This is a genomic window from Parabacteroides massiliensis (assembly GCF_900155425.1).
Lineage (GTDB): Bacteria > Bacteroidota > Bacteroidia > Bacteroidales > Tannerellaceae > Parabacteroides > Parabacteroides massiliensis.
On sequence record NZ_LT700191.1, the window covers coordinates 1 to 173,024 of the forward strand.

At 44.7% G+C, this 173,024-nt stretch carries 135 protein-coding genes and 6 tRNA genes; 63 read left to right on the plus strand and 78 right to left on the minus strand.

The window, feature by feature from the left end:
* Positions 1 to 442 precede the first annotated feature (442 nt).
* The 3 genes from BQ9893_RS11075 (at position 443) to mscL (ending at position 3,224) form a co-directional block, all read left to right on the plus strand.
* Entirely contained in the window at positions 443 to 955 is a 513-nt protein-coding gene (locus tag BQ9893_RS11075) for a ferritin-like domain-containing protein (protein ID WP_075967332.1), read from the plus strand.
* A 121-nt stretch (positions 956 to 1,076) separates the two neighbouring features.
* Positions 1,077 to 2,732, plus strand: coding sequence for a hydroxylamine reductase (hcp, locus tag BQ9893_RS11080; protein ID WP_075966117.1), 1,656 nt, complete (start codon positions 1,077 to 1,079; stop codon positions 2,730 to 2,732).
* A 69-nt stretch (positions 2,733 to 2,801) separates the two neighbouring features.
* Positions 2,802 to 3,224, plus strand: coding sequence for a large-conductance mechanosensitive channel protein MscL (gene mscL, locus BQ9893_RS11085; RefSeq protein ID WP_075966118.1), 423 nt, complete (start codon positions 2,802 to 2,804; stop codon positions 3,222 to 3,224).
* Positions 3,225 to 3,340: 116 nt separating this feature from the next.
* On the opposite strand, the gene map is transcribed toward mscL, so the two are convergent.
* The gene (map, locus tag BQ9893_RS11090) at positions 3,341 to 4,201 is read right to left on the minus strand and encodes a type I methionyl aminopeptidase (protein WP_075966119.1); all 861 of its coding nucleotides are present in this window, start codon (positions 4,199 to 4,201) and stop codon (positions 3,341 to 3,343) included.
* Positions 4,202 to 4,316: 115 nt separating this feature from the next.
* A complete protein-coding gene (locus tag BQ9893_RS11095; RefSeq protein ID WP_075967333.1) occupies positions 4,317 to 5,177 on the minus strand; it encodes a phospholipase A in 861 nt (286 codons plus the stop codon).
* Between the two features lie 154 nt (positions 5,178 to 5,331).
* Between BQ9893_RS11095 and BQ9893_RS11100 the strand changes: the two genes are divergently transcribed.
* On the plus strand, positions 5,332 to 7,125 hold the full coding sequence (locus BQ9893_RS11100; protein WP_075966120.1) for a MutS family DNA mismatch repair protein: 1,794 nt from the start codon (positions 5,332 to 5,334) through the stop codon (positions 7,123 to 7,125).
* A 105-nt stretch (positions 7,126 to 7,230) separates the two neighbouring features.
* Here BQ9893_RS11100 and BQ9893_RS11105 read toward each other — a convergent pair whose 3' ends face one another.
* A complete protein-coding gene (locus BQ9893_RS11105) occupies positions 7,231 to 8,022 on the minus strand; it encodes a M48 family metallopeptidase (protein ID WP_075966121.1) in 792 nt (263 codons plus the stop codon).
* Between the two features lie 383 nt (positions 8,023 to 8,405).
* On the opposite strand from BQ9893_RS11105, the gene argR reads away from it, so the two are divergent.
* The 5 genes from argR to BQ9893_RS11130 all read left to right on the plus strand — a co-directional run bounded on the left by argR (position 8,406) and on the right by BQ9893_RS11130 (position 12,876).
* Positions 8,406 to 8,849 (plus strand): arginine repressor, encoded by a 444-nt coding sequence (gene argR, locus BQ9893_RS11110; protein ID WP_075967334.1) that lies wholly within the window; start codon positions 8,406 to 8,408, stop codon positions 8,847 to 8,849.
* A gap of 69 nt (positions 8,850 to 8,918) precedes the next feature.
* Positions 8,919 to 9,497 (plus strand): GNAT family N-acetyltransferase, encoded by a 579-nt coding sequence (locus BQ9893_RS11115; RefSeq protein WP_075966122.1) that lies wholly within the window; start codon positions 8,919 to 8,921, stop codon positions 9,495 to 9,497.
* A gap of 67 nt (positions 9,498 to 9,564) precedes the next feature.
* A complete protein-coding gene (locus BQ9893_RS11120) occupies positions 9,565 to 10,764 on the plus strand; it encodes an argininosuccinate synthase (RefSeq protein ID WP_075966123.1) in 1,200 nt (399 codons plus the stop codon).
* On the plus strand, positions 10,761 to 11,729 hold the full coding sequence (gene argC / locus BQ9893_RS11125; RefSeq protein ID WP_075966124.1) for an N-acetyl-gamma-glutamyl-phosphate reductase: 969 nt from the start codon (positions 10,761 to 10,763) through the stop codon (positions 11,727 to 11,729). The genes BQ9893_RS11120 and argC overlap by 4 nt, the downstream gene beginning before the upstream one ends.
* Positions 11,730 to 11,748: 19 nt before the next feature.
* On the plus strand, positions 11,749 to 12,876 hold the full coding sequence (locus BQ9893_RS11130) for an aspartate aminotransferase family protein (RefSeq protein WP_075966125.1): 1,128 nt from the start codon (positions 11,749 to 11,751) through the stop codon (positions 12,874 to 12,876).
* Between the two features lie 108 nt (positions 12,877 to 12,984).
* Here BQ9893_RS11130 and BQ9893_RS11135 read toward each other — a convergent pair whose 3' ends face one another.
* Both BQ9893_RS11135 and BQ9893_RS11140 read right to left on the minus strand, forming a co-directional pair.
* Positions 12,985 to 15,183: a family 78 glycoside hydrolase catalytic domain gene (locus BQ9893_RS11135; protein ID WP_244155121.1), complete on the minus strand. Its 2,199-nt coding sequence runs from the start codon at positions 15,181 to 15,183 to the stop codon at positions 12,985 to 12,987.
* Positions 15,184 to 15,400: 217 nt separating this feature from the next.
* Entirely contained in the window at positions 15,401 to 16,705 is a 1,305-nt protein-coding gene (locus BQ9893_RS11140) for a synaptonemal complex protein 1 (protein ID WP_075966127.1), read from the minus strand.
* Between the two features lie 112 nt (positions 16,706 to 16,817).
* On the opposite strand from BQ9893_RS11140, the gene BQ9893_RS11145 reads away from it, so the two are divergent.
* Complete coding sequence (locus BQ9893_RS11145) at positions 16,818 to 19,124, plus strand: S9 family peptidase (RefSeq protein ID WP_075966128.1); 2,307 nt, start codon at positions 16,818 to 16,820, stop codon at positions 19,122 to 19,124.
* Positions 19,125 to 19,211: 87 nt separating this feature from the next.
* Entirely contained in the window at positions 19,212 to 19,781 is a 570-nt protein-coding gene (locus BQ9893_RS11150; RefSeq protein WP_075966129.1) for a copper resistance protein NlpE, read from the plus strand.
* A 122-nt stretch (positions 19,782 to 19,903) separates the two neighbouring features.
* Here BQ9893_RS11150 and BQ9893_RS11155 read toward each other — a convergent pair whose 3' ends face one another.
* Positions 19,904 to 21,121, minus strand: a complete 1,218-nt coding sequence (locus BQ9893_RS11155) for a C1 family peptidase (RefSeq protein ID WP_075966130.1) — start codon at positions 21,119 to 21,121, stop codon at positions 19,904 to 19,906.
* A gap of 134 nt (positions 21,122 to 21,255) precedes the next feature.
* Here BQ9893_RS11155 and proC point away from each other — a divergent pair, with 134 nt between their 5' ends.
* Positions 21,256 to 22,062 (plus strand): pyrroline-5-carboxylate reductase, encoded by an 807-nt coding sequence (gene proC / locus BQ9893_RS11160; protein WP_075966131.1) that lies wholly within the window; start codon positions 21,256 to 21,258, stop codon positions 22,060 to 22,062.
* 78 nt (positions 22,063 to 22,140) lie between these two features.
* Here proC and BQ9893_RS11165 read toward each other — a convergent pair whose 3' ends face one another.
* Positions 22,141 to 23,307 carry a proline dehydrogenase family protein gene (locus tag BQ9893_RS11165; protein ID WP_075966132.1) on the minus strand — a complete coding sequence of 389 codons (1,167 nt, stop codon included), beginning with the start codon at positions 23,305 to 23,307 and terminating at the stop codon, positions 22,141 to 22,143.
* Positions 23,308 to 23,324: 17 nt separating this feature from the next.
* The gene (gene pruA / locus BQ9893_RS11170) at positions 23,325 to 24,956 is read right to left on the minus strand and encodes an L-glutamate gamma-semialdehyde dehydrogenase (protein ID WP_075966133.1); all 1,632 of its coding nucleotides are present in this window, start codon (positions 24,954 to 24,956) and stop codon (positions 23,325 to 23,327) included.
* 244 nt (positions 24,957 to 25,200) lie between these two features.
* Here pruA and BQ9893_RS11175 point away from each other — a divergent pair, with 244 nt between their 5' ends.
* The 5 genes from BQ9893_RS11175 to BQ9893_RS11195 all read left to right on the plus strand — a co-directional run bounded on the left by BQ9893_RS11175 (position 25,201) and on the right by BQ9893_RS11195 (position 30,814).
* Positions 25,201 to 25,755 carry a helix-turn-helix domain-containing protein gene (locus BQ9893_RS11175; protein WP_075966134.1) on the plus strand — a complete coding sequence of 185 codons (555 nt, stop codon included), beginning with the start codon at positions 25,201 to 25,203 and terminating at the stop codon, positions 25,753 to 25,755.
* A gap of 12 nt (positions 25,756 to 25,767) precedes the next feature.
* Positions 25,768 to 27,438: an AMP-binding protein gene (locus BQ9893_RS11180; RefSeq protein ID WP_075966135.1), complete on the plus strand. Its 1,671-nt coding sequence runs from the start codon at positions 25,768 to 25,770 to the stop codon at positions 27,436 to 27,438.
* A complete protein-coding gene (proB, locus tag BQ9893_RS11185) occupies positions 27,416 to 28,519 on the plus strand; it encodes a glutamate 5-kinase (RefSeq protein WP_075966136.1) in 1,104 nt (367 codons plus the stop codon). Before BQ9893_RS11180 ends, proB begins: the two co-directional genes overlap by 23 nt.
* A 19-nt stretch (positions 28,520 to 28,538) precedes the next feature.
* Positions 28,539 to 29,783, plus strand: coding sequence for a glutamate-5-semialdehyde dehydrogenase (locus BQ9893_RS11190; RefSeq protein WP_075966137.1), 1,245 nt, complete (start codon positions 28,539 to 28,541; stop codon positions 29,781 to 29,783).
* Between the two features lie 74 nt (positions 29,784 to 29,857).
* The gene (locus BQ9893_RS11195; RefSeq protein WP_075966138.1) at positions 29,858 to 30,814 is read left to right on the plus strand and encodes a Rossmann-fold NAD(P)-binding domain-containing protein; all 957 of its coding nucleotides are present in this window, start codon (positions 29,858 to 29,860) and stop codon (positions 30,812 to 30,814) included.
* Between the two features lie 629 nt (positions 30,815 to 31,443).
* Here the strand turns inward: BQ9893_RS11195 and BQ9893_RS11200 are convergent.
* The 3 genes from BQ9893_RS11200 to BQ9893_RS11210 all read right to left on the minus strand — a co-directional run bounded on the left by BQ9893_RS11200 (position 31,444) and on the right by BQ9893_RS11210 (position 34,306).
* Entirely contained in the window at positions 31,444 to 32,055 is a 612-nt protein-coding gene (locus BQ9893_RS11200; protein WP_139322603.1) for a hypothetical protein, read from the minus strand.
* 214 nt (positions 32,056 to 32,269) lie between these two features.
* Positions 32,270 to 32,485: a hypothetical protein gene (locus tag BQ9893_RS11205; protein ID WP_075966140.1), complete on the minus strand. Its 216-nt coding sequence runs from the start codon at positions 32,483 to 32,485 to the stop codon at positions 32,270 to 32,272.
* A gap of 156 nt (positions 32,486 to 32,641) precedes the next feature.
* Positions 32,642 to 34,306: an AMP-binding protein gene (locus BQ9893_RS11210; RefSeq protein ID WP_075966141.1), complete on the minus strand. Its 1,665-nt coding sequence runs from the start codon at positions 34,304 to 34,306 to the stop codon at positions 32,642 to 32,644.
* A 186-nt stretch (positions 34,307 to 34,492) separates the two neighbouring features.
* Here BQ9893_RS11210 and BQ9893_RS11215 point away from each other — a divergent pair, with 186 nt between their 5' ends.
* The 4 genes from BQ9893_RS11215 (at position 34,493) to BQ9893_RS11230 (ending at position 39,138) form a co-directional block, all read left to right on the plus strand.
* Positions 34,493 to 35,692 carry an acyloxyacyl hydrolase gene (locus BQ9893_RS11215; protein ID WP_075966142.1) on the plus strand — a complete coding sequence of 400 codons (1,200 nt, stop codon included), beginning with the start codon at positions 34,493 to 34,495 and terminating at the stop codon, positions 35,690 to 35,692.
* 53 nt (positions 35,693 to 35,745) lie between these two features.
* Positions 35,746 to 37,059 (plus strand): tRNA (N(6)-L-threonylcarbamoyladenosine(37)-C(2))-methylthiotransferase MtaB, encoded by a 1,314-nt coding sequence (gene mtaB, locus BQ9893_RS11220; protein WP_075966143.1) that lies wholly within the window; start codon positions 35,746 to 35,748, stop codon positions 37,057 to 37,059.
* 79 nt (positions 37,060 to 37,138) lie between these two features.
* On the plus strand, positions 37,139 to 38,047 hold the full coding sequence (locus BQ9893_RS11225) for a lysophospholipid acyltransferase family protein (protein ID WP_075966144.1): 909 nt from the start codon (positions 37,139 to 37,141) through the stop codon (positions 38,045 to 38,047).
* A gap of 26 nt (positions 38,048 to 38,073) precedes the next feature.
* Complete coding sequence (locus BQ9893_RS11230) at positions 38,074 to 39,138, plus strand: glycosyltransferase family 2 protein (RefSeq protein ID WP_075966145.1); 1,065 nt, start codon at positions 38,074 to 38,076, stop codon at positions 39,136 to 39,138.
* A 37-nt stretch (positions 39,139 to 39,175) separates the two neighbouring features.
* Here the strand turns inward: BQ9893_RS11230 and BQ9893_RS11235 are convergent, their stop codons facing one another.
* A complete protein-coding gene (locus BQ9893_RS11235; protein ID WP_075966146.1) occupies positions 39,176 to 39,820 on the minus strand; it encodes a MarC family protein in 645 nt (214 codons plus the stop codon).
* A gap of 39 nt (positions 39,821 to 39,859) precedes the next feature.
* Entirely contained in the window at positions 39,860 to 40,219 is a 360-nt protein-coding gene (gene folB / locus BQ9893_RS11240) for a dihydroneopterin aldolase (protein ID WP_075966147.1), read from the minus strand.
* Between the two features lie 116 nt (positions 40,220 to 40,335).
* On the opposite strand from folB, the gene BQ9893_RS11245 reads away from it, so the two are divergent.
* Positions 40,336 to 40,707 carry a bactofilin family protein gene (locus BQ9893_RS11245; protein ID WP_075966148.1) on the plus strand — a complete coding sequence of 124 codons (372 nt, stop codon included), beginning with the start codon at positions 40,336 to 40,338 and terminating at the stop codon, positions 40,705 to 40,707.
* 90 nt (positions 40,708 to 40,797) lie between these two features.
* Here the strand turns inward: BQ9893_RS11245 and BQ9893_RS11250 are convergent, their stop codons facing one another.
* From BQ9893_RS11250 to BQ9893_RS11325, 15 genes are all read right to left on the minus strand, one after another.
* Positions 40,798 to 43,506, minus strand: coding sequence for a 4-alpha-glucanotransferase (locus BQ9893_RS11250; RefSeq protein ID WP_075966149.1), 2,709 nt, complete (start codon positions 43,504 to 43,506; stop codon positions 40,798 to 40,800).
* A 98-nt stretch (positions 43,507 to 43,604) separates the two neighbouring features.
* Positions 43,605 to 46,148, minus strand: a complete 2,544-nt coding sequence (locus BQ9893_RS11255) for an adenosylcobalamin-dependent ribonucleoside-diphosphate reductase (RefSeq protein ID WP_075967335.1) — start codon at positions 46,146 to 46,148, stop codon at positions 43,605 to 43,607.
* A gap of 253 nt (positions 46,149 to 46,401) precedes the next feature.
* Positions 46,402 to 47,790, minus strand: a complete 1,389-nt coding sequence (dnaA, locus tag BQ9893_RS11260; RefSeq protein WP_075966150.1) for a chromosomal replication initiator protein DnaA — start codon at positions 47,788 to 47,790, stop codon at positions 46,402 to 46,404.
* 380 nt (positions 47,791 to 48,170) lie between these two features.
* Positions 48,171 to 49,055 (minus strand): MlaD family protein, encoded by an 885-nt coding sequence (locus BQ9893_RS11265; RefSeq protein WP_075966151.1) that lies wholly within the window; start codon positions 49,053 to 49,055, stop codon positions 48,171 to 48,173.
* 32 nt (positions 49,056 to 49,087) lie between these two features.
* Positions 49,088 to 50,302 (minus strand): N-acetylmuramoyl-L-alanine amidase family protein, encoded by a 1,215-nt coding sequence (locus tag BQ9893_RS11270; protein ID WP_208610814.1) that lies wholly within the window; start codon positions 50,300 to 50,302, stop codon positions 49,088 to 49,090.
* 129 nt (positions 50,303 to 50,431) lie between these two features.
* Complete coding sequence (gene rplI, locus BQ9893_RS11275) at positions 50,432 to 50,875, minus strand: 50S ribosomal protein L9 (RefSeq protein ID WP_075966153.1); 444 nt, start codon at positions 50,873 to 50,875, stop codon at positions 50,432 to 50,434.
* A 21-nt stretch (positions 50,876 to 50,896) separates the two neighbouring features.
* Positions 50,897 to 51,166 (minus strand): 30S ribosomal protein S18, encoded by a 270-nt coding sequence (gene rpsR / locus BQ9893_RS11280; RefSeq protein ID WP_007654155.1) that lies wholly within the window; start codon positions 51,164 to 51,166, stop codon positions 50,897 to 50,899.
* A 2-nt stretch (positions 51,167 to 51,168) separates the two neighbouring features.
* Positions 51,169 to 51,522 carry a 30S ribosomal protein S6 gene (rpsF, locus tag BQ9893_RS11285; RefSeq protein WP_008152411.1) on the minus strand — a complete coding sequence of 118 codons (354 nt, stop codon included), beginning with the start codon at positions 51,520 to 51,522 and terminating at the stop codon, positions 51,169 to 51,171.
* Between the two features lie 153 nt (positions 51,523 to 51,675).
* On the minus strand, positions 51,676 to 53,148 hold the full coding sequence (locus tag BQ9893_RS11290) for a sulfatase family protein (protein WP_244155199.1): 1,473 nt from the start codon (positions 53,146 to 53,148) through the stop codon (positions 51,676 to 51,678).
* Between the two features lie 208 nt (positions 53,149 to 53,356).
* On the minus strand, positions 53,357 to 54,412 hold the full coding sequence (locus BQ9893_RS11295) for an endonuclease/exonuclease/phosphatase family protein (RefSeq protein WP_075966154.1): 1,056 nt from the start codon (positions 54,410 to 54,412) through the stop codon (positions 53,357 to 53,359).
* A complete protein-coding gene (locus BQ9893_RS11300; RefSeq protein ID WP_075966155.1) occupies positions 54,409 to 55,929 on the minus strand; it encodes a SusD/RagB family nutrient-binding outer membrane lipoprotein in 1,521 nt (506 codons plus the stop codon). The genes BQ9893_RS11295 and BQ9893_RS11300 overlap by 4 nt, the downstream gene beginning before the upstream one ends.
* A 12-nt stretch (positions 55,930 to 55,941) precedes the next feature.
* Entirely contained in the window at positions 55,942 to 59,319 is a 3,378-nt protein-coding gene (locus tag BQ9893_RS11305; RefSeq protein WP_075966156.1) for a SusC/RagA family TonB-linked outer membrane protein, read from the minus strand.
* Between the two features lie 130 nt (positions 59,320 to 59,449).
* A complete protein-coding gene (locus tag BQ9893_RS11310) occupies positions 59,450 to 60,400 on the minus strand; it encodes a FecR family protein (RefSeq protein ID WP_081415442.1) in 951 nt (316 codons plus the stop codon).
* 329 nt (positions 60,401 to 60,729) lie between these two features.
* Positions 60,730 to 61,269, minus strand: a complete 540-nt coding sequence (locus BQ9893_RS11320; RefSeq protein ID WP_075967338.1) for an RNA polymerase sigma-70 factor — start codon at positions 61,267 to 61,269, stop codon at positions 60,730 to 60,732.
* Between the two features lie 190 nt (positions 61,270 to 61,459).
* Positions 61,460 to 62,680, minus strand: coding sequence for an alkaline phosphatase family protein (locus tag BQ9893_RS11325; RefSeq protein WP_075966158.1), 1,221 nt, complete (start codon positions 62,678 to 62,680; stop codon positions 61,460 to 61,462).
* 194 nt (positions 62,681 to 62,874) lie between these two features.
* Here BQ9893_RS11325 and BQ9893_RS11330 point away from each other — a divergent pair, with 194 nt between their 5' ends.
* Both BQ9893_RS11330 and BQ9893_RS11335 read left to right on the plus strand, forming a co-directional pair.
* Complete coding sequence (locus BQ9893_RS11330; protein WP_075966159.1) at positions 62,875 to 63,876, plus strand: alpha/beta hydrolase; 1,002 nt, start codon at positions 62,875 to 62,877, stop codon at positions 63,874 to 63,876.
* A gap of 107 nt (positions 63,877 to 63,983) precedes the next feature.
* Positions 63,984 to 65,465 (plus strand): capsule assembly Wzi family protein, encoded by a 1,482-nt coding sequence (locus BQ9893_RS11335; RefSeq protein WP_075966160.1) that lies wholly within the window; start codon positions 63,984 to 63,986, stop codon positions 65,463 to 65,465.
* 1 nt (position 65,466) lies between these two features.
* On the opposite strand, the gene BQ9893_RS11340 is transcribed toward BQ9893_RS11335, so the two are convergent.
* Positions 65,467 to 66,204 (minus strand): lysophospholipid acyltransferase family protein, encoded by a 738-nt coding sequence (locus BQ9893_RS11340; protein WP_075966161.1) that lies wholly within the window; start codon positions 66,202 to 66,204, stop codon positions 65,467 to 65,469.
* Between the two features lie 138 nt (positions 66,205 to 66,342).
* Between BQ9893_RS11340 and BQ9893_RS21725 the strand changes: the two genes are divergently transcribed.
* Complete coding sequence (locus BQ9893_RS21725; RefSeq protein ID WP_167369869.1) at positions 66,343 to 66,513, plus strand: hypothetical protein; 171 nt, start codon at positions 66,343 to 66,345, stop codon at positions 66,511 to 66,513.
* A 64-nt stretch (positions 66,514 to 66,577) separates the two neighbouring features.
* Here the strand turns inward: BQ9893_RS21725 and BQ9893_RS11345 are convergent, their stop codons facing one another.
* The 22 genes from BQ9893_RS11345 to BQ9893_RS11450 form a co-directional block, all read right to left on the minus strand.
* The gene (locus BQ9893_RS11345; protein WP_075966162.1) at positions 66,578 to 66,886 is read right to left on the minus strand and encodes a DUF3467 domain-containing protein; all 309 of its coding nucleotides are present in this window, start codon (positions 66,884 to 66,886) and stop codon (positions 66,578 to 66,580) included.
* 337 nt (positions 66,887 to 67,223) lie between these two features.
* Positions 67,224 to 68,105, minus strand: coding sequence for an AraC family transcriptional regulator (locus tag BQ9893_RS11350; RefSeq protein ID WP_075966163.1), 882 nt, complete (start codon positions 68,103 to 68,105; stop codon positions 67,224 to 67,226).
* Positions 68,106 to 68,110: 5 nt separating this feature from the next.
* Positions 68,111 to 68,974, minus strand: a complete 864-nt coding sequence (locus BQ9893_RS11355) for an endonuclease/exonuclease/phosphatase family protein (RefSeq protein ID WP_075966164.1) — start codon at positions 68,972 to 68,974, stop codon at positions 68,111 to 68,113.
* Positions 68,975 to 69,101: 127 nt separating this feature from the next.
* Positions 69,102 to 73,388, minus strand: a complete 4,287-nt coding sequence (gene rpoC / locus BQ9893_RS11360) for a DNA-directed RNA polymerase subunit beta' (RefSeq protein WP_075966165.1) — start codon at positions 73,386 to 73,388, stop codon at positions 69,102 to 69,104.
* A gap of 72 nt (positions 73,389 to 73,460) precedes the next feature.
* Positions 73,461 to 77,273: a DNA-directed RNA polymerase subunit beta gene (gene rpoB / locus BQ9893_RS11365; protein ID WP_075966166.1), complete on the minus strand. Its 3,813-nt coding sequence runs from the start codon at positions 77,271 to 77,273 to the stop codon at positions 73,461 to 73,463.
* Between the two features lie 107 nt (positions 77,274 to 77,380).
* A complete protein-coding gene (gene rplL, locus BQ9893_RS11370; RefSeq protein WP_005854220.1) occupies positions 77,381 to 77,758 on the minus strand; it encodes a 50S ribosomal protein L7/L12 in 378 nt (125 codons plus the stop codon).
* 45 nt (positions 77,759 to 77,803) lie between these two features.
* Positions 77,804 to 78,334, minus strand: a complete 531-nt coding sequence (gene rplJ / locus BQ9893_RS11375) for a 50S ribosomal protein L10 (RefSeq protein WP_075966167.1) — start codon at positions 78,332 to 78,334, stop codon at positions 77,804 to 77,806.
* Between the two features lie 16 nt (positions 78,335 to 78,350).
* A complete protein-coding gene (gene rplA, locus BQ9893_RS11380) occupies positions 78,351 to 79,049 on the minus strand; it encodes a 50S ribosomal protein L1 (RefSeq protein ID WP_005648088.1) in 699 nt (232 codons plus the stop codon).
* A gap of 15 nt (positions 79,050 to 79,064) precedes the next feature.
* The gene (rplK, locus tag BQ9893_RS11385) at positions 79,065 to 79,508 is read right to left on the minus strand and encodes a 50S ribosomal protein L11 (protein WP_005637136.1); all 444 of its coding nucleotides are present in this window, start codon (positions 79,506 to 79,508) and stop codon (positions 79,065 to 79,067) included.
* Between the two features lie 74 nt (positions 79,509 to 79,582).
* A complete protein-coding gene (gene nusG / locus BQ9893_RS11390; protein ID WP_005637137.1) occupies positions 79,583 to 80,125 on the minus strand; it encodes a transcription termination/antitermination protein NusG in 543 nt (180 codons plus the stop codon).
* Positions 80,126 to 80,137: 12 nt separating this feature from the next.
* Positions 80,138 to 80,332, minus strand: coding sequence for a preprotein translocase subunit SecE (gene secE, locus BQ9893_RS11395; RefSeq protein WP_005637138.1), 195 nt, complete (start codon positions 80,330 to 80,332; stop codon positions 80,138 to 80,140).
* A gap of 19 nt (positions 80,333 to 80,351) precedes the next feature.
* A tRNA-Trp gene (locus BQ9893_RS11400) sits at positions 80,352 to 80,424 on the minus strand.
* A gap of 47 nt (positions 80,425 to 80,471) precedes the next feature.
* Positions 80,472 to 81,659, minus strand: a complete 1,188-nt coding sequence (tuf, locus tag BQ9893_RS11405) for an elongation factor Tu (protein WP_075966168.1) — start codon at positions 81,657 to 81,659, stop codon at positions 80,472 to 80,474.
* 50 nt (positions 81,660 to 81,709) lie between these two features.
* Positions 81,710 to 81,781, minus strand: a tRNA-Thr gene (locus BQ9893_RS11410).
* 10 nt (positions 81,782 to 81,791) lie between these two features.
* A tRNA-Gly gene (locus BQ9893_RS11415) sits at positions 81,792 to 81,864 on the minus strand.
* Between the two features lie 40 nt (positions 81,865 to 81,904).
* Positions 81,905 to 81,987, minus strand: a tRNA-Tyr gene (locus BQ9893_RS11420).
* Positions 81,988 to 82,027: 40 nt separating this feature from the next.
* Positions 82,028 to 82,101: transfer RNA gene (locus BQ9893_RS11425), tRNA-Thr, on the minus strand.
* A gap of 96 nt (positions 82,102 to 82,197) precedes the next feature.
* Positions 82,198 to 82,497 carry a ribosome hibernation-promoting factor, HPF/YfiA family gene (gene hpf, locus BQ9893_RS11430; RefSeq protein WP_008152455.1) on the minus strand — a complete coding sequence of 100 codons (300 nt, stop codon included), beginning with the start codon at positions 82,495 to 82,497 and terminating at the stop codon, positions 82,198 to 82,200.
* Positions 82,494 to 83,396, minus strand: coding sequence for a tyrosine recombinase XerC (locus BQ9893_RS11435; RefSeq protein ID WP_075967339.1), 903 nt, complete (start codon positions 83,394 to 83,396; stop codon positions 82,494 to 82,496). The genes hpf and BQ9893_RS11435 overlap by 4 nt, the downstream gene beginning before the upstream one ends.
* Positions 83,397 to 83,478: 82 nt before the next feature.
* Positions 83,479 to 83,670, minus strand: coding sequence for a 30S ribosomal protein S21 (rpsU, locus tag BQ9893_RS11440; RefSeq protein WP_075966169.1), 192 nt, complete (start codon positions 83,668 to 83,670; stop codon positions 83,479 to 83,481).
* Positions 83,671 to 83,767: 97 nt separating this feature from the next.
* Positions 83,768 to 84,820, minus strand: a complete 1,053-nt coding sequence (gene mtnA / locus BQ9893_RS11445; protein ID WP_075966170.1) for an S-methyl-5-thioribose-1-phosphate isomerase — start codon at positions 84,818 to 84,820, stop codon at positions 83,768 to 83,770.
* Positions 84,821 to 84,895: 75 nt separating this feature from the next.
* Positions 84,896 to 85,732 carry an SGNH/GDSL hydrolase family protein gene (locus BQ9893_RS11450; protein ID WP_075966171.1) on the minus strand — a complete coding sequence of 279 codons (837 nt, stop codon included), beginning with the start codon at positions 85,730 to 85,732 and terminating at the stop codon, positions 84,896 to 84,898.
* Between the two features lie 130 nt (positions 85,733 to 85,862).
* Between BQ9893_RS11450 and mnmA the strand changes: the two genes are divergently transcribed.
* Positions 85,863 to 86,939 (plus strand): tRNA 2-thiouridine(34) synthase MnmA, encoded by a 1,077-nt coding sequence (gene mnmA / locus BQ9893_RS11455; protein ID WP_075966172.1) that lies wholly within the window; start codon positions 85,863 to 85,865, stop codon positions 86,937 to 86,939.
* An 82-nt stretch (positions 86,940 to 87,021) separates the two neighbouring features.
* Here mnmA and BQ9893_RS11460 read toward each other — a convergent pair whose 3' ends face one another.
* Entirely contained in the window at positions 87,022 to 87,963 is a 942-nt protein-coding gene (locus tag BQ9893_RS11460) for a ribose-phosphate pyrophosphokinase (protein WP_075966173.1), read from the minus strand.
* Between the two features lie 257 nt (positions 87,964 to 88,220).
* Here BQ9893_RS11460 and fucO point away from each other — a divergent pair, with 257 nt between their 5' ends.
* Positions 88,221 to 89,375 (plus strand): lactaldehyde reductase, encoded by a 1,155-nt coding sequence (gene fucO / locus BQ9893_RS11465; RefSeq protein ID WP_075966174.1) that lies wholly within the window; start codon positions 88,221 to 88,223, stop codon positions 89,373 to 89,375.
* Positions 89,376 to 89,502: 127 nt separating this feature from the next.
* On the opposite strand, the gene BQ9893_RS11470 is transcribed toward fucO, so the two are convergent.
* A complete protein-coding gene (locus tag BQ9893_RS11470) occupies positions 89,503 to 91,194 on the minus strand; it encodes an alpha-amylase family protein (RefSeq protein WP_075966175.1) in 1,692 nt (563 codons plus the stop codon).
* Positions 91,195 to 91,252: 58 nt separating this feature from the next.
* The gene (locus BQ9893_RS11475; RefSeq protein ID WP_075967340.1) at positions 91,253 to 92,092 is read right to left on the minus strand and encodes a patatin-like phospholipase family protein; all 840 of its coding nucleotides are present in this window, start codon (positions 92,090 to 92,092) and stop codon (positions 91,253 to 91,255) included.
* Positions 92,093 to 92,273: 181 nt separating this feature from the next.
* On the opposite strand from BQ9893_RS11475, the gene BQ9893_RS11480 reads away from it, so the two are divergent.
* From BQ9893_RS11480 to BQ9893_RS11495, 5 genes are all read left to right on the plus strand, one after another.
* Positions 92,274 to 94,478 (plus strand): sodium-translocating pyrophosphatase, encoded by a 2,205-nt coding sequence (locus tag BQ9893_RS11480; RefSeq protein ID WP_075966176.1) that lies wholly within the window; start codon positions 92,274 to 92,276, stop codon positions 94,476 to 94,478.
* Positions 94,479 to 94,963: 485 nt separating this feature from the next.
* Entirely contained in the window at positions 94,964 to 97,156 is a 2,193-nt protein-coding gene (locus BQ9893_RS11485) for a glutamine synthetase III family protein (protein WP_075966177.1), read from the plus strand.
* Positions 97,157 to 97,253: 97 nt separating this feature from the next.
* The gene (locus tag BQ9893_RS22135; protein ID WP_244155122.1) at positions 97,254 to 97,595 is read left to right on the plus strand and encodes a hypothetical protein; all 342 of its coding nucleotides are present in this window, start codon (positions 97,254 to 97,256) and stop codon (positions 97,593 to 97,595) included.
* A gap of 43 nt (positions 97,596 to 97,638) precedes the next feature.
* Positions 97,639 to 97,929, plus strand: coding sequence for a hypothetical protein (locus BQ9893_RS22140; protein WP_244155123.1), 291 nt, complete (start codon positions 97,639 to 97,641; stop codon positions 97,927 to 97,929).
* A 158-nt stretch (positions 97,930 to 98,087) separates the two neighbouring features.
* Entirely contained in the window at positions 98,088 to 99,257 is a 1,170-nt protein-coding gene (locus tag BQ9893_RS11495; RefSeq protein WP_075966178.1) for an ATP-binding protein, read from the plus strand.
* 86 nt (positions 99,258 to 99,343) lie between these two features.
* Here BQ9893_RS11495 and BQ9893_RS11500 read toward each other — a convergent pair whose 3' ends face one another.
* The 9 genes from BQ9893_RS11500 to BQ9893_RS11540 all read right to left on the minus strand — a co-directional run bounded on the left by BQ9893_RS11500 (position 99,344) and on the right by BQ9893_RS11540 (position 117,265).
* A complete protein-coding gene (locus BQ9893_RS11500; protein WP_075966179.1) occupies positions 99,344 to 100,768 on the minus strand; it encodes an L-fucose/L-arabinose isomerase family protein in 1,425 nt (474 codons plus the stop codon).
* 147 nt (positions 100,769 to 100,915) lie between these two features.
* On the minus strand, positions 100,916 to 102,088 hold the full coding sequence (locus BQ9893_RS11505) for a glycosyltransferase WbsX family protein (protein ID WP_075966180.1): 1,173 nt from the start codon (positions 102,086 to 102,088) through the stop codon (positions 100,916 to 100,918).
* 54 nt (positions 102,089 to 102,142) lie between these two features.
* The gene (locus BQ9893_RS11510) at positions 102,143 to 105,208 is read right to left on the minus strand and encodes a glycosyl hydrolase (protein WP_075967341.1); all 3,066 of its coding nucleotides are present in this window, start codon (positions 105,206 to 105,208) and stop codon (positions 102,143 to 102,145) included.
* An 11-nt stretch (positions 105,209 to 105,219) separates the two neighbouring features.
* Positions 105,220 to 106,398, minus strand: coding sequence for a glycosyltransferase WbsX family protein (locus BQ9893_RS11515; protein ID WP_075966181.1), 1,179 nt, complete (start codon positions 106,396 to 106,398; stop codon positions 105,220 to 105,222).
* A 20-nt stretch (positions 106,399 to 106,418) separates the two neighbouring features.
* Positions 106,419 to 109,478: a glycosyl hydrolase gene (locus BQ9893_RS11520; RefSeq protein ID WP_075966182.1), complete on the minus strand. Its 3,060-nt coding sequence runs from the start codon at positions 109,476 to 109,478 to the stop codon at positions 106,419 to 106,421.
* Positions 109,479 to 109,567: 89 nt separating this feature from the next.
* Positions 109,568 to 110,782 carry a glycosyltransferase WbsX family protein gene (locus BQ9893_RS11525; RefSeq protein ID WP_075966183.1) on the minus strand — a complete coding sequence of 405 codons (1,215 nt, stop codon included), beginning with the start codon at positions 110,780 to 110,782 and terminating at the stop codon, positions 109,568 to 109,570.
* A 74-nt stretch (positions 110,783 to 110,856) separates the two neighbouring features.
* Entirely contained in the window at positions 110,857 to 112,668 is a 1,812-nt protein-coding gene (locus tag BQ9893_RS11530; protein WP_075966184.1) for a RagB/SusD family nutrient uptake outer membrane protein, read from the minus strand.
* Positions 112,669 to 112,685: 17 nt separating this feature from the next.
* Positions 112,686 to 116,084, minus strand: a complete 3,399-nt coding sequence (locus BQ9893_RS11535; RefSeq protein WP_081415444.1) for a TonB-dependent receptor — start codon at positions 116,082 to 116,084, stop codon at positions 112,686 to 112,688.
* A 155-nt stretch (positions 116,085 to 116,239) separates the two neighbouring features.
* Positions 116,240 to 117,265: a FecR family protein gene (locus BQ9893_RS11540; RefSeq protein WP_075966185.1), complete on the minus strand. Its 1,026-nt coding sequence runs from the start codon at positions 117,263 to 117,265 to the stop codon at positions 116,240 to 116,242.
* Positions 117,266 to 117,485: 220 nt separating this feature from the next.
* Between BQ9893_RS11540 and BQ9893_RS11545 the strand changes: the two genes are divergently transcribed.
* The gene (locus tag BQ9893_RS11545; RefSeq protein WP_075967343.1) at positions 117,486 to 118,079 is read left to right on the plus strand and encodes an RNA polymerase sigma-70 factor; all 594 of its coding nucleotides are present in this window, start codon (positions 117,486 to 117,488) and stop codon (positions 118,077 to 118,079) included.
* Here BQ9893_RS11545 and BQ9893_RS22145 read toward each other — a convergent pair.
* The 6 genes from BQ9893_RS22145 to BQ9893_RS11575 all read right to left on the minus strand — a co-directional run bounded on the left by BQ9893_RS22145 (position 118,050) and on the right by BQ9893_RS11575 (position 127,866).
* The gene (locus BQ9893_RS22145) at positions 118,050 to 121,835 is read right to left on the minus strand and encodes a glycoside hydrolase family 97 N-terminal domain-containing protein (RefSeq protein WP_075966186.1); all 3,786 of its coding nucleotides are present in this window, start codon (positions 121,833 to 121,835) and stop codon (positions 118,050 to 118,052) included. The genes BQ9893_RS11545 and BQ9893_RS22145 overlap by 30 nt on opposite strands.
* A gap of 174 nt (positions 121,836 to 122,009) precedes the next feature.
* Entirely contained in the window at positions 122,010 to 123,359 is a 1,350-nt protein-coding gene (locus tag BQ9893_RS11555) for a TolC family protein (RefSeq protein ID WP_075967344.1), read from the minus strand.
* Between the two features lie 17 nt (positions 123,360 to 123,376).
* Positions 123,377 to 124,498 carry an efflux RND transporter periplasmic adaptor subunit gene (locus BQ9893_RS11560; protein WP_075966187.1) on the minus strand — a complete coding sequence of 374 codons (1,122 nt, stop codon included), beginning with the start codon at positions 124,496 to 124,498 and terminating at the stop codon, positions 123,377 to 123,379.
* Between the two features lie 107 nt (positions 124,499 to 124,605).
* The gene (locus tag BQ9893_RS11565; protein ID WP_075966188.1) at positions 124,606 to 125,868 is read right to left on the minus strand and encodes an ABC transporter permease; all 1,263 of its coding nucleotides are present in this window, start codon (positions 125,866 to 125,868) and stop codon (positions 124,606 to 124,608) included.
* A 53-nt stretch (positions 125,869 to 125,921) separates the two neighbouring features.
* Complete coding sequence (locus tag BQ9893_RS11570) at positions 125,922 to 127,190, minus strand: ABC transporter permease (RefSeq protein WP_075966189.1); 1,269 nt, start codon at positions 127,188 to 127,190, stop codon at positions 125,922 to 125,924.
* Positions 127,183 to 127,866 (minus strand): ABC transporter ATP-binding protein, encoded by a 684-nt coding sequence (locus BQ9893_RS11575; protein ID WP_005650440.1) that lies wholly within the window; start codon positions 127,864 to 127,866, stop codon positions 127,183 to 127,185. Before BQ9893_RS11575 ends, BQ9893_RS11570 begins: the two co-directional genes overlap by 8 nt.
* Before the next feature lie 423 nt (positions 127,867 to 128,289).
* Here BQ9893_RS11575 and purT point away from each other — a divergent pair, with 423 nt between their 5' ends.
* The 9 genes from purT to BQ9893_RS11625 all read left to right on the plus strand — a co-directional run bounded on the left by purT (position 128,290) and on the right by BQ9893_RS11625 (position 140,142).
* Positions 128,290 to 129,471 carry a formate-dependent phosphoribosylglycinamide formyltransferase gene (purT, locus tag BQ9893_RS11585; RefSeq protein ID WP_075966191.1) on the plus strand — a complete coding sequence of 394 codons (1,182 nt, stop codon included), beginning with the start codon at positions 128,290 to 128,292 and terminating at the stop codon, positions 129,469 to 129,471.
* 48 nt (positions 129,472 to 129,519) lie between these two features.
* Complete coding sequence (locus tag BQ9893_RS11590) at positions 129,520 to 130,248, plus strand: MBL fold metallo-hydrolase (protein WP_075966192.1); 729 nt, start codon at positions 129,520 to 129,522, stop codon at positions 130,246 to 130,248.
* 46 nt (positions 130,249 to 130,294) lie between these two features.
* Positions 130,295 to 130,672, plus strand: a complete 378-nt coding sequence (locus BQ9893_RS11595) for a VOC family protein (protein ID WP_075966193.1) — start codon at positions 130,295 to 130,297, stop codon at positions 130,670 to 130,672.
* A gap of 120 nt (positions 130,673 to 130,792) precedes the next feature.
* Positions 130,793 to 131,755 carry an ROK family protein gene (locus BQ9893_RS11600; protein WP_075966194.1) on the plus strand — a complete coding sequence of 321 codons (963 nt, stop codon included), beginning with the start codon at positions 130,793 to 130,795 and terminating at the stop codon, positions 131,753 to 131,755.
* Between the two features lie 102 nt (positions 131,756 to 131,857).
* Complete coding sequence (locus tag BQ9893_RS11605) at positions 131,858 to 132,373, plus strand: NUDIX domain-containing protein (RefSeq protein WP_075967345.1); 516 nt, start codon at positions 131,858 to 131,860, stop codon at positions 132,371 to 132,373.
* 205 nt (positions 132,374 to 132,578) lie between these two features.
* On the plus strand, positions 132,579 to 135,578 hold the full coding sequence (locus tag BQ9893_RS11610; RefSeq protein WP_075966195.1) for a tetratricopeptide repeat protein: 3,000 nt from the start codon (positions 132,579 to 132,581) through the stop codon (positions 135,576 to 135,578).
* A 9-nt stretch (positions 135,579 to 135,587) separates the two neighbouring features.
* Positions 135,588 to 137,423: a TonB-dependent receptor gene (locus tag BQ9893_RS11615; protein ID WP_075966196.1), complete on the plus strand. Its 1,836-nt coding sequence runs from the start codon at positions 135,588 to 135,590 to the stop codon at positions 137,421 to 137,423.
* 31 nt (positions 137,424 to 137,454) lie between these two features.
* A complete protein-coding gene (locus BQ9893_RS11620; RefSeq protein WP_075966197.1) occupies positions 137,455 to 138,783 on the plus strand; it encodes an MATE family efflux transporter in 1,329 nt (442 codons plus the stop codon).
* Positions 138,784 to 138,864: 81 nt separating this feature from the next.
* Complete coding sequence (locus tag BQ9893_RS11625; RefSeq protein ID WP_075966198.1) at positions 138,865 to 140,142, plus strand: O-acetylhomoserine aminocarboxypropyltransferase/cysteine synthase family protein; 1,278 nt, start codon at positions 138,865 to 138,867, stop codon at positions 140,140 to 140,142.
* Positions 140,143 to 140,278: 136 nt separating this feature from the next.
* Here the strand turns inward: BQ9893_RS11625 and BQ9893_RS11630 are convergent, their stop codons facing one another.
* Positions 140,279 to 141,433 carry a glycosyltransferase family protein gene (locus BQ9893_RS11630; protein ID WP_075966199.1) on the minus strand — a complete coding sequence of 385 codons (1,155 nt, stop codon included), beginning with the start codon at positions 141,431 to 141,433 and terminating at the stop codon, positions 140,279 to 140,281.
* A 250-nt stretch (positions 141,434 to 141,683) separates the two neighbouring features.
* Positions 141,684 to 143,840: an elongation factor G gene (locus BQ9893_RS11635; protein ID WP_075966200.1), complete on the minus strand. Its 2,157-nt coding sequence runs from the start codon at positions 143,838 to 143,840 to the stop codon at positions 141,684 to 141,686.
* A 215-nt stretch (positions 143,841 to 144,055) separates the two neighbouring features.
* On the opposite strand from BQ9893_RS11635, the gene hemW reads away from it, so the two are divergent.
* From hemW to BQ9893_RS21730, 3 genes are all read left to right on the plus strand, one after another.
* Positions 144,056 to 145,183: a radical SAM family heme chaperone HemW gene (hemW, locus tag BQ9893_RS11640; protein WP_075966201.1), complete on the plus strand. Its 1,128-nt coding sequence runs from the start codon at positions 144,056 to 144,058 to the stop codon at positions 145,181 to 145,183.
* Between the two features lie 175 nt (positions 145,184 to 145,358).
* Positions 145,359 to 145,934: an ATPase gene (locus tag BQ9893_RS11650; RefSeq protein ID WP_008154394.1), complete on the plus strand. Its 576-nt coding sequence runs from the start codon at positions 145,359 to 145,361 to the stop codon at positions 145,932 to 145,934.
* Positions 145,927 to 146,097 (plus strand): hypothetical protein, encoded by a 171-nt coding sequence (locus BQ9893_RS21730; RefSeq protein ID WP_005637232.1) that lies wholly within the window; start codon positions 145,927 to 145,929, stop codon positions 146,095 to 146,097. Before BQ9893_RS11650 ends, BQ9893_RS21730 begins: the two co-directional genes overlap by 8 nt.
* A 104-nt stretch (positions 146,098 to 146,201) precedes the next feature.
* On the opposite strand, the gene BQ9893_RS11655 is transcribed toward BQ9893_RS21730, so the two are convergent.
* Together BQ9893_RS11655 and BQ9893_RS11660 are read right to left on the minus strand one after the other, a co-directional pair.
* On the minus strand, positions 146,202 to 146,561 hold the full coding sequence (locus BQ9893_RS11655) for a hypothetical protein (protein WP_075966202.1): 360 nt from the start codon (positions 146,559 to 146,561) through the stop codon (positions 146,202 to 146,204).
* A gap of 464 nt (positions 146,562 to 147,025) precedes the next feature.
* Entirely contained in the window at positions 147,026 to 148,162 is a 1,137-nt protein-coding gene (locus BQ9893_RS11660) for an aldose epimerase family protein (protein ID WP_075966203.1), read from the minus strand.
* 136 nt (positions 148,163 to 148,298) lie between these two features.
* Between BQ9893_RS11660 and BQ9893_RS11665 the strand changes: the two genes are divergently transcribed.
* The 6 genes from BQ9893_RS11665 to meaB all read left to right on the plus strand — a co-directional run bounded on the left by BQ9893_RS11665 (position 148,299) and on the right by meaB (position 158,337).
* Positions 148,299 to 149,093 carry a thymidylate synthase gene (locus BQ9893_RS11665; RefSeq protein ID WP_075966204.1) on the plus strand — a complete coding sequence of 265 codons (795 nt, stop codon included), beginning with the start codon at positions 148,299 to 148,301 and terminating at the stop codon, positions 149,091 to 149,093.
* 89 nt (positions 149,094 to 149,182) lie between these two features.
* On the plus strand, positions 149,183 to 149,680 hold the full coding sequence (locus BQ9893_RS11670; RefSeq protein ID WP_075966205.1) for a dihydrofolate reductase: 498 nt from the start codon (positions 149,183 to 149,185) through the stop codon (positions 149,678 to 149,680).
* 147 nt (positions 149,681 to 149,827) lie between these two features.
* On the plus strand, positions 149,828 to 155,521 hold the full coding sequence (locus tag BQ9893_RS11675; RefSeq protein ID WP_075967346.1) for an alpha-2-macroglobulin family protein: 5,694 nt from the start codon (positions 149,828 to 149,830) through the stop codon (positions 155,519 to 155,521).
* Between the two features lie 98 nt (positions 155,522 to 155,619).
* On the plus strand, positions 155,620 to 156,000 hold the full coding sequence (locus tag BQ9893_RS11680) for a DUF1573 domain-containing protein (protein ID WP_075966206.1): 381 nt from the start codon (positions 155,620 to 155,622) through the stop codon (positions 155,998 to 156,000).
* A gap of 15 nt (positions 156,001 to 156,015) precedes the next feature.
* Positions 156,016 to 157,131 (plus strand): DUF1573 domain-containing protein, encoded by a 1,116-nt coding sequence (locus BQ9893_RS11685; protein WP_075966207.1) that lies wholly within the window; start codon positions 156,016 to 156,018, stop codon positions 157,129 to 157,131.
* Positions 157,132 to 157,236: 105 nt separating this feature from the next.
* Positions 157,237 to 158,337, plus strand: a complete 1,101-nt coding sequence (gene meaB, locus BQ9893_RS11690) for a methylmalonyl Co-A mutase-associated GTPase MeaB (RefSeq protein WP_075966208.1) — start codon at positions 157,237 to 157,239, stop codon at positions 158,335 to 158,337.
* A gap of 725 nt (positions 158,338 to 159,062) precedes the next feature.
* Here the strand turns inward: meaB and pfkA are convergent.
* The 4 genes from pfkA to porQ form a co-directional block, all read right to left on the minus strand.
* Positions 159,063 to 160,043 (minus strand): 6-phosphofructokinase, encoded by a 981-nt coding sequence (gene pfkA / locus BQ9893_RS11695; protein ID WP_075966209.1) that lies wholly within the window; start codon positions 160,041 to 160,043, stop codon positions 159,063 to 159,065.
* Between the two features lie 96 nt (positions 160,044 to 160,139).
* Positions 160,140 to 161,012 carry a 4-hydroxy-3-methylbut-2-enyl diphosphate reductase gene (locus BQ9893_RS11700; protein ID WP_075966210.1) on the minus strand — a complete coding sequence of 291 codons (873 nt, stop codon included), beginning with the start codon at positions 161,010 to 161,012 and terminating at the stop codon, positions 160,140 to 160,142.
* A gap of 2 nt (positions 161,013 to 161,014) precedes the next feature.
* Positions 161,015 to 161,707, minus strand: a complete 693-nt coding sequence (gene cmk / locus BQ9893_RS11705; protein WP_075966211.1) for a (d)CMP kinase — start codon at positions 161,705 to 161,707, stop codon at positions 161,015 to 161,017.
* Positions 161,708 to 161,847: 140 nt separating this feature from the next.
* Positions 161,848 to 162,840, minus strand: coding sequence for a type IX secretion system protein PorQ (gene porQ, locus BQ9893_RS11710; RefSeq protein ID WP_075966212.1), 993 nt, complete (start codon positions 162,838 to 162,840; stop codon positions 161,848 to 161,850).
* 223 nt (positions 162,841 to 163,063) lie between these two features.
* On the opposite strand from porQ, the gene BQ9893_RS11715 reads away from it, so the two are divergent.
* From BQ9893_RS11715 to BQ9893_RS11750, 8 genes are all read left to right on the plus strand, one after another.
* Positions 163,064 to 163,753, plus strand: coding sequence for an energy transducer TonB (locus BQ9893_RS11715; protein WP_075966213.1), 690 nt, complete (start codon positions 163,064 to 163,066; stop codon positions 163,751 to 163,753).
* A gap of 65 nt (positions 163,754 to 163,818) precedes the next feature.
* Entirely contained in the window at positions 163,819 to 164,793 is a 975-nt protein-coding gene (locus BQ9893_RS11720) for a polyprenyl synthetase family protein (RefSeq protein WP_075966214.1), read from the plus strand.
* Position 164,794: 1 nt separating this feature from the next.
* Positions 164,795 to 165,583: a TatD family hydrolase gene (locus BQ9893_RS11725; RefSeq protein WP_075966215.1), complete on the plus strand. Its 789-nt coding sequence runs from the start codon at positions 164,795 to 164,797 to the stop codon at positions 165,581 to 165,583.
* A 144-nt stretch (positions 165,584 to 165,727) separates the two neighbouring features.
* Positions 165,728 to 165,815, plus strand: a tRNA-Ser gene (locus BQ9893_RS11730).
* Positions 165,816 to 165,898: 83 nt separating this feature from the next.
* Entirely contained in the window at positions 165,899 to 166,636 is a 738-nt protein-coding gene (locus BQ9893_RS11735) for a MotA/TolQ/ExbB proton channel family protein (RefSeq protein WP_075966216.1), read from the plus strand.
* Between the two features lie 8 nt (positions 166,637 to 166,644).
* The gene (locus BQ9893_RS11740; protein ID WP_075966217.1) at positions 166,645 to 167,118 is read left to right on the plus strand and encodes a hypothetical protein; all 474 of its coding nucleotides are present in this window, start codon (positions 166,645 to 166,647) and stop codon (positions 167,116 to 167,118) included.
* Positions 167,119 to 167,152: 34 nt separating this feature from the next.
* Positions 167,153 to 167,743, plus strand: a complete 591-nt coding sequence (locus BQ9893_RS11745; protein ID WP_075966218.1) for an ExbD/TolR family protein — start codon at positions 167,153 to 167,155, stop codon at positions 167,741 to 167,743.
* A complete protein-coding gene (locus BQ9893_RS11750) occupies positions 167,743 to 168,210 on the plus strand; it encodes an ExbD/TolR family protein (RefSeq protein WP_008152576.1) in 468 nt (155 codons plus the stop codon). Before BQ9893_RS11745 ends, BQ9893_RS11750 begins: the two co-directional genes overlap by 1 nt.
* A 62-nt stretch (positions 168,211 to 168,272) precedes the next feature.
* Here the strand turns inward: BQ9893_RS11750 and BQ9893_RS11755 are convergent, their stop codons facing one another.
* Positions 168,273 to 168,821 (minus strand): GNAT family N-acetyltransferase, encoded by a 549-nt coding sequence (locus BQ9893_RS11755; RefSeq protein WP_075966219.1) that lies wholly within the window; start codon positions 168,819 to 168,821, stop codon positions 168,273 to 168,275.
* Between the two features lie 149 nt (positions 168,822 to 168,970).
* Here BQ9893_RS11755 and BQ9893_RS11760 point away from each other — a divergent pair, with 149 nt between their 5' ends.
* The 4 genes from BQ9893_RS11760 to BQ9893_RS11775 all read left to right on the plus strand — a co-directional run bounded on the left by BQ9893_RS11760 (position 168,971) and on the right by BQ9893_RS11775 (position 172,832).
* Positions 168,971 to 169,444 (plus strand): Lrp/AsnC family transcriptional regulator, encoded by a 474-nt coding sequence (locus tag BQ9893_RS11760; RefSeq protein ID WP_075966220.1) that lies wholly within the window; start codon positions 168,971 to 168,973, stop codon positions 169,442 to 169,444.
* Between the two features lie 396 nt (positions 169,445 to 169,840).
* On the plus strand, positions 169,841 to 170,134 hold the full coding sequence (locus tag BQ9893_RS11765) for an ISAon1 family transposase N-terminal region protein (protein WP_449406343.1): 294 nt from the start codon (positions 169,841 to 169,843) through the stop codon (positions 170,132 to 170,134).
* Positions 170,135 to 170,470: 336 nt separating this feature from the next.
* Positions 170,471 to 171,823, plus strand: a complete 1,353-nt coding sequence (locus BQ9893_RS11770) for an IS110 family RNA-guided transposase (RefSeq protein WP_081415446.1) — start codon at positions 170,471 to 170,473, stop codon at positions 171,821 to 171,823.
* A 25-nt stretch (positions 171,824 to 171,848) separates the two neighbouring features.
* A complete protein-coding gene (locus BQ9893_RS11775; protein WP_449406345.1) occupies positions 171,849 to 172,832 on the plus strand; it encodes an ISAon1 family transposase in 984 nt (327 codons plus the stop codon).
* Positions 172,833 to 173,024 lie beyond the last annotated feature (192 nt).

Sequence of the window (173,024 nt, forward strand, 5' to 3'; positions counted from 1 at the left end):
CTTGTACTACTTGTTGATATGTAAATCTTTCAAAGAACTTGTCGCTATCGTTTCGATTGCGGCTGCAAAGGTAAGGACTTTTTTTTAACCGCCAAATTTTTTCGAAAGAAAATTTGAAAAGTTTTTTCAAAGCCACCGGACGGTCGGACATCTCGCTTAGCCTCGCTAACCTCATCCCCTCTCCCGGGTTACCTCTTCTCCATTACGTCGATCTTCGCCACTCTCGCTCGAATGCGGGTGCAAATGTAGAGCTTTCTATGAATTCAAACAAATTTTTTGAGAACTTTTTTCTGATCTTTTTTTCAACTCTACTATTGTATTATATGGTACGCAGAAGAGATACAAAAACAAAGACAATATCTGATACCAAAGATGAACTAATAGAGCTACCAGTTGTTTCTAAGATGTATTTATGCGCTATACTAAACTAAATTTTACAATCATGGCAAAAGAAAGTGTTAAGATCCTTAAGGGCAAATTAGACGTAGACAATCTGTTAGTACAACTAAATGCCGCATTATCCGAAGAATGGTTAGCTTACTACCAATATTGGATTGGTGCCTTTGTTGCAGAAGGAGCTATGCGAGCAAACGTGCAGGCTGAATTTGAAGAACACGCAAAAGAAGAACTAGGGCATGCCAAACTGTTGGCTGACCGTATTATCGAATTGGAAGGTGTTCCGGTATTAGACCCGAAAAAATGGTTCGATCTGGCCAGATGCAAATACAGCATTCCTTCCGATTTCGACGTAGTTAATCTGTTAAACCAGAATGTTGCATCCGAACGTTGTGCTATCATACGTTATCAGGAAATAGCCGAATTCACAGATGGTAAAGACTTCACCACCTGTGACATCGCCAAACATATCCTGTCTATGGAAGAAGAACACGAACAGGACTTGCAGGATTACCTGCGGGACATTGCAAGAATGAAGCAATCCCTCTTGAGTAAGTAAACTCAAGATTTTTCAGCCCAATAACCCCGTCATTTTATTTATAAATTAACGGGGTTATTTTGCGATTTGCCTATCGGAAGAGATAAATAAAATTCAGTAATCATTAAAACCAATTAAAAACATGGAAGCTAAAATGTTTTGTTTTCAGTGTCAAGAGGCAGCAAAAGGGACAGGATGTACCATTAAAGGAGTTTGCGGAAAAGACGACAAAACCGCGAACCGGATGGATTTACTGTTATTTATAACTAAAGGTATCGCAACTGCCGCCACCTTACTCCACAATGCAGGGATCGAAACCTCCATACAAGTAAACCATTTCACAACAGACGCTCTGTTCTCCACGATCACAAATGCCAACTTTGATATCGAATGTATAACCGGACGAATCATCAAAGGGCTAAAGTTGCGCAATGAACTGATCACCATTGCAAAAGAGAAAAACATCACACTCCCTGTCATCGACGAACTGGTATGGAACGGTGATGAGAGTTCATTTGAAGGCAAGTCGCAGACAGTCGGCGTACTTCGGGAAACAAACGAAGATATTCGCTCGCTGAAAGAGCTGACCATTTATGGCCTGAAAGGCATGGCGGCCTATGTTGAACATGCTGCCAACCTCGGCTACGAAGAGCCCGAATTATACAGGTTCATCCTGCGTGCACTCGCCGATACATTACGCAAAGATCTTTCCGCCGAACAGCTCACCGCTCTTGTCTTGGAAACAGGAAGTTTCGGGGTCAAAGCCATGGCATTGCTCGATAAAGCCAACACCTGCAGCTACGGTAACCCGGAAATAACCCGCGTCAACATCGGCGTGCGCAACAATCCGGCCATCCTGATCAGCGGACATGATCTGAAAGACATGGAAGAATTGCTCGCCCAGACCGAAGGAACAGGGGTCGATGTATATACACATAGCGAGATGTTGCCTGCCAACTACTATCCTGCATTCAAAAAATACAAACATTTTGTAGGTAACTACGGCAATGCCTGGTGGAAACAGCGGGAAGAGTTTGAGAATTTCAATGGCCCGATCCTGTTCACGACCAACTGTATCGTTCCTCCGCTTGAAGGTGCCAACTACCGGGATCGTGTCTACACCACCAATTCTACCGGATTCCCCGGATGGAAACATATCCCGGCACGCAAAGACGGCAAAACGAAAGATTTTTCCGAAATCATCGCCCATGCCAAACGCTGTGCCGCCCCACATGAAATCGAACATGGCGAAATCATCGGAGGTTTCGCACACAATCAGGTGTTAGCATTGGCCGATAAGGTTGTCGATGCGGTAAAAAGCGGGGCAATCCGCAAGTTTGTCGTCATGGCCGGATGCGACGGACGCATGAAAAACCGTAATTATTATACCGAATTCGCCGAACAATTGCCGAACGACAGTGTAATCCTGACAGCCGGTTGCGCCAAATACCGGTACAACAAACTACCATTAGGAGATATCAACGGCATTCCTCGCGTACTGGATGCCGGACAATGCAATGACAGCTATTCACTGGCACTGATCGCCATGAAACTACAGGAAGTGTTCGGGCTGGAGGATATCAACCAATTGCCGATCGTCTATAACATTGCCTGGTACGAACAAAAAGCGGTAATCGTCTTGTTGGCCTTGTTAAGCCTGGGAGTCAAAAACATCCACCTGGGTCCGACATTGCCCGCTTTCTTATCGCCGAATGTTGCAAAAGTCCTGGTCGAGAACTTCGGAATCGCTACTATACAAACACCGGAAGAAGATATCGAACAGCTCATCATAGCATAAGATTTTCAAAATATCTTGGATATCCACAACTAAACATATACTTTTGTAGTTACATAAAAAGGTTAAATTATGAAGAAGATTCTACAAGAGTTCAAACAATTCGCCATGCGCGGCAACGTGATCGACATGGCGGTGGGTATCATTATCGGCGGTGCTTTCGGTAAAATCGTATCATCTGTCGTCGGTGACATCATCATGCCTGCTATAGGTTTGCTGATCGGAGGCGTAAACTTCACCGATTTAAAGATAGTTTTGAAGCAAACTGTAATGGACGGAGACAAAGTTGTCTCGCCGGCTGTTTCCATCAACTATGGAAACTTTTTGCAGGTGACTTTCGATTTCATCATTATCGCATTTTCTATTTTCATGTTAGTAAAAGGAATCAACGTCCTGAACAAGAAAAAAGAAGAAGCACCCGCAGCTCCGGCCCCCCCTCCTGCCGACATACAGTTACTTACCGAGATACGCGATTTGTTGAAAGACAAAAAATAAAAGGATGTCAAAACACCTTTATCACGATCTTTTAGGCACGGATTAAATCCGTGCCTAATTTATGTCTATCAGCAGCAGGATTCGCTTCGACACACATCCTTCTGCCAACCAAACAATCAATAGGATAATATTTCAAGCCCCGTTTCCGTCATCAGGAACGTATGCTCCCATTGAGCGGAAGGCTGTTCGTCTTCGGTAACGACTGTCCATCCGTCTTCTTCGTCGATAAAGACCTGCCAGGTTCCCATGTTGATCATCGGTTCGATCGTGAATACCATACCGGGGACAAGCAGCATCCCTGTTCCTTTCCGTCCGAAATGGCAGACTTCCGGTTCTTCATGAAACTCCAGTCCGACACCATGTCCGCACAAATCACGAACTACAGAGTAACCGTTCTTCTCCGCATGACGTTGGATGGCATTGCCGATATCGCCGACAAAACCGAACGGCTTTGCGGCCTGCATCCCGATTTCGAGACACTCTTTCGTCACCCGTACCAATTTTTCCTTTTCAGGAGTTGTTTGACCAATGATAAACATACGGGAAGCATCCGAATAATATCCGTCCAAGATAGTCGAAACGTCCACATTAATGATATCTCCCTCTTCCAATATCTCATCTTCGCTGGGAATGCCGTGGCAGACCACTTCGTTGACGGAAGTACAGACACTTTTAGGGAATCCTTCATAATTGAGAGGAGCCGGAATAGCTCCATGCGAAACGGTATAATCATAAACCAGCTTATCGATCTCGGCGGTAGACATACCAGCCTTGATTTCTTTTGCGACCAAATCGAGCACCCCGGTATTCACCACACTGCTCCGGCGGATACCTTCGATCTGTTCTGCTGTCTTGATCAGTTTGCGTGACGGCACCAGGTGACCTTTATTCTGAAAGTAAAGTACTTTTTTGTCCAGTTCTGTAAGAGGCTGCCCTTTGATGATGTGCCAATTGTTTTTAATTCTTCTGCTATGCATGGTTTTGTTTATTTATCAACACAAAGGTAGCGGTTATCGGGCATATTCTCGTTGCTAAAAGGCAGATTGCTGTAAAAATTTTGCAAAGAGAAACAATTATTTTCCCCCCCGCCTGTCAATACAAACTGAAATCGGAAGGTTTGATAACGAAGCCTATCCTTATCATACTTTTGAACTTATTATATTCCAAGAGATTTTCTCCAAAGCCATTGTAATATTGCAGAAAGAAATATTGATTCTCGTTGTTATTGAATTTGTAGCTCAATTCAACCTGTGTGTTAAAGCTGGTCCAAGTCTTACGCTTGGTCAGGACCACACCGCAATTAAAACGGCGATTGTTGGTTCGATAATTGGCTGCCGCCTGGAAAATTCCGTTATATTTCAACAAATCTTTATTATTTTCTCCATCCACAATAGGTATCCAAGTCTTGAACTGTGCTTCCCAATTCGGCGAAAGGGTAATCGCAACCGCAAAAGTAACTTTATTCCAGCTGCGTGAAGCTGTACTGTCCCTACCATTCGATTCATGTTCGAGCATAAGATACCCCTTTCCTATATATTTATTATGGGAGACAATCAGATGCCCCAAACCAATCCCCGGATTAAAATTAATATCCTTCATGGGCAATGATTCCTGAAAGACATTCCAAAAAGCTTTCTGAGTGTATTGGATAAACAAATAAGTATCGAACGGCAATTTACTTTTCGTCAGCCGTTGGGCAATACTCAACTGGAATTTCACGTCCGAATTGGTAGCTGTCGGCTTATGTCCGAGAGTCGTTCCTCCTATGAAGTAATTGTCTTTGAACAGAGTAAAATACGGCATCTTGTCCAAAATGGCACGGATACTGTCGGCATTATAAGCATTCGCCACGATTCTATTCCCGAGAGTTTCTCCCTTTCTTTCCTGTGCGGACAGGCTATACGCTATCACAGACAGAAACAGGAGCATCACGATTCTTTTCATAAAATGCATCAAGTTTATTGAGTTCAAAAAAGTTTCCACAAAGATATATGAATCAAAGGATGATAATTCGCTTGTTTAGCACATATATTGGTCATTTCGTTATCATTCTTTTTAATAAAACCAATTACAGAAAGGTTAGTTCATTTTTTTTATCTTTGCATGCATGGAAAAGATATACAATTATTACCAAGATATTGTCACGGCTTACACCCGCAGGGCCGATAGCCTGAAGAAAAAAATACATTTGCTCGGAAGCATTCGTTTGTTGTTAGTAGCCGGTTTGATCACCATGATCTGGTTTTTCAAATCCGAAGAATGGGAAGTGCTGGCCGGGATTACCGCCTTGTTTATTATCCCGTTTATCGCTCTGATGGTTTGGCATACCAAACTCTTTGCACGAAAATGTTATGCAGAAGCACTGGCAAACCTCTGTAAAAACGAACTGAAGGGGTTGGATTACGATTTCAGTGCGTTCGACGGGGCACCGGAAAAAAGCTCCGCCGAACATTCGTTCAGCCTCGATCTGGATTTGTTCGGAAATCACTCGCTTTTCCAGTCCATCAACCGCACGGTCACTTTTATGGGAAAAGAGAAACTTGCCGGTTGGTTCATGCAGCCACTCACCGACAAGACGATGATAGAAAGGCGCCAAAAAGCAATTCGCGAACTGGAATCATTCACACAGCTCCGCCAACATTTCTATGTGACAGGTATTCTGCATCCGGGAAACAAGAACGACCAACAATTCGTCTCCCTATTAGGTAAAGCAACCCCTTGCTTGATCAACAGCAAAATATGGAAACTGCTCATCTGCCTGATACCTTCCATCTGGTTATTGATCGCGATAGGATGTGTACTGAACCTGCTCCCTATATCGATAGCTGGTTTGTTTTTCGGGGTGTCTTTCGTTGTCGCTTATATCAATGCAAAACAGATTGCTACGGTACACAATTCTCTGGACAAGATGGAGCAGATATTGCAGACTTATTCCGACCTGATCAAATGTATCGAGGGTGAAAACTTTCAATCCGCCGAGTTAGCCGATATCCACAACCGGTTTGCAAATAACAGGCAAACAGCCTCTTCGACCATCAAAAAACTATCCGGGCATATCGGTGCACTGAACCAGCGTTTCAGTGCAATCGGCATCATACTGAATATTTTCACTTTGCGTGATACCCGCATGGCGATAAAGTTGGAAAAATGGAAGATGGAACACGGAGACGATACGGAACGCTGGTTCGAGGCGTTGGCGCTGTTCGATGCTTACTCTTCGTTGGGCGGATTTGCCTTCAATCATCCGGAATATATTTACCCTGAAATCGCAGACACATATTTCAAAATGGAAGGTAAAGCGCTCGGTCATCCGCTACTACGCCGTGACGTATGCGTAAAGAATGACATCGACATCAGGAAAAGTCCCTGGTTCCTGATTATTACAGGGGCGAATATGGCAGGGAAAAGCACTTACTTGCGTACCATCGGTGTCAACTATCTGCTCGGCTGTGTCGGCGCTCCGGTTTGTGCGGCATCTTTGACCTTGTATCCGGCACGGATGGTAACCAGCCTGCGGACTTCCGATTCGCTTGTGAGCAACGAATCCTATTTCTTTGCCGAGTTGAAGCGATTGAAGATGATTATCGATCGTTTGCAGCAGGGTGAAAAATTATTCATCATCTTAGATGAGATACTGAAAGGGACCAATTCGATCGACAAACAGAAAGGTTCTCTCGCATTGATGAAACAATTAGTGGCGAATCAGGCTTGCGGTATCATCGCCACACACGACCTGGCGTTAGGCGAACTTGAACAGGAATTTCCGAACCAGATCAAGAATTACCGTTTCGAGGCCGACATCCGAGACAACGAACTGACATTCTCCTACCAACTCAGGGAAGGGATAGCTCAGAATATGAATGCTTGTTTCCTGATGAAGAAGATGGGAATAACGGTGTAAAAAAAACATCAGAAAGGGTTTTCGTGTTTGAAAGTATTGAATCCGGCAGATACAATCATAATTTGACGAAGGCTTTTTATACACCTTCGTCAAAAAATCCAAAATTTACTTCCTGTACTTCTCTATCTCCGGCAAATGCCGTTTAATATCATTGATACGGGTGGCATCACTGGGGTGCGTACTCATAAATTCGGGGGTAGAACCGGATTTGCCGGCAGACATTTTTTGCCAGAAGTTGACGGCGACTTCAGGATTATAACCGGCCATTGCCATAAAGATCAGTCCCATGTAATCAGCCTCGGATTCATGCTTACGGGAGAAAGGCAGCATGACACCATATTGAGCACCCAAACCATAAACAGAAGTGCCGATCTGCTGGACGGCAGCCGACTTATTGCTTAACGCCTGCCCCAATATCTGCGCACCGTATTGCGCCATCAGCTGCTGGCTCATGCGCTCGTTGCTGTGTTTGGCTACGGCATGCGCCACTTCATGGCCGACCACGACAGCCAGTTCATCGTCCGACGAAACCAATTGCATCAATCCTTCATAAACAACAATTTTACCTCCAGGCATACAGAACGCATTGACCTGCGAATCGTTTACCAAGTTGAACTCCCAAGAGAAATTCTTGATTTCACTCTCCAATCCGTTGTTTTTCAAATATTGTTCGGTAGCTGCTGCTATCTTCTTGCCAACGCGTGTCACCATAGCAGCGCCATCTTTAGAAGATGACTTTTTAGCCGATTTCATATAATCGGAATATTGGGTCAGGCTAGACGACAACACTTCCTGATCCGAAACAAGCAAAACTTGCTTTCTTCCTGTCAACGGAACACTTCCGCAACTGCTTAGCAACAATAACATTGCGACAAATAGACCTGTAATCTTCTTCATTTTTTATTTTTTATTTATACTGCTTGCAAAATTATAATTTCTCTTCATAATAAACAATTTGTAAAAGTTTTTTACTCAATGGCTCTTTCATTTTGGTATGAAATTATATACGACTTTCCGTTTTATCAAAATGTCACTGCCACCCCGTCTAAATCGAAATAGTACCCCATATATTGGGAATTAGTATAGCGGGTAATATTTTTTAACATTCCATATTGTTCTGCTTTTTCATGTAGAGATAGCAATATGACAATTCTGTCGAAACAGATTTTCTACACTGTAATACACAAACTCTATACATATTCATAAAAAAAGAGCTCACATTGCATAATTATTCAATTATACTCTTTATATTTGCAGCCTCGTTGCATAAATATACAGACATGAGTACAAAAAAAGAACGATTGGATGCCATCTGTCGCATTATACAGACTGAGAAAATAGGGAATCAGGAAGAACTGCTTAAACAATTGGAAAATAGCGGATTCCAGGTTACCCAAGCAACCCTGTCACGCGACATAAAGCAACTGAAAGTCATCAAAGTACATGACGAAAGCGGAAACTATGTATATCGCCTGCCCGATTATCCGGCACTTATGCAACCTGTGAAAAAGCAGACGCAGCATCATCCCAACATCGAGTTTTCGGGAAACCTGGCCGTTGTCAAAACCCGTCCGGGATATGCAATGGGGATCGCTTCGGATATCGATACGCATGCGCCTTACGAAATACTGGGGACAATTGCCGGAGACGACACGATCCTGATCATCCCGCGTGAAGGAATCAGCCGGGACAAGATCGTAAAAGCATTGGCGCATTTTATATAATATATAATGTATAGGGAACCGGTCGTTTGCTCCCGTTAACAACAGAAGATAAAAGAACAAACATAAAAGATGGAACAAGAAAGAAAAATTGATGTAATGATTGCTGAAGCTTGCCACGAGGTATATGTCGATATCATCCTCGACACGATCGAGGCCGCCGCCAAAGTGCGCGGAACCGGTATCGCCAAGCGTACGCATGAATATGTTGCTCAGAAGATGAAGGAAGGAAAAGCCGTCATCGCCCTGGAAGGCGACAAATTTGCAGGTTTCAGCTATATCGAATCTTGGGGTAACAAACAGTATGTGACCACTTCCGGTCTGATCGTACACCCAGACTTCCGCGGACTGGGCATTGCCAAAAAGATCAAGGATATGACATTCCAGCTGGCCCGTATGCGATGGCCTCACGCTAAGATTTTCAGTCTGACTTCGGGAGCTGCCGTCATGAAAATGAATACTGAATTAGGATATGTGCCGGTTACTTTTGCCGACCTGACGGACGACGAGGCTTTCTGGAGAGGTTGCGAAGGCTGTGTCAACCATGATATCCTCGAACGTACCGGCCGCCGTTACTGTATCTGTACCGGAATGCTTTTCGATCCGAACGATCCTCACCGGGCCGAGAGGGAGGCAGGGGAAAAGAAATAATGTGCCGATGTGCTTATGATTAAGAGGTCATATAATTAAAGAATAACAATAAAATAAACATACGAAAATGAAGAAAAAAGTAGTAGTCGCATTTAGCGGAGGATTGGATACATCCTTTACCGTTATGTATCTGGCCAAGGAAAAAGGATATGAAGTGTATGCAGCATGTGCCAACACAGGCGGTTTCAGCGAAGAACAGTTGAAACAAAACGAAGAAAACGCCTATAAGTTAGGTGCAACCCGGTATGTAACAATCGACGTTACCAAAGAATATTATGAAAAGAGTCTGAAATACATGATCTTCGGGAATGTGCTCCGCAACGGCACTTATCCGATCTCCGTCAGTTCGGAACGTATTTTCCAAGCACTGGCAATCGCCCGTTATGCAAATGAAATCGGAGCCGATGCGATCGCCCACGGTTCCACGGGAGCCGGAAACGACCAGATCCGTTTTGACATGACATTCCTGGTGCTGGCTCCGAATGTCGAGATCATCACGCTGACACGCGACATGGCTTTGAGCCGCGACTACGAAATCAACTATCTGAAAGAACATGGTTTCGAAGCGGATTTTACAAAACTGAAATATTCTTATAATGTAGGCTTGTGGGGGACTTCTATCTGCGGTGGCGAAATTCTCGACTCCAAACAAGGCCTGCCGGAAAGTGCTTACCAGAAACAGGTGAAAAAGACCGGCAGCGAAGAACTCCGTCTCGAATTCAAAAAGGGTGAAATCCATGCCGTAAATGGTGAAGTATTCGAAGATAAGATTGCCGCAATCCAGAAAGTGGAAGAAATCGGTTCGGCATACGGTATCGGTCGTGACATGCATGTAGGAGACACGATCATCGGTATCAAGGGACGTGTAGGATTTGAGGCAGCTGCTCCGATGCTGATCATCGGCGCTCACCGTTTCCTCGAAAAATATACGCTGAGCAAATGGCAACAATACTGGAAAGACCAGGTTGCCAACTGGTACGGAATGTTTCTTCACGAAAGCCAGTATCTCGAACCTGTCATGCGCGACATCGAAGCCATGTTGCAGGAATCGCAGCGCAATGTGAACGGAACGGCCATCCTGGAACTTCGTCCGCTTTCATTCTCAACGGTCGGTGTCGACTCGAAAGACGATCTGGTAAAAACCAAATTTGGTGAATACGGAGAAATGCAGAAAGGTTGGACAGCCGAAGATGCAAAAGGATTCATCAAGGTTACTTCCACTCCGTTGCGTGTTTACTATACGAACCACAAGAACGAAGAGATATGATCAAAATTGGTATTATAGGAGGGGCAGGATATACAGCAGGCGAATTGATACGTCTGCTGTTGAATCATCCGGATGCCGAGATTATATTCGTGAACAGCACGAGCAATGCCGGCAATAAGATCACGGATGTGCACGGCGGACTTTATGGCGAAACCGATCTGGTGTTTACCGACGAACTGCCACTGAACCAGATAGACCTTCTTTTCTTCTGTACCGCTCACGGCGACACGAAGAAATTCATGGAAAGCCATACCGTACCCGAAAACGTGAAGATCATCGACCTCAGCATGGACTACCGTATCGAAAGCCCTGAACACGATTTCGTTTACGGTCTGCCCGAACTGAACCGACGCCGTATCTGCAATGCACAGCATATTGCAAACCCCGGATGTTTTGCCACCTGTATCCAATTAGGCGTTTTACCGCTGGCCAAGCATCTGATGTTAAACTCGGAGCTGCATGTCAACGCCATCACGGGATCGACAGGAGCAGGTGTCAAACCGTCGCCTACCTCCCATTTCAGCTGGCGAAACGACAACATCTCGATCTACAAGCCATTCACACACCAGCATCTGGCAGAGATCGGACAGAGTCTGCGACAATTACAGAACAGTTTTAACAGTGCGATCAGCTTTATCCCAGTGAGAGGTAATTTCTCACGAGGCATTTTCGCTACGACATATCTGGATTGTAAGATTGAACTGAATGAGCTCAAACGTATTTACGAAGAGTATTACAGTGATCATTCGTTCACTTTCGTCACAGACAAAAACCCGGACCTGAAACAGGTGGTGAATACGAACAAGTGCTTGATCTATCTCCAGAAATATGAAGACAAGCTGCTTATCGTTTCGATGATAGACAACCTGTTGAAGGGAGCGAGCGGCCAGGCTGTTCACAACATGAACCTGCTGTTCGGCCTGGAAGAGACGGTCGGGTTGCACTTAAAACCTTCGGCATTTTAATAATTGATAATTGACAAAGATGAAATTATTCGACGTATATCCATTATTCAATATAGAGATTGTAAAAGGCAAAGGATGCCATGTATGGGATGCAGAGGGAAACGAATACCTCGACCTGTATGGCGGACATGCTGTGATCTCGGTAGGTCATAGCCATCCTACTTATGTAAAGGCTATCACCGAACAGGTAAACAAGTTGGGATTCTATTCCAACTCCGTTATCAACAGCCTCCAACAGAAGCTGGCAGACAAATTGGGCAAGGCATCAGGTTATGACGACTATTCGCTCTTCCTGATCAACTCAGGAGCCGAAGCCAATGAAAACGCGCTGAAATTAGCTTCTTTCCACAATGGAAAGAAACGAGTGATCGCTTTCAAACATGCTTTCCACGGACGTACGTCTGCAGCCGTACGCGTGACAGACAACCCGAAGATCATCGCTCCGGTAAATGAGGATCTCGCCGTGACCTATCTGCCTCTGAACGATGCGGCGGCCGTAGAAGCAGAATTAAAGAAAGGAGATGTTTCTTCAGTTATCATCGAAGGGATTCAAGGTGTGGGCGGCATCCAGTTGCCGACCGATTCCTTTATGCAGGAACTGCATGCTTTATGTACGAAATATGAAGCCTGCCTGATCCTCGACGAAATCCAATCGGGCTACGGGCGCAGTGGCAAGTTCTTTGCCCACCAGTATGCCGGAATCAAGCCGGACCTTATTTCGGTGGCAAAAGGCATTGGCAACGGCTTTCCGATGGGCGGATTGCTGATCAGCCCGATGTTCAAACCTGTATACGGAATGTTAGGTACGACTTTCGGAGGCAATCATTTAGCCTGTGCGGCTGCCATTGCCGTGCTGGAGATCATGGAGAATGAAAAGCTGATCGACAATGCGGCAAAAGTAGGGGCTTATCTGTTGGATGAATTGCATAAGTTGCCGGGAATCAAAGAAATTCGCGGGCGCGGCTTGATGATAGGTATCGAGTTTGAAGAATCGATCAAGGAAGTACGCAGCAAATTGTTGTTTGAAGAAAAAGTATTTACAGGAGTAGCCGGAACCAACACGATCCGCCTGTTGCCACCACTCTGCCTGAGCATGGACGAGGCGAAGGAGTTCATCGCACGGTTCCGCAAGGTTCTGAATGCTTAAAAAAGAAAACGATGCGTCAAAACAGCTTAATTGTTTCTTTATTAAATAATAAGATCCACCACCGGAACTTCCGGATGGTGGATCTTTCATTTTTTAGTAGACAACAAATTACCATTCCATAACAAAAGTATAGCTGCCGGAACCGATCTTTCCGGCATAGAGAAACGACTCGTCCTTCACTTTAGAGGTTTTCACCGAAGCGCCGTTATTCGTTACGGTATATTTACCGGACGGAAGCGGGAGATACACTTCGGCATCCATATTGGCGGGAATCGTCACCTTCAGGATATAGGCATCCGCCTTATTCTCCACCACCATACGGATTGCCCCCCGGATCGTTGGGATCGTTGCTTCCGCCCATTCGAGCGAAGCAAGCTGCGGTTTGATGCGGGCAGTGCCGAAACCGGGCGTCAGAGGCTCTACTCCCATCAGGCGGCGCGGGATGATATTAGCTGGAGCGGCTCCCCAGGCATGGTTCCAGTCCTGGTTCGGTTTATACTTGTTGTCCCAGGCTTCGAGCGAGATAGTCGAACCGACACGGATCATATTATACCAGCTGCGGTCGTCTGTCTTGGTCAGCATATGCAAAGCATATTCGGCATCATTCGCTTCATAGAGGGCATCCATCAGGAATTGCGAACCGTAGACGCTGCAAGCCATCCCACGGGTTTGGATAAAGTCGACGACGCTTTGTTTCTTTCCGCCCGGAACCAGATCAAACGCCAACGGAAACATATTGCCATGCAGAGATGCATGTTCGGTGTCGGCAGCAAGGCCATCCGTAAAATAGCCTTTGCGAGTATTAAAGAACGAACGGATGAACCGTTTTTTGAAAGCGTCCGATTCGGAAGCATAGAAAGTTGCGTCATCCTGCTTACCCAATGCGCCGGCAATACCTTCCATCTGCTTCAAAGCGGCGTAATGCCAAGCATTTGTCACTACATTATAATCGGTAAAGGCAAATCCGTCATCTTCTCCCCCTTGCTTCTTTCCCAAACCGAGTATTCCGGTGTGCGGCCAGTCCACAATATCCCGTATCTGCCCCTTAAAACGGATCGAACGGAGGAAACCGTCCGTCTGTAATCCGGTCGTCGTGCTGATCAGCCCGTTCTTCTCGCGGAGAGCCATCAGGACACGTGGTTTCAGTAATTCATAACTGGATTCGAGCGAACGGCTATCGCCAGTGTACAGATAATCGTACCAGGCAATCGACAACGCCTGCAAAATCCATTCGGTCGGCCATGTCGGATGTTGCAGCAGATATTCATGCGAGCGACGGGCAATTGCATATTCACGATCTACTCCATAGTGGCAAAGCTGGTTGATCAAAGCATCCGCCTCATAAGGAATACGTTCGCGGTCGCCATCCACATAAACGCCTAAGAACGAAGTGGCCCGGACAGAATATTTACAAAGATCCCATATCTGGTTCAGCAACTCATTGGAAGAACGGAAAGAAGAAGCTGTCTCGTCAAACGGATAATGCACCGTTTCGCGGACAACCGAGGCTGGCGACAGAGGTGCCTCATACCCTTCGATCTCACAATAGCGGAAAGGGACGACCTCTCCCACATAGGCCGGCATCAACACGGCAGTCGATCCGGTATTCCGTTTGTCCTTGCCGATCTTGATCCGGTATGTATGAGTTCCCTTCAGCAAAGCCAGCGGATAGCGATGGTAACGGATGGTCGACTTGCCCGGATCGCGCAGGATACGCCCTTCTTCAAGACATTCCCCTAAATGCACGACTACCGAATCGCGTGTGCCATCGGATACCAACGTCAACACCAACTGTCCGAAAGCATCTTTCCCGAAGTCGACAAGGCACGTACCGGGGCGGATTTCCTTTATTCCGGTCGGAAACTCCATCGTCTTCACCTGCGGATAGTAGGCCGTTTCATATTCGGACAAGCGGTCGGCGGTGCGAAAAGCCTTCACATCGGACCATTCACTTTCCCCTTCGGTGTTCGTCACCGTTTTTACCCGCCAGAAATAGGATTTACCAGGTTTCAATGCTTCACCGGCATAACGGACTGCTACGGACCGGTCGCTCTCGATCATCCCGCTGTCCCACAGATTACCTCTCCCGAAAGCGGCATCTTCACGGTTGTCAGCCACGATCACGCGGTAAGCGGTCTGTCGCGTTCCTCCGGTTTTACCGGGTACGATCCAGGAAAAGGCGGGATGCGCCGAACGGATGGCGGCATATTGCAACGGTTCGACCGCCTCATTGAGTTGCCAGACCGGAAGGTTCGATGCATATCCGTTCTGCCATGTCTGCCCGGTATGCTCGATCAGATCAGTCATCAACCCAGAAGGTTTTTTTTCAACAGCCTGCAGACAAAAAGCCGAAAAGGCAAAGGAGGCTAACAAGGTTAAGCGACTCAGTAATATCCTCATATTATTCTTATTTTGTAATTCGAGGATAAAGATAAAATGAACAAAAGATTCATTCCTTCATATATCTGACATTTTTCTTTTGAATAATGAGAAAAAGGGGTTGGCACGGAAATACCATCTATTATTATTCAGCTGGTTTCTTTAATTTTTTTATGACCAGAAGGACCATCCGCTGCACGGCAGTGGCGGACTTTCCCTCTTTTTGTGCAATCTCATAGGGGCTTTCCCCCTTCAGGAAGGATGAAACAATACGACGGGTTTTCTCCCCACGGACAGAAGCGACCAGCTCCTCCATTATTTTTTCATATAAAGGGTTCATACTGTTCAAAGAGCGGATAATAAAGAGGACCTGTTCGCTCTTTTCTATCTCAGCGTAGAGTTGTTGCTGGATTTTGATGTTTTCATTAAACATTATATCTTTCTGCTTACCCATCCCCGCCAATTCGCTATGGAACCTTTTTTCTTCACATTTCAGCAACGCCATGTTTTTCTGCAACCGGCTTTTCCGCCGCTCGTATTCGAACTCCTGAATCTTTAGTTTTTCATAGACACCTTTTATTTTATTATTCTTCAGTTCTTCCTCCCATCTTTCCAGATTGGAAAGCCGCTCCAGAACCTTTTTTTTATTCCTTACCAAATATGAAAATTTTGGATAAAGCTCTTCTACCATTTTTTTATCTATTTTATACCCCTCGACTTCTCTATCCAACCGATCCTGGGCTTTCACTATCTTTTCAAACATTTCATCCATACGCTTGGCTCCAGCATATAAATTTTCCATTCTGGCCTTTTCTTCCTTAAACAACTTTGCCATGCCTTTCAGACTGGGTTCGGTAAATTCGAATGTGGTACGAAATGCCTCTTCGAGCTCATTGACGATGCCGAGCACAGTATTGAAGGCATCATTTTCGCCTTCATGCAAGGTATGGTAAACTTCAAGCCGCTTCTTTAGACATATATTTTTCCGATAAAGAATCCTGTTTTTTAAATCCAAAGCAAAAATATGCTTCTTATTATTATCCGATATCTGCTTCGACACGTCTAATTCATTTTGTAATAAATCTATTTTTCCCAAAAACGCTCGAGCAGCCTTCGTTCTATTTCCTTTTTTCCTCAAGTCTCCAGACACACTTTTCCCCTTGAAGAATCTCAAATACATTCTATAATATTCGTTTCTTTCCTTTTTTACCCCTTCATATAACTTTCTTAAACTACTACATTGTTTTTTCCGTTCAACACTCTCTTTTTTATAAGAATCTACTTCTTGCTGTTTATGCTCCAACAGATCGCGAAGCTCCTTATTTTCACACAACACCAATTCCAACACCTCGCGAAGTTTCTTGTTCTCCACCAGTGCTAATTCGTTCCTATCTCTTAACATTTCATTTTTTACATCTTTTAGCATGATCACCGTTTTTTGTTTATCCATCAAAAGTCCTGCAATTTACCATTTTATTTATAAATATTCGCTTCTTTTTCCTTTGTCCATCTCATAAAACATTCCGTTCTTTGCAAACAGCTAATTATTAAAACGAATATACATGAGACTGAACAAACTCATTCTTCCGGTAGCATGCTTTTTACTGGCCGGAAATATAAGTATGGCACAAATCATGCCCTGGGAAAACCGGACGGAAACGGACAGCGATCCGTTTGCTCAAAGCGAAGCGACCGCAACAAAGGGTAAACTTCATTTAGAAGAGGTCGTCGGAGGACGACTGGTGCAGACAAAAGGGATCGGCGCCATGACATGGATGAAGGATGGCGAACGATACAGCCGAATGGAACCGAACATCGAAACTGGTGGCATAGACATTGTCGCCTATCGTGCCAAAGATAACCGACGGGAAGTCATCATCCCTTCTTCCATGCTTATCAACAAAGAGACCGGGAAACCGATCCCCATCCGCAGCATATCTTGGAGTGCCGACAACGGAAAGGTTTTGATCTATAACAATACGAAACGGGTATGGCGTTACGACACGCGGGGCGACTACTGGGTACTGACGTTGAAAGATGGTACTTTGCGCCGGTTAGGGAAAGGACTGCCAGAATCGTCGATGATGTTTGCCAAATTCTCGCCCGACGGGACACGCGTGGCTTTCGTCTCGAACAATAATATATATGTAGAAGATGTTGCTTCCGGCCAGATCACGCAACTGACCCATGACGGGAACCTGACGATCGTGAACGGTACGTTCGACTGGGTGTATGAAGAAGAATTTGCCTGCCGCGACGGTTTCCGCTGGAGCCCGGACGGAAAGTATATCGCCTACTGGCAGAGCGACACGAAAGGAACGGGAGTGTTCGACATCATCAATAACGTGGATTCCATCTACCCGACAATCCTGCATTTCCCTTATCCGAAAGCCGGCTGTACGAACTCGGCGGTCAAAGTGGGCTATCTTCCAGCAGCCGGAGGAGCGACTACCTGGATCGAGATTCCCGGTGATCCGCGCAACAACTACATTCCCCGCATGGAATTTATACCCGGAAGCAACGAGCTGTTCATCCAGCAAATGAACCGTCCGCAGAATACGAACAAAGTCTGGATCGCCCGTATCGGCAGCGCTACACCTCAGAATATCTTCACCGACACCGATGCTGCATGGCTGGACACGAACGACAATATCCAATGGTTGAAGGACAACACCTGGTTTACCTGGGAAAGCGAACGCGACGGATGGCGCCATCTCTATCGCATCAGCCGGGACGGGAAAGAGATACAACCGATCACGAAAGGCGACTTCGACTATATATCGCCGGTCGGGACAGACCTTCAGAAGGGATTGGTCTATTTTATCGCTTCACCGGAAAACTATACCCAACGTTACCTCTACAGCGCCAAGCTTTTCGGGAAGGGAGAAGTGAAACGGCTCAGTCCGGCAGACCAGCCGGGACAACATCGTTATAATATGTCGCCTACCGGAAAATGGGCGGTCCATACCTATAGCAATGTAGCGACTCCGTCGATGATCGACATGGTTTCTTTCCCAAAACATCAATCCGTTCGGATGATAGAAGACAATGCAAGGGCACGCGAACAATATGCCGCACTGGGGCTGAACCCGAAAGAGTTCGTCAAAGTGACCTCCGGGGACCTCGAACTGGATGCCTGGATGATCAAACCGGTCAACTTCGATCCGTCAAAAAAATACCCGGTTATCATAGAGGTTTATGGCGAACCGGCCAGTTCGACCGTACAAGACGTTTGGGGAGGTGGTGACCTTTGGAACCAGTATGTAGCCAACCTCGGATATATCGTTGTCAGTATCGACAACCGGGGGGCCAACACTCCGCGCGGCCGTGAATGGCGTAAATGTATCTATGGCGAAGTCGGAACGTTCGCTTCCGAAGACCAGGCACGCGGCATCCAGGACATGGCACGCCGTTACCCGTTCATCGATGCGACCCGTATCGGCATTACCGGATGGAGCGGTGGCGGAAGCCAGACGTTGAACTCCATGTTCCGTTATCCGGATGTCTTCCACACCGGTATCGCCATCGCTTTCGTTGCCGACCAACGTACCTACGACACGATCTACCAGGAACGCTACATGAACACACCGCAGAACAATCCGGAAGGCTACCGAAAAGGTTCTCCGATCACTTACGCATCCGGTCTGAAAGGGAACCTGCTCCTGATACACGGAACCGGTGACGATAACGTCCATTATCAGAACTGCGAGATGCTGGTCGACGAGCTGGTGAAACATGGCAAGATATTCAGCCAAGTCAGCTACCCGATGCGCAGCCACGGTATTTACGAACGTCCGGGCACGACCTTGCACCTGCGAATGACAATGGCCAAATACTGGCTGGACCATCTGCCCGCCGGTGGCAGATAGTTAAAAAAGACCCTCTGCAAAACAAAATGCAGGGGGTCTTTTGTTATATCTCCAAAAGTCACTAAATCTCTAAATAAAAAGTACAAAATGAAAAAGTATTTTATCGCAGTAGCAGCACTGGCATTTTTGGCTGCATGTAACGGAAAAGCAGCAAAAGACGCTCCCGTGTTAGTTGAAGAAGAAAGTATAGCCGTCGCCGAAGCAGCTCCCGAAGCGTCCTCTTTACCGGAGTTACCGGTTGTAAAGGCAAAACCGGCGAAACCGATCAATATGCGCGACTCCCTGAAATTGAATCCGGAAAAGGGTGCGGTCGTACAGAAAAAATATAAGGGGACTATTCCGGCTGCCGATGGACCCGGTATCGTTTACAACCTGACTTTGTTCTATCAGCAAGATAGTAACGATGGTGTCTATGAACTGGACGCCACTTATTTGGAAGCCAAAGACGGCAAAGATCAGACATTTACTTCGACCGGTAAACGCCTGGTGAAAAAAGGAACTCCAGCCGATGCAAGCGCAGTCGTATATGAACTGATTCCAAGTGACGGCAGCATGGTCTTTTATTTCCAGGCAGAAGGCGATAGCCTGACCATGTTGAACCAAGAATTACAAAAAGCCGCCTCCGACCTTAATTATACGCTAAAACTCGTACAATAATAGATACCTCTTCACAGCACATCTTTGTATAAATAGAAAAGAGGCACCCCGATTTCTATCGGAGGCCTCTTTTTGATATTTGAGATATTTGATAATTAACCAGTCTTCTTTTAATTGCCAATTTATTTGATTCCCAACTTAGCTTTGATTGCTTTAGGAAGCGCATCTTTGTGAACAACGATGTTCATGGTTTTGTAACGGACGAATGCTTTGGATGCGTACCAGATACCTTCATACTTATTGGAAGTACCCCAAGAGTTCTTTACCATATAGTATTCGTTACCTTCCTGGTCTTTAGCAATACCATAGATCTGCATACCGTGGTCATCTGTCGTTTCATAGTTGTCATAAGCCAACTGACGTTCTTCCTGTGTGCACCACTTCTGCGGTTGAGGCTTTGTATTCAGTTTCTTTTCTTCTGGTTTCATTTTCAACCAATGAGCCATATCGGAACCACTCAGTTCCTGCACCTTGTCATCGTCAGGCATAACGGCTACACCATCACGGGTAAAACCGGATTCACTCACGTCAGAACCCCAGGCAATTGTATAGCCGGTATTGATAGCATTGTCAAACACTTCCATCAACTCGTCGATAGGCAAGTTGTAAGACAATCCATGACGCCAGTTATCCTGGACTTCGATCGGGAATTGAGTATAGAACGGACGATGAGTGTAAGAAGTCAGGGATACATAGTCGGAAGAATTCAAACCTGTAGACTTATAGAAAGACTGCGGAGTATATTCTTTACCTTTGTATGTGAATTTTTCAGGAGCCTTGCCTAAATAAATCTCATGAACGGCAGCAACCGCTTTTTTCCACAACATGGCGTTATTCTCATCTGACTGCAATTTACGCAGTTTGCCTTTGGCAACAGCGGCCACCATTGCATCTGTAAGAGCGGACAGTTCGGTATGGTTGCTCAATGTATCGCCATACATCACACCCGGACGCATTTCTTCTTCCGGAACCAACCCGAAAGCCTCCATTCCGTAAATCACGTCATAAAAAGAACCCCCTTGTGAAAAGGACACGTCACCGTGAGTACGCACAGCTGCATCCGCACGATCCAGATAAGTGTTGTAAACCGTATACATTTCGGACAAATCATATTCACCCTTTCCCATACGAAGCAATTCCGATTCCAGAAAAGCCATTGTCGAATAGCACCAACAAGTTCCGGCACGATTTTGGTTCTTAATCGAAGTGATCGGATTCTCCTTTACTGTCGTAAAAACAAACCCTTCTTCATTTTCTTTTTTCTCTGACTCCTGTGCATGGATTGTTGCTGACATCGTCATAGCGAACAGCATACCAACCGCAATAATTGTCTTTTTCATGTAAATCTGTTTATATTATGTTATTAGATTAATTTTGAAAGGCAAAGATACGATTAAATAGACAATGAACAATGAGCAATGGAGAATTTAAGCTGTATCTTTGCCGGACATAATAACTTGTAACATAAGAAAACATGAAGATTACAATTATCGGCTCCGGAAATATCGGCGGTGCCATAGCACGAGGATTGGCAAAAGGTCATATGTTCAAAGCTTCTGATATCACTTGCACGGCACAATCAGATGCGACTCTGGAAAAGATGAGGAATACAAATCCAGATTTCGTTCTCTCGTTGGACAATGTAGAAGCGGTCAAAGGTGCCGACATCATCGTCATTGCCGTAAAACCCTGGCGCGTAGAGGAAATTATCGACCAGATCAAAGGTGTGCTCAACTATGACAAACAGATAATAGTTTCTGTTGCCGCAGGGATCACATTCGATCTTTTAAACACCTATCTGACCATAAACACGGAGTTCGACGATTGCCTGGCAACTCCAACTATCTTCCGTATCATGCCGAATACGGCAATCGAAGTGCTTAGCAGCATGACTTTTGTTGCGGCCCGTAATGCGTCCAAGGAGCAAACAGAGTTGATCGTTAATATTTTCAACGAATTAGGAAATGCCATGTTGGTCGACGAACGCTTGATGTCTGCCGGAACAGCTTTGGCTTCCAGCGGAATTGCATTCGCCCTGCGCTATATCCGGGCAGCCATCGAAGGCGGCGTCGAATTAGGTTTTTACCCGAAGCAAGCACAGGAAATCGTAGTTCATACGGTGAAAGGGGCTGTCGACCTCTTGCTGGAAAACAAAAGTAATCCTGAAATGGAAATCGATAAGGTAACAACGCCGGGAGGCATCACGATCAAGGGATTGAACGAAATGGAACTCTCCGGTTTCACATCTTCCGTCATCCGGGGGTTGAAGGCTAGCAAATAAGAAATAACGGACAATTGACAATGAGGAAGGGAGAACCTTTGAATAATTGTCAATTGTCCATTACCGGTTGTCAATTATTTACCTCTTCCTTCTGTCCAGTTCTGCTTTCAGCATACGAAGTTCACGACTGGTTTGTCCGGCAACCGAAGTGTTTTCTTCAGCACGGCGGATCAGATATGGTAAAACATCCCGTACTCTCGCATACGGTACATATTTGGTTACATTATAGCCTTCATGTGCCAGGTTGAAAGAGATATTGTCACTCATTCCCAACAGTTGGGCGAAGAAGATACGGGAGTCATCACGCTTCAAGCCTTTTTCATCTATCAGCCGGGCTAATTTATAGTTGCTCTCCTCATTATGCGTCCCCATAAACATTTCGAAATAGTCGAGATGATCCATTGTGAAGCGGACAGCTTCGTCAAAGTTTTCGTCCGTTACCTGTTTATCCTTACAGATCGGATCGGGATATCCCAAAGCGGCCGCCCTGGCACGCTCGGCTTCCATATAAGCTCCACGTACGAATTTCACACCGGCAATATATCCTTTTTCTTTCGCATCATCCAATATACGGCGCAAATACGGCATACGGTCGTGACGATACATCTGCAAGGTTGCAAATACAATCGCACGTTTTTTGTTATACCTGCGCATCGCCTCATCAGTCAATGCGTCGAGGGCATCTTGAAAACAATAGTCTTCAGCATCCACAATCAGACGCACGTCATTGTCATAGGCACGCTGGCAAAAAGCCATAAAACGTTCCCTGAACTCACGATAGGCTTTTACTTCTTCGATGGTCAGTTCCTCATGTTTTTCGGAAGCTTTAGCAAGAAGTTCGTCCGCTATGATAGTGGAAGGCTTGAATACGGCATAAGCCAGATTATCATTTCCCTTTGCAAAATCGATCGAACGCATGGTTTCTTCAAAAGTAGCCTGTATTCCTTCGGGCGTTTGCTCTCCTTCGGCTGAATAGTCCAGGGTGGAGTGTACATTGAACTTCCTCAGATGGTCGATCGCCTTTGTACAGTCCTGCAAAGTTTCACCACCGACAAATTGTTTATATAAAGTCGGTTTAACCGCCCACCCCAACGGAAAATGGATATTCAATGCGATATTACTTGCTACACTGGCACATTTCACCAGCCACGGATACTTGATTGTGTTGAACAGCAAATAAGCATTTTTCAACTCAGACTGCGATTTGGCAGAGAAAGCGATTTCGGTATTATTAAAATCTAACATGGCATTTGAAATTAGAATTACACTTCTCCAAGAAACGGATAACCATAGCTTGTCGGCGGAACCAATGTTTCTTTGATACAACGGGCATTTGTCCAACGAATCAAGTTCAACGGTCCTCCCGCCTTATCGTTCGTACCCGAAGCACGCGAGCCGCCAAACGGTTGCTGGGCAATAACGGCACCAGTCGGTTTGTCATTGATATAGAAGTTGCCCGCTGCATAACGCAATTTATTGAATGCCATATCGATCGCATAACGATCACGTGCAAAAATAGAGCCGGTCAAACCATACGGAGATGTACGGTCGCAAAGTTCGAGTGTTTCTTCATATTTATGATCATCATATACATAGACCGTGATAACCGGGCCGAAAATTTCCTCCACCATGCTTTTGAACATCGGATCCGTAGTCCGGATGACAGTCGGTTCAACAAAGTAACCTACGGACTTATCCCCGTTTCCACCGAAAATGATTTCCGCATCAGAAGATTGTTTTGCATAATTGATATAACTCATGATGTTGTCGAATGAAGTTTCATCAATCACCGCATTGATAAAATTCGTGAAGTCCCGGACATCTCCCATTTTGATTTCTTTCAACATATCGCCGACGTAGTCCTTCACTTCTTTCCAGAGTGAAGCCGGAATATAGGCACGTGAACCAGCCGAACATTTCTGTCCTTGGTACTCAAACGCACCACGTACGATAGCTGTTGCGACATCCAAAGCCGGAGCAGAAGGATGAACGAAGATAAAGTTCTTACCGCCTGTCTCACCGACAATTTTCGGATAAGATTTATAATGGCCCAAGTTTTCACCAATCTGGCGCCAAAGGGTATTAAATGTGGATGTGGAACCAGTGAAATGGAAACCGCCCAAATCACGGCTGGCCGTTACGACTTTGCCGATCACACTCCCCTGTCCCGGAATAAAGTTGACAACACCGTCGGGCAAACCGGCTTCCTGGAATACCTTCATCAGGAAATAGTTAGAGTGGATAGCCGTTGTCGACGGTTTCCAGACTGCCACATTTCCCATCATAGCAGGCGCCATATTCAAATTAGAGGCTATAGAAGTAAAGTTGAACGGCGTGAGCGAGAACACGAAACCTTCCAAAGCACGGTATTCCATCCGGTTCAGGATACCTGTCTCCGAATAAGGCTGGTCTGCATACACCTGGCTGGCATAGAAGGTGCTGAAACGCAGAAAATCAATCAACTCGCACGGAGCATCGATTTCTGCCTGGAACGGATTCTTACTTTGCCCCAGCATGACGGAAGCATTCAATATATAACGATATTTAGTAGAAAGCAATTCTGCTACACGCAACATAACGGAAGCACGTTCCACCCATGGAAGTTCGGACCATTCCTTATGCGCCTTCATGGCTGCATCGATAGCCATCTGTACTTCTTTCTCTCCTGCCTTATGGTAAGTAGCCAATACATGATGATGGTCATGCGGCATCACGACTTTGCCGGTATTACCGGTACGGATTTCTTTGCCTCCGATAACCAGTGGAATATCCCATTCTTCTGATGAGAGTTGCGCAAGAGCCTTTTTCAAGGATGATTTTTCACTTGAACCGGGAGCATATGCTTTTACCGGCTCATTAATTGGTTTGGGGAAACTAAAAATTGCATTGTCCATAGTAGTATTGTTATTAAGTGTTCAAAGAATAACTATTTCTGCGCTGTAAACATAATCAATATTTTTTTTAAATAACAGACAGGTCTATTAAATGAAAGTTAAATCAAATGATTAGGATATTCTCGTTCATCATCAACAATTCAAGCTGCAGAAAACAACTAAATCACATTATATTCCTCTTTCCTTAAACATTTTGCTTTTTATTCTTATCTTTGGAGCAACATAAATATAATAATCAACGGAAATGAACGAACAGATAAAACAAATTGCGGAGCGTTTGGCCGGACTTCGGGATGCATTGGAAATCTCACCCGAAGAAATGGCCGGGGTCTGTAACCTGACGCCCGAACAGTATATAAAGTTGGAGAGTGGCACTGTAGATATTTCAGTAAGTATATTGCATCAGATTTCGCAAGCTTATGGCGTAGAACTGACGACACTGATGTTTGGCAACGAACCCAAGATGAGCAGCTATTTCATCACCCGCAGGGGGAAAGGCATTGCCGTGGAACGGACCAAAGCCTACAAATACCAATCGCTTGCTGCCGGTTTTGTCGGCCGGAAAGCAGATCCGTTCATGGTTACCGTCCATCCGACTCCTGATGAAACACCGATTTATCTGAACTCGCATCCCGGACAAGAGTATAATATAGTACTGAAAGGCCGCATGCTGTTACAGATCAACAACAAAGAAGTGATACTGGAAGAAGGCGACAGTATCTATTTCAACTCCGAACTGCCACATGGAATGAAGGCGCTCGACGGAGAAAAGGTCAGTTTTCTGGCTATCATTCTATAAATTAATTCAGTCATGTTAGAAAGATTCATAGACAAAACGACCTTTGAGTCGCAGGAAGATTTTATAAAGAATTTCAAGATAAAAGTCCCGGAGAACTTCAACTTCGGATATGACGTAGTAGATGCATGGGCGAAAGAAGAACCCGATAAGATTGCACTGTGTTGGACAAACGACCAAGGGGAACATATCGACTTCACCTTTGCCGACCTGAAGAAATATACAGATCAGACGGCTGCTTATTTCCAGTCTTTGGGAATCGGCCATGGCGACATGGTCATGTTAATATTGAAACGCCGTTATGAATTCTGGTTTTCGATCATCGCATTGCACAAATTAGGAGCAGTGGTGATTCCGGCAACTCACCTGCTTACAAAGAAAGATATCGTCTACCGGGCAAATGCCGCCGATATCAAGATGATCGTCTGTGCTGGTGAGAAAGTGATCACCCAACACGTCATCGACTCTTTGCCTGATTCACCCTCAATTAAGAGCCTTGTTTCTGTAGGTCCCGAAATACCCGAAGGATTCGATGATTTCCATAAAGGCCTCAAAAGCGTGGCTCCGTTCGTACGCCCGGAACATCCGAATAGCAACGACGACATCTCACTGATGTACTTTACTTCCGGCACAACAGGAAACCCGAAGATGGTGGCACACGATTTTACCTATCCGCTGGGTCATATCGTGACAGGAAGTTTCTGGCATAACCTGCATAAAGACAGCCTCCATTTGACTATTGCCGATACCGGCTGGGGAAAAGCCGTATGGGGAAAACTCTACGGACAGTGGATTGCCGGTGCAACCGTATTCGTGTATGACCACGAGAAATTCACACCGGCCGATATGTTGCAAATGATACAAGACTACCGTATCACATCTTTGTGCGCACCTCCTACGATCTTCCGTTTCCTGATACGTGAAGACCTGACGAAATACGACCTGTCGTCCCTCCAATACTGTACTATTGCCGGCGAAGCCTTGAATCCAGCCGTGTTCGACACGTTCTACAAACTGACAGGCATCAAGTTGATGGAAGGTTTCGGGCAAACGGAAACGACCTTGACCATCGCCACTTTCCCGTGGATGGAACCAAAACCCGGTTCGATGGGCGTTCCCAATCCTCAATACGACGTAGATTTGTTGCGCCCGGATGGAACCCATGCTGAAGATGGCGAACAGGGGCAGATCGTGATCCACACGACAAACGGAAAACCGCTCGGTCTCTTCAAGGAATATTACCGAGATGCCGAACGTACACGCGAAGCATGGCACGACGGACTGTATTACACGGGCGATGTCGCTTGGCGTGATGAGGATGGTTATTTCTGGTTCGTAGGCCGTGCCGACGATGTGATCAAGAGCTCCGGCTACCGCATCGGCCCGTTCGAAGTGGAAAGCGCCCTGATGACACATCCGGCGGTTGTCGAATGCGCAATCACAGGTGTTCCCGACGAAATTCGCGGACAAGTGGTAAAAGCCACTATCGTTCTGGCGAAAGACTACAAGGATAAAGCCGGAGACGCTCTGATCAAGGAACTGCAGGACCACGTCAAAAAGGTAACAGCCCCATACAAATACCCGCGTGTCGTCGAGTTCGTAGACGAACTGCCCAAGACAATCAGTGGCAAGATACGCCGGGTCGAAATCAGAACAATTGACAATGAAAAGAGACCCGCAAAATAATTGTCAATTCAACCGCATTGCGGTCAAGATAGGAAGCAACGTGCTCACCCGCAAGGACGGCACGTTGGATATTACCCGGATGTCTGCCTTAGTGGATCAGGTGGCCGAACTACACCGCAAAGGAGTAGAGGTCGTCCTTATCTCTTCCGGGGCGGTCGCTTCGGGACGCAGCGAGATAAAGGTGGGCAAAAAGCTGGACTCCGTTTCTGCCCGCCAGTTGTACTCGGCAGTCGGGCAAGCCAAGCTAATCAACCGTTATTACGAACTGTTCCGGGAACATGGCATGACTTGCGGCCAGGTGCTCACCACGAAGGAAAACTTCGGTAGCCGTACGCATTACCTCAACCAGAAACACTGCATGGAGGTAATGCTCGAAAACAAAGTGATTCCCATCGTGAACGAAAACGATACGATATCGGTTACTGAATTGATGTTTACGGACAACGACGAGCTTTCCGGACTTATCGCCACCATGATGGGAATGAATGCTTTGATTATCCTCAGCAATATTGATGGCATATATAACGGCAATCCTTCCGACCCGTCCTCAACAATTATCCGAGAAATAGACGGAGGCAAGGAAGACCTGTCAGAATATGTACAGACCAGCAAATCGTCATTCGGCCGTGGCGGTATGCTGACCAAATGCAGCATTGCACAGAAGGTTGCAGACGAAGGCATCACGGTTATTATCGCCAACGGCAAGAAGGAGAATATCCTGGCAGACCTGCTTGACAAAGGCAACCAGACCGTCTGCACGCGCTTCATCCCGTCAAATAAACCTGTCAGCAGCGTGAAGAAGTGGATCGCCCACTCCGAAGGTTTCGCCAAAGGCGAGATACACATCAACCGGGGAGCCGAAGAAGCGTTGTCAAGTCCTAAGGCAACCAGTATACTGCTGATCGGCGTAACCCGGATCACAGGTGACTTCGAAAAAGACGATATCGTCAAGATCTTCAATGAAGAAGGTGTCCAATTAGGAGTCGGATGCTCAAGCTACGACAGTACGGAAGCACGGAAGCTGATCGGCAGCCGGGATAAGAAACCGTTGATACATTACGATTATTTATATCTGGATTAATAGCAACAATCATACGACTATGATTAACGAATTCTTGCAACAGACTCTCACAGCTTCGCGCCAACTTGTCACACTGGACGATGCCACCATCAACCACATCCTTAGAGACACAGCTTCGGCTTTGCTGTCGCGCCAGACGGAGGTTCTGGCCGCCAATGCCGAAGACTTGCGGCGCATGGACCCGATGAATCCGAAATACGACCGTCTGAAACTGACGGAAGAACGTCTTGCCGGTATTGCCGAAGACATGAAAAACGTCGCCTCGCTGCCGTCTCCTCTTAGAAGACTGTTAAGCGAAACAGTACGTCCGAACGGAATGGTGATCAGGAAAGTGGCTGTCCCCTTCGGTGTGGTCGGCGTCATCTACGAAGCACGTCCGAATGTCACCTTCGATGTCTTCTCCCTCTGTTTCAAGAGTGGGAATGCCTGCGTACTGAAGGGAGGTTCGGATGCAGACAGCTCCAACCGTGCCTTAGTGGCGATCATCCACGACGTTCTGAGCGAGCAAGGTGTCGATCCGGCTGTCTGCACACTCCTGCCCTCCGACCGCGAAGCGACAACCGAACTGTTGAATGCCGTAGGCCTGGTGGACCTTATCATTCCGCGAGGCAGTAGTTCGCTAATCAATTTCGTCCGCAACCATGCCCGAGTGCCGGTCATCGAGACAGGAGCCGGCATCTGCCACACCTATTTCGACAAGGATGGCGACAAAGAAAAAGGGCGCGAGATCGTCAATAATGCCAAGACACGCCGCGTCAGCGTCTGCAATGCTCTGGACTGCTTGATTGTTCACCGTGACCGGTTAGGTGATCTGCCTTATTTGTGTGGCAAACTATCCGACAGCAATGTCATTATCTATGCCGATAAACCCGCCTTTGCAGCCCTATCGGGCCGCTATCCCGCCGACTTGCTTCAGCCAGCTACGGCAAACAGTTTCGGTACCGAGTTCTTAGACTACAAAATGGCGATCCGCACGGTCTCCTCTTTGGATGAAGCCCTGCAACATATCGCCCGCTACAGTTCGAAACACAGCGAAAGTATCGTCAGCGAATCGATGGAAACCATCCACCGTTTCCAACAGATGGTCGATGCCGCCTGTGTCTATGCCAATGTATCTACGGCCTTCACCGATGGGGCACAATTCGGTTTCGGGGCAGAAATAGGTATCAGCACGCAGAAGCTACATGCCCGCGGTCCAATGTCTTTACCGGAACTGACGACCTACAAGTACATCATCGAAGGAGACGGGCAAATACGAAAGTAGTATCAAATCATCCGCTATAAATCTGAAATCATTATTTATCTTTGTAGGCAGAACAATTAAAAATTAGACATAATATGAGAAACTTCACTTGTGTACAGGATTTGGGCGACCTCAAGCAGGCACTCACTGAGGCTTTCGAGATTAAGAAAGACCGTTACCAGTTTACCGAACTGGGTAAGAACAAGACATTATTAATGATATTCTTCAACTCCAGCCTCCGAACCCGCCTATCGACACAGAAAGCAGCCATGAACTTAGGCATGAACACGATGGTGCTCGACGTGAATCAGGGAGCCTGGAAACTGGAAACCGAACGCGGTGTGATCATGAATGGCGACAAGCCTGAACATCTCTTGGAAGCAGTTCCGGTCATGGGATGCTATTGCGACGTGATCGGCGTACGTTCTTTCGCTCGTTTCGAAAGTAAGGAAGACGATTATAACGAAAAGATATTGAACCAGTTCATCCAATACTCCGGCCGTCCGGTATTCAGCATGGAAGCGGCTACCCGCCATCCGCTACAGAGTTTTGCCGACCTGATCACGATCGAAGAGTATAAGAAGACAGACCGCCCGAAAGTCGTCATGACTTGGGCACCGCATCCTAAATCGCTTCCGCAGGCTGTCCCGAACAGTTTTGCAGAATGGATGAATGCGACGGACTATGAGTTCGTGATCACCCATCCGGAAGGCTACGAACTGGATCCCAAATTCGTTGGTAACGCCCATGTGGAATATGACCAGAAGAAAGCATTCGAAGGCGCGGACTTCATCTATGCCAAGAACTGGGCGGCTTATGCAGATCCCAATTACGGTAAGGTCCTCAACATGGATCGCAGCTGGACTGTCGACACTGAAAAGATGGCTTTGACCAACAATGCCTATTTCATGCACTGCCTACCCGTCCGCCGCAACATGATCGTAACGGACGACGTAATCGAAAGTCCCCAAAGCATCGTGATCCCCGAAGCTGCCAACCGCGAAATCTCAGCACAGACGGTATTGAAGAAGATATTGATGGGATTGGAATAAAGCAAGATTTTCTCCGCTGTACTTTTCATGTACAAGAATGCAAGTTGGCTTCACCCATCTTGCTATATATTGAAAATCAATGCGTAAAAGGGTGAAGGCAGACCTCTGAACTGGCTTCACCCTTTAAGACCTGTTTCACCCGGTGTCTCGTCCTGATTTAGGTTGACAATGTCTCTCTCCAGCCTTTTTTATTATTTTGCTGTTGTTTTCGCCTATGCCTTGAAGAGGGATCACAGAAGGATTTAATATTCTAATATACAAAGAATTAAAACTCACATTATAGATCCTTACATTTTTGCCCAATGTCAAAAGCTCTATGACTTTATGGCCTGACGATAAAAGAATGACAGTTGTCCTCTATGATGCTTTTCGTACTCGACTCATTTACCGATGAAGGTAACCGGAACAGGTGAAGCCTCTTTTACCCTTTGGGTTCACCTATTAATAAGCTTATAATTAAATCATTATATACAACAGTAATGATAATTTTCGGATGATGGTGAAAAATTTATTTTTCCGGTTGGAATCCGTTTTTGTAATAATCCTGAACTTCACGCCCATTCATCGAATCATCTGTAGAGAAATATAGCTGTCACTTGCCTGTTCTTTTATTTATCGAAGTTTTGCGATCATAAAGAGTAACGTATCGCAGTCTCTTGAAAACTTATAGTGTCATTTTTTTCATTTGTGACAATTAACTTATTTGTCGTATATATAATCCCATTCCATTTCCCAGATATATCAGAAAAACTTCCATCGACAGGGTTTTTGATTTTCATCGAAAAGTCCGCAACTATTTGATATCCGCTATTAAAAGATTCCAACTTGTATTCACAACTTGCCGGTATTTCAAAAGAATGTATGTAAGCAATCGAATCTGTAAAAATCCGAGTAACCCCGTTTTCAAAAATATATTTGGAATCAGAATTACCAACAAGCTCTCCATTTGCATTAAAAACAGGAAGCAGAGTTTCTACATTATAAATATTTTGAGAAAAATAGAACTCCGAAAAATATACAATGTTTCTTTCGATAGGTACGTGTATCATAATGGGGGAACTATGACCTTTATTATCATATATTCCATTAAATATGTGATCTTCCAATGCTATAACCTCTTTTATTCGATATTCAATGGAAACTGATTCGTAAAGCAAATCCTTTTCGTCATAAGAATTGTCTTTACAACCAAACAATATACTCAACAGGCCTACTAATAATATTTCAATCGTTTTTCTCATAATACATCTAAGTTTAGTCTCAAATATAGGGATTTAAATCCAACCAATCTATTTTACAACTATAAAGAACATTAATAAAATATCACAAGCGACACATCAACTTCATTCAACACCATCTGTATGTTGGCTATTGCGAATCAGGATTATATAAAATAAAAAAGTCTGTATGTTACACGCATACAGACTATCCTCTTTACTGACCTACCGCGAATAATTATTCAGCAGGAGCAGTTTCTGTCTCAGCAGCCGGAGTTTCAACATTTGTTGAATCACCTTCAGCAACCGTTGCTTCTTCTGCAGGAGCAACAACCTCTTCTACTGTAGCTTCAGTTTCAGTTTCTGCAACTTCAGCGTTTTCTGCTGATTTGTTACCACAAGATGCGAATGATACAGCTGCGATAACGGCAGCAAATGCAACTAACTTTTTCATTTTGTTTCTTAATTTAAACGGTCTATAATATCTTCTTGTCTTAAAACGATGCAAATGTATATATTAATCAAATATGTTGTACAACATAATGCACTTTTTTTGAAAATATTTTCCACTCAAGAATTAACAAGCTGATTTACAGACCGAATAAATTAATTAATAGTTACTATACAAGTAACGCTTAATACTCTTTTTTGGCGTCTTTTCAAATTCTGTCGGATACAATTGCAAGGCGGAAACAGCTTCGTAAGGAGCTAAAAGTTTGTTAAGTTCGATCCGGTTCTGTTCCATAATGATCGGAAGATCCTCATGCGAAACCCCTGTACCATCCACCGTATCGTAATCCGGATAAACAAGCCCTACCAGCTTACCATTCTTTTCTATTATGATACTTTCCATTACGAACGGCAAGTTGTTCAACTTCGATTCGATCTCTTCCGGATAAATATTCTGTCCGCTTGCTCCCAAGATCATCGTCTTGCTACGGCCACGAATATAGATACGGTTATCGGCATCGATCGTTCCCAAATCGCCTGTACGTAACCAGCCGTCTTCCGTAAAGACTTTGGATGTCGCCTCTTCATTCTTATAGTAGCCCTTCATCACATTTTCGCCGCTCACCTGAATTTCCCCTACTTTATCGTATGGATCTTCCGAATCTATGCGTACTTTCATGATCCCTTTCAATATTTGTCCGCATGACCCGGGTACATATTCGTCATTATGGTCATAGCTGATCAACGGCCCGCACTCTGTCATTCCATAGCCGATCGTGAATGGGAATTTGATTTTATACAGGAAATTTGTCACCTCTTCATTCATAGCAGCTCCTCCCACGATCACCTCACGGAAACGTCCACCGAACGAGTCGACCAGTTTCTTCCGGATCTGTGCATAGATACGGGAGTCCAGCAACGGTATATTTAGTGCCAACTTCATGGTTGTCTTACTGAGTTGGGGCAGAATCATCTTCTTGTAAATCTTTTCCAAAATCAACGGGACCGTCAGGATCAGATTTGGTTTCACCTCTTCAAAAGCTTTCAACAAGATTTTGGGAGAAGGCACCTTGCCCAGCAGGTAAACATGCGCTCCGACAGCCATCGGCACCAGGAAATTGAACGCACAACTGTAGGCGTGCGCCAATGGCAGGAAACAAAGTTCACGCTCTCCTCTGTACAAAACACCAAGCTTGATACCGTACATCACATTTCCCGCCAGATTATTTCCTGTCAGCATGACGCCTTTACTGAAGCCGGTCGTACCGGAAGTATAGTTAATCTCCACTACCTTGTCATTATCTAACTCGGCATATTTAATATCATCTTTCCCGAAACCGTCCGGATATTTCTCCGCCATCTTCTCATCCATTCCTTTCAAGAGTTTCTGAATGCTTTCGCCATCACGCTGATGCAGGCAACGGAAATCGGACAACGAAAACACACCACGCACGTCTTCAATCATTTCCTCTTCCAACGTATCCCAAATACGGTCGCTGACAAAAAGAAAAACGGATTCGGAATGGTTGATGATATGATGCACATCATTCGGACTAAAGTCCTGCAGGATAGGCACGACAATCGCCCCGTACGTCACAGCGGCCATATAGACGATACACCAACGGGCACTGTCTTTTCCGATCAGAGCAATCTTATCTCCCCGCCGTATCTGGCATTCTTCAAACATGATGTGGATACGGGCAATCTCTTTGGCTACATCTGCGAAAGAGAAGGTCGTCCCTTTACTGTAATCCGTCAAGGCAGGCAGTTCCCAGTTTTTCTTGAAACTTTCCTCATATATTTTGATAAAATTCTCTTGTATCATATGCACACTGTATTATAATTTGCGCAAAAATACAGACTATCCGACAAATACACAACAGATCGCCAGAGTTTAACCCTCAGACGGGAAACGATCCGCCTAACGAATTAAAAAATGCGAAAGGTATAAGTTTACTTGCCGTTCTAACACTGAATTTCTACTTTTGCCCTGCACCAAGCAGGCTATAGCATGAATCTGAAAATATCCATAATCGGAATGTGTTTACTGGGATGCACCCATATATGTGCACAGGAAACAGGGATGAGCGACACCTTGTCCCGCCATCCGCTCATTCACGAGATCGGCCTCGACTTCCGCCCCGTCTACCTCATCCCCACCAATGAGTTTTTTGCCGGCGAGAACGCGGCCTGGCAGCCCTTGCGTAAGTCTGTCTCGGCACACCTGAAATACTCATTCCGGTTTCATCCAAAATCGCGTAACGGAGAATTATACCCTCACACATACCAAGGGATCGGCGTTTCATATCATTCTTTCTTTGACAAGGCCGAGATCGGGACTCCTGTTTCGGTATATGCATTCCAGGGGTCGCGCATAGCCCGGCTTTCCCCTCGCCTGTCCCTGGATTACGAATGGAACTTCGGAGCTTCCTTCGGATGGGAAAAGTACCATCCGGAAACCAACGCTTACAATTATGTCGTAGGATCGAAGATCAATGCCTACATCAATTTGGGATTTTTGCTGAACTGGCAGATGGCGGTGGGATGGCGGCTGACGGCAGGCATCGACCTGAGCCATTTCTCCAACGGAAACACACAATATCCCAACGCTGGCGTCAACACCGTCGGGGGTAGAATAGGCCTGGTACATACTTTTGGAGAAAATGCCGGAACGGTGATGTCCGGCAGGCCGACCACCCAGAACATCAAACCGCACATCAGCTACGACATCGTCTTATACGGAGCCTCTAAACGAAAAGGGGTGATCAAGCCAGACGAAGCCTACTTGGCACCCGGTTCGTTCGGCGTATTGGGATTTAATTTCAACCCCATGTACAACTTCCACAAATACTTCCGTGCCGGAGCATCGCTCGATGTACAATATGATGAAAGTGCCAATATCAAAGAACATGAAGCCGGATATAACGAGCAGTCCGAACACAGTTTTTACCGTCCGCCGTTCAAGGAACAATTGGCAATCGGACTATCCGTACGTGGGGAACTGGTCATGCCTATCTTTACGATCAACATAGGCATAGGCTACAATGTTTACCACAAATGCACCGACACACAAGGAATGTACCAAATCCTGGCATTGAAGACATCTGTCACCCGCGACCTGTTCCTGCACGTGGGATACCAGTTGAGCAAATTCAAAGACCCCAACAACTTGATGTTAGGAATAGGTTACCGATTCCACAATAAACGATAAGAATATATTATGTCCAAACATTTTCGTTAAATTTGCGCGATAATTAAAAGATAATGATTGATAAGACTGTTTTTGAGAATAAGATAGCCGCATACTATACTTTAGGATGCAAGCTGAACTTCGCCGAAACTTCGACCATAGGGAAAGTTCTTGCCGAACAGGGCGTACGCAAAGCGCGTCCGGGTGAAAAGGCTGATATTTGCGTTGTCAACACCTGCTCTGTGACAGAGCTTGCCGACAAGAAATGCCGCCAGGCTATCCGCCGGATCGGCAAGCAACATCCGGGAGCATTCATCGTCGTGACCGGTTGTTACGCCCAGTTGAAGCCGGAAGAAGTTTCCCATATCGAAGGAGTCGACCTCGTGTTGGGCGCCGAGCAGAAGTTGGATATACTCATGTATTTAGACAACTTGAAAAAGAAAGAAGAAGGAAGTGCCGTAATCGCGTCCCAGACGAAAGACATCCGTACCTTCTCCCCCTCTTGTTCGGCAGACGACCGTACGCGCCATTTTCTGAAAGTGCAGGACGGATGCGATTATTTCTGTTCCTACTGTACGATTCCCTTTGCCCGTGGGCGCAGCCGCAACGGGACGATCGCCAGCATGGTGAAACAGGCCGAAGAAGTGGCAGCCAAGGGGGGAAAAGAAATCGTGCTGACAGGTGTCAACATCGGCGATTTCGGAAAGAGCACCGGGGAGACGTTCATCGACCTGATCCGGGCGCTCGACGAGGTGGAAGGGATCGTACGTTACCGCATCTCCTCCATCGAACCGAACCTGATCACGGACGAGGCGATCGATTTCGTGGCACACAGCAAACGTTTCGCACCTCATTTCCACATCCCGTTGCAGAGCGGAAGCGACGATGTGCTGAAGCTGATGCGCCGCCGCTACGACACGGCCCTGTTCAGACATAAGATAGAAAAGATCAAAGAGGTCATGCCACACGCCTTTATCGGCGTCGATGTGATCGTCGGTACGCGGGGTGAAACGGATGCCTATTTCGAAGATGCCCGCAGCTTTATCGAAAGCTTGGACATCAGCCAGCTACACGTGTTCAGCTATTCAGAACGCCCGGGTACACAGGCTCTCAAGATCGATTACGTCGTCGACCCTAAGACCAAGCATGCCCGTAGCCAACAATTACTGGACATATCCGACCGCAAGCTCCATGCCTTCTACGAAGCCCATATCGGCCGGAAAGCAAATGTCTTGTTTGAACAAACACGCAAAGGAGGCATGATGCACGGTTTCACCGAAAATTACATAAAGGTGGAGATTCCTTACGATGGTTCGCTGGTAAACGAAACCCGGCAGGTCACGTTAGGCAGTTGGAACGAGGAGAAAACAGCGTTAAATATTTTATGATTTATAATTTATGATTTATGTGCCATCCATGAATCATAAATTATAAATCATAAATCTAAAATCATAAATTATCATCATCATGTGGAATAAAATACAATATGCGCTTATCTACAGTTGGGTAAAAATTCATGCTTTTTTACCGATGTGGGCGTTGTATATCTTATCGGACATCCTCTACATCCTGATCTATAAGGTCGTCAGATACAGAGTGAAGGTCGTCAGGCAAAATATGAAAGCCTCTTTCCCTGATAAATCGGAAACCGAGTTGAGACAGCTGGAACGCGAGTTCTACCATCATTTCGCCGACTACGTGGTCGAAACAATCAAGCTTGCCCACATCTCCCTCGAAGAATTGCAACGCCGGGCTTACCTGAAAAATCCCGAACTGGTAGACAAACTAATGGAAAAAGGGCACACCTGTTTTATCCTTCTGATGGGACATTACGGCAATTGGGAATGGTTCTCCGGCTCGACCTCCCGCTTCAAGGACTCACGCATCTACCAAATATACCGGCCACTCAGCAACCAGGCTTTCGACCGCCTGTTCTTCAACCTACGTACAAAATTCGGTTCCTTCGGAATCAAAAAACAGGATACCGTGCGCGATGTTATCACTCTGAAGAAAAACAAAACCCGCTGTGTCGTGATCTTTATAGCCGACCAGACGCCGAGCCGGAATAACCTGCACTACTGGACGAACTTCCTGAACCAGGACTCCTCCATCCTGACCGGCCCCGAACGTCTTGCCCGCAAACTGGATTTGCCTGTCATATTCCTCGACACGAAGCAGGTAAAACGCGGCTACTATACCGTAGATATGAAACTGGTGACCGAGACTCCCAAAGAGACTCCCGAAAACTGGATTACCGAACAATATGCCCGCCTGATGGAAAAATGCATCTTGCGCAATCCGTCAGGTTGGCTTTGGACACATAAGAGATGGAAATATAAGAGAACTGACAGTGGAGAATTGAAAGCGGGAAGTTAAATTACACAGAAAAGAGCACACACAATATGAAAACAAACGAAAACTTTCAACTCTCAACTCTCAACTCTCAACCGAACAAACGTCTTGCCGTTGTCATCCTGAACTGGAACGGTCGAGCGCTGATGGAAGAGTTCCTGCCTTCCGTTGTCGCTTATACGCCCGGCGAATGGGCGGATGTAATCGTAGCCGACAATGGCTCCACGGACGATTCCATCGAGATGCTGAAAGAGAAATTTCCAACGGTCGGCATCATCCAGCTGGACAAAAATTACGGCTTTGCCGAAGGATATAACCAGGCTTTGAAGCAGATAAGCCACGAATACACGGTATTGCTCAACAGCGATGTCGAAGTTACTCCCGGATGGTTGGAGCCACCTGTTGCCGCGATGGATGCCGACAGAACCATTGCCGGAGTCCAGCCCAAAATACGCGCCCAGCGGAATAAAGAATATTTCGAGTATGCCGGAGCAGCAGGAGGATATATGGACCGATACGGTTATCCGTATTGTCGCGGACGCGTCCTGCACGTCATAGAGAAAGACTCCGGACAATATGACACGTCAGCCGACCTGCTTTGGGCCACAGGCGCCTGCCTGTTCATTCGTACATCGATCTATAAGGAAGCCGGTGGCCTCGATGCCGGTTTCTTTGCCCACCAGGAGGAAATCGATCTGTGCTGGCGGTTACGTTCACGCGGCTACCGGTTGGTTTGTACGCCATCATCGGTTGTGTATCACGTAGGAGGCGCGACACTGAACGTAGAGAGCCCGCGCAAAACGTTCCTCAACTTCCGCAACAATCTGCTGATGCTATATAAAAATTTGCCGGAAAAGGATTTGAAGCACGTGATGCGCGTACGTTTCTGGCTGGACTATATTGCCGCCGCCAAATTCCTGCTGACCGGCCATTATCCGAATGCCCGTGCCGTATATGAGGCCCGAAAAGCATTCCATGAACTAAAACCGTCTTACGAACCGACTCGCTTGGAAAACCTTGCCAAGACAACACTTCCAGACATCCCGGAACTGCGAAAAAAAAGCCTGATCTTTGCTTTCTATTTGCAGGGGAAAAAGAAATTTACGGAACTGTAACCAAAGGAAGGATAACTCTTTTTCTTTCCACCCGCGGTTACAGGTTCGATTGCTGCAAAATGTCAATCATGATCGGTTTGAAGCCGCTCACGAAACACTCCACGGCGATTACCATCAAGATCAATCCCATCAGGCGCATCATGACGTTATTGCCCGTCTCGCCCATATAGCGGTTCAGACGAGTGGAGGCACGGAGAATCAGATAAGTGATAAAATAGATCAGTCCGATCGTCCCGATCAAGATGCACTTCTTTGCCAATGTAACGGCATCGTCCATCAGCATCAGGGCATTGGCGATCGCACCAGGGCCACAGAGCATCGGGATGGCAAGAGGCGTAATGGAAATATCATTCACATACGTCTTCACCTCTTCTTCCTTCAACTTGGCCTTCGAATAGCGTGCCTGCAACATATCGAAACCGATCGTGAAGATGATAATACCACCCGCAATACGGAATCCATTTGTCGAAATACCGAAGAACTTGAACAGGAACTGTCCGGAAAAAGTGAAAACCATCAGCGTCAGAAACGACACGATTGTGGCACGGCGGACAATGACACGACGCTGCTCCTCCCCCATGCCGTTCGTCATGGTCAGAAAGACCGGCATCGTCCCTAACGGATTTGTCAGCGTAAAAAACGAGGTAAAACATAACAGAAAGAAAGGCAACAATGATTCCATGATAATATTATATTTAAATTATTTAATACCCCAAAACACTTAAAACGTCTCGCCAATAAGAATCGAGGCGCTACGGACATCGCCTCCGAAAGGCGGGTTCAGCTTGGAGAGTTTCAACTCGATAGCCGTCAATTGCGGAAAATGTTCTTTCAAGGCATACAAAATCCGGCCGGCTGCATGCTCGATCAGCTTGGAAGGTATATCCATCTGCTCTTTTACAACCGCATAGACAGCGGCATAGTTGATCGTATCGTCCAATTCGTCACTTTTTACAGCCTGTTCCAACGGAGCCGTAAGGGTCAGGTCCACAATAAAATTGTTCCCAACCTTCGTTTCCTGTGGCATTACGCCGTGGTAGGCATAGAATCTCATAGCCTCCAGCTCTATCCTTGTCGTCATAATTCGTTATTTTATCTGTAAATGTAAATAAAGTAAACCTTTCTGCAAAAAAATAGTCTTATATTTGCAATATACAGAGACGTACGGCCGTGCGTCTCCAATAAACAATACGAGATATGATGGGAACAAAGCAAAAAGAAGAAAACACGAATGGCGGCCTGCACAATACCCTCGCTGCCGGCACGACCGTCAAAGGCGATATCGTGACGGAAACAGATTTCCGCCTGGATGGAAAGATAGAAGGAGATGTTAGCTGTAACGGCAAGATCGTGATCGGTCCGAAAGGGAACGTCACAGGAAATATTGTTTCAGCAAATGCCGAAATATTGGGAGAAGTGGAAGGCTCCATACGCGTCAGTGCCAAACTCGTCCTGAAAGCGACCGCCGTCATCAAAGGTGATATATTCGCTCAAACCTTAGAGATCGAACCGAATGCCCGTTTCAATGGAATTTGCAAGATGTCAGGAGAAGAAAGCGCGTCAAAATAAAATCCGACCGAAGGTATGTCAAAACGGCCTTGTCCCCTACGCCTGACGCGGGAACAAGGCCGTTTTGACATACTTCCATGCCACCCACTCCTATTTTCTTCCTGAATTCTTAATCAATTCTGCTATTTTGTTATTCAAGCTGTCTGCCTCGATCAGCTTCTCCAGTGTGATGTGCATCCTGTAGCGCCAGTAGTGATTTGAATCGGACGGAACATTGATGCGTTCCGCTTCATAATCTTTCCGCTTGACGGAATCGTCCATTGCGAACCAGTCCTGCAAGGGGATAATAGTCAACATCGAAGAGGTAGCCAGATGGTTGGAGACAATCTGTGTCGCCAAGTCCGCCGTACATTCTTCCGGTGCTTCACCGGTTCGTCCCAGAACATTGTTATAATAGCGCTGTATTTTGGCACGGTCTTCTTTCCACCAACTACGAAGCGGCGTCATATCGTGAGTGGATGTCGAACAAACCGAATGATAGGGCAGGTTGTGCAGGTCCGAAAACTCGCGTTGCGGAGTCTTGGGCATGCGTTCTATTTCCAGACTGAATATCTGCAACTTGTTCATCACATCGGGCACGGATTCCGGAATCATTCCCAAATCTTCACCACAAACCAGCATATTCGTGCTGCCCACCAACGGAGTCAGGCGACTAAAGGCTTGCGCCTTCCAGAACTCATTATGGCGATGATAGAAAAAGTTCCAATACAACTGATCGAAAGCATACCGGTCAGAGGCGCTCAACTCGCGATACAAATAGGACTGGCTGGCCGAAATGCGCGGATGAAATTTATCCTGTTCACGCGGATCGCGCAAAAACAGCACTTCATTAGCTATGGCAAACAGCCCTTCCTTAATCCGGAGAGACACCTTGTCCGTCTTTCCGGCAAACAGAGCTTCCACCTTACGCTGCGTATCACAGAAAGATTTCAACACGAAATGGTGCGATGACGACTGGGCAAGAAACGTACCGATCACTTCTTCCGTCAGGTCGCCAAACAGTTCGGGCAGGAATTCACGATTGATATGCGGAGTAGTCAGGCGAGCTTCGTTGAAATTCAAACCGTATTGTTCGATCTCGTTCGGGGTAAGCGGCAAAGCCGGATTAAAATGCCCGCAAAGTCCTTGAACATAATCCAACGGCACTTCCCAGATACGGAAAAAGCCCAAGATATGATCGATACGGAAGCAATCGAAATAGTCTTCCAACTTGCGGAAACGCTTCTTCCACCAAGAGAAATTATCATTCTCCATCGTATCCCAATTATAGGTCGGGAACCCCCAGTTCTGACCGTTCACGGAGAAATCGTCAGGCGGGGCACCGGCCTGGCCGTTCATATTGAAATATTTCGGTTCCATCCACGCTTCGACACTCGTACGGTTCACCCCAATAGGCAGATCGCCTTTCAGTACGATCCCGTTTTTGCGGGCATAATCGGAAACACCTTTGAACTGGGTATGCAGAATATATTGAAGGAAATACAAGAAAGATATTTCCGGATACGCCTCACTCGTCACGGCACAAAGTTCACGAATACTGTTCTTGTCGAATACGGAATTTTCCTTCCACTGTGTAAAATCGGAAGTCCGGTACGTGTCACGCAAATAACAATAGGCGGCATAGGGCACCAGCCAAGACTCGTTCTGTGCGAAGAACTCCTGATATTCCGGGGTGGACAGGATCGTTTTCCCTTCCTGCTTGAAGTATTCCCGGCAATATTCTATCTTATACCGGACAGCCTGTTCATAATCTACGGCATCCAGTCCATTCAATTCGGCCTGCTTCCGAGCGAAAAAAGCCACCTTTTCCGGATCTGCCAGCCGAGATGCACGGCCGTACGTCTCGACGCCCAGATCGGGCAAACTGATATACATCGGATGAAGAGCATAAATCGAAATGGCGCTATAAGGATACGAATCAGCACGGGTATGCGTCGTCGTCGTGTCGTTCATCGGGAGCACCTGGATGATGCGCTGGTGCGTTTTCTTGGCCCAATCCACCAACATGCGCAAATCACCCAAATCGCCGACTCCAAAGCTCTTTTCCGAGCGTAAGGAAAAGACCGGGATCACTGAACCCGCACACCGCCACAAAGGCAGGTTATCACGAAAATAAAAGCCCGAAACGATCACCGTCTCCCCCTCCTTTTGTGGAGGCAGATTCAGGACACGGTTTTCATCTTCTTCCCAATATAAAGGCTGCTGCTGATCATCACAGATCAGGAACTTATATTCCAACGGATAGGTAATCTTGCTGGCGTCCAAGTCTATATGCCAGACAGGGAAGGTATCGCAACTCAATATTAACGCCTTATCGGGATGCCAGTTACCCAAGCATTCCTGATTGCCGGTGATGGCCACGCGCTGGTTCTTTTCGACACGCGGGACAGATATCTTTATCGTGAGTCTCTTTCCACTCTTTACCACCCGCTCATGCGTATTACACGGGTGGGCGAACAAGCTTTTAGTAAATGCAGAGGAATAAAAGGCCAGATTGGCAGGGCGAACCTGCCAATAATCATATAACGTATATCGATCGGACTGGCCGATAAAGAATACCTGATGGTTCTTTTCCCATTCCTCGAATATCTGCCTGTCGTTTACACTCAGGAAATACCTGTATTCTATATCTCTGACAGGAGAGGTCACTTCCAGCTCCAGCTGCCAGTTTCCATCTCCCTTATAACTCATTTCTTTTGCCAAAGCCGGCTCCCAGGAACCCAGCTCGGGAATCGACCCTACAACACATAACTTCTGTCCCCAAACGGTATGGAAGTTGATATTAAAGGTGACTTTCATTTATATGAATTTATGATTTATGTGGTGTTGTTATTCACGATTTATGATTTATCATTGACACTGAATGACAAATCACAAATCATAAATCAAAAATCTTTTCATCCGCATCTTGAAGCGCCACAATTGGTACAGATCAGGCATCCCTCTTGATAAACAAGTGTTTCATGTCCACAATTCGGGCATTTCTGTCCTTTTGCCTCCATACCATTCGGCAGATATTTCTTCAAAGCGCGTTCCACTCCGTTCTTCCAGGTGTTGATAGATTCGTTATTCAGTTCCATACCCTGGACCAGCTTAATCACCTGGTCGATCGGCATGCCGTAGCGTAAGACACCGGAGATCAGCTTGGCATAGTTCCAGAATTCCGGATTGAACTTGCCGTCCAAGCCTTCGATCGTCATCTTATAGCCACGCTTGTTCTTAAACTGGAAGTCGTAATGTTTCTTACCGTCCTCATCGTAACTCTTGATAATGCTACCCTTCGATACGTTTTTCGGCAACATGATGCCTTCGTCGTCATCGGCAAGCCCGGTAAAGATTTCATACGGCCGTCCATTCAACAAACCGACAAATGCAATCCATTTCTCGCGGTTGTTCTGGAATTTCACCACATCGGCTTCCAGTTCGCGCGGACGGGTAGCCACGATAACCGGCGGCTGCATGCAATTGCAATCCTCTTTTTTCTTTTTCTTGTTATCCGTAGACAACAATACGCCAGAACGGGAACCGTCGCGATAGACCGTACAGCCTTTGCAACCACACTTCCAGGCTTCTACATACAGAGAGTTTACAAGTTCTTCCGTCACATCGGCCGGCAGGTTGATCGTCACACTGATGGAGTGGTCCACCCATTTCTGGATACGTCCCTGCATACGGACTTTCTGCAACCAGTCTACGTCGTTCGACGTGGCCTTATAGTATGGAGACTTGGCTACCAATTCTTCTACTTCTTCCTGCGTATATTTCTTGGAAGCAGAGAAGCCGTTAGCCAGCATCCAGGTTACAAACTTATGATGGAATACGATATATTCTTCGAAAGCATCACCGGTTTCGTCCACAAAGTCGACACGGGCCTCCGCATCGTTCGGGTTCACCTTGCGGCGGCGGCGATATACAGGCAGGAATACAGGTTCGATGCCTGAAGTCGTCTGTGTCATCAAGCTGGTCGTTCCGGTCGGTGCGATTGTCAGACAGGCGATATTACGGCGGCCATATTTTACCATGTCGTCATACAGTTCCGGATCTGCTTCACGCAGACGGTTGATAAACGGGTTCTTCTCTTCACGCTTTGCATCGTAAATATCGAATGCGCCACGTTCTTTCGCCATCTCCACAGATGAACGATAGGCGGCCAGCGCCAACATCTTCTGAACCTTTTCAGCAAAGTCCGTCGCCTCTTCCGTGCCGTAGCGCAATCCCAATGCTGCAATCATATCGCCTTCGGCAGTGATTCCCACACCGGTACGACGTCCCTGCAAAGTCTTTTTCTGGATCTTTTCCCACAGGTGGCGTTCGCTCTGTTTTACTTCCATCGACTCGGGGTCGGCATCTATCTTCTCCAGAATCTTTTCAATCTTTTCAGATTCCAGGTCGATGATATCGTCCATGATACGTTGTGCCAAGATAACATGTTTCCGGAACAGGTCGAAATCAAAATAGGCCTCTTTCGTGAAAGGATTGACAACATACGAATATAAGTTGATCGCCAACAGACGGCAGCTATCGTAGGGACACAAAGGGATCTCACCGCAAGGGTTGGTCGAAACCGTACGGAATCCGAGATCCGCATACGAATCGGGCACCGACTCTCTCAGGATCGTATCCCAGAAAAGCACACCTGGCTCAGCCGACTTCCATGCATTATGAATGATTTTCTTCCAAAGTTCGGCCGCGTTGACCTCCTTCACATTGGTAGGATTAGGCGAGTCGATCGGATATTGTTGCCTATAAGGAGTCCCGTTAATTACCGCTTGCATAAAATTGTCATCGATCTTCACAGAAACATTGGCTCCTGTCACCTTTCCCTCCGTCATCTTGGCATCGATAAACGATTCCGAATCCGGATGTTTGATGGAAACGCTAAGCATCAAGGCTCCACGACGACCGTCTTGGGCCACTTCGCGGGTCGAATTCGAATAACGTTCCATAAAAGGAACCAAGCCTGTCGATGTCAATGCCGAGTTTTTGACAGGAGATCCTTTCGGACGAATATGTGATAAATCGTGACCGACACCGCCACGACGCTTCATCAACTGCACTTGTTCCTCATCAATCCGGATAATCGCACCGTATGAATCGGCATCTCCATCCAGTCCGATTACAAAACAGTTAGAGAGTGAAGCTATTTGAAAATCATTGCCAATTCCCGTCATCGGACTTCCTTGCGGCACGATATAACGGAAATGATCAAACAGATTAAAAAGTTCCTCTTCCGACAACGGGTTCGGGTACTTCTTTTCTACACGAGCTATTTCACTTGCCAAACGATGATGCATATCGACAGGAGATTTCTCATAGATATTTCCGAATGCATCCTTCAAGGCATACTTATTTACCCATACTTTTGCGGCCAATTCATCGCCGGTAAAGTAGTCCAGTGAAGCTTTAAACGCCTCATCGAAGGTGTAAGTTTTACGATTCACGATTGTATTAAGTTTAATGACATGCAAGTTTAAGCATTGTTTATGGATTAGCCAAATTATTCAACAAAGAAAATATAGGCTGTTGACAAGTTTCCTCTTTCATCAACAAATTCCATTATTTATCAACATGTTATCTCTTCTCTTTCACCCGAAAAGTTTTCCAAAAAGAAAATCCGCCCGGCAACGAGATTTCCAAAAACAGAAAAAGGACGCAACCCGAAAGCGCATCCTTTCATATAAATATCGCATTAAATCAGGCTTTGAGCAAAGCCTCGATCTCTTCTACCGAAGAACGGAAAGATTTATTCGTTTCGATCTGGTCCTTTACCGTCTTGCAGGCATGCAGGACAGTTGCATGATCGCGCTTCCCGACGATCTTCCCGATATGGGAAAAAGAACTGTCGGTGTACTTCTTCGCCAGATACATCGTAACCTGACGCGCCTGTACGATTTCCCGCTTGCGCGAGTTGGTCTGGATAGCAGCCAGCTCCAAGTTATAGTATTTACAGACTACATCCTGAATAGATTCGACAGACACCTGTTTCTTTTCCAGCTTTACGACACGGCTCACCACTTGTTTGGTCAGAGGCAGGTCGATCATCCGGTTGAACGCTGTCGAATAGGCCAGCAAGGAGGCTACGATACCTTCCACGTCGCGTACGTTCTCCGTCACGTTGCTTGCAATAAAATTGAACACATCGTCCGGGATCACCACTCCATCATGACTGATCTTATTCTTCAGGATCTTCTTACGCAAATCCAAATCAGGGCGCTCCAATTCTGCCGTCAACCCCCATTTCAAGCGGGTGAACAAACGTTCCTCCATCCCGTGCAAGTCTACAGGAGCCTTATCGGAAGTCATGATCAACTGCTTACCTAACAAATGCAGATGATTGAATATATGGAAGAATGTATTCTGCGTCTTATCTTTTCCGATCAGTTCCTGGATATCATCCAGGATCAGCACATCCACACCCTGATAGAAATACATGAAGTCGTTTGTCGTATTTCTCCGGATAGCCTCCGTATATTGTACGGTAAAGAGATGGGCCGATATATACAACACCTTCTTTTCCGGATGGATCTCCTGGATGCGATTACCGATTGCGTGGCACAAATGGGTTTTTCCCACACCGGATGCACCGTAAACAAACATCGGATTATAGGTCTTTCCCGGTGTCTTAGCTATTTCCTCACTGGCAGAACGGACCAACCGGTTGCTTGTTCCTTCAAAATAATTATCGAAATTGTATTTGGGGTTCAAGTGCGAATCCCAGTCCTGACGGGCTTTTGACTCGAACAGCGAAGGGATATCCGTGCTTTTCTTGCCGGTACGGGGAGCGTCATTACCGGTAGGTAAAGTAATCATGCCTTCTTCTTTCACCTTATCAACGACCTTGATACGATAGTTCAATATCGTACCCTGCCCTATCACACGATATAATGTAACTTTCAATACGTTCACATACTTCTCTTCCAGATACTCGTAAAAGAACTGGCTGGGAACCTGAATCGTAAACTTATTATCTTCGTATGATAACGGTATGATAGGTTTGAACCATGTGTTAAAAGCGGCCTCAGGGACGATGTCCTTAATGACTGCGAGGCATTTATTCCACAAAGTTTGATATTCAGTCTGCATGATTTTTTACTCTCCCAACTATACTTACAATTTCAATTTTTATTTTTTACGACTACAAAGTTTAGAAATTAATTCCGAAAAAAAAAGTATCATTTTGTTTGGAACTTTTGATTGTTCAATATCCTGTTTATTGTCAGGTAGTTAATTCCAACAATCTGAATATCTTCATTTTAAAGTATCAGAACAACAGAAAACCTTTGTTTAAGAGCATTCTTTAGCCTCTTGCTTTTTGGAGCGGCCGACTTCGAAAAAGGCCTTTTTACAGAGCTATATTTCTCTATCTAAAGGCCTTAGATAAGTCTATCTTATGTATTTTATACCTTTTCGTTTAATTGGAATAATTCTAAATAAGCTATTTGCGCAAGAAATCTTATGCTATCTTAAAATACAGAAAAATGCACATATCTTTTCGGGTTCTGTCTCAAATCGAGCAAAAGCTTGGAGGCATTGTCCGCCGTACTGTTCAGATTATCATAAAGGGCACGCTCGTTCAGCAAAAGTCCCATGCTGTTATCCTTAGAGTTCAGCTTACGCGTCATCTGCTCCACGTTGTCCAACGTCGCATTCACCACATTCACGGTCGTTGCCAGATCCAGTTTTTTCAAATCCGTGCTGACATCGGCAAAGTTTCCGGTAATGACTTTCAGGTCGCTCATAATGCCCGGCACATCTTTGCTCAACATCTGATTGAGCTGGCGTGAAGAAACGGCCAGGCTATTGGTCGTCGCTTCTATATTGTTCAGCGACTGAGCCAATGCCGGATGATTTACCAGTGTTTGCAAACCTCCCAGGATCGAATCGATTTTGGGCAAAAGCAGTTCCACTTGCGGAAGAATATTTTCCTGCACGGATTGCATCATATCCGATTCCATCCGTCCCTCGATCGTATCGCCGGGTTTCAGATAATCGTCCACATATTTGTTCAGATGGATATGCAATTCCCCACCACCAAGAAAACTGTTCACGATCGTAATATAACTGCCTTTATTTATCTTCATATGATCTTCCAGACTGATATCAATCGAGATCTTATCGACAGCATCATAGTCATAAATGATCTCACGCACCAGCCCGACCTTAAAACCTTCTACAAATACAGGACTCGAAACCGTCACTCCCTTCACGTTCGTACAAGCCACAACATAATGGTTCGTCGGTTTAAACAGATTGATTCCTTTCAAGTAATTAATTCCTAAATATAGCAATGCCAGACTGACGATAGACACAAGTCCGATCTTTGCTTCTTTGGTGAATACATTTTTCATTTCTTCTCTGTATATAATAATTTCTGTTACTACTAATATTTCACTTTCTTTCCATCCTTAAAGGCAACAATAAAAGCATCTTTAAAATCTTTCGCAACCTGCCGGCGCAACCTACGGATAGAGTCGAAGCTCGTCGTTTCGCCATACGTGTACTTATAAACACCTTTCTCTATGAAGAAATCGACATTCTTATATCCTTTAAACAATTTAGAACCGGAAGAAAGTTTTTTATCCGATGTAAGTATTTGTATTTTATAAACCGTTTGCCCCTTTTTAGCCTGCGCGCCCTGCTTTGCCGAGGCTACCGGCTTGGACGTACGACTCCGGCTGGCATTCCCGGCTTCGTTCTTTAGGCGAATATACTCTTCACTTCCGGGAGGCGCCGGTATGGACCGATCATCATCATCCTCATCGGCATTGTCCGCGACTTCCAATATGGGAGCGGCACTTGCATTACCCGCCAACGCTCCGCGCTTGCGGTCATATTCCCACTTATATTTAGTAAAGGCATTGTAAATAGCGGTTGCCAGTTTATTTTGCCCATCCTTGGTTTTCATGAAACGCTCTTCCGCCGGATTCGAAATATACCCCAATTCCACAAGTATGCTCGGCATGCTCGTCTTGCGCAAAACCAGGAATCCAGCCTGCCGTACTCCCCTGTTGTTGCGTTTGAGGGAAGTAAAGCATTTCTGCACTTCCGAAGCCAGGCTGATGCTCTGCTCCATGTGCTTATTCTGCATAAATTCGAAAATAATATATGATTCGGAAGAAGTCGGATCGAAACCTTCGTATTTCTGCAGATAATTATCTTCCAAAAGGATTGCCGAATTCTCGCGCATGGCTACTTCCAGGTTCTCGTCCGTACGAGCCAAACCCAACGTATAGGTCTCCGTTCCTGCAGCCGAACTGCCCCGCTTCACCGCATTCGTATGAATGGAGATAAACAAGTCCGCCTTATTCCGGTTGGCGATGTTCGCCCGTTCGTCCAATTCGATAAAGACATCCGTTTTGCGCGTATAAATAACTTTCACATCATTGTGCTTTTCCGATATCAGACTGCCGAGCCTGAGAGCCACCGCCAGATTAATAGCCTTTTCATTGATGGACGAACCACGCGCACCGGGATCTTTTCCCCCATGCCCGGCATCGATCACCACCGTAAATGTCTTTTCCTTTGCCTGCAACACAGGCAAAACAAAAAACAGAGCCATTGCCAAATTGATATATAGAAAAGCTTTTTTTGCCACTTTAAAATACTCTTGCAAATTCGGGACAAATGTAATGCTTTTTAATGAGTTAAACTGGGCTGATCTGAAATAAAAAAAGGGCAATTCGCAAGGAATCGCCCTTTTTATTTATATATCCTCTGTATGGGATTACTCAGAAACTACTTCGAAAGGAATTTCCACCGATACTTCTTTGTGAAGTTTCAGGACAGCCTTGTAATTACCAACTTCCTTAACGGATTCCTTGATATAGATAATCTTACGATCTACATCGAAACCGGCTTTTGCCAACGCATCAGCAACCTGGATGTTCGTTACAGAACCGAAGATTGTACCTGTAGAGCTTGTCTTGGCACCGATTGTCAGGGCAACGCCTTCCAACTTAGCAGCCAATGCCTGAGCATCTTCTTTGATCTTAGCCAACTTGTGAGCACGCTGTTTCAAGTTCTCAGCCAACACTTTCTTGGCAGACTCAGATGCGATAACTGCTTTGCCCGTGGGGATTAGAAAGTTACGTCCGTAACCGTCTTTAACTGTTACGACATCGTCCTTGTAACCTAAATTGGCTACGTCTTCTTTCAAAATAACTTGCATATTCTGTCTCCTCTCTTTTTATTATTTCATTAAATCGGTTACATAAGGAAGCAACGCCAAATGACGAGCTCTTTTAACAGCCTGAGCGATACGACGCTGGAACTTCAAAGAAGTACCTGTGATACGACGCGGAAGAATCTTACCCTGTTCGTTCAGGAATTTCTTCAAGAATTCAGGATCTTTGTAATCGATATACTTGATACCGTTCTTTTTGAAACGGCAATATTTTTTCTTTTTAACGTCTACTGAAGGCGGAGTCAAATATCTGATTTCTGATTGAGTTGCTGCCATGATTAATTCTCCTTTACTGTTTCTTTAGATGATTTCAAACTTCTTCTCTTTGCTGCATATTCTGCTGCATATTTGTCCTGGCGGAAAGTCAGGAAGCGAATCACACGTTCGTCACGACGGAAGTTAACTTCCAGCGTAGCGATTGTTTCCGGATTTGCTTTGAATTCAACCAACTGGTAGAAGCCTGTTGTTTTCTTGTCGATAGGATAAGCTAATTTGCGCAAACCCCAATTCTCTTCGTTCACGATTTCAGCACCCTGTTCTTTCAGGATATTCGTGAATTTCTCTACCGCTTCCTTCATCTGAGCGTCAGACAAAACGGGAGTCAAAATGAAAACGGTTTCGTAATTGTTCATAAAACGCTGTTTTGTATTGTTATTACTAATATTTTTTGCGGTGCAAAGGTAAGAATTATTTTCAAACTGACAAATCAAACTTTATTATTCTTTGTACAGAATGTGGATAAACCATGATTCCTCCTTTCCATATTCTCTGCACTTACCAGTATCTTAATAGTTTGTCACCTTGCCGGTTTCCCTTTTCAAAGCTTCAAACCGCATCATCATCTGGCGGAGACGCCGCGGCTCCTTAGTCGCCAAGTTATTCTGCTGACCGACATCTTCCTTCACATTATAGAGCTGATAACAATTACCCATACCGGTAAAAGAAGAGCCTTCGTCATTCTTATAATAACTGGGATAAGGCGGGATCATAACCCAGTCGCCCTGGCGGAATGCGTAGTTAAACATACCTTCGATCACCAATTCTTCACGTCCCTGGCTGCTTTGCCCCAAAAAGACAGGCAATGTATTCTGGCTATCTGTCTTGTCCGCATAAGTCTGCCCGGTCAAAGCTGCCAACGATGCCAACAAGTCCATCTGGCAAACAAACGCGTCCGACACACCGGGTTTCACGTTCTTCGGCCAACGAAGCATGAACGGAACACAAGTGCCACCGTCATACAGACTGGTCTTTCCTCCTCTGAGTGGCCCTGCCATCTTATGATTACCGACCAACTCCACAGCTTGATCCTGATAGCCGTCATCCAAGACCGGGCCATTGTCGCTGGTCAGGATGACCAACGTATTCTCGGCCAGCCCCAACCGGTCCATCTCTTTCAAAAACTCATCCACGCACCAATCTGCTTCTAAAATGACATCACCTCGCGGTCCCATACCGGACTTGCCGACAAAACGTTCGTTCGGGACACGCGGCACATGTGGCTGGTGCAAACCGTAATACAAGAAAAACGGCTTATCTTTGTTCTCTCGCATGAATTTTTTTGCCTTTTCGAGAAACAATCCGGCCATATCTTCATCCTTCCATTGCGCCGCCTTTCCTCCTTTCTGGAAACCGATACGCGGTACGCCGTTCACGATGGAATCGGCATGTCCGACACTGGGATGCATACGCAACAATTCCGGGTTATCCTTACCGGTAGGCTCGCCATCGAAGTTTTTCCGATAATTGACATACAAAGGATCGGCCGGATCCAACCCTACCCCGACTCCGTTTTCAATAAAAATACAAGGGACACGGTCATTTGTCGCAGCCTGGATAAAAGAATAATCATACCCGACCTCTTTAGCTCCCGGAGAAACGGTATCATTCCAATCCACTGCTCCGTCTCCCAATCCTAAATGCCATTTTCCGACAGTCCCGGTCACATAGCCTGCTTTCTTCATCACTTTGGGCAACGTGATTTGTTGCCGGTCGATAATCAAAGCCGCATTTCCGGGTAATATTTTTGCATCTTTATTCGTCCACGGATACAAGCCGGTCAAAAGAGAATAACGGCTTGGAGTCGAAGTGGCAGCAGTACAATACCCTTGCGTAAAGCGAATTCCCTCGTTCGCCACCCGGTCCATCCCCGGAGTCTTGATCGCAGAAGCGCCATAACAACTCAAGTCGCCATACCCCAAATCATCGGCAACGATAATCACAATGTTCGGTTGTTTCACATCAGCCTGTGCGAAAGCCATCGCCGGCAATGCCCCGGCAATGGCTCCCCATCTCTTAAATACTCGATGTTTCATCAAATAAAATCAAATTATCAGTTTCAATATCATTCCTGTTTTATCTTCTATCGTTACAAATGTACAAAAATCAATGCGAAAATAATCGATTTTTCAGATCAACATGATATAAGATTGTTACTGAATAAAACTCGATTTTATAGAACTATCAGAATTAATGTATCCTAATTAAAAACCGACTTAAAACTCCTTTGTGATCGCTGGGCCATATTCCTGTTGGTTCTACAAACTGATCATTTGAATCGTTCTCGACAATTTTTCCTTCTAATATATTCAGAGATGGACCAACAATAATTGCTTTTTCCAAACACAATGATGAATCTGGATAATAATAAATAAAATCGATCCTGTCTCTTTCATCCCTATCTGGCAGCCAGACCAGTTTGTTTAATTCTACATCTTTATTTCCTGCTGGAAATGTAAACCCTGGGTGTGTTACAGCATCAGGATACATTTCACGATAAACATCTTTAAAACCAGCCTCATAAAGTAGTACAGAACAGTCCCAGTTTACAACCAAACCATTATGATCCCTCATGTCTTTAGTGTTTTGTTGCCAATCCAAATGTGATGGTTCATTAAAATCCCCACCCAATATAATCAAATTGCCCTTCTCTATTTCTTTTCTTGCGTCTTCCAATAAAGCTTTAACTCCTTCATCACGAAAAGAAATTCTATTGGCTCTCAACACAGAGTCGGCATCATTTATCCGTTCCGGCAACTTTTTCCATGTCGTACCACTATATCCTCGAGGAAGATAACACTCGTAATGTGTCCAATCCCAATGTACAGAATATGCAATCAGTTTTTGGGAACCAATACTTATTGTCGCCTTACAAACAGGATTGGGTCTTGACTTATCTGCAAGGGTAAAACATGAACTGACTTCATCCATTTTAAACTTTGACAAAATTCCCATTGTCTGCTTTAAATTTTCTCCATAATATAGTTTACCACTTTTTTTTAGTTCATTGGTCAGATAATCCATAAATTTTTCCCCATCAGATCCAGATATCTCACAAAGAAGAGCGATATCAGGATCTGTCTGGTTGAGAATATCAACTATTCCTTTAATTCCGCCAGAAACACATTTCCCTTGTCCCCACAAATTTAATTGCAGAACTTTCAATGTATCAATCCTATTCGCAGTACTGTAGGCAAGGACAGGAAATAAAGATATAAAAATTACAAAACCTATCAATTTTTTCATTTTAATATCCACATTATTTTATTGTTATTATCGATTCCATCATATTGCGAAGCAACGGCTTTATCCACATTTTCCTTATTATAATCAAATTCTTTTGTAGGATACATCCAACGAACCGGAATTTTGTCTTTTTCCACATTTCTATTAGTAAATGGATTTATCGGCAAAACAGGATAACCGGTTCTTCTATATTCGTAGTATGCATCAAATGGATATTGCATATAATAAGTAAGATACTTTTGAATTATAATTTGCTTAATCTGATGTTCTATTCCACCTTTTAACATAACGGATTCACTATTCAAATAAGTGTCAATATAGTCTTCCGTAATTTTTTTACCATGATGGTACAATTCGTCATCAGGAGTATTTTCTGCAATAAATCTCATCGAGGCTTTGATTCCAGCATTGTAATACTCTATCGCATTTCCGTTAATCCAACCTCTTAGCATTGCTTCTGCCAAAATAAAACACTGTTCTGCATAACCCACACGAGTATAAGGTTCACCGGACGGTATTTCAATATACCTCAGATTAATTGCTGAATAAGCACCTTTTGCATACTCCGATTTTACATCTGAAAAATCGGCTACCGGATCAAGGCCAATATAAGCATCGGCATTATCAGGCTGTAGACCTTTTTCTATCATAGTAGCTGCAGGCTGTGCAAAATAAAAAAGGCGATAATCATTATAAGCCTTTAATGTATCTATGACGACACTGGAAATCGTGGCATAAACATAATGCTTTGAGATTGCTTTATTATACGGATACAACTGCCCTGATTTATCAGAAAACACCAACTGAAGATTATCTCTATTTGACTCCATTAACGGATCATTATTGAAAATCCGAGCAAATTGTTCTTTTATATTTAATTCAGGATCATTTTCTTTCTTGGACAAATACATCAAGACCTTTAACCTGAAAGCATTGGTCACTTTTTCCCATTTAGAGACATCACCCTGAAATATCGGATCTCCCTCAAATGAATGAGCAAGAGAAAACAGATGAGATGCCATTTCAAGATCTTCCAAAATCGCTTCCATTACCTCTTTTTGGGAATCATACTGTGGTTTTGTATTGTTTAACTCTCCCTGAAGAGCATTACTAAAAGGTATGTCACCGACTTGCATGGACAAATAAAACAATTTATACGCCTTAGCCAAAAGAGCCAATGCTTCATAAGCCTCTCTGTCTTGTTCCGCTGCAAGTTCTTTCATCTTATTCGCATTAATAAGCATTGTATATCCAGAAAAACTGGCTCGTCCTAATACATTATAATTATAGTCATGTAAATACTCCATCCAAATCATTTGTTTAGCCAAACAGGCATCTTGGATAAAATTTGCAGCATAGCCATCTGGCTGAACCATATCCAGTATCACTGATGTTGCTAATAAAGAAGATGTTGCATTCTCTACTGTATTCGGATTCGTATTCAAGTCATCGAAATTTGAACATCCAAACATTATCGCACAAAGGATGACGTATAATATTGATCTTACTCTTTTCATATTCAATATCCATTAGAAATTAAACTTAAAATTACATCCGATCATTCGCAAAGATGGAGAATTCAAATTTTCTTTTGATTTATCCGGATCGGAATATTTGAAATCTTTTGTCCAAATAAACAGATTGTTTCCTATTAAAGATATAGAAGCTTGTTTCATTTTTAACTTACTACACAAATCTGACGGAAGATTATAAGTAAGAGACAATTCTCTTAACTTAATAAATGTCTGGTCATAAAGATATTGTCTTCTCGCTTGCCAAACATTTCCTGTACCACTATAAAGATTCATATAACTTTCATATGAAACGACTTTATCATTGGGAGCAAACACACGATCATCCCTGATTATATTTCCATTTGAATCACGATCTACACTACCAGAAACTATCTTTACGCCCTTGCCAACGAAAGTATAGTTTCCATTTACAACTTCTTCATATCTGTATTGATTATCTGTACCGACATGGGCTCCAGACATCCACAGGGCTTGATCAATCACAGAATGAGACATTCCTCCTATTCGTCCATCAATAGTAAAAGATAATGTTAGATTTTTATATTTCAATTGATTATTCAATCCAAATATCCAATCGGGATTTGTATGTCCAACTTTGGTGGTATATTGACTAACGATAGGATAACCGTTTTCATGAATGATGTTTCCATCCGGATCGCGTTCCCAGTCATAACAATCGAGCCAGTCCCAACGTTTTCCTTTCTTTACCCAATCTTTCTGGGTTGAATACGTCGGATCAATTTTCGAATAATAATACCTGTCTAACGCCCAATTGAATGTAGCATTCCAATCCCAATCCTTGTCTTTATAAATATTTGCATTGAGGGAAATTTCTACTCCTTTACGAGTATGCTCTTCATCAATATTAATTAATGTCGAATGAAATCCACAGGCATCACTTATTTGTGCATCTGTTGTCAAATTGTAGAAGAGTTTCTGATAATAAGCGATATCCATACTCAACTTATTTTTTAAGAGATGTAGAGCCGTACCTATTTCAAATGAGCGCGTACTGCTTGGATTAATCAAAGTACCTCTGATCTTTGTAGGGAATGTAGCACCGTTCAAACCGTTCCAACGATTGTTTTCTATAGTATATGCTTTATTGGTATCATATATTGACAAATCACTCTTAGTCTGAGTCCATGACCCTCTCAACTTCCAAAAATCAATCCACGATGGCATTGATATAAATTCGGACAAAACAACACTTCCTGACACCGAAGGATAAAAATAGGAACGCGTCTCAGAAGGTAAGGTAGAAGACCAATCATTTCGACCTGTCACATCCAAAAATAATGTACTTTTCCAAGATGCGGAAATTTTACCATACAAACTGTTTACTTGCTTCTTTCCTAAAGAACTTTCCATTTTAATCGGATCTACAGATCCATATAACGAATAATAACCCGGAACAGTCAATCCGTTTTGTGTTTCATTCTGTAAATAGTCATCTTGATAGAAGTAGATTGTACCTCCGATAAAGCCGTCTAACGAAATATCCCCAAATTTATGGTCGGCAGTGAGTAAGAAATCATTATTGATACTATATCCACCTGAACGTTTTTCCGCATAATATCCATTTCTGTCCCAGCCACCTGCTGCACCGATAGAATTTCGCCATTTTTCTCGATTACTATACATATCCAACCCTGAACGAAGAGAAAGTTTTAGCCATGGTTTAATTGAATAATTAGCAGATAAATAACCGTTCACTATATCATAATCACTTGAATGTATTATTTCATTTGCGATAAAATAAGGATTGTCATACCAAAGCGTATTAGGCCAGTTTTGTCGCTCGTTTTCCTTACCTTTTACCCAATAGTTTCTATAATCTCTTATATCCAGATCACTTCCATTCCAAACTAACAAATTGTAGATATAACCACCAGCTCCATATCCGGTTCCGAAATCATTAGGATAAAACCTCTTGTTATATGTTAATCCTCCATCTACGGATAGGTTTTTTAATTTCATATTTCCACCAACAGTATAGGTCATTTTGTTCAGTTTGGTATTCGGATATTGCCCCTTATTATAAACATGGGTTAATGAAGTACGAAAACTTCCATACTTACCTTTTTGAGTAACACTCACATTATTATTTGTTACAAAACTGAATTCAAGAAAGTTTTTAAAGTTATTCTTTCCTTTTGACACCAAAGGCATTTCTCTCCACTCATAAGTATTAGGATCATATTGTACTGCCATTCTGCCAATATCCAATTTATCACCCCAAAGTAACTCGTTTGCATTATATTTACCATAAGCACCCGCACTATATGAAGTTTGAACTTCTGGCAATTTCAAAAAGCCGGATTCAAACATAGTACTACTATTAATATCAATATTCAGCCCCTCTTCTTTTCCTTTCTTTGTTGTCACCATAATAGCACCAGCACCACCTCGTGATCCATAAAGAGCAGACGCTGTCGCTCCTTTCAAAACATCGACTGATTCGATGTCGTCGGATGCAATATCTCTCAACGAGAGATTATTATAAGGGACACCGTCAACAACCAACAACGGCGATTCTCCTCGTAAAAGGATAGAAGGAGCTTCATTGAACTCTGTACTATTCTGAACATTCAAACCCGCTATTTTTCCTGTAAGCGCAGTCCCGACATCAACGGATTTTACAGTATTCATTTTGTCTCCTCCAACTTTCTGTACTGCATATCCTAATGCCTTTTCTTCCCTTTTAATTCCTAAAGCAGTAACAACCACTTCGTTCAAAGTTTCTGAATCTTCACGAAGAATGATATGAAAGGATGTTTTATTTTGGGTCTTCAATTCTTGAGAGGCATAGCCAATGTAAGAAATAACCAATGTCGCATCAGGTGCTACATTAAGATAAAAATTCCCATCAAGATCAGATATAACGCCATTCGTTGTGCCTTTTTCTATGATATTGGCACCTATAATCGGTTCACCTTTTGCATCTACGATTTTTCCCTCTATTTTTCGTTCCTGTTGTGGAGCAACAATCGTTGAAATAGGATTCACCACTGACAAAACAATATTCACGCCTTCTACAGTAAACGTCAGTCCCGTATTCTTCAATACTTCGGAAAGAATATCTCGAACTGAACGTTTGTTGGCATGTATAGAAACGTGCTGTTTCAAGTTGACATCGCGGTTTGAGATAAACAGATAATCTGTTTGTTTCTCAATTTCATTCAATACCTCCTCTAATTGTACTTGATTTTTATTCAAACTGACTTTCGCATTTTGAGAATTTGCCTGACCTGCAAAAGCGAAACATGAACATAATAGTAAAGAGCAAGTAGTCAATTTCATAACTCTGCAAATTTGAATCCTCCCTGAATCTTTTTTAGGAAAAGACCCAGGTAAAAAATAATTTTTCATACCTTTGTAATTGATTTTAAATTAATAAGTATATTAAAAAATGTACTGCTGAGCCGGGGGTTGTTGGCGCAACTGCCGGCTCTTTTTATGTGTTTCTCATGTGTCCTTCCTCATAGGCAAATCGATTTTATCAGTTAATGTATATGATGTTTTTCTCTTCATCGCGTTTGTACTTGAATGGGAAATCGTTTTGCAAAACACGCAAGGCATGATCCACGCCATCGGAAACCCGCAGTTTCCCACGATAGCCCAAATCTTCCACGGCTTTGTTGTTGACTACGATCTGCACGTCATAGAACTTTTCAAACAGTTCCATGATCGCATGAAATGATTTGTCTTCGATATAGATCAGGCCGTCTTTCCAACGATAGCTGTTAGGATCCGTTGTCGGCACGACTCGCAACGATTCTCCCTGCAACTCCGCTGTCTGTCCCGGAGAGAGGTAGACGGCTTTCGGTGTCTTCGTATTGTAGAGTTTGACCTTACCGGCATAGAGCATTGTCCGGAAATTCGGTTTGTCCTTGTAAGCCTCTACGCTGAAAGTCGTCCCCAATACTTCTACATCATACCGGCTCGTTTTGACGATAAAAGGCTTTTTATCTTTCGCCACTTCAAAATAGGCTTCGCCGTCCAGTATTATCTCCCGGCTGTTTTCGGCAAAAGCCATCGGGTAGCGGAGAGATGTATTGGCATTCAACCAGACACTCGTGCCGTCCGGAAGCTGGATGTTCGTACGGTTGCCGGCCGGGACATACACACACTGCAGAGTCTGTGACAATCGATCGATCCGGTAACTATCATACATATAAAAACTCCCCAACAAAATCACAATCGAAGCAGCCACTTTCAAGGACCAACTCAATGCGGGATGCAGCCGGAAACGTTTACCTGAAGCAATTTTTGCGGAAGGCTCGATCGCTGTTTCGTCCGCCAAAATGGAAGCATCGAAGCGAATCCGCTCCCGGATAAAGCGCCGGCGGTTGTCTTCGCTGCCCTCAATCCACTGCCGTATCGCCTCCTTTTCTTCTTCCGAAGCCTGTTTCAGAAAGTAACGGATAAGTATATGTTGGTCTATTTGCATCGTTTCTCTTTTTTTCTGTTTCTATAAGTAGAGCAACTCATCAAAGAAAAATCCCAACCGTAACAGGACTTTTTTTTACTTACCGGCAAATATTTTTCAACCGCGCCCCACGTTTTTGTGATCCGTACCGTCATGAGCGTCTCAATTCAGTTAAACAAATCCGATAGAACGATACGGTGTATTTGCTATTAGATGCAAGTCTATTTTGTTTTCGACATTGTCGTGTATATATATGACAATGTCGAATATATTCTTGACAACGCCGAATATATTCCCGACAACATCGAATACCGATTACACTTGCATTAAGTAAACGAAACACAAAAGGACTAATTCAAGAATAACAGTATCAAAGGAATATAGTCTTTCAATTTCAAGCGGAGATGGTCATTGGCTTTATTAATGTGATAGTCTACTTTTTGTTGGGAAACGCCTAAGATCGACGCTATTTCTTTCCTTGATTTATAATCCAGACGGTTTAACACAAATATATGGCGAGTCTGCTCCGGCAATTCAGAGAGAGACTCCATGACGATTTTCATTATATCTTTGGAAAAGATCGCGCTGTAGCTTTCGTCTTCCAACGTCTGGATACGGGTCGTGATTTCCCAGTCATGCAACTCCGTATGTTTCTTGCTGTATTCGGCTTCCACCTGGATATGCTTCAGGTAATTCAGGCATTTGTTCTTGACGGACTGCAATATATATCCCAAAACGTCCGTATCGGCAGGTAGTGCCTGCTTGTTTTCCCAATAGTACAACAAAGCATCATGCGTCAGATCCTCGGCCGCCTGCAAATCATTTACGTAATAGAAAGCATATCTTACAAAACGCTGATAGTACGTATTGTAAAAGATGCCAAAATTCATCTCCGAATTAATTTCAAATGGATTTATTATGTCTTTCCGATTCTCCAAGAGCAAGTTGCATATGTTGTTGACATTGCAAATATAACTTCTACAAATGGAATCACCCAAATTCCACCGGATTAATTTTTCCTGTTAACAACAGATGCACTTACTCCGGGACAGGCCGGAAACCGAACACGCCTTTATTATACTATCGTTTCAACCAACGATTCAAATGGTTATTGGGTGTGACCAATACGAATTTATAAAAATTCGATTGGGGAAGGGATGTCAAATCAACCTGATATTTCCGGGTAGCGGCAGGCACGACAGCCACCTTTATCCACTCGTCGGGCTGACCGGTCTTGAACTTGTTGTCGCAGGCGGCATAAACAGCCACCTCGGCCTTTTCTGAAATGCAGTCCCAGGATAGCTCAACCGATTGATCATATGGGGAAGTCCGTAATCCGCAAATATCGACATCCCCGATAAAAGGCATTCCATCCTGTTCCCATAAAACGTCACGAGGAACCTCGAATCCCATAAAGCGACAAATGGAAGGAGCGATATCCGTAATGGCAAGCCGATCGCTCTTAAAATAATCGTTCACGGGAAGATTCGTTGAAATCCAAGTGGTTCGCTCACGTAACGATTGTCCGCCGTGGCTGTGGCCGTTTTCCGTACGGCCGTGATCTGTAGTTACCACTATCATCCATTCTTCGTCGAAATTGGCTTCCCGGTATTTCACGGCTTCCCATATACGAGCAACCTGCTCGTCTGCTTTTCTAACATATTCGTCAAAGAAAGCGCCATTTCCGGCTATGTGTCCAGCGTCATCCGTGTACCACAGATACACCCAGCTCAAATCGGGAGCATCTTCGCGGATGCTCTTGGATGCTTCAAGCGATACTTTCTCGTCATAATCAAAGACATGCAAATCTTTCTCCTTATGAGGGTAACGGATGGTATCCAGGTCATAGCCGTCTTTTACGATGTCTATCTTCAGATGGTTCGTTTCCTCTTTTCCCTCTCCCAGCAACACCGTACGGTTGTCTGTCCAACTTGAATAGATCGCTGTTTTGCAGGGTTGTGGCTGTTCTTTGGCTATACGGAACAGCGTCCAATAATTGTAGTTCGGCTTCAGATTCGAATTGCCTCCCACATTATGCTTGTTAAACCAAGTCGAAGTCAACAGATTGGTATATCCGATAGCGGAAATGGTCGGAGTCTGGGAATAACCGCCTATCTCACCTCCCGTATATGCCCGGCCATAAGCCCCTTTCGAAGCGATTCCGAAGATTGCCGGAGTATGCAAACGCTCAATCTGGTCTGCCGGCACTCCGTCAACTATGACAAATACAGCTTTCCGGCTTTTTGCCGCCAAATGGGAGCAGCAAAAACAGAATAAAAAAAAGTAACACAATGTTTTCATGATGATTATATATTATAATGTATAGATATCTTTCCTTCTCAACCTATTCAAATCCGGTAAGTTTGTTTGCAAATTTAGAAAAAAGATTGATCCGGTCCAGATCCCATCCGAATATAAAAATCAATATCTTTACAATCGTTTATCTACAACAAATATCAAGAAAAACACGTTATAGTAAAAAATAAAAAACGGATATGACACGGAAATTATATTTTACAATTTTATCACTGCTCTTCGTCTCTGCAATTTATGCCCAATACGTTCCGGACGTGCTGGGCGATGGCTACCTGCGCCGGACCATTCAGATGCCGGATGATTACGAGGGAAAAGTTGTCTGTACACTCGTCAAAAAGCCGCAACTTCCGGAAACCAAACAGGCTATCCTGTATATACACGGATATAACGACTACTTCTTCCAGAAGCAATTGGGCGACAGCGTGAATGCTCACGGATACAATTTTTATGCCATGGATCTCCGCAAGTACGGACGTTCGATCCTGCCGAACCAGGATCCTTTTTTCTGCAAAAGCCTGACGGAATATTTTGCTGACCTTGACACGGCCTTGGCCATTATCAGGGAGGAAGGGAACAGCAAAATACTGCTGATGGCGCATTCGACAGGTGGATTGATCACTCCTTACTATCTGAACAGCAAACAGGGAAAACTTCCTGTCGACGGATTGATATTGAACAGTCCTTTCCTGGACTGGAATTTCGGATGGATGATGGAGAAGATCGTGATTCCGGTTGTTTCCTGCATAGGGAAACTGTTCCCCAACCTGACCGTACAGGGATACGGAGATGCTTCGTATGCCCACAGCCTGCTCAAACAGTTCAAAGGAGAATGGGTCTACAATACGGACTGGAAAATGATTAACGGCCATCCGAAAAAAGCCGGGTGGATAAATGCTATACAGGCAGCGCAAAAAAAAGTGCAGAAGGGGATCAGGCTGGATTGCCCGGTTCTGGTAATGTCGTCAGACAAGTCGTTCCCGGAAACGAAAGATTGGAATAATGAATATTTGTCTTCCGACATCGTACTGAACGTACATGATATTCAAAAATACGGGCAGAAACTGGGTAACGCTGTTACGCGCGATACCATACAGAACGGGATGCATGACCTGATATTGTCCGAAAAAGACTCACGAGAACATACATACCGCTCGGTATTCAACTGGTTACAAAACAAATAAACATGGATGATATTTGTATTTTCAGAATGCTTATGCTTCTTTTTGATATAAGATATCGGGCTGTGAGTTTTAATCCTTACCTTTGTCCTCTCTAAAATGAATATGGAATGAAAGCCTTACAGACAATCATTGCAATCGCCGCTCTTTTCTATGTTGCGGATGCTTTTGCACAGACGGAAGAGGTGGAGGATGCGACTTCATACAAAGCCGAAATTTTCGGATCGGCAAGCAGCGGATCGACCACTCCATTCTGGATGGTGAGCAACCGGTACGGGATAGTGCCCTTGGATGCCGGCAACGGTTATCTCAATGCCGGAATCTTTCATCAGCAACATTTCGGAAAAGGATTTCGGTGGAGTGCCGGACTGGATATTATCGCAGCCGTGCCACGTTATCATAATGTATTTGTCCAACAAGTATATGCCGAGTTGGGATACAAGAGTTTGCTCCTAAGTGTGGGGAGCAAAGAAAACCGGCATTCTCTTTGGGATCATTCCCTTAGTTCCGGCGACATGGTTCTTTCTTCCAACGCACGTCCGATTCCGGAGATAAACCTGAGTATGCCGGAGTTTACCGTTATCCCGTTCACAAAAGGCTGGATGCAGGTAAAAGGTGATTTCGCTGTGGGCAAATCTTTTGACACCGGATATCTGGATGATTTCTCCAACGGGAAACAGACGTATGTGAAAGACGTCCTCTGGCACCATAAATCTCTTTATGTCCGTATTCAGGACACACAAGGAAAATTTCCGCTTTCAGGTATCATCGGCGTACAACATTGGGCGCAGTGGGGAGGAACATCCAGCGATCCGAATATCGGCGTGCAACCCCATTCCCTGAAGGATTTTATCCGGGTGTTTTGCGGTAGCGAAGGCGGAAGCAACGCGACATTGTCGGACCAGATCAATGTGCTGGGCAACCACTTCGGTTCATATGATTTCAAGTTGGAATATACGATGCCGACCTGGAAACTGGCGGCTTATCATCAGCGCTATTTCGATGATAAATCGGGAATGATATTCAGGAACGGGACGGACGGACTTTGGGGAACACAATTGGATTTACCGCGTCTTCCTTGGTTGCGGAAGGTCGTAACGGAATATCTGGTCACCCGCAACCAGAGCGGACCGTTCCATTTTATCACTTTCGATCATGACAAGTATCAGGGTCCGGGCGGCGGCGGAGACAATTACTATAATAACGGAGAATATAAAACCGGTTCTTCTTATTTCGGACATGGGATAGGTTCTCCTCTTCTGACTTCTCCCCTATACAACACGAACGGGGATCTCGATTTCAAGAATACACGTGTCCGTGCCTGGCATCTGGCGTTCGAAGGAGAGCTGTCTCCAATGGTTTCCTATCGTCTGAAATATACGCTCATGAACAGTTGGGGAACACATCATGTCCCATTCTCTAACAACAAGAGAAGCAATTCTGGACTGGTCGAGGTCAAATATCGCCATCCTCGCTTGCAGGGTTGGGAATTTACAGGCGCTATAGCCGCAGATGCCGGTTCGCTCTATGGAGACAATATCGGATTCAGCCTAAGTGTCTGCAAGCGTGGCGTTTTAAAATCCTGGAAATAGTTCATTTATACTGATCCCACAAGGCAGACGCGATGATGTTCTGAGTCTTATCAGCCATCTGTTGCAATCCTTTATGGGATGCGTCCATCCCTTCGGTCTGAATAGGCGGATGAATGACCATCTCCATCTTGTGACGGTGAATATTCAACGATCCGATCGGCAATACATCGAAAGGCCCGTTCAAGGTGATCGGCACAATCGGCAAGTGTTGGTCGGCCGCCATCTGGTAAGCTCCTTTCTTAAAACGGATCATCTTCCCGTCGTATGTACGTGAACCTTCCGGAAAGACCACTACCGACGCCCCGTTTTTCAAGCTGCGCTCGGCCTCCAACACACTACGGGCGGCTGTTTTTGGTGTCGAATTATCGACAAAGATAAAACCGGCTGCCCGGCAAGCAGCTCCCACAAACGGGATTTTAGCGATACCGGCTTTCATCACCCATTTGACCGGGACACCTAAAAAACCATATATAAGGAATATATCAAAAGCCCCCTGATGGTTGGCGACAAAAACATAGGATTGTTTCCGGTCGATATTTTCCCGGCCTTTTACTTCCACCGGACAAAGGGCTAAATGGCAAGTCAGCCAGGACCAAATCATTCCCGGATAATAGGCAAATATTTTTTTCCCTCCCAATAGGCAACCGACAATAACCGTAAGAGCCGTCAATATGGTCAATACCACAAAAACAGGAACCACTAACAGCCATAAATAAAGCATATAAAGTATCCGTAGCATATATAACTGTATTATTTTACAAATATAAAAGCTAAATTCAATGGTTTCATCATTTTTGTCCCAAAATATTTTTGCAATCGGGTTATTATTGCTTTATTTGCGGTAGAAAAATAATAATATATAAACATATCTATCACCATGAACGAATTATTGAAAAATCTGGGGGTAATCGTACTCCTTATCGGTGTTATCATTTTGGCTGTACCGGCAATTAACGGAGGATTGTCAAATACTATTCTTCTTACCGGTTTAGGAGTCATTATTCTGGGTTATATCGGTCATATCGTTATAAACAAGAGACTCGAATAATCACGCACTGACAAATAAAAAAGGCCGCTCGAAAGAACGGCCTTTTTTATTTTATGTCCGGAAATCAAGCTTCCCCTTTCATGCCTCCGATGGGAGGGACAAAGTCTTCAAACTTAGCAGTCTTTCCATTGGCTTGTTCTTCAAACTTCGCCAGATTATCCTGCAAAGCAAACAAAAGTCGTTTAGCATTGTCCGGAGTCAGAATAACACGGCTTTTCACCTGCGCTTTCGGTGCACCCGGCACAACACGGATAAAATCCAATATGAACTCGGATGAAGAATGTGATATGATTGCCAGATTTGCATACGTTCCCTGAGCCATCTCTTCAGACAGCTCTACCTGAATTTCATTTGTCGGTTTGTTGTTTTCCATATTTCCTATGTTTGATGATAAATATTATAGGACAAATATACGGATTAAAATCGGAAAGGTATCAAATAAAAAGGGCTACCTTCACAGACAGCCCTTTTTCAGTTGTGTTTTTAATTCTCAATTCTTTAGACCAATGTAAAAAAAATACCTTATTGTGTTTTATATTTATAATTTCAACGCTTAAACTAAGGCTGTTCGTCTTAGTATTTTCTTTGTTTATTCAACATTACAAAGATATGTCTCATGCAATTAATCGCCAAATACTATTTTATCATTATATGATACTATTTCGTCACAACCTATTCTTTTATTCTGTAAATTAGTTTAAAATCATGTTTCAAACTCTAAAACGAGTACGTACATATTTTTCACGATATTCGGTAGGTGTATTACCTTTTCGTCGCTTAAAAGCCCGATTGAAATTCGATAAGTTATTAAAACCGGATTTATAGCATATTTCTGCTATTGTATCACTTGTGTCAATCAAGCGGCAAACAGCTTCTGCTATACGAATGTCATTCAAATTGTCGATAAAAGTTTTTCCTGTCCACTTTTTCAGAAACCGGGTAAGCGATGCTTCACTCATATTTATTAACGAAGCGAGTTCGGACAATAAAACCGGACGTTGATAATTTTCATGCAAAAACAACATGATCGTATCCAAGCGGTCATTATCTATATTGCTGAAATTTTCCACCGTATTGATAGCATTTAACTTGCGTGCCTTTTCATCTAACGACAAAGTCTTGAGCATATCTATTAAACGCAATAAGTTGTGGAATGAATCCGGCTCATCGCTCGATAGCTTTTTCAATTCAGGCTGAATACGCAAAATCATTTCACGGCTAAAAACAAGACCGCATGAGGCTTTCTCAAACATATCCTTAATGGTCTTGAAATGCCGCTTGTTGATAAGGCTATCAAAAAGAGAAGCATGGAACTGGATTGTAATTTCCAAGATATCCGTATTTTGACACTTGTGGTTTGAATAAGCATGCTTGGTTCCGCCCGCAACCAGCAATAGGTCAAGCTCTTCCATCTCCTCTACCGAATCACCAACAATCCGGATCGCACCACCGGCATTCTCCAAATAGTTCAGTTCAAATTCCGGATGTACATGAAGCGGATAGGAAAAACTGCGTTTGGGGCGCTGCATCACAAGAAAACAGTCTTCCTGTGATAGCGGCGTAATTTCTCTTAAGACATCCACGGAACCCATAATTCTTACTGAACAAGTATTCTTGATACAACGGGACAGTGGTCCGAAGGATACAGATTTCCCAAGCTTTCAGCCAAAACACCATGACGAAGTACTTTGATCTTTCCTTTTACAAAAATATAATCGATCCACACACGTTCGTCCAAAGGAATACGCCCATAGTCGTGGAAGGTCCATTCCGGGCCGTAACGCAAGGGGGCTAATGTACGGGTATGTGTCAAATGACGTGGATCTTTTTCATCCGTCAAAACTTTAATCGGATCATCGGTTGGTACAGCATTAAAATCGCCTGTGACAATCACCGGAAGATTTCCGGCAAGCAGCTTTACCTGCTCTAAGACCAAAGAGGCTCCTTCATGCCGGGCGACCTGTCCCATGTGATCCAAATGGGTATTCAAAAAGAAAAACTCTTTTCCAGACTCCTTGTCTTTGAATATCGCCCAAGTGGCAACACGTTCACAAGCGGCATCCCAGCCTTTTTTGCCTACGGCATTCATATCTTCTGCCAACCAAAAATTACCGCTTTTGACAACAGAGAAACGATCCTTTCTGTAAAAAATAGGAGAATATTCACCTTTTGTCTTACCGTCTTCACGTCCCACCCCGACATAACCATAGCCTGGCAAGCGGTCCAATAAATCTGTCAACTGATTATGCAAGACTTCCTGTGCACCAAACATATCGACATCATAAAACTTGATCACATTGGCTGCCAAGTCTTTCCTGTACTCCCACCAGTTAGCTCCGTCTGATTTTGTACTCATCCGGATATTAAAAGACATAACATTCATTTCATTACCAGCATGTTTGGCAAAAACAACATCTGTAGAGATCAGGAGTGCAAATAGATAGAGTAGAACTTTTTTCATATATGATTCATTTTAATTATCAAGATAATACACAAATATAAGAACTCTGATTTTATTAAACAAATAACAGAAAATAAAAAAGGGCTATCGATAATTCGATAACCCTTCTCTTTATTTATTTCGCATTTTACTCATCGTCTCTGTCCATAGCATTGAAGTCTACGACATTCTTACGATTTGCAAAAATACGTTCGAACTCATCTTTAGCTCCGACAACCAACTTGTCGAAATCACGCTGGCCTGTACCGGCCGGGATCAAATGACCGCAGATAACGTTTTCTTTCAAACCTTCCAAACGGTCCACTTTTCCATTGATTGCAGCTTCGTTCAGCACTTTCGTTGTTTCCTGGAAAGACGCGGCAGACATAAAGCTGTTTGTCTGCAAAGCAGCACGGGTGATACCCTGAAGAATCTGGTTAGCCGTAGCAGGAACTGCATCACGAACTTCAACCAACTTCAAGTCACGACGTTTCAACATACTATTCTCGTCTCTCAACTTACGGACAGTCACAATCTGACCAGCCTGCAATGTCTGAGAATCTCCCGGATCCGTCACAACCTTCTTGCCCCAGATACGATCGTTTTCATCCATTACCTCCAACTTATCAACAACTTGCTGCTCCAGGAAGCGAGTGTCACCCGGATCGATGATTTCAACTTTACGCATCATCTGACGGACGATTACCTCGAAATGCTTATCGTTAATTTTCACACCCTGCAGACGGTATACATCCTGGATTTCATTTACGATATATTCTTGCACAGCCGTCGGCCCCATGATTGCCAAAATATCAGACGGAGTAATCGCACCATCAGAAAGCGGCATACCGGCACGGATATAGTCGTTTTCCTGAACAAGCAACTGCTTAGACAATGGCACCATATATTTCTTTACTTCACCCAATTTGGAAGTAACAGTAATTTCACGGTTACCACGTTTGATCTTACCGAAGCCTACTTCACCATCGATTTCAGAAACGACAGCCGGATTAGACGGGTTACGAGCCTCAAACAATTCTGTTACACGAGGCAAACCACCGGTAATATCACCTGCTTTACTTACTGCACGCGGGATCTTAACCAAAACCTCACCAGCCTTCACCATATCACCCTCGTCTTTTACAACGTGAGCACCCAACGGTAATGAATAATTCTTCAGATAATTTCCGTTTTCATCCACGATATGGGCAGCCGGAGCTTTTGTCTTGTCTTTAGATTCAATAATGATCTTTTCTTTCAAACCGGTCGTTTCGTCACTTTCAACAGTGTAAGTAACATTTTCAACCAAACTTTCAAAATCGATCTTACCGGAAACTTCGGATACGATAACAGCGTTGAACGGGTCCCATTCAATGATTACATCACCCTTCTTGATTGTATCTCCATTTTTGAAGAACAATTTGGAACCATAAGGAATATTGTGAGCCAACAGTACAATCTTCGTTGTCGGATCGATGATACGAAGTTCAGCCAAACGGCTGACAACAACCTGAAACTTCTTACCGTTTTCTTCGCTATCCACCGCACGAAGCTCTTCGATTTCCAAGACACCGTCATATTTAGAAGTAATGCTGTTTTCCGTTGCCACGTTAGATGCAATACCACCGACGTGGAATGTACGCAATGTCAACTGAGTACCCGGCTCACCGATTGACTGTGCAGCGATAACACCCACAACCTCACCTTTCTGAACCATCTGATTCGTTGCCAGGTTACGGCCATAACATTTCGCACAAACCCCTTTCTTGGATTCACAAGTCAATACAGAACGGATCTCAACACTTTCGATCGGAGAATCTTCAATCTTTTTAGCTGCATCTTCACGAATTTCTTCACCTGCCCGAACGATTATTTCACCAGTCAACGGATGAATGACATCATGAACAGAGACACGTCCCAGGATACGTTCACCCAAGCTGGCGATCACTTCATCATTATTCTTCAATTCCGTACAAACCAGACCACGTAATGTTCCACAGTCTTCTTCGTTGATGATTACATCATGAGAGACGTCAACCAAACGACGAGTCAAATAACCGGCATCGGCAGTCTTCAAAGCCGTATCGGCCAAACCTTTACGAGCACCGTGAGTAGAGATAAAATACTCCAACACTGACAACCCTTCCTTAAAGTTTGAAAGAATCGGGTTTTCAATGATCTGACCACCTTCAGCTCCACTTTTCTGCGGTTTTGCCATCAAACCACGCATACCGGACAACTGACGAATCTGCTCTTTAGAACCACGGGCTCCAGAATCCATCATCATGTAGATGGAATTGAAACCGTCGTTATCTGCAGTCAGTTGCTTCATCAAAGTATCGGACAACTTGCTGTTGACATGTGTCCAAGTATCGATAATCTGGTTGTAACGTTCGTTGTTGGTGATGAAACCCATGTTATAGTTGTTCATGATCTGTTCAACTTCATCATAACCTTCTTTCACCAATGCCTCTTTTTCAGGCGGGATCAGAACATCAGCCAAGTTGAAGGACAAACCACCCTTGAAGGCCATATAATAACCCAGATTCTTGATATCATCCAAGAATTGAGCCGTACGGGCAACCCCACAAGCCTTAATCACCTTACCGATGATATCGCGGAGTGCTTTCTTACCCAACACTTCATTGATATAACCGACTTCTTCCGGAACAAATTCATTGACCATCAAACGTCCGACAGAAGTTTCAACCATTCTCTTAACCGGATTGCCTTCTTTATCGATGTCGTTTACATACACTTTAATCGGAGCGTGGATATCCACTTTCTTTTCATTATATGCAATCGTTGCTTCTTCCGGCCCGTAGAATACAAGACCTTCGCCCTGTGTTCCCTTACGCAATTTTGTGATGTAGTACAACCCCAACACCATATCCTGGGAAGGAACGGTAATAGGCGCACCGTTAGCCGGGTTCAAAATATTATGAGAAGCAAGCATCAACATCTGTGCTTCCAATACAGCCTCGTTTCCTAAAGGCAAGTGAACTGCCATCTGGTCACCGTCGAAGTCAGCGTTGAATGCCGTACATGCCAACGGATGCAACTGGATAGCTTTACCTTCGATCAGCTTCGGCTGGAATGCCTGGATACCCAGACGGTGCAAAGTCGGTGCACGGTTCAGCAATACCGGATGACCTTTCATTACATACTCCAAAATATCCCAAACCACCGGTTCCTTACGGTCAACGATCTTCTTTGCAGATTTAACCGTCTTTACGATACCGCGTTCGATCAATTTACGGATCACGAAAGGTTTATAAAGTTCGGCTGCCATATTCTTCGGCAGACCGCATTCATGCATTTTCAATTCAGGACCTACGACGATAACCGAACGAGCCGAATAGTCAACACGCTTACCCAACAAGTTTTGGCGGAAACGACCTTGTTTACCTTTCAAGCTGTCAGAGAGAGACTTCAGCGGACGGTTAGCATCCGTCTTAACAGCACTCGACTTACGAGAGTTGTCGAACAAAGAGTCCACAGCTTCCTGAAGCATACGTTTTTCATTACGCAGAATTACTTCGGGAGCTTTAATATCGATTAATCGTTTCAGACGGTTATTACGGATAATAACACGACGATACAGATCATTCAAATCGGAAGTTGCGAAACGTCCACCATCCAGCGGAACCAACGGACGCAGTTCCGGCGGAATAACCGGTACAACCTTTACGATCATCCATTCCGGTTTGTTACGTCCTCTGGATGCACGGAAAGATTCTACGACCTGCAAACGTTTCAAAGCTTCGTTCTTACGTTGCTGCGAACCGTCTGTACTTGCGCGATGGCGCAATTCGTAGGACAAAGAATCCAAGTCCAAGCGAGCCAACAAATCATAGATAGCTTCAGCACCGATCTTTGCAATAAACTTATTCGGATCCGTATCTTCCAACATCTGGTTTTCCTTTGGCAGGTTATCCAGAATCTGCAAATATTCTTCTTCCGAAAGCAAGTCTAATTCAGCAACAGTGTCTACACACCCCGGCTGAATCACCACATAACGTTCGTAATAGATAATAGAATCCAGTTTCTTGGTCGGCAATCCTAACAAGTAACCGATTTTATTGGGCAGGGAACGAAAATACCAGATATGAGCGACAGGAACAACCAAGTGAATGTGTCCCATACGTTCACGACGCACTTTTTTCTCTGTAACTTCCACCCCGCAACGATCGCAGACAATACCTTTATAACGAATACGCTTGTATTTACCGCAATGGCATTCATAGTCCTTGATCGGACCGAAAATACGTTCGCAGAAAAGACCGTCACGTTCAGGTTTGTACGTACGATAGTTAATCGTTTCCGGTTTCAAAACTTCACCACTGGAGTTTTCAAGAATTTCTTCAGGGGAAGCCAGACCGATGGTTATTTTTGAAAAGTTACTCTTTATCTTGTTTTCTTTTCTAAAGGCCATATTTTTTATTTATAAAGAGTTATCAATGAATAAGCAGATGGGCAGAACCCATCCACTTATATTGTTTTTGAATTAATCCAAAGTAAAGCTTAAACCAAGACCTCTCAGCTCATGCAGCAATACGTTCAGTGATTCGGGAATACCCGGTTGTGGCATCGGATCACCCTTCACTATTGCTTCGTAAGCCTTAGAACGTCCGACAACGTCGTCAGACTTGATCGTAAGAATTTCCTGAAGAACATGTGCAGCACCGAAAGCTTCCAGTGCCCAGACTTCCATCTCTCCGAAACGCTGACCACCAAACTGAGCCTTACCACCCAGAGGTTGCTGAGTAATAAGAGAGTACGGACCGATTGAACGAGCGTGCATCTTATCATCAACCATGTGACCCAACTTCAAGAAGTAAGTAACCCCCACTGTAGCCGGCTGGTCAAAACGTTCACCGGTTCCACCGTCATACAGGTAGCTCTTACCGTAGCGAGGTAATCCGGCTTTGTCTGTCCATTCGTTCATATCATCCAAAGTCGCACCGTCGAAAATAGGAGTTGCAAATTTAACTCCCATCGTACGGCCTGCCCAACCTAATACAGCTTCAAAAATCTGTCCCAAGTTCATACGGGAAGGCACACCCAGCGGGTTCAAACAGATATCAACCGGAGTTCCGTCTTCCAGGAACGGCATATCTTCCTGACGGACAATCTTGGAAACAATACCCTTGTTACCATGACGACCCGCCATCTTATCACCGACCTGGATCTTACGTTTTTTAGCAATATAAACCTTAGCCATCTGAACAATGCCTGTCGGCAGTTCATCACCGATCGTAAGGTCGAATTTCTTACGTCTCAGCTCAGCATCCAGCTCCTTATATTTCTTCAGATAGTTCAGGATCACCTGTTTGATAAGTTCATTCTTATCAGCATCGGCGGTCCATTTGCTTACCTGGATAGAATTATAATCCAATTCTTCCAGAGCCTTGCGAGAGAACTTGACTCCTTTCGCAATGATCTCTGTATTCATATAGTCTTTAACCCCCTGAGAAACTTTGCCATTAGTCAAAACCAACAATTTGTCGACCAACAGATTCTTCAGGTCAGCCATCTTCATTTCGTATTCTTCATCCAACTTAGGCAGAATAGCCTTATCTGTCAGTCTGGATTTACGTTTCTTGATAGCTTTAGAGAATAAAGCAGTTTCAATAACAACACCACGAAGAGACGGAGTAGCCTTCAAAGAAGCATCCTTCACGTCGCCGGCCTTGTCACCAAAGATCGCACGAAGCAATTTTTCTTCAGGAGAAGGATCGGATTCACCTTTCGGAGTAATCTTACCGATCAAAATATCACCCGGTTCGATGCGAGCACCTACACGTACAATACCTCTTTCATCCAAATCCTTAGTTGCTTCTTCGCTGACATTCGGGATATCGGATGTCAATTCTTCCATACCACGCTTCGTTTCACGAACTTCCAAAATGTATTCGTCAACATGGACTGAAGTAAAGAAGTCTTCACGAACCATACGTTCGTTCAGAACAATAGCATCCTCATAGTTGTAACCCTTCCACGGCATATACGCCACTTTCACGTTACGTCCCAATGCCAACTCGCCATTCTGAGTAGAGTAACCTTCCGTCAGAATATCGCCGGCCTTCACACGCTGACCGCGGTGACAGATCGGACGCAAATCGACTGTCGTACTTTGGTTCGTTTTACGCCATTTCGGAATATTGTATGTTTTAACCGAATCTTCGAAGCTTACAAATTCTTCATCTTCGGAACGATCATACTTAATCTTGATACAAGTCGCATCCACAAACACAACTTCACCTTCACGTTCAGCCATGATCTGAGTACGCGAATCGCGAGCAACCTGTGCTTCGATGCCTGTACCTACAATCGGAGCATCCGTACGCAACAAAGGAACTGCCTGGCGCATCATGTTAGATCCCATCAATGCACGGTTGGCATCATCGTGTTCCAAGAACGGGATCAAAGAGGCCGCAATAGAAGCAATCTGCTGCGGAGCGACGTCCATCAAGTCGATTTCCGTAGGAGGAACGACCGGGAAATCAGCTTCAAAACGAGCTTTAACTCTATCACGAATAAACTTGCCGTTATCATCCAACGGAGCATTACCCTGGGCAATCGTCAGTTCTTCCTCTTCCTCTGCTGTATAATACTGTAAACCTTCTTCGGAAAAGTCAACCTTACCATCGACAACCTTACGGTACGGGGTGGATATAAAACCAAGATCATTAATCTTGGCATACACACACAGAGAAGAGATCAAACCAATATTCGGTCCTTCAGGAGTTTCAATTGGACAAAGACGTCCATAATGCGTATAGTGTACGTCACGAACCTCAAATCCGGCACGTTCACGAGACAAACCGCCCGGTCCCAATGCAGATAAACGACGTTTGTGTGTAATTTCAGCCAGCGGATTCGTCTGGTCCATAAACTGAGACAAAGCATTCGTACCGAAGAATGAGTTAACGACAGACGAAATAGTCTTCGCGTTAATCAAATCAATCGGAGTAAACACTTCATTGTCGCGCACGTTCATACGCTCACGAACAGTACGAGACATACGAGCCAAACCGATGCCGAACTGGTTGTACAGCTGTTCACCCACCGTACGCACACGGCGGTTGCTCAAGTGGTCGATATCATCAACGATCGCTTTCGAGTTGATCAACTCAATCAGATATTTGATGATCTCGATTATATCTTCTTTTGTCAAAACCTTAATATCATTGCTGGTAGTAAGGTTCAACTTCTTATTAATTCTGTAACGGCCAACTTCACCTAAATCATAACGCTTTTCAGAGAAGAACAGGTTCTGAATGACTTCACGGGCACTTGCTTCATCTGCAGGTTCTGCATTTCGCAACTGCCGGTAAATATACAGGACAGCTTCCTTTTCAGAGTTACTGGGGTCTTTCTGGAGCGTATTATAGATAATAGCATAATCTGAAAGATTCTGGTCTTCGCGGTGCAACAGAATGTTCTGCGTACCAGATTCCAGTATAGCCTCAATATTGTCGCTATCAAGAACCGACTCACGGTCGATGATAACATCGTTACGTTCAATAGAAACGACCTCACCGGTATCTTCATCTACGAAATCTTCCACCCAAGTCTTCAAAACACGGGCAGCCAATTTACGACCGATCAACTTTTTCAAGTTAGCCTTCGATACTTTTACTTCTTCAGCCAGATTAAAGATTTCGAGAATGTCTTTATCGCTTTCAAAACCAATAGCCCTTAAAAGGGTAGTTACAGGTAATTTCTTTTTACGGTCGATGTAAGCATACATCACATTGTTGATGTCTGTAGCGAACTCGATCCAGGAACCTTTAAAAGGAATAATACGTGCCGAATACAACTTCGTACCATTAGCATGTGTACTTTGTCCGAAGAACACACCCGGTGAACGGTGCAATTGTGAAACCACAACACGCTCTGCACCATTTATCACGAAAGTACCTCTTTCCGTCATGTACGGAATCGGCCCCAAATACACATCCTGTATCACCGTGTCGAAATCTTCGTGGTCAGGATCTGTACAATACAGTTTTAACTTCGCTTTTAAAGGCACACTATAGGTTAACCCACGCGCAATACATTCATCAATCGTATAGCGAGGCGGATCTATATAGTAATCTAAGAACTCCAACACAAAATTGTTACGTGTATCTGCTATCGGGAAATTCTCGGCAAATACCTTATACAATCCCTCCTTTTTTCTCTTTTCAGGAGGTGTGTCAAGTTGAAGAAAGTCTTGGAATGACTTCAATTGTACTTCGAGAAAGTCCGGATATGGGAACTGATTTTTGATCGAAGCAAAATTAACTCTTTGGTTTTCAGCTGTTGAAGACATCTAGTAAGGAATTTATTGAACTTATTGAAATTATAGACACAAAAAGGTTAAGAATCTCCTTTAATGGAGACTCTTAACCAAATCACCTGATTACCAGGTTATAAATACTATTTAAGCTCAACTTCAGCTCCAGCTTCTTCCAACTGTTTCTTCAATGCTTCAGCATCAGCTTTAGCGATTCCTTCTTTGATAGCGCTAGGAGCACTGTCAACCATATCTTTAGCTTCTTTCAAACCAAGACCTGTTAATTCTTTTACTAACTTAACGATAGCCAACTTGTTTGCACCAGCTGCTTTCAATACTACGTCAAAAGAAGTCTTTTCTTCAGCAGCAGCAGCAGCGCCACCAGCAGCAGGACCAGCAACAGCAACAGCTGCAGCTGCAGGTTCGATACCATATTCTTCTTTCAGGATTGTAGCCAGTTCGCTAACTTCTTTTACGGTCAGGTTTACTAATTGTTCTGCAAAAGCTTTCAAATCTGCCATTTTTGTATGATTTAAATGTTTGTTTATCTGTGTAAATTAAAAAAATTATCTTTCTTCCAGAGTCTTCAACAGACCATGGATAGTTTGTCCTGATGACTGAAGAGCAGAAATAACGTTCTTTGCCGGAGATTGCAACAACATGATAACATCTCCGATAAGTTCGTTTTTGCTCTTGATACTTACCAAGGCTTCGAGGTTTTCTGCACCTACATAGAAACTTTCCTGTACATAGGCAGCTTTCAATGCCGGTTTTGCAGGAGCATCCTTCTTTGCATCCTTAGTAAATTCCTTAATCAGACGAGCAGGAGCATTAGCGGTGTGTGAGAACATCACAGCCGTATTGCCTTTCATTGCAACCTGCAGAGGAGAAAAATCACCTTCTACATTTTCCAATGCCTTTTTAAGCAAGTTATTCTTTACAACAACCAACTTGATCTCGTTTTTGAAACATTCCCGTCTCAATTTGCTGGTCTTCTCAGCATCCAATGCTTCGATGTCAGTCAAATAGAAATTAGGATATTCCTTTACGATCTCAGTCAGTTGACCTATAATTAAGCCTTTATCTTCCTTTTTCATTGTCCAATAATTTTAATTAGTTTTCTTCAACTGATTTGGGGTCAATTTTAATACCCGCACTCATTGTACTTGAAAGATAAATGCTCTTTATATATGTACCTTTAGCTGCAGACGGTTTCAACTTCAAAAGAGTTGAAATAAATTCCTTGGCATTGTCACGGATCTGATCGGGATTAAAAGAAATCTTACCGATTGAAGTGTGAACGATACCGGATTTGTCTACCTTAAAGTCGATCTTACCCTGCTTAACTTCTTTCACTGCGTTGCCGATTTCATTGGTAACCGTACCACTCTTCGGGTTAGGCATCAAACCACGCGGGCCTAATACTCTACCCAGAGCACCGATCTTACCCATGATAGAAGGCATCGTGATAATTACGTCAATATCAGTCCAACCGCCTTTAATCTTTTCAATATACTCATCTAATCCAACATAGTCAGCTCCTGCAGCAGTAGCTTCAGCTTCCTTGTCTGGTGTACATAATGCGAGAACCCGAACCTGCTTACCCGTTCCGTGAGGCAGTGAAACCACGCCTCTCACCATTTGGTTAGCTTTACGAGGGTCAACACCTAAACGAACATCAACATCTACAGACGCATCAAACTTAGTAGTAGTAATTTCTTTTACCAAAGCTGAAGCTTCTTTCAATGTGTATGCTTTCCCAGCTTCAATCTTGCCCAAAGCCAACTTTTGATTTTTTGTAAGTTTACTCATCTCAATTGAAGTTTATTAATTATTACCCGGGAATGTCCCTTTAACAGTGATACCCATACTTCTTGCTGTTCCGGCAACCATTCTCATGGCTGACTCGACAGTGAAGCAGTTCAGATCGACTAACTTGTCCTCTGCAATAGTTTTTACCTGATCCCAAGAGATTTCAGCAATCTTCTTACGATTCGGCTCAGCAGAACCACTCTTCTGTTTGGAAGCTTCCAACAACTGGATAGCAACAGGAGGAGTTTTCACAACAAAGTCGAAAGACTTATCGGCATAGTAAGTAATTACAACAGGTAATATCTTACCGGCCTTGTCTTGGGTTCTGGCATTAAATTGCTTGCAAAACTCCATAATATTAATACCCTTAGAACCCAGAGCAGGTCCTACAGGGGGAGAAGGGTTTGCTGCTCCTCCTTTAATCTGCAATTTGATTTGTCCAGCAACTTCTTTAGCCATTGTTTCTAAAATTTTTTAGATATATAACATCGATAACTTTTAAAGAAAGACCGTACTTTTCGTAACAAGAGCACTTATTCTTTCTCCACTTGCATATAACCCAACTCAAGCGGGGTTTTACGTCCGAAGACTTTCACCATCACTTTAAGTTTCTTTTTCTCGGCATTGACCTCTTCGATCACACCCGTGAAACCGTTAAACGGTCCAAAAGTGATTTTCACATTCTCACCAACATAAAACTGGATATCCAGGTCATCCTGCTGTTCCTGCAATTCGTCAACCGTACCTAAGATACGACTCACTTCTGCCGGACGCAAGGGAACGGGATTGTCCGATCCACCCAAAAAACCAATTACGTTAGGAATGTTTCTCAATCGATGAGCGACTTCTCCTACCAAAGCGGCTTCTACCAAAACGTATCCCGGCAAGTAAGCGCGTTCTTTCATCACCTTCTTACCATTACGTACCGTAAAAGTCTTTTCAGTAGGGATCAAGACCTGTGACACATACTCACCCAAGTCAGTATTCTTCAGCTCAGCCTCAAGATACTCTCTGACTTTATTCTCCTTGCCGCTAATGGCACGCAGAACATAAAATTTCTTTTGAATATCAGACATACTTTAAACTGATTAAAAGATTTTCTCGTAGAAGAAACGCATCACGCCCTCAAAGCCCAAATCAATAACAAAGATTAATGCCGCGATTATAAGGGAAGCAAACATAACAACCACAGCACTATTGGAAAGCTCTGTTCTCGTAGGCCAAGAAACTTTATAAACAAGTTCGTTATAAGATTCCTTAATATAATTAATTATCTTTTTCATCGAATCTATAGATTTTTAGCACGGAACGAGAGGCTCGAACTCCCGACACCTGGTTTTGGAGACCAGTGCTCTACCAACTGAGCTAGTTCCGTAAAATAGCCAGTCCTTAAAAAGACTGGCTACATTTTATGTATTTGAATTAGTTTTCTAATTCTGTGATCTGACCTGCACCTACTGTACGTCCACCTTCGCGGATAGCGAAACGAAGACCTACGTTACAAGCTACCGGATAGATCAGTTCAACGTCGATTGTAACGTTATCACCAGGCATTACCATTTCTGTTCCTTCCGGAAGAGTGATTTCACCTGTTACGTCCAATGTACGGATATAGAACTGAGGACGATATTTGTTGTGGAACGGAGTGTGACGACCACCTTCTTCTTTCTTCAAGATATAAACCTCAGCTTTGAAGCGAGAGTGTTCTTTAACCTGACCCGGGTGGCAGATTACCATACCACGTTTGATTTCGTTCTTGTCGATACCACGAAGCAACAAACCAACGTTGTCACCAGCTTCACCCTGATCCAGCAACTTACGGAACATTTCAACACCTGTAACAACAGATTTCTTTCCGGCAGCACCCAGACCGATGATCTGAACTTCATCACCAACTTTTACGATACCAGTTTCGATACGACCTGTAGCAACTGTACCACGACCTGTGATAGAGAATACGTCTTCGATCGGCATCAAGAAAGGCTTGTCAATTTCACGCGGAGGCAGCGGAATCCAAGTATCGCAAGCATCCATCAATTCCATTACTTTTTCTTCCCATTTCGGGTCACCGTTCAAAGCACCCAGAGCAGAACCACGGATGATCGGAGTGTTATCACCGTCGAAATCATAGAAAGAAAGAAGTTCTCTCATTTCCATTTCAACCAGTTCCAACATTTCCTCGTCGTCTACCATGTCACATTTGTTCATGAAAACAACCAATCTCGGAACGTTTACCTGACGAGCCAACAGGATGTGCTCGCGAGTCTGAGGCATAGGACCATCAGTAGCAGCAACTACGATGATAGCACCGTCCATCTGAGCAGCACCAGTTACCATGTTCTTTACGTAGTCGGCGTGACCCGGACAGTCTACGTGAGCATAGTGACGGTTTGCAGTCGAATACTCTACGTGAGAAGTGTTGATAGTGATACCTCTTTCTTTTTCTTCAGGAGCGTTGTCGATTGAGTCGAACGAACGCAGTTCTGAAAGACCTTTCTTTGCCAATACTGTTGTGATAGCAGCTGTCAAAGTTGTTTTACCGTGGTCAACGTGACCAATCGTACCAATGTTCACATGTGGTTTCGATCTGTCAAATTTCTCTTTTGCCATAACTTAATTGTTCTTTATTTGATTAATGATCATGTTCTAAAATATCATTGAGCCGGTGCCGAGACTTGAACTCGGGACCTCTTCCTTACCAAGGAAGTGCTCTACCGCTGAGCTACACAGGCAATAAATAAGAGCGGAAGACGGGACTCAAACCCGCGACCCTCAGCTTGGAAGGCTAATGCTCTATCAACTGAGCTACTTCCGCAATTTGTTCGTTTCTTAATTTTCAATTATCAAGAAACGAGTGGGCAGTGATGGATTCGAACCACCGAAGTCGAAAGACAGCTGAGTTACAGTCAGCCCCATTTGGCCACTCTGGTAACTGCCCCCATTTTTACGATTGAAATCATTCATTTTCAATCTTCTTGAGCCTCTTGTCGGATTCGAACCAACGACCCCGAGATTACAAATCACGTGCTCTGGCCAACTGAGCTAAAGAGGCGTATCTACTTCAAAAAGCAGCCGTTTCGTCACCAAGGCGAAACGGCTGCAAATTTAGACATTATTTCTTATATACCAAATTTATCTACCGTTTTTTTTATTTGGCTCTGATTTTTTCCTTGAATTTAACTAACTGTTTCTCCAAGGCTTCTACACATTCGTCAATTGACTCTTCAAAAGTATCATTTACCTTCTCGGCAAAACAATCTCCATTTTTAATAATCAATCGGATAGCCGCTTCTTTATTCTTTGCAGATTCCGGTTTTACGACCTTCAAACTGACTTCTGCCGATATAATGCCGTCGAAATACTGTTCCAACTTAGACACTTTCTTCTGAATAAACGCTTCTAATTGATCAGTTGCGTCAAAATGGATCGCTTGAATTCTAATGTTCATAATAAACCTCCTTCTTTTTGCGCTCTTGGATGAGCATGATACACTTTTTTTAATTCCTCAAAGGTTGTATGTGTGTAAATACTGGTGGAAGCCAGACTGCTGTGTCCGAGTAACTCTTTCACGGCATTCAATTCCGCTCCATTATTCAACATACTTGTTGCAAACGAATGTCTTAATACGTGAGGGCTGCATTTTGCCAATGTCGGAATATCCGAGAGCTTCTTTTTTACTATTGTATAAAGAATACCCGGGGATAACTGACCACCGTTCTTCCGGACAAAGAACCATCCGCCTCCTGCACCGACTTCACGATTCCGGACTTCAGTGTATGCAAGCATCAAGTTTTTCAATCTTTCTGCAAAAGGAATCAACCGCTGCTTGTTACGCTTACCTGTCACCTTGACCTGCATGGCTTCGTAATCTATATCGGCATCTTGCAAACCGATCAATTCCGAGCACCTCACTCCGGTGTCATAAAGCAATTCAAGTATCAGGCGATCCCTCACCCCTTCAAAATCCTCATCAAACCCATCTCCATCCAACAATTCCTCCATATCCTTTTCTTTCACAAAAACCGGTAATGGCTTCTTTGTTTTCGGACCGGCCACAAACCGTAACGGGTTTACAGAAACGAATCCCTGCTTCATAAGGAATTTAAAAAAAGATTTCAAAGAACTCAACTTCCGGTTGACAGATACGGACGAAATCTTGTTATCCAACAATGACATAATCCAATTCCGTACAATATCCGCATCAACTTCCTCCGGCACAAATATGCCTTCTTTCTTCTCTTTTACAAAATCTTCGAATTGGCGCAAATCTCTGGAATAAGCGCTAATCGTATGCTCGGAATAATTCCGCTCATACCGAAGATAATCTAAAAATGAATCAATCTGCACATTCACGTTGCATCAACTTTTATGCAACGAAAATAGGAATAAGAATCCAATAAAACAAACTTGGCAGACAGATTTTGTATTTTTATTCTTCTACCTGCTGCAATTGCTGAACGTAAACAGCACGCATGATTTGTTTTCTCTTTGCTACAGAGGGTTTTTCGAAAGCCTGACGGTTTCTCAATTCCTTTACAACACCTGTTTTTTCAAACTTTCTTTTGAATTTCTTCAGCGCTTTTTCAATGTTTTCGCCTTCTTTTAATGGAACTACGATCATAATTTAATTTATTATATTGTTTAATTACTATATCCACAAATTGGGCAGCAAAATTACTGATTTGTTTGATATTGGCAAAACTTTCCGTAAATATTTTTCAGAAATCCTCCATATGGAAAGGTGGATAGGCAATCCCCTTTTCGGTTACAATTGCTGTTATCAAGTCATGAGGTGTCACATCAAAAGCCGGATTATAGACTTTCACTCCTTCGGGAGCCATCCGCGAAGCATACCACATCTCCGTCACTTCTTCAGGATTCCGTTCTTCGATCACAATCGAATCTCCATCCGGGCAATTCAGGTCGATGGTTGAAGTCGGCCCCAATACATAAAAAGGAATACCGTAATGACGGGCCAGGATCGCCACTCCCGAAGTCCCTATCTTATTTGCCGTATCTCCATTTGCCGCTACCCGGTCGCAACCGACCACAACAGCCTGCACCCAGCCTTTCCGCATGACGACCGATGCCATATTATCACAGATCAACGTCACATCCACGCCTGCCTTCTGCAATTCGTAGGCCGTCAGGCGTGCGCCCTGCAACAGCGGACGCGTTTCATCGGCAAACACCTTAAAGCCATATCCGCGCTCTTCCCCTAAATAAACCGGGGCCAAAGCCGTCCCATATTCCGAAACCGCCAGATGGCCGGCATTACAATGTGTCAGGATCCCCATACCCGGACGCAGCAAGGACAGGCAGTTTTCCCCTATCTTACGGCAGGCAGCCGCATCTTCTGCCCGGATCGCTTCCGACTCGGCACGCAGCAGCTGCACTATTTCCGGAACAGGTCTCATCGAATGGGCAACCACGGCTCTTTCCATCCGGTTCAAAGCAGCGACCAAGTTAACCGCTGTCGGGCGGGAAGAGGCCAGATAATTCTTAATTCGAATGAACTCACGGTAAAAAGTATCGTAAGTACCTGCCGTAATCTGCCGGCTGCAAACATAAATACCATAAGCGGCAGCTATCCCGATAGCCGGCGCCCCTCGTACTTTCAATTTATATATAGCCTCCCAGACCTCTTCTGCTGAAGAAAGGGAAACATAGACTTCGGATCCCGGCAAACGGGTCTGATCCAGGATAACCACGGCACGCCCATCCTGACTCAAACGAACTGTCTTTAAATCTGTTATATTTATACTATTCATCGTTATTATTTAATCAACATACAACTCCAATGCCATTCCCTTTCGTAATGCACTGAAAGGATATATCGGGAAACATCATTCGAAATCGGCCGGATAAGCCAGCAGTTGATACATCAAAGCCTTTGCCATCCGGTAATGCCCGTCTGCATTCGGATGAAGACGATCCGTATCTTCCTTATGGAAATAACGGGTATGGGAGTCGATGACAGGATAGAGTCCGCTGATGCTATTGAGGTCTATGACTGGAACGGCCCAAACATTGGCTGCTTCTTTGATCACTTCCACATATTCATCCACATACAAACCGATCCGGTTGGGATAAGATTCGTCCGGTTGGATATTGTTATCTCCGAATTTGGCATATCCGCGATGTATCGGGGTCAGCAGTATGATTTGTTTCGTCGGATAATTCGTTTTCAGATAAGAGAGGACACGGTTGATACGCCCCCGGAACGTCCGGTCATCCGTCTGCAGCATCCGCCGCTTCCGTACTTCCTGCTTCGGCCCCGAAACTTCAACGGATTCTTCCTTCTCGACATACCATTCGCCTAAAGGCACTCCGTCATTAAAGTCGTTTGTCCCGGCAAAGATCAGGATTGCATCAACATCGCCACCTTGTTCAGCCTGCAATTTCCCGGCCTGTTCCAACACGCCATTCCATTGATGGCCGTTAATGCCGTAAACAACCGGTTCCAGGCCCAACATTTCCGAAAGATACTGCCAATAATTTTTCGTCGTCCCGACATGTGCCTTATCTGTAATCGAATCACCCAGGAAAGCCACCTTCTTCCCTTTCCACGGGTTGGGGACAGACACTTCCGGCACTTCCGGCAAGAGATAAGCTGAACAAGGATAAACATCGGCCGACAACAATAAAGCCGACAATAACAAAGCAGAATAACGTATATGCATATTGATTTTATCAATTGAAATTAACTAAACGCACAAAATTATAAATATACGCTGAAGCGCCCAAGACATCTCCCTGTTTTAATTGAAAAATTTACCGTACCTTTGTACAATTCTTATTCACTGTAGAAATATGGAAATTGCAGCATTAGTTTCGGGAGGAGTAGACAGCTCCGTAGTCGTCCATCAGTTGAAAGAGGCAGGATACGATCCTACCATTTTCTATATCCGCATCGGCATGGAAGATAAAGATGGATATATAGACTGTCCTGCCGAAGAAGATATAGAGATCACCTCCTATATAGCCAAGAAATACGGATGTAGGTTTGAAATCGTCTCTTTACACGACGAATATTGGGATCGTGTCGTGAGTTATACCATCGATTCCGTAAAACGCGGGCTCACCCCCAACCCGGATATGATGTGCAACAAATACATCAAATTCGGTTGTTTCGAGGATAAATGGGGAAAAGATTTCGACAAAATAGCAACCGGCCATTACGCCACGACAACCGAAATAAACGGTAAGGTATGGCTTTCCACCGCCAAAGACCCGGTAAAAGACCAGACCGACTTTCTCGGCCAGATCACCCGCTTGCAAATACAGAAGTTGATGTTTCCGATCGGCCACCTGATGAAAAGCGAAGTCCGGGCCATCGCCGAAGAGCAAAAACTGCCGAGCGCCAAGCGGAAAGACAGCCAGGGTATCTGCTTCTTAGGCAAAATCAACTACAACGATTTCATCGAACGCTACCTGGGTAAACGGACCGGGAAGATCGTCGAACTGGAAACCGGCAAGGTGCTGGGCAAACACAACGGCTATTGGTTCCACACCATCGGGCAGCGTAAGGGATTGGGACTGAGCGGAGGACCGTGGTTCGTTATCAAAAAAGACATCAGACGGAACATCATCTACGTCTCCAACGGCTACGACCCGGAAACACAGTACGGCAAGATCATCAACATGCACGGCTTCGACTTCATCACCGAAGATCCGTGGGGAGAGTTTGAGGACGAGAAAGAGATCACTTTCAAGATCCGCCACACGCCGGATTTCACCCACGGCCGTATCCGCCGCATCGGTGACTTGTACCGCATCGAATCCGACAACAAGATACAGGGAATCGCCCCCGGACAGTACGGAGTGGTCTACGACAAAGACCACCATCTTTGCCTCGGTAGCGGCATGATTATCGACGAAGAGAAATAGGCAAAATCAAGAATTACATGAAAATAAAAAAGGCTGCTCATCCCGTAGGATTTGCAGCCTTTTCTTTAATATCATGAATTAATTAAATAGCATACAGAGAACTGATAGATTCACCGCTGCATACACGACGGATTGCTTCGGCAAACATATCGGCCACAGACAATACTTTCACCTTTTCGCATTTCTTTGCGTAAGGGATAGAGTCTGTAAAGATCATTTCTGTCAAAGCAGACTGGTCCACACGTGTAGAAGCCGGGTCGGACATAACGGCATGGCTGGCGATGGCACGCACGGACCTAGCCCCGTTTTCGAGCATCAGATTGGCAGCCTTTGTTATAGTACCGGCCGTATCCACCATATCGTCGATCAAAAGTATATCCAAACCTTTCACATCACCGATGATACGCATCTCAGCCACTTCATTGGCACGCAGACGGGATTTGTGGCAGATAACCATCGGCAAACCCAGATATTTGGAATAACTGCTGGCACGTTTCGTTCCTCCGACGTCAGGTGTGGCGATACACAGATTATCCAGAGGCAAAGATGATTTAATGTAATCCAAGAAAATGGAAGAAGCATACAAGTGATCGACCGGAACATTAAAGAATCCCTGAATCTGATCGGCATGCAGGTCCATAGTGATCAAACGGTCGATACCGGCTGTACTCAGCATGTCTGCGATCAGCTTGGCACCGATAGACACACGCGGTTTGTCTTTTCTATCCTGACGCGCCCAACCGAAATAAGGAATAACTGCGATTACAGAGTGTGCTGAAGCACGCTTGGCAGCATCGATCATCAGGAGAAGCTCCATCAGATTATCAGAGTTAGGAAACGTTGATTGTACCAGAAAAACATCACGGCCACGGATCGATTCTTCATAAGAAACGGCAAATTCACCGTCGGCAAAGTGTTGAATGTTCATCTGCCCCAGCGGGCAACCAAGACTATTGCAAATTTTCTCTGCAAGATACCGGGAGTTTGTTCCCGAAAACACCAAGAAAGGAGTTTGTGCACTCATTATTCCGAATATTTATCTTAAGTAAATAGATTTGAATTGTAGGCGCAAAGGTACAAAACAATTATGACTTATGATTTCAATACTTCAGTAAATTTTCACCGAGCTTTTAAAAGTTAAACATAGAGCCGGCTAAAACAGGCTCAATAAACATATAAGAGATCATTGATTTGTCAAACTCGCGGAATTTATATACTTTAGCAACCGCAACATTCTATCATAGGGGATGTTGCGATTAATCTTTTAAACAAAATATAACCATGAATCGCATTATTTTAAATGAAACTTCCTATTTCGGTGCAGGATGCCGAAGTGTAATTGCAGTGGAAGCAGCCAGACGTGGCTTCAAGAAAGCCTTTTTTGTAACGGATAAGGACCTTATTAAATTCGGTGTAGCTGCCGAAATCATAAAAGTGTTTGATGAAAATAAGATACCTTATGAACTTTACAGTGATGTGAAGGCCAATCCCACCATTGCCAATGTACAGAACGGTGTGGCTGCCTATAAGGCATCCGGTGCCGATTTCATTGTAGCTTTGGGAGGTGGTTCTTCCATCGATACAGCCAAAGGTATCGGTATCGTTGTGAACAACCCGGACTTTGCCGACGTGAAGTCTCTGGAAGGAGTGGCAGACACCAAGCACAAAGCCGTACCTACTTTCGCATTGCCCACTACTGCCGGAACGGCTGCCGAAGTGACTATCAACTATGTGATTATTGACGAAGATGCACGTAAAAAGATGGTTTGCGTAGACCCGAATGATATTCCTGCCGTGGCCATCGTAGACCCCGAACTGATGTATTCCATGCCGAAGGGGCTGACTGCCGCTACGGGTATGGACGCCTTGACGCATGCCATCGAAAGTTATATTACTCCGGGTGCGTGGGTCATGAGTGATATGTTCGAACTGAAAGCTATCGAGATGATTGCACAGAATCTGAAGGCGGCTGTGGATAACGGCAAGGATGCCGCTGCCCGCGAAGCCATGTCTCAGGCACAGTATATCGCCGGTATGGGATTCTCTAATGTAGGTTTGGGAATCGTGCATTCGATGGCTCATCCGTTGGGCGCTTTCTATGACACACCTCATGGGGTGGCAAATGCTTTGCTGTTGCCTTATGTGATGGAATACAACGCTGAATCTCCGGCTGCTCCGAAATATATCAATATAGCCAAGGCTATGGGAGTAGATACCACCGGAATGAGCGAGGCTGAAGGTGTGAAAGCAGCGATTGAAGCGGTAAAAGCTCTTTCTCTCAGCATCGGCATTCCTCAGAAACTACACGAAATCAATGTGAAGGAAGAAGATATTCCGGCATTGGCGGTAGCGGCATTCAATGATGTTTGTACGGGTGGCAATCCTCGTCCTACTTCGGTAGCAGATATCGAAGCGCTGTATCACAAAGCATTCTGAATCTGATTCGATTAGAATTTTATATACATCCGAAGTATGCTTGAAAGAGTGCACTTCGGATGTTTTTTATTTCTTAACGTGTGTTTTCTGAACAACACTTCGATCAGAGCAGATCATACATCGCAAATCAATATGCAAACTTCAGTAAACGACCGGAATAAGCAGGTATGACGACCTGATAAGGCCAGGCGGTTGTCAATGTACTGATACAGCTTTCTCCGGTCATCAGATCGGTCAGCACCGCTGCTTTATTGTCTTCGAAACCAAGCGACTTGAATGCTTCATCGGGAATTCGGATACGTACCGTCTGCTCCGCCTTGTCAAAGTTGACCACCACCAACAGCACCTCATTCCGGTATTTACGCATGAACACGAATTGGCGATGCGAATTAAAATACGGGTTACCCTGGTTTGCATACATCAAATCATAGAAAACGCCATCCGTGATCACCTGTTCGGACTTGGATATATTCAGGATCTTTGCATACGTCTCGCGCAATTGCCGCTGCTCGGCGGTCAGTTTGCCACCATCGAAAGCCCCTTCGTTTATCCAGTTACGCAAGCTGGCAAGACTCCAGTAATCAAAAATCGTCGTGCGCCCGTCACGTCCGCTGAACCCCTCATCGTCCATTCCCGGCTCCCCTAATTCCTGTCCGCTGTAGATCATCACCGGATTGGTATTCATCATGGCCGACACGATCATTCCCGGAATTCCCGGACGCGGATCTCCGGCGAAGAAGTAAGAAGCGACACGTTGCTCGTCATGGTTCTCCAAGAAGTTCAGCATATTATGCTGGATGCCTTCAAGAGACTGCCAGCAGCCGGAGAGATTGCTTGCCGGAGCCTGGCCGCACATAACGGCCCGTATCGTATCGTAGAGCCCGACCTTATCATACAAATAATCAAAATGCCCGTTCCTGATATAATTACGATATTCAGCCGGATTATACACTTCGGCAATAAAACAAACATCTGAAACCTGTTTCACCTTCGGTATCACCCAATTCCAGAATTCAACCGGAACCATTTCCGCCATATCGCACCGGAAGCCGTCCACCCCTTTCCCGGCCCAGAAAAGCAGGATATCCAACATCTTTTCCCATGTATTGGGAATCGGATCAAAATGCGGAGTACGGCCGTTCATATAATCAACGCCATAATTCAGCTTGACCGTCTCATACCAGTCGTTTTGTCCGGGGCTGGTGCTAAAACAATCGTTGCCTGTGACTTTCGCCGGAAATTCGCTATATTCAAAGTCTTCCTGCTGCGCCCCGAACTGCAGGCACAAGGGCTGCCCCGGTATATAATAGAAATTATTATCAGGATCGAAAGCTTTCGATGTATTATCCTTTTGCCCCAAATCCTCCACATACGCCATCTTGGCATCCGAATAATACTGGCGGGCGACATGGTTGGGTACAAAATCGATGATTACTTTCATCCCGGCTTCATGTGTCCTTCTGACCAACGATTCGAATTCTTTCATACGGCCAGGCACATTATCGGCCAGGTCCGGGTCTATATCGTAATAATCTTTGATGGCATAAGGCGAGCCGGCATTTCCCTTTACGACTGCCGCATGGTCTTTTCGTATCTGGTAAGCCGTATAATCGGTATTCGTCGCATGTTCGATCACTCCGGTATACCACACATGGGTGATACCCAATTCCTTGATCTTGGACAAAGCAACCGGCGTAAAGGCCGAGAACTTACCTACTCCGTTTTCGGTTTTACTCCCGTTTTTCACCAAGGATGATTTCATATTTCCAAACCACCGTGGAAAAACCTGATATATTACCATCTTATTTGTCTGTTTCATCGCGCTATTTGTCAACTTTGTTAATATTTAGGGTGACCCCCGGAGCATCCGGAAAAAGCTATGGCATCAGAGTATTGTTTTTCCTTGCCATAATCGCGTTCACCAAAGTTTCATATTTATTTTCTTTTATCACGACCTCGAATGCCCGGATTGCCGCTGCATACCCGATATTGGCAATCTCACTCACATTCTCCAAATCGAATGTCTTATACATGCCGAACTCCTCCGCCTCGATCAGGACATCACACATTTCGCGGTCTTCCAACGTGTTGGCCCGGAACATATAGTGATAAGAACGTTCTGCTATATGGAAAATTGTCTGCTTGTACTTTTGCGGTACAAGAGGGCTGACATTCACTCCGATGACACGTTCACATTCTTCACGGATGATGGAAACCGGGAAATTGTGGAAAAGCCCCCCATCGACATAATGCACGCCGTTTATCATGACCGGGCTAAAGATTATCGGAATACTGCAGGAAGCCGTCACCGCCTCCACGATGGGACCGCTACGAAACTCATGGCTCTCACCGTTGTCAAGGTCGGTCGCCACGACTACCAGAGGTATTTTCAGCTCTTCAAACGTTTTCGCTCTCAAATGACGACGAAGGAAATAACGAAACCGCTTGCTGTCGAACAAACCGGATTTCGGGATTTGCAACTGGGCGAACTCGGAAAACTCACGTCCGGTAAAAAGATCTTTAATTTCATCGGGAGTATAGCCATCGGCAAACAAAGCCCCCATTAACGCACCGGCACTTGTACCGACGATGATATCCGGCTTCAAACCGCATTCTTCCAGTAATTTAAAAACCCCGATATGAGCAAAACCTTTCGCCCCTCCACCGCTCAAAGCCAAGCCTAATTTATAGGTCTTATGGTTCGTTTCTTCCGTCATTTGCGTTTTCTTTACTATTGATTTGACAAATATGCTGTTTTTTTCAGAATGAACCATTATTATTTCCGAAAAAGTTTCTCTACTCCTTTATTTTCGTTACATTTACAGGTGAACAATAAAGAATCGTAAGGCGCTAAGTGTCAAAACGATTAAATCCATATTAAAATTAAATCTCATTGCTATGATTACACCTATTTTTTGGATCATACCGGTAGCCTCTATCCTGGCGCTGGCATTTGCCTGGTTCTTCTTCAGGCAGATGATGAAAGAGAATGAAGGAACGGAGTTAATGGCAAAAATAGCCCAACATGTACGCAAGGGGGCTATGTCGTACCTGAAACAGCAATACAAGGTTGTTGCTTCGGTGTTTCTCGCCTTGGTGGTCCTGTTCTCCATCATGGCGTATGGATTCGGAGTGCAGAACGAATGGGTACCGATCGCCTTCCTGACCGGCGGTTTCTTCTCCGGCCTTGCCGGTTTCTTGGGAATGAAAACAGCCACTTATGCATCTGCCCGTACCGCCAATGCCGCCCGTTCGTCCTTGAACAGCGGTTTGCAGGTCGCTTTCAGGAGCGGCGCCGTGATGGGGTTGGTCGTCGTCGGGCTCGGTTTGCTGGACATTTCGTTCTGGTACTTGTTGTTAAACATCTGCATCCCGGCGGAAACGATAGATGCGACACATAAACTGACCATCATAACCACCACCATGCTGACCTTCGGAATGGGAGCTTCCACACAGGCGCTCTTCGCACGTGTCGGCGGAGGAATTTACACAAAAGCCGCCGATGTCGGAGCCGACCTGGTCGGAAAAGTAGAGGCCGGTATCCCCGAAGACGATCCGCGCAATCCGGCAACCATTGCCGACAATGTGGGAGATAACGTCGGCGACGTGGCCGGTATGGGTGCGGACCTGTACGAATCGTATTGCGGTTCGATCTTAGCGACCTCCGCATTGGGAGCTGCCGCATTCGTGGCGTCCGGCGATGTAGAGATGCAATATAAGGCGGTTGTGGCGCCGATGCTGATCGCTGCCGTCGGGATCTTCTTGTCGATTATCGGTATCTTTGCCGTCCGCACAAAAGAGAACGCAACGATACGCGAACTGCTGAAAGCGCTTGCGATAGGGACAAATCTCAGCTCGGTATTGATCGCCCTTTCCACCTTCGGGATTCTCTACTTGTTGGAACTGGACAATTGGTTCTGGATCAGCTGTTCGGTTATCGTCGGCTTGTTGGTCGGGATCGTGATCGGCCAATCGACGGAATACTACACTTCCCAGTCTTACAAACCCACCCGGCTGGTTTCGGAAGCAGGACTGACCGGACCGGCAACGGTGATCATCTCCGGATTGGGATTGGGCATGCTGTCTACCGCAATTCCGGTACTGGCCGTAGTAGCCGGGATCATCTGTTCGTTTCTTTTTGCTTCCGGTTTCGACTTCAATAATACAGGGATGGGGTTATACGGCATCGGCATCGCTGCCGTCGGAATGCTTTCGACTTTAGGCATCACACTGGCGACGGATGCTTACGGGCCCATTGCCGACAATGCCGGAGGCAATGCGGAAATGTCCGGCTTGGGCAAAGAAGTCAGGAAACGCACGGATGCACTCGACTCCTTGGGCAACACGACAGCTGCAACAGGCAAAGGATTTGCAATCGGCTCGGCAGCTTTGACCGGCCTGGCCTTGTTGGCCTCTTATGTGGAAGAGATTAAAATGGGATTGCTCCGGTTAGGCGAAACAGTCTTGCAATTTGCCGATGGCAGGGCAATCGAAGTGTCAAAGGCCTCATTCTCCGATTTCATGATTTACTATGATGTCACGCTTATGAATCCGAAAGTGTTGGCCGGTATGTTTCTCGGCTCCATGATGGCTTTCATGTTCTGCGGATTAACAATGAATGCAGTCGGACGGGCTGCCGGGCATATGGTGGAAGAAGTACGCCGCCAGTTTAGAGAAATTCCGGGAATCCTGACAGGAAAAGCCGAACCCGATTATGCTCGTTGCGTGGCCATCTCGACAAAAGGGGCACAGCACGAAATGGTTCTGCCTTCCCTGCTGGCCATCATCGCCCCGATCGTCACCGGCCTGATATTCGGAGTGACAGGAGTAGTCGGGTTGTTGATCGGCGGACTGAGCACAGGGTTCGTCCTGGCAATCTTCATGGCCAATTCGGGAGGAGCCTGGGACAATGCCAAGAAACATATCGAAGAAGGGAACCACGGCGGCAAGGGTAGCGAAGCCCATAAAGCAACGGTCGTAGGCGACACGGTCGGCGACCCGTTCAAAGACACCTCCGGCCCCAGCCTCAACATCCTGATCAAACTGATGAGCATGGTCGCGATCGTCATGGCAGGACTGACAGTTGCCTGGAGTTTGTTCTGACCGGGTGATAGATGACAGATAAAAAGGCCTTTTTGCAAAACTTTTCTGTGTATTTGAATTAGAATAGGCTCCCTTAAAGGCCCCCTCTTCTAATTCACTTTTTCCTAATACTTTTACAGAAACGGGATTTTATCTGTCATCTGTCACCATAAACACCTGATAATCAATGATAGCTTTTTTTAGGGAGGTCCCCGTTTAATTCATTTCTTGCCATGAAATGCTTGACACATTATTTCTTGCGATGAAATGTTTTGATACAGGACAGACGACACCCCAAAAAGCGTCTGCCCCAACCCATAGCTTTACGAGGGCTAAAGCTATGGGTTACGCCATCTAATGCATAGCTTTAGAGAAGCTGAAGCACAACCATGCGGCACGTTGCGGATCAAATCGTTTTCCGGTCGCATATTTTTAACTACCGGATGAAATCATTCATGGAGAAATGCTTGTATCTTTGCATCCGGTATAACATAAAAACAATCTGTATGTCAATCTCACGCTTCAATGCAGTGGAGAAAGCATCCAACCGAAAGGCCGTGGAAGCCATTACTCCCAATCAGAAAGTATCCGAATATTACGGTGAGAACGTCTTCAACCGGAAGGCTATGCAAAAGTATCTCTCCAAAGAAACCTACAAAGCCCTGACACATGCCATCGACAACGGAATCCCCATCGACCGCGAAATCGCCAACCACGTAGCCGCCGGCATGCGCATGTGGGCACTGGAAAAAGGAGTCACACACTACACACACTGGTTCCAGCCTCTTACCGACGGGACGGCCGAAAAGCACGACGCTTTCGTCGAACATGACGGTAACGGCGGCATGATCGAAGAATTCAGCGGCAAACTGCTCGCACAGCAGGAGCCGGATGCCTCCAGCTTCCCTAACGGCGGATTGCGCAACACGTTCGAAGCCCGCGGCTATTCAGCCTGGGATCCTTCCTCGCCTGCGTTTATCGTAGACGACACCTTGTGTATCCCGACCGTATTCATCGCCTATACCGGTGAAGCACTGGACTACAAGACCCCGCTGATCCGTTCCATCGAAGCCCTGAACAGGGCGGCCAAAGACGTCTGCAATTATTTCAACGAAGATGTGAGCAAAGTCATCACCTATTTAGGGTGGGAACAGGAGTATTTCCTGGTAGACGAAGACCTCTATTCCGCCCGTCCCGACCTGTCGCTGACGGAACGTACCCTCTTAGGGCACGAAAGCGCCAAGAACCAACAGTTGGACGACCACTACTTCGGTGCGATCCCTTCCCGTGTGCAGGAGTTTATGAAAGACCTGGAAACAGAATGCTATAAGTTAGGCATTCCGGTCAAGACACGCCATAACGAGGTTGCGCCGAACCAATTCGAATTGGCGCCTATTTACGAGGAATGCAACCTTGCCAACGACCATAACCAGCTGTTGATGTCGGTGATGAAACGTGTTTCCCGCCGCCATAACTTCCGCGTGCTGCTTCACGAAAAGCCTTTTATGGGCGTGAACGGCTCCGGCAAGCACTGCAACTGGTCGATGGGAACCGATACGGGCATCAACCTCTTCTCTCCCGGAAAAAACAGGGAAGACAACTTGCGTTTCATCACGTTCGTGGTCAACTCGCTGATGGCCGTATATAAATACAACGCCCTGCTGAAAGCCAGTATCGCTTCGGCAACCAACGCACACCGCCTGGGGGCCAATGAAGCACCTCCCGCCATCATCTCTTCTTTCTTAGGCACACAGATCACAGAAATCCTGGACAGGTTCGAAAACTGTTCCATCGAAGACGCTATCGAGGTGGACGACAAGAAACGCCTGCACCTCGGCTTCGGACAGATCCCCGAACTGCTGTTAGACAATACGGACCGTAACCGCACCTCGCCTTTTGCTTTCACCGGAAACCGTTTCGAATTCCGTGCATTGGGATCGTCGGCCAACTGCGGCTCGGCGATGTTGGCACTGAACTCTGCCGTCGCCTACCAGCTCCGCCAGTTCAAACAGGATGTCGAGGCATTGCGTGCCAAAGGGAAGAGCAAGGAAGCCGCCATCTTCGAAGTGCTGAAAGCCTACATCAAAGAATCCAAACCGATCCGCTTCGACGGAAACGGCTATGGCGACGAATGGAAGGAAGAAGCTGCCCGCCGCGGCCTGGATTGCGAGAACAGCGTTCCGTTGCAATACGATGCTTACCTGAAACCGGAAGTCATCCGGATGTTCAAGGAAACCGGCGTACTGAGCGAAAAGGAACTGGAAGCCCGCAACGAAGTGAAATGGGAAATCTATATCAAAAAAGTACAGATCGAAGCCCGTGTCCTGGGCGACCTCTCGCTCAACCATATCATCCCGGTTGCCGTCCGCTACCAATCGCTGCTCCTGGACAACATCGCCAAACTGAAAGAGACGTTCGGCGGAGAGCCGGAATATGACGATATGTCGGAAGAACCCCGTCGACTGGTCCGCAAGATTGCCGGACACATCTGTTCCGTCACCCGCATGGTAGACGAGATGGTGGAAGCCCGCAAAAAGGCAAACCGTATCACGGATTTTCGCACCAAAGCGATTGCCTACCACGATACCGTCGCTCCTTACCTGGACGAAATCCGCAAGCATATCGACGACTTGGAACTGATGGTCGACAACCAAATGTGGCCGTTGCCGAAATACAGGGAACTCTTGTTCATCCGTTAATTTAGATTAACCGTCTAATTATTATACAAGTATGGATAGTTCGTATCTGCGGATTATCCATACTTTTATTTTTATATCACTTAAATCATACGTGAATATGAAAACAAAAGCACACCTTTCGGTTCTCGTTTTCTTTTTGGCAAGCTTTGCTGGTTGTAATTCATCCTCTCCGAGATCGTTGGTGACAAACGACGGCAGTGTCAGGATAATCGAAAGCCCGGACGGCCCGCTTTACATCTGCGACCTGAAAACGGCCGGCGATACGGTCGATATTCCATTGAGCGAACTGGTGGAAGACTGCCGGATCGTGCGTTTCGAGACCTCCGACGAGGCCCTGTTCAACGCCTGGTGGATTGAGGTGAGCGACAACTATATTTGCGTACGGCAGGAATCCAACGTAGTGAAGCTATACGGCAAGGACGGAAAATTTCTCTGCTGACCATGTCCTCGTCCACTACTACACTTGGGACAAAGGGCGGGTCATGCCCGGAGGAAACATATGGGTGGACAAGAAGAAAATGTCGTCTTCCCAATACCGCCCGGTCAACGACTTCTACGGGAATCTCCCGATCCCCAACCCTAACAGCCGCTTCAACAAGGGCCGATTCATTTTCAACGTCGAACCGGCCGTACTTCAGGAAATGATCGAAGCCCATCTCGTCTCCGGCAAATGTCCCGACCGCGACAAAACCAAACTGAAAGAACTGGTAGCAACCCTGCATGAAAACGACAACAATCTGCTATTTGTCGGGAAGTTGAAACACGACAAATAACACCCCGCCAAACACGCCGGCAAGTGTCGGGGTTGACCATTGAGGATTTATCCGATTACAAATTGCTGATTTAAATCAGCAATTCCACAAAGAAACTGCTGATTTAATTCAGCAGTTTTCGTACATTTGCCCATACTAACTATTCAAACGGACAAGATATGGAACAGCTTATAGAACTTTTCAGGAGATTGCTCAAACTAACCGATACGTCTTATGTCAGATACCTGCATGACCGAATCGACTGGTCTTCCCGTATGTTGGGCATAGTCGGTCCCAGAGGTGTCGGTAAAACGACTATGCTGTTACAACACATCAAACTATACCACGACATAGATGATACGCTTTTTGTCAATGCCGACGATCTGTATTTCACTGAACATCGCCTATTCGACCTGGCCTCAGATTTCTACAAGAACGGCGGAAAGCACCTGTTTATCGACGAAGTACACAAATATCAAGACTGGTCAAAAGAACTGAAAATGATTTATGACTATTATCCCGATTTCCATGTAGTATTTACCGGCTCTTCCATTTTGGATATCTACAAAGGGAACGCGGACCTGAGTCGTCGGGCACTCAGCTACTACCTGCCTGGACTCTCTTTCCGCGAATATCTCATACTGGCAAAAGCAATCCGACTACCAGCCTATTCCTTACCGGAGATACTGGAACATAAGGTAGAACTGCCGGGAACGGAACGTCCGTTGGTGCTGTTCAAAGAATATCTGAAGAGTGGATATTATCCTTTCTTCAACGACCCGGGCTATGACATACGTTTGCGCAACGTGATCACCCTAACCATCGAAAACGACATTCCGGCTTATGCCAAACTGAACGTCGCTTCCACAAAGAAAATCAAACAACTGCTCTACGTCATTGCACAAAGCGTACCTTTCAAACCCAACTTCTCCAAAATCGGGCAGATGATAGACCTGCATCGTAACCAAGTGGCAGATTTCCTCTTTTATTTGGAAAAGGCCGGCATCGTATCCCAGCTTAGAGGAACTACAGAAGGTATCCGGCAGTTAGGGAAAGTAGAAAAGACCTACCTGGACAACACCAACTTAGCCTATGCACTCTCCGACAGCACCCCGGAGACCGGAAACATCCGGGAAACATTTTTCCTTTCTCAAATGAAAGTAAACAACGAAGTCTTTGCCTCCGACAAATCAGACTTCACAATCGGCCCCTATACCTTCGAAGTAGGCGGCCCCAACAAACAACAGAAACAAATACAAGGAATAAATAACGCCTACATCGTAAAAGACGACATCGAATACGGCCACAAAAACATTATTCCACTTTGGCATTTCGGGTTTAATTATTGAGGATTTATCCATTCCCTTCAGCCGTAACCAAGTGAGGATTAACCCCAGAGACGGTTTACGGCTGAAGAAGACAATTCCTTTGACATTCACGAAATTACCACCATCGGGATTTTCAACAAAAAAGCAATCTTTTCCAAATGTTTAGCCCAATGACCAACTCCTATCGCACAATGATGCGAAGGGCCAGCCTTACTCCATGCATCAATAAAATTGCGAGCGCCACAAGAGAAACGATAGCGACTATTTGTATTTCCAATTTGCAGGACTGGCCCATCTTCCGAATAACCTTCTGAAACAAGAAAATAAACGCCGTCTTTACCTTCACATACAGATAATAAAGTAACAGGACCTGTCTTCACTGTCATTTGTATAGATAATCCTTTACCCGGTTTACCATGATACACAGGAAGAGGTACAAGTTTCACACGCCCATTAGACATCAAGAAATGAGCAGGACCATCATGGCCTAACAGAACTACATCATCATTAAAATCTATCGCATAAAATTCAGAAAAAGAACCGCCAGCACCCAACAATGATAATATCTTCATAGCTTGTACATTTTTAACTTCACATTCACCTGCTACCGGAATGCCTTTTCCTGTCAAAAGCGTACAACCTGCTATAAAAGAGGTAATCATATTTTCATATGAATTACCTTGATATCCCTCATAATAGTATGCCAAAGCCCCCAATTGATGGTTGGTGACTAACTTATCCAAAGCGACAGAGGTTTTAGCCGCCCGCTCCAATTCATAAGTTTCACACTCTGACACAACATCAAAGCATTGTCTTAATTCTTGAATTTTTGTTTCTAACTCGTCTGATGTCACTTGATCACGATACGCTTTTAGCTCACACATTTCCAACATTTCGATATGTGTACCAAAAGTAAAGGATTGCTGCGTTACGTCCGTATACACATCCAACATTCCACCATAATAATGGCCTAAAATCCCCATTCGATTCATGCGTAACCCTTCAACCACAATAACCGCTTTCAACCAATTATTGATTTGATCACAAACATATGGTTCTCCTAAATAACCTGAAATAATGTCATATGAGATTCCCGCACGATTAAACACTCCTGCAAACTCTGGAACCGAACAAGCTTGGCAATAAGCTAACCATTCACCTGTCATCTTACCACGATCCCCCAATCCATTCAAATAATCGTAACGTATGGCGGCTTCAGGTTGAACATTCAACAATACGACAGGAACCTTCAGTTGCATAACCAAAGGAAGCACAGTTGAAGACAATGCATAAGTAGAGATATAGAGGAATAATAAAGAGATACCTTCTTTTTGCAGAGAATCAGCGCATTTTCTTGCAGTCACCGGATTATCAACAATACCGACATTCACAACCCGAACATTCGTATTTTCCATTAAATTAGCTATCTGATCTTGGTAACCACACAAGCGTTCATATAAACCTTCAAATTGAGTCCAATATGTATCTAATCCAAATCCAACTAAACCAACTGAAACAATTCTTTTTTCCATGATATTATTTATTATTTAAGCTAATTTGATACAAAAATCAAACAATGTATCTGCTATATATAGCCACATACTGTTTCTTAGAAAAGAAGCCTGCCATTGATATTCGTTTTATCAATGACAAGCAACTTGTTTTATTTTGAATTAACACTATTTGAAAACCTTCTTTACGGCCTTTAAAAATCCATATTTATATTCTGTATCTGGCTCCAAGTAACTTCCTTCTCCCCATTCATTCCAAGCATTGATTGTTACCAAGGGAGTTTGATTCGGATGTTTATCTATAAACTCTTTTGCTTTATACAAGAATTTCTCAAATTTCTGAGGTGTAACATTTGATACAGCAGGTTGAGGACCACCGGGGAAGCGAGGATTATTATCCCAATCAATAGAAACATGCGGAAAATAAGGAATAGAGAAGCTTTCACTAAACTCTTTATATTTAGAAACTGCTTTTTCTCCCCATGAAGCATAATCCTGATTCATCGAAACAAAATGAACCCATTGATAATTTGTTAAACTGTTAAAACCTAAATATTTGACTGTATTCTCCTGAGTGTCTGACTTATCACCTGGAACTCCTGATAATGTCGAAGGAAGAGCATGCCACAAAATTGCCTGCAAATGAACTCCTTTCAAACCTGCTTTTACACATTTGTTTCTAAAATGATCTAAGGCCTTCTTTGCCTCTTCCATACCTCCCAAACCATTAATGAATGTACTCAATTCATAAATGGCAAACACAGGCATTCCATCTATTTTATAATAATTAGGTCTCATAAAATAGTCTTTGATAACATGATCGGTAAAACGATCGAAAATATCAAAATCCACTTCTCCTTTCCAGAACACTTTACTTTTATCTGGTTCATTAGGATCTAAATAACCAGTTTGCGTATGATTTGCCCACATCAAATAGAACTTCATTTTTTCATTATTTCGGGCTTTCAGGAAACCTTCGTTCAATACTCTTTCCAAAAAAGGTTTATCATCATACCAATACCAGTCAAAGATAAACGTATTAACACCATATTTCAAAGCTGTATTAATCTTTTTCTCCTGAACTTTCGGATCTGCCTCGTCCAAATATCCCCATAAAGGGACTCTGGGTTGCCGATGCCCTTCAAATTTTGGTTTAGCTTTATATATAGCCTCCCACTCCCCCTTTCCTTCTGGAAAAATATTAATTTCTTTAAAACGAGGATCATCATGATAAGCCGGCCAAATATAAGCTGCGACATCATACTGTTGCTTTTTCCCTTCTCCAAAGGCAAAAATTGAACAACATAAAAATGCAAATAACAAAGACAAATGATTTTTCATATCCTTTACTTTTTTAATAATACAATATGTTTTTACAAAATATTTTTCGACTACTTATAAAACCTCTTTTACTACTTCTAAAATTCTCACAGGTCCAAGCAAACCTGATTTTACCAAGGGTGACGTAGCGTTATAAGGTTGATAAGTCGTCTTTGTATACAGTTTTCCCATACCTTTATCAGAAAATATCTTATCTCCTATCAGTCTATTAACCCAAGGATTAACAACTTCTATTTTTAATTGATTTTCCCCTGGCTTGACATATTTACTAATATCAAGTTGCCACGGATATGTCCAAACTGTTCCAACTTCTTTTCCATTAAGCCAAACTTTAGCGATAACATTGACTTCTCCCAAATCAAGATAAAATTGTTTACCAGAAGTCTTTCTCATATCAAAAGTTTGAGAATATATACCAATACCGGAATAATACCTAATACTATCATTCTCATTTGTACTCCAGTCGGTCAATTTTTCAAACATAACCTTTCCCGGACCTCCCATACTCGGTTCAAATGAAACAGACCACGGTCTATCGAGAATTTGAACTGTTGTAAATAAAGGAAAATTATTTTCCCCAGAAGAGGGGACGCCATTACTATCTTTACGGAATACTACAAAAAAGCTCTGATCCGTATCAAACTGCATTGGAACAGTAGTTTGTCCATTGTCTGCCGAGAAAGATTTAAGTTCCCTGATTTCACCGGTTAAGGCATCCCATAACTCTGGAATTCTATTATCTACACGAAAAATACAGTCAGTTTGAACCGGTTTGCCAGAACGATTGGAGACAAAATAAATATCGCATCCGTTCTTTGTACGATGTGTATATCGTAAACATCCGTTAGAGATAAAATCTTCCGGAATATCCATCTCTGAAAGTAAACCTGCTATACAGTCATAAGCCGGATAAGAATTATCCTGATTTTTTATAAGATCTTGCCCCCAAATAACCTGTCCTTTTCCAACGGCTCTTTTTCCGACTGTTGCTGGCATTCCTTCTTTCCCCCAAATATCTTCTACTAATGTTTTAACCTCATTATCACACTGAGGATAATTTTGTAAACTGGGAGACTTTTCCGGTGGTATACCTACAATTGTAGCTCCATCCATTACCAACTCTTTTATTTTTTTGAGCATCTCCGGTGTCATTGTCTCCCAATTAGGTAATACCAGCAGACGATACTCAGCTCCACCAGGAAATACTATCTGACCGTTTTTCACTATGGCTGTATACAAAAGACTAGGCGGACATGCATCAAAAGCATATCCCTTCTTATCCGGAAGAATATTTATATCCTGATTTTCTGATGCCGGTCTTCTTTCAAAAGTCTCATCCGCATGAATATAAAGCACATCATACGCAGAATCCGGTTTACTATAAGCGGAGGTCGGAGCTTTAAAAACATGAGGATTTCCTTCCGGACAGAGATAAAGAATATCAGAAACAGTATGTCCTTGTTGTAATAAAAACTGAGAACGGGAAAGATAGTCATGATAAGCCTTACTCATCTCCCACCAGGTTTGATTACGATTCCATTGAACACCAATTCCCCCCATTGTCATTCCCGGTTTTACACTATCAGGAAAACATTGATGTACAAATGTATGGAACATCAGTCGATTAACACCCGCCGCTAAAGCCCAATCTGTTTGGTTCTTCAACAAACCGGGATATAAATCCCAACCATCACTAAGAGCAGTAAAACTTTCAGCCGGAACAACGGGTTGAGCTTTAATATGTGCAGCAGAAGTCGCCTCTATCAAGCTGAAAGTCGTATTAAATCCAAATCCGGCTCTCCAGAACTCACACATAGGGACATCTGCCGCTGCAGCCAGTTCCAAATCAGCGACTGGAGTCATATCATAAGGTTCTATCGAAAGTTCCAACCCACGTTCATGAGCATATTCTCTAATGTATTCAATATGATTTTCCAATATCAGTTCTTGTATTGTTTTACGCAAATCCCACAAGAACCTTTCAGTTAACTCACGACTACCTACAATAATACCTGTATAAGCAGGATAAAAAGGTTGCGGATCATATTTTCTTCGTTGTTTGAATTCTTCACGGAATTTAGATGTCCAATTCTGCGATCCCATCTCCCAACTATCAAAATGAAGCATAGCCAAACCTCCATAAGGAGACTGCGGAGTTCTTTTCTGGAAACCTGCATGACGGAAAATTTCTCCTACAAAATTATTCAAATGATGAGAGATTGCTGTCGTATCCATTTTATCCGTTTCAAAACCTAATCCTGGCAACGGGGCTGGACTTGTAACAGCACCGGTATTACGCACTCCAAATCTCATTATAGTCCATTTCCCTGCCGGAAGTTTTCCTTCAATAGAACCATCTGCTTTCAGTCTGGATGTAAGATCTATTATGTCTACAGGATTCACAATTGAACCCTCCGCTGGTGGGTAAGATGCAGATGTAGATAAAAATTGTTTTACTCCAAACATGGAACTATAAGGATGTCTTCCATAAAGAGACTTTTCATCTGCATCACCAATCCTTTCGTTTCCTTTCGGCGTAGGAAATGCTAAAACCGCAACATCTTCATAAAAATCCTCCCAATCCTTTCTTTGGTCCGGTGTAAACACAAAATCGCCATAGAAACGTTTTCTTGCTACAGGCTTAGGAAGAACCACATCGGTTATATCTGATCCTTCTACTGTAACTGTACTGGCAACCAAATGCTGCATAGCTTCTTCTATTTTCACCCATGGTCCACCAGTCCCAGCCCATCCCGGTCCAGTTGCTATAGATAAACGTATCCCTAACCTTTCACTCTCTGAAACCATATGTTTAAATATATCCATCCATTCCGGGCTGAGCATATCTACTTTTCCACGAGGAACTCCAGCATTTACTTCTAGAAAAATTGCATGCGAAATTCCCACCCGGGCCATTGATTCCAAATCTTTCGTTATCCCTTCTTTCGAAAGGTTTCCATCCATAAAATACCAGTAGACTCCCGGATTTGCACTTTGGGGTGGTGATTTAAATCCTTCTTCTAAGGCCTCTCCTGTAGACCTTACACTATAATCACATTGCACATTAACGCATGCAAGAATAAGTAGAACTACAAATCTTGTCCAATATTTAATTCTCATTCGATAATTCATTAATTAGATTCAACAAATACATTTTTAACCGCCTCTAAATAACCATATCCAAATACATTACAAGGCATCAGATAACTGGTTTCGGTCCACTCATTCCAGCTATTGATTGTTATTAATGGTTTCTGCTTCGGATGCCGGTCCACAAAGGCTTTTGCTTTACGAAGTGCTTTTTCAAAGTTTTCAGGAGTATTGTTTTTCATAACAGCACTAACGCCTGTACGGGGGCTGTTGTCCCATCCCACACTTATATGAGGATAGTAAGTAAAGTCATAAGAAGAATCAATGCGTTCCCACTCCTTTTCAACAGCATCCATAATCACATTGTAATCTTCATTTACGTTGGTGAAATGAGCAAACTGATAATGAGTTCCACTCGTAAATCCCAACTTCTTGACAAAAGAATTCCCCGGATCCGTCGTCTTTCCTGCATCCAAACCACTATAGTTCAAATTAATTGACCACATCGTTATCTGCAACTCAAGCCCCGGAAATCCGGCCTTCTTCGTTTCTTCTTTAAACCATTTCAACGCATCAGCTGTCTCTTCGATTCCTCCCAGTCCCGCTATCAACTGCGGTATATCGTAAATCATAAAAACAGGTTTTCCGTCTATCTTATAATATTGAGGATGTTTGAAATACTTTTCGATATTGCGTTTACAGACCTTTTCAAACTCCTGCCGATCCACCTTGCCTGTCCAGATGACATTATTCTCTTTTACATTGGCCAAACGCGTATCCCAAAGATTTAGCACATCATGATTTGCCCACATCAGATAGAATTGCATTTTATTCACATTCTCTGCTTTAAGGAAACCATTGTCCAATGTCGTCTCCATAAACGGACGACCGTCATACCAATACCAGTCAAAGATAAAAACATTTACGCCATGCTTTGTTGCCTGTTCTATCTCCATTGACATGACAGAAGGGTCTGCTTCATTAATGTACCCCCACAAAGGTTTACGATCCCAATAATGTCCGGGGTTTCTTTTTTGCATTGTCATAACAGTTTCCCATTCGCCTATTCCCATCGGCCAAAACGGACGCAAACGCGGATCGTCGGAAGCGTACGCTGGATAGAGAAATGCTGCTATATCATACTTTTGCTTCTTTCCTTGTCCAAATAAAAGGATCGAGCAACACAAAAACACAAATAACAAACACAATCGATTTTTCATACTTTCAATTTTTTCAATGTTTACTTAGAAATAAAAAACAATTTTACAGGTCCGAACAATCCTGCGTCGTATTGATTTAGATCTGGTATCCCTCTCCATCCCCAGGTACGGAGTTTTCCCATATCCTCTTTCATCCACATTCTATTGGCTATCAGATTTCCTACTTTAATCTTGATTTTATTCTCTCCCGGTTTTAATGTCTTGGAAATATCAAATTTAAAAGGAGGCCATAAACGGAATCCTATGGATTGACCATTGACGAATACTTCAGCCATGTATTTTACTTCTCCTAAATCAAGGAAGACTGATGAAGATACATCGTCTATCGTGATGGAAGTTTCATATTCTAAAAAACCGGTGTATTGTTGAAGCCCGTATGTGTACCAGGAAGCTAATTTTTTGTTCTCTTCCGTACCAACTGTAAATTTGAAAGGGGCAACAGCGATCTTTTCTTCTTTCCGATTTATTACAAACGATAGTAATTTCGATTCCGAAGTCAGATTCATTAAAGTATCTGTTACTTTTATTTTTTCCTCATTCAGCCAAACATCTGTCCCTAACATATAGGATGGAACTATAACCGATTTTGCTCCTACAGGAATATTCATTCTCCAATAGCTATAGATGCTTTTAATATTATTTTCATCTTGGCGGGAATAATATTTCCAGTTCGAGTCATCATATCCTGATCGTAAAAACTCATTTTCTTTCAACTTACTATCTGAATATAATACTTTAGCCGTTGTCTTATAAACAGTATTTTCATTCGGATAACTTATTCTCCATGTAGTATCGATCAGTTTCTCTTTGGTGATGATATCCGGCTTCACTTCTGTTGAATTTGTTTTATCAGGATCAAAAGCCAGCCAATAAGCTTCAAACGGATTCAATGTCAGGGATACTTTCTGATATCCGTTCTCTGTTGATGATGGAATATTCTTTTTCTGACCTGTCTCACAATCCCATATTTCAGCAACTCCTTTTCCATCTCTCAACCAGGCGGTGAAATGTTTTAATGTATCGGTATTGTTTGCAAACCAGTATAAGTTAGTATTACCAACCTTTCTTTGAGCCGTATATAATCTACCGGAGTTTTCAAGACGTATCTGAGGTTCCTTCTTTTCATTCAGGACTGTGATCATTGTTTTCATTTTGTCCTTATCAGAGGCTAAATTGATAACGTTTGGAAGTTGTTTTAATACTTTAGCCTGGGTCATAATTGTTTTATCGTTCAGTCCTTTTTCAGGAGAACCCAGAGGTAATTCACCCAATAAAACAACTAACCCTCCCTGTTTGGCAAATTCAACGATTTTTTTGAATGATGACTGATGAATAATATAAGTCACCGGAAGTACGATTGCCTTAAAATTATGATTATTGATCGTTATTGTTGTACTTTTACCGGATTTTTGTATTGTTCCTTTCGATAAATAATATTTGTCGGCAATCAAGAAGTCTATATTTTCCTGATTCATCTTTCTCATGGCTTCCGAATAGACCTGGTCCGTTTCAATTACCCGAGGATCCCATGGAGCATTCTGTACACCTTTTTCTTCCGAAAAATAGTTCTCAGAAAAAGACCAAGCAGTTTCAATCGGATGGACTAGCAAAACATCTGCAACCAGGTTGCTTTGTCGGGTAATGAAGGCTGCACGTCGGGCAAAATCAGTCCATTGGGATAAATAGTTCCAATAAGGATTTTCTGTAAACCAATCACTGGGAAAAGGAATTGTCTCCAATTTTCTGTTCATATAAATACCATGGGGGACAACATGGCTAACACCAAATGAAGTGACTGAATTTATAGTCATTTTCATCATTTCCGGAGATTGTATCCACCCGGCTACTCCCATGATCTCACTCATGAAAGGACGGCCTTCAAATTCTGCAACAGATTGTACTTCTTTAAAGTCATGTACATCCTGAGATTTCATTTCCAGACAGTCGTTCCCTGGCATTGTTACGCAGCGTGTCGTTCTCATCAAATCGCCTACTGCGATTGTTTGAAGTTGTAATGACTCCTCCCACAAATTGGAAATATAATACATATTACGTTCTTTCAGCCACTTAACTAATGGTTTGAAATAGCATTCATTATATACATCCGATACGACGTCGAACCAATCACATCGGGCCACAACAAACAAACCGTCTTTGTCTTTTTCAGTTAATAAGGGCAACCATGTTCTTATATCACGTTTCTTTTTCTTCTGATACTGGATTGCCAAATGTTCAGACCAAGCCATCTTCCATCCATAATCACCTTCATTATCTACAAATACTCCCGGTATACTACGCCCCATATCTTTCTTGAAACGTTTGTCATATTGTTCATGGACCATTGGAATGAATACTTCCATTAATTTTGGATCTAGATAATTAACCCTACCGCCATCAACTCCTGAATGTTTCTTTATTGTATATGTATAAATAATCCAATCACCGGAAGGAGTGGTCCATTTGATATTATTTCCTTCGCCAATAACACGTAATGATGAAGCATCAAGTTGATTTTTAACCACTTTTCCGGCAACAGCGAAATCAACCGAGTCATACTTTACCTCTGTTCTCCCCTTTACACAATAACGCATTGGAGAAAGATAAGTTGCTTCCAGTTCCGGGTGGTTTTGCAGAATCCTACCTGCTGCTTGGCCGCTTGGCCAGTTATAATCATCACAATATCCGAGTGTTAGCCCATTGCCTTTTGCTTTTTGTAGTGCATTGCTAAAGCTGTTGAACCAAGGGGCTGCAAGGTATTGTTCAACAGGAAGTGCTGTTACCGTGTTATCAAACCCGGAACGAGGATGTACATACCCGGGATTCAATTTTTGTTTAGCCATCTCTTCGACCATTGATGCAGCCAGACGTTCATCTTTGATCACATCGTCCCAAAACCAAAAGGTATGAGGTGCATAAAACATAGGAGGATTATCAAACATGTCATAAATCTCCTTGTCACTGTATTCTTTCAACCATTCAGGATAAATATCTTTTTCAGGGATATTTTGAGCGAAAACTATTGAGGAAATCAATGAGCTACATGTTACAATTAAAAATGTGTTTTTCTTTGATATATTCATTGATATATTTTTTATCGATGCATAATAAAATATTTTCTATTAAAAGAGGGCTATTTCAATCGGAAAGACCAAAATCCACCCTCTTTTCTTCATTCAAAGACCTCTTTAACCGCTTCCAGATAGGACATTCCATTCTTCATATCAGGTTCCAAATAGCTTCCTTCCGTCCATTCATTCCAACAATTAATATTTAAAATACGAGGACCATTAGGATCTGCCAACAATCTATCCCGAGTCATTTCTAAAGCTTTTTTGAAATTCTCCGGAGTATTATTCGACATGGTGTTCGTATAGGGATAACCATATTTGCTACCACTCCATTCTTTTTCCTGATTTGTTCTCGGACTCGGATCCCATCCCATAGTCACATTCGGATAATAAGGAACTCCATACTCTTTTTTTGCATTATCCCAATGTTCCATATATTTATCCCGGACATAATTAAAATCAGTTTCAACCTCTGGCAATCCGGCATGATGAATCCAAACATAAGATGTCGCAGAATCAAACTTAAGTTTTTCTAATAATTCTTTATTATTAAGCGGTGCCTCCTGACCAGGTAAAATAGCCGTACCCCAAGCAACCAAATTCCAGTGTATTCCCTTCAATCCGGCATCAACAGCCTTCTGGTCCAATTTTTTCATTTCCTTTATTGTTGCTTCTAAAGACCCGAAACTATTGATGAAATTTTGAATATCATAGATAGAAAAATAAGCTTTTCCATCTATCAACCAATAATTGGGCTTAGTAAAATATTGCTCAACCAAATTATTGCCAATACGATCGAACATTTCAGAAGTAACCTTTCCATCGTATAAATAATCATGTTTATTACCACCTGTATAAGGATATAGGTCCATCCAGTCATGATTCGCCCACATAAGTGCAAATTTAATAGCATTTGTATTCGATGCATGCAGAAAACCTTCATCCAGACAGCGGTTTAAAAAAGGCTTCCCCTCATAAGTATACCAATCGAAAATGAACACATCGATACCATGTGTCGATGCAGCCCGTATTTTTTGTTCCATCACTTTAGGATCTTTCTCATCGGTATACCCCCACATTGGTACTTTAGGCTGATCGTGTCCTTCAAAGCGAGGTTTGGCATTCTTTACCAACTCCCATTCCGACCAATTTTCAAAATGTTGACGGCTAATTCGCAAATCAGTTGTATCGCGTGTATGATAATTAGGAAAATAATAACATGCTACTGTAATTTCATCATCTACATCTTTCGTCTGGTTCATGCACGAAACAGTAAAAGCCAGTACTATCAAACAAATAACTACTTTCAGATTCATTTTTTATATTTTTTACTTTCATAAAGACGATCAGTTCAGATCCATTTCCTGAAACTGATCGTCTTTACTAACAATTACTCATATCCAGGATTCTCAACCATATTAGGATTACTAGAAGTTCTACTCAAAGTTATAGGCAAATAATAATTTTCTTCTTTAAATAATGGTGTAGAAACACTTCCATCAATATTGTCCAAAATTTCTAATTTATATTTTTTCTCGCCATTCATATAGCTGGAATAATCCAAGATATACCGCAGGCCAGAAAAACTTCTCGATAATTCTGTCGTTGCTGTTCTCCACCGTCTAACATCCCAATAACGATGTCCTTCAAATGCTAATTCCACTTTTCTTTCATGACGTATCTTATCCCGGCTAATGTCTTTTAGCGAAGCAATACCAGCACGTCCTCGTATTTGATTAATAGCATCCAATGCTTCGTCTTTCTTATCTAATTCATAAGCAGCCTCTGCCAAATTCAATAATGTTTCCGCATATCGAAACACTAGAAAATCTTGCGAAGATGTAGCCCATGCACCATTAGTTCCGCCCATATTATCATGAGATTCATCCAAATATTTCATTACACCGAAACAAGTTCCTTCCAGATCCTGATCACCGGTACACAATACTCCATTATAAGAATCCTTTGTCATAATTGTTCCATCCGACAAGAGTAAACCGTTATGATAGTCCACAAAACTTCCTTTCCAAGGTGTTTCTTGAGTATATATTGTTGCGAAGAAACGAGGATCCTTTTTCCCCCACAACTCATCCATAGTCCATAGGCCATTCTCCACTTCTGCACGGTTTAGCTTTCCAGGTGTACCATCCATATATTCAAATTCCTCTACTAACTCTAAATAGGGAGCATCCAAGTTCCCTCTGTTCCAGCCTTGAGGACGAGGACATTGGAAGAAATCAACAGCCCATCCATTTCCACCAGTGATCAAACCATTGGAACTATCATGTCTTTTGGCAAAGATAACCTCACTATTATTTTTAACTAAAAATATATTTTTAAAATTCGTCACCTTATCGGCATCCTGATTATATAAAGCAAATTTTCCACTATTCATAATCTCTTTGGAGGCATCATAAGATATCTGATAATAATCTTTAGCTTTTTCTGAAGGAATTCCCACAACACCTTCCAATTGCACCTTTCCATACTGTGCAATGCTTGCTGCATATAAAGCAGCCCGTGACTTTAATGCCAAAGCAGCATATTTTGTTGCACGTCCAAGGTCTGAACTTGTTGTCTCTTCCGGTAACTCATTTACAATTTCGTCAATCTCTGATATTACGAAATTATAAACAGCTTCTTCTGTATCTCTTTTAGGAAATAATTCTTCCTCTGGATCTGTTAATTGTTGCGCTTTCAAGATCAAAGGAATGCCACCATAACGTTTAACCATGGCAAAATAAGAAAAGGCTCTCAAAAAACGAGCTTCTGCCACTCGGGTATCTTTAAGTTCTTGACTTAATGGTGAGTTTGGAACTTTCTCAATAAACTCATTGATTTTGCGAATTGGTTCATATCCCCACCATTCAAGCAAACCGCCTCCTATCTTCAATCCGCCGAATTTATAATTATAACCAGCCATAGCATCTCCCCAATCTCTCCATAAAGACAAACATTCATCAGAGACATGATTGATTACAAATCCAGGAAAATAAGAATCTCCTTGCCAGCCAGTTCCAACACTTTCATTACCAAAATAAGACATATGATAGTAACATTGAACCAGATAAGCTTCTATCAAAGCTTCATCATTCCATACAGCTTCATCAGAAATAATATCCAAAGGGGTCTTATCCAATACATCAGAACAAGAGACCAAAGATGAAGCAATAATTAATATAGACAAAAAATATTTTTTCATTTGATTAGTATTTAAAATTAGAACGACAAATTAATTCCAACAGAAAGAGTCTTTTGCTGAGGATAATAAAAACCTCCCTGTCCAGAAGGAGCTTCCGGATCAATATGATATTTACTCAATTTGTCTAATGTAAACAAATTGGTTCCAGCAAAATAAACCCGACACTGCTGTATAAGTAACTTTGAACAAATATCTTTTGGTAAATTATATCCGAGAGCAAATGACTTCAAACGTAAATAACCTGCTTTTTTATAAAAATAATCGGATACATAACTGTTTGTTGCCGCTCCTCCCAAACGTGGATAAAGAGCATCAGCGACATTGTTATTTTCACTCCAACGAAGATCGAACAGTTCCTGAGGATATGTCAATGTATTATGCCATAAAGAAATATAACTACTATATCCAAAAGCACCTTGGAAAAGAGCTGCTAAATCAAAATCTTTATATTTAAGATTTACATTTAAACCATACATCCAATGTGGCATTGTCCCTTTACCAATTTCAACTTGATCTTTCCAATCCAATACTTTATCTCCATTTACATCTACATAACGAATATCACCAGGGCGTAAGGAGGTATTCTGTTTATTATCTTGATCAAAATCCAAATTGTCAACTTCTTCCTGGGAAGTAAATAGTCCATCAGATATATAACCAAATTGTCTGTCTATCCATTGCCCTGATTTCTGATTAATTCTTTTCTGATCCGGATCAGTATACATCTGTTCTTCATAATGATCCCATTTTGCTCTTGACCAAGAAATATTACCACTGATATCATAACTGAAATTCTTGAAATTTTTAGAGCTACCTATTTGAAATTCAAATCCTCTATCATTTAGACTATTAATATTCTCTTGAGGAAAAGTTGCTCCAAATGTAGGAGACATACTCATTGTCCTTGTTGCTGGAATTCCCGATCTTTTTCTGTAAAAGACATCGCCTTCTCCGTAAATAAGTCGATTCAGGAAAGAATAATTCAAACCGACATTCCATATCTCAAATTTTTCCCATGTTAAATTGGGATTAGCCAATCCTGTTGTAGTAATTCCCAACATGCTTTTATCGCCCAACAGATAATAACCATTCAACTTATAACCTGATAAATATTGAAAATTACCTACTGCATCATTTCCAGAACGTCCATAACTTGCCCTAATCTTAAAATCATCTACAATGGATTTTGTATTCGACATAAAAGATTCTTCTGAAATTCTCCAACCCATAGAAACACTTGGAAAAACACCCCATCTATGTCCTGGTGCAAACTTGGCAGAAGCATCAGCTCTCAAAATCGTTTCTAACAAATATCTATTTTTATATGAATAATTAAATCGACCTACGAAACTTTTACGTCCCATCTCTGAAGAAGCTCCATCATTTTTCATTGTTTCCGTATTACCAACGAACAATTCTTCAATAGATGGAGTTAATAAATCTTCCCTACTTGCAGACATCCAATTGCCTGAATAATCAATAGCTTCATACAAAGCTAAAACTGATAATGAATGATCTTCGGCAAATATATTATCGTAATTGATTGAGAATTGACGAGTTAACATTTTGCTACGATCATCTCGTTGCGTCAACTGAGCTGAATTACCAAAGCCTCCTGCGTTTATATATGTATCACTAGCCACATCATATCTATAAAAAGTTGAAGGTCTATTAAATAGTTTTACATAACTAATCTGATCATAATAATTGAATAAAAATTTAGCAGAAAGTCCTTTTATCTGTTTAAATGCATATTTTAAAGCAATTGTACCATTTAAATTAAGTTTCTCTTCATCTGAATATCCAGACAACTTTGTGTTGGAAGTAACATGCGCACCTCCAGTTCCTTTTCCATCAGCATAAGATATTTTTGTAGGATCTGGTAGATGAGCCGGATAAACAGGTAATGTATTCCAAAGATCTTGCCATACTCCGGCATTATTCTGTGGTCTTATTGTTGTCATATTATCAGACTTGATAAATGACAAATCCAACTGCATTGATAATTGGTTGGTGATACTAGCATCAATATTTGATTGCAAATTATAACGTTTATAATTACCACCATTATGTTTCCAAATGGATTCCTGACCTAAATATCCCAAAAAACCATAATATTTAATCTTCTCACTACCTCCACGCACCGATATGTTATGTTGGTTCAATGGAGACCAATTTCTAATCAATTCATTATACCAATCGGTATTTACATATTGCGGATCTGTCCCTTCATAAAATTTCTGTATTTGTTCTTCCGTATAAGGAGCTGTTGATTCAGGTTTACCTGACTGAAGCCATTCCTCTCGTCTCAAAGTTGCATAATCACCAGAAGATACCGGTTTAGGCATAGTTGTTATACTTTGAAATGTAATAGAAGAATTTACTGAAATTGTTGGTTTTTGTTGTACGCCTCTCTTCGTAGTTACCAAAATAACACCATTACCTGCACGAGCTCCATAAATAGAAGCGGAACCATCTTTCAATATACTGATAGACTCAATCTGGTTAGGATCTATTCGATTGAAATCCATTTCTATTCCGTCTACGATCCAAATAGCATTATCCGAAAATCCACGCACCTTTATTGTTGCCTGGTCCGCCCCTGGTTGTCCACTTGTCTGCTGAGATACCAACCCAGGCAATCTACCCCCCAAACTATTTATAGTACTGGAAACCGGAGCCACTGTCATTTCTTCGCTTTTAACTGTTGCGATAGAACCTGTCAAGTTCCCTTTTTTCTGCGTACCATATCCGACAACAACTACTTCGTCCAAAGTTTTGGTATCTTCCTTTAATACGATAGCCAATGACTGTTCATTGCCAATCTCTATTTCAGAAGAAAGATAGCCTATATAAGAGATCTCCAGCAAATCTCCCTTTTTTACATTTAAAGAAAAATGTCCGTCTATATCCGTTACTGTACCATCAGTCGTTCCTTTGACCATTACATTTGCACCAATAATAGGCTCGCCGTTTTCATCCTTTACGGTACCGTTTACTGTTTTCTTATTCTGTTGAATACCTGAGACAGAAGTAGATTCTGTCGAAAGTATAATCTTTCTATCCACCACCGAATAGCGTACATTCGTTCCGGCAAAGATATTATCCAACACTTTAAATATATCGCTCTTATCGGCATCAACAGATACCTTCCGGTTTAAATCGACATGTTTTGTGTTGAAGAAGAAGGAGAATTCTGATTGGTTTTCGATTTCATTCAACACTGTCTGGACCGTTTGATTTTGCATTTTCAGGTTAACGGTCGCTTTTTGCGCATAACTGTCCGCTGCTTGTGCCAAGCCGATCGAACAGAATAACAAGAATATGTACAGCTTCATAACTCTTGGAATTTTATTTAAGGCAAACCAAAATAACTCTGGTACCCAAAACTGTTGGGTATTAAAATGTTTTTGCATAATTTTGTGGTGATCTAATTAATAAAAAATGGTTTATTACTGCTTGTCGCCAAACAAGCGTTTTAAAGTTAACTCATTTCATCCGGAAGAATACGCCAATATTTTTCCGGATGTTTTTCTTTAAGGAGGTCTGTTTTTCATGCTTAATAGATTGTTTAATAGATTTCTATTCTCGTTTTTTCATTCATGGTATCTTGTGTATCCAGATAACGCCATTTGATATTGGATGATATTTTGAAGATTTCCAATATACGCTCCAACCGCTGATTGCTGAAAGATCCGGTAAACGCTTCGCTCCGAAGACGGTCATTGGATAACACGAAAATTACATTAAACCGCTTTTCCAGTATCCGCAATGCTTCGGGCAGAGGGGTCGCATGGAAAACAACCTTTCCGTCTTTCCAGGCAATCTCCGATTCGCCATTCGTCTCTGTCAGTTGCACACGGGAAGAAAAAGAATCATAGGTCAGTTTCTGTCCGGGTTTCATCAGTACGGCCGTGCCTCGCCCGTTTTTCATATAATCGAAACGGACCTTTCCTTCGACCAGGGTGGTAGAGACAAAAGCGTCTTTTTCGAATGCTTCGACATTGAATGAAGTACCCAACACTTCTATTTTCGTTTCATGGGGAGCAGAGATCACAAAACCATGCTCCGGGTCTTTCTGCACTTCAAAAAAAGCTTCTCCCTCTAAAGTCACTCTTCTTTTGTCCTTATCGAAGAAAGACGGATAAGACAGTTTCGATTCCGAATTAAGGTGAACAACTGTGCCATCCGGCAGATTAACCGTCGTCGTCATGCCCGGATTTGTTTTCACTTCGATCGTCTGGGCTATTTCAGCGGGGCGGGGTTTCAGATTTTGTATACCGAATGCTATCAAAAGAGGGATAAACAGGATGGCAGCAACGCGTTGCAACCAAGTCGTCACGGTTACTTTAGGACGGGCTGTGTCTTTGCTCATCTTTTGACAAACAGAAGACAAGGCCTTCTCCGTATCCACTTTCGATAGCACCTGCATCGTGTCCGTTGCCAGATAAAGAGTATGGATTTGCTTGGCAATCCGATAATTTTCATCCGATTGCTTGATCCATTCCTCAACCTGCCGGCTTTCCTCGACCGTTGCTTCGCCGGAACAATAGCGTGGAAGAAGGTTTTCTATTATATCTGTATTCGATGTTTCCATGTCTGTTTTTATCCTTGTTTATCTATTAGACAAGAGTAATCGAACGGATTCCTAAACGAAGAAGCATCTTTTTTCAATATTTTTTATGGAGAAACTTTCCGCTTGCCCAATTGCACTGTAGAGAGTGCAATTAGAACAATTCGAGCTTACTATGCAACGCAAGGCTTTATAAGTATTTTGTAGTTAAAGAATTTTAAATTACCTTTGTACCTTGATGTATATGGAAGGAGAGAAACTACAAACCACAGAAGAACGCTTTTTACTCTCAGCCATGCAACGAGGAGATCTAAAAGCCTATGGTGTCTTGTTCAGAAGATACTATCCGATGCTCTGTGCTTATGCGACAAAGTTTGTAGAGCTAAAAGATGCCGAAGAGATCGTGCAGGATGTAATGCTGTGGTTATGGGAGAACCGGAAAACGCAAACCTTCGAGACGTCACTTAGCCAGTATCTGTTCAAAACGGTCTATCACCGCGCCATCAACCTGATCGTCCACCATCAATCCCAACTAAGAGCCGACACTCTTTTCTACGAAAATATGCAGGAGATGCTACAGGACACCGATTTCTACCAACTCGAAGAGCTGCAAAAAAGGATCAGGGAAGCGGTAGACGCATTGCCTCCCACTTACCGGGAAGCTTTTGTCATGCACCGCTTCGATAATAAAAGTTATAAAGAAATTGCCGAAATCCTGCAAGTATCCCAAAAAACCGTCGACTACCGGATACAACAGGCATTAAAGCAATTACGGATAACGTTGAAAGATTATCTGCCGTTGATCCTGTTATTGTTGCCCGGAGATTTCCTGTCGTAAATGCAACACACATCCGCTATTCCCGATCAGGCCGATGGTAACCTCATTGCGGCTATCCAACTTGATCTTCTTGATATCGACGACATCCTTTTTCTTTTCGGATGCCTGGTAATAGAGTGTGGCGACATAACCTTTCTTGTTTTTCAGGAAATCAAGGGGCAAGGAGATTTGCTTCTTGTCTCCGGCATTCAACATGCTCACGTACCAATCGGAACCCGAACGGCGGGCGACCACAGCATATTTGCCCATTTCTCCCTCCAGGAAGCGAGTTTCGTCCCATACGGTCGGAATAGAATTATAGAAACGGGTTGCGGCATCTGTTTTGATCACAGACTCGGCAGAGCCTGCACCACCGGCGCGTCTCGGTGATTTTTCGGGACGGTCATACCAATAGACAAACTGCCAGGGACTGTAAATAGCGACTAATTTAGCCAACTGGGCAGCACGTCCGCCCATCTTTTCCGTGACTCTTTCCGCAAAATAACAATTGGTATAGTCACCCGCTCCGCAGATCATGCGATTATATAATGTATAGATGGCCTGGTCCAGCGACGGACTTTCTTCGTCGCCACGGATACCTTCCTGAGTCAGTAAATTCGGATACGTGCGTGAATAGCCTGTCGAACGATACTCATCGTGGATATCAACCATCAATCCATATTTGGCGGCTTTGCGTACTGCCTGATGCAACCACGCCGTAGCATACTGGTCGCCCACATTCACAAAACCATATTTCACACCTTTGATACCCCATTTCTTATACAAAGGCAGGATTTCATCCAGTTGCTGATGCAGCGCTTTTTGATTCACATAAACCAATATGCCGACTCCTTTTGAATTGGCATATTCTATCACTTTAGGCAAGTCGAGCGGGCCTTTCGAACGAGCCGGATCGACCGTAACGGTGGTCGCATCCGATTTTACGTCTCCTTCCGCCCCATACCAACCGGCATCAAACAACACATAGGCAATATTGTTTTCTGCTGCAAAATCAATGCAAGCCATACTGCCTGCCGTTGTCAACGTAACTTCACGAATCACCTGTCCGGGCTTGATCCAGCTGGTGTTAGCTATCTGGTTAGGTTCGTTCAGGTTAAGAATAATGTAATTATTTTCGACCAATTTTCCCGGATGACCGGCGACCATCACATAACGCCAGGGAGATCGATAGCCGGCCAGATCCAGATTGACCTTTCCCGACAAAGCTGATTGTACTCCAAACCCAGTCTCACTCTTCTCTAATTTCATGCGGGAATAATCGACAAGGGCAGCTTCTCCGATTGCAACAAACCGGTTATCATTGACTTGGATCACCTGAGGACGATCGGCAGTACCTTTCAACGCACTCAATTTCGTTTCGGAATAAGCCCCTTGCGCCATGCCGGTCACCCAAGTCTTGCAATCTTCCTGAAAAAGAAACTGCGTCTTCTCATCGGTTACCGTTCGGTTCCAGAAATCCAGTTTATCGAAGGCATAACGGAACGCCAGTCCTTCATCGTAAAGACGGACACTCAACGCCATCTCTTTCCGGTTCTCATCCGACTGAAGTGTTAGCTCAACCTCATTATACCGGTCTGTCACGACAGCTCGTTCCCCATAGACCGGTTGCCAGGTCTGATCGACCGATTCCCGTTTTTGGTCCGCCACCTTCCAGTTTCCTTTCAGGATATTCTCATCCAAAGAGAACTGCAACGTCTTAGCCGTCACCACCTTTTCCCCATCGTCAAATAAATCTATTTCGACATTCTTCCCACCGACCTTGATCTCGGCATTCATTTTCCCGGAAGGGCTGGCAAGCGGGAAAGCTGTTTGCTCACAGGTACCTATAGACGAATTCTTCTTGATAACAAGACACGCACCGCCGCCGGGAGCCAGCTTCAATGTCAGTTTATCATTGTTTGTCAGTTGCCGAGTCGCCACCTTCAGGCTTTCACGGTTTGTCAGGTAGTGGGCATCCTCACCGTCTTCGATGACTTCGACCGTATATGTCCCTTCTTTCAGGAAAGAAAGAGGCAGTTCTATCGTCCTTCCGGATTCATTCGTGGCCGCACCGACCAGATAAGCCTCATCCGTTTCCCTCATCATAACGATATACTCCCCGATTTCACCGGCCAGGGTACGGCTCTCTTTCCACGGCATTTTCTGGGCGGACAGGAAATTCAGCAAAGCCGGATACTTCCGGTAATATTCCGGGATATCCGGTAAAATAGTCACACCTGAAAAAGTGATCAACGTACGGGCAGCTTCCGAAACCAATGTAGAAGGAACGGGCTGGCTCTCATCCACACGTGTCGTATGTCCTTGGCGAAGGTCGAACATCCCGTTGTTCATATCCACCGGACCGGCAACCATATTGACGAAAACGGTCGTCACAAATGTTTTAGGTTCGAACACATGATGTCCGTCCAATTGGGCGTGGCAATATTCGCGTGTCACGGCATTCGGCCAAGTACGCATCTGTCCATAAGGATGAACCGGACCGTCATGGAAATCGACCAACAGATGGTTTTGCGCACAAAGCTCGGTAATCTTTTTCGTCCACAGGTTCTTTTCTTCCTGCGTTCCGCTCATAAAACCGTATTTAACCCCGGCAGCTCCCCAATCGCCATACTGCTTCAGGGTCTTTTCGATCGGATATTTCCGTCCTCCGACATCATTCAGATAAAGCCAGATTCCGACCCCTTTCTCTTTTCCATATTTCAACAGCCGTTGTACATCCTGCGCTTTTTCTCCTTTAACAGGATCGGAATCCGATTCGAATTCCGGGCCGTACCAATTGGCATCCAACACCAAGTATTTGAAACCCTGTTCGGCTGCAAAATCGACCATCCGCACCCAGGAAGGATAAGACATCTCGTATGTAAACCCATCCCAGACTGCTCCGTTGATACGCCAATCCCAGACAGCCAATCCCGGTTTCACCCACGAAAAATCATAACGAGGATCCGGGTCCGGATTCAGCAACTCCAACAAATGGGAATCGGTCAAAGCTCCGGGTGTCGCCCCATGCAAAACGACTCGCCAGGCCGAAGTGTATCCCGGCGACAGACAAGCCGGCTTGGAAGCCACCGAGAAAAGCGATTCGCCTCCTTTGGATTGTAAGACAAGAGGGGCTCCTGTTTCCAGACAGGCTTCATGAATAGCCATATAATGTTTATCGCCCGCCTTCACGGTCATCACCGGCAGACGGGTTCCATCTGTTTCCGTCAACTTTTCAGGCCCTATATTATGGTTCTCCCCGTTATAGAACCATGCCGTATAATCTCCGGCAAAATTATAGGCCGTCAGTTCGGACTGCACATCCACGCGCTCTCCCTCACCTTCCGGTATTTTATAACAGAACGCAAAGCCGTCGTTATACCCCCGGACCACCAACTGCATCCGCTTCGGTTGTCCGGCCGGATTCTGCAAATCGATCACCGATTCATTGAAATGATCTTCGACCACAGCCCGCTTTCCCCAGAGCGGCCTCCATTCATCCCGGACTTGCCGGTCGGAAACGCCTTCTATTTTCCAACCGGAAGAAGGGACCGTTTCCTGCGATTCCAGCTTGAAACCTAATGGAGATTCTTTTATCAACATTTCTCCATCGGCAGTAAAAGTATACGTCAGCGAACCATCGTTATGTAGCTGAACAGCCATCACCGACTTTTTGTCGGGCGAGAAAATCCGGTAGAGTTCGGGTTGGGACTGAGCACAAACATTGTTCATTCCCAGAAACAACAGTAGAATAAATGTTACAAATCTTGTATTCATAAATATGTTTTCGTAAGTATTAAATCAAATCCTGTCCATATTAAACAATTATACTTTCATGGCTCTCGAGGTTGTAAATCATAATCTATCGGGCAAATATAATACAAAAAAGGAAGTTTCCATCACGGAGACTTCCTTCTTTACTCATAAAAATGTGTCTGACTTAAAGGTTTATTATAGTGTTATTGGTGTGCCATCATAGAAGTCCAGGATTTTGGTACGGAAGATGAAGTCATACTTGGCCTGGACCTGTTCGGACAAACTCTGCGCATATTTTGTTTTGGCTTCGCTATATTCGAAGACCGTGCTCTTGCCGGCTGCATAGCGGTCTTCGGCATAAGAGAAAGCCTCTTTGCTGGCGAGGACCGATTTGTCGGATGCGGTATATTTATCCTGGGCGGCAACAGCATTATAGTAGGCCTGCTGGATTTCCTTATACAACGCCTTCTTCGCGTTCTCCATCATCAACTCGCGGTTCCGGATATTGATACGGGCGGAACGGACATTGTTGCGCGTCTGAAAACGGTTGAACAAAGGGATGCTCAAACTGAACCCGATCGTTTTACGTCCGTTGTTCTTCAACTGGTCGCTGAAAGGAAGGTTCGAATAGTCGCCATCGCCGGAATAATGGTAGTAGCCGTTGCTGTAGCTGGCGCCGAAATTGAGTTTCGGATAGTAGCCGGCCTGCGCCACTTTCAACATCTTCTTCTGGCTTTCCAAGAGATATTCCTGTTCTTTGATCTGCGGTTTGAAAGCGATGGCATGGTCATAGACATTGTCCGGCGGGAGGATGCTGCCCATATACTGTTCGACGGCATCTCCGATTTCAGGGACTACGACATCGAAGTTTTCACCGTCGCGCTCCAGTTCGAGGCTTTGCGTCAAGTCGAGCAAGGCCAGTTTCACATTGTTGCGTGCTTCGGTCAGCGAGACTTCGTCTTTCGCCAATTGCGCCTTCATATCGTATAGCTGGGAAAGGGGGACTTTCCCGTTCTTTACCAATGCTTCGGTTTTCACAACCTGCTCGTTGCTCAACGCGACCTGCAATTCGGCAATCTTCTGGACTTCTTTATTATACAAAACCTGCAAATAGTAGGACGCGACATTGATCGACAAGTCTTCCTTCGCTTTGTTCAACGTCTCGACAGCCGCTTTCAAGTCCAGTTTGCGGGCAGCGATATCATTCGGGATACGCAAACCGTCGAATATCGGCATGCTCAAAGAGACAGACGCCGAGGTATTGGCTGAGTTCTGATCCACAATCACACCCGATTTGGAAGGAGAACGTCCGAAGTCGAAGTTCTGTCCGACGTTGGCATTCAAGTCGGGCAACCAACTGAATTTGCTGGTGTTCAATTCCACTTTCCGGCTTTCCTGGTCCTGCTCTCTCTGCTTCAGCTCGATGTTATGTTCGATCGCATAGCGGATACATTCTTCCAGAGACCATTGTTTGGCAGGTTCCTGCCCCCAAGCCAAAGAACCGGAAAGAAATAAAGTCGTAGCGATTATTAATTGGTTTTTCATCATTTTACTGTTTACAATTATTTCTTATTCGGATCGACAATCGCCCCGCGTACCTTTTCGTTTTCGGCGAGGCCTTCCTTTATCTCGATCTTGATACCATCGGACAAGCCAACCTTAACGGCCCGCTTCTCAAACTCCTGTTCCGGCTTTTCCGCTTTTACCACCTGCACAAAAGTAGAATCACCGCTAAACTCGACGCAGCTTTCGGGTACGGACAAAACATTCTCCGCACGCTTCAACACGATCTCGGCATTGGCGCTGTATCCGGCACGGATAAAGGCATCGCCGGGCATATGTACGGCAGCTTTCACTTCAAACAGCACAGCCCCGTTCTCTTCCACTCCCTTAGGAGCCACATATTCCAATTCGGCATCGAACGTACGGCTTTCCATAGCGCCGACCGTCAGTTTGATCGGCATTCCTTCGTGGATACGGCCGACTTCCGTCTCGTCTACTTTCCCCTTAAAGATCATGTTGTTCATATCGGCAACGGTAGCGATCGTCGTACCGTCGTTGAAGGTGTTCGACTGGATCACCGAGTTACCGACTTTGATAGGCACATCCAGGATCATACCGGTGATGGTGGAACGAACCTGTGTCGTACTGGAAGCGGCAGACCGTTTGGAGATACCTTCGCGGATGATCTCAAGAGCATCCTGAGCGTTCTCGGCCTCTTCCTGCGCTTTCTTATAGTTGGCAAGAGAAGTCTCATAATCTTCTTTGGAGATAACGCCCTGTTTATACAACTCTTCATCCCGCTCGAAGGTTGCACTGACCTGTTCGAGGCTGATCTTCGCCACCCGTACACGCGATTCGGCACTGTTCAACTGGACCATTTCCGGAATAACCTTGATACGGGCAATGATCTCCCCTTCTTTCACCATCTGCCCGGCTTCTTTCAGCAATTCGGAGATGATACCCGACATTTGCGGTTTGATAAGGACTTCGTCGCGGGGTTCAACCTTTCCGGTCGCCACGGTCTTCGTCTCAATCGTGTCACGTGCAGGAGTAACCAGCTCATAGACGGTAATGACGGGTTGCGCTTTCTTCCACAAGAAATAGAAAGTGCCGACAACAGCAGCTCCCACTAATACCAAAAAGATGATCCGCAGGACTTTTTTTACGATACGATTCTTCATAACTATAGCTTTTTATTAATTGACAATGGAAATATTTATGATTTATGATTTCAGATTTATGATTTATACGTAGACACAAATTATAAATCATAAATCATAAATCCGATTCACTCTTCCCTGATAGCGTCGATCGCCTTGATCTGCATGGCACGCCAAGCAGGAATCAACCCGGCGAGGAGTCCGCTGAACAGCAGGATTACGGTAGCCGCCACCGCTGTTCCGATATGGATTTCGGGATTGGAGAAAAACGTTTCGTTAGACGCATCTCCGCCGCTTGCCATCGCATTGTTCACCACATCGAGCAGGAACACACCTACGCTAAGCCCGATCAACCCGGCAAGGGATGTCAGCAACAAACTCTCACTCATGATCTGCGATATAATATCGAATGGCTTCGCGCCGATCGCACGACGCACCCCGATCTCGCGTGTCCGCTCCCGGACCGTCACCATCATGATATTACTGACTCCGATGATCCCGGCCAGCAGAGTACCGATACCGACCAGCCAGACCAGTATATTAATACCGGTAAACAGCATATTGAATGTTTCGAACTGCTTGGCTATCGTAAAGCTGCTGATGGCATGTTCGTCCGTCGGGGAAATCTCGTTCTGCGAACGCAAGACCGTCTTTATGTCTTCCACCATCTTATCACAAGAGTAACCGTCTTCGGCCGTCGCGCAGAGGAACCAGAACTTGTCTCCCTGGTTGGAAGCCTGCTGGAGCGTCTTGAACGGGATCATCACGCTCTCTTCCGTACGTCCGCCGATCTGGGCACGGGGTTTCGGTTTGATCACACCGACCACCTGGTAATAGATGCCGTTCACCCGTATATATTGTCCGATCGGATCTTCATCCGGCGTGAAAAGGACTTCGCGCACGATATTACCGATCAGGCATACCTTCCGCTTTTCGATCATGTCGATTTCATTCAACAGACGTCCTGCCAGGATATGCTGCGTTTCGATATTGAAATATTCGGAATAGACGCCACGCACGTTATATGTACCCGCTTTCTGTCCTCTCACCACATTGTTCTGCCCGCCCCATTGCATGATCATCGGCGAAAGATAGCGCACACCCTTCACACGCTGGCGGATCGTTTCCAAGTCGCGGTTGCGCATCTGCCAGTAGCGCCCTTTCTTATACCCTTTGTAAGGTTCGCCGGTCCGTTCGGAAAAGAAGAATGCGGAGTTCGTCGAAAAACCGTCGACGTTCTTCAATACGCCATTCTTGAATCCGTTGCCAGAGCCCAACAGGATCACCAGCATCAGGATACCCCAGAACACTCCGAAGCCGGTCAACAGGCTACGGGTTTTGTTACGGGTGATCGTCACCCATATTTCCACCCAGCGATCGATATCAAACATTTTATTTTGATTTATGATTTATAATTCATGATTTATGATTCCCGATCCATGATTTAACTTTCATTGCGCATGGCTTCAATCGCCGTGATCTTGACCGCCTTGCGGGCAGGGAAATAGCCGGCCAGCACGCCTGCCCCGATGATCAGGGCCGTAACGGACAACGCCACACCGAGGTTCACCGTCGGGTTCAGGAAGATACTCATGTCATCCTGCGAAACATTCTTTCCGGCATTCATCATCTCCATGACCGAGTTGATTCCCTCCGTCAGCCCGATTCCTAAGATCATGCCCAAATAACCGAACACGGCCGTGATCAGGATCGATTCGACAATGATCAGTTTCAGAATGGAGAACGGAGTCGCCCCTATCGCTTTCCGGATGCCGAACTCTCTCGTCCGCTCACGCACCGTTATCAGCATGATGTTGCTCACGCCAACGATCCCGGCAGTCAGTGTCCCGATGCCGATCACCCATATAAAGAGGGCGATACCGTTCATCATCCCGTTCAGCATCATGAAGTTTTCGAGCGTGCTCCACATCCCGATCGCCCGCCGGTCTTCGGGATCGAACTTGTGTCGCGCTCCCATCTGCTGGCGAAAACGTTTTTCGAATGCGTCAAATTCTTCCTGTGTGGAAATACCTTTCACCGTAAAGATGATGTCATCCAGTCCGTATCCGGCGTTATACAAGGTCTGTGCCGTGCTGAAAGGGATATAGGCCGGCGCGTTGTTGTCGTTGTCCTCCGCCTTATAGACACCGATTACCTGGTAGGCGACACTTCCTGCATTCACATATTTGCCTAACGGATCCGCCCCTTTGAAAAGCACTTCTTTCATACGAGGGCTCAGGACAATCACCTTTCTTTTTTCCTTTACGTCTATATCATTGATAAAACGACCGTTCCCGACTGTCATTTCGATATTGTCGATCACCGCCTTCGACGGGTGTACGCCGTTCAGGGAATAGGCGTTATATTCGTCTCCGTAGGAAAGCGTATCGCTCCGGCTTATACTCGCCGTAATCAGATCCACTTCGGGATTTTCACGCGGAATGGCGATCAGGTCTTCATCCTTATATTCGATCCTGCGGTTCATCTGCATTCCCTTATACGGCTTGCTCGTGTAGCGCGGCCATGTCTCCACCCGGTTCAGGCTGAAATTACGGAAGTTAGACATGATCCCGTTTTTCATTCCGTTGCCTGCTCCCAAGAGGACGATCAGCATGAAGATACCCCATGCCACGGAAAAGCCGGTCAGGAAGGTTCGGAGTTTATTCTTTTGAATCGTGCTCCATATTTCTCGAAAATTATCAAAATCAAACATGTCCCAATCCTTTTTCTATTGTTTCTATCAGACCGTCCTTCACGCGGATAATACGGTCAGTTGCCTCAGCTACGGAGGGTTCGTGCGTCACGATCACCATCGTCAACCCTTCGAGGTTTACTTTCCGGAGCAGCTCCATCACTTCGACCGTCGTCTTGCTGTCCAACGCTCCGGTCGGCTCATCCGCCAGGATCACCTGCGGCTTGGCTATCAGGGCGCGGGCAATGGCGACACGCTGTTTCTGTCCGCCGGACATTTCGTTCGGCATATGTTCCGCCCAATCCTTCAGCCCGACCATATCCAGATATTCCAGCGCCATAGCGTTGCGTTTCTTGCGACTTATTCCCTGGTAGTATAGGGGCAAGGCAACGTTTTCCATTGCATTTTTGAATGAAATCAGATTAAAGGACTGGAAAATGAAACCGATCATCCGGTTACGCAGCTCCGCCGCACGGGTTTCGCTCAGATTGCGGATCAACTGCCCGTTCAGGGTATAAGTGCCCGTATCGTATGTATCCAGTATCCCCAAGATATTCAGCAATGTGGATTTTCCCGATCCAGACGCACCCATAATAGACACCATCTCTCCCTTCTCGATATCCAAGTCTATGCCTTTCAATACATGCAGCGGCGCACCGTTGAAATACGTTTTGTTAATTCCTTCCAGATGAATCATCATTTTTTGTTATTTCTTTTATCTATTAGACGAACATTTTGCGGATTCGTTACACAAATAGGCAAATAATTTGTTTTTAATTGCCACAAATATAGGCTTTACCCAAATACCTTGTAACGCAAGGTACTTATATTTAACCCAAATTAACTTCATAAAGATTTCTATTTCTCTATAGAAAACGATGTTTACCCCCTGCATGGAAGCACCATCAGATTGGCCTCTATTTTATTCTCTACAATGTCGTACATGTTTTCAACAATGTCGTATATATTCTTGGCAACGTCAATTATATTCCCGACAACGCCGAAAACAGATTACACTGCCATCTATTCGAAAATCCCCTATTGAGAACCACTTGCCAATTGCCAATATTACTGTACCTTTGTGCCTACAAACAGAGGATATATAATACATTCAATAAATATGGTAACAATAGGAACACCGAAGTCGGCTACCGCAACGAAAGTTTTGCTCTGCGGTTCCGGCGAATTAGGCAAAGAGTTTGTAATCGAGTTACAACGTTATGGAGTGGAAGTGATCGCTTTGGACAAATATGCGGATGCTCCGGCCATGCAGGTCGCTCACCGTTCGTATGTCGTATCGATGTTGGACGGAAAGGCCTTGCGCGAGATTGTAGAAAAAGAAAAGCCTGACTATATCGTTCCCGAAGTGGAGGCCATCGCGACACAGACGTTGATGGAACTGGAAAAAGAAGGATTCCATGTCATCCCGACTGCCCGTGCCACCTGGTTGACCATGAACCGCGAAGGTATCCGCCGTCTGGCTGCCGAAGAATTAGGCTTACCTACCTCGCCTTATCGCTTTGCCGAGACGGAAGAGGAGTTCATCGAGGCTGTGAAAGCAATCGGGATGCCGTGTGTCGTCAAGCCGATCATGAGTTCGAGCGGACACGGCCAGAGCGTCATCCGCAAAGAAGAAGATATCGACCGTTCCTGGCATTATGCGCAGGAAGGCGGGCGTGCCGGTGCCGGAAAGGTGATCGTGGAAGGGTTTGTCGATTTCGATTACGAAATCACCCAGTTGACCGTCCGCCATATCGGAGGCACTTCATTCCTGGAACCGGTCGGACACGTACAGGTCGATGGCGACTATCGCGAATCCTGGCAGCCACAAGCGATGAGCCCGGTGGCCAAAGAAAAGGCACGTGAGATCGCAGGCAAGATCACGGAAGCGCTCGGCGGCCGCGGAATTTTCGGAGTCGAATTGTTTGTAAAGGGCGAAGATGTCATTTTCAGCGAAGTCTCTCCCCGTCCGCACGACACGGGAATGGTCACGATGATCACACAGGATCTTTCGCAGTTCGCCTTGCATGCGCGTGCCGTATTGGGCTTGCCGATCCCGAACATTGCCTTCCACGGGGCAGGCGCTTCACGTGCTGTCGTGGTCGAAGGAGACAGCAACCAGCTTTCGTTAGGCAACCTCGACAAGGTACTGGAACAGCCGGACACCCAAATACGTTTCTTCGGAAAACCGGAAGTTCACGGACATCGCCGTATGGCCGTGCTGCTGGCACGCGGATCGGATGTGGCCGATGCACGCCGGAAGACAGGAGTGATGATGGAACAGCTGGAAATAAAGTTGTAATATCATAATCAGCATTGACAGGACACAGGCGAACAAGGGGAAAAAGGAATGAGACTGACTTATATATATCATAGCGGTTTTGCTATCGAGGCAGATGGTTTTGCCATTTTGATCGATTATTACAAAGACACTGGGAAATCTCCGGAGAAAGGTTTCGTGCATGAGGAGCTGTTGAGTCGCGTGGGTACATTATATGTATTGTCATCTCATTTCCACCCGGATCATTTCAATCCGGAGGTTTTGAGGTGGAAAGCAAACAAAAAAGATATCATATATCTTTTCGGCAAAGATATCCTGAAAAGGAACCGGGCAGGAAAAGAAGATGCGATCTACCTCAAGAAAGGAGAAACCTACGAGGATCATAACCTGCGGATCGAGGCATTCGGATCGACAGACTCCGGCATATCCTTCCTGATCGAAGCCGAAGGAAAACGCCTTTTCCATGCCGGCGACCTGAACAACTGGCACTGGAAAGACGAATCGACTCCCGAAGAAGCCGCAGAGGCGGAAAAGAATTATCTGAAAGAATTGGACGACCTGGCGAAAGTGGCCGACAAACTGGATGTCGCCATGTTTCCGGTCGATCCGCGTATCGGAACCGATTTCATGCGCGGTGCACAACAGTTTGTCGATCGCATCAAAACCCATATATTCGTACCGATGCATTTCTGGGACCGCCCGGCGGAGGTTGTTGCATTCGGGCCTTACGCAGAATCGCGCGGTTGCCGGTACGTGCTGATTTCCGTTCCGGGGGAAGAGTTTTCAATTGACAATTGACAATTCGGTTATAATGAGAATTCAAGATTAAAAGAAAAAAGAAACGATGGAGATAAAGAGTAGATTTGATCATTTTAATATCAATGTCCTGGATTTGGACAGAAGTATCGCGTTTTACGAAAAAGCGCTTGGTTTGAAAGAACATCACCGCAAAGAAGCAGCAGACGGCTCGTTCATCCTGGTTTACCTGACAGACAACGAGACAGGCTTCCTGTTGGAACTGACCTGGCTTCGCGACCGGAAAGAAGCATACGAATTGGGAGACAACGAGAGCCATCTCTGTTTCCGCGTAGCCGGCAATTATGACGAGATACGCGAATATCACCGGGAACTCGGGTATATCTGTTTCGAAAATAACGAGATGGGCTTGTACTTCATTAATGATCCGGACGACTACTGGATTGAAATTTTACCTGCTAAATAACATATCAGATAACATATTCACGCCTATTTCGGTTTTTTTTGAATAAAATCATTGCGCCTTACCAGATTCCTCTTATATTTGCTTTCCAGAAAAAGCATTATTAATCTAAAATATAAAATCATGGAGAAGCCTTATGTAGTAGGTATCGATATAGGTGGTACCAATACTGTTTTTGGCGTAGTAGATGCAAGAGGAACAATCTTGTACAGTAGTTCAATCAAGACCGGGAAGTATACTGATGTCAACGATTATGTCAGTGAACTTGCCAAGGGTTTGAAATTAGTGATCGACCAGGCTGGTGGCGTGGACACAATAAAAGGTATAGGCGTAGGAGCTCCGAACGGTAACTTCTTCAACGGTTGCATAGAATTTGCACCGAACCTTCCCTGGAAAGGTAAAATTCCTTTGGCTCAGCTGATCAGCGAAAAGCTGGGTGGCGTGCCAGTCGCATTGACTAACGATGCCAACGCGGCCGCTATCGGAGAAATGACGTATGGCGCAGCCCGCGGTATGAAAGACTTTATCGTGATCACATTGGGAACCGGTGTCGGCAGCGGTATCGTAATCGGTGGTAACCTGGTTTACGGACACGACGGATTTGCAGGTGAATTGGGTCACGTGATCATGCGTCGTAACAACGGACGTCCTTGCGGTTGCGGTCGCCAGGGCTGTTTGGAGGCATATGCGTCTGCAACAGGTGTTGCCCGTACGGCACGCGAATTTTTGGATATCCGCAAGGATGACAGCTTGCTTCGCGAATTGGATCCGGACGAAATCACATCAAAGGACGTATATGATGCAGCGATGAAGAACGACAAGTTGGCTTTGGAAATCTTCGAATTCACAGGTAACATCCTGGGTGAAGCATTCGCTGATTTCGTTGCTTTCTCCAGTCCTGAAGCAATCATCCTGTTCGGCGGCTTGACCAAAGCAGGTGACCTGATCATGAACCCGATCAAACGTTCTATGGATAAGAACATGCTGAAAGTGTTCGAAGGTAAGACTAAATTATTATTCTCCCAATTGAAAGAAAGCGATGCTGCCGTATTAGGAGCAAGCGCACTGGGCTGGGAAGTGAAATAAATTGACAATTGGCAATTGACAGTTGACAATTTAAGGGGATGACTCTTTCATTTGTCAATTGTTAATTGCCAATTGTTCTTTTTCAATTGTCAATTGAACGAAGTGCATCCTTTACATCAATTTACATATTGCCCGAAATGCGGAGCCCGGACATTTGTGGAACGCAACGAGAAAGCCAAGCAATGCACGACCTGCGGGTTCGTCTACTATTTCAATCCTTCCTCGGCTGTTGCCTGTTTTATCCGCAATCCCAAAGGAGAACTATTGCTCGTACGCCGTGCCAAAGATCCGGCCAAAGGGACGCTCGACCTGCCGGGAGGTTTTGTCGACATGCACGAATCGGCTGAAGAAGCAGCCCACCGGGAAGTGAAAGAGGAAACAAACCTCGACATCACCGATTGCCGCTATCTCTTTTCCATCCCCAACCTCTATCTCTATTCCGGCTTCGAGGTGCATACGGTCGATATGTTTTTCGAATGCCTCACCCCTTCTTTCGACGGAGCAAAAGCAGAAGACGATGCGGCCGAGATCATTATCCGGCTTGCCAACCGTTTGAATCCGGACGATTTCGGGTTACAATCCATCAAAAAAGCAGTAGAACGTTATATGATCGGTTGATTTTGCTTACTATGCAGGCTTTCATAGGAGCATAACGGACAGTACCTTTAAGTTGTGGCCTCATAAGGTACGCAGCGTGCGTGCATTTTAATCATTTATCCACAAAATCTATCCGTATGTGAGCGAGTTTATTTATATTTGCGACTTAGAACCAACATATACCGTTATATTTTAGATATATCTGTATCATAAAAGCTAAGGAGTGATGAAAAGAATACTTATTCCACTGTGCATAGTGGTAGGAAGTCATGCCGCATATGGGCAACGGTCGTACCAGTTTGATGCGGCGGATCGCCTATTTGTAGAAGGGAAAGAGTTGTTTAGTTTAAAAAATTATGCCGGTTGCATCGACAAGCTGGAAGCCTATAAGCAGCATTCCACCGATGCCGACCTGATCCAAGAGGCAGACTATATGCTGGTCTATGCCGCATACGAACAGGGACGCCCCAATGCAGACGAATTGCTAAAGGACTACCTGGAAGAATATCCGGCTTCCCGCCATAGTGACGAGATCGACTACATGATCGGCTCCGTTCATTTCGAGCGCGGAGAGTATGAAAAAGCCATCTTCTGGTTCAACGAGGCCGATATCGACATGTTGAGCCCCGAACAACAGGAGGCTTATTCTTTCCGCCTGGCCTATTCGCTGTTGCAGACCGGCGAGAAGGAAAAGGCACGCAGCTACTTCGCACGGATCGAACAGATAGGGAACAAATACAAGGAGGCTTCGACCTATTATGTCGCCTATATCGACTACGCGACGGGGAATTACAACAAAGCCCTGATCGAGTTCTCCCGCCTGAAAGAGAGCCCGAAATTCCGCGAACAGTCTCAATACTACATTACTCAGATTTATTTTATCCAGAGCAAATACGAAAAGGTGGTGAAAGAAGGCGAAGAACTTCTCTCCCTCTATCCCGACAGCAAGAATAACAGCGAGATGTACCGTATCGTCGGTGATTCATATTATCACTTAGGCGACCAGGGAAAAGCGATCCAGATGTTGAGCAAATATGTTTCATCAACAGAAAACCCGCTCCGCAGCGATCTGTATATTTTAGGTGTATGTTATTTCAATAAAGGAAACTACAGCAGTGCGGTCAACGCCCTGAGCCGGACCGTACGCCAGAACGACGAGCTGACACAGAACGCCTATCTCTATCTCGGACAGTCGTACCTGAAGTTAGGCGACAAGAACAATGCCCGTATGGCTTTCGAGGCTGCCGCCACCTCTTCTTTCGACAAACAGATAAAGGAAGTCGCCATGTATAACTACGCACTGCTGATCCACGAAACGGCCTTTACGGGATTCGGCGAGTCGGTGACGATCTTCGAAGACTTCCTGAACGATTTCCCGAATTCGCAATATGCGGACAAGGTGAACGACTATCTGGTCGAAGTCTACCTGACCACCAAGAACTACGAAGCCGCTCTGAAATCGATCAACAAGATCAAACAGCCGAGCACCAAGATACTGGAAGCCAAACAAGGTATTCTTTTCCAACTCGGGACGCAGGCTTTCGCCAATGTCAAACTGGATGACGCCGTCAGCCTGTTCAGCCAGGCAATCCAGCTCGGTTCCTATAATACGGAAGCCCGCAACGAGGCCTATTTCTGGCGCGGCGAATCCTACTACCGCATGGGAGAATATGAAAATGCGATATCGGACTATCGTACCTATCTGAACAATACGCACCAGCGCAATACGGATATGTACGCATTGGCTTATTACAATTTAGGTTACAGCTATTTCAAGTTGAGAGATTACAGTGCTGCCTTGAACCGTTTCCGCCAGTATGTCGACCTCGAAAGCAACCAGCAAGCCGCGTCTTTGGCAGACGCTTACAACCGTATCGGGGACTGCCAGTATCAGAACCGCCAGTTCAGCCTGGCCGAAGAGAACTATTCCCGCGCAGCCCAGCTGTCTCCTTCCGCAGGCGATTACTCGATCTACCAAAAGGGATTCCTGCTTGGCTTGCAGAAAGACTACAGAGGCAAGATCAGCGCAATGGACCGCTTGATCAGCGAATATCCGGAGTCGCAATATGTAGACGATGCGTTGTTCGAGAAAGGACGTACCTATGTATTGCTCGAAAACAGCTCTTCCGCCGCACAAGCGTTCGAAAAGCTGATACGCGAATTCCCACAGAGCAGCCTGGCACGTAAGGCCGGCATCCAGCTCGGTCTGCTTTACTACAATGACAACCAGCCGGAAAAGGCGCTCGCCGCCTACAAGCAGGTCATCAGCAATTATCCGGGTAGCGAAGAGGCTAAGACCGCTTTGCAGGATTTGAAATCTGTCTATATCGACCTCAACGATATCAATGCTTATGCCAATTACGTGAATTCCATAGGCGGTAATATCCGCCTGGAAGTGGGCGAACAGGATTCATTGACCTACATCGCCGCCGAAAAGCTCTTCATGCGCGGAGACAACGACGGTGCTCGCCGCAGTCTGGTAAATTACTTGCAGACATTCCCCGAAGGAGCGTTCAGTTCGAATGCCAACTTCTACTTAGGTAGCATCGCTTTCGCCAAGAAAGAATTTGACGAAGCCATCCAACGATTCAAATCGGTCATTGCCAGCGGCGACACCAAGTTCCTTGAAGAATCGGTTGCCCGCACGGCTGAAATCGAATACCTGGGCAAAGATTATCCGGCAGCCTTAGAAAGCTTCAAACGCTTGCAGATCGTAGCCGAAAACCCGGAGAACAAACAGGCCGCCCGCTTAGGTATCATGCGCTGCGCTTTACAGACCGGACAGCAGAAAGACGCACTTTTGGCGGCAGACGAGTTGCTAAAAGAACCGAAGCTATCGCCCGAACTGGAAGCCGAAGCCCGTTATGTGCGTGCTAAAGCCTATATCGACCAGAAACAGGCGAACAAGGCGCTTGCCGACCTGAAAGTATTGAGCAAAGACACCCGTACGATACACGGTGCGGAAGCCAAATATCTGTTGGCCCAACTGTATTATGACACCAACGATGACAAAAATGCCGAAAAGGTACTGATGAACTTCATCGAGAACGGTACGCCTCACCAATACTGGCTGGCTCGCGGATTCATCCTGCTGGCAGACGTCTATATCCGCCAGGGTGACGACTTCCAGGCTCGCCAGTACCTCACCAGCCTGCAGAACAATTATAAGGGTGATGACGATATCGCCGGTATGATAGAAAATAGATTGGGTAAACTTAAGAATTAAGAAGAAGTGATGAAGACAATATACAACATCAAAGCACTGTGTGTGATGGCCCTGTTGGGAAGCGTCGCTACCGCCAGTGCACAGGAAGACAAAACGAAGGAAAAAGACTTGAACCGGGAAATGACGCTGGAACGCGAATATGACCCGACCGTACAGGATGCCAGCAAGGTGAACACGCTGCCGGTCATCAAAGAGCCGGTTGTCAAGAAGATGCCGATCGACTACGCTACTTTCACTGCTCCGGCCGACCCGGAAAAGGAAATCAGCCTGTTGCCTTCAGGCAATATCATGACGGATATCCAGTATAACAAACGTCGCGGTTATTTCAACTTCGGCGGTGGAACCTATCTGAACCTTAACGGCGACTTGGGCTATCATATCCTGAGCACGGACAAGGACAAACTGAACATCTGGTTCTCTCACCGCTCGACGAACGGGAAGGTGAAATATATCCAGGATGTTCCGGAAGGTTACGAGAAAGTCAAAGCGAAACTAAACGACAACCTGGGCGGTTTGAACTTCAAACATGTGTTCCGACGGGCGACATTGGATATGGGACTCAAATATGGCTATTCAGCCTATAATTACTACGGATTGCCTATCTCCGGTAGCGCATCCAACATGCCGGCAGCCGGATACATCGACCTTGCCGACCGTGAGACCAACCAGGTTGACCAGACGATTCAAGGACGCATCGGCGTACAGTCGGCCGAAAACGCTCCGTTTGGTTATAACATCGGGCTGGATTACACGAACTTCTCCCACAAGTATGGAGAAAGCCAAGACCATGATGGCGTAAAGGAAAACACGTTCGCTCTGGGGTTTGACTTCTTCGCTCCTTTCAATGGCAACCAACAGATCGGATTGGCAGGAGATATGAAATATTACAACTATTCTCTTCCGGCTGAAGAGCCATACAAGACAGGCACAAACGAACCGCCTTATACTTTCTCCACATACGAAAATCATTTCAATGCTCTTTTGAATCCCTACTACAAGATTACAGGAGACAATTGGAACTTCAAATTGGGAGCAAAAGCGATGATGGTTTCCGGTTTGGAATATTGGGACAACGCCAAATTCTATGCATCTCCCGATATTGCGGCCGATGTTACAGTGGCTGACAAAACCATGCTCTACGCAAAAATCGGCGGTGAATTGCGCGACAACTCGATGTACGACATTACACAGCTCAACCGCTACGCAGACCCGGTTCATGCAACAACGCCTTCATTCAACTGGCTGGATGCCAAGTTGGGAATCCAAAGCGGTGTGGCTTCCGGTTTCTGGTTTGACATCTTCGGTGGATATCAGGCAACCAGCAACGACTACTTCTTCATAGCCTACAATTATTACAATGCAAACGAACAAAACAAGTTCAACTATATCGAAATGCGTGATGACATTGCCAGCAAGCGGCTTTATGTCGGTGCGGATTTGCGCTACAGCTACCAACAAATAATCGACCTGCGTTTGAAAGGTGTTTACAACAACTGGAAGATGAATTTAGGCGATGGCTATGTGGGAGGTAAAGTGAACGCTGAAATAGATCCGATCGGCAAACCTGAAATGGAACTGACAGCGGGCATCACCGTTCGTCCGATCGAACAGATTTCCGCTTCGCTTGATTACAACCTGGCAACCGGTCGCAAGGCTGAAGTTTTCGGAATCACTCACAAGATGAAAAACATCAACGAGCTCAACCTGACCGGAACTTACACTCTGAACGACACTTTCGGGCTGTATCTGAAAATGAACAACGTCCTGTTCCAGAAATATGAACTCTACTACGGCTATCCGATGCAGAGTTTCAGCGCGATGATCGGAGTGAACATCAATTTCTGATGTATCTTTGTCCCCGAATAAACAAACGAATATGCAAGGGACAAAAAATCTGACGGAAGGGCCTATAAAAAAGCAACTGTTCAACCTGGCGCTTCCCATCATGGGAACCTCTTTTATCCAAATGGCCTACAGCATCACCGATATGGCCTGGGTAGGGCGTTTGGGCAGCGAAGCGGTAGCCGCTATCGGGGCAGTCGGTATCCTGACGTGGATGACAACTTCGATCTCCTACCTGAATAAAGTCGGTTCGGAAGTCAGCGTGGCACAAAGCATCGGGGCACGTGAGGAGGAAGAAGCACGTGCCTTTGCTTCCCATAACCTGACGATCGCCCTCATAATCTCCGTCTGTTGGGGATTCCTGCTGTTCGTCCTGGCCAATCCGATCATCGGTTTCTTCAAACTCGATCCGGAAATTTCCGCCACAGCTGTGTCTTACCTTCGGATCGTGGCAACCGGGTTCCCGCTTATTTTCCTGGCAGCCGCCTGTACCGGAATTTATAATGCGGCAGGACTGAGCAAAATCCCGTTCTATGTCAGTGGTAGCGGATTGATTATGAATATGGCGCTCGATCCGTTGTTTATATTCGGGTTTGGAATGGGAACGAACGGAGCGGCCTGTGCGACCTGGCTGTCGGAGGCGACCGTACTGGCCATCTTCATCTATTACTTGAAAAAGAAAAACCGGCTGTTCGGGGGATTTCCGTTCCTTGTCCGGCTGAAAAGCCACTATAGCAGACGGATCTTTCAGTTGGGACTTCCCGTTGCATTGCTGAACAGCCTGTTTGCCGTCATCAACCTGATGATGGCACGCACGGCATCCACCTATGGCGGGCATATCGGACTGATGACAATGACGGCCGGCGGACAGATCGAAGCGATCGCCTGGAATACCTCGCAGGGATTCAGTACGGCTCTAAGCACGTTCGTGGCGCAAAACTTTGCCGCACGGAAAAAAGAGCGTGTCTTGGGCGCTTATCATACGACTCTGAAAATGACAGCTCTGTTCGGTGTCTTCTGCACGCTGCTTTTCGTGTTTTTCGGTAGCGAAGTATTCTCGCTGATCATACCCGAAAAGGCAGCTTACGAGGCAGGAGGCGTTTTCCTTCGCATCGATGGCTACTCGATGTTGTTCATGATGCTGGAAATAACGATGCAGGGATTGTTCTACGGTACGGGGCGCACGGTTCCCCCTGCCATCATCAGCATCACGTTCAACAGCCTGCGCATCCCGATGGCGATCGGGCTGACGGCAATGGGATGGGGTATTACTGGTGTCTGGTGGGCAATCAGCATCTCCAGTATGCTGAAAGGAATCGTCGCATTCATTTGGTTCCGCTTTTTACAGAAAAAGATATTGTGATACAGCAAACTATTCCGTATTTTTGTCGATTCGTATTATCGTAGCAACGACAACCGACTATTCATAAAAAATAATATCATAATGAACAACGTATTAAAGCCGGAAACCCTCTGTGTGCAGGGAGGATGGCAACCGAAAAAAGGAGAACCGCGCGTCCTGCCTATCTATCAGAGCACAACATTCAAGTATGACACCAGCGAACAGATGGCCAAACTCTTCGACCTCGAAGAAAGCGGATATTTCTACACCCGCTTGCAAAACCCGACAAACGATGCTGTCGCAGCCAAGATCGCTGCTTTGGAAGGTGGCGTAGGCGCCATATTGACTTCCTCCGGGCAGGCTGCCAATTTCTATGCCGTATTCAACATCTGCCAAGCCGGCGACCATATGGTTTGCTCGTCCACGATCTACGGTGGGACGTTCAACCTGTTTGGCGTGACAATGAAAAAGTTGGGTATCGAAGTGACATTCGTCGATCCTGACGCTCCGGAAGAAGAAATATCGGCCGCTTTCCGTCCGAACACAAAAGCTTTGTTTGGCGAAACCTTGTCCAATCCGGGCATGAGCGTACTCGATATCGAGAAGTTCGCCCGTATCGCCCACAGTCATGGCGTGCCTCTGATCGTGGATAACACATTTGCGACACCGATCAACTGCCGCCCGTTCGAATGGGGAGCCGATATCGTAACTCATTCGACAACCAAATATATGGACGGCCATGCGACAAGCGTAGGCGGTGCAGTCGTAGACAGCGGTAACTTCGATTGGGATGCGCATGCCGACAAATTTCCCGGCTTGACCACCCCGGACGAATCGTATCATGGCCTGACCTATACCAAGGCTTTCGGCAAGATGGCTTATACAACAAAGGCTACGGCACAGTTGATGCGCGACCTGGGCTCTATCCAGGCTCCGATGAACGCCTTCCTGTTGAATTTAGGACTTGAAACTCTGCATCTGCGTATGCCTCAACATTGCAAGAATGCCCAACGGATTGCCGAATGGCTCGAAGCAAACGAACAGGTTGCCTGGGTGAACTTCCCCGGCTTAAAGAGTAACAAATATCACGAACTGGCCAAAAAATATATGCCGAACGGGACTTGCGGCGTAATTGCTTTCGGGCTGAAAGGCTCCCGTGAAGATGCGATCCGCTTTATGGATAACCTGAAGATGATCTGCATCGTGACTCACGTAGCAGACGCCCGTACCTGTGTCCTCCACCCAGCCAGCCATACACACCGCCAGTTGACGGACGAGCAGCTGATCGAAGCAGGCGTAGCTCCCGACCTGATCCGCTTGTCTGTCGGTATCGAAAATGCAGACGACATCATTGCAGATATCGAGCAGGCGTTGAAATAGTATATAAGAACATTTGAACCTTTAAATGATGATCTATCGGTGAATTAACAGACAAGACTGCGCATTGTCTGTTTGCTCACCGATAGATTTTTTTTCATGTTTCAAATCTGCCCAATCATGAATCAATAAACCACCATCAAATCGATAACGATTTTCCAAACCGGTATATCCAACGGGTAGACAAGCGATGCCATAGGGAAGCTGGTGTTTCCTCCATCAATAAGTCAGGGCGGAACTCACGCAGGATTAACCAATCCGCCTGCTTCACCCAATGAGAAAAAGCAAGATCCGGCTGATGCGTTTGCGACAGTTGCAACAAAGCATCCAGATCGAACCGATCCGCAATAACACCGGCCCCGGCATGAACGGCATCAAAAGCATTGCAAGCTTGTTCGATATGCGTCGGAACCATCAGAACAGGCTTACCCAAATACATCGCTTCACAAACAGACTCGAACCCGGCAGTCGTGGCATACGCCCTCGCTCCTGCCATATAACGGACAAACAGTGTATCATTCAATTGATGGAAAGAAAGACGGGAATCAACTTTCACTTCAGGAAGCACCTCTTTTTTATCCCAAAAGATATGCAGTTCGACACTCGGATGTACCTTATGCCAGGAACATATCTCTTCACCGAATCCACTATTCAATAAATAGCCATGCAGATAATTCCCTTTTGTCGGTGTCATTTCTAAAACCTCCTTACGCAAAAGAGGAGGAACCACCACGATCCCGTCGGCCGGAATCTCCCGCATCTTACGGAAAGATAACGCCAACTTCTTAGCAGCTCCGATAGCCGTAATGCGGGTAAAGAACTTCAAGGAAGCAAGCGACAGACGATTTTCTTTCGGAAAAGTAAAGTCCGGATGCAGGAATAAATACTGGTGCGCAATGCAGACCATGACAGCTTTCGGCCGGCAAAACAGGTAAGTAAGTCCGGTCAACAGCTCATAAAAGTTTATGACCACATCTGCTCCTGTATCCTTTATCATCCGGTTGATATACCGGATACTCGACATATATTTGTGCAACCGGAAAACATTATAAGCTACGCTTTTGACCAGGTTGACCTGTTTATTTTGGGCGGAAGGCAGGAAGTTGGGACTTTCAAACGGATAGACAGGCGCTTCGATCTTCTTGCTAAAGAAATCTGGAAGACGGCGGGCAGGACTTTTGCCAACCAAGACGCCAACCACCTGATGGCCTTCGTCCGTCAGCTTCTGACGGAGAGAAAGTGCCTGAGTCAGATGTCCCCGGCCTTCACCCTGTATGATAAACAATATTTTCATATCACTTCGGCATAGTGTAAACAGGAAGGTAGCATTTCATCCGCTGTGTCCTGGAATGTTCAGAACCCAGGTGAATGTCCGACAGGACAATGGTTGGATAATACTTTCTCATTCTCAGTTTCATGTTGTTTCTATTAACACGATACAAAAAAACGTACTTCATATTACAGCATTGCAACAGCCATATGAAAAAACAATGAAGGCCACTCCTTCACAGGGGCAGCCTTCATCCAATTTATAGAAATCCAAATCAATCTTCTGCCTGAGTTGCCTCGTAAGCTTTTAACAGCTTTTCCTGGACATCCGACGGAACCAGTTCATAGCTGGAGAACTTCATGGTAAATGAAGCACGTCCACCCGTGATGGAACTCAAAGATGTCGAGTACGAAGACATCTCTTTCAAAGGCACTTTAGCCAACAGCTTTTCGTAGCCTTTTTCACTATTCATACCCATTATGATGGCACGACGTCCTTGCAGGTCGCTCATCACGTCGCCCAGATAATCAGCCGGAACCGACACTTCTACATCATAAACAGGTTCCAGGATCTTAGGACCGGCTTCTTTAAAGGCGGTACTGAAAGCATTACGGCCTGCCAGCATGAAAGAGATTTCATTACTGTCCACCGGGTGCATCTTTCCGTCATAGACGATGATGCGCACGTCACGGGCATACGAACCTGTCAACGGTCCCTGCTCCATACGAGCCATAATACCTTTCAGGATAGCCGGAAGGAAACGGGCATCGATAGCTCCGCCAACGATACTGTTTATAAATACCAACTTTCCTCCCCAATCCAAATCTATAGTCTGTGTATCACGTACGCTGATTTTGTATTCTTGTCCGCCAAAACGATAGGTGTCAGGTGCCGGCATACCCTCGTAATACGGTTCGACAATCAGATGAACTTCACCGAACTGGCCTGCGCCACCCGACTGTTTCTTATGACGGTAGTCTGCACGGGCGGCTTTCGTGATCGTTTCACGATACGGGATCTTCGGTTCGTAGAACTCGATCGGCAATTTATCATTGTTCTCGATTCTCCATTTCAATGTGCGAAGATGGAATTCTCCCTGGCCGGAAACAATCGTCTGTTTTAATTCTTTGGACTGTTCGATCACCCATGTCGGATCTTCTTCGCGCATACGCATCAAGATTTCCATCATCTTTTCAGCGTCTGCTTCATTAACCGGTTTCACGGCACGGCGATATTTCGGATCCGGATATTTGATAAAATCGAAACGATAATCGCATCCCTTACCATTCAAAGTGTTGCCACGGCGAACATCTTTCAGCTTAACGGTTGCGCCGATATCTCCGGCAACCATTTCGGTCACTGGGTTACGGGTTTGCCCGGCGACAGAGAACAACTGTGCGACACGTTCCTTCGAACCACGGTCGGCATTCAGCAAATCGTCGCCTTCTTTTACTTTACCTGATATCACTTTAAAATAGGAAACCTGGCCGATATGCGGTTCCACAGTCGTCTTGAAGAAGAACAGGCTGGTCGGTCCGTTCGAATCGGGAGTGACTTCCACTCCATCGGTTGTAACAGGGCGCGGCATCTTGTCCGTACAAGGAACTACGTTACCAAGGAATTCAAGCGTACGGCGAACGCACATGTCTCGACCTGCACATACGCAGAATACCGGGAACATCCCCCGGATAACGAGACCGGCACGAATACCGGCACGCATATCGTCTTCGCTCAACGTACCTTCTTCAAAGAATTTCTCCATCAGCATATCGTCGTGTTCGGCAGCCGATTCGACCAATGCCTTGTGAAGTTCCATCGCCTTGTCCATTTCTTCCGCCGGAATTTCCAGCACTTCGGGAACACCGCCTTCGGGTTTCCAACGATACATCTTCATCTTCAACACATCGACAACCGCATTGAAAGACGAACCTGTAGAAACAGGATACTGGATAGGAACAATCTTTCCACCCCATTGTTCACGCAGCTGGGCGATTGTCCCTTCATAATCTGCCTTATCGTTATCCAGTTGGTTTACAACAAAGATAACCGGCTTATGGAATTGTTCTGTATACCGGAACTGATTGATTGTGCCGACTTCCACGCCATACTGGGCGTTCAATACCATCAGTGCCGTATCTGTCACATTCAGAGCGGAAACTGCACCTCCGATAAAGTCGTCTGAACCCGGACAATCAATGAAATTCAGCTTTCTGTCCTGCCATTCTACACTGAAAACGGTCGAGAATACCGAGTAACCATACTCCTTCTCAACCGGGAAATAATCGCTCACAGTGTTTCCGGATTCCACACTTCCGCGACGTTTTATAACTCCACCCTCGTAAAGCATCGCTTCAGCGAGAGTGGTTTTCCCAGAGCCCGAACTTCCCAAGATAGAGATGTTCTTGATTTCGTTTGTTTGGTATACTTTCATGATATCAAGGTATTAATTTGTGTTTAACAATAAAGATTGCCCCGCAAACCCTTTTTATTCACGGGACCGCAAAATAAAGATTGTAAAGGAGAAAAACAATTTCAGACCCAGTGTTTGAGAACTATGTTATTTAACAGTTCAAAGATAAAGGGCGGATAGAAAGACAGATAGAGACAAAATGTTGCTATCTTTGTTCCGCTAAAAAGCAGAGCAGAGTGGCAGGTCTATATATCCATATTCCTTTTTGCGCCAAACGGTGCCTGTATTGCGACTTCTTTTCCAACACGGATATGAAGTTTAAAGAGCCGTATGTCAATGCGGTTATCCGGGAGATGGAATTACGCCGGGAATATATAGGAGGAGAACCTCTTGACACCATTTATTTCGGAGGCGGAACCCCCTCTCAACTCCGACAGGCAGACTTCAAGCGGATATTCGAGGCAGCAGACCGTCTGTTCGGCACAAGCGCATGCAAAGAAATCACGTTGGAGGCCAATCCCGACGATATGACGCCGGAATATGTTGCCTCTCTCCGTAACCTGCCTTTCAACCGGGTCAGTATGGGCGTACAAAGTTTCAAAGAAAAAGACCTCCGTTTCCTGAACCGGCGCCATGACCGCGGACAGGCCTTGCGTGCAGTCGGGCTTTGTAAAGAGAACGGCATCCAAAACATCAGCATCGACCTGATATACGGATTGCCCGGACAGACATTGGAGGAATGGCAAGAAAATCTGGATGACGCGATCCGCCTGGAAATACCCCATATCTCCGCCTACCATCTAATATATGAAGAAGGGACAACCTTGTATAAGTTGAAGGAAGCAGGGAAAGTGACTCCCGTAGAAGAAGATCTGAGCGTCACCCTTTTCTCCACCTTGATCAACAGGCTGACCGAAGCCGGATATCTCCATTACGAGATTTCCAATTTTGCCCGTCCCGGTTACTTTTCCCGCCACAACAGTTCCTACTGGACGGGCAAGAAATATATCGGCATCGGACCTTCCGCCCATTCCTACAATGGAGAAAGCCGGCAATGGAACATTTCTTCCCTTCCCCGCTATTTACAAGGAATCAAGGCCGGCATCCCCGATATAGAAATAGAAGACTTGGACATCAACACAAAATACAACGAATTTATTATCACCGGACTACGCACTATGTGGGGAATCCGGACAGCTGATATCCGGGAGCAATTCGGAGAAGAGAAGCAAGCCTATCTCGAGCGGCAGGCAGCCACCTATTTACGCCAGGGGTTGCTTGTCCGTGAAAACGACACCTTAACTCTCTCTAAAAAAGGCATTTTCATCTCAGACGGCATAATGAGTGACCTTTTATGGGTATAAAAGTCTGTTACAGACATTTGACAAAGCCATTAAATTACACCAAACCGCCTGTTTTCACAACGAACCAAGGGGTAAACCGTACATTTTCTGCACATTTTTACTATTTTTGAGAATAAAATCGACCAACATATAAAACTATTATCTATATTTGCCCCCAATAAAAGACAGATAAGTAGTGCCATATCTATACATAATATCGGGATGCAACGGAGCAGGAAAGACAACAGCTTCCTTCACAATTCTTCCAGAGATGTTGAAGTGTAAGGAGTTTGTTAATTCCGACGAGATTGCCAAGGGGCTTTCCCCTTTTAATTCTGATAGTATCGCGGTAGCCGTTGAAGCAAGTCGTATTATGTATAAACGCATTAAAGAACTAATCGCTTCGGGCGAAACGTTCGCAATGGAAACTACACTGGCCACCCGTTCAGGCGCAAACCTGATCAGGGAAGCACAAAGGGAAGGATATTATGTAACATTGTTATATTTTTGGTTGAACACACCGGATTTGGCAGTGGAACGAGTTAAAATGAGAGTGGCCGCCGGAGGACATAACATTCCGGAGAGTACTATCCGCCGTCGCTACGAAGCGGGTATTCACAATCTTTTTGAACTATATATCCCCATTTGTGATTATTGGATGATTGCAGACAACTCTATGTCGCCGATGGAAGTAATCGCCAAAGGCTTCAGGAGTGATAAAAAAGAGATATATAATTCGGATATTTATACAAAACTTGAGCATCATGAGTGAACAAGAGGTTAGAGAATTTGAAGAGAATATAGTTAAAGGTGCCAATATCGCTTTCCAGCGATTAGTAAACCAGAAAAAGAAAGAAGACGGTGAATTAGTTTTCTCACGCAACGGATATATCTTCCGTGTAAAAGCTGCTGATTTAGAAAAAGGAATGTTTTAACTATTATATTGGATATACAAAAAAGGCTGGTGAATCAGGTTCATCAGCCTTTTTTGTATCCGCCCGCAAACATGTCGACATAAGGTGCTTTCTGCTGGTCTCCTTTATTCCGTCCTGCTGATCGTCAATATCTCGGAAAACGAGATCGGCCATTCGATTGCATTCATCAATGTTTCAAAGGTTATCTTTAAATTAAAAGACACAGGAGTATATCCGGAATAAAGATCACACACAGTCAAAGCGAGCAACATCTTTTTGTTGTAATGCATTTCCTTCAAAGTAACCAGGCTGGACAATACCGAAACGGAACGTGCCCGTTCAAAGTCAGAATCGGTAATATTCATTTTCCCTCTCAACGATTGATAATGGCGACAGCTCTCTATATCGGCACTTGTACCCATAGCTTCCACTATATCCAATAATACGCAACAGATTGCAATTTTCTCCGACTCTCCTGAATTCATATGCAAATTATGGTGCCGCCCTGCTCCCCAATGTTTGGCATCTATATAATTAAAAAGCGTGGGAACTGTTAATTTACTATTTGAAACTGAGGTATCGCCAAACACCCATCGGACAAATAATAAACAACAGCCCACGCTCTATTCTATATACACGAGTATATATAACAAGCGTGAGCGTCCAGTTGTCTATTATCTTTGTCCGACTTGAAAGTTGGCGATTTTCAGTTCCAAAGATAATATCTTAAACGCTTAACGTTATCCATCAACAAAACTGCCTAAAAGTCAAAGCTTTGACAATTCTACGTTAAGTGCAAAGATAGGGAAAAACAGCGAACCATATTGTTTACAAAGAAACATTAACAGATATAAATCAAAGATTTTTGACAACAAAAAGGGCGGCCTTTTACAGCCGCCCTTCCAACCATTCCGATTACCGGAAGGTTTTCCTAAAAATAATACGTATCTTACTTTTCAACCGTGAATTTATAAATACATTCGCTGAAATACTTTTCGCCCGGACGCAACACCACGCTTGGGAAATTCGGCTGGTTGGGAGAATCAGGATAATGTTGTGTTTCCAGACACAAAGCACCACGATGCGGATAGATCACGCCTAACTTCCCTTTATCACCATCTTTAGACATGGCATTTCCGGCATAGAACTGGATACCCGGTTCATTTGTATAAACTTCAAGCCCGATACCGCTTTTTGCAGAAACTGCTTTTGCTGCCAGAACATTGATGTCGCAATTATTATTCAACACCCAGTTATGATCGTAACCTTTACCTCTTACCAGCTGATCGAACGGATCATCGATATGTGCGCCAACTGCAACTGCCGTACGCAAGTCCATCGGAGTTCCTTCTACCGGATCAAGCGTACCGGTCGGGATCAATGTTTCGTCAACCGGGACATAGGTATCTGCCGCAATCATAATCGAATGATCCAGAATCTGAGAACCCGGAACACCTGACAGGTTGAAATAGCTATGGTTCGTCAGGTTCACAACAGTCGGCTTGTCTGTCGTAGCTTCGTATTTGATATCGACAGCATTGTCATTCGTCAACGTATATGTAACCTTCAGGTTCAGGTTTCCGGGGAAACCGGCTTCACCGTCTTTGGAGAGATATGTCAGTTCCACACTCTGGCCGTCTACCTGTTTGGCATCCCAAACAACCGTATGGTAACCATTCGGCCCACCATGCAGGCAATGCCCGTTGTTATTCTGCGGGAGTTGGTATTCAACACCGTCCAGCGAGAATTTACCATTAGCGATACGGTTCCCGTAACGACCGATCAACCCGCCGTAGTTATTGTTTGGATTGTCCACATACTGTTGGATATTATCGTATCCCAAGACAACATCCGTCATTTTGCCATCCTTGTCAGGAACCATAACCGACACCAAGCGTCCGCCCCAGTTTGTCACACATGCTTCCGCTCCATTCTGGTTCTTCAACACGTATAATGCAGTCGGTTTTCCCTGTACTTCTGATACGAAATTAGATTTCATCAGTCCAGAAAGAGTGGCTTCCTCTTTTTTCTCCGTACATGACAACAAAACACACATTGCCATGACAGCCATACATAGTCTCTTCATTTTCGATACTAATAAATTAATGTTTGTTAGATATGCAGCAAATATACACTATTATTATCAAAAACAAACGATGCTGTAGAATAATGTTGTTTAATACAAATCACTTTCGTACTTTTGTCTATCATAATAGAGAAATATGAAACAATATTTAGATTTACTCAATCGTGTCCTCCACGAAGGAGTTAAAAAAGAAGATCGGACAGGAACCGGTACATACAGTGTATTCGGGCATCAGATGCGCTTCAATCTTGAAGACGGTTTTCCTCTGCTCACGACAAAGAAACTGCATTTGAAATCCATTATATACGAATTACTTTGGTTCCTTCAGGGCGATACAAATGTAAAATACCTACAGGAACATGGAGTAAGAATCTGGAACGAATGGGCCGATCCGGATGGGAACTTAGGACATATCTATGGTTTCCAATGGCGTTCATGGCCGGACTATAAAGGCGGAAGCATCGATCAGATCAGTGAGGCGGTAGAGACTATCAAGCATAACCCGGATTCACGCCGCATCATTGTCAGCGCCTGGAATGTCGGAGACCTGGACAACATGAATCTGCCTCCCTGCCATGCTTTCTTCCAGTTCTATGTAGCCGATGGACGGCTGAGCCTGCAAATGTACCAGCGCAGTGCCGATATTTTCTTAGGCGTGCCTTTCAACATCGCCTCGTACGCCCTGTTATTACAGATGATGGCACAGGTAACCGGGCTGAAAGCCGGAGATTTTGTCCATACGCTTGGTGATGCACATATCTATACGAACCATCTTGAACAGGTGAAGTTGCAACTGACACGTGACCCACGGCCTCTTCCCCGGATGGAAATCAACCCGGACGTAAAAGACATATTCGGATTCCGGTACGAGGATTTCAACCTGACGGGTTATGATCCCCATCCTCACATCAAAGGTGAGGTTGCCGTATAAGAATTTATGATTTATGAACTGCATGTAGCCAGACTTCACAAATCACAAATTTGAAATTATAAACCAGGAATTATAAATTATAAATCACTATGAGTACAATTTCAATCATTGCTGCCGTTTCCGACAACAATGCGATCGGAAAGAATCTGGGCCTGCTTTGGCACATGCCGGCAGACATGAAGCGTTTCAAAGACCTGACAACAGGCCATGCCGTAATAATGGGACGTAAAACATTCGAATCCCTACCGAAAGGCGGATTGCCCAACCGCAAAAATATCGTGCTGACCACCATGCCGGAAGCCGGTTTCGTCAATTGCTTTGCTTGCGAATCCATGCATGACGCACTGGATATCTGCGAAAAGGAAGAAAACATCTTCATCATCGGTGGCTCTCTGGTTTACAGGCAAGGATTAGGGATTGCCGATAAGATGTATCTGACCCGTATTCACGAAGAATTTCCGGATGCAGACGCGTTTTTCCCGGTTGTCAACTGGGATCTGTGGGAAGAAGTGGAACGTCAGGATTTTCCCGCCGATGAGAAAAATCCGTATCCCTACACATTCCTGACTTACGTTCGTAAAAAATAAAATTACGCCTAATTAACGGCTATTTTACAACTTTTTGCTCTTTCTTTGTATCTATATAAAAAACAGGTTTGGATTTATAATTTATGATGTATGATTTATCAGCCATACTTCATAAATCATAAATCTGAAATCATAAATCTGAAAGATATGAAGATAAGAGCAATTATTGTTTTAGCCCTGATCGCATGCGGAATAGTATCCACTATATTCTACGTAAAAGCAAATCAGGCCTCCACCAACGAAAAGGCTATAACAGAAGCCATCCAAACGAAAAACACTCCGGCATTGATCCAGGCACTTATCACCCGGATGAAAAAACAACTGGAGAAAGATACCGACACATTTCCCGAACTGATCAAGGAAGTGGAAACATATGCCGGTACGTGTTCCGACTCGGCATCCGTTGCCGTACTCCACTCCATGATTGCGGAGATGTATAAAAACTATTATATGCAAAACCGTTGGAACGTCAACCAGCGGACCGAACTGGCAGGCTATGTGCCCGATGATATCCGGGAATGGACCTCCAACCTTTTCCAAGACAAGATCAAAGAAGAGCTGACTCTTTCTCTTCAACCGGCACACCTGTTGCAACAAACACCGGTCAGCCAATATAACCTGATCCTGAAGAAAGGGAAAGACATGCCTCAACTCCGCCCTACCCTGTATGATTTCCTTGCTTTCCGGGCGATCGACATACAGCCGTCGGATAAATGGTATGAAGATTTGATCGATTTCCGCCGTACACAACCGGAAAAGAAAGCTTTGTTGCTGGACGAGTTGGACTACTGGCAATATAAATACGACATCCAGTCTACAAACACCAACGACTACAGAAACACGTTGGACAGTTTGTATAATGTATACGGCAAAGAGCCGTTTGCCGCCGAAATACGGATTGCCGAAATGAATCTTCTCCAACGGGAACGTTATCAAGGCAACAAGGCCCACCAAGACTCCGTCCAGGCGCTCATTTATTCGCTTTGCAAAGAAAGTATCGCGCAATATCCCAAATACGACCGCATAAACATCTTCAAGAACCAGTTGAACGAAATGGAAACGCCGGTCCTGAATATCCAATCCGACAACAATGTGTATCCCGGCAAAGACCTTACGCTGCAACTCAAGTATGTCAACACGCCCCAACTGATCGTACGCATCTACAAAAGCCTTCGCCAGCCGGAAGATGCCTGGCGCAATTTGTATAAGGGCAGTAACAGCAAACGGGGAGAACTGGTAAAAGAAATCACATTCGATATGCATCTTCCGAACTCCTACACCGAAGCCGATTCAACCCTGGCCATTCCGATGGACAAGTTAGGGTTGTACGAATATGAGATCACGGTTCCCGGCAAACAACTGACAGTTGCCAACCGTTTCAGCGTCAGCCGCCTGGCAGCCCTTACCCGGAGTCAGACAAACCATTCGGAAGTGCTTGTCACCGACCTGGAAAGCGGCAAGCCGATCGAAGGCGCAACCGTAATCTATTACAAAACCAATATGATGGACGGAACCGTCCAACGTCAAGGAGAAGTCAAAACAGACCGGTTGGGGATCGCCGTCCATCCTGCCCAAAAGAAGATCGAACATATACGTCCGGTGTTTCGCGAAGACACCTCCTCCATTATCACGAATGTATATCCATACGGCATTTCCCGCTCCGGCCTGGAAAAGGAGACAGTCGATTTGTCGCTCTTCACGGACCGGGGCATCTACCGGCCGGGGCAAAACATATTCTTCAAAGGTATCGCTTATGTGAAAGACACGGACAACCCGCATGTAGTGGCCGGACGCACCTATACCGTCACCTTGTGGGCTGCCAACTACAAGGAAGTGGCCAGCAAAGAATTCAAGACCGACCGGTTCGGCTCTTTCAACGGAGAGTTCACCATCCCGGCACAGACTTTGAGCGGGAATTTCACGCTTGTTACAGAAAGGTCTCGTACGAATATCCGGGTAGAAGAATACAAACGCCCGACTTTCAAAGTCAGTTTCCTGCCGCTCAAGGAAGAAGTGTCCTTCGGCCATCCGGTAAAACTGACAGGCGAAGCACAGACTTTCTCCGGTATAAACTTACAGGAAGGCGAAATAAACTGGACGATCACCCGTCGCCCGTTCTGGGCACGTTTCTATATGCCGAACCCGTTCGACTTTACATACAAGCAAGTGGCCAACGGAACGGCCAAAGTTGACGGTAAAGGTAATTTCACGATCTCCTTCGTACCCGAACGACCGGAAACGGAAGGTCTGCGCCCCATCTATCAGAGCTACGAAGTAACGGCAACCCTGACCGACAGCAAAGGAGAGACACAAGAAGCAAGCTACACTTTCTCCGTCGGCGACACAGGTATCCTGCTGGATATCCAAATGCCCGGACAGGAAATGGAGAGCGATTCCGCCAAAGCGGTGATAACGGCTTATACCGTGAACAGGCAGAAAACATCTGCGAAAGGAAGTTACACGATTTATTCCCTGTCGGACGAAAAGCAGGGAAAAGAGATGTTCGGTGCAGACCAGTATAAGGTCAATAAGCAGATGACTACAGGATCCTTCATTACGGGAGATGAAATATCGCCTGTCGCATTCCGCGAGTTGCCGGCAGGGCGTTATCGCCTGGAAGTAAAATCGGCCGACTCTCACGGGAAAGAAGTTTCCGCCCATCAAGATTTCATCCTGTACAGCCGTCAGGATAAGCGCCCTCCCGTATTTATGCATACCTGGCTGATCAAGGAGCACACGACCTGTACACCGGGAGAAGAGGCCGCGTTCATATTCGGAACATCCGACAAGGACACACATATATTATATGAAATTTATACGGCAGACAAGAAATGCACGGAGCGTAAACTGATCCGGTTAAGCGATGAAAACCGGACTTTCCGCATTCCGTTTAAAGAGACGGACGGGGATGGATTCACCGTATCCTTCACGTTTGTCAAAGACGGTAAGATGTATGTGACACAAGTCCCGGTCTACCGTCGCCAACCAGACAGAAGATTGACAATTCTGGCTGAGACATTCCGCGACCACCTGCTGCCGGGAAGTAAGGAAAACTGGAAATTCAGGATTACGGATGCGGATTCGGCAACCGTCTCTGCCGAAGTTTTGGCAAGCATGTACGATGCTTCATTGGATAAGTTATTGCCTTTCAACTGGTCTTTCTCTCCTCAGAGATCCATATTCCTGTACGCTCCGCGTTTCTCGGAAGGAACTGCATTCACAAACAGCAGCCGGTACGAAACAGGAAACAGAAAAGGTTTGAACGTCCCGCAGTACCAATACGACTGCCTCGACTGGCAGGATGTGTTGTCGTTAGGATACCGTTACGGACGCAGTAACCGCGCGTATCTAACCGGAGCCGTCATGAAATCGGCAGCAGCCCCGGCAGTAGCCGAAGCCTTCAACGTCATAGAAGACAGTGCACCCCTGGAAGAATCGGCCGTACGGATGGGACAAGGCGTCGCCGATATCATCGCAGAAGAAGAGGTTAAATCGGACGGTCCGGGCATCTACAGAAGAGAACTGCAAGAGCCGATCCAACTCCGTGAAAACTTCGCCGAAACCGCTTTCTTCTATCCGGCATTAGTGACCGACGAAGCCGGTGACGTAGTGTTCAGCTTCACGATGCCCGAAAGCAACACGACCTGGAAACTGCAACTGTTGGCACAGACGGAAGACCTGAAATACGGTTACCTGTCACGCGAAATCATCACCAATAAGCCGTTGATGGTCACTCCCAACCTGCCGCGTTTCCTACGCCAAGGCGATGAAGTGACCCTTACGGCACAGGTCAGCAACCAGTCGTCTGCCACTATGGACGGACGCGCCAGCCTGGAACTGTTCGATCCGGACAACAACCAGCCGGTGATCTGCCTGACCAAATCGCAGAAACCTTTCACCTTGGGAGCAGACAGCACAACGACAGTCAGCTGGTCATTCAAGGTTCCGGCCTTCGCGGGCGGTGTTATCGGTTGCCGCATCATGGCCGATTCCGAGAAGGGAAGCGATGGCGAGCAACATTTGATTCCCGTCCTGTCGAACGAGATATTGATAACGGAAAGCACCCCGTTCTACCTGTTCGACAAGAATGAGGAAGTGATCCGGTTGAAAAACGACAAAGGTATCAAACCGTTCCGCACGACACTGGAACTGACCGCCAACCCTGTCTGGTACGCCGTGCAGGCATTGCCGACCCTCACCCAACCGGAAAACGACAACGTCATTTCCTGGTTTGCCTCTTATTACAGCAACACGTTGGCAAGCCACATCGCCAACACCCACCCCCGCATCCAGCAGGTCATCAACCAATGGAAAGCACAAGGTGGAAACGCCGCCACGCTCTATTCCAACCTGGAAAAGAATGCAGAGCTGAAAAACATCCTCCTGCAAGAAACACCCTGGGTCTTGGAAGCCGACAACGAGACGGAACAGAAACAACGCCTCTCCCTCCTGTTCGACATGAACCGGGCTGCCGGACAACGGGAAACTGCCCTGCGCCATCTTCTTGACTTGCAAATGCCGGATGGAGGCTGGGGTTGGTTCAAAGGCATGTACCCGAGCCGGGAAATCACGCTCTATATCTTGAAAGGAATGAGCCGGCTGACAGAACTGAATGCAGTCGAATATAACCAGCAGGAAAAAGAGATGCAGATGAAAGCGCTCAATTTCGCAGACAAGCAAATCCAGTCCGATTACGAATCACTTCAAAAGATCAAGAACTGGCAGAAGAATGAAATTTCTCCATTGGAAATCGAATACCTGTTTGTCCGCAGCAATTACCGCGACATTCCGGAGCCCGGTTCGGCTCGTGAGGCGATCCGTTACTATACGACCTTGGCGGAAAAACAGTGGAGCAAACAATCCATCTACGGGAAAGGAGAAATAGCCTGGCTCATGTGGCGGAATGGAAAGAAAGAAGTGGCCGGAGACATCCTTGCCTGGTTGCGTAGGACGGCTACCACTTCCGCAGACAAAGGCATGTACTGGGCGAACAACCGGAGGGGGACAAATTCCTTTGCTTCTCCGATCGACACCCATTGCCTGCTGATGGCTTTCTTCAATGAAGCCGCGCCCGACAAACTGGAAACGGACCGCATGAAACAATGGCTGCTCAGCCAAAAGCAGACGCAGAACTGGGAATCCGTCCCGGCAACAGTCAACGCCATCTATGCTTTGCTGCTGACAGGCAGCGATTGGTTGGACACAAACAACACGTGTACAGCCACGTGGGGCAAGCAAACATATAGTACGGCAAACGGCGAATCGGGCACCGGCTACCTGAAAGTGACAGTTCCGGATGAGAGAGCAACCACTTCCGAAGGAAACGCCATTTCCATCCGGAAGGAAGGCCCGGCGCCAGCATGGGGAGCTGTCTACGAGCAATATTTCCAGAACATCAACGAGGTGAAAAAACAGAAAGGAGTCTTGAACGTAGAAAAGAAATTGTTCGTAGAAACGAATAACGGGAGCGGGCAGCAACTTCGTCCGGTCAGTCCAGCCGAGCCACTCCGCGTCGGCGACAAAGTGGTCGTCCGCCTCGTGGTCCGTACCGATCGCGAAATGGATTATGTTTACCTGAAAGACCTCCGCGCCGGATGTTTTGAACCGGCTAACCAACTTTCCGGTTCTCTCTACAGGGACGGAGTCTGGTATTACCAGTCACCGACGGATGTTTCGGAGAATTTCTTCTTTGACCGCCTGCCCCAAGGGACTTTTGTTCTGGAATATGCCGTATACGTGTCACGCACCGGTGAATATGCAGGAGGAATCAGTACGATCCAATGCCTCTATGCACCCGAATTCGTCTCACATACGGAAGGGGGCATTGTCAAGGTAGATTGAAGCATGCACTACTAATCCCATTTTCATGGGATGGTAGTGACATTTTGCTAATTTATAATTATCTTTGCATTCTAAACATAGCTAAATAAAAAGAGAAAATGAAACAGATTATTTTTATTTTTATGGCAATCCTGCTGGCAACAGGAATGGCTTCAGCTCAAAACAAAGCTGTAATCTCGGCTGATGAGACCTCTTTTGACTTCGGTACGATCAAGGAAGCAAACGGCAATGTATCGCACGTTTTTAAAATAAAAAATACAGGTGACGCCCCGTTGGTCCTGACCCGTGTCATCGCTTCTTGCGGCTGTACGACACCGGAATGGACAAAAGAACCGATAGCACCGGGAAAGACAGGCGATATCAAAATCACCTACAACCCGAAAGACAGAATTGCACCGTTTACCAAGACTATCTCCGTCTATAGTAACGGTAAAACCGGTAGCTTCATCCTTACAATCCGAGGAGAAGTCGTGCAATAATCTAAAACAGAGAAAATGTCTATCAGAAATAAAACAATCCTTATTCTTGCCGGTATACTGTTTGCCATAAGCAGCATATCGGCACAGAACAACGCCCAAATCAGCGCTGACGAGTTGATCTATAACTTCGGCACGATAGGTGAATCGGATGGATTGGCCAGTCACATATTTACGATCAAAAACACAGGTAACGGCCCGCTTGTCATCACAAGGATTACAGCATCCTGCGGTTGCACGCAACCCGAATGGAGCAAAGAGCCGATCGCTCCGGGAAAGACCGGAGAAGTAAAAGTAACTTACAACCCGAAAGGACGTCCCGGTCCTTTCTACAAGACCATAGCCATCTACAGTAATGGTAAAAAAGGCAGCTTTTCCATAGGAATCAAAGGAAACGTAACTCCCAAAGAGGCTCAACCCATATTGGTCTATCCTTACAGCATCGGCGACCTGAAGCTGCAAACCAAGAATATCCTCTACAGCACAGTCCGCCCGGAAGAGACATTGGGAGAAAAAATCAACATAATCAATGAAGGAAAGACCTCTTTGAACATCCATTTAGGAAAGATACCCCATTTCCTGAACATCGTAGCCAATCCGACAAAACTGGCTCCGGGTGAAACAGGCGAAATATCCATCCTCATAAACGCGAAAGAAGCAAAACGGAAAGGACGTGTGACAGCCGAAATCCCGCTGACCGTCGAAAGTATCGGCCAGAAGAAGGGAACGGAAAGCCACCTATACGTTGCTGCCAACATCATAGACGATTTCAGTAAACTGACCGCATCGGAAAAAGCGAAAGCTCCGGTAGCACAGTTGTCAGGAACATTGCTCGACTTCGGTAAATTACCAGACAAAGGCAGTTTCATCCCACTGGTCGGCGGCCGGGTGAGCGGTGTGATCGAGATTACCAACTCCGGAAAATCGCCACTTGTCATCTACAGTGCGACTTGCGACGACGAACGTGTCGCCGTTTCCGGTGGCAAAAGAGAAATCAAACCGGGTACGACTGCCACTTTCAAAGTGACGATCCGCCCGAAAGAGATAAAAACAAAACTGGAAACCCTCGTCAATTTCGTATGCAACGACCCGAACGGTCCGGTACGGCTTGTGAAGGTGACAGCGGAAAAGTGAGAAAATCTGAGATTTATGATTTATAATTTATGACAACAAACAGTATAAATCATAATCCATAAATCATAAATCACAATCCATAAATCATAAATCATAAATCTTATCATGGAACATCCCGAAAACGACGATCAGTACAAAGGATTAAAGGTGAATAAGGGAGTAGCCGATGTCCCGACCGTAAATCCTTATCTGAAGAGAAGGATTCAACGCAAAGAATATACGCCGGCCGAATTCGTGGAAGGCATCCTGAAAGGGAACATCACGATCCTCAGCCAGGCCGTGACACTGGTGGAAAGTTCCAAATACGAACACCAGCAAGTGGCACAAGAGATTATTGAAAAATGCCTGCCACATGCGGGAAAGTCAGTTCGCATCGGTATCACCGGAGTGCCGGGAGCCGGTAAAAGCACTTCGATCGATGCATTCGGTATGCATCTGATAGGCGAAGGGCGCAAGCTGGCAGTGTTGGCGATCGATCCCAGCAGCGAACGTTCGAAAGGCAGTATCCTCGGCGACAAAACCCGTATGGAAGCCCTCTCTCGTGAGAAGAATGCTTTCATCCGTCCTTCGCCATCGGCGGGTTCTTTGGGTGGAGTGGCCCGCAAGACACGCGAAACGATCGTTCTTTGCGAAGCTGCCGGATTCGACACGGTGTTCGTTGAAACAGTCGGTGTCGGACAAAGCGAGACGGCCGTCCATTCGATGGTCGATTTCTTCCTGTTGATCCAACTTGCCGGTACAGGAGACGAATTGCAAGGTATCAAACGCGGAATCATGGAGATGGCGGACGGGATCATCATCAATAAGGCAGATGGCGACAACTTGGAAAAGGCAAAATTGGCGGCAGCACAGTTCCGCAATGCCCTGCACCTGTTTCCGGCTCCCGAATCCGGCTGGTTCCCGAAAGTATTGACTTACTCCGGTTACTACAACTTAGGGATCAAAGAAATCTGGGACATGGTCGGAGAATATATGGAATTCACCAAAAAGAACGGTTACTTCAACTACAAGCGCAACGAACAGGCCAAGTATTGGATGTACGAAAGCATTAACGACACGCTCCGTGAAACATTCTATCACAACCCGGCGGTAGAAAACATGCTGGCATACACGGAGCTACAGGTTTTGAATAACGAAATCAGTTCGTTCGTAGCCGCCAAACGGATGATGGACTTGTTCTTGGAGAACCTGTCGGCTACCAAATAAAAAACAAACCGGACGCAGAAGACGCAAATTGTGCTTGTCTCTGCGTAATCTGCGTCCGGCAAATATCATCTTTCCTGCACACCGCCTTCTCTCTTCCAATCGTGGGTATATCTTGATGTCTGCGGAAACTAACTCAAAACTCCCGAAGAACTAAATCAAAGCATATAGTATATTACCGATATGTAGTAACCACCTATTGTCCATATGTAGTACTACCAATCGCCCGTATGTAGTACCACGTATTCGTGATAAGTAGTACTACATATAAATAGTATATGGTATGTTTTGAATTAGTTTACTATGACTTTTGAGTTAGTTTGTGGTATGTTCCGGATCAGTCGCCCCGTAAGAACGGGTGGGCTTCGGATAAAATAGCGAAGATAAAAAGGTGTCGGTTAAGTGTCGGACCCGGCACCTAACCGACACTGTTTAATTTATTGTTTATTAAATAAATACGACAAAAAGTGTCGGGTGCCGGATATATGAATGCTTTTCTATATATTTTTACTTACAGTAATTTCGTTTTTCTATTCCAAGCCTTAACACCTAAAGGCACAAAAAAGCCAATCAATTTATAACATATTGACTATAAATCAGTTGGCTTTTATATTATTTACTTAACATCCTTATTTATCAATAAAGCGAGTCTGCGTTAATCCGCATCTTTTGCGTGATCTGCGTCCTGTAAATATCGTCTTTTTTTTGACGCACCTCTTTGTTTTTTATCAAATAGAGGAGATACGAAGCGTATTCAACAGATCGCGATTGATCGGTTTGTCGTTCTTGATTGCCTTTGAGAAAGGAACGTAGACGATCTCATCGTTCTGAATACCCATCATCACATTACGCTGATCGTCCAGCAAAGCATCGATAGCGGCAACTCCCATGCGGGTAGCCAAAATACGATCCTGAGCCGTCGGTGAACCACCTCGCTGCAAGTGTCCCAAAATCGAAACACGCACGTCAAACTGCGGGTATTCCTTCTTTACACGTTCAGCCACGCCCATTGCGCCACCAGTCACTTCGCTTTCCGCAACAAGAACGATACTACTGTTCTTAGACTTACGGAAACCTGTTTCGATCATCTCGGCCAACTGGTCTTTTTCCATCGATATTTCCGGGATGATAGCCGCTTCAGCCCCCGAAGCAATCGCTCCGTTGAGAGCCAAAAATCCGGCATCACGCCCCATCACTTCGATAAAGAACAGACGGTCGTGAGAAGTTGCCGTATCACGGATTTTATCGACACATTCCATAATCGTATTCAAGGCCGTGTCATAGCCGATCGTGATATCCGTACCATACAGGTCATTGTCGATCGTACCGGGCAGGCCGACAATCGGATAATTGAACTCCTGCGCAAAGATACGGGCTCCCGTCAGCGTTCCGTCTCCTCCGATGGCAACCAAAGCATCGATACCATGCTCCACCAGTTTGTCGTAAGCCTGCTTACGTCCTTCCGGCGTTCTGAACTCCGCGCAACGGGCTGTCTTCAGGATAGTACCGCCACGCTGAATAATATTACTTACATTCTGAGTCTTGAAATCTTCAATTTCATCGGTTATCAAACCTTTGTATCCACGATAGATACCTTTAACGGACATTCCGTTATAAATAGCGGAACGTGTCACTGCACGAATGGCAGCGTTCATTCCGGGAGCATCACCTCCGGACGTTAAAATGCCAATACACTTAACTGCAGACATAGCGTCTTATATTTTATATGTTCGCGGCAAAAGTAATAATTATTTACCAAAAAGCTGTCTGTTTTCCAAAACTTCATCAAATCTTAACCCGAAAAGTCAACGGCTGGCATTCAACTCGCGGATACGCACAGCCACTTCCTCCATCAACCATTTCGGGGTAGAGGTGGCTCCACACACACCCACGCTGTTCACTCCTTCCGGCAACGGTTCGGAAATCTCTTTCGCTTCCGAAATAAAGACTGTGTTCGGGTTTGCCTTCCGACACTCTTCCAGAAGCATCTTGCCATTGGAACTCTTCTTCCCGGCAACGAAATACACCCAATCATGCTTGGATGCAAACGTCTTGATATTCGGCAATCGGTTGGCCACCTGCCGACAGATCGTATCGAAATACTCGAATTGCACTCCCTCCGCAATGCGCCGCCGGATCTCAGCCACGACTTCACGAAAACCATCCAACGACTTGGTCGTTTGTGAGAACAGGCAGATATTCCGGTCAAAATCCAGCCGGTCAAGGTCCTCCACCTTCTCGACAACAATAGCTGTTCCTTCCGTTTGCCCGACCAGGCCGTTCACTTCGGCATGCCCTTTCTTGCCATAGATTACAACCTGAGTATGGCTGCCACGCGTTGCCATATAACATTTATGTATCTTACGTTGCAACTGAAGCACCACCGGGCAGGTCGCATCCACGATCGTGATGTTGTTCCTCCTGGCGATCTCGTAGGTCGAAGGCGGTTCACCGTGCGCCCGAAGCAACACCTTTTCTCCTTTCAGGCGGGTAAACTCGTCGTGGTCGATGGTCCGCAAGCCTGATTCTTCCAAACGTTCCACTTCCAGGCTGTTGTGCACGATATCTCCGAGGCAATACAATGTATTCGTATTCTTCAGTTCACGCTCAGCACTCTCGATAGCCGTCACCACACCGAAGCAGAAGCCGGAACCTTTATCTATCTCGACTTCTATCATGGCTAATCCGTTGTAGCGACCTTTTTATACTGTTCCAGGAGCCAAGCCTTCTGCTCGGCAATCGTCATATGCGAGTTATCCAGCTCCAATGCATCATCGGCTTTACGGAGCGGGCCCTCGGCACGAGTCATATCGATATGGTCACGCGTTTTCACATTTTCAAGGACTTCCTCAAAAGAGGCTGCCTCGCCTTTGGCTTTCAGTTCGTCCAAACGCCGCTGGGCACGCACTTCCGGGCTGGCTGTCACGTAAATCTTCAGTTCCGCATCGGGAAAGACTACCGTGCCGATATCACGGCCATCCATCACGATTCCTTTCGCCTTCCCCATTTCCTGTTGCTTGGCAACCATCGCACGACGCACAAAACCTAAAGCCGCGATCGGGCTCACACGGTTGGCTACTTCCATCCCGCGTATTTCTTTCTCCACTTTCACGCCGTTCAGATAAGTATCGGGACGCCCGGTTTCCGGGTTAAAACGGAAAGAAATATCAATATCGCCCATAGCCTCCTGCAGCTTCCGTTCGTCGATGCCGTTGTTTGTAAAGAACCCGTGTTGCAAGCTGTACAAAGTGACAGCCCGGTACATCGCCCCCGTATCAATATAGGTATATCCTAATTCTTTTGCCAAATCTTTTGCCATCGTGCTCTTCCCGGTGGAAGAGACGCCATCTATCGCTATAATAATCTTTTTCATCACTACATATATTAATGTAAAAAGGAATGCAAATATACAACAGTTTATCGCTCCCTTCCTTATAAATTATCCTATTCATCCTTATATTTTATTGTTTTCCATATAATCCGCACAACCTGTTCGCCACCAAGCGAATTCACTTAGAAATCACTGATCGTAGTGGAAATGCTCAACATCATGGAAAGAGCAGAAGGATGATATTTGGCAACGGAAATGCCGACGTCAAACATCTTGATCCGTACGCCGGCGCCACCCGAGAAACCGGCAAGAGCGTTACCGCCCTGCAATTTCATGTCCAACGCCGTCTTGGGGTTATATCCGACACCGAGCCAGAAGTTGTCGGAAGGGACATAGTCGACTCCGATCACCAGGTGTTTCACAAAAGACTTGAAAAAATTATCACCTGCATATTCCCTGTCGTAATCGTCTACATACTCGACCTTCCACTTCGTCAGATACTGTGCAGTAAGCGATAAGCGAATTGGTGCATGAGCCATCCTCTTGGTGATCCCCATCTGGATATCCCAAGGCATTTTCTGCCGCTCATCCTCGTATGCCTTCAGCTGGGCTCCGATATTTTTAAAGGCAAAACCGAAAGAAAATTCCTTTTCCGAATCATAATAGCTCAAACCGGCATCGACAGCCATACCGATCGAGGTATAATCACCGATACTCGAATACAAAAACTTCAACGAGGCCCCGCCACGCCAACGTTCGGAAAGGTCATACGAAAAGAAACCGTTTACACTGATGTCCTTTGCCGTAAAATCGCCCGTCGGCAGGCCTTCTTCAGACATTCCCCGTATCTTTCCCTGACTGAAAAACGAGGCACCCACGCCCCAGGCTCCTTTTTCTTTATACGCTTTTGTGAAAAGAGCACTTCCGACATTGATATCCGATATGTAATTCAGGTAATTCAGATTAACCATCTGATCCATCTCAGCCCCTAACAAAGCCGGGTTATGAAAAATCAAGGAAGGGTCCCGCTCGACCAAAGACACCGTATTGCCTCCCATCGCATTGGCTCTTGTCGAAGAAGGATAGCGGAGAAAAGTATATCCGGTGTCGCCTGTTTGCGCAACAACAGCCTGTAACAGGAAGGTAAAGAAGAGTATAAATAGAATATTTCTCATATTTCTCGGGTAAAAATGCATACAAAGATAAATAAATACGGGTATATACACCCTACCTACAGAAACGGAGAAAAGCAGAAAAAGGTATATGGTAGCTATTATTTTTATTCTCAGTCAAAAAAAAAGTAAAAATAGCATATATTTAATACGAATTATTCGGATTTAAAAAATAACTCCGTATATTTGTCGCAAAAGAAAAACACATCTTTAAACACTAAGAGATATGGAAGTTAAGAAATCACCAAAAGCGGACCTGGAAAGAGGTAAGACGATGGGTATCCTGATGGGTATGATCGTCGGACTTGCAGTACTGTTCGTTGGCTTCGAATGGAGCGACCGTGAAATCTCAATCGTCACAAGCGAAGGCGTTGCAGATATCATCGCGGAAGAAGAAGTTGAAATCACGAGACCGGAGGACACTCCTCCCCCTCCTCCTCCACCCCCTGCACCTGCTGTGGCAGAAGTATTAACCGTTGTAGAAGATGACGTCAAGTTGGACGATGTCGACATCGTTTCATCGGAAGACGATGCTTCTTCAGCACAGGTTGAAGCTTATACTCCTCCTGCAGTAGTTGAAGAAGAAGAAGAATCTTCACAGCAGATTTTTACTGTTGTAGAAACAATGCCTGAATTCCCGGGCGGACAAGGTGCTTTGTTACAATACCTGGCAAAATCAATCAAATATCCGGTTATTGCTCAGGAAAACGGTATCCAGGGTCGTGTATCCTGTTCGTTTGTGGTTAACAAAGACGGTTCCATCGTAGACGCTGAAGTTATCCGTGGTGTTGACCCGTCGTTGGATAAAGAGGCTCTTCGTGTGATCAACAGCATGCCGAAATGGTCACCGGGTAAACAGAGAGGTAAACCCGTACGTGTTAAATACACAGTGCCTGTTACATTCAGACTGCAATAATAACATGTAAATAGTACAAAAAGGCTGCTTCTATCGCAGCCTTTTTTATTTAAACAAAATAATCTATGTTCGCTTTTAACGATATCCTACAGAAAATAGAGCAGGAAATTACCCGGCTTCAATTCACCTATCCCCCAAAAAGTTTATACGACCCGATCGAATACATCCTCTCACTCGGAGGGAAAAGAATCCGTCCGGCACTTGTACTGATGGCATGCAATCTATATAAGGAAAATGTAGATACTGCGATCAAACCGGCTCTGGGACTTGAAGTATTCCACAACTTCACCCTTTTGCATGACGACCTGATGGATGAGGCCGACAAAAGAAGAAACAAACCGACCGTCCATAAAGTTTGGAATGCCAACACAGCCATTCTTTCCGGTGACGCCATGCTGATCGCAGCCTATCAATTGATCGGCGAAACGGAACCCGAATCGTTAAAAGAAATATTGGACTTATTCACCGGTACGGCGCTTGAGATATGCGGTGGACAACAATACGACATGGAGTTCGAATCAAGAACGGACGTAACAGAAGCAGAATACATCGAAATGATCCGGTTGAAAACAGCCGTTCTACTTGCCTGCGCCCTGAAAATGGGAGCCATCATGGGAAATGCGCCTGAGGCTGATGCCGAAGCGCTCTATCAGTTCGGCATTAATATCGGACTGGCATTCCAGTTGCAGGACGACCTGTTGGACGTTTACGGAGACACGGCCACTTTCGGCAAAAATATCGGAGGAGACATACTCTGTAACAAAAAAACATTCATGTTGATCAACGCTCTACGTCTCGCTTCAGATACTCAAAAAGCGGAACTGAACAATTGGATAGGTAAAAAGACTTTTGACCCGGCAGAGAAAATCGCGGCCGTAACAGCCATCTATGACCAACTGCGGTTAAAAGAATTGTCCGAAGAGAAAATACACACATATTATAATCAGGCAATGAATTGCTTGGCCTCGTTAAGCGTAGCTCCCGAAAAACTAAACATTTTAAAAGGAGTCAGCGCCCGTTTAATGAACCGCCAGTCTTAAAATGAAACTGATCGACACACACAACCATCTGTATTTAGAAGATTTTGATCCGGAACAGGATCAACTGATCACTGTCGCGAAAGAATCAGGCATAGACACCCTGCTCTTTCCGAATGTCGACACGACTACCATCGAACGGATGCATGACTTATGCGACCGTTATCCGGATTTCGCCTACCCGATGATGGGGTTGCACCCGACCAGTGTAGACAAACATTATGCCGAGAATTTGAAGGTGACAGAGTCATGGCTCGGTAAACGCTCCTATTGCGGTATTGGAGAAATAGGGATCGACTTGTACTGGGACAAAACATACCTGAAAGAGCAGAAAGAAGTATTCGAAGAACAGCTCAGATGGAGCATCGATCTTAATCTGCCGGTCGCCATCCATACTCGAGAGGCATACCCGGAAGTTTTTGACTCTTTATATAAGGTAGGAGCTGATTCGCTTTCCGGGGTCTTTCACAGTTTTACCGGTAATGAAACCGAATTGGAAGAAATAAAAAAATTAAAAAATTTCAAAATCGGAATAAATGGGGTTATTACATTTAAAAACTCCAAACTATCGGAAATCATCCGGCAAACAGACATAAAAAAAATAGTGTTGGAGACAGATGCCCCTTACCTCGCACCTGTTCCCTACAGGGGAAAAAGGAACGAGCCGGCTTATATCTGGAAAACGGCTGAAAAAGTAGCTCAGACCTATGGACTGACACTCGAAGAGACCGTTGAAACAACACGGATTAATGCTCTAAAACTATTCAAAATCGAGAATAAACCTATATCGTGAGATATTTTCGCGCGTATTCAAAATTTATCCGTCAGATATTGTGCATATGTCAGGCAAAAACTATAGATTTGTGCACTGAAACGTTTGGATATGCGATTTTTTTCGTATTTTGCACCCGTTTTAGAAAAGCGGTGACTTGTTTTTGGAGAGATGCTCGAGTGGTTGAAGAGGCACGCCTGGAAAGCGTGTAAACCCCTAAAGGGTTTCGCGGGTTCGAATCCCGCTCTCTCCGCTTTAAGATACCATGACGATTATTAATAACTAAAAAAATAAAAACAAATAAGAGAATTATTAATCTTAAAAATTAAACACACAATGAAAAAGTATTTTGCAAAAACGTTCATGAGTTTATGTGCTCTTGGAATCTCTTCTGTAGCATTCGCGCAAGAAGCTACCGAAACCGCTGTTGAAGGTGGCATGTACCAGGCTTTGAAGACTAAGTTTATCGAAGGTGGTGCCGACTTCATGAGTTTGGTTGCTATCGCATTGATTTTCGGTTTGGCTTTCTGCTTGGAAAGAATCATTTATTTGAACTTGGCTGAAACTAACTCCAGCAAATTGCTGAAAGGTATTGAAGATGCTTTGGATAAAGGAGATGTAGAAGGTGCAAAAGCTATTGCTCGTGATACGAGAGGTCCTATCGCTTCTATCGCTTATCAAGGTTTGATGAGAATCGACCAAGGTATCGACGTTGTAGAAAAATCTATTGTTTCTTATGGTGGTGTTCAGGGCGGTCTTTTGGAAAAGAACATGTCTTGGATCACATTGTTTATTGCAATGGCTCCGTCATTAGGATTCTTGGGTACTGTAGTAGGTATGGTTATGGCGTTCGATAAAATCGAACAGGTTGGTGATATCAGCCCGACGGTTGTAGCAGGTGGTATGAAAGTGGCCTTGATCACAACAGTAGGTGGTTTGGTTGTAGCATTGATCCTTCAGGTATTCTATAACTATTTGCTGAGCAAACTGGAAGCTATCCTGAACCAGATGGAAGATGCTTCTATCACTTTGCTGGATATGGTTATCAAATACAACCTCAAATTTAAAAAATAATCAGACTTATGGCAGTTACTAAAATAAGAAAAATGTCCAGTTGGACACTGCTGATAGTTTCACTTATCAGTATTGTCGTACTGGGTATGTTCTTCTTCGGAGGCATTACGAATCCGGGAGAAGAAATGAAAGAATATGTATACACCGGCCTGTTATTGAACTGGACAACCGGATTGTTCTTTGTTACAATCGTTTGTATGGTGTTATTTGCAATTTGGCAGTTTATCAATCTGTTAAAGGTTAGTCCTAAATCGGCAGTCGCTGCTTTAGGTGTGGTAGTTGCATTCGTTGCTATGTTATTCATTACCTACTCTATCGGTGACGGTACTCCTTTGCAGGGTCTGAACGCTGATTCACAACAGTATAATACGGCAGGTTGGTTGAAAATTACAGATATGTGGATCAAATCTTCCATTGTTTTAATGGTATTGATCATCTTAGCTGTAGTAGCAGGTAGCATTAAGAAAATGCTGAACAGATAATTAGTAATAACGAATCGATAAAACAAAAAGCTATATGGCAAGAAAAAAGAGAAAAGTACCCGCAATGAATGCGACTTCTTCAGCCGATATTGCTTTCATGTTGCTTATCTTCTTCCTTATTACTACATCCATGGATACAGATAAAGGTTTAGCAAGACGTTTGCCTCCTCCTGTACCTAAAGACCAAAAGAAGAATGATGTTGATGTTAATAAGAGAAACTTGTTGGTCGTTTTGATCAACAGTAGTAACCAAATTCTCTGTGGCGACAAGTTCGTTGACATCAAGCAATTGAAAGATGAGGTTAAAACATTCATTGACAATCCGTATAATGATGCAAACAAACCTGAAAAAACAGAAGAGGACGTTCCTTTCTTCGGAAAAGTAATGACCGCTAAAAAACACGTCATCTCTCTGCAGAATGACCGTGGTACTGAATATCAGGCTTACATCAGTGTTCAGAACGAATTGGCAAAAGCATACAATGAACTGCGTGATGATATTTCCAGAAAGAAATTTGGAAAAGCATTCGCAGATCTGGATGAAGAACAACAAAAGGCTGTGCAGCAGATTTATCCGCAAAAGATTTCTGAAGCAGAACCTAAAAATTATGGAGATAAGAAGTAATGGGAAAGTTTAGTAAAGCGGGCGGACGTGAAATGCCCGAATTGAATACGTCATCATTACCTGACTTGGTGTTCGCTTTCTTGTTCTTCATCATGATGGTAACATCTATGCGTGAAGTAACATTGATGGTGCAATTCCGTGCTCCACAGGCTACTGAGCTTCAGAAGCTGGAAAAGAAATCGTTGGTTACATTCATCTATGTAGGAAAGCCCAATCAGGAATTTCAAGGGAAGATGGGTACTGAAGCCCGTTTGCAGTTGAACGACAAGTTCGCTGAAGTATCGGAAATTCAGGACTATATTGCCCAAGAAAAATCCAGTATGAAAGAAGAAGACCAGCCGTTTATGACAGTGTCTATCAAGGCCGATAAGGAAACCAAGATGGGTCTGATCACAGATGTTAAGCAGGCGCTTCGTGAAGCATATGCATTGAAGATTAGTTATTCTGCACGTCAGGCAGCTGACTGATCTCAGGATATACAATAATAAAGTAGGAGGAAAACAGGATTGTTTTTCTCCTACTTTTGTTTTCAACTAATCCCATATACATTCTTGTACAAGCAATTCTTCACCTGCTCGAAAGAATGCTCAAGATCAACGCCGCCATACGTCATAAGCCGCATTTCCAACCATCCCCCTCCGTTCCGATAAGGCGGCTGGTGATAAACATGCCCATCCAGATTAAAGCCCAAACGTTCATAGAAGCCAATCCTGCGCTTGCTCATCTCATCGCCAGGCATTTCTACCTCCAAAACAACCGGAGTACCACAGACAGTCAAAAATTGCCTCATAGCCTCCGCCCCTATTCCACCATTACGGGCAGCAGGATCAATTGCGAAATGTTCTACATAGGTGTAGTCTTCAAAAAACCAGCCGGTGATAAAACCGACATATCGGTCTTCCCTCGATAAGGCATACACAGAAAACCGAGGTTCGCCTTTAACCAAATGGCGAACAAGCGAAAAGTCGCGACGTTCCACTTCAGGAAAAGATTCCGTATATGTTTTCTCTATCAGGTCCAATACTGGATCAGAAAAGTCTTTTACAGACCTGCATACTACCACTGATTGTATACTCATAAAATTATAAAATTGAAGATTATTACCACTAAAGAAACTTACAAACTAAAATATTCCGCCTAAAAATAGAGATTAATCATTAGAGATTATATATATTTGTATTAAGATTGTAAGAATCGATTATACAGATATACAAATATAGATAAATTATGGCACACCATCAACTGGATGAACTTGACGAAAAAATATTAAAACTAATCATTGGCAATGCCCGTATGCCTTTCCTTGAAGTTGCACGGGAATGTAATGTATCGGGGGCAGCTATACACCAACGTATACAAAAACTTACTAACTTAGGCGTAATCAAAGGATCGGAATTTATTGTCGATAACACAAAAGTGGGTTATGAAACTTGTGCATACATGGGGTTGTTCCTTAAATCTCCCGGACAGTTTCCTTCGGTTACGGAAGCCCTGAAAGAAATTCCAGAAGTGGTAGAATGCCATTATACGACAGGGCAATATGACTTATTTATAAAGATATATGCGAAGAATAATCAGCACTTGTTAAGCATTATCCATAATAAACTGCAACCATTAGGTCTTGCCCGAACCGAATCTCTGATTTCTTTCAAGGAAGCATTCAAACGGCAAATTCCAATCGACTTGGATGATGAAGATTAAACGGCACTATAAAATATTTGTGTATGAAAAATACGGGATTCAAAACGAGTTCCGTATTTTTTATTTAATGCATTTTTCCTATCAGGAGGGGATTTTCTCACCCGACAAACTATAGAGATTAGACGTAGTACAGCAACGTTGTTATACCAACGTGTAAGCGACGTCTTGTAGTGTCTTTATGGCGTTCTTTGAGGATCATCCTGAGTGAATATGTAAGCGAATGAGCTTCTTCCAGATCAGGAATGGCGATGATAGTTCCTTTTCCTCCGCATAAATGAATTTTCCAGTCTCGGTTCCGACTTAGTATTTCCGGGTCAGTCCGAAAACCCTGTGGGTGTGTTATGTTAAAATGCGAAAGTGAACTATCTTTGCGGAAGATAAAAAAATAACAATCCAATGAATTCTAATCGCAATCTATATAAGTTACTACGAGTCATCTTTCCGGAAGTTTTAATGGAGTATTTCGATATCTCCGGTTGGCATGACGGCTCTGATAAAATCGAAGTTTGGCTTGAAGAAAAACACTACCTGGAACGTTCAGACTACAAGAGTGGAACCGTGATCTCCCATGGTTTTACCGATGAGAAAGTTATTCAGGACTTTCCTTTGCGTGGCAAACCTGTTTATCTCCACGTAAGGCGTCGTCGCTGGTATGACAAAGCTACGAGGGAAACGTTTTCCTATACCTAGGATGACCTAACTGCCGAAGGGACGAAACTCACTCCTGAGTTCGTTGCTTTTTTAAAAGTCCCCCACCCACAGGGCGTGAACGAAATGTAAAGAACCCATTCAGTTACGGCTATGCCGTAACTATTCGTATTTGTATTTCTACAATATTTTATAAAAGGTATCTTTGCCGTTGACAAGCAAGTAAGTCAGATCACTAATGGACTTTCAAGTTCAATTAAAAGTATGACACTGTAGGTCTGTAGAATGATTATTGGCCGATAGATGCCTTATGGAAGAGTACCTCACGTTCCGAGAGACCACAGGCTTGTCTATTTTATTCATCAAAATCTATAGACAATGGCAAAAAATGCAAAAATGATCAAATCCTCTGACGGAAACAAGCTTGCAATTGTAAATCCGGACGCTGCGGGTATTGATATTGCTGACGCTGAAATGCAAGTATGTGTTCCCGAGGACCGGGATGGAGATAACAACCGTAGATTTGGCAGTTTTACCTGTGAGCTCAATGAGATTATTACATGGCTGAAAGATTGTCATATTACAACCGTAGCGATGGAAGCTACGGGGATTTATTATCTGTCGCTTTTTCTAAAACTACAGGATGCCGACATTGAAGTAATCCTGGTCAATCCGCTTGATGTAAAAAACTTGGCTGGTCATAAGACTGATTCCGCTGATGCCGAATGGCTGATGTTATTACACCGTTATGGGCTATTAAAACCGTGCTATCAACCCGGTAATGCCGCTAGGCAGATAAGAAATCTTACTCGGCAGCGTAATAACCTCTTACGCTCTGCGGAAAAACAAATCCTGTATATGCAGAAATCTCTTGAATTGATGAATGTAAAGTTGTCTACTGTGATATCGGACGTCACAGGATTATCAGGAAGAAGGATAATCTCAGCTATTTTGGCAGGCAATCGAATTCCGGAGTATTTAGCATCGCTGGCGATGTCTAATTGTAAAGCCAGCAAGGAAGAGATTGCCTTGTCTCTGGAAGGGACATGGGATGCCGACCTGTTGTTCACACTTAAACAAAGTGTAGAGGCCTATGATTTCTTTATTAATCAGATTGCCGATTGCGACCATGAGATCGAGAAACTTCTGAAACTATATCAAGCTCAAATGGATACGAACTCAGAGCCGCTTGTTCGTTACAAAAGAAAAAAAAGTAGCCGTTCCAAGAACGCCCCTGTCATAGATATAGAACAGTATGCTTTTTCCATATGGGGTGTCAACGTATTCGAGATCCCCGGCCTGAAGGATACAGCTGTTATGCAGCTTATTGGAGAACTTGGACATGATTTTATAGATAAGTTTGAAACTGCGGAGAAATTCAGTCGGTGGTGCAACCTTGTCCCCAATAATAAAATATCAGGTGGTAAGTTGCTTTCCAGCCGCATAATGAAGAAAAAGAATATTGTTGGTCAGATATTCAGGACTGCAGCCTCACCAATGGCACGAGACAAGGGTGAAGTCGGCAACTATTATAGACGAATACGTGCAAGAAGTGGTGCTTTACAAGCAAATGTAGCTACAGCTCACAAAATAGCAAAGATTTTCTATACAATGGTGAAAACCAAACATGCCTATGATCCTGGCAAAGTTGGACTTTGCGAGAAAGAGATAACTGAAAGGAAAATTGCCAAATTGGAAAAAGCACTCGCAAGGCTCATGAAGGCATCTTAAGGCAGGGGTTCTATGGAAGAAGAAGATTGAAACTACCGCAGCGAGCATAAACTCCATGGCAGATTCTTATGGTGTAAACGGTAAACAGTTAACTTCCCAGTACAAGGAGTTTATCAGCACATACCGACAATGGGACCAGTTAGGTCATGCCTCAGAATATGTCCTGTTCAAACAAAACATAGGTCCCAGCCTTTGTATTGACGAGACTTCTTTGAGCTGCGGAGAATTGTATACTGTTGTCACTAACCGTGCGGGACATGGTGGCAGAGGTACCCTTGTGGCCATGATACGTGGCACGAAGTCTGAAGACGTCATAAAGGTGCTTGAAATGATTTATGTCTCCAAACGCAAGACGGTCAAAGAGGTCACTTTGGATCTTTCACCGACCATGATGCGGATTGTCCGAACGGCTTTTCCCAATGCCACTATGACCAATGACCGGTTTCATGTACAGAAGCTCTTTTATGAGGCAATTGATGAGCTCAGGGTTACTTATCGCTGGATGGCACGGGATTTAGAGAACGATGAAAATCAGCGGTGCAAAGAACAAAATATAGAGTATGTCCCGTTTCGATATGCCAATGGTGATACCCGTAAGCAGCTGTTGGCAAGGGCCAAACATGTTCTTGTCAAGCATTATAGTAAATGGACTGAATCCCAAAGAATACGTGCGGAAATCATATTCGAACATTATCCGGAACTGAAATCAGTTTACGACTTGGCTATAGAATTGACCTATATATATAATAAGCACTATGACAAGGATGTGGCACGTGGAAAGCTTGCCTTGTGGTACAATAAAATAGAAAAGCTGGGATACGGATGTTTCAGAACCGTAACAAATACCATGCAGAACTATTATGAAACAATACTAAACTATTTCGTTAACAGGGAAACGAATGCATTTGCTGAATCATTCAATGCAAAAATTAAAGCTTTCAGAGCACAGTTCAGGGGAGTCGGAGATATACCATTCTTTATGTTTAGATTATGCAAGCCAACAGTGTAAATTTAACATACCCACAGGGTTTTCGGACTGATCCGGTTTCGGACTGATCCGTTTTTATATGCAGGCTGTACGAAAACGAAACGTAATCACCCGAGCAGATCGTAGTATAACGATACGAAAAAAGCCGACTCAAAACTGAATCGGCTTTCATCATCGAGTGTTGTTTTTGCCTGCACTCTCATTCTAAAACGG

Bases quoted from the DNA above. Each gene is read 5' to 3' on its own strand.
- BQ9893_RS11075 (WP_075967332.1), top strand. From the start codon at position 443: ATGGCAAAAGAAAGTGTTAAGATCCTTAAGGGCAAATTAGACGTAGAC.
- hcp (WP_075966117.1), top strand. From the start codon at position 1,077: ATGGAAGCTAAAATGTTTTGTTTTCAGTGTCAAGAGGCAGCAAAAGGG.
- mscL (WP_075966118.1), top strand. From the start codon at position 2,802: ATGAAGAAGATTCTACAAGAGTTCAAACAATTCGCCATGCGCGGCAAC.
- map (WP_075966119.1), bottom strand. From the start codon at position 4,201: ATGCATAGCAGAAGAATTAAAAACAATTGGCACATCATCAAAGGGCAG.
- BQ9893_RS11095 (WP_075967333.1), bottom strand. From the start codon at position 5,177: ATGCATTTTATGAAAAGAATCGTGATGCTCCTGTTTCTGTCTGTGATA.
- BQ9893_RS11100 (WP_075966120.1), top strand. From the start codon at position 5,332: ATGGAAAAGATATACAATTATTACCAAGATATTGTCACGGCTTACACC.
- BQ9893_RS11105 (WP_075966121.1), bottom strand. From the start codon at position 8,022: ATGAAGAAGATTACAGGTCTATTTGTCGCAATGTTATTGTTGCTAAGC.
- argR (WP_075967334.1), top strand. From the start codon at position 8,406: ATGAGTACAAAAAAAGAACGATTGGATGCCATCTGTCGCATTATACAG.
- BQ9893_RS11115 (WP_075966122.1), top strand. From the start codon at position 8,919: ATGGAACAAGAAAGAAAAATTGATGTAATGATTGCTGAAGCTTGCCAC.
- BQ9893_RS11120 (WP_075966123.1), top strand. From the start codon at position 9,565: ATGAAGAAAAAAGTAGTAGTCGCATTTAGCGGAGGATTGGATACATCC.
- argC (WP_075966124.1), top strand. From the start codon at position 10,761: ATGATCAAAATTGGTATTATAGGAGGGGCAGGATATACAGCAGGCGAA.
- BQ9893_RS11130 (WP_075966125.1), top strand. From the start codon at position 11,749: ATGAAATTATTCGACGTATATCCATTATTCAATATAGAGATTGTAAAA.
- BQ9893_RS11135 (WP_244155121.1), bottom strand. From the start codon at position 15,183: ATGACTGATCTGATCGAGCATACCGGGCAGACATGGCAGAACGGATAT.
- BQ9893_RS11140 (WP_075966127.1), bottom strand. From the start codon at position 16,705: ATGGATAAACAAAAAACGGTGATCATGCTAAAAGATGTAAAAAATGAA.
- BQ9893_RS11145 (WP_075966128.1), top strand. From the start codon at position 16,818: ATGAGACTGAACAAACTCATTCTTCCGGTAGCATGCTTTTTACTGGCC.
- BQ9893_RS11150 (WP_075966129.1), top strand. From the start codon at position 19,212: ATGAAAAAGTATTTTATCGCAGTAGCAGCACTGGCATTTTTGGCTGCA.
- BQ9893_RS11155 (WP_075966130.1), bottom strand. From the start codon at position 21,121: ATGAAAAAGACAATTATTGCGGTTGGTATGCTGTTCGCTATGACGATG.
- proC (WP_075966131.1), top strand. From the start codon at position 21,256: ATGAAGATTACAATTATCGGCTCCGGAAATATCGGCGGTGCCATAGCA.
- BQ9893_RS11165 (WP_075966132.1), bottom strand. From the start codon at position 23,307: ATGTTAGATTTTAATAATACCGAAATCGCTTTCTCTGCCAAATCGCAG.
- pruA (WP_075966133.1), bottom strand. From the start codon at position 24,956: ATGGACAATGCAATTTTTAGTTTCCCCAAACCAATTAATGAGCCGGTA.
- BQ9893_RS11175 (WP_075966134.1), top strand. From the start codon at position 25,201: ATGAACGAACAGATAAAACAAATTGCGGAGCGTTTGGCCGGACTTCGG.
- BQ9893_RS11180 (WP_075966135.1), top strand. From the start codon at position 25,768: ATGTTAGAAAGATTCATAGACAAAACGACCTTTGAGTCGCAGGAAGAT.
- proB (WP_075966136.1), top strand. From the start codon at position 27,416: ATGAAAAGAGACCCGCAAAATAATTGTCAATTCAACCGCATTGCGGTC.
- BQ9893_RS11190 (WP_075966137.1), top strand. From the start codon at position 28,539: ATGATTAACGAATTCTTGCAACAGACTCTCACAGCTTCGCGCCAACTT.
- BQ9893_RS11195 (WP_075966138.1), top strand. From the start codon at position 29,858: ATGAGAAACTTCACTTGTGTACAGGATTTGGGCGACCTCAAGCAGGCA.
- BQ9893_RS11200 (WP_139322603.1), bottom strand. From the start codon at position 32,055: ATGAGAAAAACGATTGAAATATTATTAGTAGGCCTGTTGAGTATATTG.
- BQ9893_RS11205 (WP_075966140.1), bottom strand. From the start codon at position 32,485: ATGAAAAAGTTAGTTGCATTTGCTGCCGTTATCGCAGCTGTATCATTC.
- BQ9893_RS11210 (WP_075966141.1), bottom strand. From the start codon at position 34,306: ATGATACAAGAGAATTTTATCAAAATATATGAGGAAAGTTTCAAGAAA.
- BQ9893_RS11215 (WP_075966142.1), top strand. From the start codon at position 34,493: ATGAATCTGAAAATATCCATAATCGGAATGTGTTTACTGGGATGCACC.
- mtaB (WP_075966143.1), top strand. From the start codon at position 35,746: ATGATTGATAAGACTGTTTTTGAGAATAAGATAGCCGCATACTATACT.
- BQ9893_RS11225 (WP_075966144.1), top strand. From the start codon at position 37,139: ATGTGGAATAAAATACAATATGCGCTTATCTACAGTTGGGTAAAAATT.
- BQ9893_RS11230 (WP_075966145.1), top strand. From the start codon at position 38,074: ATGAAAACAAACGAAAACTTTCAACTCTCAACTCTCAACTCTCAACCG.
- BQ9893_RS11235 (WP_075966146.1), bottom strand. From the start codon at position 39,820: ATGGAATCATTGTTGCCTTTCTTTCTGTTATGTTTTACCTCGTTTTTT.
- folB (WP_075966147.1), bottom strand. From the start codon at position 40,219: ATGACGACAAGGATAGAGCTGGAGGCTATGAGATTCTATGCCTACCAC.
- BQ9893_RS11245 (WP_075966148.1), top strand. From the start codon at position 40,336: ATGATGGGAACAAAGCAAAAAGAAGAAAACACGAATGGCGGCCTGCAC.
- BQ9893_RS11250 (WP_075966149.1), bottom strand. From the start codon at position 43,506: ATGAAAGTCACCTTTAATATCAACTTCCATACCGTTTGGGGACAGAAG.
- dnaA (WP_075966150.1), bottom strand. From the start codon at position 47,790: ATGCAGACTGAATATCAAACTTTGTGGAATAAATGCCTCGCAGTCATT.
- BQ9893_RS11265 (WP_075966151.1), bottom strand. From the start codon at position 49,055: ATGAAAAATGTATTCACCAAAGAAGCAAAGATCGGACTTGTGTCTATC.
- rplI (WP_075966153.1), bottom strand. From the start codon at position 50,875: ATGCAAGTTATTTTGAAAGAAGACGTAGCCAATTTAGGTTACAAGGAC.
- rpsR (WP_007654155.1), bottom strand. From the start codon at position 51,166: ATGGCAGCAACTCAATCAGAAATCAGATATTTGACTCCGCCTTCAGTA.
- rpsF (WP_008152411.1), bottom strand. From the start codon at position 51,522: ATGAACAATTACGAAACCGTTTTCATTTTGACTCCCGTTTTGTCTGAC.
- BQ9893_RS11290 (WP_244155199.1), bottom strand. From the start codon at position 53,148: ATGGCTTTCGCACAGGCTGATGTGAAACAACCGAACATTGTGATTATC.
- BQ9893_RS11295 (WP_075966154.1), bottom strand. From the start codon at position 54,412: ATGAAAAAATTGATAGGTTTTGTAATTTTTATATCTTTATTTCCTGTC.
- BQ9893_RS11300 (WP_075966155.1), bottom strand. From the start codon at position 55,929: ATGAAAAGAGTAAGATCAATATTATACGTCATCCTTTGTGCGATAATG.
- BQ9893_RS11305 (WP_075966156.1), bottom strand. From the start codon at position 59,319: ATGAAAAATTATTTTTTACCTGGGTCTTTTCCTAAAAAAGATTCAGGG.
- BQ9893_RS11310 (WP_081415442.1), bottom strand. From the start codon at position 60,400: ATGCAAATAGACCAACATATACTTATCCGTTACTTTCTGAAACAGGCT.
- BQ9893_RS11320 (WP_075967338.1), bottom strand. From the start codon at position 61,269: ATGAATTTTGGCATCTTTTACAATACGTACTATCAGCGTTTTGTAAGA.
- BQ9893_RS11325 (WP_075966158.1), bottom strand. From the start codon at position 62,680: ATGAAAACATTGTGTTACTTTTTTTTATTCTGTTTTTGCTGCTCCCAT.
- BQ9893_RS11330 (WP_075966159.1), top strand. From the start codon at position 62,875: ATGACACGGAAATTATATTTTACAATTTTATCACTGCTCTTCGTCTCT.
- BQ9893_RS11335 (WP_075966160.1), top strand. From the start codon at position 63,984: ATGAAAGCCTTACAGACAATCATTGCAATCGCCGCTCTTTTCTATGTT.
- BQ9893_RS11340 (WP_075966161.1), bottom strand. From the start codon at position 66,204: ATGCTACGGATACTTTATATGCTTTATTTATGGCTGTTAGTGGTTCCT.
- BQ9893_RS21725 (WP_167369869.1), top strand. From the start codon at position 66,343: ATGAACGAATTATTGAAAAATCTGGGGGTAATCGTACTCCTTATCGGT.
- BQ9893_RS11345 (WP_075966162.1), bottom strand. From the start codon at position 66,886: ATGGAAAACAACAAACCGACAAATGAAATTCAGGTAGAGCTGTCTGAA.
- BQ9893_RS11350 (WP_075966163.1), bottom strand. From the start codon at position 68,105: ATGGGTTCCGTGGATGTCTTAAGAGAAATTACGCCGCTATCACAGGAA.
- BQ9893_RS11355 (WP_075966164.1), bottom strand. From the start codon at position 68,974: ATGAAAAAAGTTCTACTCTATCTATTTGCACTCCTGATCTCTACAGAT.
- rpoC (WP_075966165.1), bottom strand. From the start codon at position 73,388: ATGGCCTTTAGAAAAGAAAACAAGATAAAGAGTAACTTTTCAAAAATA.
- rpoB (WP_075966166.1), bottom strand. From the start codon at position 77,273: ATGTCTTCAACAGCTGAAAACCAAAGAGTTAATTTTGCTTCGATCAAA.
- rplL (WP_005854220.1), bottom strand. From the start codon at position 77,758: ATGGCAGATTTGAAAGCTTTTGCAGAACAATTAGTAAACCTGACCGTA.
- rplJ (WP_075966167.1), bottom strand. From the start codon at position 78,334: ATGAAAAAGGAAGATAAAGGCTTAATTATAGGTCAACTGACTGAGATC.
- rplA (WP_005648088.1), bottom strand. From the start codon at position 79,049: ATGAGTAAACTTACAAAAAATCAAAAGTTGGCTTTGGGCAAGATTGAA.
- rplK (WP_005637136.1), bottom strand. From the start codon at position 79,508: ATGGCTAAAGAAGTTGCTGGACAAATCAAATTGCAGATTAAAGGAGGA.
- nusG (WP_005637137.1), bottom strand. From the start codon at position 80,125: ATGTCTGATATTCAAAAGAAATTTTATGTTCTGCGTGCCATTAGCGGC.
- secE (WP_005637138.1), bottom strand. From the start codon at position 80,332: ATGAAAAAGATAATTAATTATATTAAGGAATCTTATAACGAACTTGTT.
- tuf (WP_075966168.1), bottom strand. From the start codon at position 81,659: ATGGCAAAAGAGAAATTTGACAGATCGAAACCACATGTGAACATTGGT.
- hpf (WP_008152455.1), bottom strand. From the start codon at position 82,497: ATGAACATTAGAATTCAAGCGATCCATTTTGACGCAACTGATCAATTA.
- rpsU (WP_075966169.1), bottom strand. From the start codon at position 83,670: ATGATCGTAGTTCCATTAAAAGAAGGCGAAAACATTGAAAAAGCGCTG.
- mtnA (WP_075966170.1), bottom strand. From the start codon at position 84,820: ATGAATAGTATAAATATAACAGATTTAAAGACAGTTCGTTTGAGTCAG.
- BQ9893_RS11450 (WP_075966171.1), bottom strand. From the start codon at position 85,732: ATGCATATACGTTATTCTGCTTTGTTATTGTCGGCTTTATTGTTGTCG.
- mnmA (WP_075966172.1), top strand. From the start codon at position 85,863: ATGGAAATTGCAGCATTAGTTTCGGGAGGAGTAGACAGCTCCGTAGTC.
- BQ9893_RS11460 (WP_075966173.1), bottom strand. From the start codon at position 87,963: ATGAGTGCACAAACTCCTTTCTTGGTGTTTTCGGGAACAAACTCCCGG.
- fucO (WP_075966174.1), top strand. From the start codon at position 88,221: ATGAATCGCATTATTTTAAATGAAACTTCCTATTTCGGTGCAGGATGC.
- BQ9893_RS11470 (WP_075966175.1), bottom strand. From the start codon at position 91,194: ATGAAACAGACAAATAAGATGGTAATATATCAGGTTTTTCCACGGTGG.
- BQ9893_RS11475 (WP_075967340.1), bottom strand. From the start codon at position 92,092: ATGACGGAAGAAACGAACCATAAGACCTATAAATTAGGCTTGGCTTTG.
- BQ9893_RS11480 (WP_075966176.1), top strand. From the start codon at position 92,274: ATGATTACACCTATTTTTTGGATCATACCGGTAGCCTCTATCCTGGCG.
- BQ9893_RS11485 (WP_075966177.1), top strand. From the start codon at position 94,964: ATGTCAATCTCACGCTTCAATGCAGTGGAGAAAGCATCCAACCGAAAG.
- BQ9893_RS22135 (WP_244155122.1), top strand. From the start codon at position 97,254: ATGAAAACAAAAGCACACCTTTCGGTTCTCGTTTTCTTTTTGGCAAGC.
- BQ9893_RS22140 (WP_244155123.1), top strand. From the start codon at position 97,639: ATGCCCGGAGGAAACATATGGGTGGACAAGAAGAAAATGTCGTCTTCC.
- BQ9893_RS11495 (WP_075966178.1), top strand. From the start codon at position 98,088: ATGGAACAGCTTATAGAACTTTTCAGGAGATTGCTCAAACTAACCGAT.
- BQ9893_RS11500 (WP_075966179.1), bottom strand. From the start codon at position 100,768: ATGGAAAAAAGAATTGTTTCAGTTGGTTTAGTTGGATTTGGATTAGAT.
- BQ9893_RS11505 (WP_075966180.1), bottom strand. From the start codon at position 102,088: ATGAAAAATCATTTGTCTTTGTTATTTGCATTTTTATGTTGTTCAATT.
- BQ9893_RS11510 (WP_075967341.1), bottom strand. From the start codon at position 105,208: ATGAGAATTAAATATTGGACAAGATTTGTAGTTCTACTTATTCTTGCA.
- BQ9893_RS11515 (WP_075966181.1), bottom strand. From the start codon at position 106,398: ATGAAAAATCGATTGTGTTTGTTATTTGTGTTTTTGTGTTGCTCGATC.
- BQ9893_RS11520 (WP_075966182.1), bottom strand. From the start codon at position 109,478: ATGAATATATCAAAGAAAAACACATTTTTAATTGTAACATGTAGCTCA.
- BQ9893_RS11525 (WP_075966183.1), bottom strand. From the start codon at position 110,782: ATGAATCTGAAAGTAGTTATTTGTTTGATAGTACTGGCTTTTACTGTT.
- BQ9893_RS11530 (WP_075966184.1), bottom strand. From the start codon at position 112,668: ATGAAAAAATATTTTTTGTCTATATTAATTATTGCTTCATCTTTGGTC.
- BQ9893_RS11535 (WP_081415444.1), bottom strand. From the start codon at position 116,084: ATGCAAAAACATTTTAATACCCAACAGTTTTGGGTACCAGAGTTATTT.
- BQ9893_RS11540 (WP_075966185.1), bottom strand. From the start codon at position 117,265: ATGGAAACATCGAATACAGATATAATAGAAAACCTTCTTCCACGCTAT.
- BQ9893_RS11545 (WP_075967343.1), top strand. From the start codon at position 117,486: ATGGAAGGAGAGAAACTACAAACCACAGAAGAACGCTTTTTACTCTCA.
- BQ9893_RS22145 (WP_075966186.1), bottom strand. From the start codon at position 121,835: ATGAATACAAGATTTGTAACATTTATTCTACTGTTGTTTCTGGGAATG.
- BQ9893_RS11555 (WP_075967344.1), bottom strand. From the start codon at position 123,359: ATGAAAAACCAATTAATAATCGCTACGACTTTATTTCTTTCCGGTTCT.
- BQ9893_RS11560 (WP_075966187.1), bottom strand. From the start codon at position 124,498: ATGAAGAATCGTATCGTAAAAAAAGTCCTGCGGATCATCTTTTTGGTA.
- BQ9893_RS11565 (WP_075966188.1), bottom strand. From the start codon at position 125,868: ATGTTTGATATCGATCGCTGGGTGGAAATATGGGTGACGATCACCCGT.
- BQ9893_RS11570 (WP_075966189.1), bottom strand. From the start codon at position 127,190: ATGTTTGATTTTGATAATTTTCGAGAAATATGGAGCACGATTCAAAAG.
- BQ9893_RS11575 (WP_005650440.1), bottom strand. From the start codon at position 127,866: ATGATTCATCTGGAAGGAATTAACAAAACGTATTTCAACGGTGCGCCG.
- purT (WP_075966191.1), top strand. From the start codon at position 128,290: ATGGTAACAATAGGAACACCGAAGTCGGCTACCGCAACGAAAGTTTTG.
- BQ9893_RS11590 (WP_075966192.1), top strand. From the start codon at position 129,520: ATGAGACTGACTTATATATATCATAGCGGTTTTGCTATCGAGGCAGAT.
- BQ9893_RS11595 (WP_075966193.1), top strand. From the start codon at position 130,295: ATGGAGATAAAGAGTAGATTTGATCATTTTAATATCAATGTCCTGGAT.
- BQ9893_RS11600 (WP_075966194.1), top strand. From the start codon at position 130,793: ATGGAGAAGCCTTATGTAGTAGGTATCGATATAGGTGGTACCAATACT.
- BQ9893_RS11610 (WP_075966195.1), top strand. From the start codon at position 132,579: ATGAAAAGAATACTTATTCCACTGTGCATAGTGGTAGGAAGTCATGCC.
- BQ9893_RS11615 (WP_075966196.1), top strand. From the start codon at position 135,588: ATGAAGACAATATACAACATCAAAGCACTGTGTGTGATGGCCCTGTTG.
- BQ9893_RS11620 (WP_075966197.1), top strand. From the start codon at position 137,455: ATGCAAGGGACAAAAAATCTGACGGAAGGGCCTATAAAAAAGCAACTG.
- BQ9893_RS11625 (WP_075966198.1), top strand. From the start codon at position 138,865: ATGAACAACGTATTAAAGCCGGAAACCCTCTGTGTGCAGGGAGGATGG.
- BQ9893_RS11630 (WP_075966199.1), bottom strand. From the start codon at position 141,433: ATGAAAATATTGTTTATCATACAGGGTGAAGGCCGGGGACATCTGACT.
- BQ9893_RS11635 (WP_075966200.1), bottom strand. From the start codon at position 143,840: ATGAAAGTATACCAAACAAACGAAATCAAGAACATCTCTATCTTGGGA.
- BQ9893_RS21730 (WP_005637232.1), top strand. From the start codon at position 145,927: ATGAGTGAACAAGAGGTTAGAGAATTTGAAGAGAATATAGTTAAAGGT.
- BQ9893_RS11655 (WP_075966202.1), bottom strand. From the start codon at position 146,561: ATGAATTCAGGAGAGTCGGAGAAAATTGCAATCTGTTGCGTATTATTG.
- BQ9893_RS11660 (WP_075966203.1), bottom strand. From the start codon at position 148,162: ATGAAGAGACTATGTATGGCTGTCATGGCAATGTGTGTTTTGTTGTCA.
- BQ9893_RS11665 (WP_075966204.1), top strand. From the start codon at position 148,299: ATGAAACAATATTTAGATTTACTCAATCGTGTCCTCCACGAAGGAGTT.
- BQ9893_RS11670 (WP_075966205.1), top strand. From the start codon at position 149,183: ATGAGTACAATTTCAATCATTGCTGCCGTTTCCGACAACAATGCGATC.
- BQ9893_RS11675 (WP_075967346.1), top strand. From the start codon at position 149,828: ATGAAGATAAGAGCAATTATTGTTTTAGCCCTGATCGCATGCGGAATA.
- BQ9893_RS11680 (WP_075966206.1), top strand. From the start codon at position 155,620: ATGAAACAGATTATTTTTATTTTTATGGCAATCCTGCTGGCAACAGGA.
- BQ9893_RS11685 (WP_075966207.1), top strand. From the start codon at position 156,016: ATGTCTATCAGAAATAAAACAATCCTTATTCTTGCCGGTATACTGTTT.
- meaB (WP_075966208.1), top strand. From the start codon at position 157,237: ATGGAACATCCCGAAAACGACGATCAGTACAAAGGATTAAAGGTGAAT.
- pfkA (WP_075966209.1), bottom strand. From the start codon at position 160,043: ATGTCTGCAGTTAAGTGTATTGGCATTTTAACGTCCGGAGGTGATGCT.
- BQ9893_RS11700 (WP_075966210.1), bottom strand. From the start codon at position 161,012: ATGATAGAAGTCGAGATAGATAAAGGTTCCGGCTTCTGCTTCGGTGTG.
- cmk (WP_075966211.1), bottom strand. From the start codon at position 161,707: ATGAAAAAGATTATTATAGCGATAGATGGCGTCTCTTCCACCGGGAAG.
- porQ (WP_075966212.1), bottom strand. From the start codon at position 162,840: ATGAGAAATATTCTATTTATACTCTTCTTTACCTTCCTGTTACAGGCT.
- BQ9893_RS11715 (WP_075966213.1), top strand. From the start codon at position 163,064: ATGGAAGTTAAGAAATCACCAAAAGCGGACCTGGAAAGAGGTAAGACG.
- BQ9893_RS11720 (WP_075966214.1), top strand. From the start codon at position 163,819: ATGTTCGCTTTTAACGATATCCTACAGAAAATAGAGCAGGAAATTACC.
- BQ9893_RS11725 (WP_075966215.1), top strand. From the start codon at position 164,795: ATGAAACTGATCGACACACACAACCATCTGTATTTAGAAGATTTTGAT.
- BQ9893_RS11735 (WP_075966216.1), top strand. From the start codon at position 165,899: ATGAAAAAGTATTTTGCAAAAACGTTCATGAGTTTATGTGCTCTTGGA.
- BQ9893_RS11740 (WP_075966217.1), top strand. From the start codon at position 166,645: ATGGCAGTTACTAAAATAAGAAAAATGTCCAGTTGGACACTGCTGATA.
- BQ9893_RS11745 (WP_075966218.1), top strand. From the start codon at position 167,153: ATGGCAAGAAAAAAGAGAAAAGTACCCGCAATGAATGCGACTTCTTCA.
- BQ9893_RS11750 (WP_008152576.1), top strand. From the start codon at position 167,743: ATGGGAAAGTTTAGTAAAGCGGGCGGACGTGAAATGCCCGAATTGAAT.
- BQ9893_RS11755 (WP_075966219.1), bottom strand. From the start codon at position 168,821: ATGAGTATACAATCAGTGGTAGTATGCAGGTCTGTAAAAGACTTTTCT.
- BQ9893_RS11760 (WP_075966220.1), top strand. From the start codon at position 168,971: ATGGCACACCATCAACTGGATGAACTTGACGAAAAAATATTAAAACTA.
- BQ9893_RS11765 (WP_449406343.1), top strand. From the start codon at position 169,841: ATGAATTCTAATCGCAATCTATATAAGTTACTACGAGTCATCTTTCCG.
- BQ9893_RS11770 (WP_081415446.1), top strand. From the start codon at position 170,471: ATGGCAAAAAATGCAAAAATGATCAAATCCTCTGACGGAAACAAGCTT.